The following is a 230,686-nucleotide window of genomic DNA, read 5'->3' as shown; positions in this document are numbered from 1 at the left end:
GCGCTCGGCGGAGCTCCTGAATATATAACGATGGAGCCTGAACTGGAAGAAATGATGGAAAATGCTGATGCAGCTCTGCTGATCGGAGATAATGCCATTAGAGCTTCTTGGTATAACCAAGGTAAATATCATGTGACCGATCTAGGTGCATGGTGGAAGGAATGGACAGGGTGTAGCATGACGTTTGCCGTCTGGGCAGTTAATCGTAATGCGGCTTCTAATAATCCCGAAGCTATGGCTGAAATCGCCCGCATGTTCATGGATAGTAAACGACGGAGCTTAAAGGACCTAAGTCCGATTGTAAGTGAAGCAATAAGCAGAATTGGTGGTACAGAATCATATTGGCAGAGGTACTTTAGCAACTTGTGTTATGATTTTGATGAGCGACAGCAGAAGGGCCTTCGCTTATATTTCAAGTATGCTTATGAGCTTGGTTTGCTACAACATGATGTGATACCGGAACTTTGGAGAGATAATATTCGGATGCAGGTGAAAGAATGAAACGACTGGACATTTTCGGAGCACTAAAGAAAGATATGGATGTAATTGAAAAAGAGCTTTATCGCAGCATAGAAGGTGATGATTCACAGTTGACTGAGACCTCGTTACATCTTCTTAAGGCAGGCGGTAAACGTCTTCGTCCAGTCTTTGTGCTGATGGGCGGCAAATTTGGTAATTATGACATCGAAAAGCTTAAATATATTGCCGTTCCTCTGGAATTGATTCACAGTGCTTCACTTGTGCATGACGATGTCATTGATGATGCAGAAACGAGAAGAGGCAAGCCAACGGTTAAGTCCAAGTGGGACAATCGAATAGCCATGTATACCGGTGACTATATTTACGGTAAGGCGCTCTTGCTAACAACGAAATTAAGAAATCCGGAAATTCATCGCATCTTATCCAAAGCCATGATTGAGATGACAATCGGCGAGATGGAGCAGATCCGCGATTTTTTCAACACAGAGCAAGACGTTAGACGTTATCTTTTGCGCATTCGCCGTAAAACGTCACTTTTAATCGCAATCAGTTGTCAGCTGGGTGCTATCGCATCTGATGCAGATCGCAATATTGCTAGTAGTATGTATCGATTTGGGTATAATGTAGGCATGGCCTTTCAAATTCAAGATGATCTTCTCGATTTATGCGGAACAGAGAAACAGATTGGTAAACCGCCAGGTAGTGACATGCGTCAAGGAAATATAACGCTTCCTGTCATTTATGCTCTTCAGGAGCCGGATTTGAGACAATCATTGCTTGAAGAAATAGAACGGATTCATTCATTGAATGGACAATGTGATGTTAGTAAGGCAGTAGAAATGATCAAATCCAGTTCAGGAATTTCTCGTTCTGAGGAGCTAGCGGATCGTTATATTCAGAAGGCGCTTCATGCGCTTGATACATTACCGGATATTAAGACTAAAAAGCAATTAAAAGATATTGCGAACTTTATTACAAAGCGTTCATATTAAACTGTAGTTGAAGGCCTCACTGTTAAACTTACGTTGAAGAATGTAACATCACATGTATGAAAATGGAGCGTGATGAAACCAATGGAACGTACTTTTTTGATGGTTAAACCGGATGGTGTTCAGCGGGGGTTGATCGGAAGGATCGTCTCTCGACTGGAAGATAAGGGATTCAAACTTGTGGCAGGCAAATTTCTACAGATTACAGATGAGCAGGCAAAACGCCATTATGCAGAGCATGAGGGCAAAGATTTCTTTGGTAATTTGGTAGGCTTTATTACTTCCGGACCTGTATTCGCTATGGTGTGGGAGGGAGATGAGATTATCACCTTATCTCGCATGGTTATCGGAAAGACGAATGTAAAGGAAGCATTGCCAGGAACAATTCGAGGTGATTTTGCATCTCATACACCTCATAACTTAATTCACGGTTCGGATTCACCAGAAAGTGCGGCACGTGAGATTGCTAACTTCTTTAGCCCAAATGAATTGGTGCAATATGAGAAGAGCATCTCTCCTTGGAACTAAAATTCTTATTTAATACAGGATGGTACAATGAAGGAATATGAACAAATAGTACAAGACCAAGATTATATTGGCTTTATTCGAAGTATAGAATCGAGTACAGGGATTAATCTTGCGGATTATAAAGAAGCTCAAATGAAGCGGAGACTCACCACCCTACGTCAGAAATATGGGTTTCATACCTTCGCTTCTTTTTACGAAGGTATGATGAAGGAAAAGTCTCTGCTACAAGAATTTCTAGATCGGATGACGATCAACGTATCGGAGTTTTGGCGTAATCCGAATCGTTGGGAAGTCCTTCGTGATAAGGTCTTGCCTGAGTTAAGCGGGACAGGCTTTAAACGTCTAAAATTGTGGAGCGCTGCTTGTTCGACAGGAGAAGAACCTTATACGCTTGCGATGATTTTAGCTGAACAAAATTTACTCGCTTCGAGTACAATTCTTGCAACGGATATCGATGATGGAGCACTTGCCAAAGCTAAGCAAGGGCTATACTTGGAAAGATCGTTAAAAGATGTACCGAGTACTGTTGCTGCTAAATACTTTACGGAAGAAGGAGCCTTCTACCGATTTAGTGATCAACTGAAAAAGGAAGTCAAGTTTCAGAAGCAGAATTTATTGACGGATCGATTTGATACAGGCTTTGACTTAATTGTATGTCGAAACGTAATGATCTATTTTACTGAAGAAGCAAAGGACAAGTTATATCAGAAGTTTGCTACAAGTTTAAGGCCTGGGGGTATTCTCTTTGTAGGCAGTACGGAACAGATCTTTAATCCTGGCCAATATGGCCTGGAGTCCGCTGAAACTTTCTTTTATCGCAAACTTAGAGATTAATCTGTTTTGAATAAATACGGCCATTATATCTGATACTATGAAATGATGATTTATATTCAAGCGGAGGTCAGTCATGGATAAACGAAAGGTAATTACCGCGTACCAGCGCGGATTGTTCAGTGTGCAGGAATGCGGTCAAATTCTTGGCCTTGAAAGCTTTCAGATTAATGCACTATTGGATCCGCAGCAGACTTTAGGGTATGGTCCTTGGAAGAGACCAGTACGTCATTTGAAATAAGCTCTACGTAAAGAGCACTTCTCATCCGTTGATGGGGAGTGCTTTTTGGTATGTCCAATTTCTTGTCAAAGCGGAATAGCTATACTATAATGAGCAGAAGATATTTACGGATTTTAGTGATTCAACGTCCTAAAAGTTTAAAGGGGGAACGCATCATGAGTTTACGCTTTTTGACCGCGGGTGAGACGCACGGTCCTCAACTCACGGCAATTATTGAAGGACTACCAAGCAACCTGAAAATTGATTTTGAAGCACTGAATTTTCAGTTGCAGCGGAGACAGAAAGGATACGGTCGCGGCCGCCGCATGCAAATTGAGAAGGATACAGCGCAAATCCTTGGAGGGGTTCGTCATGGATACACGACGGGAGCACCGGTTGCACTCGTTGTTGAGAATAAAGATTGGACGCATTGGCGTAACATCATGAACATTGAGCCGATTGAAGGAACAGATGAGGAGAAAAGACGTGTTCATCGTCCTCGTCCAGGACATGCGGATTTGAACGGTGGTCTAAAATATAATCTTACAGACCTTCGGAATGTACTTGAGCGTTCTAGTGCACGTGAAACAACGGTTCGGGTTGCTTGTGGTGCAATTGCACGTCAATTTTTGGAGCAGTTTGGCATCAAAGTAGCAGGTCAAGTTATTCGCATAGGGGAAATCGAAGCTCCTCCTCACCATCTATCCATCGATGAGTTGATAGCTCTCACAGAGGAATCATCCGTTCGTGTGGTGGATAAAGAGACCGAGAAGAAGATGGAAGAATACATAGATTTAATTAAGAAAGAAGGAGACTCCATCGGTGGGGTTGTAGAGTGTATTATTGAAGGCCTTCCTGTCGGACTTGGAAGTCATGTACAGTATGATCGTAAGCTCGATGGAAGAATCGCTCAAGGTGTAATGTCGATCAATGCTTTCAAAGGTGTTGAAGTAGGCATCGGATTCGAAGCAGGTGAACTAAGAGGTTCTCAAGTCCATGATGAGATTCTGTATACTGAGGAGCGAGGTTATCACCGTGCAACGAATCGATTAGGTGGTTTTGAGGGAGGGATGACGAATGGAATGCCAATCGTCGTTCGTGGTGTCATGAAGCCAATCCCAACGCTTTACAAGCCACTGCAAAGTGTAGATATTGATACGAAGGAAGCATTTACAGCTCAAGTTGAGCGTTCGGATGCATGTGCAGTTCCAGCTGCAAGCGTAGTTATGGAACATGTAGTAACTTGGGAAGTCGCTAAGGCGTTTTTGGAGAAGTTCGGTGGCGATTCCATGGAAGAGATTCATGCGAATTATAGAAATTATCTTGCTCAATTGGAGAATTATTAAGTATGAGAACATTACAGGTAGAATTAGGCGATCGTTCTTATCCTATATATATCGGTTCAGGATTACTTCATAAGATTGGAGAATTGAGTCTACAGCATGGCATTAAATCGCAAAGCCCTCATTTGATTGTAACCGATGAATCCGTAGCCCCGCATTATTTGAAAAAAGTAGAAACACTGATGGCTGAGGCTGGATATGTAACTGTATCTCATGTGGTGCCGTCAGGCGAGACCTCTAAATCACTAACTGTATTTGAGCAGGTAATGACTACAGCTATTGAAGGTAAGTTGGACCGTAACTCTGCTGTTTTCGCTCTAGGCGGCGGCGTGGTTGGAGATCTTGCTGGGTTTGTCGCCGCTTCATATATGAGAGGTGTTACCTTTGTTCAGGTGCCTACTACCATTCTTGCTCATGATAGTAGTGTTGGGGGTAAGGTTGCCGTAAATCATCCACTCGCTAAAAATATGATCGGTGCATTTCATCAGCCTGTGATGGTCTTGTACGATGTTGATACACTGACTACACTTCCAGCAAGAGAAGTGTCCGCTGGTTTCTCTGAAATGGTAAAACACGGACTTATTCTTGACGAGGAGTTCGCTTATTGGTGTAGAGACAATGCCTCAGACTTACTCTCACTGGATAAAGAGAAGCTCGCCTACGGTCTGGAACGTGGTTGTGCAATTAAAGCGGATGTTGTTTCACAGGATGAGCGGGAGGGTGGACTTCGAGCCATCTTAAACCTAGGTCATACGATTGGACACGCGATTGAGGCTGTAGGTGGATATGGTCGCTTTTTACATGGTGAGGCGATTTCAATTGGTATGGTTGGTGCTGCAATGCTTGCTGAATCGTTAGGTAAAGGGAGCCAGATTTTGCATGAAACGAAGAAAATGCTTAGTGCTCTGAATTTACCTATTGGACTACCGGCTGATCTTTCTGTAGATGAGATTATGGATGCAATGCAGCATGACAAGAAGTTTACTGAGGGACGCATGGTATTTATTGTTCCAGATCGAATCGGAAAAGTGAGCATTGTGAAAGATGTATCCGTGGAATCCGTTCGTTCGATCGTTGAACAGCTTAAAAAGGAGAGATAACGATGATGAATCGTGGTATACGCGGAGCGACAACCGTTACGCATAATGACGAGCAAGAGATTTTAAGAGAGACTGTACTACTATTGGACGAAATAGTGAAGAGAAATGACGTACAACCGGAGGATATTTGCAGCGTTTGGATTACAATGACGCATGATTTAGATGCGACTTTCCCCGCTAGAGCAATTAGAGCGCTTGAAGGCTGGGATTTGGTTCCACTCATGTGCTCTGTTGAAATTCCAGTTCAGGGTAGCTTGCCTCTCTGCATTCGCTTAATGGTGCAGGTGAATACTGAGAAGAGTCAGAAGGAAATTAAACATGTCTATTTGAACGAGGCTCAGCGCCTTCGTCCTGATTTATCGGTCTCTTCAAATTAATCCTAAATTTAGTGTTGCATTGTACAGGGTCCATCCTGTATAGTGATTATCAGAATAGTTGAGTAGAGTTTTAGATGAGTATAGTTGAGCAGAGAAGAGCAGAGCAGTTTAGGATACATCATGAAGCGGTTAGAATAGACCATATTTTGTATTAGATAAGAACAGTATCTTATGATCCGGTTATGTCTTTGTCATACCTATAACCGTGATTGTGATTAGTGATTCTTTATCTTATATGGTTTCATCACATTAGACCGCGCTCTTTTTTTCATATACTTATCGATAATAGACCTCTACTTTGGTAGAGGTCTTTTTTGTATTACTACAACATTTAAGAAAGAAGGAGGGATTGATGATGGCTAACCCATCAATGGAACAAGTATTGTCCATGGCTGGACAATATAACTTGATTCCTGTTGCTATTCGTTTACTGGCGGATATGGAAACACCAATCCGTATTTTTCAGAGGTATGCACAGCGGGAGCGGGCATTTTTATTGGAAAGTGTAGAGGGTGGTGTACAGTGGGCACGTTATTCATTCATCGGAACCGATCCTTTCCTTTTGATATCAGGTAAACAAGGGCACATCGAAGTGGAGATGAACGGGAAGCGGGAGCAGTTAACCGGGAAACCAGTGGAAGAGTTGAAAGCTTTACTTCGTTCCTATCGTAGCCCACAGCTAGATGAAATGCCTCCCTTTACTGGAGGAGCCATTGGGTTTTTCGGATATGATCTTCTTCAATACTATGAAAAACTACCCGCTCATACATTAGATGATCTGGGTATGGATGATATTAGGTTTATGTTCTGTGATCAAGTCATCGTATTTGATCATGTGAAGCAGCAAATTCTCTTGGTTGGTAATGTTCATGTTAAAGAAGGCGATACCGACGAGGATATTAGGCAGTCATACATGAAGTTATGCCGCAAGCTTGAAGAGACGGCAGAACAATTGCAAGAACAAGGCCCAAGGGAAAATGTGAATTCCCGCGGCATTCCTACGGATGTGGACTTAGGTGAAATTAAGTCGAATATGACGAAGGAAAAGTATATGGATAATGTGGATAGAGCGAAGGAATATATCCGCGCTGGAGATATTTTTCAAGTTGTCTTATCGCAGAGGTTCCATATCGAAACAGAAGTATCTCCTCTTCATGTGTACCGTGTATTAAGAACATTGAATCCATCTCCGTACATGTACTACTTGAAGATGGATGAAGAGATTATTGTTGGAACATCTCCTGAAGCTTTGGTCAAAGTAGATGACAGAAGGGTAGAGACGAGACCTATCGCAGGAACACGTCCACGTGGTATCGATGAATCAACGGATCGAGCACTTGCCGAAGAGCTTCTAAAGGATGAAAAAGAGCGAGCGGAGCATTTGATGCTTGTAGATCTAGGGCGAAATGATCTGGGCCGTGTCTCTGAATTCGGGAGTGTGAAATGTGATTCATTTATGGAGATTGAGCGCTACTCTCACGTGATGCATATTGTCTCAGGCGTATCGGGTAAACTTCGCGAAGATAAGGACTTCTTCGATGCTTTCCTATCCTGTCTTCCTGCCGGGACTGTATCCGGTGCACCGAAACTTCGGGCTATGGAAATTATTGCAGAGTTGGAGCGTGAAGCAAGAGGAGCATATGCAGGGGCAATTGGATATCTGGGATTCACAGGTAATATGGATTCATGTATCACCATTAGAACGATTATCTTCCGAGAAGGTAAAGCGTATGTGCAGGCTGGGGCGGGCATTGTTTGGGATTCTGAGCCGGAGAAGGAGTACGAAGAAACGGTAAATAAAGCTAAAGGGATGTTGAAGGCAATTCGAGTTGCTGAACAGATGTTTCCAGCTGAAAAAAAACCTGTAAGTACGATTAATCAAGACTATCTTTATGAATATACACCTAACTAAAGTATTGGAGGAGGAGAGGAACATGGGTATTATGGATACGGTACAGTCCAGCATATCTAAACTGATAGAAGGTCATGATTTAGACCGCTGTGAGGCTAGAAATGTCATGCAAACCATTATGGAAGGCAGAGCGACTCACTCACAGATAGGGGCTTTGCTAACTGCACTTCGTATTAAAGGGGAGACTGTAGAGGAAATTACAGGCTTCGCAGAAGCGATGAGAGGTTCCGGTGGGCGGGTTGTAACCGAGTGCAGTCAATTATTAGATACATGCGGAACTGGAGGATCTGGTATCCATAAATTCAATATTTCTACTGCCTCAGCGATTATCTCTTCTTCAGTATCTGTGCGTGTAGCTAAACATGGTAATAGATCCGCCTCTGGACGTGCAGGCAGTGCGGACGTATTAGAAGCGCTTGGGGTGAATATTCATTTAACTGCAGAGCAGGCGAAGCGATGTCTGGATGAGATCGGAATCTGTTTCTTATTTGCCCAAATCTATCATCCTTCGATGAAGCATGCTGCAGCACCGCGAAAAGAGCTTGGGATCAGAACCGTATTTAATATGCTGGGTCCACTGACGAATCCAGCAGGTGCAGATCGACAACTACTAGGGATTTATGACCTTAATAAAACGGAAACGATCGCCAAAGTGCTTAAAGAACTCGGACTAAAGCGGGCTATGGTCGTAACGAGTCATGATGGATTGGATGAGATTAGCATCTCTGCACCAACTCGTGTATCCGAGCTCCGTGGTGGGCAAATTCAAACCTATGATATTCATCCAGAAGATCTTGGTCTTGAACTTCATCCGATGCAGTCAATTCTTGGTGGAGATGCGGCAGAGAATGCTGCTATCATAGGAGCTGTGCTCCAGGGTGAAAGAAGCCCTTATAGAGATATCGTATTAGCAAATGCAGGAGCTTGCATATATGTCTCTGGATTGGCAGATAGTCTTGTCGAAGGTGTGAGTAAAGCCGCAGACGCAATTGATTCTGGCGTTGCTCAAGCTAAATTAGATCAGCTTATCACAATGACGGGGGAATTAAGTTATGTATCTTGATCGAATTGTTGCAACGAAACAAGAGGAAGTGGCTAAGCTTCGCGAGACCTTATCCATACCAGAGGCTTTACATGAAATTTCATCACTTCCTCAGACAAAAGGTTTTATTAATGCATTATCATTACGTCGAAATCGAGATATGGGACTCATCGCTGAGGTGAAAAAGGCATCACCATCTAAAGGGTTAATTCGGCCGGACTTTGATCCGGTTCAGATTGCAAAGGCTTATGAGGCAGCAGGGGCAGACTGCTTATCTGTACTTACGGATGTACAGTATTTCCAAGGAAATGGATCATATCTTACAGCGGTGAGAGAGGCAGTAAGCTTACCGTTACTTCGTAAGGATTTTATTATTGATGAAGCTCAAATCTATGAGGCACGACTGATTGGTGCAGATGCGATTCTACTCATTGCAAGCATTTTGGAAGTAGAGCGAATTGCAGAGTTTATTGCTATTGCTGATTCTATCGGGCTGGATTGCTTAATAGAGGTGCATGATCGCAAAGAACTAGATGCCGTACTTCAATTGAATACAGCCAAGCTTGTAGGTGTTAACAATCGAAATTTGCATACATTTGAGACATCATTAAACACAACGGCAGAATTAAGCCGCGATATACCTAATGACGTAATATTGATTAGTGAGAGTGGTATTGCTGGTAAAGATGACATGCAATTTCTTGCTTCAACAGGCGCTCAAGGGGTGTTGATAGGTGAATACTTCATGCGACAAGATAATATTGAACATGCTGTTCTAGATCTGATGGGAAGCGTTAAGAATGCTCAGCCAAGTGGCAAAGGAGCACGGTAATATGACGAATACCGCAGTAAAAATATGTGGACTTCAAAGCGTTGAAGTGCTAAAATCGATGATAAACTTACCTGTGGATTATATCGGATTTGTATTTGCCAATAGCCGCCGTCAGGTTACTCCTGATCAGGCGGCTGAACTAATCACCGTGTTGAAGCAGTGGAAGAGCGGAGAAATACCTTCCTCTGTTGGAGTGGTTGTAAACCCCGAGATGGAGGAACTAAAGGAACTTCTTCACACGGCCAAATTAGATGTTCTGCAGCTACATGGACAAGAATCGCCGAAATTTTGCCGGGAAGTGAAAGCGAACTTCCCGGTTTCCGTTTTTAAGGCAGTTTCGGTGAAAGCAGAACAATTGCCGGAAGAGCATATTGCCGAGCTCGAACATTACGCCGGATGTATTGATGGTCTCTTGATTGATACATATGATCCGATCCATGGCGGCGGCTCTGGACGAACTTTTGGCTGGGATGTAATCCCGTTTTATAAGGAATGGGCTAGTCAACATGGGATTCAGCTGTTTGTGGCGGGAGGTCTTGATTCATCGAACGTAGGAACATTGATCAATGAATACAAACCCGACGGAGTGGATGTATCAAGTGGGGTTGAGTCTGCTCCTGGTGTGAAGAATATAGCAAAAGTTACAACATTCGTAGAAAGGGTGAAACGGATTATGACAGTGCTTCCGGATCGTAACGGACGGTTTGGCTCTTTTGGAGGGCGATTCGTTCCTGAGACATTGATGAATGCTTTAATAGAATTGGAAGAAGAATACAAACGGTTTGCAGAGGATTCTGCATTTCAAGAAGAGATTGCGTATCTGTTGAAACAATACTCCGGCAGGGAGACACCACTTTATTATGCCGAACGATTAAGTAACCATCTTGGTAAGGCGAAGATTTATCTAAAGAGAGAAGATTTGAATCATACGGGAGCGCACAAAATCAATAACGCTATTGCGCAGGGCGTTCTTGCGAAGCGGATGGGCAAAAAGAAGGTTATCGCTGAAACGGGTGCTGGTCAGCATGGTGTTGCAACTGCGACTGTAGCCGCATTACTTGGCTTGGAGTGCAAAGTGTTTATGGGTGAAGAGGACACAAAACGTCAACAGTTGAATGTCTTCCGGATGAAGATGCTTGGAGCGGAAGTAGTTCCTGTCACATCAGGAAGCCGAACACTGAAGGATGCAGGTAACGAGGCACTCCGCTACTGGGTTAGTAACGTGGAAGATACTTTTTATATTCTGGGCTCAGCAGTTGGTCCACATCCATATCCGATGATGGTTCGTAATTTCCAGCGGATTATTGGGGATGAGACACGTCGTCAAATTCTTGCAGTAGAAGGACGTTTGCCGAATACGATATTCGCACCTATTGGTGGAGGTAGTAATGCAATTGGAATGTTCTATCCGTTCCTGGAAGATAGCGAGGTCGCACTCGTCGGAGTGGAGGCTGCAGGTAAAGGTGTAGAAACAGAATATCATGCTGCAACAATGAGCAAGGGAACACATGGCGTATTCCAAGGTTCTATGAGTTACCTGCTTCAGGATGAGTATGGACAGGTGAAAGAAGCTCACTCCATATCAGCCGGATTAGACTACCCGGGAGTGGGGCCTGAGCATTCATACTTGAAAGATATTGAACGTGTGAAATATGTACCGATTACCGATCAGGAAGCGATCGAAGCTCTTCAACTTCTCAGTAGAACCGAGGGGATTATCCCTGCACTAGAGTCTGCACATGCTGTAGCCCAAGTTGCAAAGGTGGCTCATGAATGGAACGAAGATGATATTGTTGTGATCTGTCTTTCTGGCCGAGGCGACAAAGATGTGGAGTCCATCATGGCGTATACGGGAGGGAAATCGATATGAATCGAATGGATGTAACCTTTGAACGCTTGAAAAAGCAAAATAGGACAGCATTGATGCCGTTTTTGACGGTAGGTGATCCTAGTATTGAATTAACACTCGACATCATTGCTGAGGTCGAAGCAGCAGGTGCAGATATTGTTGAACTGGGCGTACCTTACTCCGATCCGCTTGCTGATGGACCTGTCATCCAAAGGGCATCTGAAAGAGCGTTAAAAGGACACGTAACGATACGGACTTGCATGGAGGTCGCATTAAAAGCTAGAAAAGCGGGTAGTCAGATGCCTTTCATCTTGTTTACTTACTTTAATCCAGCGCTTCAGATGGGATTGGATGTTTTCTTTGAGGAACTGATTGCCCATGATATCAGCGGATTAATCATTCCTGATCTTCCTATTGAAGAGTCTGAAGAAATCCGAAGAAGAGCGAAGGAGGCTAACGTACACCTTATACCACTCGTAGCCCCAACCTCGCATGAACGTATCTCTAGAATTGTAAGTGATGCTGATGGCTTTATCTATTGTGTCTCTTCACTTGGTGTGACAGGTGAGCGGTCAGATTTTTATAGTGGCATCAATGAATTTATTGAAACTGTGAAAAAATACAGTAAAGTCCCAGTCGCAATCGGCTTTGGTATATCCAATGGTGAACAAGTAGCTAGATTCTCTGAAATCTGCGATGGTGTTGTAGTGGGTAGCGCGATTGTTCGTCAGATTGAATCTGTCATACCATTGTTATTGCAAGAAAATACGAAGCAAGAAGGGCTTTTGCAAATCCGCCAATTTGTGTCACAATTAAAAGGAAATGAAGTTTACGAAAGGTGAGTTGATAATCATGAAGCCTAAAGCTAATATTGTGAATCTGCCGGTATATCAACCCGGTAAACCTGTTGAAGAAGTAAAGCGTGAGTTAGGTTTGAGTGAAGTTATTAAGCTGGCTTCTAACGAGAATCCATATGGATGTTCTCCTCAAGCAAAAGAAGCAATTATTGCTGAGCTTAGCAATCTTAGTGTTTATCCAGATGGAAGTGCATCTGAACTGACTGGAGAGCTTGCTTCTAGCTTAGGTGTTAACAAGGATCAGATAATTTTTGGATGTGGATCAGATGAGATTATTGCACTGATTACAAGAGCGTTTCTTGAAAGCGGAGACGAGACGATTATGGCTGACCAGACCTTCTCCGTATATAAGAGCAATGCAGATATTGAAGATGCTGTAAGTATTGAAGTTCCGTTGGTGGATGGGAAGCATGATCTAGATGCAATGCTTGCTGCGATTACAGACAAAACAAAAATCATGTGGATCTGTAACCCTAACAACCCGACAGGTACGATTGTATCCGAAGAAGAATTCATTCGTTTTATTGATGCTGTTCCTTCTAGCGTCATGGTTGTTCTGGATGAAGCTTATTATGAATATGTAATGGATTCCTCATATCCTGAAAGCATGAAACTTCTTGAGCGCTATAATAATCTAGTTATTCTTCGTACATTTTCTAAAATTTATGGATTGGCATCCCTTCGTATTGGTTATGGTATTGGTCAAGCTGAAACTATCAAATACATTAACCAGGTGCGCGAGCCTTTCAATACGGGACGTCCAGCTCAGGCTGCTGCCAAGGCCGCGCTTCGAGATCAAGACTTCGTAGAGAGTTGTCGCCAGAACAACGCAGAAGGAATTCGTTATTTCCAGCAGGAGTTCGATCGTATGGGGCTTCAGTATTTCCCAGCTCATGGTAATTTTGTGATGGTTGATGTGCGTACATCAGGCAAAGATGTATTCCAATCACTCTTAAGTAAAGGGATCATTGTCCGCCCGGGCTTCTCCCGCTACCCAAGCTACATTCGTGTTAGTGTAGGTACACCTGAACAAAATCAAGCGTTTATTGGGGTGTTAGAGCAAGTGCTGCGTGACGTGAAGTCACCAGTATAACCTTTGTTAACGCAATCTTGAAACGAGTGAGAGAGATAAAATGACAAACAAGACAACAAATATCGCAATATTTGGCGTGGGACTCATTGGTGGGTCTCTCGCTCTATGTTTCAAAGGTAAACCAGGCATAACCGTTACAGGTTATGCCCATCGTCAAGATTATGCAGATCAAGTCATTGCCCGTGGCGTCGTGGATCATGTGACGTTATCACCGGAAGAGGCAGCAAGAAATGCTGACTTTATTTTTCTATGTGTACCTGTCGGAAGTTTAGAGTCTTATATAACCCTGCTTAGCACTTTACAGTTAAAGCCAGGGTGTATTATTACAGATGTAGGAAGCACTAAAGCTAGTATCGCAGAATGTGCTTCAAAATTAGTACTTAAAGACGCCTGCTTTATTGGTGGACATCCGATGGCTGGATCTGAAAGATCTGGGGTTGGTGCTGCCTCTTCATTATTGTTCGAAAATGCCTATTACGTGTTAACACCTGCAGAAGGAGTAGATGAAGATAAAGTTTCAGCACTAGCTGATTTGTTATCTCATACCCGTGCTCATGTGGTTACGGTGGAGCCATATTTACATGACCAAATCGTAGGAGCTATTAGTCATCTACCCCATATTATTGCCGTAGCGCTGGTTAATCAGATCTGTGGTTACAATGAAGATAATTCCTTGTATCAGACACTCGCTGCTGGCGGTTTTCGGGATATTACCCGCATTGCCTCTAGTGATCCTGTCGTATGGCGTGATATTCTGCTTAACAACCGGAAGGTTATGCTACCATTGCTTGAAGATTGGAATCAAGGGATCGTACAATTCATGAATATGCTTAGAAGTGAAGATGGATCGTCAATTGAAGAAGCGTTCCGCCGAGCAGGGGAGTTCCGTAATGACCTTCCAGAAAGACGAAAAGGTGTCATCGTATCACAATATGATCTCTACCTTGATGTACCCGATCATCCGGGGATCATCGGTCGGATTACAACAGAGCTAGGGCAGAATAGCATTAACTTAAGTAATATTCAAATTATTGAGAGTCGTGAAGATGTGCCGGGCCTAATGAGGCTTTCCTTCCGTAATGAACGTGAGCAAGAGAGAGCAAAAGATCTGTTATTATCTAGAGGATATATGGTTTACCATTAAAATTTCCTCATTTTTTATATTACGGAAATATTTAATTTATTATTGTTGACAAAATGAAAACGTATACATATAATAAAAGTACAGTATGGTTTCTCTCCACTCCTATCCAATAATTGCACGTTTGTGCGACCGCCTTCCTTTAGGGAGGCGGTTCTTTTTTTGTTGTATGCCCTTACAGTTTGGGTAATATGGTTAATAATGGTGTGGCAATCTAGTAAACCTGATTCTTTCTCCAAAATATGCTACAATGATAGATATGGTTTGTAGAAGAATAGGGAAAATTGCCAAAAACACCAAAATACATAATATGATTAGGCATCACGAGGTGTAAAGTATGGTTTGACGACAGCATTGTGAGTTCTTGTTCTAGCTTTTAACGTTTGGATGAGAACAAGACACACTGATGGCGAGGGAGGAAATAAAAATCATATGACGGATTCCCAATTGATATTTGAGATTAAGCAAGGAAATATTGATGTGTACTCGGAAATAATGAGAAGATACCAACGTAAGATACTAGCTTTTGTATATCATATGTTAAAAAGCGCCAATCTGGAATTATTAGCTGAGGATATTTGCTCGGAGACATTCTATAAAGCCTTTCGAAGCCTTCATTCATTCCGTGAAGTAGATGCATCGTTCTCCACATGGCTGTATACGATTGCAAGAAATACAGTACTAAGTGAGCTTCGTAAGCAGCGTAGCGGTACACTTCCCCTTGAAGAGAGCGGTGTTATTCCTGTGGCACCTCTTGAGATAGCTCCTGAGCAGGCAATTTTGCGAAGTGAGCGAGTTACTTTGGTCCGTGAAGCTATTAATAAATTACCTGAAAAGCAGCGTTCTGCGTTAATTTTGCGTGAATACGATCAGCTTGATTATCAAGAGATTGCCGATATTTTAGGACAAACTGTAAGTTCGGTCAAATCTCTCTTGTTTAGAGCACGCAGTAGTGTGAAGATTCAGCTTGAGCCCTATTTCTCTGAGCCTGTTTACAAGGAAATTGAAGGGATGAGCAGCAGATGAATTGCGAGGAAGCCCAAGAGCTGATGGAGTATGTCTGGGATCTCCCCGACAATGATCTGAGGCGAATCAGGCTGAGACAGCATGTGCAGACGTGTGGCTCGTGTGCAATGGAGTATGAAATGTGGGAAGATAGTCTAAGACTAGTTCATGCGCTTGAGCATGAGGTATCCGAGGCCCGTGCAGAAGCGATCAACCGTAATGTAATGGACCGGATCTATCGTGATTTTCCAAGACTTGTTGAAGAGAATGAGAAGGGAAAATCCGTTGGTCGAATATTCCGTAAGCGACTCACCATATTAATCTCAGGTTTTGCAGCTCTGTTTGGTGTTAGTTTTTTGTATTTCTTTTTGAAGGGGAATACGCATAAACTGGAACCTGAAATACCGACAACAGGTATACTACCTACAGGTGTTGTGGGGGATGGCTCGGCGGTTACCGAGAGTCAGCAATACATTATACCTAGGATAAACAGTGGGATTATAGATCCATTGGTTGTGAACATGGACCCAAGCCAACCTCAGTATTGGATGCTTTTATCCATTCTGGGGGTAGGGCTGGCTTTGTTCTTTTTAATGAGGCTAAACAGAATATCAAGACGGTAATTTACGATTACCTAATACACATTTTTATGTTTACAGTAGGAGGTTTCAAAGGATGCTGATTGGTTTTATACGTCATGGCTTAACGGATTGGAATGCACTTGGCAAGATTCAAGGACAGACAGATATTCCGTTAAATGAAGAAGGGCGTCTTCAAGCACGGATGCTCGGTGAGCGTCTTCTTCAAGAGCCTTTTAAATGGGACTATGTCATTAGTAGCGGGTTGTCTCGTGCTGAAGAAACAGCCTCCATTATTGCCTCTATACTAAATATTCCAATGCTTGAGCCTGATCTTCGTTTGCGTGAGCGTGCTTACGGCCAAATTGAAGGATTAACGGCGACTGAACGAGAAACTCGTTATGGTGCGGAGTGGCATCTGCAGGATTTGGGTCAGGAGAAAGATTTGGAGCTTCAGGAGAGAGGAATGGCTTTTCTAGAAGAAATGTGGACAAAGTATCCAGATCGTAATGTGCTTGTGGTTAGTCATGGGGGCTTTTTAGCTCAGCTTTTCCAGGTGTTGTATAAAGATCGTCAAAAAGAAAGAATCGGAAATCTATCCTTGACCATACTAGAGAAGAAAGATGTGGATTGGATACCGCATCTGTTTAATTGTACGAGACATTTACTGGAGAAACAGCACTGATCCGAATATTCGGGTCAGTGTTTTCTTTTCAAATGAAAACCAAACTAACAGCATAGAGGAGACCGAAATTATGCAAAAATTAGTACAAATATCAGAGCATGTTGCTTATCTTCCCCCATATCAGGAAACAGATCGGCCTGTACTGGCAGCTGTTTCAGGAAATAAATACACTCTTTTAATGGATGCAGGGAACTCAGTGAGTCATGCTAAGCTCTGGTTGTCTCAACTTGCAGACCATGGCATCAAAGGAGATTGGCTTGTACTAACACACTGGCACTGGGATCATGTTTTTGGATTGAGTGAAATGGCCATGCCTGTCTTTTGTTATGAAGAAACGTTTAAGCAAATCCAAGAATTACAGCAACTAACATGGGATGATACAGCGCTGGATGAGCGTGTGGAAGAGGGAATTGAGATTCCTTTCTGTGCTGATGCAATGAAGAAAGAGCTTGGATCAGAACGAGATATTGTGATTCCATCCCCAAATATCACCTTTTCCAATAAGATGACAATGGACTTAGGTGGTGTGACTTGTATCATTGAACACGTTGGTGGTGATCATTCATCTGATTCTGTGGTTCTCTATGTTCCTGAGGAAAAAATTCTATTTCTAGGTGATTGTCTGTATGCGAATATGTACGCCAAAAAGTGGTGTTACACAAGAGAGAAAGTGATGGCTATGATCTCAAAGCTTGAAGAGTATGATGTGGAGCTAGCTATCTTGTCTCACGGCGAGAAACCTTTGGGAAAAGATGAGTATAAGTCGTTTATTGAAATGTTAACCTCTTTGGCAGAAATAACGCATCGTGAAAAAGGAGTTCAAGAGCAGATCACGAATTCGATGATATCTGTCTTAAATAGACCACTGAATGATCTTGAAATCGAAACGATACAATTTTTCATCCATGGTTATGAACAATAATTGTATGTCATTTATTGGGAGATCCTTTTATGGGTCTCTTTTTTTGATAGTAATGAAACGGCTATTGAGTTTGTCCTTCTACTGATTTATTTAAATGCATAAAAATGTGTTAAACAGAGCTTCCTAACAAAAGAATAAAAAGTTACACAAATCATGTTTATAATAACGCAATTCCGTTAAAAATGTGGACAACAACATGTTAGAACATGTATCAAATGGGCTAAACATCCCCATAATGGAAGTAAAACGATGAGGGCGATGGAAGATGAATCTAGCGGATATGCTCACTTATGCCGACATTGGACAATTAAGCAACATAGCCAGCTATTACGATTGCGAATGCAAGCGTAATTCCAAGCACGATTTAATACAAAGCATCCTGATTAAGCTTGGCAGGAGGGATTATTTCGAAGAACTGGTGGGACATTTGTCTGAGGCAGATCTTAGATTTCTGAACAGCGTTGTATTCGATACACGTAGTGGCTACAGCTTGGAGGAATTAACTGCAACCATTCGTCAAGCATCCGCTGAAAAAGTAGATGATGAAAAAGGCAAGTCGCAGAAAGTAGAGAGTCCTCGTGAAGCTGTTGCAAGATATCGACGGAGTGGATGGCTGTTCAACGGATTTACGCATTCCACCAAGTATACCTTTCAGGTGCCATCTGATTTAAAACAGCGATTCCGTGATGTTCTCCGAGGAAGGCTTGAAGAAAGATTGCAGTCTTCTGAAGAACCTGATGCTTATCGGGATGAGCAGGGGCTTATATCTGCCGATATGTTGCTGTTCTTGAAATATGTAGACGGTCAAGAAATTGAACTTAACGCTGAAGGATTTATGTATCGTCGATATCAGCAGCAATTGATGAGTTCGCTCCATATTCAAGAGCCGTTGATATCCAAGGGTGCTTGGAGATTCGGTTACGGTCGATCCTGTACAGAATATCCAGACAGGTTTGCACTTCTCTATGATTATGCCTTTGCACGTCAATGGATCAGGGAAGCAGGTACCAGGTTGATTCTTACTGAGCGTGGCAAGGAATTTCTTGAACAGGGAAAAGAAGAGAGTGTGTTGCAGGTATTCCGTTTTTGGTTAAGACTTTATAAAGGTGCTGTTCCTAACTTGTCCTCTTTAGTGTACTGGATAAGTAAGTGTGCGAAGGATTGGGTTACAACGGCATCTCTTTATGAGTCTTTAGGTTGGCTCATTCGCCCCTTCTATTACGATACTCCTCAAGCCATTTTGGATCAGCGTATTCTACGAATGTTAATGCATTTAGGAATGCTGCGAATTGGAGAAGGTGAGCAGTCAGGAACTGTAATCCGCATGACAGTTCTCGGTCATAAAGCTGCTGAGGCGTGTCTACATATTGGCGATAACGAAGATTTTCTGCATTGACAGAATGAGGTTCTGATTGCTACAATCACTCCCACTAATTAAAGGGGTGATCCTAAATGAATTATGAGTACAAAGGGTTATGGCCGTCTATTCATCCTTCTGTGTTTGTTGCCGACGGTGCGAAAAATATTGGAGATGTAAGAATCGGTAGGGATTCAACCGTTTGGTTCAACGCCGTACTTCGAGGCGATCTGGCTCCAATTATTATCGGCAACAATTGTAACATACAGGACGGGGTAGTAGGGCATGTCAACGATGAGCAGCCATTAATCCTGGAAGATGAAGTGTCTGTTGGACATTCCGCCATAATTCACGGTTGCAGCATTGGAAAAGGCAGTTTGATTGGGATGGGGGCCATCGTGTTAAATGGTGCTGATATTGGTGAATACGCTTTAATTGGTGCTGGTTCCATTGTAACAGAGAATAAAACAATTCCGCCTTATACGTTATCATTAGGAACACCTGCTAAGGTGATTCGTGAATTAACTGATGACGATCTGGCTCGAATGAAGCGAACGATGGAAAGTTACGTGCAAAAAGGGAAAGAATACAGGCAATTCTAAATATCGGTTGGAGGTGCATCCTAATGGATAAAATGAAGGTAACTTACGAAGTAATGTTAAGTCTGGCTGCGGAGATGGTATGGGACGAGGCTTTGCGAAAGCATCGGAGTGAGGAACTTTACAAAGGAATTGACGAGGCGTTGGCTTCGGGCGACGAGTTGGCTTTCCGAAACCTGACGGATGAACTGAGGACTTTAAATTGAAGAAATGCTTATGCATTTCTTCTTTTTTTTGCTTAAAATGAAAGGGAAACGTATAATGAAGAAATTAACAATTGGAGAAAGAAAGGATGCACAGCATGAAATTCAGTGAAGTGGATGAACAAACATGGCCAGAGCTGCAGCCATATTTTGATACGTGTGTCATACCGTACACCGGTTTGAGCGGACGTGAGACTCCATTGGAGGTAACTTCAGCATTAGAAAGATTAAGAGATTTTATGGATTTAGTAGAGGTTCCTTTTAAGGGGAGGGTCGTTACATATCCTGCCATTCAGTACGGAGGAGAGTCTGCTACGAAGCTACTAAACGACATTTGTCATAATGTCAAATTTTCAGGGTTCCGCTATGTGATCATTATGACAGCTGATATAGAGCTTTCGCAAAGCGATGTTCCTGAAAGCGCATTAGTGCTTTCCCAGCCTAGAATCATAGCATCTGGAGATAACCTATTATCAGGAGCTGTTGCGAAGTTAATTAGTGAGTTGTGGCAAAAAGAGGAAGGGTCTTAATTGTGACAGAAAACCGACAATTTATGTAGATATAGCTGGAAGCAGAGCCAGAATTAAGCTTCCAATTCTTGACGGTCTGTGGTGCCTAATATATTATTATTATGTCCTAGTACGTCGTGTGATATTAATCATTGAAAACACTTAGAATGGTTGACAAAGGGGGTTGAACACAGAATGAGTCACAACCACAATGACGAGCATGAAGAGTCGCACAAACCACCCCGGCTAAAAGAAATGTCCCGTAGACAGTTTCTTACTTATACGTTGGGCGGCGCCACAGCTTATATGGCGGGTGGAGTAGTACTACCAATGCTCCGGTTTGCCGTGGATCCTATTCTTCAGGATAGTGAAGAAGGGGCGTTCGTTAAGGTAGCTGAATTGAGCAAGATTACAAATGATCCACAAGAGTTTCATTTTGAATTGAAACAGCAAGATGGCTGGTATGCCAGCAAAGCTTCACTGACAGCTTGGATTCGTAAAGGCGACGACGGAAAAATTCTTGCGCTTTCACCGATTTGTAAGCACTTGGGGTGCTTGGTCGGATGGAACAACAACAAGAATTATCCAGACGAGTACCACTGTCCATGTCACGGCGCGCGGTACACACCAGATGGCAAGAACCTTGCCGTTGCACCTAAGCCGCTTGATATGTACACCGTTAAAGAAGAAAACGGCTGGATTTACCTCGGCGAGATCGTACCAAATACCGTAGCGAAATAGGAGGCGTAGATTCGGATGTTGAAGAATGTCTACAACTGGATTGACGAGCGTCTCGATATCACGCCGATCTGGAGAGACGTTGCGGACCATGAGGTTCCGGAGCACGTTAACCCCGCGCACCATTTCTCCGCGTTTGTTTATTGTTTCGGCGGCTTGACGTTTTTTATTACTGTAATCCAGATTTTGTCAGGGATGTTCCTGACGATGTATTATGTACCCGATATTATAAACGCTTACGCTAGTGTTGAGTTCTTGCAGACGAAAGTGGCTTTCGGTCAAATCGTCCGTGGTATGCACCACTGGGGAGCTAGTTTGGTAATCGTAATGATGTTTCTACATACGATGCGTGTATTCTTTACAGGCTCATATAAAGCGCCTCGTGAAATGAACTGGGTTGTTGGTATGCTGATTTTCTTTGTGATGTTGGGTCTCGGTCTGACGGGTTACCTGCTTCCTTGGGATAACAAAGCGTACTTTGCTACAAAGGTTACACTTGAGATTGCAAACTCCGTGCCTTGGCTCGGACCAATCATTAAGGAACTGCTGCAAGGCGGTACCATTGTTGGTGCCGAAACGTTAACTCGTTTCTTCGCCATTCACGTGTTCTTCCTTCCGGCTGTACTGCTCGCCCTATTGGTAGGGCACTTTATCATGATCCGCAGACAGGGTATTTCCGGACCACTATAAGAAGAAGGGAGGCATATTCATGGCACACGGACACAAATCTGATGAAAAAGTAGTATTCGTAGGCGATTCCCGCGTACGTAAAGGTAATGGTTTTATCACTCCACCAGACTATACGGCGTATCCCGGAAAGTCAGAAGCATTTATACCAAACTTCCTTTTGAAGGAGTGGATGGTAGGGGTCGTTGTGCTGGTAGGCTTTCTAGTATTGACCATTTCAGAGCCTGCGCCTCTCGGCTATCCGGCCGATCCGAGTGCATCTGTAATCCCCATGCCTGACTGGTACTTCTTATTCTTATACGAATATTTGAAACTGCCATATGCTTCTGGTGATTATGTAGTACTTGGAACCTTGGGTGTTAGTGGAGTGGCCTTCGGAGCTTTGTTGCTGGTTCCTTTCTTGGATACAGGAAAAGAACGTCGTTTCTACAAGCGTCCGATTACTTCAGCTCTGATGTTTCTATCTATTATCGCCGTCATTTACCTGACAAATTCCGCTTGGACACACTACACGCACGAGTTGGAAGCTTCCGGGCAGAAACCGGAACATATTCAGCGTGAAGAAGAAGCGGAAGAAAAGCGTGCTCAAGGTCTTCCAACGTCGAATGCTAAGCAGCCTGAATCTGAAGAGATTGCCATCGTAGATAAAGATAATCCTGCCATGGAAACCTTCAAAAAGGCAACTTGTATTTCTTGCCATGCTGCTGACATGAAGGGACAGGGGAATGCTCCTGGTCTTCGCGGAGTCGGTGACTCGCTTGATAAAGCCGCTATCGCTGGCATTATCAAGGATGGTAAGGGTGGCATGCCTCCGATGCATGACACTGCTATCGCTGCAGGCGTGACGGAAGAAGAACTTGATCAATTGGCTGAATGGCTTGCCAGCCAGAAAACTGCAGAGTAAAATAATGATGAACCTGATCGTATCCTACGATCAGGTTTTTTAATGAAGCAAAAAAGATTCTCATTAATAACTGGACACAGTGGAGCAGGAGGATGTGAGGTTGTCTGTTACATATTTATGGAGCCGTGAATTTTTATCAAAGCGTCTCATTCTGTGGGTATTACTGATCAGCAATGTGTTGGGGACGATTTATGGTTATATCTGGTATGGGGGTCAGCTTTATAATACCGCGATGAACCACTCTCTATGGCAACTAATATTCGTTCCGGATAGTCCGACAGCGAGTTTGTTTTTCAGTTTGGCGCTAATTATGTTGTTGTATCCTCCCAAACAGCTGGCAGGGTTATTATTTCAGCAATTAATAGAAGCGCTTGCTGTAGTTACATCCATTAAGTATGGCATTTGGGCAGTAGCCATGATCTTTGCTGGGGCATCGCAGGGAAGTGAGCTGATATGGCAGGATTGGATGTTGGTTGCTTCGCATACTGCGATGGCCGTTGAGGCGCTGATCTTTGTAAAGCTGTTTCATATAAGGTGGTCTGCATTGACTGTAGCCATGATGTGGACGCTTTTAAATGATACAGTGGATTATACCTTTGGTGTATTTCCGTATCTCCCAGGGCCTCTCTATGACCATTTAGAAGCCGTGGAAGCCTTTACGTTTGGTCTAACCCTGTTCAGTGGGGCGTTGGCGTGGATCGCTATCAGACGTTCCTTATCAAAGTCTAAGTATCGTTAATATGTTCTAGGGACATCCCTTCTGCCATACATTATGGTTAGGAGGGATGTCCCATGTTACGGAGATTATTTCAATGGTCAGCGGGTGTGTCCGCTTTTTTCTTACTGATCGGATTAAGTCTTGGCGGAATCGTTTGGGGGAGTCCTATTTCCAATGGAGACCGCCCTTCACCGGCCGCATCCATTCAAGCAAAGGCACTAAACCTTGAAGTTGAGACGATGTACAGGCTTGTAGAAGAAGGGAATTTGCAAGCGACTTTAGAATCTTTGAGGAAAATTCAAAGCATTTTCGAGGCATCTTCTTTTCAAGGTTTGACAAGTGTTGAAGGGATTCATGTATTAGCTGAAAGTATAGTAGAAATGAAGGAGACGACTGCTAGTAGCACGCTGGACCCGAAGCAGTGGATGATGTCTGCTGGCAAACTCCGACTTGCAGTAGACAGTCTGACCCATCCCAGAGATGGGATCTGGCTTCAATATTATAAGCTTATGCGTGAAGACCTCCAGATGATGGAGCAAAGTGCTGCTAAGCAGGACCGTGATGGAATCAAGAAAGCTTATGCTCTATTGGAAGATCATTATGAGTTAATTCGTCCAGCTCTTGTGATGCAGCGTAAGCAAGAAGAAGTATCGATGATAGAATCGTGGTTGTCTCATGCGGGGGGTGCTGTTTCAACAGCTAGCCCAGCTACGGTAAGAGAGATTGTTCCACAAGGAGAAGTAATCGTTAACTTATTATTCGGCAAGAAAAAAGATGAACCTGCACTTGCCCAATTGAATGAAGTTGAGGGTCCGTGGTTCTGGCAGTTGCTCTTTGCCGCATTTATTCTTTCAGCGCTAACGTTTGCCGCTTATCGAAAATACCGTGGACTAAGAGATGGATATTATCCGTGGTTTCCTAAAAAATCTTGAGATTAAAAAGCCCGGGAGTCCGGGCTATTCTTCTTTAAATCCTTCTCCATGCACATCGTTTACATCATTAATGATGATGAAGGCTCGTGGATCTAAGGATTTTGTAATCTCATTCAAACGACGAATTTCCTGTCTTGAAACGACGCAATAGGCGATATATTTGGATTGCTTAGAATACGCTCCGATTGCAGGAATAAGCGTTACCCCCCGTTCGAGTTCCTGGGTAAGGCGGTCAGCGATGTCAGGAGCATTGTCACTAATAATTGTACAAGCCTTGGCGGAATAGGCACCTTCTTGAATAAAGTCGATTACCTTCGAGGTGATGAACACAGCTACAAGGGTGTATAGAATCTTTTCAAGCGGAATATACAGCAGAGATGCTCCAATGATGATAATGTCTAATGCTAATATCACTTGTCCCATGCTATAACCTAATTTGCGATTCAAGATGCGGGCAATGATGTCTGACCCTCCGGTAGTCCCCCCGAAACGAAATACAATTCCAAGACCAGCACCTAAGGTTACTCCTGCATAAAGTGAAGCCAGGATGTAATCATGTTCCGTATGGAACGGTGTGATCCAGCCTTGATCAATCCATTTCTCAATGAGCCATAGAAAGAAAGTAAGTGAAATAATTCCGAGTCCTGTATAAATGGATTGCCGTCCACCTAATATCTTTAAACCAACAAGAAAAAGAGGAATATTCAGCATGAGCGTTGATAGGGAGGGAGGAATATTGAACGCATAGTTCAAGAGAACGGTGATACCGGTAACACCACCCTCCATCAATTGATTGGGAATGATAAAGAATAGCAAGCCGAATGCATAGATCGCTGTACCAACGATAATGGGTATAATCATTTGAAGTTGATTGACTATTTTGGATTTTTTCACAGGTAGCCCTCACATTTGTCATAGGAATGTTACGCTATTCTATAACTTCCGTATCTTTTAGCAAGGATATACCTTTTGCATTACAGAATAAAAAATATTTGTTTTCAAATGGGCTTTACGATAACATAGTTGTAAAACCTTGCCGATTATTGCGACTGGTAATCATTGGTGGACAGCATGAAGGAAGGAGTGCCCGTAATGGAAAAATCAATGGCAGAAATGCAGCGTGAAGTTGATCGTTATATATCGCAATTTAAAGAAGGTTATTTCAGTCCTTTATCCATGATGGCGCGAATGTCAGAAGAGGTAGGGGAGCTTGCCAGAGAGGTCAATCACCAATTTGGAGAAAAACCTAAAAAACCTGACGAAGCCGAAAACTCCATTGAGATGGAACTCGGTGATATTTTATTTATTGCGATCTGCTTCGCGAATTCACTCGGTATCGATCTAGCGGAAGCCCATGATAAAGTGATGCATAAATTTAATACAAGGGACGCGGATCGCTGGACGAAATTGAACACGGATTAGGCAGTGAATACATATGCTGTACCAAAACCCGCAGCGGGGGAGGGACAGCCAATGAAAGATGACATTTTTATACAAAAGGCGTATCATTTCATCTTGCAAAATGATTTTGAAGAAGCACTCCGTTGGTTTGAAGCAGCTATTCTTGCGAATCCTGGAGATGCTGAGGTGCACTATCGTTGTTCAATAACATATGGTCGCAATGGTAAGCTCTCAAAAGCGATCCATCATGCTAAGGAGGCCGTACGTCTTCAAGGGGATAAACCTGAGTATCATCTGCATCTCCAGCATGTCGAGGCGCTTGAGCTTGTACAGAAGGCACGTAAGATGGTAGATGGTAAGTCGGGCACTGAGCCTGCCGAACTTTATCAAGCTGTAAGTCTACTGAAGTCAGCCATTGCTAAAGATCCATTATATTCAGAAGCTTACGTGTGGCTTGCGCTTGTATATAGTGAATTGAATGAGCATCCGCTTGCCATTACTACATTAAAGGAAGTTATCGGTTTATATCCGCAAGAGAGCGAACTTCAACATATAATGGAGGAACTGAAAAAGCGTCTGAAGTCATATGTTCTGGATTCACCAACAGAATAAGAGTGGAGGAATGTTTGAAATGTCAAAGGTAATCCGAGTTGCGGTCGTTGGAGCTGGCGGCCGCATGGGTAAAGAAGTTGTGAAATTGGTTTTGCAGGACCCAGATCTTGAGCTAGTTGCTGCTGTTGGACGGGGTGATCGTGGAACCGATGCAGGAACACTTGTCGCACTTCCGGAATGTGGAGTAATGGTAACTCATGATCTGGAGATGGCTCTTGTTGAGCATAAACCGGATGTAATGGTTGATTTTACTACCCCGCAGTTTGCCTATGTCAACACTGCACTCGCAGTTAAACACGGTGTTCGTCCTGTTATTGGGACAACCGGGTTCACACCAGAGCAGATCGAAGAACTGGACGAGCAGTGCAAGGCTCGGGGGATCGGAGGTCTAATTGCTCCGAACTTCTCTATTGGGGCTATTCTGATGATGAAATTTGCAGCGCAGGCAGCAAAGTATTTACCGCATGTTGAAATTATTGAAACACATGGTGACCAGAAATTGGATGCGCCTTCCGGGACTTCCATTAAGACAGCAGAAATGATTGCTGCGAACCGAGAAGAGCTTCGTCAAGGGAATCCGAAAGAGGAAGAGATGATTGAAGGAGCGAGAGGCGGATATTATAATGGTTTCCGTATCCATAGTGTGCGTCTCCCAGGTGTTTTTGCACAGCAGGAGGTTATTTTTGGAGGCTATGGCCAAAGTCTTAAGATACGGCATGATTCTTATGAACGGGCTGGTTATATGCCAGGTGTGAAGATGGCTGTCGAGAAGGTTATGGAATACACGGGAATGATATACGGATTTGATCACTTTATTGACTAGAGAGAAAGAGGGAAGACATAATGAATATTGCATTTATAGCACATGACCGGAAGAAAGAAGAAATGGTTAACTTCGTCATCGCTTATGAAAAGGTATTTATTGATCATAGCCTTTACTCAACAGGGACAACTGGAACCCGGATTATGGAACAAACGGATTTACATATTCACCGCTTTATGTCCGGTCCGCTAGGCGGAGATCAGCAGATAGGGGCTCTAGTAGCAAAAAATGAAATGGACCTTATAATTTTCCTGCGTGATCCATTGATGGCACAGCCTCATGAACCAGACATCAATGCACTTCTTAGACTCTGTGATGTTCAGGGAATCCCACTTGCAACTAACATTGCAACAGCTGAAGTTCTTGTAAAAGCACTTGATCGAGGAGATTTAGGATGGCGAGAGCTAGTTGATAAATATAAACCGGGTACTGATATATGAGTCAGAAACTGGATATCTTGATCTTCGGAGCACATGCGGATGATGCGGAGATTGGGATGGCAGGAACGATTGTCAAGCATACCACAGCAGGTCTTTCAGTCGGTATTTGCGATTTAACAGCAGCGGAGATGTCATCGAATGGAACGGTTGAGCTAAGGAAGGAAGAAGCGAAACGAGCTGCTCAAGTGCTAGGGTTAACCATGCGAAGTAATTTGGGATTGCCAGATAGAGGATTGTTCGTATCACCTGAGAATATTGAGTGCATAACGGCTGAGATTCGAAAGTATTCGCCGTCGATTGTGTTCGCTCCTTACTGGGAAGATCGACATCCGGACCATATTGCTTGCAGTAAGTTGGTCGAGGAAGCCGTGTTCAATGCAAAGCTTCGTCGATATTTACCAGATCAGCCTGCTGTGAAGGTGGACGAGCTGTTCTTTTATTTTATTAATGATCTTGGCAAGACGGATCTCATCGTCGATGTCACGGATCATTATGGGATGAAGGAAGAAGCATTATCTTGTTATCGGTCGCAATTTGAGAAAAACCATGAGGATGCCGTCTCTACTCCACTTACAGAAGGATATATTGAACGTGTTCGTGCTAGGGATGCACTTCTTGGACAGCGCAAACTTATTCCTTACGCAGAAGGTTTTGCGACAAAGTCACCTTATAAGGTTCATCTATTTAACTCCAAAGAGACATATTAATAAGACATAGGCGATACGAAAGGAGGCCTCGATATGAATACACAACAGCCGTTAAAAATAGGTATTACTTGCTATCCCTCGTTGGGCGGCTCGGGCGTTGTAGCTACGGAACTCGGAAAGTTGCTCGCAGAACAAGGCCACCAGGTGCATTTTATTGCACACAGTATCCCATTTCGTTTAGGAAGTTTTCAAAAAAACATTTATTACCATGAAGTTGAAGTGAATGATTATTACGTGTTCAGGTACCCGCCTTATGATCTTTCGCTTGCTACCAAAATGGCCCAGGTGGCCAAAATGCAGCAGCTAGATGTTCTTCATGTCCATTATGCAGTGCCTCATGCAGTATGTGCATTTTTGGCGAAACAAATGGTAGGTGATCAACTGAAGGTAGTAACAACCTTGCACGGTACGGACATTACCGTACTTGCGCAAGATGAATCGCTGAAAGATTTGATCCGATTAGCTATTAATGAAAGTGATGCAGTGACAGCCGTATCACAAGATTTGATCCGGGAAACACGTGAGGTGCTCGATATTCATCGGAATATTGATCTCACCTATAACTTTGTAGATCACCGTGTTTATTATCCGAGAGATTCTGCATCACTCAGACGTGATTTTGCCGATCCGAGCGAGCGGATCTTGATGCATATATCAAACTTCAGACCTGTGAAACGTGTAGCAGATGTAGTTGACATCTTCGCTCGTGTGAATGAGAAGGTTCCTTCCAAGCTTTTACTCGTCGGAGAAGGTCCAGACTTGCCTAAGATCCAGTGCCGTATTCAAGAACTCGGACTTAGTGACAGAGTGCATTTTCTCGGGAAACAGGATGAGATTGCGCATGTTATCTCGATGGCAGATGTTTTGCTGCTTCCTTCGGAGAAGGAAAGCTTTGGGCTTGTTGCATTAGAAGCAATGGCTTGTGGTGTACCAACCGTTGGTTCTCTTGCAGGAGGCATTCCAGAGCTCATAACCCATGGCGAAACAGGATTCTTGGCTCCAATAGGGGATACAGATCAAATGGCGGAATACGTGGTTAAGGTGTTTAATGACGATAAGCTTAGTGCTGATCTTAAAGAAGCCTGCCTTCAAAGAGCAAAGACGATCTTTTGCAATGAGGCTATTCGAAGTAAGTATGAAGAAATTTATTACCGAGTATTGGGGCGGGAGGCTAGCGAGCTGAATCCGGTGTGCGGATAAGCTCGTCTCGCGTCCGTTTTTTCGGATAGAAGGAACGGGAGACTGATGTCTGAACAGCACCAAAGTATAGCGTGGCAGTACGCAGACTCCGATATGGCAAATGGAAGTGCTAAAGTGATCCGTACGCTGATTGATCATGGTTATGAAGCGTATTGGGTTGGAGGCTGCGTAAGAGATGAATATATGGGCCGCAAGGTAAGCGATATGGATATAACAACCTCCGCTTTACCTGAAGTAACAAGTACACTATTTCCGAAGGTCATTCCTACCGGAATTAAACATGGTACGGTTACTGTTATTGAGAACGGACAACCCTTTGAGGTTACAACGTATCGAGTAGAGAGTGGATATGAAGATCATCGTCACCCTACACAAGTTACTTTTGTAAGAGATGTGGAGGAAGATTTAAGGCGACGGGACTTCACCATGAACGCGATGGCACTCGGCATCGACGGTGTATGGGTGGATCCATTTGGAGGACGAAGTGATGTTGATCTTCAAATCATTCGTTGTGTGGGAGATGCCAGAGTTCGATTTCGTGAGGATGCGCTGAGGATGGTGCGTTGTATCCGCTTTGCTTCAGTCTTCGGTTTTGCTATTGCAAAGGATACGTGGAAAGGGATGCTGGAAGTTAGAGGTACGTTATCATGGATTGCTATGGAGCGTATTCGTACCGAAATGGATAAAATGCTTGCTGGCCCTGATCCTCTAAGAGGTCTTGAGTTGATCAAGAAGAGTGGTTTGTACACAAAGATGAAAGTCCCTTTTCCATATGTAACGGATAACCCTACAATTATTAGCGCTATCCCAGTGGTGGACACTGTACAACTGGATATTCGCTGGGCGCTGCTCATTCATGGATGTGGAATATCTAGTAGTGAAGCGGACAAGCTGCTGAGAGAATGGACATTCTCTAACCGGCGTAGAGAAGTAATCATGGGATTGCTTTCTTTTCAAGAAGCTTGGTTTGAACAAGCTCGGGGGATTGATCTTGCTGCAGATCGTCTGCTATGGATCAATCTAGTGCTGAAACACGGTTCTGAGACTGCTGAAGCATGGATCCTCATGCAAGAGGGAATACAGACGATCTCGAAGTGCTTGTGCAATGGAGTTTCAATTGAGCAGGCACGACAGTGGCTTGAGGCTATGCATATTAGAAGCCTAAAAGATCTGAAGTTGACTGGTAGCGAACTCCTACAGGCGTTAAATCGACGCGGAGGACCCTGGATGGGGAAGGTGTTACAGCATCTTCTGGTGAAATCGGCCGCTGGATTTCTTCCGAATGATAGAGATATATTGATTGAAGAAGCAAAGCAGGTGATTGAACGTGAAGAACAATGAAACGTTAACTCTTCTAGATATTTTTCTAGAACAGCCTGGGGAATTTCTTTCAGGTGAAGAGATTAGCAGACGTCTATCCATTAGCCGGACAGCGGTATGGAAGCAAATTAATAAACTCCGAAATAGTGGATATGAATTTGAAGCTCTGCCGCGTCTTGGTTATCGCTTAACCGAAAAGGCAGTACCTCTTGATCCTGCTTTACTGGCAAAGTGTGTTGAAGGGCATTCATTTGGTCAGCAAATGGAATTACTCGATTCCACAACATCGACCCAGGAGGATGCAAGGCGACTAGCTGAAGCAGGGGCGCCAGAAGGTACAGTTGTGATCGCTGAGGAACAGACAGGTGGACGTGGACGAATGGGGAAGAAGTTCTACTCTCCATATGGTAAAGGAATTTGGATGAGTATCGTACTGCGTCCAACCCAGCCACTGCATCTGACGCAGCAATTGACTCTCTTGGCTGGGGTTGCTGTTCGTAGGGCCATTTTCAAGACTACCGGCGTTGAAGCGGGGATCAAGTGGCCTAACGATCTTCTGATCGAGGGTAAGAAAGTGTGCGGCATTCTACTTGAGTCGGCAACCGAAGATGATAGGGTGCGTTACTGCATTGCTGGTATTGGCATAAGTGCGAACCTAAGGGAAGAAGATTATCCGGAGGAATTGAAGTCGATAGCTACTTCACTCCGAATCACAAGCGGTCACAATGCCGATAGGAATGAGTTAATTGGTTCAATACTGAATGAAATGGAGTCTCTCTACGAACTCTATAATGATCAAGGTTTTGAACCTATCGCTTCGCTATGGGAAGCGGCATCGGTAACGTTGAACCGTGAAGTCAGTGTACACTCATCAAGAGGTGTGCTTACGGGAACAGCTGCAGGGCTACATCCTTCGGGAGCCTTACTTGTAAGAAATGAAGATGAAGAGTTAGTTCCTGTATTCTCAGGAGATATTGTGCTTCAGCCCCTGAATGAAACAAGGTGAAAAAATAACGATTTTTTGATATACTGTGATCAGAGGCGGTATCTGCTTATTGGGAACTGCACTCTGAGGACAGAATGAATGATTAGGAACACCTTCATAACTGCTTTGTCGGTTACGTTGGATTCTGCTCTGAGCCGAAAGGACCGAGACAGAAGGGACGATCGCGAGTGACTCTTTTTTGCCTTTCGGACTTTTTAGCGAATTAATGCTAAAAGGTTTTTTTTGTTGTCTAAAACATTAACTGAAAGGGGCTTGTGTCACATGGCAAGCAAACAACCGCTAAACATTGTGAAAATGAAAAAAATGAAAACTGATGGTGTACCCATCAGTATGTTAACTGCGTATGACTACCCCTCCGCTCAACTAGCTGAAGAAGCAGGAGTCGATATGATTTTGGTGGGAGATTCTTTGGGTAATGTTGTGCTTGGTTATAATTCAACCATCCCCGTTACAATGGATGACATGGTGTATCACACCCGCGCAGTTGCCCGGGGTGCTGAACACACGTTTATCGTAGCAGATTTACCTTTTATGACGTACCATGGCAGTCTGGATGAATCACTACGTAATGTACGTCGATTAATGCAGGAAGGCCACGCCCATGCTGTTAAAATGGAAGGTGGTGCAGAAATTGCCGATACCGTTAAACGCATTGTGCAATCCGGCGTCCCTGTCCTGGGTCATATTGGACTCACCCCGCAGTCTGTCAACCAAATCGGAGGTTACCGAGTTCAAGGGAAGGATGCAGCTGATGCAGAGCGTCTAATGAACGATGCCAAGGCACTTGAAGCGGCAGGAGCTTTCGCGGTAGTGCTTGAGCTAGTTACGGAAGAGACAGCAGCTGAGATCAGTAAGGCACTCTCTATTCCTACAATTGGTATTGGAGCCGGACGATATTGTGATGGGCAAGTGCTTGTCTATCATGATGTTCTTAAATATACTTCTGCTTATAGGGACAAAAGATTCGTCAAAACGTATGCAGATGTCGGCACGATTATTCGTGAAGGCATTTCACAATATGTAAAAGAAGTGAAGGGAAAGTCATTTCCTGCAGAGGAGCATGTGTTCAAAGCCCAAAGTACGCATAAACCTTCAACTTCCCTTTACGGAAACGAAAAAGAAAAGGTGAGTTTAAAATGAAAGTGATTCGCACAATCGAAGAGTTGCGCACGGAAATCAAACACCGGCGTAGCTCGATCCCAGGCCCGGTTGGACTCGTTCCAACCATGGGTTATCTCCATGAGGGGCATGGGAGCTTGATGCAGCGTGCACGAGAGATGACAGGGACTGTCGTACTCAGTATTTTTGTGAACCCCATTCAGTTTGGTCCAGGTGAAGATTTTGAAACGTATCCCCGAGATGAAGAGCGAGATCTAGCTGTCGCACAATCTAATGGGGTAGACATCGTCTTTATACCGGATGTGCAAGAAATGTATCCACAGCCGACAAAAACGAAAATAGCCGTATCGGAATTAACGTCTCTTCTGTGTGGAGCTTCAAGACCTGGGCACTTCGATGGGGTAACCACCGTCGTGAATAAGCTTTTTAATATTGTGAAGCCTAATTTCGCTTTTTTTGGAATGAAGGATGCCCAGCAGGTAGCCGTGATTGAGCAGATGGTTTGTGATCTGAACATGGATATTGAAATTGTACCTTGCCCGATCGTAAGGGAACAAGACGGTCTGGCATTGAGTTCACGTAACGTATATCTAAAGCCAGAGGAAAGAGAACAGGCGCTTGTTCTGTCGAAGTCCTTGAAGACAGCTTTAGATCAGCTTGAGAATGGAACCATTGAAACAGCAGGTGAAGTGCGTGAGTTACTAAGCCGTATCATATCTGAATCGTCCATTGCGGTAATCGACTATGCTGAGGTCCTTTCTTTTCCAGAATTGACCCCAGTAGAGAATGAGACAAGGCTTGCGGATACAGGTTGTGCGACAATTATGGCGCTGGCGGTACGTTTTGGTAAGACGAGACTAATTGATAATGCATTATTCCAAGCGAAAGAGGGTATTTCTCATGTTTAGAACAATGATGAAATCCAAGATCCACCGTGCAACTGTTACGGAAGCTAATTTGAATTATGTTGGTAGCATTACGATTGACGAGGACCTAATGGATGCAGCGGATCTCCTTGAGAATGAAAAGGTTCAGATTGTAAACAATAACAATGGAGCTCGTCTTGAAACTTATGTTATTACAGGAGAACGCGGCAGTGGTGTCATCTGTCTGAATGGAGCGGCAGCAAGACTTGTTCAGCCAGGTGATAATGTAATTATTATTTCTTATGCCATGATGTCCAAAGAAGAATATGAGAACCATCAACCAACTGTAGTTATTGTAGATGGCGCTAACAAACCGATTATTACCGAGCATCGTGAGATTCATGCAACGATTCGATAAAGAACCGCACTCCAAAATGTAGCGCTTGTTTCGAGAATGAAAAAGACCGCTTTAACAAAAAATGAACTCATGCACGACGCACTGATCTCATTTTTCTGCTAGGGGTGGGATGCAATCCATGTTTCAGCATGTATTCGACGAAATGAACAACATGTTAGATGAAATTGTGAAGCATTACCCTTCCGCACACGGTCCCAAGAAACAGGCACTGGCTCATAACTGGAACTTGCTGAAGAGCATGAGCGAAGGTATCATTGACGAATGGCTTCATTTTGAAGAGAAAATGGCTTTATTCCGTGAAAGTGCAGCTACAGCTCCGGTTTTTCCGCCAACTGAATCACCTGAATTGCAGCTCGATAGCTTTATTCGCGGTCAAGGTTACTACAAGTTACTGATGTTTAGGCCCGCAATTACCCAGTTTGCTGCTGCTGCATCCGTTTACCCCGAGAGCTTACTGATCCGATTATATAAAGCGATGGCTCATCTGCATCTGGGTGAAACGGTAGAAGCTTCAGATTATCTAATGTCGATTCTGCCACTCGCAGACGATAAAAGGTTTCTGCAAGCCATGATCTATAATGCACTGGGGTGTATTCAGGTTATTAACGGAAGGACAGAGAATGCACGGGATTATTTTACACTAGCTATTCAAAGTGATCCTACGCTTCCCGATCCACTCAATAACCTGGAAGTTTGCCACAAAAACCGTGGTCAGCTGCAATACGGAAGTCAATTGATATCGCTGTTATGAATAGGAGTCTGTGCAAAAACGATGCCCACTCGGTGTTCTTACGTCGAGTCTGCGGCATCGTCTTTTTTATGTCTATAATGTTCAAAAGGCGTGACTTCTGTTATGCTGTTATTTAGACTGGAAGGAAAGGGATTTATACGAACATGAAATTTGCCGTATTGGATTTTGAAACCACGGGCAACCAGTCAGCCGATGAAATCATTCAAGTGGGGCTGGCCATCATCGATGAAGATCGCAGTATTTCCCGAGTATACGGCTCTTATGTCAATCCCGGGATTCCGATTCCACCGTTTATTACAGGTTTAACAGGTATTTCGGACAGTGATGTAGCAGATGCGCCTTCACTAGAGGAAATGATGATGGAACTGGTACCAATGCTCGATGATGTTGTACTTGTGGGTCATAATGTGGCCTTTGACTTTAATTTTTTACAAAATGCGCTCGACCGCTGTGGCTATTTGCCTTTTAGCGGACGGATTCTTGATACGATACACTTTTTGAAAATTTGTTTCCCATCACTAACATCGTATCAGCTTGGGATGGTATCATCCCACTTTGGCTTTGAGCATGATCGGCCACACCAAGCAGACAGTGATGCACTGGCTACCGCATATGCGCTCTTGAAGTGTCTCGAAGAGCTTGATCAGTTACCGCTCATCACGATTCAACGACTTAGTGATCTTTTTGTAGATGAAGACAGTGACCTAGGTTGGTTCTTTGACGGAATGCGAGTGAATTTAGAGAATCAAGCCCTTCAGGAACCAGATAACTTCACATACTTCCGCCAGTTTGCTCTGAATATAGAGGATTGGACGGAGATGGCGCCTCCACGGGCTGAGAATGAGAACAATCCGCTTGCAGATGTTTCTTTTGATGAATATATGTCTCAAGTACGCGACAATCTTAGAGAGACGCTGCCACAATATGAAAGCCGTGATGCTCAGGACATTATGTTCGAGGAAGTCATGACTGCTTTAGAAGAAGATAAGCATCTTCTGATTGAGGCGGGGACAGGAACGGGCAAATCGTTAGGATATTTGCTTCCTTCCATATATCAGAGTGTGAAACAAGAACAGAAGGTCATGGTCAGTACACATACCATTAACCTCCAAGAACAGCTTCGTGAACGGGATATTCCATTAATGACAAAGGTAATACCGTTTCCGTTTAAAGCCGCCGTCTTCAAAGGAAGACAGCATTATTTGTGTTTGAGAAAATTTGAACATAAAATAAACAGAAGAGATTTTAATACACCTAAAGAAGATATCATTACATCTGCTCAGATGATTGTCTGGTTAGCTCAGACAGAGACAGGGGATGATGAAGAGCTTAACCTTGGAGGTCGGGGCGGAGATTACTGGGAGACGGTTGCAAGTGAATCGGACTCTTGTTTGGGCCGTGCTTGCCCGTGGTTCCGTAAATGCTTCTACCATCGTGCGAAACACGAAGCGGGAATTGCGGATGTGGTCATCACGAATCATTCGAAATTGTTCACTGATGTGAAGGCTAATCATCAGCTCTTGCCATCTTATGAACGGCTTGTCATAGATGAAGCACATCATTTAGAAGATGTGGCAGGTAAGCATCTAGGGCTTAATTTGAAGTATTTCACTGTGGTTCATACACTGACCCGCCTATATAAGGATAGCCGGAATGGACAGTTGCCAGCACTGCGTCAATTGCTTCAAACCTCAGCACATGAGAAGGCAGGGGATTGGACAGCAGTCATTGATCGGATCTATCCTGATCTTCTGACGGTTAAGGAGAGTTGGGATCGCCTAAATGATCTCCTTTTTGGTCTTTTACCTGAGCGTGGAGATACTTCAGGTGAGTCGGGGCAATTTACACTTCGTCTTTCGCCGTCCAAGAAACCTAAGGATTGGGTTAGCTTAACAGAACTTGAGAATCAAATATATGTAACCTTAGGTGACGTGGTTCGACAGGGTGATCGACTCACTTCTGAGATTCGTGAAGAACTGGATGATTACAGTGCAGATAGTTTGATTACGGATATTAATGGACTCTTTAAGGATTTGGCTTCACATCGTGAGAATTTGAAGTTTTTTATGACTTTGAATGATGACGGTATTGTTTACTGGATGGAGGCCAATGGGAATTTCCGCAGCAAATCATTGCAGATGTACGCGGTACCTGTTGATGTAAGTAGTCAGTTGAAGGAATTATTTTTTGACAAGAAACAGAGCGTGATCCTAACGTCTGCTACCCTATCTGTGGATAAATCGTTTCAGTATATGATTGATAACTTGGGACTTCAAGAAGCTTCGGAACAAGGACGATTAAACACCGTTCAACTTCCTTCTCCTTTTAATTACCGGGAGCAAGCATTATTGTTAATTCCAAGAGACTTTCCGAGCGTAAAGGGAACCGTTGGAGATCCTTTGTTCGTAAATACTTTGGTCCAATCTCTATCAGATACGGCCATGGTGACGCGTGGGCGCATGTTAGTGCTATTCACCTCTTACCGTATGCTTCGTCAGGTTTATGAGCCTCTGAAAGAAGCCTTGTCATCTAGTGACATCGCTGTTCTTGGACAAGGCATGGATGGAACGAGTCGAACGAAGCTGATTCGCAGGTTTCAAGATAGCAGTGCTTCCGTTCTTTTGGGAACTAGTTCGTTCTGGGAAGGTGTTGATATTCCAGGGGAGGCTCTAACGTGCCTTGCTATTGTCCGATTGCCATTTCAACCGCCAAATCATCCGCTTGTTGAGGCGAAGAGTGAATTACTTCAACAACAAAAGAAGAATCCATTCATGAAGCTATCTGTGCCACAGGCTGTTATTCGCTTTAAACAAGGCTTCGGACGCCTTGTAAGAACAGCACAAGATAAAGGAATCGTCATTGTATATGATACCCGTGTAATTGAATCATACTATGGTAAGCACTTCTTGTATTCACTACCTGGACCGAAGATGGAGCATATGCCAACAGAGCAAATGGTTTCTCGGATCACGGAGTGGATGGGGAAGGAAGAGGAACATTAGAATATTATTTTGAGTTTATTATTAGGGGGAGCATGCATGAAATCGGAAAAAATTTCGGAGGCCGTAGTACGCAGACTGCCCGTTTACTTACGTTACCTAAACGAACTTCATGTTCGGGAGGTAGCAACCGTGTCCTCGCAAGAGTTAGGACAAAAACTAGATTTGAACCCAGCACAGATTCGCAAGGATCTTGCTTATTTCGGAGATTTCGGTAGAAAGGGAATTGGCTACGATGTCACATACCTAATCGAAAAAATCCGGCATATACTGAAACTGGATCAGCAGATTAATGTAGTGCTTGTTGGTGCAGGTAATCTTGGACATGCCTTGTCTAACTACAACGCATTCTTGAAAGATAATATGAAGATTGTAGCTATATTCGATGCTTATACTCCGAAAGTGGGTACATCCATTAACAATATCGTTGTTCAGCCTATGGAAGAATTGACTTCAACAATCAAGGAGAAGGGAATTCGGATCGGTATTATTACAGTTCCTGATGTCGAGGCGCAAGCTGTAGCAGATAGTTTGATATCAGCGGGGATTGAAGCGATTCTCAATTTTGCTCCAACGATTCTGAAAGCTCCACCACAAATTCGCATCCATACGGCGGATTTCACGACAGACCTTCAAAGTTTGGCCTATTACTTAGTTAACGGAAAGGAAGATGCCGAACATGACGAATCATAAGTGGATGATCAAAAATGGTACCTTTGCTGTCCTCCAGGAAGAGAAATCTATTCTGTGTGGATATATGGTCGTCGAGAATGATCGTATAACTTACCTTGGCGAAGAAGAACCGCAGGTCGAGGCCGATATTGAAATCATTGATGGTACGCATCTTTTCTTTATGCCCGGTTTAATCAATACGCATGGACATACAGCGATGTCACTTCTCCGTGGATATGGAGATGACCTCGCACTTCAGGTATGGCTGCAGGAGAAAATGTGGCCAATGGAAGCTAAATTCACGGCGAATGATGTATATTGGGGTTCCTCCCTTTCGCTAGTTGAAATGCTTAAAGGCGGCACTACAACGTACCTGGATATGTACGACCATATGGATCAGGTCGCTGCAGTAACGGAACAATCAGGCATGCGTGGTGTGTTAACCCGTGGTGTAATTGGACTATGTTCGCCAGAGGTTCAGAAGCATAAATTGGATGAGGCTACAGCTTTCGCCAAGGATTGGCATGGAAAAGCAGACGGCCGTATAACAACGATGATATCACCACATGCTCCATATACTTGCCCTCCAGATTACATTGAGAAATTTGTTCAGGTTGCACACGATCTGGATCTGCCACTGCATACACATATGTCCGAAACCGCTGCAGAAGTACAGCAAAATGTCCAGGATTATGGTCTGAGACCCGTAGCTCATTTACAAAAGCTAGGTGTGTTCTCCAGACCGACTTTAGTAGCGCATGGAGTTCATTTAACGGATGAAGAGATCGAAATTTTGGCAGCTCATAATGTTGCTGTGTCTCACAACCCAGGGAGTAATCTTAAACTGGCAAGTGGTGTAGCGAGGGTGCCAGAGCTTCTTAAAGCAGGTGTTACGGTATCTTTAGGAACAGATGGTCCCGCTAGCAATAACAACCTGGATATGTTCGAGGAAATGCGCTTAGCAGCTCTCATCCATAAAGGTGTTACGGGTGATCCGACAGCAATACCTGCATCGGAAGCACTTCGTATGGGTACCATCTATGGAGCTAAATCTCTATTCTTAGATGAAATTGGTACGCTAGCTCCAGGAATGAAAGCAGATTTTATTGCGTTGAATACGGATCAAGCCCATTTCTTACCACACACGGATTTCATCTCACATGCCGTCTATTCAGCAAGTGCGAAGGATGTGGAACATGTATGGGTCGATGGTAAACAGATCGTCAAGAATGGTAATTGTTTAACGCTTGATGAAGAGAAGATTCGCCGTGAAGCCCAAAGTGCGTTCGAACGGCTGTTAACCCTTTAGGGAATAACAAGGGAGCGAGGAACGCAGATTGAAGAAAAAAACAAAGTGGATACTCTCCAGCGTTTCTGGAATTCTGCTCATATTATTGGCTTGTCAAATTTATTATTCTTATGTCATGTCTGATACTTGGAAAGAAGAAAATGCGGCTATTATAGCAGCTCAAGAACATGGTGGACTGATTAAGAGGGATAAAACTTATAAATCAGTTTGGGACAAGGATAGTTTGTATTGGGTTATTACAGGTCAAAATGTTGATAACAAAGACATTATTGTATGGGTTAAGTTTACAGAAGAGCATAAACCATTCGGAGGAGCCGACACGGTTCATACAGAATTATTAAGTGACGGTAAGTCTGAAGCGCAGATAAGAGCTCAGATCAATTCAGATTTGCCTGGTGCTGTAATCGAACGGCTCGTCCCTGGAATGTATGAGGGTGAGTATGTATGGCAGCTGCTGTATAACCTAAACAATGAAACAAAATACCGATTCTACCGTTTTCAGGATGCTCGTCCAATCGGCGAAGACATTACATTACCGAATCAGTAAAGCATAATAACACTCCATTCATTTAGGATGGGGTGTGTTTGATTTCATATATGTAAGCGTTTGCATAAAAAATAATTAAATAGTTTTTAATATTTTCACAGCTTGAAAATGAAAAAGTATATAAGATGTGATATACTCATATTTGTATTTAACGTATACAAGTATATGTTAGAAGAAGACATACGTTATGTATGCATCATAAGATAGACCGGCTATATATCATCTATTTAACAAGGAGGAACTTCATTGAAACTACGTATTGTTCCTATCGTTCTGACGGTCGTTATCTCGGCATCGGTACTTTTTGGTGGATGGTATCTGTATCGGCAAATGGCTCTTCAGAATCCGTTGATCAATGTGGTATCACAGTATGAAGGCGTAAAAAGCTCTCAAATTGATATTAACCAGGATACCGTCACTTTGAAACTTGATTTAAAGCCAGACACGAATTTACGTGGATTGGTTGAACATATAAACAAAGAAGGTAAGGCGGTCGTAGGAAAACGTGCATTAAAAATTGAGGTTGAAGATCATTCATCAGAACAGCTAAATGAGTGGTGGGATGATGCTATGCTATCCGTCGCCGAAGCGATGGATAATAAACAATACACGGATATTCAGACATCTTTGGATGAATTGGCAAAACGCTCACCTGAGTTTAAAGCAACTGCGCAGATTGATGATCAGAACGTATATGTAAGTTTATCTGATGGAAAGTCTGGTAAGTTTATTATTTTGCCTCGTCAACCGGGCAAAGTGGAGGTGTGGAACCATGCCTAAGTGGTCCAAAGAAGTATTCATCGGATTCATTCCTGTCCTGTTTGTGTTTCTGGCCTTTATTGGTGTAAACATTGTTCCGATTCTGATTGCTGCTATGCTTGTTGGAACTCTTCTATTCATCGCGAAGATGAAGGGGGGAATTGCAGTAGGAGCGGGAGGGGATCGTAAACGTAAGAAAGGCTCCCCTATGAAGCTGACCTTTGAAGAAATTGGAGGCCAGGATAATGCCAAGCAGGAGCTAAGAGAAGCGCTTGATTTCCTAATTCGCCACGAAGAGATTAAGAAGTTCGGGATCCGGCCACTGAAAGGGATACTTCTAACAGGTCCCCCAGGGACAGGTAAGACTCTGATGGCAAAAGCAGCAGCTCACTACACGAACTCGGTGTTCGTTGCCGCTTCAGGTAGTGAATTTGTTGAAATGTATGTGGGTGTAGGTGCTGGTAGAATTCGTGATTTATTTAAAGAGGCTAGAACACGTGCAGCGAAAGAAAATAAACAAAGTGCCATTATTTTTATTGATGAGATTGATGTCATTGGCGGTAAGCGTGAAGGTGGGCAGCAAAGGGAATATGATCAAACATTAAACCAACTGCTAACTGAAATGGATGGCATCTTTACTTCTGAGGCTCCTCGAATTCTTGTCATTGCAGCTACAAACCGTAAAGAAATGTTGGATAGTGCGCTACTACGTCCAGGACGTTTTGATCGACATATACAGGTGGACCTTCCGGATAAAAAAGGACGTGCGCATATTCTGAATTTACACGCTGGAAATAAGCCTCTTCATAGCGATGTTGATCTGGAGAAAATTGCGGAAGAAGCTTACGGTTTCTCAGGCGCACAACTTGAAAGTGTTATGAATGAAGCTGCAATTTATACCATGCGTGAGAATGAGGAGTTTATCCACCAGCGGCATCTATCATTGGCAATAGATAAAGTTATGATGGGAGAACGTTCAGACCGTGAATCTAACTTCGAAGAGAAGAAGAGGGTCGCAATTCATGAGTTGGGACATGCTATCATGGCAGAACTCGTAAGACCAGGGAGTGTAAAGCAGGTAGCTCTAAGTCCACGAGGAAAAGCACTAGGCTATGTACGTCACAATCCACAGCAGGAGCAATATCTCTATACGAAGTCCTTCCTAGAAGAGCAGATTATGATTGCACTTGGAGGAGCAGCAGCAGAAGAGATGTATTATGGCGGACGTAGCACGGGATCAAGTAATGACTTTGAACAATCACTGAACATCGTGGAAACGATGATGAAATCAGGGCTAACATCACTGGGTATTATCAACATGAATATGGTTACAACCGAAGAGCTGATGAAAGAGAATAATATGATTCTGGAACAATTAATGAATAGAACGAAACACTTGCTAGAACAAAATCGAGCAGTTTTCGACAATTCTCTCGACATACTCATGAGAGAGGAAATATTGTCCGGAGATCAATTCAGATGTCAATTTCGTGAAAATGCCCTTTTACCAGCATAAATTGTTATGCTGGTTATTTTTTTTTACTTTTTTGTCATGCTAAGATATGATTATATCTTGTGCCTTATAAAATGTATTATTCGACAAAGAAGGGTACAATATTGTTTACAGATAAGGAAAGGGTGGAACAGAAACCATGTACTTCAAAAAAATCGGCGTTATTGGCGGAGGGACTATGGGGCAAGGCATTGCAGAAATGCTGGCAGCCAAAGGTCTTGATGTTATGCTGGTAGAGAAAACCCCCGAAAAGTTGGACTATTCGTATGGGATGATTGAGACCAGCCTCGACAAACAGCTCGAGAAATGGGGCATTACCCAAGCGGAGAAGAAGTTAATTCTTGGACGTATTCAGAAAGTAACACATTTTGCTGAACTAAGTGCCTGCGATATGGTGATAGAGACAATTACTGAGGATTTAGAATCTAAGAAACAAGTATTTGCACAGCTTGATCAAGTATGCCCAAGTAACATCATATTAGCTAGTAACACATCCTCGCTTAGTCTCACGGAGCTTGCAAGCTCTACGATGTATCCTGAGCGTGTTATTGGTCTGCACTTTATTCATCCCGTTTCTAAAGTGGATCTGGTTGAAATTATTCGCGGCTTGAAAACTTCAGAGCATACGTTTACTGAAACGAAACGTTTCGTTGAAGAAGTAGCTGATAAAAAAGGAATCATGGTGTATGAGTCACCAGGTTTTGTATCCAGTAGAATGATTTGCTTGTTAATCAACGAAGCACTTCATCTTTTGCAGGAAGGTGTAGCTTCTGCGGAAGATATTGATGATGCGATGAGAATCGGTTATAGCTTCCAATATGGTCCTTTGGAAATGGCTGATCGCTTCGGTCTTGACTCTGTACTTGCTGCGCTTGAGCGTATGTTCCGTGAATTCGGTGAACTTAAATTCCGTCCATCTACCGTGTTGAAAAAGATGGTACGTGCAGGTCATCTTGGTGTGAAGACGGAAGAAGGCTTCTTTAAGTACGACAAGGATGGTGACCGGATATGAATATTCTCGTAATTAACGCTGGGAGTTCTTCCCTTAAATATCAATTGTATAACATGACTGACGAATCCGTGTTGGCCAAAGGTCTGGTTGAGCGAATTGGGATGGATTCTTCAATTCTTACGCACAAACCAACTGGAAAGCAGGATGTAACAGAAGTTAGTGAAATTCTGGAACATACGACTGCGATTCGTAAAGTGCTAGGAATGCTGACGGATAAGGAACATGGCGTGATTTCATCCATCGAAGAAATTCAGGCTGTAGGTCACCGCGTTGTTCATGGTGGTGAATCCTTTAAAGAGTCAGCTCTCGTTGATGGCGATGTAAAAGCCGAGATTCGTCGTCTGTTTGACCTTGCTCCACTGCATAATCCTGCAGCAATGCTTGGTATCAAAGCGGCAGAATTGAACATGCCTGGCGTTCCTCAGGTGGTTGTATTTGATACAGCATTCCATCAAACGATGCCTGAAAAATCTTATCTGTACGCTATTCCTAGAGTTCTTTATAATAAATATAAAGTCCGTCGTTATGGTGCTCACGGAACGTCCCATGAATACGTGAGTAAAGCTGCAGCCGAATTCCTCAATCGTCCGATTGAAGAATTGAAGATCATCACTTGCCATATCGGTAACGGTGCTTCACTTACCGCTGTTAAAGGCGGTAAATCCATTGATACTTCCATGGGAATGACTCCACTTGAAGGACTCATGATGGGTACACGTAGTGGTGACTTGGATCCCGCTATTGTTCCTTATGTCATGAACAAGGAAGAACTGACAGTGAACGAAGTGAACTCGATGCTGAATAAACACAGTGGCTTGCTAGCCATTTCAGGAATCAGTAGCGATATGCGTGAAATTACGGAAGGTATGGAAAAAGGTGAACCGAACACTACCCTCGCCTTTGACATGTACGAATATCGTGTACGCAAATATATCGGGTCTTATGCTGCAGCCTTAAACGGAGTGGACGTCATTGTATTCACTGCAGGTGTGGGTGAAAATTCCGTAGTTCTGCGCCAAAGAGTGCTTGAACAGTTGACTTATCTAGGTGTTGAAATTGATGAGGAGCTGAACAAAGTACGTTCAGGGGAACCGCGTCGTATTTCCACGAAGAATTCCAAAGTGGAAGTCCTTGTTATCCCTACAAATGAAGAATTGGTCATCGCACGGGATACACACCGCATTGTAACAGCTTCAAAATAGTAAAGAGTAGTTCAAAGGGAGAGATTATTGCATGTCCACCAAATGTGTGATTCGTCACGTCAGCCAGCACGTCGGGGAGACGGTTACGATCGGCGGCTGGATCAACAACAAACGTTCCAGCGGAAAAATTCAGTTCCTTCAGCTTCGTGACGGAACTGGGTATATCCAAGGCGTCGTTGTAAAAAGCGAAGTTCCTGAGCAAGTATGGGATGATGCTAAAAGTTTGACACAAGAAAGCTCTTTGTATGTTACGGGTATCATCCGTGAAGAGCCTCGTAGTCAATCCGGATATGAAATGACTGTTACGGGCATTGAGATCATTCATATTACGGAAAACTATCCAATTACACCAAAAGAGCACGGTGTAGATTTTCTGATGGATCACCGTCATCTATGGCTTCGTACACAGAAGCAACGTGCCATCCTAGTTATTCGTGCGGAAATTGTTCGTGCAATTCAAGAATACTTCGATATGAATGGATTCACGCTTGTTGACCCTCCGATTCTGACTCCAACATCAGCTGAAGGTACAACGAACCTGTTCCATACAAAATACTTCGAAGAGGATGCTTACTTGACTCAAAGTGGTCAGCTATACATGGAAGCAGCTGCGATGGCGCTTGGTAAGGTGTACTCCTTCGGTCCAACATTCCGTGCTGAGAAATCCAAGACTCGTCGTCACCTGATTGAATTCTGGATGATTGAGCCAGAAATGGCTTTTACAGATCATGAAGAAAGTCTTCGTGTTCAAGAACAGTTCATTAGTCACGTGGTTCAGTCTGTTGTGAAGAACTGCCGCAAGGAACTGGAAGCGATCGGACGGGATATTTCGAAATTGGAAGCTATTCAAGCTCCATTCCCACGAATCACATATGATGAGGCAATCGAGTTCTTACAATCCCAAGGTCATGAAATTTCTTGGGGTGAAGATTTCGGGGCACCTCATGAAACGGCTATCGCTGAGAAATACGAGAAGCCAGTATTCATTACACATTACCCAGCTAGCTTCAAAGCGTTCTACATGAAGCCAGATCCGAACCGTCCAGAAGTAGTGTTGTGTGCTGATATGATCGCTCCCGAAGGTTACGGTGAAATTATCGGAGGTTCCCAGCGTATCGATGATCCTGAATTGTTAGAAGAACGCTTCAAGGAACACAACCTATCCATGGATTCATACCAATGGTACATGGATCTCCGTAAATACGGTACGGTTCCACACTCCGGATTCGGTCTTGGACTAGAGCGGACTGTAGCTTGGATTTGTGGTTTGGATCATGTCCGCGAAACAATTCCATTCCCTCGTACACTGTATCGGTTGTATCCGTAAGTGGTGAGAGAATTGATGAATAACGCTAACGGTGCTGGAGAGTCTATCTCTTGGGCAGCCGGTGCATCTGCGGGCATGAATCAGGGTATGGCCGTGATCCCTTACGCATTACTTCGTTATTACCATATACTAGGTATGAATAGCAGCGAGTGTATACTAATGATTCATCTGCTTGGATTTCAACAGGTAGAACACAAAGGTTTTCCTTCTCTAGAGGAGTTACAGCAGGTCACAGGGGCTAGTGCTGAAGTGCTGGCTATGACCTTACAGAAGCTCATGAAAGAAGGATTTCTAGGTATAGACGAGCATGTTGATGAAGAGAGAGGCATACAGTACGAGCGATATAATCTTAGCGGGTTATATGCAAAGCTCGGTCATCTGCTCGCCAAAGAGAACGAGGAAGAAGCTATAAGGGCGGCTAAGTCTGTTGTCCATCCGGATTCCATGAATCGGTTTAACGTACCAGTTCCTTCGAAGGCTGTTTCAGAGCAAGAAGAGCGAAATCTTTTTAGTATCTTCGAAAAAGAATTCGGTAGACCTTTATCTCCAATGGAGCTCGAGACGATCTCGGGTTGGGTGGATCAAGATCGTTATCCGGATGAGCTTATCTTATTGGCTCTGAAAGAGGCAGTGTTTGCGGGGAAAGTCCATTTCCGATACATTGATCGCATACTGCTTGAATGGAGCAGAAACCGAGTTCGTACTGCCCAAGATGCTAAAGCGTACACACAGAAATTCCGAAATATAGGTAGATAGATCGAAAGCACGTCCTTTATGGACGTGCTTTTTTGGTGCTGGGTTTATTGTATACTGGGTAATATAAGACAATATAAGTTGATGAAGCAGATAGTAAAAGCGGGGGAGATATTCGATGAACGAAGCTGTACTGGTTATCGAAGATGAAGAAAAAATTGCAAGACTGCTCGAAATCGAGCTCGAATATGAAGGTTACCGAGTAGGGAAAGCAAGCAGTGGAACGGAAGGTTTAGAAAAATATAGATCAGAGAACTGGAATCTAATCTTGCTGGATATTATGTTACCTAACATGAGCGGCATTGAAGTATTGCGCCGAATTCGCCAGCATAATGCGCAGATTCCAGTTATTCTGCTAACGGCTAAAGACTCCGTTGAGGATAAAGTTTCAGGGCTTGATCTTGGAGCGAATGATTATGTGACAAAGCCCTTTCAAATCGAAGAACTGCTGGCACGTATACGGGCTGCATTACGCTTGAGTAGTACAGCTGCAAGTATCACCGAGACTGAATCAAGCATGGAGTCGAAGGCTTGGTTATATATTGCAGATCTAAGCCTAAATGAACGTACACGCGAAGTAATTCGAGGTGGGGATCATATTGAGTTGACGCCAAGGGAATATGATATGTTAGTATTTCTGCTCAAGCACCAGCGACAGGTATTACACCGTGAACAAATATTACAGGCAGTATGGGGATTTGACTATTACGGAGATACCAATGTTGTAGACGTATATATTCGATATCTTCGCAAGAAGGTCGATCATGGACGGGCTACTGAGCTAATCCATACCGTACGAGGAGTCGGCTATGTATTGAGGGAACAAGTATGAAACTGAGGAGTAAGATTTATCTGTATTCCTCTGTTTTGTTTGCCGTTTTATTATTCATTGTGAACATAGCAGTTTATGTTCTGTTTGATCGCATGTCAGTAAGTGATGAGTTAAAACGTGCTGAGGCGGAGGCGGAATCGATTGTAAAGGGAATACAGCAGTCGGCCAGTACCATTCCACCGGATGACTTGCTCCGAGCTTACGCTCCACTGGATGGAATGCTGAGAATTGTAAGGTCTGATGGAACCAGCACTTCTCCAGTGATTACATCGAAAGAGCAGGAATTAAGTGAACTAAAGTATACGTACGAAGAGCATCGTAGAGTAGAGCGAATCAGAGTTGAGGGCACGGGCTATGCTTGGGTATCCGTACCTGTGATCTGGCCTGATGGTAATGTGGTCAATGTACAAGTAATGGAAAGCATGAATGAAACAGAGAATCGTCTTCGGGTGCTTAGGACGGTACTTATCATAGTTACATGTATTGCACTAATTCCCGCGATTGTTTCAAGCCGGATATTAGGAAATCGCATGATGAATCCAATTACTTCCATGATAAGAACGATGAGAGAGATCCTAGGGAGCGGACATTTCAAGCGATTAAAACTAGGAACTGATTCGAAGGACGAGCTGGCAGAAATGGGAGAGACCTTTAACCAGATGATCGACATGCTTGAATCAAGCTTTGAGCGCCAGGAACGCTTCGTATCAGACGCTTCTCATGAGCTCAAAACCCCGTTAACCATTATAGAAAGCTATGCGAGTTTACTAAAACGACGGGGAAAGGATAGACCTGAGGTATTTGATGAAGCTGTTGAAGCGATTTTGTCCGAATCCATTCGAATGCGTGAAATGACAGAGCAGTTGCTGATGTTAGCTAGGAAGCCTGAGCAGTGGAGTGTACACACTCAACAAGTGAATATTACGCAGACGGCTTTGGAATCCGTACGTTCCTTTCAAAATGCATACCATCGTGACATTTCTTTTACTGGGAACCTCCCAATATGGCTAGAAACAGATGAGAGTAAGCTCAAGCAACTCTTGTTTATTCTTCTTGATAATGCACGTAAATACAGTGAGGAACAAATATTGGTTCAAGTTGGTGGGAATGGAACTGAACATTGGATTCGAGTTACCGACACAGGGATTGGCATCCCGAAGGAAGAACTCGTTAAGGTTTTTGATCGCTTTTACCGCATAGATCCTTCTCGAACGAGGAAATTTACTGCAGGTGGTTCAGGGCTCGGGCTTTCTCTAGCAAAAGATATTGCACAAGTGCTAGGTGTTCGGATCGAGCTGGATAGCAAGATCGGAGAGGGCACGACAGCATCTATTGTTTTCTCCGCTTTCTCAGGAGATTCTAATCTTCGCTAGCTATACTGAGGAATAAGATAGGATGGAGAGGTGATGCGCATGAAGCAGCGAGAAAAACGATGGATTCCGCTTACTGGGGCGCTGGGTTTAGCTGCAGCTATAGCAATCCTACTATGGCTATGGCAGCCATGGAGTACTCAAGATAAAGAATTGACAGCTGAAGAGGCTGAACAGGTCGTATTAGGACAATATGATGGTGAGATCGAACAAATCTTTTTGGAAAATGGGCAATATCAGGTTATGCTTCGCTCGGAGAATGGGTTGTATCAGCTAGATCTTGACGCAGCCTCCGGTGCTATTCATTCCATTCGCCAAACTGAAAAGACAGGTGACACACAGCAAAAAGCACTACTGAGTCGAGATCGAGTGAAGGCAGCCTTGCAAGCTCGTACAAAAGGTCGGATTGATCGGTTAGAGCTCATTAGCCGAGATGGGGAGCCTGTGTATCAAGCGGTGATTAAGGAGGAGAATGGGGATTCGGTAGAGATTATTGTAGATCCATATACGGGCAAAACACTTTTAACTCAAAATATAGAACCATCTCCTCAAGTGAATGATGAGGATAAGTCAGCCAGACTACTGAATGAAGAGGAAGCGTCAAAAATTGCTCTTACTAAAATTCCTGGAGTTGTGGATGATGTTGATCTTCGGGACACGGATGGTGGCATTCCATACTATCTGATTGATATTGAATTGGAGGATGGTCGTGAAGCGACGGTAGAGATTAACGCGATATCGGGTGCGATTCGTTCAGTTACTTGGGACGATGATGAATCCGATAAGGATTCATAATGTTTTTCTGGCTAGTACGCTCGTTCTAAGGTGATCCTATCAGGACTAACTCATTCTTTGAGGTTTCTCATCAAATTCTAATCTTTCTCTTTCCGGCCTCTCATTCAAGTTGGATAATCTAGATGTGTAGGCAATGAACGAGCCATATTCTGAAGGAGGAATAGATGATGAAACAAAAATTGTGGATCGGTACTTTAGGTGTTGTAATGCTTCTTGGAGGTACAGCTGTTGTTGGTGCTAGTGGGAATACTGGCGGTTCAAATACGTTAGGAACGAAAGCTACTTCTCAAGGTTACATTACACTAGAACAGGCTAAAACAGCTGCCTTAAAGGAAGTTAAGGGCCATGTGGACGATATAGACTTGGAACGTAAGCAAGATAAAGTATACTATGAAGTTGAAATCGATCAAGATAACGGTGAAGTGGATGTCCATGTTGATGCCATAACAGGTAAAGTGCTTGCAGTACTGAATAAAGATACGAAAGATGACGACGATGATCATGAAAATCTGAATAGTTCGGCTGTAGCTTCAGCAGTTAAGATTACATCAGACCAAGCTTCGTCTATTGCTACTAAGAAAGTCAGCGGTGGTAAAGTGGTAAAAGTGGAACTTGATACGGATGATAATCGTTATATTTATGAAGTCGAGCTTAGAACGTCGAATGGTGAAGCTGATGTTGATATCGATGCCGTAACAGGTAAGGTGTTGTCCATCGATCAAGATTTTGATGATCACGATGAATAAGATTATTTCAGGAAGCTAGTCGCTTACTACTAAAGTAAGTATTGATACAAAAGAGCCCTAAAGAGACATCTCATGACCTTGAGAGTATGTCTTAGGGCTTTTTTTCATTTTTTGTAACTTCTTGTAGAGTGGGAGGAACTGTTAGGTTATGATTGAATCAATGAATTGGAAGGTGGTATGTCTCTGATATGAACTATAAAAATGTATTATTTGATCTAGACGGAACACTCACAGACCCCAAGGTTGGGATTACAAAATCGGTTCAGTACGCTCTAGCTAAGTTCAATATTATCGAACCGGATTTAAGTAAACTGGAATTTTTCATAGGTCCACCTCTTCAAAACAGCTTTATGGAGGCTTATTCCTTTACAGCTGAGCAAGCGTGGGATGCAGTTACACATTATAGAGAGTATTTCAAAGAACATGGAATTTATGAAAATGAATTGTATGTAGGAATTAAAGAATTGCTTGATCATCTTAAGTCACAGGGAAGAGACTTGTTCGTTGCTACTTCGAAACCAGAGGTATTCGCTCTAAGCATTTTGTCTCACTTTGAATTAGACTCCTATTTTACACACGTCTGTGGAAGTGAGCTTGATGGTACTCGCTCGGATAAAACAGAAATCATTAAGTTCATCGTCGATCAGTATCATTTGAATCCTATGGAAACGGTTATGATTGGTGATCGGAAGCATGACTTGATCGGCGCACACAACAATAACATCCATAGCATAGCTGTAGGTTTCGGATATGGAGCGGAAGAAGAGTTAATTGCGGCCGAACCGACGTATCATACACAAACTGTGAAGGATCTTCTAATGGCATTTAGTATGATTGAGGTTTGAAGTACATAGAAAGAGTTGATCAATAATGTATTCATTATTTCTATATAATTGGCAGGTTCGTGATGAGTGGTTTGAGGTACTGAAGGGTTTGTCTATCGAAGAGCTTACTGCGGAACGGGTTGGAGGAATCGGATCGATCATAAAGACGCTGTTTCACATTGTGGATGTTGAGTATAGCTGGATTCGCGGAATTGAAGGGTATGATGACCCAGCCCCACTGATCGAAGACTTCTTAAACATTCAATCGATACAGCGGTTATCGGATGACTATAGGAAAGATTTGCTACAAATTTTGGGGACACTGACGGATGATCGAGAACTAAGAGTCGTGAAAGTCCCTTGGGATGAAGAGTCCTATCGGTATGGTGAGATTCTACGCCACGTTATCGCTCATGAAATTCACCATATGGGACAGTTATCGGTCTGGGCGAAAGAGCTTAATATCGATAGAGTATCAGCTAATTTTATAGGTCGGGGACTTGGAAGGAGCATCTAACAAGGAGGGAGTATGCGGAAGAGTGTGTGAGATTTGAATGACAGGAACATAAATGTGATCAGGGGATAAGCAGATGCTGGTTGAATAGTTGCATAGTTAGATATCGAACATGAAACCTGCTTAGGCAGGTTTTTGTTTTTTATCGCTATGAATGTTAAAGTTAAGGTTAGAGATAACTATCTATTGGAGGTAACACCATGTCTGGAATCGCAAAAAACTTAACGGAACTCATAGGAAATACGCCGTTACTCGAACTATCTAACTTTAATCAGAAGCATCACTTACAAGGTAAGGTGATTGCTAAATTAGAATATTTTAACCCGGCTGGAAGTGTAAAAGACCGGATTGGATTCGCTATGATCAAAGATGCTGAGGAGAAGGGGCTACTCAAACCTGGCTCGATCATTGTAGAACCGACAAGCGGAAACACGGGGGTTGGACTTGCATTTGCTGCTGCAGCGCTTGGGTACAAGCTTATCATTACACTACCTGAGAGCTTCAGTGTGGAGCGTAGAAAGCTGCTAGCTGCACTCGGAGCTGAGCTTGTGTTGACACCTGCTAATGAAGGGATGTCGGGTGCGATCAAACGCGCAGAGGAAATCGCAGCTTCGACACCAGGGGCGTTCCTTACCCAACAGTTCGAAAATCCGGCGAATCCAGCAATTCATCGTAAGACTACAGCAGAGGAAATATGGCGTGACACGAATGGTGAAGTGGATATATTCGTAGCAGGTGTTGGTACGGGCGGCACCATTTCAGGTGTAGGTGAAGTACTTAAGGTGAAGAACGCAAGTGTTAAGATTGTAGCTGTAGAGCCGGCAGATTCTCCTGTGCTGTCTGGTGGGAAGCGTGGAGCCCATCAAATTCAAGGAATTGGTGCTGGCTTTGTTCCAGGCAACTTTAATAGAGAATTTGTTGATGAGATTATAACGATTAGTAATCAAGACGCCATTGAGACAGCTAGAGAACTTGCAAAAGTTGAAGGCCTGCTCGTTGGGATTTCGTCGGGTGCAGCAGCTTTTGCAGCGAAAGAGCTCGCGAGTAAGCCAGAGAACAAAGACAAGAATATCGTTGTTCTGTTGCCAGATAGTGGCGAGCGGTACCTATCTACGAATCTTTATGAAGAAATGTAAATTCTCTAAAAATTTTATATACGAATAGAACATAAAGAACAGCGACGATTCCGGAGCTGTTCTTTATGTTTATATTTATGTTATGCTTTACAGTGCCTTCTAATCATCAGGACATTTCACAATCAAGGAGGATATTTATGGGGAGTCGTAAAGAAAAACTGATATTTGCAATCGTAACCGTTATTTATCTGTGCATCTTCTATTTGGCATATAGTTGGTTATGGGAACAATGGGTGCCTTGGAACCCTCCATTAACAGATGTATTGTCCATTGTTGTGTATGTATTAGTTATCGTACCTATATCTGCCATGGCTGGAGACTTCACCGTTCGTAAAATTTGGGGTAAATCAGGAAATGACCTTAGCGTCGATGAAGAATATTGAGGTTGATAGTATAATGAAGAACGTCGAATGACGTTCTTTTTTATTTTTTTTATAAAAGTGCAGGGTTTAGATAAATGTCCGACGTCTATTATTAACGGGAAGGAGGGGAGAGCTATTGAAACAGAACGATTAATCACACGCATCTTGCAGGGCGATCAGGGCGCTTTTCGAGAGCTTGTAAATATGTACAGTAAACATGTGTTTCATACAGCGTATTCGGTACTTCGGGATGTTAAGGAAGCAGAAGATGCATCCCAGGAAGTATTTATCCAAGTATTTAAAGCTCTCCCCCAGTACCGTTCTGAAGGATTTAAAACATGGATAACCCGCATTACACTAAATAAATCGATAGATTTGAAACGAAAAATAGTAAGGCGTTCCCCTGAACAACAAGGAGAACGCGAAGAAGAGCTTGAACGGATTCCTTCCCGGGATGAGGATACTCTTAACTTATTGATTCATAAGGAAAAGAAACATGAGCTGAGGCAAAAAGTGCTGAGTTTACCGGATAATCATCGTGAAGTGATAACGGCTTTTTACTTAGAAGAGAAAAATTACGAGCAAATTGCCTGTGAGCTTGGTGTGACTGTTAAAACGGTTGAATCAAAGCTCTACAGAGCTAGACAATGGATTCGAAAAACATGGAAGGAGGAGAAATGGAGATGAACAAGGAGACATTCGATTGGAGATTACAAGCAGAGAGATACATAAAGGGAGAGTGCTCGCCAGAAGCTGCAGCTTCTTGGGAAGCATTAATGCTTTCAGAGGATGCTGCTCTCGAAATGTATATTCAGGTTATGTCTGAAATGGAAAGCGAACTCCCTGATATGGCTGATCCCGATGACTTTACAGATCGAGTGTTGGCGGATGAAGGAATGATCCCTTACCGTGCCCGTGTTATTCCACTTTCGTCCGACAGACCAAGGAAATGGTATGAGAAACCTTTGTTTCATTATACCGTTGCTGCTTCCATTACAATTGTATTCATGTTCTCTGGCACGTTTGACAGACTATTTCCTGAGGATACAAAACATAGACTTCCGCAATCTGAGTCTCCATCTTATAGTGAACAATTAATGGAAAAGACGACGAATTGGCTTGACCTGATCTTGCCACGATAATTTTTGATAGGAATGAAAGGATGATGCTTTGTGCAACCGCAACGCAATAAAGGGCTTGCATTTATTATGAATGTTATTCCCGGGCTAGGTCACTATTACTGGGGAAGAAGAGGAAGAGCTCTGCTATATCCTGTGATGTTTTTTGGTATCTTGATGGCTGCTTTTGTTCTAGCGATTGGGACTCATGATGACAGTCCGTTAATTCTTGGTTTTCTGGGTGCCCTTTTCATATGGGGGGTCAGTATGCTCGATTTGTTGATCGCTTTGATTAGACATACACCGACTATGATTATTCACGACGAGTATGGACGTCCGATCTCAGTCCCTCAGGATAAAAATGAAGATACAGAGCGATTTTATACCATTCTGTTATCCTTTATTCCTGGACTTGGACATTTTCAATTGGGTTTGATGCAGCGTGGTCTATCTTTCTTGATCTCATTTTTCGGACTCGCGACCATTCTTATGTTTCTTGCAGGTTTAACTAATGAGTCTGTATTCCTGCTGTTTCTCGGCATGCTGCCAATTATCTGGCTCTACTGCATGTTCGATGTGGTCCAATTGGTACACCGTAAGCAGGCTGGCGAAATGATTCTGGATCGTACGTTATTTGACGAACTGGAATCCAGTCGTGAGGAAGGTCGCCGTAGCAAAGTGTTCGCAACACTCCTTTCAGCGTTTCCGGGAGCAGGTCAGATGTATCTTGGTCTTCAGAAACGTGGGCTGCAAATGATGGTCTTGTTCCTGGGTAGCATATATGTGACTGATGTACTGAGACTAACCTTATTCTTTTTCCTCATTCCGCTGATCTGGTTCTATTGTTTCTTTGACGGATTGCAGCAGGTGGGTCGTTATGGTCGTGAACCCCTTCGTGATATACCTGTGATAGAAGGCTTTGTGAATCATCAAAAGTGGCTTGGATTAGGCTTAATCATACTAGGTGTCTACTTCGTATTTACAAGTGTCGTTCTACCTTATCTGGAAACCATATTTCCGGAAGCCCAAATTAGTTACCAGATTCGTAATTTCCTTAAGACGGGGATTGTATCTATTATACTGATTGGCGGCGGGATCAAGCTAATGGCCGGATCCAAAAAAGGTAGACGAGAGGAGGTACATTACCGTGAATCAGAATAGTCATCTAGCGGGTTATGAACAAGTTCCACAAACAGCGGGTCGACAGTGGAGAGTGGGAACGCTCTCCATGGGCATCTCACTATTACTGCTTGGATTGTTAGTATTAATCAGTCAATGGAAAGGCATAGAAGTGTTCGATTATGCACTGAAATGGTGGCCGATCGTGTTTGTACTCCTTGGGGTTGAAATTGTGGGATACACCTTATTTTTCCGAAAAGGGGAGTACGTAAAATATGATGTGTTCAGCATGCTCATCGTCGGACTTCTCACCATTAGCTGTATTGGTATGGCTGCCCTTAGCTCAACTGGTGTAATGGACTATATTCGCCGTGAGACTGGAGCGGTATATAAGACTGTCCAACTACCGGATATTCGAATGAATGTACCTCAAGGGGTTACAAAGGTTATTGTACAGGGGAGCTACATCTATAACGTGAAGAAAGATAACAGTAGTTCAGATGAATTACTTGTATTCGGGAGTTTAAACACATCGGAAGCTGAATTGCTGAAAGAAGAGGGAACCTTGTCCGAACTGATCCAGACGAAACAAGCGGGGAATATACTATATATAAACTTATCAGATCCACCATACAACAAATTGAATGGAGGGTCGAATCGGCTTGATGTGACGGTGTCAGCTCCATCATCGTTAAAAATCATTGTACGTGATTCTAACGGAGAAGTACGATAAGAAGAGTAATCCAATAAGCAATTAACATAACAAAAAAATGTAAAACGAAGCTGAATCCGCTTGTTTTACATTTTTTTGTTTGTTATAAAGTATTCATTTTATTTAGACTGAGCTGCATTAAGAAGCAAACGACGGTACGTATATTCAAAAATGAATTCAAAAGCTTCCAAATGGCGTTTCGCTTCAAATGCATTCTGTCCCCACGCATAAATACCATGATTACGAAGCAAGATGCCTGGAACTGTAGGATCAAGTGCATCAGGTACAAGCTCTGCGATTCTTGGAATGTCCGCATAATTTGGAAGAATTGGAATACGGATTGCCGCATCTTCCTCCCAAATATTAAAGGCTTTGATAAGCTCAATGCCTTGAGCTGGAACATAACCTTGTTCACCGTACCAATCACTGATCAGATTGTTATCGATCGTGTGGACGTGAAATATCGCTCCGCAGCCAGTCTTACGATAAATCTCACAGTGGATTAATGTTTCGGCACTTGGTTTCAGTCCTGTTGTTTCACAAGGACGGCCATCCTGATCTACAAAGAGATAATCCTCTGGTGTATGTACAGATTTATCTTTGCCGCTTGCTGTAATTGCAAAATGGAACTGCTCTGGCGTGAACTCACCAACTCTAACGGATAAATTACCGCTTGTACCAGGGAACCATCCACGAGATGCGAATAATTCTTTAACGCCCTTAAGTTCGCTTAGCGCTGTTTGTTTATGTTCCAGCCGAATATCAGAAAAACTCATTTACAGCACCCCCTGGTTCATTTTCAGTTTCATATCTTCAAGGATTTCATGGAACGTCTCGAAAGGAACATGGTTAACACCAATCTCTTTACAGCGCTCCGTGAGGGTTGATCTAGAATAGACCAGATCGGCCTTTTTAGCACCTTCAAAGTCAGTCACACTATCTCCGATTAATATTCTGGTATATTCCTCAGCAGGGAAGTTATTCATAACAGTCACCTTGCACATACCACAGTCATTGCTGCAAGGTTCTTGACATGGGTGAGGCCATGTAATTCGGATCTGCTCACCTTCAAAGTCAGCACCATTGCAAAAGATATGATCAGCAGGAATATCAAAAGGTTGAAGTAAAGGTTCAACAAAGAAGTCAATACCACCGCTTGTTACATAAAACGGAATTTTGCTAGCATTTAAGTAGTCCAAAAATTCACGGAAACCATCCCGGATGACAGCATGTTCCAGGGCATACGATACGATTTCATCTTTTCTAGAGGAAGGGAACAAGGCGAACATGCGCCCGACGCCTTCACGAATCGAAATATCTTGGTCCAGTACTGCCTGCATGACTGTTTCATAACCTTCTGGTTTGAAATGTTTCATGATGGCAACGATGTTGTCATTCGCGGTTATAGTTCCATCAAAATCGCAAAAAATGATCGGTGTCTTTCTAGATGTCATGCTTATCCTCCCCATATGTCAAGAGCAGCTCTCAGCTCAGGATGTTCAGCAGCATACTCGGCTAGGGATGTTCTTTCCATCGTTGCCTGAATAGCTTGTACAAAAGCGCGGCCTCCAGCTTCGGTTCCCATCGGATGACCGTGAATACCTCCACCTGCATTTACTACGACATCAAGTCCGAAGTCACTTACGATTCTTGGAACAAGCCCTGGATGAATGCCGGCAGAAGGCACTGGCATACTGCGTTTCACGCCGAGATCAGCTTTATGAAGTTCATCTCGAATGGCAAGATTCTCTTCTCGCGGCATTGTTACAGATCCGTAAGGAGAAGGGAACAGAACGAGATCTGCTCCAGCAAGGCGCATTAGTTGACCAAGCAGGACAGGTGCAGCTATTCCGTAATGTGGTGATGGGTACAAGGCACCTGCAAGAGCAGGATGTGCCGCGATAGGGATGTTAATCTCTGGATCGGAGCTAAGCTCCTGTAGTACATCGTAACCGTAAGACAAGACGTTAAATAGAAGTGCATTTGCTCCTGCATCAATTGCCCGAAGTGCTTGATCCTTAAGTCCTGAAGTGCGCCCGGTTAAATTGGCAGCATACAGAAGCTTTTTGCCTGTTTCCTGCTCGACTTCAGCTGCAGCTTGCATACACAGCTTCACACGAGTCGCAATCGGTGTCAGTTCATTCTCGAATAGGATCTCATCGTCCTTGATCAGATCAACCCCACCCCGAGCTTGTCTCACAAACTGTTCTCTGAGCTCATCTGCATTAAGGCCAATAACGGATTTGAAAATACTCATAAGCAAAGGTCGATCGAATACACCCAGTTGTTGACGAATACCTTCAATGCCGAATTTCGGGCCAGGGAAGGCAGACAGAAACTCAGGAGATAGGTCCAGAGAAATGAGTTTGATTCGTCCATCCATTGAAATTTTCCCGAATATCGTAACGAGGAGCGCAGGAATATCACGACTGAAATTAATGTCGGGATATGCAATTCGAACATCTGCATATCTGCCTCCAGGCTCGTTATCAGGTGATTCGTGAATTTCAACGGCATAAACTTCGCCAAGATGTTGCTGAAGTGATTCTTTCTTGGCTTGCGGGAGTTCAGTCCAGCTACCAACGGTCATACCAACAGCGATGGATTCAGCTTTCTTACGGAAATCAGCATGGTCATCGTGGATACGGTAAGTTGCTATACATCTGCTCATGAGGTTTGTCCTTTCAGCACTGCGCCCATTTCACGAGAGCGCTCGGCACAACGATTTACTGCGGCAATAACGGTTTCGAAAAAATCGCCTTGATCCAATCTTTCTAGTGCGGCTTGTGTTGAGCCGTTAGGTGACGTGATTTTAGCACGCAAAGCCGAAGGATGTTCGCCAGTTACTTGAACCATACGGGCAGCACCCATAATCGTCTGTAGGGTGAGTTCTCTGCTCTGATCAGCTGTGAGACCACCCCGAATACCTGCGGCAGTCATTGCCTCCATCAGATAATAGAAATAAGCGGGTCCACTTCCGGAGATGCCTGTCAGGATATCCATCTTATCTTCCTCGATGACGGTCACATCTCCGACCGCTTCGAACAAGGTCATCACAAGTTGACGCATTTCTGAATCGATTTCTTTGGAGAAGGAAATACCGGTTGATCCGAGCCCGATGGAACTTGATGTGTTCGGCATGGTTCGTGCAATAGGCTGCTTTTTACCAAGCAGATTTTGAGTCGTCTCAATGGAAAGACCAGCAATAACGGACACCAATAATTGATCATCTGATAGAATCGGTCCGAGCTCTTTTAATACTTTTGCCGCATCCTTTGGCTTTATTGCAAGTACGATGACGGGAGATGTTTTTAAAATCTCTAGTTTTTCCTGAGCGTCATTGCTTACTTTCACACCATAGCGATCCTGTAGTTCTTGCAGACGCTTGGTGTTGCTTCTATTCAGCATTGAAATATCTTCAGGACGCATGACTGAACGGCTAGAGAGACCGCGTACGATTGCTTCAGCCATGGAACCTGCACCATAGAAGGTGATTGCCTTTTCAATTAAAGGCCGATTCTGGGGAGATTGGCACATAAGTTGTTTCCTCCTTCTTGATTCTATTGACGGATTTGACCGTTGCCATGAATGACATATTTGGTGGACGTGAGAGATGGTAATCCCATTGGACCACGGGCATGAAGCTTTTGCGTGCTAATTCCGATTTCAGCACCGAAGCCGAATTCGAAACCGTCTGTAAAGCGGGTGGATGCATTATGATACACGGCTGCAGCGTCTACTTCTTGCAGGAATCGCTCTGCATTGTCTTGTGACTCGGTTACAATGCACTCGGAATGTTTAGTACCATACGAAGCTATGTGATCCATCGCGTCTTCTAGACTGTTTACCACTTTGATGTTCAGCACATAATCATTATACTCGGTAGCATAATCTGTTGACGAGGCCTGTGTCGCCCAAGGCACTAGTCTCAACGTTTCTGAACAGCCACGGAGTTCAACATTCGAGTCACGGAACTTTTGTGCAATAGCTGATAAATGTGTGTCAGCAAAACTTTGGTGAACAAGAAGTGTTTCCATTGAATTGCATACGGAGGGACGCTGCACTTTCGCATTTAAGCTAATGGCTTCTGCCATATCAGGTATTGCAGAAGCATCGATAAATGTATGACAGATACCAGCTCCTGTCTCAATAACGGGTACTGTCGCATTCATAACAACATTTTGGATGAGAGAGCTTCCGCCTCGTGGGATAATCACATCTAGGAGACCGTTAAGCTTCAACATTTCATCAACGGAAGAACGATTTGGGTCCTCAATCAATTGTAAAGCATCTTTAGGCATAGCGGTTTGTGCCATGGCCTCATGCAGTACCTCAACAATCTTCTTGTTAGAGGAGAGAGCGGAAGAGCCGCCGCGCAGTACGACAGCATTGCCGGTCTTGAGACACAGGCCAGCTGCATCAACTGTCACATTGGGACGTGCTTCATAAATGATACCGATGACACCCAGTGGAACGCGAGTCTTGCGGATGTGCAGTCCATTCGGACGTTCTATAACTTCAAGTGTATCGCCAATTGGATCAGGTAGCTGAACGATTTGACGAAGACCTTCTGCAATGGCTTCAATCCGCGATTCATTCAATGCTAGGCGGTCCAACAGGGAGGAGGAGGTGCCTAATTCTTTTCCACGCTTTAGATCTTCGGCATTGGCTTCAATAATATCAGCTGAGCGGTGAACAAGCGCATCTGCCATGGCTAATAGCGCTTCGTTTTTCTGAGTTGTGTTCAGTTTGTTCAGTATGGAAGTTACATTTTTGGCTAGTCCTGCCTTACTTCTTACTTCACTCATCGTTTTTTCCTCCTTCAAAATTCTATTTCAATGTTATCCATTCATCACGGTGGATGACTTCAAGACGATGAACTTCTCCGATCGTGCTAATAACTTCTCCACTTGGTAGACCGATAATGGTCTCAAGTTGATCGTCATCATAATTAACGATACCCCGTCCAAGCCGTTCATTACAGCTATTGATAACTTCAACTACATCACCCGCGTGAAAACTTCCTTCTACACGCTTTACACCAACAGGTAGGAGACTGTGCCCCCCATGTAGCAAAGCATCTTGAGCACCATCATCAACGACAATCCGTCCAATCGGTGATGACATAAATCCAAGCCACTGTTTCTTCATGGGAAGAGAGGATAAATGTGTGGCGAAATAGGTGCCTTTTCCATGAGATGACAACGTATTTTTCAGATCTCCTGGCTCGTTAGCCTTACCAATAAATACGGGGACTCCACCACGGGTTGCGATTTTTGCTGCGTCTATTTTGGAGCGCATGCCGCCAGTTCCCACACTTGAACCAGCTCCTCCTGCGAGTGCGTATATCTCATCCGTAATCTCTTGAACCTCTTCAAAACGCACAGCGTTTGGAGCTTTCCGAGGATCAGCTGTATATAGTCCATCGGTATCTGTCAGAATAATGAGTTGACGTGCCCTTACAAGGTTTGCAACCAAGGCTGATAATGTATCATTGTCTCCGAATTTAAGTTCATCGATAGAAACGGTATCATTCTCATTGATAATGGGGATAACCCCTTGTTTCAGTAGTTCATCAATCGTCATGCTGGCATTGTTCATTCGTTTGCGATTGGCGAAATCGGTCCTTGTCAGTAAGATTTGTCCTGCAATGAGGTTTCGTGCTGCAAAGGCGTTTTGATATGAACGCATGAGTAAAGCTTGGCCTACCGCTGCTGCTGCTTGTTTCTCATGTAGGAGACGTGGGCGAATCTTGTAGCCGATCTTTCGGAAACCAGCAGCCACAGCGCCTGAAGTAACGAGAAGTACTTCATGCCCTTCTTCACGGAGAGCGGCAAGCTCACCTGCATAAAAATCGATGGCTTCTAGGTTAAGTCCTCCCTCATCCGTAGTCAAGGAGCTACTTCCAATCTTTACGACGATGCGTGAAGGCATCGCTATCACTTCCTCTGTATAATGTTAGGGTTAGAAAATAAAAAAACTTTCGTCCTTAATAAGTAAAGGACGAAAGTTGTAACTTCCGCGGTACCACCTTTATTGATGAGTTTCTCATCCGGCTTTGACCTTGTAACAGAAGGGACTGTCCTGCCTGTTAAGGCAAGGCCGCTCGGGGGTAGGATTCGGAAAGGAAGCTACGGCAGATTCTCTCAGCCTTCGGAATCTGCTCTCTTATCGTGCATTTATCTTTCGTACTGGTCCCGTCATCACGTTTAGTTATCGTATTCTACTACTTGAAAGAATAACACAAGAAAAGCTTGATTTCAAAGAAAACCCTACCGGAACAACCCGAGCTTTCCGATGCGTTCTGCCGCTTCACGCAGTCGATCCTCGCTGCTGAGCAGCCCAATTCTTACATATCCCTCACCATGGGTTCCGAAGCCTACACCAGGAGCGACGGCAACATGAGCTTTTTCAAGCAACAGCTCTGAGAAGGAGACCGAAGTAAACCCTTCAGGAACCGGGAGCCAGCTGAAGAAAGATCCTGCAGGTTTCGGTGCATTCCAACCAATCTTAGAGATAGCATCAAAAAATGCATCGCGTCTGGATTGATATTGACGAACTAGATCTTCAACACAAGTCTGGGGAGCTGTCAATGCTTCAGCAGCTGCAGCTTGAATCCCACCGAACAGACTTACATAAATATGATCTTGGAGCTGGTTAATCAGTGAAATTAATTTGGAATTTCCGAGTGCAAATCCGACTCTCCATCCAGCCATATTATAGGTTTTGGACAAAGTATAGAACTCCAATCCGACCTCTTTAGCGCCAGGCGTCTGCAAAAAACTAATAGGACGCTGTCCGTCAAAGCCGATAGCACCATAGGCGAAATCACTTGCGACCACGATGCCGTGCTTTTGGGCAAATGCAACGGTTTCTTCATAGAAAGAGAGCGGAGCCGTTGCTGAAGTTGGATTATTCGGATAATTTAGGAACATGAGTTTCGCTTTTTCCCGATCTGATGAAGAGATAGCACTGAAATCCGGTAAAAAAGCATTCTCTGCACGTAGCGGCATAAAACTCATCTCAGCACGAGCAAGTGCTACCCCTGACCAGTAATCTGGATATCCGGGATCGGGAACGAGACATAAGTCTCCAGGATTAAGCAGGATTTGGGGAAGCTGCACCAAACCTGTTTTTCCACCAAATAAGATGGCTATTTCCGTTTCCGGATCCAGTTCAACGTTGTAATCTTCCTTGTACCGTTGAGCCATAGCTTCTTTAAGGAATGAGTATCCTGTAAACGGTGAGTATTTATGATAGAGAGGGTTTTCTGATGCTTCCTTCAATTTAGAGACAATATGTGAAGGAGTCGGTTGGTCAGGATTGCCTTGGCCTAGATTGATAACGTCATGGCCCTGGGCAACCTGCGCATTCACTTTAGCAACCAGCGTTGCGAAAAATTGGGTCGGTAGTGTAGCCATGATGGAAGCGGGCTGTATTGTAAAAGGTTCCTTCATATTAGACATATATGTATCACTCCGGTTCTAAATGTAAATCCACAGGATGAATGTATGATAAATCCTTTAGAATTTAAGAAATAATTTAACACGATTTATCCGAGCTGTATAGAGAGATTTCCGCTTTTAATATTGAAATTACTAGCTTGTGAGGCTATGATGACTACAATTCGTAATAAAACAGAACGTAAGGATAAGCAATTCCAGTGCTTAAAGTTCTAACATACAGGTGAAAGGGGTTAAGATACCATGAACATTGCACTTATTCAGTCTTATATTGAAGTAGGAGATCCCGCAGCGAATCAGAAACGGATCTTTGATCATATGGAGAAAGCTATGGCAGCTGATCCGAAACCTGATATTCTAGTTCTTCCGGAAATGTGGAATACAGGTTACGCGCTTGATCGAATTCAAGAGATTGCAGATAAGGAAGGACGAGAAACAAAGGAGAATTTAAGCTCGTTTGCTCGGAAGCATCGTGTCCAGATCATTGGTGGATCTATTGCTGAAAAAATGGATGAACAAATCTATAACACCATGTACATATTTAATCGACAAGGTGAACAGGTTGCGAAATATTCTAAGATGCATCTATTTCGTCTCATGGATGAAGAGAAACATCTTCAGGCCGGAGATGAGGCAGTTACGTTTGAACTTGAAGAAGGTCTGATCGCAGGAGCATCGATATGTTATGATATCCGATTCCCTGAACTATCTAGAACGCTTGCGTTAGCAGGGGCGAAAGTGTTATTTGTTCCAGCGGAGTGGCCACATCCGAGATTGAACCACTGGAGAACTCTACTTATTGCTAGGGCTATAGAGAACCAAATGTATGTTGTTGCATGTAATCGTGTTGGAGATAGTGGTGAGACTTCGTTCTTCGGACATTCGATGATTATTGATCCTTGGGGAGAAATTGTAGCAGAAGGTGGAGAAGGTGAGGCCATTATTACAGGAAATCTAGACAGTTCTCTTACGGATTCCGTACGTCAGCGGATTCCTGTGTTTGAAGATCGTAGACCAAGTTTGTACGGACTAAAATGATATAGCAGTTTGGTTTCATCTCCTGACGAGCGGGTATACTATGGGTAATCCCTTATAAGGAGGTCTAGCATGATGACCAACAACAATGAAAAGAGCACCAACCAAGAGAGTATGGAAGAGCAAAAGGATCAATTCCGGAATTTTGTTGAGGGTGTAACTGGCGGCGGACATGGGACTGGGGATGATGAAGCGATTCAGGAGACATCTCGTGTTGCAGATAAGCAGAATCGCTTGATTGACAAGTATAATTTACGCAAATAATAGCAGGATGATAAAGAGGCTTATCCCCAAGGATAAGCCTCTTTAATTCTACATACAGGTATAGATCACTGTTTGCTGTTGGTTCCTTCAGAAGCAAGCACACTCATGACTTCCTTGAAGGTTTCGATAAAGGCATCAGCAGCTTTGGATAAATAACGGCCATTCCGATAGGCAATTACAAGTGTACGGCTTGGAACAGGCTCGGCTAATTTTAAATATACAGGGATAAATTCACTGCGCTTTGCCCGGGCGATGAAATGGGGAACTAACGTAACGCCCATGCCTGTCGCGACTAAGGATTGAACTGTTTCGATGTTGTTGCTCTCAAATACGACATTAGGTTCAAATCCAGCTTCTCGGCACAAGTCGAAGGCAAGCTTGCGAAAACCCTGTCCTTTTTTCAGTAGAATAAAAGCTTCATCCTTCAGTTCAGCAAGGTCGATTAGCTGATCAGGAAACTTCTGTGCGCGGAGTGCAAGTGGATGCTCCGGCGGTACGGCTAAATCAATCGTCTCTACCCCTACAGGTACGTACGATAAAGAAGGTTCAGTTAATGGTAAGGATAGAAGACTTAGATCTGCCTTACCACTAGCTGTAAGTTTCTCAAGGTTTAATGAGGAATCTTCCATTAATGTAATTTCGATATCTGGATAGGACTGTTTAAATGCCGGTAGAACTCTTGGGAGCAGATGCGACCCTGTGATCGGCATACTGCCAACCACCACTTTGCCTTTTCGTAACTGAGAAATATCAGACATTTCTTGACGAAGCTGTTCAACGGCATCCATTATTTTTTGAGCATGTTCAACAAAGCTAGCTCCTGCATGTGTTAGTTCAACGGTACTCGTATTACGCTGAAACAGTAGAACACCAAGCTCCTTTTCCAATTTGGACAATTGCTGGCTGAGAGAAGGCTGGGCAATATGAAGCTTCTCTGCTGCGCGCGAAAAATTTTTGTCTGCGGCAATTTGCAGTGTGTATAAAAGTTGTCTGAATTCCATTCAAATCACTCCGTTATAGGTTTAACCTATTATTGTAGTTATATTATATAGGCTTTGACCTTTATTTGAAAGGAAAAAGAGATATCGAATATATTGATCTGGAACTTATAGATGTTACCTATTGCTTTTATAGCTTTTATATCTTGGAACAATGAGATAGGAGAGGATATAATACAATCAATCGAAAGGGAAGGTAAATCTTTCTTTTCACATGGATCGAATGAATTAATGGGGTGAATATGATGAGTAAAAAGACGATGTTCGAAAAAATTTGGGATAACCACGTCATTCATCAGGAAGAAGGTAAGCCCGGTATTTTGTATATCGACCTGCACTTGGTTCACGAAGTAACCTCTCCGCAGGCTTTTGAAGGGCTTCGTCTTAGCGGCCGCAAGGTACGCCGTCCTGAATTGACTTTCGCGACAATGGATCACAACGTTCCAACGAAAGACCGTTTCAACATTACGGATCCGATCTCGAAACAACAGATTGATACACTGACACAGAACTGTCGTGATTTTGGCGTAACGCTCTACGATCTCGATACAATTGATCAAGGTGTTGTTCACGTCATGGGCCCTGAGCTTGGTTTGACACATCCAGGTAAAACGATTGTATGTGGCGACAGCCATACATCTACGCATGGTGCGTTTGGAGCTTTGGCATTCGGTATTGGTACAAGTGAGGTTGAGCACGTTATGGCAACCCAATGCTTGCAGCAAGCGAAAGCGAAGACAATGGAAGTTCGTTTCGTGGGCAAGCGCAACCCGGGTGTAACGGCTAAGGATATGATTCTCGGCGTAATCGCAAAGTATGGTACGGACTTTGCTACGGGTTATGTTATCGAGTACACAGGTGAAGCGATTCGTGAGTTGACAATGGAAGAGCGTATGACGGTATGTAACATGTCCATCGAAGGTGGAGCTAGAGCCGGTATGATCGCACCAGATGAGACCACTTTCGAATATCTTCGTGGACGTCAGCATGTGCCGCAAGGTGATTACTTTGACCACGCTGTTGAAGCTTGGAAAGAGCTTGTGACCGATGAGGGTGCAGCGTTTGATACTGTTCTGGAATTTGATGTAGAAACATTAATTCCACAGGTTACATGGGGAACGAGCCCGGGTATGGGAACAGATATTTCTTCAACCGTTCCAAACCCTGCTGATTTTGCAACGGAAAATGAACGTAAAGCTGCTGAAAAAGCACTTGAATATATGGCTTTAGTTCCAGGAACGCCTATTTCTGAAATTCCGATTGATTATGTGTTTATCGGCTCTTGTACAAACGGCCGTATTGAAGATCTTCGTGCAGCGGCTGCAGTAGCTCAAGGGCACAAAGTGTCTGAGAATGTAACGGCGATCGTTGTTCCTGGATCTGGACGCGTTAAAATTCAAGCAGAGAAGGAAGGCTTGGATAAAATCTTTATCGAAGCTGGATTCGAATGGCGTGAAGCTGGCTGCAGTATGTGTCTAGCTATGAACCCAGATGTATTGAAGCCGGGTCAACGTTGTGCTTCAACATCTAACCGTAACTTTGAAGGACGTCAAGGTCGCGGTGGTAGAACACACCTCGTATCTCCTGCTATGGCAGCAGCTGCTGCAGTAAAAGGACGTTTTGTTGATGTTCGTGACTGGAATTTCGTAAACAAAGAAGCTGTAGTCTAAGAAGGGACGGGGAAATACTATGCAAGCATTCACAAAATTCACAGGTATCGTTGGACCTGTTGATCGGGTCAACGTTGATACAGACGCTATTATTCCTAAGCAATTTCTTAAACGCATTGAGCGGACAGGGTTTGGTCAGTTCCTGTTTTACGAATGGCGTTTTGATGAAGCGGGAGCTGTGATTGATAGCTTCTCATTGAATCAACCTCGCTATGAGGGAGCTTCTGTACTTATCTCGAGAGCTAACTTTGGTTGCGGATCTTCACGTGAACACGCTCCATGGGCAATTATGGACTATGGTTTCCGTGTAGTAATCGCGCCATCATTCGCGGATATTTTCTACAACAACTGCTTCAAAAACGGTATTCTGCCGATCAAGCTGTCTGAAGAGCAGGTAGAAGATCTCTTTCAGCGCACAACCGCTCAGGAAGGCTATCAGTTGACTATTGATCTAGAGAACAAGAGTATCTCAGATGGTCAAGGTCTGAATATTGAATTTGATTTGGATGAACATCGTCGTCAGTTCTTGCTTCAGGGATTAGATGATATCGGACTTACGCTGCAACATGAAGACGAAATTGATGCTTATGAGAAGAAGCATGCAGATCGCTTGTTCGCTTAATCTCTCAATTGAATCTACAAAAGGTTACAAGATTATTAAACTTCCATTTCCGGTGTAGGAAATGGAAGTTTTTTCTGTTATTATGGGTATAATATACAGCTTTCTGAGAGACGGACTTCATTTACTTGTCGGCTTATGTCCTGATTACCTTCAGCGGAATGCTGAAAAGCTTTTGCAAACAATGGATGATTGAGGTGGATTCATGAAAAGGTTAGGGTTTTTAATGTTTTTTCTTGTTTTTTTGCTAGCGTTTCCAAAGGCGGGTGATGCTGCTTCAGCCAGTGCTAAGATTTTCTTGGACGGGCAACAACTGAATTTGTCGTCTGGCGTGCAAGTGGCGAACGTAGATAACAACATCTTGATTCCTATTCGAGTTGTGTCCGAGAACCTGGGATTTAAAGTCGATTGGGAGAAAGCAAGTCAGTCTGTTACCGTTCAGAACAGTATTACCACAGTGAAAATGGTTGTTGGTAGTAAGACAGCGCATATTGATGGATCTCAAGTAAGCATGAATATCACACCGGTGCTAAGCGGTCAGACCACACTGGTACCCCTTCGTTTTGTAAGTAGTCAGATGGGGATGGACGTGAAGTGGGACAACCAGAATAAGGCTGTATATCTGTCTTCCTCTGGAAGTATGACGGATCCTTGGATTGATGGCAATGGAACACCAAATGATCCTGATACCGAGGTTCCAAGCACTCCAACTGAGCCAGTGAATCCATCGCTGCCAGGTACACCTGGATCACTCGCATCGATTGATGGAATAAGCTTTAGCGAGAATCGCTTGATGATTGCTACCTCAGGGAATGTGAAACCTAATGTATTCAAGCTGAGCAGTCCAGAACGTATAGTAGTAGATTTACCGAATACAGCGTTCTCCGAAGTTTTCGGATATGAACATACGCTGAACACTAAGAATAGTGGCGAATTGTCTGTAACTGGTTATCCCGATGTATCGTTGGTCAGATATGCTCTGTTCAGTGATTCTCCTTCAACAGTCCGCGTCGTTATTAATCTGAACAATGCAATGGATTATACGGTTACTACTGAAAATGATGGTCTAGTATTTATTAATCTGAATGCACCCGAGGCGGTTCCTACACCTCCAGTAGGATCGAACGGTAAGAAAATTGTTGTACTTGATGCTGGGCATGGTGGTAGTGATCCTGGTTCCAATAGTATTACGGGAAAGAAAGAGAAGGCATTCAACCTTGCTCTTGCTCAAAAGGTAGAGAAACTTCTAAAAAAAGAGAAGAATATCGATGTTATTATGACACGGAGTGATGACTCTACACTGGGTCTTAAAGATCGCTCTAAAATTGCGAATAATCTTAATGCAGATATATTCGTATCCATGCACGGAAATAATAGTACTGTCGGTTCGCCTACTGGAACGGAAACCCTTTATACAAGGGCTGAAAGCAGTAAGCTTGCCCAAACCATCCATAAACATTTGGTCAAAGCAACCGGTCTTAAGGATCGTGGTGTAAAAACTCAAAATTTAAGTGTTACTCGAGAGACAAAAATGCCTGCGGTTCTGCTAGAGGTCGGATTTTTGAACAATAAGAACGATGAAGCTCAAATGTTTAGTGAAGATTTTCAGAATCGTGTTGCAGAAGGGATTGTAAGTGGTATTAAAGAATATCTTAATGTACAATGATAGATCAAAAATTAAACTACAAAGGGGGACAATCCATGAACAGAAAGTATTTGATTACAGGTCTGTTGTCACTTGTCCTGGTCTTTAGTGCTGGATGCGGCCAGAAACCGGAGGCTGCCCCGATCGAGCCAACACCGACGACACCTGAGCAAGTAGTAGACGTGGAGACTGTGAATAAAGAAATTACGCCTCCTGAAAACAATGAGACCGAGAAAACTCCAGCGAATACGGGAGGAACTCAAGAAGTTAAGACGGGCAGCAATAATGCGAAAGCAGAAGCGAAAACGGCTACCATCGAACTCTACTATACGGATCCAGAACTATTAGGCGTAGAGAAGACTTCAAAAGAAATTGCGTATACAGATGAAGAGGACAAGTATAAGAAAGCATTTGAGGGGCTTCAATCGAGTACAGATGATCAATTTGTTCCGTTATGGAGAGATTCCATTAAACTGACATCAGTGAAGTTCGAGCAGGGTGCCTTAACCTTGGATATTGTCAAGCCTGATGAAGCGAACTTGGGATCAGGTGGAGAAATGTATGCCATTGAAGCATTAAGAAATACTTTTTTTCAATTTAATGAAGTAAAGTCTATTGAATTGTTGGTAGAAGGCATGAAGGTTGAGAGTCTTATGGGACACGTGGAACTTGAACACCCTATGACCCGTTAAATAGTATAAGTAGTTGTTTTGAACTATATATTGTCTTCATAAATAATACTACCAAACTCCTATTTCTTTCTTGAAATAGGAGTTTTTTTGGTTAAAAGGGAATAAATTCGCAACTTTAATAAATAGGGTGCGTCTATAGTTTGTCAGGTAATGTCGGACAGGCCGAGGTCAGAAACGCCAATCTATGGCAGAACAATAGGATGGTAGGGGTGAATGATGAAGAAGTTCGGTATTTTATTATTTCTGTTTGTCATTATGGTGGCTTTACCTAAAGGAGTGGATGCAAGTTCATACAGTGCCAAGATTTATCTGGATGGAAATGAATTGAACTTGTCATCGGATGTGAAAGTGGAAAATATCGGTGGAACGGTGATGGTACCGATTCGCGTAATTTCCGAGAACTTAGGTTACGCCGTAAAGTGGAGTAAGGCAACACAGACAGTAACGGTGAATGACAGTGAGATAACTGTTGAAATGGTCATCGGTAGTAAGTATGCAAAGATCAATGGACAGAGTACGGAGATGAATAAAGCTCCATTACTTCGTGGGGGGACCACAATGGTGCCCATCCGTTTTATCAGCGAACAGATGGGCTTGAATGTTAAGTGGGATAACAAGGAGAAAGCTGTATATCTGATTACCCCGCCAACAAGTAATCCAAACCCTGGGGATGATGGACTAGCTACAATCAACGGTATAAGTTTCAGTGATAACCGCCTGATGGTTGCTGTATCGGGCAACGTTAAACCTAAAGTAATGAAGTTAACAGGCCCTCATCGGATTGTGATTGATGTTGAAAATGCGAAGTTCTCTGATACATTCAGCAGCAATAATACGATTGATTCCAATTTAAATGGACAGTTGTCTGTTACGGGATATCCAGATGTGAAGTTGATCAGATATTCACTTTTCAATAATGATCCTTCGACTATACGAATCGTAATTGACCTTAATAATGCGAAGAACTATACACTTCAAGGTACAGGAACTGGTTCTGGTGTGTTCATTGTTGATCTTAACACGACGACAACCGAACCTGCTCCGCCGCCAGGAACGGGTGGTAAGAAACTTGTTGTCATTGATGCTGGACACGGGGCGCATGATCCGGGTGCAGTAAGTTCTTCTAAAAGACAAGAAAAGGACTTTGCCCTTGCTGTATCTCTAAAAGTAGGGAAGTTGCTTGAAAAAGAGAAGAACATCGATGTTGTTTTAACAAGAAGTGATGATACTTTCCTGGAACTAAAGGACCGCGTGAAGATTGCGAACAATCTGAAGGCAGATGCCTTTGTTTCTATTCATGCTAATAGTGGACCATCCGCAGCAACAGGTACGGAGACTTATTATCAAAGAGACTCTAGTAAAGCGTTAGCGAATACGATTCATAAGTATCTAGCTAAAGCTACTGGGTTTAAAGATCGTGGTGTGAAGTATGGAAACTTCCACGTTATTCGTGAAACAAATATGGCGGCAGTCCTGCTTGAAGTTGGTTTTATAAGTAATAAGAATGATGAGACTCAGCTCTTCAACAGCGCATTTCAACAACGTGTAGCAGAATCTGTTGTTGTAGGATTGAAAGAATATTTAAAGGTTAAATAAGTTGAAAAGAAGATTTCAGGAGGTGGGCATATGAACAAGAAATTATGGTTCGTGGGAATGCTTGCAGCAGTCATGGTGTTTAGTGCTGGCTGCGGGCAAAAGCCCGGAGCAGCTCCGGGAGATACGACGGGACAAAACACAACAGGCACGCCCTCGCCTGGGGTTGATCCCGATCAACAACAACCGACTGAGGGTAACAATCAGACGGGTACGACAAACGGTGCAGGTACGGGTGAGGTCCCGAAAGATGATAAGAAAACCGAAACCATCACGGTGTATTATACCGACCCAGAGCTGTTGGGGCTGAAGAAAGGTTCCGTAGAAATCACATTTAAGAACGATAGTGAGAAATACGAAGCTGCCTTTAAAGCTCTTAAAACGAGCGATCAAGAAGATCTAGTTCCATTGTGGGAAAAGGTTGAGTTGCTTTCTTCATCTTTTGCGGATGGAAAGTTGACACTTGATCTTCAAATCCCAGCCGAGGCTCATTTTGGAGCAGGTGGAGAATCTTTTGCTGTAGATGCAATCAAGAATACTTTCTTTCAATTCGATGAAGTAAAATCAATTCAGCTGCTTGTCGATGGGAAACAGGTTGAGAGCTTGATGGGACATGTAGAATTACAAAATCCTGAAACTCGGTAGTGACGGTTTGAAGGAGATCACGATCTGTTGTCGAATAAAGGAATATTGAGGAAGCAGCAGATAGGAGAGGGGAAACAAAATGGTATCAAGTCAAAATAAACAATATCATTCCAAAAAAGTGGTCTCCGCCGTCATGGCCGGACTTATGGTATTAGGAACAGGTGCAGCGACTACCGCTGCTGCAGCAGAACAAACAGCAGTGAGTGCACCAGCTTCAACATCAAGTCTCTTCAGTGACGTGAAGTCAGGATTCTGGGGAGAAAAGTATATTTATCAATTAGCGGCACAGGGCATTGTTATGGGAGAGAACGGGAAATTTCGACCTAACGATCCAGTGAGCCAACAAGAAGCTGTTACAATGGCGATCCGCTTCTTAAATCAACAAGCTAGTGATAGTAATGGCTTGTCCACGACATTACCGACAAATATGAAAGTTAGTAGTTATGCAGTTCCTTATGTCAAATTGGCGCTTCAGCAAAGCCTGCTCGACATGAAGAAAGAATCAGCCTATTCCGACCCTAAAGTAACGTGGGGAGCCAAGAAAGCCTCTCGTGAGTGGGTATTGGAAGTATTGGTACGTGCCATTGGGCGCACGTCTGATGCTAAGGCAGCAATGAATAAAGCGACGGGCTTTGCGGATAACGCCAAAATTTCACCAGATCGGTTAGGGTTTGTGAATGTAGCCGTTAGTCTGGATCTTGTCCAAGGTGTTAGCGGTAATAGATTTGATCCACAGGGAGCGGTAACAAGAGCTCAAATGGCGACATTCTTAAGCCGTGCACAAGCACATATTGAAACAAATTATGCGAATCAATCTAAAGGCTATGTTACTTCGGTAGATAACGGAAAGCTTGAGATTTATGTTGATGGAAAACCAAGTGTATTTACGCTTGATGGTTCAACTACATATTTCGAGAAAGATTCAGCTAAGAGATTGTCGAATTCCGATATTAAGCCATATACGATGGTGACTGTTATTGGTAAAGATAATATGGCAGCTTATGTTGAAATATTAGATCCGAATCAAAAGGTTGAATCGTTTGAAAGAACGTATGCACGTTTATCACCGAATAACGTGATTTGGTTCGACTCCAACAGTACATTTGAAGAGTTGTCTTACGATGCGAATACGAAGTTCTTAGATCAGAATGGTAATGAAATTGATCCAAAGACAATGGCTGCTGGAAGTGTAGTAACGGTTGAGCGGGAAACATTTACGCCTCAAAAGCGAGTCGTTGCCATTCGTATAAAGAACGGTTTGGTTAACAAGACAGCAACAGGAACCGTGCAATCGGTGGATTCCGTTAACAAAACGATTTCGATTAAAGATGCATCAAGCACAGTGGTGGATTCTTTCAAATGGGACGACAGTACTTTGATTCAGTATCAGAACCAATTGCTTAGTCCTTCAGAATTGAAGGCAGGTTCTGTTGTCAGTTACACAGTGAAGAACAGTGTCCTTCAAAAGGTTGAGATTAGTCAAAGTGTTGACCGTACAGTTACAGCTATGCTGTATAACGTAGAAAGTAATGGAAAAACCATTACTTATAAACGTTCAAACAGCAACCAATTAGAAACAAAGTTTCTGGTTGAAAAGCCAGAGCTTGTGATCAGTGGAATTGCACAACCTGTGTTAGGTGATCTACTGGCTGATGCGACTTCAGGAGACCAAGTTGAGCTTACCATTAACGGTGAAGAGAAAGTGACTAAGATTCAAGTATTAGGTCGTCAGATGGAACAAATGAATGGCGTAACCGTCGTTTCATACGATCCTAAGAAACGCTGGTTGATGGTTAGTGATGATAAGAGCCTACCTAAAGTCATTATCTTGGATGACAAAACAAAGCTAGACTCTTCTTCTGGAAGCTCCTTGTCTGCTGTAGAGGGACTTCTCGGAGCGGGCCGGAAAGTAAACATTACGCATATTGGAAACCGTGCCCTTTCTCTTGAAGTTGTGTATAAGTATGATGGTAAAGTTACAGCTATTAATACGACAACCAAGACGGTTACGATTCTGACTGCAGAAGGACAAAGTATCAGTATTCCTTACAACACACCTAAGGTGGAGCTGTACAGCAAACCGGTTGCTTCCATCTCGGATATTAAAATTGGCGACGAGGTTTCTGCTCAGTTATCAAGTAATCAAGATAGCTTGTTCAGTCTGAGAGCCAAAACATCCCTTCAGTTTGAAGTAGTATCTACAGAAAATACCCTGAACCGTGTTCGGGTGAAAAACGAAGGTATTACAAGTGAGTTTTATACGGATAAGGCTGTTCTAACGGATGAAAATGGTCAAGCCATCCGCATTAATGATCTTCGTGCAGGTACGCTGATCAACGTAAACTTTGTGGGTACAACTGCAAGCTCTGTTCAGTATGTTAAACTATCTCTCGGCCAAGTGATCGAGGTTGATGCGGCTGGAGCTGCGTTTACAGTAAAAGCATTTAATGGTGCGAATGAGAAGTTGAGTACGTCAGGTAAGGTTAAAGTCATTCGTGGTGGAGTCGTTTCAACGAATCTGAACACGCTGACTGGTAATGATCGAGTAGAGGTTCGCAAGGATATCGATGGAACTACAATTGTGAAGGTTCTGGATTCGTTAACACGTTCTTTCTGGAGATATGACAATGGAGATGTGTTTGTAAAGCGCTCCTATACAACAGAGAATTATCGTTTCCCAGCGGCCTCAAATGTATATGTTCATGAAAAAGACCAGAACTTGTCCGTGCAATCCCTCAAAGAAGATGATAATATTGTACTGTATTTCAACAACGGAACCGTTGTAGAGATCGTGAAACAATAGTTATCACTTCGAAATACACGAGAAACACCGTCTTGATGCGGGGCTTTGTCGCATCAAGACTTTTTTTTGCGGGAGGGATCTTGTTATGAACTCGGCCACGGTACGACATATACTTGATACGATAGAAAACATGTTTCCGGATGCACACTGCGAATTACTTCATGAAAATGCTTTTGAATTGACAATTGCTGTTCTATTGTCAGCACAGTGTACGGATGAAACAGTCAACAAAGTGACCAGAGATCTGTTTCAGAAATATAAAACACCGCAGGATTATGTCGCTGTTCCGATTGAAGAGTTGGAACAGGATATTCGGCGGATTGGGCTATACCGTAACAAGGCTAAACACATTCACAATCTATGCCGATTATTAATCGAGCAGTATGGTGGTGAGGTGCCTGAAGCTCATGATGAGCTGGTGAAGCTGCCTGGTGTCGGGCGAAAAACCGCGAACGTGGTCGTATCGAACGCTTTTGGCGTACCTGCTATTGCAGTGGACACTCATGTGGAGCGTGTATCGAAGCGTCTTGGCTTAGCTGGATGGAACGATAATGTGCTTGAAGTGGAGAAAAAGCTGATGAAACGAGTACCACGAGAAGAGTGGACTTTAACGCATCACAGGCTAATCTTTTTTGGAAGATATCACTGCAAAGCACAAAATCCACAATGTCAGGTATGTCCACTACTCGACGTATGTCGTGAAGGCAAGAAGCGTATGAAAACGTCCATGGTCAGGAAGAATAAGGTACAGACCGCAAGGAGTAAGAATTAGACAAGAGAAAGAGGATGGGATTATTATGAAATGCATCTCGGTTTACACGGATAACTTTGAATTGTTCTCCGACATTTTTGAACAAGTGGTTGAGAGCCAACTGGAAGAAAATGAAGAAAAAGAATTAGAAGGCGTAACTTACAGCAACTCGGGAGAAGCTCCAGAGCATTATTTAGAGCGTATGTCTCAAAAACCTGAGGTTGTTGTAATGCGCGACAAATCGAGAGGTTTAACGATTCTGCAGCACGGGAGTGTTTTTGAAATTCTTATTCCTGAAGCAGAAAATGCAGCTCTTTCATAAACCATACTTATTGGTTTCAAAAGATCCGGCCCTAAATAGGGCCGTTTTTTTTATTTTACCTGCAGAGAAGTGATTTCTTTACAGCTCCAGCGATGTTACAATAAAATGATCTGAGAATATGTGACATTTATTATAGATAAGATGGACAGGAGCGAGGGATGACATTGAAAGTAGTAACTGAACATGAAACCGGATACAGTACTGATTTCTTAAAGGCTGTTAAAGATCAATTTATAGGGTGGAATGATGAGTCGTCTGCAGCACTGACGGAGGATTTAATCCGAAAGCAAGCTGCGGGAGAATTGACGCTGGCGTTTTGTGGACATTTTTCAGCTGGAAAATCGAGTATGATCAATGCCTTATGCGGTAAAAAGGTGCTTCCTTCGGGTCCAGTCCCAACAAGTGCGAATGTCGTGACCATCCGCAATGGCGCTGCTAAGGCGGTGATCCATCGTCCCGATGGTGGTCTAGGGGAGACGATGCGCGTTAGTACCGAGGAACTTGCTGCTTATTGTAAGGAAGGTGGCGAGTATTCTGCTATTGAAGTGTGGGATGATGTACCGATCCTCGGTGAGCAAGGCGTACTTATGGATACTCCGGGTGTAGATTCCACTGATGATGGGCACCGGCAAGCGACACATTCTGCACTTCATATGGCTGACGTTGTGTTTTATGTGATGGATTATAATCATGTTCAATCCGAAAGTAATCTATTATTCGCCAAAAGCTTATCCGATTGGGGCAAACCGCTGTATTTGATCGTGAATCAGATTGATAAGCATCGAGATGAAGAACTGCCATTAGCTTCATACTTAGAAGAGGTGAAGAAGGCATTTGCGCAGTGGAAGGTTCGTTATAACGGACTGTTGTGTGTTTCGCTTAAGGTATGGGACCATCCCTACAATCAATGGGAAGATTTGAAATCGGTCATTGGCAAGTTGTTAGATAGCCGTAAGGCGCTTTTGGACTATAGTGTCGAATGTTCGGTTCGTCATGCCGCAGAACATCACGCTGAATCATTTACCCGCAGTCATCAGGAAGAGAAGGAACAATTACTGACTGAAATGGGCGGTGAAGCAGCTGTTGCTGCGTTGAAGGCTAGAATGGAGGAATTGGAGCGAGAGCATAGCAAGCTTCGTGAGCTTCCGGATGAGGTGAGGGGGGAGCTGCGGCGAGAAGGAGATACACTTCTAGCGAATGCTAATCTCATGCCTGCTGATATTCGGGATTTAGCATTGTCCTTTTTGGAAAGTCGTCGCAGTGGATTTAAGAAAGGGTTCTTGTTTACTTCTTCAAAAACGGAGGAAGAGAAGTCTCGGAGATTGGATGTCTTTCATGAACGGTTAACTGAACAAGTGAGAGCTCAGGTAGATTGGCATGTACGAAGCCTAGTTAAGCCTTTTGTGGAACGGTTTGAACCTTGGAGCACGAAGTGGGATGAAGCGATGGATACATTACTTCCTGTCCTTTCTAAAGAGCAAATCACGAATAGCGTGAATGCAGATGCGGTACTTTCAGGCGAGTATGTGCTGAATTATTGCAAGATGCTGTCCGAGGAAATCAAGGGCAGCTATCGTAGAGCTGTATCGGATATTGCCGATCAGCTACGGGTGTTGGCGGCGGACGATGCCGCAGTCCGCCTAGAAGCGCTGGAGCGCCAGCGCGCTGAGCTGCTGGCGCAATCGTCCGCTTCCGCCCGCTATGCTGCATTGCAGCAAGCGGAAGCGGACCGCGCCCTTGCGGCGGCACAGCTGGTGCCGCCGCTCACCTCCCTCACCCCCGGCCTCCTGCCGGAGGTGAGGGAGCCGGCTGCGATGCCACAGGCCGCAGCCAGCAAGAGTTCTCCTGCTGCGCAGCAGGGGAACGGCGCCCCTGCGCCCCGGCGCAGCGCGCCGCAGGGCGCGGCCGGGGGCCGGCGCCAGCGGCTGGAAGCCGCGGCAGCGCAGCTTCGCGCGGCAGCACAGCTGCTGGCGCCGCATCCTGCGCTTGCTTCGCCCGCGCGGGATCTGAATGCTCGCGCCGATGCGCTCGCAGGAGGCACGTTCACACTCGCGCTGTTCGGAGCGTTCAGTGCGGGCAAGTCTTCCTTCGCCAATGCACTGCTTGGCGAATCGGTATTACCTGTTTCGCCGCATCCAACAACAGCTGCGGTAAACCGAATTGTTCTCCCAACCGAAGAGTTTCCTCATGGAACGGCTGCTGTGCGGATGAAGACAAAAGAAGTCTGGTGGGATGATCTCAAGTATTCATTTAGTGTACTTGGCTTAGCGGAACCGAGTGAAGAGAACTGGAGGAAGACAGCGAATGGTCTAACACCTGATGGTGTCCATCCAGCCGGATTGCCTCATTATGGCTTCCTCAAAGCAGCTGCAGCTGGATTTGAAGAAATGAACGGGAAGCTAGGTAGCATCCAGTCTGTAGGGATGGAGGAATACCGTGGCTTTGTAGCAGATGAGACCAAGTCCTGTTATGTAGATGGAATTGATCTATATTATAGCTCACCTCTTACGGAGCAAGGGATCGTTTTGGTAGATACACCGGGAGCTGATTCCCTGCACGCCCGTCATACGGGTGTGACTTTCAATTATATTAAGAACGCGGATGCGATTGTATACGTTACGTATTATAACCATGCTTTCTCCAAAGCCGATAGACAGTTCTTGTCCCAGCTGGGTCGGGTTAAAGATAGTTTTGCATTAGACAAAATGTTCTTTGTTGTAAATGCGGCTGATTTGGCTTCGTCTTCGGATGAGCTAGAGGAGGTTGTCTCTCATGTGCGTACGAATCTGATTCAAAATGGGGTCGCGAATCCACATATTTATCCGGTTTCTAGCTTGTCCGCTCTTAAAGGTAAGGTTCATGGGGATGATGAGAAACTAGATGCCTCTGGATTTGTATCATTCGAATCGTCATTAGAACGTTTTGCGGTTGAAGACTTGCCTGGATTATCCTTAAGGGCAGGTTTAGACGAAGTATCCTCTGTAAGGCGGAGGGTTGAAGCATGGGCAGAGTTAGCTGAGCAGGACGAGGACTCTAGAAGCAGACGTATTGAAAGGCTTGAGACAGTACGATTAAAGGCAAAAGCTGATTTGGAAGCTTTGAAATCACTGGATTTAACAAGAGAAATCACACAGGAATGTGGGGAGCTTCTCTTTCATGTCCGTCAACGTCTTGATTATGCGATGGGAAGGTTCTTTCAGGAGGCATTTCACCCATCTGTTCTCAGGGAAGATGCAGGAAGCTTAAAATCTGCTTTTGCCGCATGTGGACGGGATCTGGAGCGTACACTGTCCATCGAATTGGATCAGGAATTCTGGGCTACCACGCTTCGATTGGAACAGAAGGGTCGAAGATTAACGGAAGAGGCAGCTAAGCAGACGGCGCAAGCCGTAGGAGAGATGACCGAAGGCCTGGAGTTTTCTATTCGACAGGTTAGGGAATGGTCAGCTCCGTCACTTGAAGAAACTGAATTGAAGATTACAGAGGATTGGCTTTCCTATTGGTCTAACTTTAAGAATCCGAAACACTTTTTTGAAGGCAACGGAAGCTTGAAACTTCGCGATGCAGCAGAACCTAAGGTGAAGGAAGCAGTGGCACAACTTGTGAAACTACGCGAAGCACAGATGGCATCCCATTATGCCAATGAAATCGCCCTTTCGCTAGATCTTCATGCAGTCGTGCTTCAAGAGCAACTGGAAGAATCACTTCATGCGATGCTTTTGTCCTTACAGGATGGACAGTCACCCGAAATTTGGCGTGCACTTGCATTAGAGCTTTCTCAAATGGAAAGCAAGTGACCAAGCACTCACATTAATTTGTCTACATGGTGGATTTGGGCTAAATTAATTAGCAGATAATCTTTTTAGTTGTATTTTCAAGGGAAGCCGGATTATAAGTCCGGCTTCCCTTTTGTTATGGGCGTAAAAGGATTTTTTGTTTTTAATCGCTTGTTACAAGTCGTTAGAAGCGGAGAGGATAGCTGATAAAATGCTAAATAAATAACTTTAAAATGAGCAATTTTGAATGATCTGATATGGAAAAATGGAGCCGTTTTCATATCCTCAGTATTAACGAGAATTACTGACTATTTAATCATGAAAGTATGAAAAGTTGCACTAAACGACTCGTTTAAGTCTCATTAGCTCATTTATGACGGTTTATTCTCTTTGCCGCCTTAACGGGTCGATGATAAACTTCATAAATGCTACATAACTGAACGTTATTAATCCAAAGGAGGAAAAACATGAATGTTCTCAGGCAACTGCAGGGCTTCTTTTGGGAGAAACGAAGCTATCTCTTTCTTTCCATACTGTGTCTGGCGATCGCGACCGCACTTGGCCTCGTGTATCCGAACCTGCTGCAAAAATTGATTGATGATGCAATCCTGCCCGGAAATTTTGGTATTGTACCAGGACTTGCACTAATGGTGGTGGGGGTGGTAGCCCTCAAAGCGAGTATGCAGTTTCTTCACGGTTATTTTGGTGGACGACTGGGTAACTTTTTAGCTTACCGTTTACGTAACGCCTGCTACGAAAAGCTGCAATTTTTATCATTCCGTTACTATGACACAGCACGGACGGGTGACTTGATGTCACGGTTAACGGGTGACCTCGAAGCAATCCGAATGTTTATAGGCTTTGGATTTGCTCAAATTTTGAACCTTGGATTGATGGTGACCTTCGGCTCCATTATGATGTTCTCGATCAGTTGGAAGCTTACTTTGCTTACGCTGGTTAGTATGCCATTTCTTGTATTTACAGCGCTTAAATTTGAATCCAAGATTCATCCAGCGTTTCAGGAAATGCGACTGGCTTTAAGCTCTTTAACAACAGCTGTACAGGAGAATATTACAGGGGTTCGGACGGTTAAATCCTTTGCTCGTGAACCGCACGAAGTAGAGAAATTCTCCGGACGAAACGAACGCTATAAATCAAATCAGATTTTTGCATCATCCTTGTGGGCACGTTTCTTCCCACTCATGGAATTATTCGCGAATATAAGTGTCGTTGTCCTACTGCTTGCAGGGGGAACAATGGTTATTAATAAAGAACTTTCGCTTGGTCAATTGGTTGCCTTCTTCAGCTTGATGTGGTATATCATTGGGCCGATGTGGGGCATTGGTTTCCATATCAATAACTACACGCAATCCAAAGCTTCAGGTGAACGTGTACTAGAGCTACTGAATCAACCGATAGATGTCGAGGATCGCCAAGATGCGATTGAGCTAGATCCGAAATCCGTAAAAGGTCATGTGGTATTTGATAGCGTAACCTTTGCTTATGGCAACAAGATGGCTGCGGTTAAAGATATTAACCTGAATGCACCACCCGGATCCGTTATTGGTTTTCTCGGAGGCACAGGATCAGGTAAATCTACGATTATTCAGCTTCTCATGCATGCCTATAATGTGAATTCAGGAAGTATCAAGCTTGATGGAATGAATATTAAAGATATTAAGGTTCGTAGCCTTCGTAGTCAGATTGCTACTGTATTCCAAGAAACCTTCTTGTTCTCTTCAAGTATCCGCAATAATATTGCTTATGGAATGAAAAATGTAAGCATGGATGATATTATTCGAGCAGCTAAGCTGGCAAAGGCACATGATTTCATTATGGAAATGGAATTAGGCTATGACACAGTAGTTGGTGAACGCGGTATGGGACTATCTGGTGGACAGAAACAGCGGATTGCAATCGCGCGTGCACTCTTAAAAGATCCAAAGATCCTTATACTAGATGATGCGACAAGTGCGGTGGATATGGAAACGGAGCATGAAATTCAATCCGGTTTCCAAGAAGTTATGAAGGGAAGAACAACCTTTATTATCGCTCACCGTATATCATCACTGCGTCATGCAGATGAGATTCTGGTTCTAGATGAAGGTAAAGTGGTCCAGCGTGGTAAACACAATGATCTGATTAAACAGGAAGGTCCTTATCAGGACGTATACAAAATTCAATATGCGGACCTCATTGCCCGAGGCGTTACAGCGGCGTATGAGGAAGGGCAGGTGAAATCATGAGTTCGGAGATGAACATCGAGAGGAAGCCAAAACTGAAGGCTTCCCGTTCTAACAAGGAATCGGGGACAACGGGGGAACGGTTCGTATATCAAGATGATGATGCGATTGAGAAACCGTTTAACTGGAAGCAATTAACCCGGCTAATATCTTATATGAAGCCATATGCGAAACAGATGATACCGCTTATCGTTGTTCTCATGATCATTGGTACCATCACGAAGCTTGCGGTTCCATATCTGACAGGTGCAGCCATTGACCAGGCTATTGCTCCTGAAAAAGGTAGTCCAAGTTTAAATATGCTGTATAAGATTACGATTACTGTTCTTGTACTATATATTATTCAATACATCACAGGGATTTTCCGAATCAAATATACAAATATTATAGGCCAGAGGGTCATTTATGACCTGCGGGCAGATCTGTTCCGGCACATTCAGCGTTTGTCCTTCAACTTCTATGACAAACGTCCAGCTGGTTCAGTTCTAGTCCGGGTTACGAATGACGTTAACTCTTTACAGGACCTATTTACGAACGGTGTGGTCAACTTGTTGATCGACTGTGTACAGTTAGCCGGTATCGTTATTATCTTGCTCTTAATTAACTGGAAATTAGGTCTGGCTGTTATTGTTACGGTACCTATTATGTTCTTCATTTCAACGGCACTGCGTATAAAAATCCGCAGAGCTTGGCAGGAAGTTCGAACGAAGAATTCTCGAATTAACTCCCACTTGAATGAATCGATTCAAGGAATCCGTGTAACGCAGGCTTACACGCAGGAAGAAGAGAACATGAAGTTCTTTGATCATATGAATGCGGATAGCAAGAAGTCCTGGGATAGGGCTTCAGCGATGAACCAAGCATTTGGTCCACTGATCGAAATTACAGGTGGTTTCGGATCTTTGATCTTGTTCTGGCTTGGAGCAACGCTAATTCAGAGCGGGGAACTTACCGTAGGTCTCTTGATTGCCTTCTCAAACTATGTGGGTAATTTCTGGGAACCAATTAACCGTCTGGGTCAAATGTATAACCAGCTCTTAGTAGCGATGGCATCATCTGAACGGATATTTGAATTTATTGATGAGAAGCCAAATATTGATGACGCTCCAAATGCTAAGAAACTTCCTCAAATTAAAGGTGATATTAAGCTAGAGAAAGTGGTATTTGAATACGAGAAAGGTCGTCAAGCATTGAAAGGGATTGATCTGGATGTAAAAGCTGGGCAGTCGATCGCTCTCGTAGGGCATACTGGATCTGGTAAGAGTACGATCATTAACCTTTTGAGCAGGTTCTATGATATAACCGATGGGAAGATCACGATTGATGGATATGATATTCGCCAGGTAACGGTTGAGAGTCTTCGTCATCAGATTGGAATAGTGCTGCAAGATACCTTTATCTTCTCAGGAACGATTCGTGACAATATCCGGTTTGGTCGTCTCGATGCTACCGATGAGGAGATTGAAGAGGTAGCCAAAGCGGTCGATGCGCATGAGTTTATCATCAATATGCCGAATGGTTATGATACGGAAGTAGAAGAACGAGGTAACATGTTGTCTATGGGCCAAAGACAGCTATTATCATTTGCAAGAGCGCTTCTTGCAGATCCTCGTATCCTTATCTTGGATGAAGCAACGGCAAGTATCGACACAGAGACCGAGCTCAAAATTCAAGATGCGTTAAAGGTGCTTCTGAAAGGACGTACTTCTTTCATCGTTGCACACCGCTTATCGACAATCAGACATGCTGATTTAATCGTTGTTCTGGATCATGGTCAAATCATCGAACAAGGAAATCATAACCAGCTTATGAATATGCAGGGAACCTATCACGGATTGATCGAAGCTCAGTATAAATTTTTGTAACATTTAAGTGAATAATATTCGTATAATAGAGAGAAATTTGTCGGAACCCTCTTGCAATCTTCGTCAGAAACTACGAAAATAGATAATGTGGAGAAGATATCATACGAGAAGGGAAGCATGAGGGTATAATGAGCATGGATAGCGTTTTGTCTGCGCCTGCACTGCTGATTCGAACGTTTGAGAAAAAAGATTTGGAATCTGTCACGTCTTTAATGCGCGAGTTACATTATCCAACAACGCTGAATGTAATGCGTGATCGGATGGAAATGATGAGCGCAAACCCGCTCTACTGCAACATGATTGCAGAGCTAGACGGTAAGGTAGTAGGTATGATGATGCTTCGTCAGGTCAAATCCTTCGCAGAGACTGAATGGGCAACTCAAATCACTTCGTTGATTGTAACCTCAAGCTGCCGCAGCCAAGGAATCGGCAAACGATTGGTACGCGGTGGAGAGAATTGGGGAAAACAGCAGGGAAGCAACCTCTTGTTTCTCACAAGCGGCAACCGGGAAGGTTTAGCCCCGGCACATGCATTTTTTGAACATATCGGATTTGAAAAAGCAGGCTATCAGTTCGTAAAGCAACTGTAGTTCAGCCTTTTTCTCCAACCCGCTCCCTCCGTTAGGGAACGGGTTTCTCTTTTTGTAAGCATACATAATTGTAACCGTGGCATTTCGTATCATGCAGAATCATAGGAGTATCGGCCTATTCTTTCAATTTATTGAGGGAATAGGTCTTTTTTGTGTTCTGTATTGCAGGGAGCGGCTCTTGTAATCCAGAATATACATTTGGAAAGCGTTATCATTTTTGAGGGTTGAATGGATAAGTATTCATCTACAATGAACAAGTGAAGGAATAAAGGACGTGTGAAATATGTTAAAGCTGATATTGGTTGATGACGAAGAGGACGTTAGAGAAGGTCTGATGGAGCAGATCCATTGGGAGACATATGGATATATCGTTACTGATCGTGCTGAGAATGGACAAGAAGCGATGGAGATGATTGAACGGAGCAGGCCAGACGTTGTCGTGACTGATATTCAGATGCCCTTTATGGATGGCCTTCAACTAGCAGAGTGGATTCGGGAGAACTATCCACTGACAAAGGTCATTATTTTAACGGGGTATGATGAATTCGAATATGCCCGTAAAGCTATAACTTTGCAGATTGATGAGTATGTTCTGAAGCCCTTTTCATCTCAAGAACTCATTCAAATATTACTTAAGGTGAAGGAACAGATTGAAGTGGAAGTGGCTCAGACTGAGAATATTCACCTGCTTAGAGCTCATTATGCACGTAGCTTACCTATATTAAAAGAAATGTTTTTAGCTGAGCTGATGACAACTAGGATATCACTTGAAGATATAAGAATGAAGTGTGAAACGTTTAACCTTACTCTTACGGAAGGCGCTTATCTTACGGCAGTCATCTCACCAGATACATCTCCGTCTTGTTCAGAAGCCAATATCGAGAACTCCAGAGAGACGGTATCTCTGCGTAATGGGAACAACCGAAATCTTCAACTGTTTGCAGTTCGTAATATTGCAGATGAATTAAGCGACTCAGATCGGAATCTTGTTTTTATAGCAGGTGAAGAAGTTATTCTAATTACCCATGGGGATCTGAATGCTGAATGTTTGACGAAGCAAACTTTTCAGTTACTTGAAGTCATTCGTGATAAGGTGGAGAAATATTTAAAACTGACCGTGACCATAGGTGCCTCAGCCATTAGAAATACACCCGAAAGCCTTTATTTATCTTATCAGGAAGCGAGGCAGGCCGTAGATTATCGACTAGTACATGGCAATAATCGGGTTATTTGGATTGAAGATGTTGAAGCCTCAAGAGCCTCGCAGCCTGTTATAACCCTTGATGAACGCAATGAACAAAGACTTATTCGTAGTATTAAGGTAGGGACAGAGGAGGAACGTAGATTGGTGATCTCTTCCATGTTCGAAGAACAAACGGTGGAGACAGCCTCGATTCAAGATTATCAGATCTATTGGTTAGAGATTATGGCGCTTATTCTTAGGCTCACGAAAGAGAGTGGAACGAATCCACAAGAGTTATTCGGTTCGGATATGAACTCATTAATAGAGATTACTTCATTCACTGGACCTGACGAACTAAAGAACCGTCTACGGCAGATTTGTGACAAGCTTGCTTGCAATTATGAATCTGAACGGCATTTCAGCGCAAGGAATGCGGTGGAGGAAGCAAAAGCTTTTATACATAAAAATTATTCGGATAGCGATTTATCAATTGGCAGCGTATGCAAGTTGCTGCATATAAGCACGGGATATTTCAGTTCTATTTTTAAGAAAGAAACCAAGATGACGTTTGTAACTTATCTGATGCAAGTTCGCATGAATGCGGCTAAGGAAATGCTGCGAACGACCACGTTGAAGGCTTTTGAAATTGCAGAGAAAAGCGGATTTTCCGACCCCAATTATTTCAGTTTCTGTTTCCGTAAGACGTTCGGGGTTTCACCGAAAGAATACCGTACAGCCGGGGAAGGATGAGGAAGCGATATGGTACGGAGAGTTAGACGTTTTTTTCGTTTGAAAAGCTCTGTTTCAGATCGACTTCTATTCCGCTTCCGCAGCATTCAGGTGATGATCACTTTCCTTATCTCTATCATCACCATGATTGTAGTATTGGTGGTCAGTTTCATGCTTTACGATAAGTTCTCAAGGACTGCTGAAGAGAATGCTTACCTGAATATTCAGCAGATTATCGAACAGGTCAGCAGTAACCTTGAGACTTACGTAAAGGGAATGCAAGATATTTATCGCGTGGTAGAGGATCAATTCGATGGTAAGCGTACCGACAACAATTCTTCGTTAAGAGGGCAGTTATCAACACTTTTGCAGACTAGAGAGGATTTAGTATCTATTGCATTATTCACGATGGATGGTCAGTCCGTTATCAATGTACCCGCTCAGCCGATGATGGATAATACAAGATTGACTTCACAAAGCTGGTTCGAGACCTCGATACGAAGCCCTAATCAATTGTCTATATCAGCCCCACATATTCAGAACCTTTACCAAGGCCAGTACAAATGGGTCGTTTCCATGAGTCGGGTGATCAATTATCGAGCCTATGGGGAGACGCAAAAAGGTGTACTCATGGTTGATATTAACTTTCGTACGATTGATGAGTTAAGCTCTCAGGTTAGTCTGGGAAAAAAAGGATATGCTTACATAACCGATTCAGTCGGGAATATTGTGTACCATCCGCAGCAGCAACTGATTTACGCAGGCTTGAAATATGAGAATATGGAGCCTGTGCTTAAGTACAATTTTGGTAACTATACGGATCTATCTACAGGCGAGGAACGTTATATTACAGTTCGATCCGTGCAGCCAATTGGTTGGAAGATTGTTGGTGTATCATATCCCTCTGAGATTGTGACAACGAAACGTGATTTGGGAGAATTCTTGTTATGGTTCCTCGCAGCTGTATTGGCATGTGTCATTATCATCTCTGTATTCGTATCTGCCAAGATCTCTCAACCGATTCTACGACTAGAGAAATCAGTGAAAAAAGTAGAGAGGGGAGACTTCTCATCTCCAGTGGATGTTAAGGGGTTTGTCGAAGTAGAGCGCGTATCTCACCGATTCAATCTGATGGTGCAGCAGATCAGAGAGCTTATGGAACAGATTATTCTGGAGCAGGAGGCCAAGCGCAAAAGCGAGCTTGATGTGCTTCAAGCACAGATCAATCCTCATTTTCTGTATAATACGCTGAATTCAGTTATTCGGCTTGCGGAGAGAGGGCATAACGAGGAGGTTGTAAAGACCATTACCTCATTATCGAAGTTGTTCCGGATCAGCCTTGCTAAAGGGAATAACATTATCACAGTCAGGGATGAGCTTGAGCATGTCCGGAATTATTTGATTATTCAAAATATACGTTATAAGAACAAATTTCAATTTGTTATTCAAGCAGATGATCAGGTGTTGGATTGTCTGACCTTGAAATTAATCCTGCAACCCTTGGTTGAAAATGCAATTGTACACGGTTTGGAAGAGCAATATGACCCTGGAATGATTACGATTAAGGCCGTCTTGGATCAACATATTGTTCGGTTTACGATTGCTGATAATGGACTCGGAATGTCTCCATCGAAACTAAAGGACGTGATGAGTGGTGAATCTGAGGGAGGAAAGGGCTCAGGCGTGGGCGTTAAAAATGTGAATGAACGTATTACCTTAGCATATGGTCCTGAATATGGATTGTATTATGAAAGTGAGCGAGAAGAAGGGACGACCGTGACAGTTACGATTCCAGCGCAGTGGCCAAATGATCGTTCAGAAGGGAGGATCTCTTCATGAAACGACCTTGGGGTATCTTTTTAACGATGGCTATGCTGCTTGGAATGACGAGCTGTTCAGGCGACCTCCCAGACAATAAAGTTCGAGACAAAATGCGTTCCATTGATATGATCGTAAAGATGAACCGAGGAGACTACTGGAATACGGTAAGGATGGGCGCTCTTGTCGCTGCCAAAGAGTATAATATCGAACTAAATTTCAAGGCTCCATTCAGCGAAGACGATATCGAAGGTCAGATTCAGATGGTGGAAGAAGCTATTGAGTATAAATCGGATGCAATTGTCCTTGCAGCGAGTGACTATATGGAACTGGGACAGGCTGCAGATAAAGCTGCATTTTATGGCATTCCTATGGTTTCATTGGATGCTGATGTTGCTTCGGCTCGGGTCGAGACCCGGATAGGGGCGAATAACTATGATGCAGGTCAGAAAGTTGCACAGCGCTTGGTCGATCTGCTAGGTTCATCTGGAAAAATCGGAGTGGTTAGCTTTGTCAAAGGTGCATATGACGAAGCAGAACGAATGGAAGGATTTACGGATTACATATCTCGTTTTCCCGGAATAGAAATCATGGAAGTTGGATACTGCGGATCAGATGAGAATCTGGCAGCTGATATTACGGGCAGAATGATTAAATCCTATGACATAGACGGTGTTGCTTCTCTGAACAGTGTTTCATCAGTAGGAGCTGCAAGAGAGATCCGAGCACTTGGTTTAGGTGGTCAAGTTAAGCTGGTCACTTTTGATAGTACGCCGGAGATCATTGAACTTCTTCAGGAAGGAACGATTCAAGCAACGCTTATCCAGAACCCGTTCAGTAATGGCTATCTTGCTGTTCAATATGCTGTAGAAGCTCTAGAGGGCAGGAAGGTACCTGAACGAGTCGAAACACCAACCAAAATGATAGATTTAGATAATATGCTGTGGCCGGAGAATCAGAAACAATTGTTTCCTTTTGTAAGATGAAGATAATCATGAGAATTTTCATAAAACAGATGAGAATTTTGTATTAAGTTCATTTCCTTTTTCCGTAATAATGAGAACGTAAACAACGTTATGTCCGAACCATATAGAGTAAATAGGAGGTCATTGTTGATGAAAAAGGTAACATCTGTATTGCTGGCAGGAGCTCTCTTAGGTAGTGCACTCGCTGGTTGTTCCAGTGATGGATCGAAGGAAGGAAGCGGAGGCAAGGAGCCAAAGATTGGAGTTGCAATCTACAAATTTGACGATACCTTCATGACAGGGGTAAGGAATTCCATTAAAGAAAATGCCAAGGGGATCGCTAGTGTTGACATTGTGGACAGCTTAAATTCACAGCCTACACAGAACGATAAAGTGGATCTTTTTATTAGTAAAAAATCAGATGCACTTCTTATTAATCCGGTTGACCGGACTGCAGCAGGTGTCATCATTGATAAAGCGAAGGCAGCGGACACTCCAGTCGTTTTCTTGAACCGCGAGCCTTTGCCGGAAGATATGAAGAAGTGGGATAAGGTGTATTACGTTGGAGCGAAAGCTGAAGAATCCGGAACGATGTCAGGTGAGCTGATTGTGGATTATTGGAAAGCTCATCCTGAAGCAGACAAGAACGGGGATGGAGTTCTGCAATATGTCATGCTGATGGGTGAGCCAGGACACCAGGATGCGGAGCTGCGGACCAAGTATTCCGTTGAGGCAATTGTGAATGCGGGTATCAAAGTTGAGAAAGTTGCTGAAGACTCCGGCATGTGGGACCGCGTAAAGGGACAGGAGAAGATGGCAGCCTTCCTCGGATCGCACGGGGATAAAATCGAAGCTGTGCTCGCGAATAATGATGATATGGCACTTGGTGCTATTGAGGCATTAAAAGCAGCTGGTTATTTCAAAGGTGACAAAGTGATGCCAGTTGTAGGTGTTGATGCGACGGCTCCAGCTCTTGAAGCGCTGAAAGATGGGACGATGCTCGGAACGGTTCTGAACGATGCAGTTAACCAAGGGAAAGCTTCCGTTAAGTTAGCTTCATTACTAGCAAATGGTGAGACACCAACGAAAGATAATGCTGGCTTCGATATTACTGATAACCAATACATCTGGATCTCGTACAAAAAGATTACAAAAGACAATATGGATGACGCGAAATAGAAGTCTTTTGTTAAGAACAGCAGAGAGGAGCGGACAGCGGTTCGCTCCTTTCTTATACCTCATAGAAGGCTGTGGCTGTTGAATTTGGTGTTAGTCTAAGAGCCACAGTATGGATTTGAAGGAGGCAAACACATGACAGAGCAGCCCTTTTTACTAGAAATGAATGAGATGACTAAGGAATTTCCAGGAGTTAAAGCGCTTGATGGAGTTACGCTGAAAGTTCGTCCAGGTACGGTACACGCATTGATGGGTGAGAATGGAGCGGGTAAATCGACGCTAATGAAATGCTTGTTCGGGATCTATTCAGCAGATGGTGGCGAGATACGTCTGAACGGAGAGGTCGCAGATATTCGAAATTCTAAAGATGCGCTGCGTTACGGGATATCGATGATCCACCAGGAGCTCCATCCCATTCCTTTTCGAAGTGTCATGGAGAACATATGGCTCGGTAGGTTCCCTACTACTGGCCTGGGACCCATTCAATTTGTGAATCATAAGAAAATGAGAAGTGATACCGAGGAATTGTTCAAAGATATCAATATTGATATTGACCCCGATATTAATGTAGGAAAACTGTCCGTTTCCAAAATACAATCCATTGAAATAGCAAAAGCAGTTTCCTATCAATCACGCGTTATTGTCATGGACGAACCGACCTCTTCTTTGACGGGGGTTGAAGTAGAGCATTTATTCCGAATCATTCGTGATCTGAAAGAACGCGGCGTCGCCATTATCTATATTTCACACAAGATGGAAGAGATTTTACAAATATCTGATGAAGTTACGATTATGCGGGATGGAAGAAAGATCGGCACTTGGCCCGCCGGCGAACTGACAACCGATCTGATCATCTCCAAAATGGTTGGTCGTGACCTGACGCAGCGCTTTCCAGAGCGTGACAATGTACCGGGTGATGTACTGCTGGAGGTCAGAAATTTGACTTCGGTTGTCCCTAAATCATTTCAAGATGTCACATTTAACTTGCGCCGAGGTGAGATTCTTGGTGTAGGGGGACTAGTAGGAGCGCAGCGTACAGAATTGATTGAAGCTCTGTTCGGACTTCGGGACATTGCCTCAGGCAGCATGTTGCTAAATGGTCAACAGATTAAGATAAAGTCACCTGAAGATGCGAAGAAATATGGGCTTGCCCTATTGACTGAGGAAAGACGTTCCACCGGAATATTCCCGGTTTTGTCTGTGCATGAGAACGGTGCTGTGGCTAACTTAAAGCGGTATCCAAAGTTCTATATTTTATTGGACGAGAAGAAGAAGAAAACGGATGTCAAGATGATGGTTGAAAAGCTCCGAACCAAGACCCCTTCCCAGAGGACACGAATTATGAATCTTTCAGGGGGAAATCAGCAGAAGGTCTTACTAGCCCGGTGGCTGCTTACAGAACCAGAAATCTTACTGCTGGATGAACCGACTCGGGGGATCGACGTTGGTGCGAAATTTGAAATTTATAGCATCATCGCTGATCTAGCTAAGCAAGGAAAGAGCATCATTATGATCTCGTCCGAAATGCCAGAACTTCTTGGAATGTCAGATCGTATTCTCGTCATGTCTGAGGGACGATTGACCGGGATTCTAGATAGGTCAGAAGCGAATGAAGAAATCATTATGCGACTAGCAGCTCAGCATTAGGCAAAAGAGAGAAGGAGAGAGTCTATGAATACGCTAAAAGTTCGTAATTTTGCGTCAGAGAATGCTATTTATATGGTATTGGTCGTTCTTATTCTTGGTATTACGCTTTATGATCCAGCATTTTTTTCAGTACAATCGCTGCGAGATGTATTGATTCAATCTTCGACTAGAGCGATTATTGCTCTAGGTGTGGCGTTCATTCTGATTACCGGCGGAACAGATCTATCGGCAGGTAGAATTGTTGGATTGTCGGCAGTTATTTCGGCTTCTATGCTTCAAAGGTCAGATTATTCGAGTCCTTTTTTTCCGGATCTTCCATATATGCACTATATTGTACCGGTGATCCTTGCGGTACTCGCAGGCGTAATATTTGGATTTATCAATGGTGTGATTGTTGCTAAGTTTAATGTACCACCATTTATTGCGACACTCGGGACAATGGTTGTTGTCTTGGGGGTTAACTCCTTATATTTTGATATGGAGCCGAACAATTCACAGCCAATCGGTGGCTTGCGTCCAGATTTCACGAATGATCTGGGAACGGGGTTTATCGGCGGTGGTGATTTCCGGATACCTTATATTGTGCTCATTGCGATCGCGGTCGCCTTTGTTGTATGGGTTATCTTTAATAAAACTCGATTAGGTAAAAATATGTATGCGATTGGTGGCAATATTCAAGCTGCACGTGTCTCTGGTATTAATGTAGCCCGTAATTTAATTATCATTTACTCTATTGCTGGAGCACTTTATGGCTTGGCGGGTGTACTTGAAGCTGCTCGAACGGGCGGAGCAACGAATAGCTATGGTAATATGTACGAACTTGACGCTATTGCAGCCTGTGTTGTTGGAGGAGTATCCACAACAGGCGGGATTGGTACAGTCCCGGGAGTGATGGCGGGCGTTCTCATTTTTACGATTATCAATTATGGTTTGACCTTTATAGGTGTAAGCCCATATTGGCAGCTTATTATTAAAGGATTGATTATTGTAGTAGCTGTTGCTTTTGATATGCGCAAATATGCTGCGAAGAAATAAGCTTTAATTCAAAGATGAATCTTAGTCCGATGCAAATCGAGGCTAAGATTTTTTTTGTTGTATATTGAGGAAATAAAGTGCTTTCAAACATTATAATGTTTTCATTTACTTTGACGTAGAGCCGTGATATCTTAAACATTATAACGTTATATTATAAAAAGGTGATGCAGGTGGAAGAGAGAATCATACTATCTCACGTGAAGCGCGTTAGTGGAGAAGAAATCGATATCATCATCGATAATGGCAGGATTACAGCGATTACATCTGCCGGGGATGGAAGAGGTGGTCGGATCGTTAATGGTTTAGGCGCTTTTGTGTCTAGCGGTTGGATCGATATGCATGTTCATGCTTTTCCAGAGTTTGATCCTTATGGGGACGATATGGATGAGATTGGTATTAAGCAAGGCGTTACAACGATTATTGATGCAGGAAGCTGTGGAGCTGATAGGATTGCTGATCTGGTCTCGAACAGGAAGCAGGCCAAGACTCGTGTATATGCCTTCTTGAATATCTCGCGGATTGGTCTAGCACGAATTGATGAATTGTCTAGACTCGAATGGATTGATCGAAGTAAGGTTATGCAGGCAGCCGAGATGTACTCCGATTTCATTGTTGGATTAAAGGCACGGATCAGTCGAAGTGTGGTTTGTGAAAGCGGGATAGAACCGCTGCGAATTGCGCGTGAGCTTTCCAGTGCTACTCGTCTTCCGTTAATGGTTCATATCGGATCAGGACCTCCAAATATTGAGGAAGTTGTTCAATTACTACAGCGTAAAGATGTGATTACTCATTATCTGAATGGCAAGAAGAACAACCTGTTTGATGATGAGGGGAAGGCGCTTCCTGTACTACTAGATGCCATTGACCGTGGTGTTCATTTGGACGTTGGGCATGGGACAGCTAGCTTCTCCTTTAAAGTGGCTGAAGCGGCGAGAAAACAGGGCATCGGGCTTAATACCATTAGTACAGACATTTATAGAGGGAATCGTGTGAATGGTCCCGTTTATAGTATGAGTTCTGTGCTCTCGAAATTTTTATACCTGGGCTATTCGCTGGAAGAGACTGTAGCTGCAGTAACAATGAACGCTGCGGAGTGGCTGGGTAAGCCTGAACTTGGAAGAATTCAAGTGGGTGATGTCGCTAATCTGACACTGTTTTCTGTTGAGAATAGAGAAGCGGAACTCGTTGACTCTGAGGGCGACAAGCGAGTAACGAATCGAGTGATCGAAGCAAAAGGAGTGGTTATCAATGGGGAATTCATTGAATGCGAAATACGGTCTTAAACGTGTTATTAATGCCAGTGGACGCATGAGTATTCTAGGTGTATCCGCACCAACGGATACGGTTATGGATGCGATGAAGCAGGGTGGACAGAACTATGTGGAAATCGCCGATCTGGTTGATAAAGCAGGTGATCACATCGCACATATACTGGGATCTGAAGCAGCGGTCGTAGTTAACTCAGCTTCCAGTGGTATTGCTCTGTCCGTTGCAGCGATTGTAACGGGGGGGAATCGTCGTCTAAGTGAGCGTCTTCATCAGGAGAATATAGAAAAGAATGAGATTATTATTTTGAAAGGTCATAATGTGCAGTACGGCGCGCCTGTTGAGACGATGGTTTATTTAGGTGGAGGAAAGTTGGTTGAAGTTGGTTATGCCAATGAAGGTCGAGCTGAGCATATTGAGGATGCTATCTCGGACAAAACGGCAGCAATTCTTTATGTTAAATCTCACCATGCAGTTCAAAAAAATATGATCTCTGTTGAAGAAGCATGGGAAGTAGCTCAGCGTAAAGGTGTTCCGATGATCGTCGATGCAGCCGCCGAAGAAGATATACATAAATACGTGAAGTATGCGGATTTAGCTATTTATAGTGGCTCAAAAGCAATCGAAGGTCCGACTTCAGGAATTGTTGGTGGTAGACGTACTTATATCGATTGGCTGAAAGTTCAGTTGCATGGTATTGGTCGCAGCATGAAGGTTGGTAAAGAAACTACATTTGGTTTATTGCAAGCACTCGATGAATATATCGTCAAAGCGGATAACAGCGAATCTGAAAGAGCTGAACTACAGAAGTTAATGCCTCTAAATGACATCGATGGGGTGCGTGTATCCATCGTTCAAGATGAAGCGGGGCGCGCGATTTACCGTGCTAGAGTTCAGATTGATCCAGAGCAAACGGGCACAACAGCGAAGGAAGTAGCTAGCGGCCTTCAAAACGGGGAGATTGCAATATACACTCGAGATTATGGTGTAAGACAGGGTTATTTTGATATCGATCCAAGGTCATTAATGGGTGACGATATCCTTGTTATACAATCCAAAATAAGTGAATTAACAGGGGGAAGATAAAATGTCCAATATATCAAACCGTTTATACAGAGGTCGTGTTGCTTTAAACGTATTAGCTAATGATGTTGAAAACGCGAAGGAAGTTTTTGAATCCGCAGAAGGATTCGTGCTTGTAGGTGTTCTATCTAAAGATTATGCTACTGTAAAAGAAGCTGTAGTGGCCATGAAACAGTACGGCGAAGAAATTGAAAATGCAGTGTCGATCGGTCTTGGAGCAGGCGATAACCGTCAAGCTGCCGTTGTTGCTGAAATCGCTAAGTATTATCCAGGAAGTCATATCAATCAAGTGTTTCCAGCAGTCGGTGCAACCCGTGCTAATCTCGGTGATCAAGATAGCTGGATTAACAGTCTTGTATCACCTTCAGGCCAACCTGGTTACGTAAATATTTCAACGGGTCCTTACAGTGCTGCACAGAGTGAAGCGGCAATCATTCCGATTAAATCCGCTATTGCACTTGTTCGTGATATGGGTGGGAATGCTTTGAAATATTTTCCGATGCAGGGCCTTAGCCTTGAAGAAGAGTATCGTGCGGTTGCACAAGCATGTGGAGAAGAAGGGTTTGCGCTTGAGCCTACCGGTGGGATCGACATGCAAAATTTCGAACCGATTCTTCGTATAGCACTAGAAGCAGGCGTTCCTCAAGTGATTCCTCATGTGTACTCTTCCATTATTGATAAAGAGACCGGTGACACTAAAATTGAGGATGTTCGCGAGCTACTCTCCATTATGAAAAAGTTGGCGAATCGTTATGCCTAAAGCAATAGCTGCTTTTGGTGAGGTCATGATGCGTTTGCAGGTTCCTGGATATGACTTGCTTACGCAAGGCAACACCTTAAACTACACTTTTTCAGGCACAGGAGTAAATGTTATCTCCGCTTTAGCGCGTTATGGACATTCTGGATACCTCATTTCCCGATTACCTGTTAATTCTCTAGGTGATGCAGCTGCAGCTTATTTAAGGAAATTAGGTATTGCTTCAACGTTCATTCATCGTGGCGGGAACTATTTAGGAATGTATTTCTTGGAGAATGGGTTTGGTGTTCGTTCAAGTCGTGTAACGTATACGAATCGTCTTGAAAGCAGTTTTAATACCGCTCCTGAGCACGAATATGATTATGCCGAAATAGCTGCTCAGATTGATGCGGTTCATTTTTGCGGAATCGCGCTTGCTATGAATGATCGTGTGAGAAATCATATGAAATCATTAGCACAAGCTGTGAAACAGCACGGAGGAACCGTCATATTTGATTGTAACTATCGTCCATCTTTATGGGGTGAAGATGGCTATACCGCAGCAAAACCACATTATGAAGATATGTTAAATCTCGCAGATATTGTTATTATGAATGAAAAAGACGCGATATTTACATTAGGAATGGTAACGAGTAAGCTTGAACGTGAAGAGCAGCTTACAGACTTGATTCCTGTTGTTGCGAAGAAGTATCATATTCAAGTAATTGCGGGTACGCATCGATCGATCAACCACGATAATACGCATTCGCTATGTGGGTATATTTTTAAGCAGGATCAATTTGTATTATCGGATAAGCTGACTTTTGCTGTGTATGATCGAATTGGTGCGGGGGATGCTTTTGCGAGCGGAATTATTCATGGTGAGATGGAGGGGCTTTCACCGGATCAGACTGTACAGTTTGCCGCTGTATCCAGTATGCTGGCGCATACGGTGTCAGGGGATACCCCTATGGCATCTGAAGCGGATATCCGTCGTGCCATGACTGAAGCTGTAGGCGATGTAGAAAGGTAGTGGATTAGTTGTGAGCTTATCGCGAAAAGATAGGCCATTGTATTTGCAGATCAAAAATATTATTAAAGATCGCATCCTTTATGGTGTGTATACGCTCGGTTCCAACATTCCTTCAGAGCCTCAGCTGGAGAATGAATTTGGTGTGAGCAAAATAACTGTAAGAAATGCGATTCAGGAGCTTGTTCAAGAAGGCTATTTGGAAAAAGGAAGTGGAAAAGGTACGAAGGTGATTCGTATTACATCTACTTCTAAACTATCCAAGTGGAAACGATTCACCGAGGTTTTGGTTGAGGAAGGTCATCGCATTCATAAGCAATGGCTGCGTGTAGAAACGATTTCGTGCGAGAAGAATTCCGAGCCGAATCGTCTTTTTGGAGATCAATGCCTTAGGCTTGAACGTGTTTATTTTTTGGATGATGCACCGTATATTTATTACACGCACTATTTGACGCATACAATTGGTGAGTTGGACTTGCAAGATCTTAACGCACAATCATTATACGAGCTTTTGGAGGATCAGAATATTTCACTTGATAAGCTCCGCGATGAATTTGATGTACAGGCTCCACCAGAACATATTGCGACAATTCTACAGGTTACTAGTGGGAAGCCGCTCTTAAAAAGATCGCGATATTCTTATGATGAGCAAGGTCATGTAAAGGAATATAGTATCGGGTATTACAATACGGCGCTTCAAAACTATGTTGTGAATTATAATGTGTAACTCAGATCTAGCTCGTTAATAAGAGACTATCCTGTAGCGATCAATCGCTTAGGATAGTCTTTTTTTTTGTATTGTTCGAAGGTTCTTTCCAACATTTGAAGGGTAGATGAAGGTTTCGAATATGTTACAATGTGATCGTAGTTAATTACAAAATTGTAACTAAATCGAAATTAAGGAGATGTTATTTTATGAATAGATCCATGGTTAAAAAGCTTGTTAGCTTAGGGTTTGCCGCAGTATTGTCTGTTGGAGTTATGCTTCCTGCTTCTGCATCAGCAGCTACTCCTAGTGTTTCTCAAGAGACCATTCAAACTTTGCAGCAAAAATTACAGCAGTATTTAGAAAGTCAAGGATGGACTGGGGGCTTTAATTGCATTGTTCAGAAGCCTGTAACGAAACCTGAGCCAGAAAAACCTTCTACGCCGGAAGTAGAAAAGCCATCAACACCTGCGCCGCCGACGAGTCAACCGAGCGAACCAAGTAAGCCTAGCCAACCAAGCAAGCCTAATGAACAACCGAGCGAACCAAGTAAGCCAAATCAACAACCAAGTGAGCCTAGCAAACCTAATCAGCCAAGTGAGGAGAATGCCTCTTTTGCTAATCAGGTAGTAACGCTTGTGAACAAAGAACGAGCTAAAGCTGGACTTAAAGCACTTACCGTCCATGAAAAATTGACTGGTATGGCTCTCGATAAAGCAAAGGACATGCATGATAACAAATATTTCGATCATACTTCCCCAACCTACGGATCACCGTTTGATATGATGAAGAAATATGGCATTTCATACGGATATGCGGGTGAGAACATCGCGATGGGGCAACGTACACCAGAAGAGGTAATGAACTCTTGGATGAATAGTGATGGTCATCGTAAGAACATCTTGTCTCCTAACTTTACAAAGATCGGTGTCGGTTACTACAATGGATATTGGGTTCAAGAATTTATTAGCGAATAAATCGTAAAGTGATAATTAAGCAGGAGGGATAGTCCTCCTGTTTTTTTGTGCATGGATATGCTTTCATTTGCAAATTTTACATAGAAGTTTTATGTTTATGTACATACAGTCACTTCGTTTGGTAAATATATGTTATTGAATATCACATTAATCGGGGAGGACGTCCTCATGCATTCTTCAAAATGGATTTGGCGGATTACCGCATCGGTCTCCGTAATCGTAACTATTGTGTTAATTATCGGGTTTATATATGCCTTTCAAGATATAAATTCACCTCAATCCGCATCTTCAAGTTCACAACCTAAACCGTCAGAGAATCAAGGTGAATCGGTTACTACACCACAGCAAGATGAACAAGGACGTGAGCAAGCATCTAGAGAACTCCCTCCTTTACCAGATGAATTAAAGATCACGGCGATTGGAGATTCTTTAGCTAAAGGGACCGGAGATAATACGGGAAGTGGATTTGTTCGTAGGAGCATTCAGATACTGAATGATGGTGGGCGCAAGAGCGAGCTTCTCAATAATCTTGCCATTAACGGTTTAACTACGGAGGCACTCTTGCCGAAGTTAGAAGAGAAAGGTGTCCAGTATGCACTGCAAGAAGCGGATCTGATCCTTTTGTCCATCGGGGGGAATGACCTGTTTCAAGGAAGTGGCATTATTGAGAGTACGAAGAGTGGTTTAGAGGAACTGGATCCCAAGCAGTTAATGCAGACTGTCCCACAGGCATCACAGCGCTTGAAGGAGATCTTGAAGCAATTGCGAGTCATTAATCCGGACGCAAGGGTGATTTATGTCGGTCTTTATCATCCTTTTGCTGACTTAAAGGAGCTCTTACTTCCTGGAAATTTTGCAGTTTCCACTTGGAACTATGCTGCACAACAAGTTGTGAATAATGATCCCAATATGGTGATGGTTCCTACTTTTGATTTGTTTCAAGGGAAATTAGATGTTTATTTATCCTCGGACCACTTTCATCCAAATGGTGAAGGCTACGAGGCCATTGCGAAGCGCATTGCACAAGGGATCTTGTAGTTGTAATAGCCTGTGATGTGAGGGGAGTGAAATACTGATGGACGATGAACAAAAAGAAGTTGTTTTGTCCGTGGAGAATGTGAAGAAGAGAATCGGCCGAAAATGGATCATTCAGGATGTTACATTTGACGTTCGAGCAGGTGAGATCTTCGGCTTCCTCGGACCGAATGGTGCGGGGAAAACAACAACGATTCGCATGCTTGTCGATCTTATAAAGCCTACGAAAGGTCGCATTAAAGTTTGTGGTTATGACGTAAATACTCAACAGGAGAAAGCTCTTGCGTTTGTAGGATCTATCGTTGAGAACCCTGAGGTATACACCTATTTAACTGGATGGGAGAACTTGGAGCATTTTGCGAGAATGCAGCCCGGCATTGGAGAAGATCGAATTCATGAAGTTGTTGATATCGTGCGACTGGATAAACGCATCCATGATAAGGTAAGCACATATTCGCTTGGTATGCGTCAACGTCTAGGTATTGCACAAGCTCTCTTAGGCAGGCCCAAGCTTCTGATTCTAGATGAGCCAACGAATGGGCTCGATCCGAAAGGGATCAAAGAAATGAGGGAGTTCATCCAGCGTCTTGCTGGTGAAGGTTTGGCTGTATTCGTATCCAGTCACCTCCTAAGTGAGATCCAGTTGTTATGTGACCGTGTAGCGATCATAAGCAGAGGTAAGGTGCTTGCCGTGGGTGGAGTTGATGAGCTTATTGCAGGGAGTACTGGTTATGTTGTCTGGGACTTGTATCCTGCTGAGGCAGGAGAAACCGTATTACGCAAGATTGCGGAGTGTGAGGTTATGGATCATCCTGAGTCTCTTCTGGATGATTCGATCTTAGCTGGAATGTCTACTGAAGCTATCGTAACGCGGATTCAAGAGGAGCATACAGCCCGTGCGGTAAAACAACTTGTTGCAGCAGGGGTAGAAGTTCGCGGTGTAAGCCGAATCAATCCAACGCTGGAACAGTTGTTCCTTCAGATGACGGAAGGTGAGAGCATTGAGTAGCATACTACCGCTGATTAAGAATGAAACGATTAAAATCGTGAAGAAGAAACGCTTTTACGTTATTCTACTGGTGCTGCTCGTTCTGGTTCCGATGTTTACATATGCGCAGATGAAGTCAGCCGAGCGAAGTCAAGGGAAGTTTAATGGGGATTGGCGCTTGGAATTGCAACAGCGGATTACGGATAATGAGAATTCCCTTGGAAGCGATCGGGTACCGGAGGAGTGGAAGCAGTACCGGGCTGTTTTTATTCAACAGATGCAGTATTATCTTGAACATGATGTCAATCCGAATGAACCTAATGGTGTTAACTTTACCCGTGAATTTCTGAACAATGCCGTATCTTTGTTTATTCCACTGCTCATAATGGCTATTGCCTCAGATATTGTGTCAGGTGAACGGACAACCGGTACAATTAAGATGTTATTAACCCGACCTGTGAAAAGATGGAAGATTCTCCTGAGCAAGTTGATCGCACTGGTGATGTTCGTTTCGCTGATTATTTTGGCAACCTATGTGATTTCTTACTTGATCTCAGGTCTCGCCTTCGGTTATAAAGGATTTGAGCTTCCTGTATTTACCGGTTTTCGAATTATTGGGTCAGAAGTAGATATGTCAGCAGTTCATGCGGTTCCGCAGTGGAAGTATCTACTTATGCAGGGTGGACTGATCTGGTTTGTCAGTCTCGTTGTGGCTGCGCTGGCATTTATGGTGTCGGTCCTTGTGCGCAGTACAGCAGCTAGCATTGTCATTATGATGGCAGCTCTCATAGCAGGGAATATACTGACCAACATGGCCTCTGCATGGAATAGCGCTAAGTATTTATTTATGGTGAATTTGAGAATTACAGATTATCTTGCTGGAACTTTACCGCCAATTGAAGGGATGACACTTAATTTTTCCCTAGCTGTTCTAGCGATATGGGCGGCAGCAGCTGTGATCATTTCATTCACTGTCTTTACGAAACGGGACATTTTGAATTAAAATGGACGAGGTATACAAAACATTTGTTTGCATTTTGGGGGTGCTAACCCCCCTTATAGTGAAATATGAAGGAGGAGCATGAATGGTCGAACAGATCGATAGGTTTGCAGAGTCATCACAGAACGGCCCAGATGGCCGCTCGGGATACGATGCTGACGACATTCAAGTGCTCGAGGGCCTCGTTGCTGTACGCAAACGGCCAGGCATGTACATAGGTAGCACAAGCTCGTCAGGTCTGCATCATCTGGTGTGGGAAATCGTTGATAATGCGGTGGATGAGCATCTTGCGAAGTACTGCTCGAGAATAGATATTACTTTACACAAAGACAGTTCAATTACGGTATATGACAATGGCCGAGGCATTCCAACAGGAATGCACAAGACAGGAATTCCAACACCGCAAGTTGTATTCACTATACTACACGCGGGTGGCAAATTCGGAGGTTCAGGATATAAGAAGTCCGGTGGTCTTCACGGTGTTGGTGCCTCGGTTACGAATGCATTGTCAGAATGGTTAGAAGTCGAGATTTATCGTGATGGTAAAATCCATCGTCAACGCTTTGAATACTGGCAGGATAAAAAAGGAATTGAGCACGTAGGAGAGCCGGTAAGTGGGCTTGAAGTGTTAGGGAATACGAACAAGACAGGCACGAAGGTAACATTTAAGCCAGATGCGCGTGTCTTTTCGGCTGGAATTCATCTGAATTACGATACACTTGCAGAGCGACTTCAGGAAATTGCTTTCTTGAACTCGGGTCTTCGGATTGTACTGAAGGATGAGCGAAGTGGTAATAGCGATGAGTTCTTTTATGAAGGAGGAGCAAGTCAATTCGTTGAGTTCTTGAACGAAGGAAAGGATGTCCTTCATGATGTTATTCACTTCTATGCCGAAAAGGATGAGATCGAAGCGGAAATTGCGCTGCAATATAACGCAGGATATACCGAAACGATTGCTTCGTTCGTTAACTCCATTCCAACGCGGGGTGGAGGAACACATGAAACGGGATTTAAGACAGCTTATACGCGTGTTATGAACGACTACGCCCGTAAGAACAATCTTTTGAAAGAGAAGGATAAGAATCTTGAGGGTAACGATCTCCGTGAAGGTATGATGGCTGTAATCAGTGTCAAAATGTCTGAAGTGGAGTTCGTAGGTCAAACGAAGGATCAGCTCGGTAGTGCATCTGCACGTAGTACGGTGGACAGCATCGTTACTGAGAAAATGCAGATTTTTCTAGAGGAGAATCCACAGATCGCTCAGACCCTTCTTAAGAAGGCGATTCAAGCATCCAAGGCACGTGAAGCAGCGCGTAAAGCCCGGGATGAGATGCGAACGGGTAAGAAGCGCAGTGAAAGTTCCAACCTCGGCGGGAAGTTAACACCTGCACAGTCCAAAGATTTCACTCGTACTGAGCTATTCATCGTAGAAGGTGATTCAGCAGGTGGGTCTGCGAAACAAGGGCGAGATTCTAAGCTTCAAGCCATTCTGCCATTGAAGGGTAAGCCGATGAATCCCGAGAAGTCGAAGCTTGCTGATATTTTGAAGAATGATGAATATCGTGCGATTGTAGCGGCGATTGGTGCTGGAATCGGTAATGAATTTACAGCTTCAGACAGTAATTATTCAAAAATTATTATCATGACCGATGCTGATACGGATGGAGCGCATATTCAGGTGCTTCTACTCACGTTCTTCTACCGGTACATGAAACCACTCATCGATGCAGGCCGAGTTTATATTGCACAGCCACCACTTTATAAGATCTCAAGTAAGTCAGGCAAACTCCAAACGGTGAGATATGCTTGGCATGAAGAGCAGCTTGCGAATTACTTGAAGGAGTTCAAAACTTATGAGCTTCAGCGCTATAAAGGACTGGGTGAGATGAATCCTGATCAACTGTGGGAGACAACGATGAATCCGGAATCAAGAACTTTGCTGCAGGTTCAGATAGAGGATGCAGCGAAAGCGGAACGACGAGTATCTACACTGATGGGGGATAAGGTTGATCCCCGGAAGCGCTGGATCGTAGAAAATGTGAACTTTGCAGAGTTTGAGGAATAGAAGGTGAAGTCATGAGTTTATCAGAACAGTTTTTACCGGCCTTTCTAGAAGAGATTGTGGGTGACCGCTTTGGTCGGTATTCTAAATATATTATTCAGGATCGAGCGATACCTGATGTGCGTGATGGTCTAAAGCCTGTACAGCGCCGTATTCTGTACGCAATGTACGATTCCGGCAACACACCGGATAAACCGTATCGTAAATCCGCCAAAACGGTCGGGGATGTTATGGGTAACTATCACCCTCACGGTGACTCGTCAATCTATGAGGGTATGGTTCGTATGGCACAGCCGTGGAAGATGGGACATGTTCTCGTAGACGGACACGGTAATTGGGGATCTCAGGATGATGACCCAGCTGCAGCAATGCGTTATACCGAAGCACGCCTGTCACCGATCGCGATGGAATTGCTTCGAGATATCGAGAAACGGACAGTGCTCTTTAAGGATAACTTCGACAATACGGCCAAAGAACCGGTTGTCCTTCCTTCGCGCTATCCGAACCTACTAGTAAACGGTACGAGCGGGATTTCTGCTGGTTTTGCTACAGAGATTCCACCTCACAATTTACGCGAGGTAATTGACGCTTGTATCGCCGTAATGCAAAAGCCAGATATTGAGCTTCATGAAATTATGACATTCATTAAAGGTCCGGACTTCCCAACAGGCGGTATTATTATGGGGGGAACGGGGATTCAGGACGCTTACCGGACAGGCAAAGGCCGTGTCTATCTGCGTTCGAAGACAGATATTGAATCTCTACGTGGTGGTAAGCAGCAAATTGTCATTACCGAAATTCCATTCCAAGTTGTTAAAGCACGTCTTGTCACAGCGATGGAGAACATTCGTATCGAGAAGAAAGTTGATGGTATTGCAGAAGTTCGGGATGAGAGCGGACGCGAAGGCCTTCGGATCGTTGTAGAGCTGAAAAAAGACGCAGATGCGAACGGTATTCTTGCGTATCTCTTCAAAAAAACAGATCTACAAGTGACTTACAACTTCAACATGGTTGCGATCGTTAACAAAACTCCGCAGCAGCTTGGTCTAAAGGCGATGTTAGAGGCTTATATTGCCCATCAGCGCGAAGTTGTTACCTTCCGGACCCAATATGAGCTGGAAAGAGCGGAAGACCGTGCGCATGTATTAGAGGGCCTAGTCAAGGCTCTTAATATATTGGATGAGGTTATTGCGGCAATTAAAGCCTCCAAGAACCGTCAAGACGCACAGAATAACCTGCAATGGATGTTTGGATTTACAGAACGACAAGCTGATTCAATACTGACCCTTCAGCTTTATCGTCTGACCAACCTGGAAATTCATTCGCTTCAGAAGGAACTGGATGAATTGACGAAAAAAATCGAGGGTCTTCGCGCAATTCTGGACAATGACAAGAAGTTGATTTCCGTTATTCGTAAAGAGTTGATGGAAATTCGCGATAAATATGGTATTGATCGTCGTTCATTAATTCAGGAAGAAGTGGAAGAGATTAAGGTGAATCTTGAGGTGATGGTTGCAGCAGAGGATGTACTTGTCACGCTCTCGAAGGACGGATACATCAAACGCACAAGCATGCTGTCATTTACTCGCTCAGGTGGGGAGCCTGACAGCTCAGGTGTAAAAGAAGGCGACTATGTCACCCGCTTGCTAGAGGTTAATACCCTTGATAACCTGTTAATCTTCACACAGAAAGGGCAATACTTCCTTCTACCCGTGCACCAGATTCCAGAGTACAAGTGGAAAGAGGCAGGTACAGCCATTGTTAACGTCATACAACTGGCCAAAGAAGATGAGATTGTGTCTGTCATTCCGGTATCCAATATCGAAGAAGAAGGGAAGACGCTTGTCTTCGTGACTCGGAATGGTCAAGTGAAACGGACGGAACTCAAGGAATACGCTACGAAACGGACTGGCGCTGTTGCAGCAGCAAAAGTTGCAGCAGAGGATCGGGTGCTTACCGTAACTTTAAGTGATGGAACGAAGGATATCATGCTATTTACTAAAGATGGCATGAGTATTAGGTTCCAAGAGCAAGAAGTTAACGCTATGGGACGTGTCTCTGGCGGCGTAAGAGGTATTCAGTTACGTGAGGGTGACGAAGTAACAGCTGCTTTATGGGTAATGGAGGACGAAGGTGAAATATTGACCGTGACCGATCTAGGATATGGTAAACGATCATTACTCCTTGACTATCCTACTCAGAGTAGAGGTGGAAAAGGTATCGTCACCTTCGAATTCAAGGAAGGCAAGCGTGTGAAACCGAATGGTAGTCGGATCGTTGGAGCATTCTATTGTAGGGAACCACTACGAATTATGGCGTACAGCCGAGAAGGTACTGCCTTTGCTATTGATTCTGAGAAAGTACCGATTCATGAACGTAAATCGATTGGTAAGCTGTTAGCCGATGTCGGTAAGAACGGTGAGATCACAGACTTACTTTTGACTCCTGAGTTAAAACATAATTCTTCAGAATAAAAACAATTTTGTTGAGTAGACAATATAGTTTTACTGCACTAATGGACACTGAATTCCTGTTATGGAATTCGGTGTCTTTTTTGATGCCGAAGAAGGTTTGATGGGAGAGTTGCACGGCTCTTGTCGAATGTGTGAGATGTCTGAAAAAGCTTGTCAGTAAAGGATTAGCGGCATTTGTCGGATGCTTAGAGATTATATTTTTTATCAAAAATAGCAGGAAAAAGAAGCTTATGGCACGAAAGTTAATCATATAAAATACCGGATATTCTGGTCGCTGAACTGTAATCTTTAAGCTGATTATTCGTAGTTTTTTCATGGAGAGGAAGGAGTTAATGATGATGCATACGAACGAATTTGCAAAAGTATGGTCTAAGCTGGCCAAGGATTATAGACTTCATATGGAGAGTGGTCTTGCACCTGCATTAACTGAAGCACAGCTCACAGTGCTTGAAGTATTAGAGGAACAGAAGAGAATGAAGCCTTCTGACTTCATACCTTATTTGGCAACAAGCCCGGCTGCTGTAACGATGCTGCTTGACAGGATGGAGAAGAATGATTTGATTATCAGGCAACGGGACGAAAAAGATAGACGAATCGTTTGGGTTACGATCTCAGAACGTGGACGAGCAGAGGTTTTGCGAGGGATGCAAGTTAGAGAAGATTATTTGTCACATGTACTTAACCGCATCTCTTCACATAATCAACAGCTCCTCGTTTATTTGCTGGGTAAAGTTAGTGCTGCTCCGCAGGAAGCTGGTTAGATTAGGGGTTACAACGAGGGAATGAATCGCTCCTACAAGGAGTTTTAACCTGATGAAATAGGAACCCCCCTGTAAGATATCATGATCTTACAGGGGGGTTCTCGTGTAAGGGTCTATTGATAGTTCTTTAACTCTTCAAGGATCCGAGCAGTATCAAATGAATTCCACGGATGCATGTCAGGAGGAGTCGATTCAATGCGTATCTCTTCCTTCGTGACCGGATGTGGGAATCCGACAAGCGCTGACCAAAGAGCGATCTGCTGACCAGCTTTGTTGAACCCTTTTCCATATCTTTGATCTCCGTAAAGAGGGCAGCCGGCATGGCTGAATTGGACACGAATCTGATGAGGTCTGCCTGTGTGAAGCTCAACTAGAACGAGGCTCATAGCACCTGCTGTCTCAAGAACAGTATAGTCAAGTATCGCTTCCTTAGAGCCTTCAGTCCCTTTAGAAACGACGCTGACTGTGTTGCTGCGGCTGTCTTTGTAAAGCGTATCGACTAGTCGTCCGGTCGGCTTTTTCATTCTTCCGTGCACTACAGCTACGTATAGCTTGCGAAAATTCCGGCTACGAACAGCTTCTGACAAGCGAGAAGCAGCCTTTGACGTCTTCGCGAAGACCATAGCGCCTCCAACTGGGCGATCCAGACGGTGAATGAGTCCAAGGAATACATTCCCGGGCTTGTTGTAACGAACCTTTATGTCATCCTTCAAAATCGTCAGCATATCCGGATCTCCGGAGGAATCTTCCTGAGAGAGGATGTTTACAGGTTTACTGACGCCTAGTACATGATTATCCTCATACAGGATTGGGATATCTGGATATTTATCTTTCATGTGAGTCATAGCCACTAAGATTCCCAGCGACCCAAAATGCCACACGGAAGATTCAGGCCAGAGTTGGTTATTGGAAGTCCAATCTCACCAGCACTAATGCTGCCACCGTATCTTGGTTGCATGGTCATAGAGAGCATGTTCTTCAATACGGTGGGTGATATGCCAGTTGTATACGAGTTAATCAGCATGAAGAGTGGATTGTCAGATAGAATATCTAAACAACTCTCAAGGAACGGATATAAGCTTTGCTCCAGCTTCCAAGTCTCTCCGCTAGGTCCACGACCGTAAGAAGGGGGGTCCATAATAATGGCTTCGTATTTATTACCACGGCGCTGCTCGCGTTGTACGAATTTAAATACATCATCTGTAATGAACCGTACAGGACGGTCTGCCAGACCGGATAAAGCCAAGTTCTCCTTCGCCCATTGGACCATACCTTTAGCCGCATCAACGTGAACAACCTGGGCTCCAGCGTATGCCGCAGCGACCGTTGCTCCACCTGTGTAGGCGAATAGGTTTAGAACTCGAATTGGACGCTGTGCATCAGCAATTTTATTCATCATCCAGCGCCAGTTCGCAGCTTGCTCAGGAAACAAGCCGGTATGCTTGAAGTTTGTCGGGCGAATATGGAATTTGAGTTGATCGTAAGAGATACTCCAACGCTCAGGAAGTTGCTTTTTCATATCCCAATTACCGCCACCTGACGAGCTGCGGTGGTAGTGACCATGCACATTTCTCCATACACCACTATCATTCTTTAGAGGCCATATAATTTGCGGATCCGGACGACGCAGAATCACATCACCCCAGCGTTCAAGCTTTTCTCCGCCTCCCGTATCTATAACTTCATAATCTTTCCAATCATCAGCTACATACATGTTGAAAACCATCCTTCAAATAGTCATTTAAGCTTTATTGTACAACATTTACTGCGTATATTGCCACAGCTTGTGCATATGAGCTTCTCGCTTCTTTCTTAGTGTTCTGGTTTTGTTTCAATGGTTAGTCCTTCGACATGCTTTCGATTCATGAGCTTTCGCTTTTTGCGATTTTCTTTGCTTTCGAGAACGATGTCCAGATCATAGTCATCCGGATACAAATCTTTGCCTGCAATATGCAGCTTGAGACGTTTGTGATTGATTTTGAATTTTTGTTTCTGTATAAGAACTCCCACCATGCCGCGAGAATCAATCGTTTCGTAGACAACACCTGTCCGGTTCATTGATGACACGTATACACTATCTCCTAGTTGATAGGAAGGAAGTGACCGAGCAGGAGCGGGATTATCATCATGATCCGCTTGATGTTCAATTTTGTCTTCTAGTTGATGAAGTGGCGCCGAAGCTTTCTCTAGTGACGATGTGTCCTTAATCAGATGATCTGCTTGAGTGGAGTCAAGTGTCATCTCACTGTAGGTTGTATCTTTTTCACTCACAGACTTGCTGTCTTTCGTGAATACTGTACCTTCCTGGGTTCGCCCTGCTTCTGATATTTGGCGCGAGCGGGTGATGATCGCAGATGGGATACCTAATTTTTCGGCTATAACAAAAGCGTAACTCTGTCCGGCTTCTCCGATCTTTAATCGGTACTTCGGTTCTAGTGTTTCCGTGTCAAATTCCATTCTTGCATTCTCGAAACCAGATGTCATTGTGGCGAAATTCTTGATTTCGGTAAAATGAGTCGTTACCACCACGGTTGATCTTCGGCGATAGAGCTCTTCGAGCACAGCGATAGAAAGTCCAACCCCTTCTCCAGGATCTGTACCTGAAGCCATTTCGTCTAAGAGAATCAAGGTTTTGCCGTTGGCGGTCTCTAGAATGTGTTTAACATTTCTAATATGAGCGGAGAATGTGCTGAGTGCATGTTCAATGCTCTGTCCATCGCCGATATCGACGGAGAGATGTTCAAATACGCTGCACATACTATTCTCCTCTACAGGTATGAGTAAGCCGGATTGTACCATCAAAGTTAACAAGCCTACCGTTTTCAGTGTCAAGGTCTTACCGCCTGTGTTCGGTCCTGTAATAATTAGAGACCGATAATTGTGTCCGATTGTAAAATCCAACGGAACCATGTGAGACCCGATCAGAGGATGGGTAGCTTGTTTAAGTGAAATAACACCTTGATCGTTCAGCTGAACGTCTCTTCCGCCGATCGACAATGCATATTTTCCTCTTGCGATGATGAAATCATATAATCCTACGGTGTCGGTATTCAAGTTCAGTTCATGGTTATATTTCTCGGCGAGAGCGGTTAATTCACTCAATACCTTGGTTTCTTCACGAGCTTCATCTGATTGAAGATAACTGAGCTCCATTTGAAGACTAGAGACTTCGGTTGGTTCAATATAGACGGTCTGGCCGCTTGCTGATTCATCAAGCACAGTGCCATTCACCAGTCTGCGATGTTCTTTCTTAATAGGTAGAACAAATCGTCCATTCCTTTTGCTGATTAGCGACTCTTGCATAATGTCCTTGTGTTTATGAAGTAGGCTATCCAGTTTGCGTTTAATCCGTTCTTCACACACGATGATTTTCTTGCGAATTTTTGCCAGGTCTTTACTAGCTGCATCAACAACACGACCGCCGTGAATACATTGCTCAATTTCTGTTAGAAGCGGTGTTAACTCATACATGGAGGAAGCGTATGAGGCAATTGTAGGAGCAATTTCACTCTTGCTAGTCATATAACGAATGAGCTGTCTACAGCTGCGTAAAAATTGCTGTATGTGTGTAAAATCTCTTTCACTGAGCACATATCCTGTTCCAAGTAACTGTAGAACGGGCTCGATACCTTCAAGTGATGGGATTGGAACACTCGCGCCTGCACGGAGAAGAGTCCGAGCTTCCGCAGTCTGATCAAGCTGATGGCGGACAGCTTTAAGCTGGGTTAGTGGTTTCATCTCAAGAATATGTCTTTTACCAACATACGAAACAGCGAATCGTTCCAAGTCTTGCTGCACCTTATCGTATTGAAGTTGTTTTAGGGTGGTTAAATTCATGGGGATCATAACTCCTTTTTTTGTGATTTATACATTCCTGAAGCAGCCCCGGGCAACAAAAAAAGGCAGAGAATGAACCATAGGTTCACTCTCTGCCTTTAGACAAGTCTACCTGCATATACGATGTCTAGTTAGAATATGCCGACAAAATAACAGCATACTCATAAAAAATCCGCGCTGAACACTCAGCACGGATAAATAGACGCCAAATATACAGGATAGACATCCTGGGCTTCAATTGATATCCGTAGTTCTTAACTAATTGCATAGACGGAAAAATCCACAAGAAAATAAACATAGCCATTTCGGACTATGATTCAAGAAATTTCCAGTCTTATGAAATTTGGTTAGTTAAGAACGCTCACCGACATCAAAATCTCTCCTTAAATAGAAGGTATGAAATAAATATAAATTTTTTTATAGGTGAAAGTCAAGTTGATATATGAAGTAATTTTAAAAATTTCAGCCAGTCATTGACGTTGTTATAGGTATCGAAAAAGTATCAATTTACGTTTAAATAGTTACAATCTATTCATAATTTCATGAAACGGACACAATTTAGACGTAAATTGTCTTGCTGGATGTGTTACCTTATTATGAGTAACTTGGAATAACTAATGGCTGAATCCAAGCGAGCATAACGTTTGGTACGGGGGAACTTAATTTTGGGGTGAATGTTTATTTTTATAAACTAGGAAATACCTCTTTCCGAATCCGGCAACTAACCTCGGAAGCAACAAGGAGGAAAACATCATGAATAACATACTGAAGAAACTTCTATTATCCGGAGCGATTGTTGCTTCATCATTCGCTCTTAGTGCTAATTTTGCAAGTGCCGCAACGTCTTCCATAAAGGTTCAAATTAATGATTCACTAGTATCATTCCCGGACCAGAAACCATTTATTGACGCAAAAGGTTATACGCAGGTACCGATTCGCATGATCGGAGAAAAGCTGGGTGCAACGGTTAAATATGAGAAAGTTAACTCATACATAGTTAAGGTAACGATTAAAAAAGGCAGTACCACAATTGTACTGAAGTCAGGTTCAAGCATTGCTACTGTTGGCTCCAAACAAGTTAGAATGGACACAACGATGCGTGTGGTTGAAGGACGTTCATACGTTCCACTTCGTTTTGTTACTGAAACATTCGGATTCACGCTCAAATGGGATTCTAAGAACAATATTGCTATGTTGAGTACAGATGGCAAAACCTATAAACCAGCTTGGACAGCTCCAGCGCAAAGCGCATCCAAAGGAGCCCAGGTAGTGACTGAAGCTAAGAAACACTTAGGTGTTAAATACGTATGGGGCGGTTCTTCTCCATCGCAAGGATTTGACTGCTCTGGCTACATTCGTTATGTATATGGAAAAATGGGTGTGAGCTTGCCGCACAGTTCCATTTCGATGCATGATAACCATGGAACTCCAGTTTCAAAAAGCAATCTTAAACAAGGTGATCTGGTATTCTTTATCACCAATAAAGTTTCAACTTCGCATGTAGGTATTTATATTGGGAATAATGAATTTATTTCGGCTACAAGTAAAGGAATTACGATCGCGAACATTAACAGTTCCTATTGGGGGCCGAAATATAATGGTGCAAACCGAATTTTTTAATATCGTGAATAGCAAAGGGTTGTCTCCACGTCATCATTGATGACAAATCGGGGACAGCCCTTTTTTTGTGGCAATATATTTTGGGGGATTTCCGTCAATTAATGTAGTAGGTCACGATCTTCGGGAAATTTATCGAAATGATATGCTGCATAGGAGCAAGCGGGATTGATTTTCAAATTCTCTGTTCTAGCATAATCGATGACTTTACGAATAAGCTTCTCGGCAATTCCCTTACCCCTTAATGAAGAGTCAACAAAAGTATGATCTATGCTAATAACATCATTACCGAGGGATGTAAAAGTGATTTCGGCAACGTTCTTTCCTTGTTCTTTGATATAGAATCGTCCGGTATCTGACTGAATTTCCATGATGGATGTAAACCTCCTTTGATCTATTTTTTATTTACCCGAATTTAGTACGCTCTAAACGATTCTCGATAGGCAATACACCCTATGCTAGGCGTCTGCATATGATGAGGTAAGGATAATTCAAAGGAGTGACGATATGACAACATACTCGAATCACCAAGTCGTGTATCAATGCGACCAACATACAGCGAACTCATTGATGCAGCACAAGGAAAAAGTACATCATACGTGCAAAAACGCTGTAAATCGTAAAGTGCGGATACAGACGGTCGATAATGAGATGATCGAGGGAATCATAGTAGGCGTGGACGCAAAATTCGTATATCTAAATATTGATAATGGTGGTTCTCGTGGATTCTATCCGGGTTTCCCACCTCCAAGACCCCCGTATCCCGCCTATAATCCCATTCTTCCGTTAGCTTTGTTTAACTTACTAACGATCAGTCTATTGTTATAAGAATGTTGTAAGATCATCTGATGGAATGAAATGACATAAAAGCCTGTGTATTTTTCCACAGGCTTCTTTTAGTTAAGGGAAATATTTACATATAAATAAACATCATAATCTAGCTTCGTCCTCATAACCATTTACAGAAAGGATAAGTAATCTGGTGTTCCAGTGCAGTGGGTTGTCATTCAAGAGAGGAGGAGGAGGTATTTGTCATCCACCCCAGTAAAGAAAGTGCATTCTAACCCAAGCGTTCTGTCCAAAAGAAAATTCAGATTTAATCGAAATGATTGGATGGGTTACTTATTTAGTGCTCCATTGATTATCGGTGTGCTTGCATTTGCGATCTACCCCATGTTCGCGGCTCTCTATATGAGTTTTCACCAGACATCAGGACTTTCTTTGAATGGAAAGTGGGTGGGATTGAACAATTACAGTTATGCATTACAGGATTCGATATTTTGGCAAGCGCTTTCAAATACATTTGTCATGGGAATATGGTCCGTACTTCTTGGTATTGCACTCTCATTCATCCTTGCAAGTATGATTAACAATCTTAAGTGGCATCTGGGAAGGAATTTTTTCAAAGCAGTATACTTCCTGCCGAACGTGGTATCAGGTGTTGCTACAAGTCTTCTGTTCTCATTCTTGTTCTTCCCGTCTAAAGAGGGACTCATTAACTTCATAATTAACCTCATTGGTCTTAATCCTGTCGGTTGGTTCACGAACCCGGATGTTTCACAGTACAGTATCGTCTTAATGAGCTTATGGGGAGCGCTCGGGTATAACACGATTATTTTTCTTGCAGGACTTCAAAGTGTTCCACGTGATCTTTATGAAGCGGCCGAAGTGGATGGGGCTGGTACTTATCGTAAGTGGCTGTATATAACGATTCCTTATCTACGACCCATTTTTGTTTTTATGCTTATTATGGGAACGATCGGTGGGATGAAAAGATTTACGGATGTTTGGTTAATTGGAGGCACAGCTGGGAATCCAGGAGGAAGTCTGATGACGGTTGTACTTTATATTTACCGAAATGCCTTCTTGGCTTCTCAAATGGGGCTTGCGACAGCCGTGTCCTATCTATTGTTTCTAATGATACTCATGTTGACCGTATTCCTCATGCTTCTTAACCGTCGGAAAGACAGTTTAGATTAAGTAATAGACTTAGCACAGCGATTGAGTATACGCAGATCGGAGGGTACCATGGCGGATACGACTTTTACTGAGAAAATGACGAGGCGTAGAAGGATTTCAATGAATCAATTCTTGTTAACAGTTATTCTGTTTTTAGGTTCATTTCTTATGATTGTACCTTTTCTCTGGATGCTAGTGACAAGCTTCGATTGGGGGGCGAGGCTTAATATTACCTTTCCACCGAAAATTTGGCCAGAAGAGCCATCAATTAGAACGTTTGAAGTTGCTTTTACAAATATCAATATGTTCAAATATATCGGCAACTCTGCCATTGTTAGCGGAGGTGTCATTATTGTTAGCTCGCTTTCGGCACTGCTATCAGGGTATGCGTTATCGAAGCTGCGCTTTAAAGGGGCTAATCTGGTGTTGTTGCTTGCGTTAAGTACGATGATGATTCCGTTCGAGATGACGATGATTCCACAGTACCTGCTATTCAGCAAGCTAGGCCTAGTGGATAATTATCTGGCATTTTATCTGCCTGCAATGAATTATGCATTTGGAACTTTTTTAGCTAAAGCATTCTTTGATCAGCTCCCAAACAGTCTAAGAGAAGCGGCGGTACTAGATGGGGCGAAGGAGATCACAGTTTTTAGTCGCGTGTATTTACCATTATGTACGCCAATTATTGCTACGATGATTATTCTCTTGTTCCTTGGGGTGTGGAATGACATGTTGTGGCCACTCCTAATTCTAAAATCAGCTGCTAAATATACGATTCAAATCGGCCTCGCTATGTTCACCTATAACAATGGTATAAACCAGCAACCAGCCATTATTATGGCCGCTACAACGATTAGCCTCATTCCGGTGATGGTTGTGTATTTATTTCTTCAGCGTTACATCATCGAGAGCATTGCATTATCAGGAATTAAGCAGTAAAGAGCAATGGATTGCCAATCCCATAGGAGGTGTAAGGAGATGAAAAAGACATTTTTACTCATCATATCCTTGGTGCTCGTTATTTCATTAGCTGCTTGTTCGGGAGGTTCAAAGATCGATGTGACTGGTGGTGTGAAGATTGAACAAGTGTCTGATATGAAAGGAACAGTTCGCGTTGCTCTAGCTGGGTGGCAGCTCGATAACGGGATCGACGCACTAACAGGTAATCCAACCATTGGACTTAATGAATACTTGGATAAAACGTTTAAGATCATGTACCCGAACATCAAGCTAGAGGTGTATCAGATTCCTTGGGAGAATGTAAAGGCGAAGCAATCCGCGATGCTGCTCTCTGGAGATGCAGATATATTTTATACAGCGGGTGCATTTGCATCACAGTGGTACCAAGAAGGATTACTGCGTGATTTGGATGATCTAATCGCTAAAGATAAGACGTTTGATTCTAGCAGTTATCTAGAAGGTATCATGAATAATTCTTATAGTACGAAATCACCTGATGGAACCAAGCAATTCGGCATACCGGTAGCTCTTGGTCGTCGGATGGTTGTATACGATAAGAAATTATTTGAGGACTGGGGTGTTGAAGCCCTATCTGAGAAGCCAACTGTCCAGGAAATTTTAGATAAAGCGAAGCGAATGACCGGAAAGAATCCAAAAACAGGGGAGGACAATTTTGGACTGCATTGGAGTGGTAACTCACTGAATGGTTCGACCTTTGTTGCTATAACGTTAGCCTTTGGAGCAAAGGGGGCAGAAGGGACCTTAAAGGATAATAAGAGCATTAAGTGGCATCTGAATTCCCCTGAGATGGTGGACGTTATGGAATGGCTCAAAGAAGCATCGAAGCTTCCGCCAGCTGGTTTTGTGAATGGGCAAGGAGCCGAAAATTTTGGACTGGAAAAAAATAATATTGCGATTGCGCTTGATTCATCAGGCGGTTCCGCAATGAGTGAATACCGAACAAAGAAGAATAAAGACAACTTGGATCGATTTGAGCCTGTGATGAATGTAGGACCTAAAGGTGAGGGCTGGGTTGCGGTGGATCCATTTATTATGGCGAAAAATGCTAAAGACGTAGATGCTTCATGGGAAGTTATGAAGTTCCTTACAAGTTATATGACACAAAAATATATGTATGAAATGTTCTCTAATACGCCGACATTGAAAAATGCGGATTTTGTAACGGCAGAGGATAAATTTACGAAGAAAGCACTAGCAATTGCTGATGTAGGTCACTCCGAATTAATGGATGAGGCGAACCCGTTCTTTATGAGTGATATTATTCCTGCAGTTAACGGTTTTATCAGTCAGGCGGCATCAGGAAATGCACCAGATATTCAAAAATTCTTGAATGATCTTCAAGCTCGTGCAGAAAAATGGTCAGCTAATCTTAAATAATGAGGAGGACTATACATGATTAGAGTTGGTGTTGTTGGTGCAGGTATTATCGCTACAGAACATTTTAAACACATCAGTGCTAACGAAAGAGCTGAATTGGTCGCCATATGCGACATTGCATTTCCGGTTGCAGAAAAGGCTGCTGTGCAATATGGAGCAGTACCTTACACAGATGTTCGTGAAATGCTGGATAGAGAGAACTTGGATGCATTGTTCATATGTGTGCCTCCATTTGCGCATGGTGAGATCGAAGAGATCGCTGCTCGAAAAGGGATTCATCTTCTGGTAGAGAAGCCACTTGGACTTCATATGGATCAAGTAAGGCGTAAGGCCGCAATTATCGAAGAAGCTGGAATCATCACAAGCACAGGTTATTGTTTAAGATATATGGAAGTGGTACAGCGTGCGAAGCAGTATCTTGTAGGTAAAGAAATTGGTATGGTTCGAGCCTATCGTTTCGGTGGTTTGCCTCCGACAGCATGGTGGATCGATCATTCCAAATCCGGTGGTCAGCTAGTAGAGCAGACGACACATAATTTGGATTTGATGCTGTATTTAGCTGGTGGTGTACAGAAGGTATATGCAGATATGGGACTGCTGTTAAATCAAGATATTCAAGGGATAACCACTCCGGATATCGCATCGGTTAATCTTGTGTTCTTATCGGGGGCGCTTGGACATATAGATACCGGGTTTCTCCCTCAGCCTGATGACAGATCATCCTTCGAAATTATGGGCAGAAACTTTAGGCTTTCCATTGATGGTATGAAGCTGACGATCGTGGAGCCTGAAGGAACAACGACTTGGCAGGGTGCAGGTAATTTCTATAAACAACAGGATGATGCCTTCATTCATGCGGTTAATACGGGAGATACAAGTCTGATTCTTGCACCTTATCGTGAAGCTATACGAACGCTTGAGGTTACATTAGCAGCGAATCAATCGGCAGAGAGCGGGTTGCCTGTAAAGCTAATATGATTTAAGTGAAATCATATATGTTGGTTCTAAAACCAGCCATAAGGCTGGTTTTTTTATGTGAAGAAACAAATTAGCTCTGGACTCTATGGGAAATGATGGAATATTATAGAAGTATTAAAAATAAGGGAGTTGGAGTTATGGATGATCACAAGAATATAGCAATCCCCGTATTAGCTGAGCAAGTTAGTCGATTGGCAAAAGAAAAAGGATTCACGATGTCTTGCGACAATCTTACAGGGAGTCTATTGCGGTCACTCGTTTCTTCAAAACCAAAGGCGCGTATTTTGGAATTAGGTACGGGGGCAGGATATTCTACAACTTGGATCTTAGAAGGCATGGATCAGGAATCAAGACTTACCTCTGTTGAATTCGACGAGCAATACGCTAATATCGCCATAGAAGTCATTCAAGATCCTAGAGTCGATTTTCATGTTTGTGATGGTGGGGACTTTATAGAGAAGAATAAAGATCAGAAGTTTGATATTATATTTGCAGATACATGGCCTGGTAAATTCTATTTGGTCGAAGAAGTGCTGGAAATGGTAGAACCGACTGGGCTTTATATCATTGATGACCTTAATCCTCAACTGAATTGGCCTGATGGTCACGGAGAGAAGGTTGTGGAACTTATTGATATGCTTGATCAAAGAGGGGATTTTCATAAAGTGAAATTAGATTGGTCCACAGGCATTATGATCATGACGAAAAAATAATCGTTTCAAAATTCATATACCCTATTTATGGAATTTGATGTAGAATGGTGGAAGCTTTGGAATAAGCCCTAAAGCATAGGGCTATAAATAGGGAGATCTAATGAGAAAACTATTGATTGCAGTTGTAACTATTGGATTACTACTTGGAACATCTTCTGCTGCCTATGCGCATTCAGGGAGAACAGATAAAAATGGAGGGCATAAATGCTCTGCAAAATCTAAGCAAAAAGGGCTTTGTACTGGATATCACTATCATTCGAAGAAAAAATAAAAATATAATAATAGATAAACCCAGCTAAAGATAGCTGGGTTTATCTATTACGGGCAAGCACTGAGAAAGAGGTAAGGAATTGAAGAAGCATATCGTATTCGACTTTGATGGAACTCTCGTAGATTCGATTGATGTTGTGGTGAAGGTTTATAATGAATTGGCTATTAAATACAAGTTTAATACATTAAACTCGAGCGATTACCGAATGATGATGAACTTATCATTAAAAGAGAAGATTAAAGCACTTCATGTTCCTATGCGTCGAGTGCACCTCATTAAGAGGTTTAGTCAGGAATTTAAAAATAATTACAGCGTTCATTTGAAATCTCTTCGATTGTTCGATGGAGTTGTAGAAGTAATCAAACAATTGAATGAGAAGGGATACACGATATCTATAATTACTTCAAATTCTAAAACCAATATTTTAGAGTATATGAAGCATCAAGAGGTTTCCTACTTCAAACAGGTCATGTCATCTAATGGGTTATTCGGCAAAGACAAAACGCTCAAAAAATATATGAAAGATAATCGACTACATAGTTCAGAGCTAATGTATATCGGGGATGAAGTGAGAGATATTCAGGCTTGCAAGAAAGCGAATGTTGAGATCATTGCGGTTACATGGGGTGTTGATCCTAGAGAAGCTCTAGTTATCGAAAGGCCGGATCATCTTGCAGATGAACCGAAAGATATACTGGGAATTTTACAATCGAATTTGTGAGAGGAGATTATTCGTATGATCTTAGAGGTTGCCATATTAAATATAAAGCCAGGCTTAACGGAGTCATATGAGGTTGCATTCAAGGAAGCATCGACCATTATAGCAAGGATGAAGGGATATATAAGCCATGAGATTCAACGCTGCATAGAGAACGACCATCAATATATCTTACTGGTGAAGTGGGAAACGTTAGAGGATCATACGATTGGTTTTAGAGGATCAGATGAATATCAACAATGGAAGCGATTGCTTCATCATTTCTATGATCCTTTTCCAACGGTTGAGCATTATCGGATGGTTGAATAAAGGATCAAGCGAAGGAGAATTAGTACGTTGAGATACACTTTTAAACCAATGAACAGGCACATAGCTGAAATAATTTGTTCATGGGAATACCCTGCGCCTTATGATTTTTATAGCTTTGATTCTAGCGAAGAAGCGATTGAAGAGCTACTGAATGGCGAGTACTTCGTAGTGTTTGATCGAGAGAATCAACTTACAGGATATTTTTGCAGCGGTCAGTCTGCCAGAGTTGCTGGTGGGTATCCAGCTGGTGTTTATCTTAATGAAGAACGTCTGGATATAGGGCTTGGAATGAATCCGGCTTTCACGGGTCAAGGTCAAGGACGTAAATTCGTAGCTGAGGGACTGCAATTTATGAAAGAGAGATACTTACATGATCGGTTCAGGCTCGTAGTAGCATGTTTCAATACTAGAGCCAAGAAAGTGTACATAGAGAATGGATTCGTGGAGAGAAGTAGATTCTATAGTGAAGTGAAAGGGAAAAAAGTAGAGTTTCTGTGGATGGAAACGGAATGATCTGAATATGTATGGCTCAGGAGGTAAGTCGATGCAGTTTAAGATTGCCAAACATGAAATTCTGGTACCCTTACAGCACATCTCAAGAATAGCCACTTCGAAAGTGATCCCTATACTTAGCGGTGTTCTAGTTATCGTTAATCCTGATCGGATGATATTAGTCGGCGGTGATTCTAATAATATTTTGAGATATGAGCTGAGTAATGATAAATTCGAGTATGCTGAATCTGGCTCCATCGTGCTCCCCATAGCTAAGCTCTATGAAATGATAAAAAAAATGGATGGAGACTGGATTCGGATCGAACGGATGGCTAATCATAGCGTACATATTGTGTGTGGAAATTCAAATTTTCGGTTAGTAGGTATGGATGCTGACGAATATCCTGATGTGCGTATGGAACAGAGCGGGCAGCAGATGATGATTAATGGAGAGAAACTGAAGGAACTCATCAGTCAAACGATGTATGCGATCTCTTCACGAGAAGAAACGCCTCTGCTCACGGGTATACATATTCAATTGCATCACAATCAAGTTCAATTCACAGCTTGTGATAGACATCGAGTTGCGAGAATGACAGAATGTTTGGAATGTGAAATTTCAGAAGAGAAAGTAATTGCAGGAAAGACATTAGCCGAGATAAAGAACATCGTAAAAGACGGAGATCCTGTACTCATCGATATACTTGATCATCGTGTGATTTTTAAACAAGGAGCCTTTACCTATGCAGTGACACCGTTAGAGGGCAGGTATCCAAATATTGAAAAGATGATTCGTATGGAATCCAGTTCTCGTGCAGTAGTATCGACGAAAAACTTTTTACGCACGCTCGAGCGAACGTTGATCATCTCGGATCGTGGGAACGGATATATTACTACAATGCGAAAGAGTGACGATCACCTTAAGATTTTTTGCCAGGGTGAAAATGGTTATTTGGATGAAATGATTACACTAGAGCGTCATGACGGGGACAACTATGAGATTAATTATAATATTAAATATGCAATTGACGCTTTAAAAGCCATCCGAACAGAGTATACTGCTGTTCATTATAGTCATAATCAAAAACTTATTGTGTTTAAAGCCGATGAGCAGGAGAGTTCTGTGCACTTAATTATGGGAGCTTTGAAATAATGGGAATCAAGAGGCTGGTCCCAAAGTAGATTCTTGTTCATTCTCTCGGAGTGCCTTAGCGACTTGAAGAGAGGAATACATTCGCTGAGTGTAGGCGTAAATGAGCACCTTGGTTAGCATTTTGGGAGGGTAGCTATTTCGTCCTCCACCTGGATAGGCAGCCTGGAAGATTCGGTCATCTAAGCGATTGACAGCTTCATTGACTACACGAACAAGGGGATTGGACGGAATGTCGTCCTCTAAATCCATTGGCAGATAAGTTTGATCTATTGTGTATTGAATGTACAAATGAAGCCGCTCCTTTTTAGATGGTTGGTCATACTTCCATTCTACTAGAGGGCGGTTTCTTTCTGTTATCTGTCTTTGGATGGTATGCACGAAGTAGCGGAGAGAACGAAACGATTCCGGACCAGCGGTAGCGGTCGCCTTTGCCCCCGAATTTCTTCCTTGCTAGAATAATTCCCGGAAATTTGGGGGCAACAGCGAGGGGAGGAACGTTTCGTACGCGGAGCATCTCACAACAACAAACGAGGCCATCCCGCAAGATCCTAGATCTTTTGGTATTTACATACATTCTGTATGTATGTTATTTTATGGATAACACATTTGAAAGAGGAGGAATTTGGAAGATGAAACTGAATAGTTTTTATCCGGTAATTATGAGTGAGAAAGTTGCTGAAAGTGCTTTATTTTACACGCAGTACATGGGCTTCGAGATGGTGTATGAAGCAGAGTGGTATGTAAGTCTAAAATCTTCAGGGGATACACCGTTTGAACTGGCACTCTTGGATGCTACACATCCCACAATTCCTCAAGCGTATCAAAGCAAAGTCCAAGGTATGATTCTGAATTTCGAAGTGGACGATGTGGACCAGGAATACCAAAGATTAATTATGGATCATAAACTTCCGCTATGCCAGGATATACGCGATGAGGATTTTGGGCAACGTCACTTCATCATTTCTGATCCAAACGGTGTATTAATTGATGTCATAAAAGTGATCCCACCTTCTGAAGAAGAAAGTAGCAATTATATCTAATCTTTTTCAGTTTTGAGCTCGATTGATAGAATGAAGAATTAAGACAGGGGTTAAGCACACAATGAGAAGAAGCAAGGAAGAGACCAGAGAAACGATCAGTAAACTTATTAAGGTTGCAAGATATCATTTCACTTATAAAGGTTATGCAGATGCTGCCTTGGAGGAAATTGTAGAAGAAGCGGGGGTGACACGGGGAGCACTCTATCATCACTTTAAAAATAAGAAAGAATTATTTCAGAACGTACTGGAACAAGTGCAAGCAGAAATTGCAGAATGTGTAGAGAAAGAAGCGGCGAGAAGCGAAGATGCTTGGGAACAGTTGTATTTAGGTTGCCAAGCATTTATATCTGCTGCTATTGAACCTGAGAACAAACGGATCTTACTCATAGATGGGCCTGCAATTTTGGGATGGGATAGCTGGAGGAGGATGGATGAACTAAATTCGATGCGATTGATGCGTGAACAACTATTGATGATGCAAGACGAAGGATATTTAAAACCCATATCCATCGATGGATTAACGCATATGCTATCAGGAGCACTTAACGAAACTGCTTTATGGCTTGCCCAATTCCCAGAAGAAAAAAGAGCTATTAAAGAGACGATGGAAGTTATTCAACTCTTATTTATAGGTCTTAGAGCAAAAAGATAACAAAAAATAATTTTCTCTAAAACAGATCAACTATTTGATCTGTTTTTTTTATGTTCATTTTTACAGGGTCATTTACAAACCGTATACGACAATGTACAATGTTTGTATATTTACCGACGGGTTAATTAATTGATTATTCAATATTGAGTACATAGAAGATGGATGGAGGGACGGCATGACATCTAGAAGAAAAGCTATTATTGTGGGTGCTGGTCCAGGAGGATTGGCTGCGGGAATGTTACTTGCAGGCCGTGGATATGAAGTCACGGTGTATGAGAAACAATCATATGTCGGTGGGCGTACGTCTCGTGTAGAGCTAGGTGAATATCGATTTGACCGTGGAGCAACCTTTCTCATGATGCCTGAATTACTCGAGGAACTATTTACCTCGGTAAATCGCTCGCTTCATGACTATGTAGATTTGGTTGAACTTGATCCGCTATATCGATTGAAATTTGGAGATGTGAGCTTTGATGCGACAGCAAATCGCAAGTTAATGAAAGAGCGAATTGAACAGTACTTTCCCGGTAACGGGGAAGGGTATGAGCGATTTATGAAGGAGGAAAAAGTGAAGTTTGACCGCATTTCTCCTCTTCTCAAACGACCTATCGCGCGCTTGACGGATTATATACGTTCTGATGTTCTTAAGGCGCTGCCAAAACTTAACGCAATGGATACGGTCTACGGACGGTTGTCGAAATATTATACGGATGAACGTCTCAAATACGCGTTTACCTTTCAAGCCAAATATCTAGGTATGTCACCTTGGGAATGTCCAGGAACATTCTCCATCCTGTCTTATCTGGAACATGAATATGGACTCTTCCATCCTACTGGTGGCGTCAATCAGATCTGTACTGCTATGGCTGAAGTGATAAGAGAATATGGCGGGAAGGTGGAGACTTCGTGCGGTGTAAAGAAAGTTCTACAACGTAACGGTAAAGCAATAGGTGTGCAGTTGGAGAATGGGGAACGGATGGACGCAGATCATATTGTTATCAACGCCGATTTTGCCACAGCGATGACGCATCTATTTGAACCTGGTGAGCTTAAGAAATATACACCTGAGCGGATTGCTCGCAAGAAATATTCCTGCTCTACCGTCATGCTCTATTTAGGTATTGATGGGAAGATCGATATGCCGCACCATACTGTGCTGTTCTCAGATGACTATAAGAAGAACGTAAACGAAATTACGAAGCTTGGTGTGTTGTCCGATGACCCTTCCATATATGTTCACAATCCGGGCATAAGCGACTCGACGCTAGCACCGCAGGGTAAGACCGCATTATTTGTCTTAATGCCTGTCCCTAACTTGACTGGAGAAACAGATTGGTCCGAAGCCAGCGGACGTGTTCGGGAGCGGGTGCTTGAACGTTTGGAACAAGAGTCAGAGCTTTCAGGTATTTCCTCTCGAATTGAAATAGAAGAGATGGTTACACCTCAAGATTGGCAGGATCGCTTCCATGTATATCAAGGAGCTACCTTTAATCTGGCCCACTCACTTGACCAAATGATGCATCTACGCCCTCATAATCGCTTTGAGGAACTTGGGAACTGCTGGCTTGTTGGGGGAGGGACTCATCCGGGTAGCGGACTTCCAACAATATGGGAGTCCGCAAGAATCAGTGTGAAACAACTGATGGAGCAGGATCAACGTGCTGGATATCGTATGGATTCAACGGTTCGCACATCAGAGGAGGTTACATTATGGAGATAGGTATCGTTGGTGGGGGAATTGGCGCGCTAACGACCGCACTGCTGCTTAGCAAACGCGGTTTTGAGGTCACTATTTATGAGAAAGAAGCGCAAATCGGTGGACGAATCGCTTATCAGATGGATGATACGGGCAAATACCGAATTGATCGCGGTCCAACCATCGTGTTACTCCCAGATATGCTCTTAAGCATTTTAGAAGAAGGTGGAATTGAACGCTCAAGACTGCCCCTTATGGAATGTGATCCATTATACAAGGTTCATTATTCTGATGGGACATCTTTTACGAAACATCGAAATCTAGAATTACAGCTAGCAGAGCTTGACCGATGCTTTCCGGGGGAGAAAGAAGGATTCTTACGTTATATGCAAGACATGGAAGAAGCATATACGAGTGGTTCTGAAGCATTTTTGAACCGACCATTTGTGCAGAAGGGGCATTTCTATACATGGCATAACATGAAATTACTGCTTCGTATGAAAGCATACAAAAGCGTCCGTGCGTTAGCAGCTGATTATTTCCGAGACGAAAGGCTGCAAGATGCCTTCTCGCTTCAAACTTTGTATATTGGTGGTGCTCCATTCAAATCTCCCGGTCTATATACGCTTATCCCTTACGCTGAACATGCGTTCGGAGTGTGGTATCTCAAGGGAGGTTACGCAGGTCTCATCTCAATTCTTCGTGAAGAGCTGGAGAAGCGTGGGGTAAAGATCATCACCCGTTGCCCTGTTGACAAAATATTGATTGAGCAGGGGCAATGCCGTGGGATTTCATCTAGTGGAAAAATCTATTTGCATGACTCCATCATATTTAATGGGGATTTCCCTTATCTTGCGGACTTAATGCCGGAAGGAGCCAAAGGGGCTGCGTCAGCCAAAAAATCTTATGAGCCATCATCGGGATGTTTTCTTATCTATCTAGGTTTGAATAAGCGCTGGGCTGAAGCGGGGATTCATCAATTCTTTCTTCCGGAATCCTTAAACAATGGTCTAAGACAATTGTTTGTCGATCAACAAGTGCCGAATGAGCCTGCATTTTATTCCTTCTACCCTACAGCGTTGGACGAAGAAGCGGCACCTGAGGGCGAAAGTGTACTGTATTTGCTCGTGCCAGTCCCTCCAGCAGGTGAGGTGGAATGGGAGGGGCGGAAAGATCAATTGACAGAATATATACTGGGTGAAGCTGAACGTAGAGGGTTTCCAGGACTGCGAGAAGCGATCCAGTGGATGGATATACGGACGCCGGATGATGCAGAGCGAGAAGGGATGTACCGAGGAGGTAGCTTCGGAATTGCACCTAGCTTAGGACAATCGGCGGTATTCAGACCGCAAATTGTTCCTTATCCAGCGATTCATGGACTTTACAGTGTTGGAGCATCCGTTCACCCTGGTGGGGGTGTCCCGATTGTTATGCAAGGGGCACGTTTACTAGCCGACTATCTAACAAAGGAGAGAGAAATATGCAGCACGAAATCAGTTTGACCTTGTGTGAGGACATGATTCGTGAAGGATCTTCTACGTTTTATAAAGCATTCAGCTTTCTTCCATCTCCGCGGAAAGAAGCGGTATATGTGATTTATGCATTTTGCAGAATGATTGATGATGCGGTGGATGAGCCGGAGAAGGCCTTTTACACGATAGATGAATTAGAGTTTCATTTACACCATTTGGAACAAGCGGAAGGACATTTTATCTTTACAGCGCTTAGATGGTTGTTTGATCAGTTCCCGAATCTTGGTAAGGAGCCATTTTTCAAACAAATGGAAGGTCAGCGACGAGATTTAGTGCGATCTCATTATGATACGATGGAGCAACTGGAAGAGTACTGTTATCTAGTTGCTGGTACTGTAGGTGAAATGCTGCTGCCGGTATTGCACGACTCCCCTACAGAGGACATTACGAATTCGGGGATTTACTTAGGCAAAGCCATGCAGATTGTAAATATTGTACGGGATATTGGAGAAGATCGAGCAAGAGGGAGAAGATATGTACCTCTGGAATTAATGAAGAAGCATGGATATTCTGAATCAGCGTTTGCTGAAGGAGATATTAATCCTGCGTTTATTCATCTTATTCATGAACTTGAGAGGATTGCTAAGCACTGGTTTGAATTGGGACTTCGCGATCTGGATAGCTATCCGAGCAGAAGTGCGTTCAGTATTGAGCTTGCGGCTAAGTTTTATGGAGCAATATTGGATGCGGTTAAGGACAATCAATACCGTGTATTTACCGATAGGGCCTATGTAACAGGGATGAAAAAAGCCGCAATTCTAACAACGGTTACTCATCGTTTCGGGATATCCATGTTGAAACAAGAAAGCAGCGCTGTCTCATGAAAATGCGATATTTATTCTGGGGCTGGTATGCGATCGGTCTTGTCCTCATGCTTGCATTCTATGTTCCGGACTTTTTGCACTTCTCGAATGGACTTTTTCTAATCTTTTTTGCTCTTTATGCGATTCAGCTTGAAGTACAGGATCGAGATACATTTAGACAATCGAATGGAATTCTAGGTAATCGCCCGTTATCAATTGTTATGAGAGCTCTAGTTGTTGGTGTTGTTACTTATGTCCTGGAGGGAATAGGGACACAGACGGGTTATCCCTTCGGGACGTATCATTATAGTCATACGCTCAGCTTGTTTGGAGAAAGTGTTCCGCTAGCGATCGGATTTGCTTGGATTGGTGTCATGTCTTCAGCGATACTCCTATCAACTGCTACAAGTAGATGGGTTCGAGCTCTGCAGGCTGGACTATGGGCATTGTTATTTGACCTCGTACTCGACCCTGTGGCCTTTTCCAGAGGATTCTGGGAGTGGCAAGGGGAAGGGATATACGCAGGTGTACCTTGGCAAAATTTTGCGAGCTGGTTCGTGACCGCTTTTCTGCTCTCGTGGCTATATCCGCTTCGAATTTCCTATCGGAAACCATTAGCAGAAGGTGTGAGATTGTATCAGGGTATGCTATTGATGTTTGGAATTTTGGGAATCAAAGAGGGCCTCTATACTCCTTTCATGATCTCGTTAGTGGGTTCGGTAATCGCTGAGGGGGTTCTTAGATATGATCGAAGCACGCAAAAGCAAAAACTTTGAACTAATTTTTCATACATACAACAAGTATTATATGCTTCGACGTCATTTTCATAGTCTTACACTTCGGGGAACGTTTGATCATGAGGATACAACGAATAAACCTATTCTGTATATTATGAATCATAGCTCTTGGTGGGATGGATTGCTTGCCTATTATGCTATTCGTACATGTTCACGGAATGACCATTATATCATGATGGATGAGAAGCAAATGAAACGCTATCCCTTTTTTCGCAAGATCGGGGCATTCTCGATTGATAAGACATCTCTGAGAGGAATTATGCAATCCCTTCATTATGCCGGCAAACTACTGGATCGTGGAGCATGTGTTTGGTTATTTCCTCAAGGAGAGATTTATCACTCAGAGATTCGCCCTCTTCATTTTCAATCCGGTTGCGGTTATCTCCTTACTGAGTGTGAAGCAGCAGCTGTTGTCCCTGTCACGATGATTAGTGCTATGCTACAACATCAGAAGCCTGATGCTTCCCTATGGGCAGGCGAGCCGATTATTCAGAATTGGAAACAACTTGGTCGTAAAAAAACGGTGGAGGAGCTGCGTATTTCACTAGAGAATCAGCTTAACATTCACCGTCAGCTCGTTATTTCGGAACAGAACACGATTTCGGAACAATTTATACCGATTCTTGAAGAAGGACGGTCAACTAACGATATATTTGACGATTTCCGAAAGAAGGTGGGCATATGGAAAAGCTTTTTCTAATTACGCTGATCATTCTGATGATTCAGCTTTTGTTCGTTATCTGGAATGTAAGGCAGATGCCCAAGTTAGAAAAAACGAACAATTTCAAGGAGAGCGATCGTTCTCCTCTTATTTCCATCCTCATACCGGCTCGCAATGAAGAGAGGAATATTGGGGAGTGTTTAACATCCTTGGTTCAAAGTAATTATAAAAATTTACAAATTCTTGTACTGGATGATCGATCAGAGGATCGCACCTCAGATATCGTAAAGTCTTTCGCCTCCCAGGATGAAAGGATAAAACTTATTGAAGGAAGTCCTTTACCGTCCGGCTGGGCTGGTAAGGTATTTGCATGCCATCAGCTATCTAGACATGCAGCAGGAGAATGGTGGCTCTTTATGGATGCAGATGCCAGAGTAACGCCTGATGGGATTACCTCAACGCTACAGCTAGCTAAAAAGCAGGGACGAGGATTAATTACTGGCTTTCCTTATCAAGAAGTCGGAACATTTTTCGAGAAGTTAATCGTTCCATTAATGACCTTTACGATTGCTTGTCATTTGCCTGTGCGGTTGGTTCGGACATCTCGCGACCCTAAGTTCGTGGCCGCGCATGGGGCATTCATGTTTATTAATCGAGAAAGCTATTGGGTGAGTGGAGGTCACAGTGCAATTAAAGATCAGATTGTAGATGATATGGCGCTCGCTCGAAGAATGAAGGAGGTCGGTGAGCCTGTCACATTAGCCGATGTGCACACTAGTGTAAGCATGCGGATGTATCATAATAGCAAAGAGGTATGGAATGGATTTCGGAAAAATATATATGCAGGACTTGGTCGTCGTATTTCGCTCTTATTACCTATATTAATCACTTATTTCATGTTATACGTACTCCCATCCTTGTTGCTGCTTATCTTCTTACTTGACTGGATAATTTCACCGAAATCACCCGTTGCGACAAGTGAGATGTTCATCTGGGCAACGGCTTGCATGTTGCTTGGTATGGGCGTAAAGTTTGCAGCTGATCGAAATAGCGGACAACCCGGTTGGTTATCTATTTTTATGCCGCTAAGCACAATGCTCTTAATCTTACTAGCGCTTGATTCATGCCGTGGTGCATATTCTAGCAAGGGATATCAATGGAAAGGCAGGAAATACACATGAAAAAGGCTATCGTCATTGGTGCTGGACTAGGAGGGTTATCGTGTGCAATACGTCTAGCGACTTCGGGATATCAGGTTACGGTGTTAGAACAGCAGAATGCTGTAGGAGGAAAGCTTCAGCGGGTAGAATATGAAGGCTACCATTTTGACCGAGGACCTAGCACCATTACGATGCCAGAAGCTTTTGAACGAGTGTTCCGAACCGCGGGGCGACGAATGGAAGACTATCTGGACATGTATAAGATTGACCCATCTACACGAAACTTTTTCGCAGATGGCCATATTGTTGATATGAGTAGTGATACTGAGTGGATGAAGGAGCAGATTGCCTCTTACAGTCCACATGATGCTAGTAAACTTAATGCATTCTTATCTGAGTCGAGAGAACTCTTTCAACAGGCGGATCGACAGTTCCTGAACACCCTGCTTCTAGACATGAAAAGCAAACTGAAGCCCCAGCTCATATCAGCGCTACTAAGGATTCGCCCCCTAACTTCATTACAAAAGTTGCTTTATCGTTATTTTAATCATCCCAATACGCTGGCCATGTATGGAAGATATGCAACTTATGTCGGTTCATCGCCTTATCAGGCTCCTGCGATCTTCGCGATGATGGCACATTTAGAAGGCACGCTAGGTGTTTATGGAGTAAAGGGAGGAACTTCTGCCATTCCGGCTGCATTTGAACGTTTGGCGCTCGAACTAGGTATAGAGATATTTACTGGAGTTAAAGTAAAAAGGTTACTCATCCATGATGGAGAGGTAAGGGGAGTGGAGAGTGAACGAGGTGCCATGAGTGCGGATGTGACGATTGCAAACGGTGATGTATTGTCTATATGTCGGGATATGATTCCTGCACTTCATCGTCCATCCATGTCAGATTCTAAGATCGCCACTTACGAACCTTCGCTCTCAGGGTTTGTGTCCTTAATCGGTGTAAGAAAGCATTATGAGCAGCTATTACATCACAACGTCTTTTTTGCTGAACAATATGAACAAGAGTTTGAAGATATATTTGGAGCACGGGTTGCTCCGTCGAATCCTACCATTTACATCTGTCATTCGGGATACTCTGAACCGTCAATGGCCCCTAAAGATGCTAGCAACTTGTTCGTGCTTGCCAACGCACCGTATACTTCATCTTCTTGGAATTGGGATATGGAACGAGGGAGATATGGGAGTTTACTATTAAAGCGACTGGAAACTAGAGGTTTAGCGGGAATATCAAGTGCTGAAGTAAAACGGTTCTATACACCAGAGGATCTTCAGAAGGATACCGGAGCATATCGAGGTGCTATTTACGGAATTTCATCGAATTCAGCGAGACAGACGTTCTCACGTCCAGCCAACACTTTAAAAGGGTTGAATCGATTTTGGTTTGTAGGCGGAACAACGAATCCTGGAGGCGGAACTCCAATTGTCACCTTATCGGGGCAACTTGTGGCTGAGGAAATTTTATCTCAAGATGGAGGAATATAATATCTGAGTCAGTAGGCCGCTTTAAGGGTTATCCTTAGGTAGTCTTCTGACTTTTTTTGTCTAGTAATACATATGTAAAGCACATTGTTAAAGGAGGAGTTTGATTTGAAAAATAATAAAAAGGTATTCATGTGGTTACTTTTTATATTTGTACTATGTGCCCTACCTTTCTTATATTATTCTGAAGAATATCATATTGAGAATAATGAGAAGTCGATACAGACAAATTTAACAAAATGGTTAAATCGGGGGAGTGGCGGAGAAATGAGCCCTCACGTGAAAGAAATTGTGAGGTTGGGTGCTTCAGATACCTATATTACTTTATTTCAGCTAGAAGATCACCGTATTGGCTATGCTCAGATGATTATGGGATGGAATGGCAAGTTGAAGATTGGACAATCAGGATATGGAACCAATGAAGTATCCTATCGCAATATAGACACGAATCAAGGGATGTATGGAGTTGTAATTTCTCAAGATGAATTATTCATCAAGTTTGAGAAACTACCAAAGGATTTAAAAGAAACTTATCCTGCCCGTATAACTTGCTATGATCAATATAATAATGTAATTTAGTTGACCGCCTACCGACATTTGGCGGTTTTTTTGCAAATCATATCTACCATATATCCTAATCTTTGGTAAAATGCTAAGTAAGCAAGTTAGGATGATAAAAATAATAAATATTTCCATTTTTTAGTTTGGGTCATAGACATTATAACGTTTGATTTGATATATTGTTTGTATATTTAGTTAAAGTTGTTATAATCAATAACAAGCTAGAATAATGGGGCAGACTGGAAGTGAGTTAAGATGCAATCCAAGAATAAGCCGTTGTACATGATTATTTTGGAGGACTTGAAAGCCAGGATATTAAACGGTGAGTTTAAAGCGGATCAGCAGCTTCCAACGGAAGTGGAGTTAGCTGAGCAATCAGGCGTAAGCCGAATTACATCTAAGCGTGCACTGATCGAATTAGAGAGAGAGGGTCTAATTTACAGGAAACGGGGTAGCGGCAGCTACGTAAAGAAGCAAGATAATGAACATAAACTTCCAGAATTCACAACTATGCATTCAATGTCGAATCCGAATCCCATTATCTCTATGATCTTGCCATATCTAGCAACGAATGAACTAGAATATATCCAAGGAGCCTCAGAATATTTGGACTCAATGGGGTATTATTTAAGCATTCATTACAGCAATTGGGACAAGAACAAAGAGAAGGAGCTTTTACTAAGAGTTCCGAAGATTGGTTCAAGAGGTATTATATTATATCCAATGAGCACGATGATTAACATCGATGTTTTGAATGCGCTTTATTGGAATAATTACCCACTCATCATGATTGATCAATACATAGAAAGTTTGCCGGTTACAAGTGTCGTTTCAGATAACTTGGAGGGTGGATATCAGGCAACCAAGAAGCTCATTGATCTTGAACATAAGCGAATAGCATTTATATCAAGCATTAGCATAGAGTATCGAAGTTCAGTTAGAGATCGTTATCAGGGTTATTGCAAAGCGCTTCGAGATCACCATCTTCCTGTGGACCCGGAGCTGATCATTACCGATTTTTATGAAGAAGCAGATGAACAAGAGGATAAGAATGCGTTTTATAAATCTATGATTTCGCGTCTGATGAGCATCGGAGTTACAGCCATTCAAGTAGAGCATGATCATTTGGCTGTAGATTTGTTACGTAGTGCTTTAGACATGGGGATTCGAGTTCCGGATCAGTTGTCTATTGTTGGATTTGATGACCATATGATATCCCGTCTTGTAGAGGTTCCCTTAACAACGATATCACAAGATTGTAAGGAGATCGGTCGCCGAGCAGCTGAGCTCATTGTTCAGCAAATCCAGAGTCCAGATAAGGCAGCTCAGCAGATAACAGTACCTGTTTGCTTAATCGAACGAGGTTCGACGTCATCTCCAAGTCTATTTAACCTCGTACCTACACAGAGAAAATAATAAGCTGGAATTTCTATAAAAGTATAAAGATTTAAAGCTGTTCCTTCACAGGAACAGCTTTTTTAATTGTAAATGTAAGCATTTTCGGAATAAAAGGTATAATTATTTACACAATATTGAAATTAGGTATATTCACTATTTACAAAGAAGATTTATCCAATTATAATAGCTCCTATGAGTGGTGTATTAGATATACTTAATACATAATATGTAGCAACAGGTATACCATTTTATTTTTTTGTCTTTGATGTAAGCGCATTCTTAACAGGCGCATTTTTGCGCGAGAAGGGGTGGTATGTTTAACTAGAGTTCTGTTAACTAGGACTTAACGCAATTAAAGCTTGTTAAAAATTAAATCTAATAGAAAAATGGGGGTTTTACAGGTGAAGAAATTCAGATTACTTCCTATGTTGCTCATCGTTGTACTGATGACTTTTATGATCGCTGGCTGCTCTGGCGGTGGTGATAAGAACAATGCATCACAAGAACCAGCTACGGATACTCCGAAAGAGGATACAGCAGTTAAAGATCCTGAACCAGCTGCAGAAGATGAAGTTAAGTATGATCTTAAGGGTGAAACGATCCGAATTGGTGTTTGGTACGATGATGCTGACCCAAGATTGGTTGCAGAGAAAGGTCCTGCTGAAGAATTGCAGATCAAATTGATTGAAGCAGCAGAGAAGAAATACAACGCTAAGATCGAATACGTAAAGTTCGGTGATTATGGTAAATACATTGAGAACTTTACAACGACTTCACTTTCCGGAACTCCTTTTGCAGATATCGTTCTGCTTGAATTGTTCTGGGCCTTCCCAACAATGGTCAACAAAGACTTCATTCAGCCTGTGGACGATATCCTCGATCTGAATGATCCGAAATACACAGCTTGGATGAAGGCGGGTGGATCTTATAACGGTAAGCAGTACGGTATGACAGATTCATCTCCATCTCCTTACGGTTTCTTCTATAATAAAACACTAGTTCAAAAACTTGGACTTGAAGATCCTTATGAACTTCAGCAAAAAGGCGAATGGACTTGGGATAAATTCCGTGATTTTGCTAAAAAAGCAACGAAAGATACGAACGGTGACGGAAAGACGGATATCTACGGTGTAGCGGGCGCTTACGGAACGATGGACTTCTTGACTGAGCAATTTGTTTACACAAACAAAGCTTCAGTAGATAAGAACGAAAATGGAGAAACAGCATTCTCCCTTGATAGTGAAAATGCAATCCAGGCGCTGCAATTCGTATCTGATCTTTACAATAAAGACAAATCGATTATGCAACCTATACCTGAGAATGCAAGCAAAGAGTTTATTGCAGGTAAAGGTGTCATGTACGGTGCATTTAGCTGGGAGCTTAGCGGTCTGTTAGAAAGCATGCCAAACCAAGAACTTGGCTATGTGTTCTTCCCGAAAGGACCTAAAGCAGATAAACATGTTACATACACTCCATTTGCGAACATGTTCATGGTTTCTAAGTACTCTAAGAATGCTGAAGTAGCTGTCAAAATCTATGATGAAATCAGTCTCCATGAAGAAGGAAGAAAACTTTCCAAGCAGAGCTGGGAAGCATCTTATCCAAATAAAGAGTCACTCGATACAAGAGGACAAATGGCTGAGAGCATAGAGTATATTTCTTATTATGCCATTCCAGACGGCGGGGACTTATTCAAAAGTGTAGTTAAAGATATTACAACAGGTAAAATTTCTCCAGCAACAGCAGTAGATAAAGTTAAACCTCAGTTTGAAGCTAATATCAAGAAAATGCTTTCTGAAACCAAATAACTGTAGGATAGAAACTCTAGATGCGTACCCCTATTCTTCATGATGGAAAATAGGGGTATCTCTTAGAGAGAAGGGGTGGGTCCAATGCGGAAACCAATCATGAAAGTAGCACTCGTACTGCTTTTGTTGATTATTGCAGCTGGCCTGTTTTTTTCCTTTAGAGGTGGAGCAACTCGTGATTCTGCAGATTCCATTTCTCAAATACCACCTGAGCTTGACCTAACCGGCATTGGGGGGACGCCTAAGAAGGGCGGTTATGAGGAATATTTAAGCAAATTCACAGACGTCAGTTCCTCCGTGGAGAATGTCATCATCGAAGGGGAAGATTTCAGCAAGGTAGATGGCATGAAGACCACAGTATTGGAAGATTACAAAGGCAGACAAGGAAAAGCACTTCTCACGGAAGAGACGGGTTCCGTTTCTTGGGATGTACAGATTAAAAAAGCTGGGCTTTACAATATTAGAATGGATTTTTATAGCGAGGCAGGGAAGTCCTCCGACATAGAACGCGAATTACAAATAGATGGCAATATTCCTTTTAATGAGGCGAGAAGCTTCATTTTTAATCGTATTTGGGGTAACGAGAAAAATACGTTTGATCGTGATGACCGAGGAAATGATCTCGCTCCGAATCAGGTTGAGACTCAAATGTGGAGAAGTGAAGCATTTAGGGACTCAACAGGCTTTTATCAGGATCCTTTCCTATTTTACTTTTCGGAAGGCAAGCACACCTTGACCTTAACTTCTGTACGAGAGCCGCTTGTCATCGATCAGTTGATATTGTCTCAGGAAGAACTGACGCCTACATACGATGAAATAGCGAGTAATTATAAACAAGACAGACTTAACTCATCTGAGGATGTCTTCATAAAACTACAGGCTGAAGAGACATTGTATAAATCAACACCAAGTCTACTTCCTTATAATGATCGTTCCAATCCTGCCGTAGAACCATTCCACGTCTCCAAACTACGGAATAACGCGATGGGTGGGTACGCGTGGAGATTACCAGGGCAATGGATCGAATGGGAATTTGAAGTTCCTGAAGATGGACTGTACCAGATTGCACTCAAGAATCGACAAAATTTCTTAAGAGGAATGTCATCACTCCGTACGGTTTATATTGATGGCGAGGTTCCGTTTAAAGAACTAAAATCGTATCCTTTCCCGTATAGTGCAGATTGGCAAACGCAAGTCATTGGCAAGAGTAATACAGAACCTTATCTCTTTGAATTAGAGAAGGGCAAACACACGATACGGATGGAAGTTACGCTTGGAGATATTGCACCGATTCTTAGATCTGTCGAATCTACCATTCTAGAGCTTAACTCTATGTATCGGACAATCATTAGTTATACGGGGACGGTTCCGGATCCATTTCGGGACTATAACCTAGAGCAGCGTATACCGGAGATGACAGAGCTGTTCAGTGAAACGAGCGAACGTCTCTATAACATTGCGAAAGCGCTAGAAGGTCCTTCTGGGAAAAGTGATGATAAAACTTCGATCATTAATACTGTGGCATATCAACTAAAAGATATGGCAGATAATCCGGAGACTGTTCCTTCAAGGGTAGAAGCATATAAAGCGAATGTGGGTGCACTGAGTTCTTGGATGCTCACCATCAATGAACAACCGCTATCGTTAGATTATCTTATTGTAAGCTCCCCAGGTGCTAAGCTTCCAAAGGCTAAGGCTGGGAAGTTCGATAAGTTTGTTACAGATACAGAAGCATTCTTAGCATCTTTCTATGAGAATTATGATGATTTCTCTGCGGATCAAGATGACAAGAAGAGTGTTACTGTGTGGGTTACATCGGCTCGAGACCAAGCCCAAGTGATTAAAAAATTGGTCGATGATCAATTCACCGCAAAGACGGGAATTCATGTCAATCTGAAGCTCGTCGCAGCAGATGTTATTCTTCCATCTACGGTAGCAGGTAAAGGACCCGACGTTGCGATCCAGATCGGAAGCGACTTGCCGGTGAACTATGCCAGCCGGAACGCACTTCAGAATTTGTCTGAATTTAGCGACTTTAACACGGTGAAACAGCGATTCAATGAAAGCGCACTGGTGCCTTTTGAATACCTTGAGAATTATTATGCTCTTCCAGAAACACAGACCTTCCCGATGCTCTTTTACAGAAAAGACATATTGGAAGATGAGCTGAAGCTAGAAGTTCCTCAAACCTGGGATGATGTCTATGCGATGCTACCTGTATTGCAAAAAAACAATTTGCAATTTGGACTCCCACAACGACCGCTTGATTCGACGGGGAATGAGACAGCTAATACGAACATTGCGACTTTACCCATTAGCCCGGCTTTGATTATGTTTTTATATCAAAATGACGGGAATATATTCAAGGATGGCGGGATGTCGACCGACCTCGATTCTGAAGTAGCTATGAAGCAATTTAAGCAATGGACCGACTTCTTCGTGAATTATAAAATTCCGATTGCAGCAGATTTCGCTAACCGTTTCCGTACAGGAGAGATGCCAATCGGTGTTGTAGATTACACGATGTATAACAAGCTAAATGCCTTTGCACCTGAGATTAAAGGCTTATGGTCCTTTGCTCCAGTACCGGGAACGATGACGCCAGATGGAGAGATTCATAGAGAAGTGGGTAGTAGTGGATCAGCCTCAGTCATGTTCAAGAATGTAAAGGATAAAGAATCCGCTTGGACTTTCTTAAAGTGGTGGACTGAGAAAGATACACAAGTTGCCTTTGGTCGTCAAATGGAAATTCGAATGGGGACGGCAGCAAGATACCCAACTGCGAACAAGGAAGCATTAGCAGAATTGCCTTGGCCTACACAGGATTTCCTTAAACTCAAAGATCAAATGCAGTGGGCAAGAGGGATTCCGGAAGTACCGGGTGGATATTTGACTGGCCGGAACATCGACAATGCATTCCGAAGAGTTGTCGTTCAAGGCGAAGACCCGCGTGAAACGCTTGAGAACTATGTTCGAATTATGAATGAAGAGATTACGCTGAAGCGTAAAGAATTTAATCTTCCCTATGAGAAATGAGGGATCTAGAGTGAAACAACAGATCGCAGAGAAACCGGTTGTTACTGGGCTTCAAAAGCCCGGTAAGCGGAAGCCGAATCAGATGCTCCGCAGTAAATGGAAAAGTAATATTGGTTTAATGAAGAAAAACAGACATGCATACGTGTTATTAGCACCTTATTTTCTATTGTTCTTTACCTTTACAGTCATTCCAGTATTGTTATCACTTATTCTTAGTTTTACAAACTTCAATCTATTAGAAGCGCCGAGCTTCATAGGTTGGCAAAACTACGCAAGACTATTTGTTCAGGATGATGTGTTTCTCATCGCATTGAAGAACACGATATTATTCGCAGCGATTACAGGACCAATCAGTTATATTGCTTGTTTCCTGTTCGCTTGGCTTATTAATGAATTGCCACCGAAACTTCGTGCACTTCTAACGCTTGTCCTATATGCACCATCTATTGCGGGCAATACCTATTTAATCTGGACGTTATTGTTCGCAAGTGATTCATACGGTTATGCGAATTCATTTTTAATGAATTGGGGCTTTATCCAGGAACCGATTCAGTGGCTCCAAGATACAAGGTTTGTTCTCATGATTCTGATCTTGGTTCAACTCTGGCTCAGCTTGGGTACGGCATTCCTGGCGTTTATCGCAGGTCTTCAAAATGTGGACCGTACATTGTATGAAGCGGGAAGTATCGATGGAATTCGTAACCGTTGGCAGGAACTGTGGTTCATTACACTTCCAGCGATGAGACCTCAGCTGATGTTCGGAGCCGTCATCCAGATTGCTTCGGCGTTCTCTGTTGCAGAGATCTCCATCTTCTTGGTCGGATTCCCAAGTGTGGATTACGCTGCGCATACCATTGTTACGCATTTGGTCGATTACGGTACGATTCGTTATGAAATGGGCTATGCTTCCGCGATAGCTACTGTACTGTTCTCCATTATGCTTATGACCAATTTGATCACACAGAAGCTTCTTGGAAAAGTAGGTGAGTAGGCCATGAAAATAGCTTTTAAAATGCCCAAAAGACTGAACCGGTCCTGGGGTGTGGACTTGATTTTGTTCATACTGCTTGGCGGGGTAGCTGTATTCATGTCGCTACCATTGGTGTTTACGATTAGTAACGCGTTTAAGCCACTTGATGAAATTTTTACATTTCCACCAAAGTTCTTTGTTCGGAACCCAACATTCAAGAACTTTACGGACTTGGTAGGAATCTTCAGTGATTCTTGGGTTCCGTTCTCAAGATATGTATTTAATACTTTCTTCATCGCGATCGTTGGTACAGTTGGACACGTTCTCCTTGCTTCAGCTGCTGCTTATCCGCTCGCAAAAACGCAATTTCCTGGAAGAAAGATTCTGTTCAGCATTGTCGTACTATCGCTCATGTTTACGGCATATGTAACCCAAGTTCCCAATTATATGATCATTTCATACTTGGGAATGCTCAATACTTACTGGGCAATCTTGCTTCCTGCATTCAGTATGACTCTTGGTCTCTATCTCATGAAGCAGTTCATGGAGCAAATTCCAGATGCACTATTGGAGGCTGGAAAGATAGACGGAGCAAGTGAATATCGAATCTTCTGGCAGATTGTCATGCCGATCGTAAGACCGGCTTGGTTAACACTCATTATTTTTTCTTTGCAAAATCTTTGGACCAACGGTTCAGCTACGAGCCATAAGTTCATTTATAGTGAACAGCTCAAGACGGTGGACTATGTATTCGGTCAAATCGCAAGTGGTGGTTTGGTCAGAACGGGACCCGTGGCAGCCGTAACATTCTTGATGATGCTAGTTCCGATTACGGTGTTTATTATAACGCAGAGTAGCATCATTCAGACGATGTCCACATCGGGTCTGAAGGAATAACAAGGGGGCTTACAGATGACAAGATTTGTCACCGCTATCCTAATCGTTATGGTGCTATCCGGCGCGATTGCCCCTGCTCAAGTCTCTGCCAATGATAACTACAGCTATTCTTTCTGGGGAGAACCGGTGCCAGCACCAGATCCCTATAACCTGCAAAAGGTCATGTATGGTGACGATTGGAACATAGGCCCGTTGTCATCCCCGCAAGATTTGTACTCCGGTCAAGATGGACGGTTGTATATTGCGGATACCGGAAATAACCGGATCGTCATCTTGAACAGACAGTTGGAATTAGCTCATGTCATTTCGGAATTTGAGCGTGAGGGTCAAAAGGATCAACTGAACCAGCCGGAAGGCGTGTTCGCGGATGCACAGGGAAACATTTATGTAGCAGATACGGAAAACCATAGAATTGTAGAGTTTGATGTAAAAGGGAAGTTCGCACGTATCATTGAAGCACCGCAATCATCGATGCTTCGTAAAGGTTTTCAGTATATTCCTATTAAAGTAGGAATCGATAAGGCTGAACGCATTTATGTCATTAGCCGAGGCTCCTATGAAGGGATTATGGAATTTGATTCTGGCGGCGGATTTGTTGGCTTTATCGGGACAAACCGAGTGAAATTTAGTCCTGTCGACTTATTCTGGAAACGAATTTCAACCAAAGCTCAGCGTGAGCAGATGCAGCAGTTTATCCCGCTGGAATTCAATAATCTTGACATCGATGCGGATGGATTTATCTATACGTCTACATCAGAGGAAGAGTCAGATCAACCACTCAAAAGGTTGAATCCTTCCGGCGTTGACATTATGAGAAGTAAAGGCTATTTCCCACCGAAAGGTGATACGGGGAATTTGGAGACAGGTACGCCACCAGGTAGCTCTATTTTTGTAGATATTACATCAGACGAAGGTGGCATGTTTAGCGCACTGGATTCCAAGAGGGGCCGCATATTTACTTATGATAAAGATGGTAACTTACTGTATACTTTCGGCGGACTTGGTAGTCAACAGAGTAACTTCCGCACACCGTCCGCTATTGAAACCGTAGGCAACAAGATGCTGGTTCTAGACAAAGATAATAATCGTTTATCCGTGTTTGAACCAACACAATATGGAAGTTTAATTCGTGAGGCCGTGATTGCACTTAATCAAGGTGATAGTGAGAAAGCAACAGCTTCTTGGCAGAAAGTACTTCAGATGAATACGAACTTCGATGTTGCTTACATAGGGATTGGTAAGTCACTTCTGAAGGAAGGGAAGAATGACGAGGCAATGGATTACTTCAAGCTTGGAAACAGCAGGGAGTACTATTCCGAAGCATTTAAGCGATTCCGTAAGGAGTTCGTTATGGACCATTTCGGGTCGATTGTACTTGCCATAGTCTTATTCCTGGGTGTCATTATAGCTGCTGTTAAATTAACGCGTCGTAAGAAAGCCGAAGGCCAATTCTATCAGGAGTTCGGAATCATTCGTAATCCTTTTTACACGATGATTCATCCTTTTAATGGCTTCTGGGAAATGAAGTATGAGAATAAAGGAAGAATTAAGGTGGCTCTTAGCATCGTATTCTTCCTCGTTATAGGAACGATTATCAAAAGACAATTTAATGGATTTGTTATTAACTTTAACAATCCCGATCAGCTGAATTCTCTGGATGAACTTAAGTTTATCGTGCTACCTTTCCTCTTATGGTGCGTAGCGAACTGGTCGCTGACAACACTTATGGATGGAGAAGGCAAGTTCAAGGAAATCGTGATGGCAACGGCATATGCATTACTCCCACTTGTTATCGTATATATCCCGCAGATGCTATACAGTAATGTGATTACTTCAGACGAAAGTTCCTTCTATTATATGTTAGAAGCGATTGCGTTGGTGTGGTCCTGCTGGCTCCTGTTTACGGGTACGATGACTGTCCATCAGTATACGGCTGGGAAGACCATTGCTACGATGCTGTTAACGCTTGTTGTTATGGGTATCATTATATTCCTTGGGGTATTGTTCTTCAGCATGCTACAACAGATGATCAGCTTCGTGAGTTCCATCTATAATGAGATTTCATTCCGGTTGTAGCAGGCGAAAAAGGAGGTATAAAAGGTGGCCGCAAAACAGAAGAAGATTGCTGGACTCCTGTGCCTGCTGATTATCACAAGTATTGCAGCAGGAACAGGATTACAAGGGACCTTGAAACTAGACAGTGCCTCTGCAGAAGCAAAGGTGACAACAGGTTCGGGAACAGATAAACCACAACCAAGTATTAATAGCAAGACAGATTTAACGGCACCTACAAAGATTAACAAAGAGAAGAATGCAAGCACGAATAGCCCCCAAGAGCTGAGAGCTTTAGATGCGATGGAGAAAGTATCTGAGAATGAGACGCTAATCCTTTACATCAATAAAAAAACTGCCGAAATTGCAGTTAAAGATAAGCGTGATGGCTATGTTTGGTTCTCTAATCCGGTTACACGAGAAGAGGATCCGATTGCTTCTCCGTTGTATAAATCAGAATTGTCAGCCCAGGTACTCGTTAGTTATTACAATGAGAAAGGGCAGATCAACACGTTTAACAGCTATGAAGATAGTGTTGCGAAGGATCAATTCCAGGTTGACGTGAACGAAGGAAAGATCAAGGTTGTTTACCAGATCGGAAATATGAGCAAGAGCGTTGCGAATATTCCTAAGGTAATCAGTCAGGAACGTTTTCAGAGTCAAATCCTAGATAAGCTGCCGGATCAGGAAGCACGTGATAGTGTAGAATACAAATTCCGATTTGATGAGGCAAAAAAAGTCTATGAACTCCGTAAGCTTCAGGATTACATTGCGGAAGAGTTGTCTGTTCTGCTAGAAAGCATAGGCTACACAGCGGAAGATGCCGCTGCTGACCAGCAGGAGAATGGACTTGCAGAGGAAGCTGTAAAGGCTAGCGCTCAGTTTACGATCCCTTTACAATACTCACTTGACGGCGAGCATTTGGTTGTATCTGTTCCTGTGCAGGAACTTGAATTCAACAACGCGTATCCTCTTGCATCCATACAGGTGCTGAAATTCTTCGGTGCAGCGGATACAACAGGGGATGGATATATTTTTGTACCTGACGGATCAGGTGCGCTCATTCATCTCAATAGCAGCAAACCAAGTGCAGAACCTTATAACTTGCCTGTGTACGGCGATGATGGCACTTTTGATGTAAAGGATGTTATACAGCACAATCAAATTACACGCTTACCTGTCTTCGGTCTTAAAAAGGATGATCATGCATTCGTTGGGATCATTGAGGGTGGAGATGCTGTATCCAGTATTCGTGCTGATATAAGTGGACGGAATGATTCTTATAACTCCGTTGGCAGTGAGTTCAAAGTAACATCGATGGACTTCTATACACTGTCATCTGGTACGAAGACCAGTTCTGTACCGATGTTCCAAAAGAACAAATTAAATGGTGATCTGCAGTTAAGATACGGCTTTCTGTCGGGAGAATCCGCGGACTATACAGGTATGGCCGGACATTATCGATCCTATTTAACGAAGAAGTATAATCTGCAGCAACTGAGTAATACGGAGAATTCACCTTTTGTATTAGAGGTGCAAGGTGCGTTCCGGAAAAACAAGTCGTTTCTAGGAATTCCCTATAATTCTACGGAAACGTTAACAACATTTGATGAAACAGTAACGATTCTGGAAGAGTTAAAACAAGCGGGTGTTCCGAATGTCGACCTAAGACTTGTTGGTTGGTTTAATGATGGAATCAATCATTCTTCACCAGATGAAATTAAGGTTGTTGGTGCACTTGGTGGTAAGAAAGACTTGCAGAAGCTGATGGATTATACGAAAGAGAATGGTATCGATCTGTATCCGGATGCGGCTTTCCTTCAGAAGTATAAAGGAGATTCCGGAGCTGCTGTCTTCTTGGATCGTGGAAAAGCAAAAGTATATAACTACAATCCAGTAACCTATGCCAAGGATCTTACAAGTTTCTCACACTACATTCTGTCACCAACGAAGCTATCCAAACAAGTCGATGGTTTTATGAAAGATTACTCTAAATTATCGTTGTCCGGCTTGTCTTTACGAGATATGGGGAACGAGGTGAACTCCGACTTCAATCCGGACCATCCTGTAACTCGGCAAGAATCACTTTCCCTAGTACAGAATGAAATGGAGAAGTTGAAACAGGGTGCTGGTTCGCTACTGATAAATGGAGGTAACGCCTACACCCTGCCATATGCCAATGTCATCGTAAATGCGCCGACTCGAAGCAGCCGGATGAATTTGACGGATGAGGATGTTCCTTTCTACCAGATCGCGTTGCACGGATATTTTGATCTGGCAGGAGCTCCTTATAACATGGATGAAGTTCATAATCCACGTCTGTCGATGCTGAAAGCACTCGAAACGGGTTCGAACATTTATTATCAATGGTTCCATAGTCCTTCTTCCACTGTGAAGGATACCAAGTTTGACCACTTGTATGCACTTAACTACAAAGATTGGTTTGATGAGGCGGTTGCACAGTATAACGAGGTAGACAAGATCTTAAATCATGTACGTACCGAAACCATTGTTGGGCATGAGACTCCTTCACCTGGTGTGGTTCAGACTACATTTGAGAATGGAACCCAAATCACGATCAATTACAACGATGTGGCTGTGTCCATAGATGGTGTAACCATCGAGCCGCAGAGCTATCAGGTAGGTGAAGGCGGTGAATAGAATGCTCAAAAAACCACTTACGCTAGCACAGAAAAAAGCATGGATGGGTGTATTATTCGTGACACCACTCATCATTGGCTTAATTCTTCTGTTCATTTTACCGCTGATTCAGTCGTTTCGATTCAGTCTAAGTACGATTCGGTTGGTCGAAGGTGGGTTTGCTGTTGATTATCTTGGCACAGTGAACTACACCAACCTATTCTCAACCAACCCTGAGTTCCCTCGAAGATTAACTGAATCGGTGACGAATATGTTAGTCAATGTGCCGATCATTATCATTTTTAGTTTGTTTGCTGCGGTACTGCTTAACCAGAAATTTAAAGGCCGGGCTTTAGCAAGAGCGATCTTCTTCCTGCCGGTTATTCTGGCATCTGCAGCAATTGCGAATATGGATATCAGCAGTTTCGTAGGTAGTACAACCTCCGCTGGAGGTGGTGAAGACGGCGGAAGCATCATGCAAAGTTTCGAATTGCAGAAGTTACTGACTGAATCGGGACTTGCGCCCGTCATTGTTGATTATATTACCGGAGCTGTCGATCGAATCTATGAAATTATCAGTTCCTCTGGTGTACAGATTCTGATCTTCCTTGCAGGTCTACAGTCGATTTCTCCAACGCTGTATGAGTCATCCCGGATCGAGGGAGCGACAGGGTATGAGATCTTTTGGAAAGTAACATTTCCGATGATGACACCACTGATCTTAACGAACTTGGTATACTCCATCATTGATTCATTTAGCGCCAATACCATAAACACATTGATCTCGGAAACGGCGTTCAAATCGTTTGAATTCGGTCAAAGTGCTGCAATGTCCTGGATCTATTTCTTAGTTGTCGCACTAATTCTAGGGATTTCAACAGCCATTATATCCAGAAAAGTATTCTACTACGACTAATGAGGAGGAAGAGACTATGAAATCGCCAACTGAATTTGCGAATTTCATCTCGTACAAATTCAATCCTCAGGAGAAGGCAAAATATTGGCTGTGGATTGTGGTGCGAACCGTACTAATTACAGGATTTTGTTTCATTATTTTGTTTCCATTGTTTCTACGATTCTCTGTAGCTTTCCGTAGTAAAACAGATATTTATGATCCTACGGTGCTGTGGATTCCGAAGCATTTTACGCTAGATAATATTAAGATCGCCATCGGTGCTACGGATTACTGGTCTTCTCTATTAAATACCTTCCTGATCTCTACAGGTACGACACTGATCCAATTGGCGTCCTGTGCATTAGCCGCTTATGCGTTTGCACGGTTAAAATTCAAGGGAAGCGGACTGTTATTTGGACTTGTCATCTTTACGATTGTTGTTCCACCACAGACGATTATGATTCCGCTCTATCTGACTTACAGATATTTTGATCTGTTCGGGATTGTTAAGGTTCTGACAGGGAAGAGCAGTCTGAATCTGATCGATACGTTCTGGCCGTTCCTGATCTCTTCCGCGACCGCTATGGGTCTTAAGAATGGTCTTTACATCTACATCTTCAGACAATTCTTTAGAGGGATTCCGAAGGAGATTGAAGAGGCATCTCTGGTGGATGGCTCAGGAGTATTTAAAACGTTTTACCGAATCATGCTACCGAATGCAGTTCCTGCAATCATAACCGTTGTTCTGTTCTCGTTCGTATGGCAGTGGAATGACAGTTACTATGTATCCTTGTTCCTAAGTAAGGTTAAGGTACTGTCAACACAGCTTATGGATATGGGGATGGCGCTAGGCAAGGAACCTGATTTGGTGTATCAATCCATGCTCTTAAACACAGGTGTCCTGTTACTTATGGGACCGTTGATCATTTTGTATTTATTCGTTCAGCGCTATTTTGTTGAAAGTGTGGAGCGTACAGGTATTGTAGGATAAACGCATAGAATGTCGTTTATCAAGCATTTCAATCTGCAGAATGTAATATCTAATATCATCTTAAAGAGACAGGATTGGAGAACATCCATCCTGTCTTTTTTTATGTCTAAAACGTATATTTTTAACATAACAATCCTATTTATTGGAAACGGTGGTATCATAAAAGGAAATCATTTACTGACTCAGATCATTGTGAAAGAGAGGTTGAAGTGTATGGTTATCTGTCCATGGTGTGCAGAGAAAGTTATTATTGTAAGCGATATATGCCCTGAGTGTAGGATGGAGGTGTTACCGGAGCATTTGAATGCTTATATTGAGATTGGAGACGACAAGGAGCCGGTATCAACAGAAGTATTAAACGAAGACTATGTTGAATTAAGTATAGAAGAAAGAATCGAGCATCGATTTAATTGTGTGACATGTGGAGGCACAGCATGTGAAATTCAAGAGGTGGCGATGAGTGGCACGGGTTTAAGTAAAGTCCTCGATATCGATTACAATCATTATCTATTCGTGTCTTGTCTAAACTGCGGAATCGTAGTTGTTTATAACCCGGATGTTCTAAGAAGGAATAGGCTGGAGAAGAGCTGAACAGTGATGGATATTGTGCTGGATTCATAGATTGAATAAAAAGGAGGGTGGATTCCAATAGAACATACTTATAAGGTGAAGAATCCTAGAGGTGCAAGTATTATAATTTCGATGTTGTTACTAATAGGAATTCAGTTGAATTTGTTGTTTAGGATGAATTCAATCCATAATACATCATTTTCACCTATTTTATTTTTCATTACTATGGCCGTATTAGCTTTATCTGTTACTATCATTAGATTATTCAGTAAGCCGTACACAATGCAAATAAGTAAGTTTTCATTACATATTAAAAATAGAAATCTTAAACCAGAAGATATCAAAGAGATCAGAATCCAAGGGTACTTCAAACCGCTAATTGGTATTATACCAACAGGGAAGGTATTCACTCCATTCGATCTTTGTTTTCATATAAATCCTGACCAAGAGGATAAAGCCATGAAAGAATTAAAGGAATGGGCTGAGGAGCACGGTGTGACTGTGTTCTCGAATAAGATGGTTAGACGTTGGATTTAATCAAAAGAGTTTAACGGGAGGGAAGCTGGTGGAGAACGAAACAATGATTATAGCTAAACACCCTTCCGGAACAGGGTTGATAGGCTTACTGATCCTTTATTTATTCATTTTTCTGAAACCCTTTAATCGCGATAGAAGCTTCAATAATAACTTTGATTATTTCATGGAATTTTACAGGATTATATTCATAGTTTTCTGTGGGGGCGTTATCCTCATCTTGTTAATTAGAATGTTTGCTAAGCCATTTACAATACATCTGACGCATGACTCTATAAATGTAAGAGGTAGAATGGTCAAGGCGACCGAAGTAAAAGAAATTAGAGTGCAGCTAGGACGTTACGAATCGCTTGTTGGGATTACCCCTGTGGGGAAACGAGTAACCCCTGTTGCTCTATGTTTTCGAGTGATGGGAGATGAGGTTCAAGCCATAGGTCAGATAACCGAATGGGCTAGTATGAATCATATAAAGTTGTCCCATAGACAGATTCGGAAATGGTTATAATGAATTGCTTTTCTTAAGAATATCAATGATCTTAAACATGAGCTGAATTGCTTTTCTTGTTGTTCTGAACTGATTAAGACTACCAATAAGATAGACGTCCATCCCTGGATGATAGAATAAGAATGATCCTGTGGAACCGAAATTCCCCCACATGTTATATCGAGCAGGCATCAAGAGTGGGATAGTACGGAATTGAACCAGTCCGTATCCGTAATCAATACCGAATGAGAACTTTGACCAGTTCTTCATTCCTTCAAAAGAATCTTCCGAGATGATCTCATGTGACACTAACGCCTTCATGAATTTCAGTAAATCTTCTGATGTAGAGATAATACCACCTCCAGCAAACTCAATACTAAGACTGCGATGGTCATTAAGTACTGTCTTATTCACATAAACATCTGCAATGGGATATTCGCTTGGAGATAGCGGGTTGGAGTAGTGGATCATATGCGATTGCTCCATGCTAAGTGGTCGAAAGAAATAATGTTCGAATATTTGATGGAGCTGTAGACCTGTTATTGTCTCAGCGATCAGTCCAAGCAGGTGATATCCTGTATCGGAATAGTGAAAGCCACCTCCAGGAGGAAAGTGTGATTTCAAATGTTCCTTAGACCATAATATGACCTCTTGCGGAGTCCAAATCCGAGAAGAGTCGCCTAGAATCAAATCCAGCATACTTTTACCTTGCTGTGGTTTGTCCTCGAAGAAGTCATTCAGCCCTGATGTGTGCCCGAGTAAATGATGAATTCGGATATCCCGCATGTAATCTGTTCCTTTATAGATATGAAGTTTGTTAAGAAGCTCTTGCTCTACATATAAATGAATCGGGTCGTCATATGATAACTTGTTCTGTTCGGCAAGTCGAGCGAATAATACAGAAGTGAAAAGTTTGCTGATGCTGGCAATGAGATAACGCTGATCAGCATGTGCAGCTATGGTTCCACTAGAACCCTCGGCAAGATTGAGATGGACATTTCGTTTATCGGAATGCACTAATAGATAGGCATTGTGTATGCGAGCGTTCTTTTGAATAGTTGTCTGGAACAGCGTTTCAATTCTCATATGGGGATCCATCAGTTCTTGTCTCCTTTCAAAAGTAGGGAGAATCAGTGCATGTATTAGAAATAAAGGGGTGGGATCAAATCGAACGAATATATAATGCTAAGAATCCGCGGGGTATAAATGTAATTATTGGAGCGACTCTATTGATGAGTATGTATGCATATACCTTAGTGAGATTCAGTTATGATCTGGATAATACTCTGGATGTACTATTATTGGGCATGAGAATCTTAGTTGTGATCGTTTGTCTAAGTACCATTGTGATTACAATGATTAGAATGTTTGGGAAACCCTTTACACTGAAGATCCAAGGCGATTCCCTATCTATCAGGAATAGAACTCTTAAGGCCGCAGATATCAAAGAGATTCGGGTGCAAGGTTACTTTAAACCGCTGATAGGGATCATACCTGTTGGTAAGCGAATAACTCCGGTCAATCTTGTCTTTCGCTTCTTCTCGGAGGAAGAGGATCGGGCGATAAAAGAGTTAATGGAATGGGCTAACGTTCATCAAATAAAGGTGAAGAAATACACGCAGATTAAACGCTGGGTATAATGGACGACATTAACAGAGTATGATGCTCTATCAACATATATGTTGGCAAACTAATCTGTCCGATGTTTCGTTATAAGCTAAACAAGACTAAAGTCCAGCTTGAATCCACTCCTATGGTCGGTTTTGGAAAGGCAACGAGCCGACTAAACTAAAGATATCGTATTTTTATGAGCGTGGAGGAACGTGTGATAATGGCAGACCCTAAATTTATATATGTATTATTAACGGATACAGGAACGATGTTTACGAGATTGATAAAAAGATACACGGCAGCACCATATAACCATGCTTCGATTGCGCTTGACGTGGATTTGAAGGAAGTGTATAGCTTTGGACGAAAATGTGCGACCAACCCGTGGTCAGCAGGATTCGTAGAAGAGGATATTCATGAAGGTGTGTATCGTCATTTTCCTTCGACTAGGTGTGTGGTTTTAAGGTTAAAAGTTACAACCGAGCAGCGCGAAGTTTTGCAGAAGAAAATTCTGTTTTATAAGAAGAATAAAGAACGGTACAAGTATAATCTTCTCGGATTGTTCTTTCTAGCCATGAAACGAAGTTATGCCCCTAAACATGCCTACTTTTGTTCTCAGTTCGTAGCTGAACTAATTCGAGGAATGGATTTAGAATTGTGGAGTCGCTCTTCTGCCTTGGTGACACCCCATGATTTTCTAATTCATCCGGACTTTGAAGTAATCTATGAAGGTATGCTTTATGATTATCCCTTATTCTGTGCTAACCATCATACACAAGAACTGCAATTTAGTTAGTTCCTGCTCATTATACATAACTCATAAGAACATCAAACAAAGGAGCTTTCCCTAAAAAGGGAAGCTCCTTCTTTAATTATGCCAGGGAAGTATTTCTCTGAACATTCGTCACTCTGCTAATGATGTTCTCTCGCATTGTAGTGTCCACGGGTTGGCCATATGCAATTTCGAGTGCCCATAATACCGCTCCTGTTGCAGGAGGGACTTGTAAAATATGAAATCTGCACTGGTGTTCTGTAAGTGAGGTAATATATGTTTTATATTTATGCAGTAGGAGTGGGCTCTCAGCCTTGACCCAAACAGAACCTGCAAGAATAACATCCACTTCTAATCCGAAATCAAGATTATGCATGCAACCTACGGTTGAATAGGCAAGTTGCCGGGCAGTGTGGTCTATAATATTCAGTGCTTGCTGGTCACCATGGTCTGCAGCTTCAAACATGATTCGCATAAGTTCTGTATTGGGGAGTGTTCGCTCTAGAATACCATTCATAGCATGCTCGATAAACATAGATTTATCTGGAATCTGGAGCAGCTTCATTACAGGTAAAGTCATTGAAGTTACGGGTCCCATCCGATAAAAAGAGTCGTACACCGTTCGAAGAATCTTACGAGCCAGAAAATAACCACCAGCCTCATCTCCAGATAACTCGCTGCCAACGCCACCGATCTGAAGACGGTCGCCACTTGGAGATATCCCACCCGTAACGGTGCCCGAACCATTGATAGAGCAGATACCGAAACCTTTCTCACTACCGGCCTTGATACCAAGAAAGGAGTCATTATCTACAGCATATTGTGTGAAGCCAATTCGTTCAACGACCTTACTTAAATAAGTCTTCTGGGAAGGAACATCAGCGCCAGCTAAACCGAAAGCGCCAGCAACAACATGGTCCATAGATAACTGGTTCCGGCTCAATAGCACCTGAATATTCTCATTCATGATGCGGTAGGAGCTATCGTAGCTGTCAGGAAATCGTTCATGACTACACGTTCCCGCATGAATATGATCTATAAACTCCCCGGTCAGATCGAATAGAAAGTAGTCCGTTTTACTATTTCCACCATCAACGCCAATGATATATTGTCTGTTCATCGTGACATCTTTTCCTTCGGGAAGAACTGTGGAAGGTATTCCTTATGGGCTTCTTTCAACTCCTGAAAACAGTTATATGCAGCGTCGTAATCCCCCACAAGTGGATTCATTAACAGTGCGCGCATCGCTGCGTCCTCACTACCATTCACAGCAGCAGCTACTGTCTCACGCTCATAAGCCTTTACCATGCGCATATAGTCGACGATATGTTCATTGTTGAAATCAGGGACAGCAATCGGCGTGGCACCATCTTTTCCAATCACAGCACACATCTCAACGGCATCGGAATCCTTCATGAATTTGAGAGCTCCGTGATTGAGCAGGTTTACGACATGAACCTCTTGCTTATTATTGTAGATGGCATCCACCAAGCTGATAGCAACTTCGGAATAGTTGGCTCCACCACGAGATGCTAGAAGTTCAGGCTTCGTATGCAGCTCTGCATCAGAATAGATATTTAGAAGTTCGTCCTCAATCTGCATACATTTCTCACCACGTGTTATTTCACTTTCCTGAAGTAGCTTAAACTTCTTCTCTTTAAAATAATAATACTCCAGATAAGAAGAAGGGATAGCACCTACCATCTGAACAACTTCTTTACTGAATCCGCTAGAAGGAATGTTCTTCATGGCTTCGCTATTTAGTCCCATATCGAGCGCAGATCTTAAATAATCTGTACCGTCTTGTTCGATTGCCGTGATCCAGCTAAGGTGATTGAGACCTACATAAGTATAATGAGGATGATCTAAATTAAGCGTTTCGCTTATGCTTTTAAACATATTGAATGGGACATTGCATAGTCCGAGCATTTTGATATCGGTATGATTAAGTATGGCTTCCGTAATGATTCCGGCGGGATTGGAGAAATTAATGAGCCAAGCGTCTGGGCATAGTTCTTTCATACGTTCTGCGATATGCAGCATGACAGGAATGGTACGCATCGCTTTGAAAAAACCGCCAATACCACATGTTTCCTGACCGATCAGTCCATGTTTCAAAGGGATAGTCTCATCCAGCACTCTGGCAGACAGTTTACCAACACGAATCTGTCCAAGGACAAAATCAGCATCTCGAAGCGCTTCATCTAGATTCTGTGTTCTTGTTACACGACAAGGCAAATGCTCTGCCTCTATCATTCGTTCACAAAGCATACCGACGATTTCTAGTTTACGAGAATCAATGTCCATTAATACAAGTTCACTTATCGGTAGCGCCTCTTTGCGTTTAATGATTCCCTCAATAAGTTCGGGGGTATAGGTGCTGCCTGCGCCGATAATGGCAATCTTCAAAACCTTACTCATGCTAACTCCACCCTTCGATAGCTGTTCTACGTGTTCATATCGTGCTCAATTTTGCTGTTAGTATATCATTGCTATTGTAAGCGCTGCAATATAAAATAGAATTAAATTTTCATAATGATAATATTTTAGTGAAATAAAATTTCGGTCAACAGTTGATCTATTTATCATAAACCTGACGTAATCATCTTGTATTTTGAGGAAATTGAGCTTATGATGATATTGATTTTTGTAATACTGGAGAAGTAGAAAATGATTTTTATTCAATAGACTAAAGGATAAGTAGGGAAGCCAATGTCAATTAATGATAATATTTTGATTAAGATTCGAGATATGAAAGACAGCTTGACACCAGTGGAAAAAATGCTTGCCGAATACATACTAGAGAATTTAGAGGAAATTCCCCATCTATCGATAAAAAGCTTGGCACAGTTAACCAAGACTAGCGATGCATCGGTTCTTCGTTTCTGTAAGACGATGGGATATACTGGTTATCGAAGCTTTATCGTCAGTATTTCGGCCTCGATTGGCTCGATGGATGAGGAGCAGAAGCATCAGTATACGGATATTCAGCCAGGAGATGATCTGTCTACAATCATTGCGAACATTTCGCGTAATAACATTAAATCCATTGAAGATACCCTTAGTGTAATCAACAAGGATGCGATAGATCGAGCTGTAAAGGTACTTCGGCAGTGTAAGCGAATCGTATTTTTTGGCATTGGTGCTTCAGGTTTAGTAGGTATTGATGCGGAACAGAAATTCACAAGGATTAATAAAATGAGTCATGCCTATACAGATGGTCATAGCCAGCTTACCGCAGCTACGTTGCTTGAGAAGAACGATGTAGCTATCTTTATATCCAATTCTGGTGAAACTGTGGATATTCTTGATGCACTTGATATTGCGAAGAAAACGGGTGCGACTACAATTGCCATAACGAAATACAATAAGAGTGAACTAGCAGATAAAGCAAATATTGTACTAAGTATTTCTACGCCAGAGCTCACCATACGAAGCGGGGCCATGGGATCGCGTATTGCTATGCTTACAGTGATTGATATTTTATTCGCTGGGGTAGCTAGTGCAGAATATCGGAATGTGAAGAAATACTTGACGAAGACCCATAATATTGTATCGAGTAAACAGCGAAAATAAAGGCAGACATCGGCGAGGGTAGCACTTTAGCCGGTGTCTTTTTTTGTCATAAAATAAAAATAAAAAATCATTGAAATATTTTATAATAAAATTTTATTTCAAAAACTGTTGACCGAAATGAAATTTCTCGTTAATATGCAATTATGAAATGCAAATACTGGGATAGGGGGATGGCCATGGATGAGTATCTGGCGGGATTGACGACCGAAGGGATCAATGAGAATACTCAGATGATCGATGAATGTACAACGGAACAAATGCTCCGTCTAATGAATGAGCAGGATTCCAAGGTTCCAGGCGCTGTTGCAGCAGAAATACCGCAAATTATGAAAGCGGTTGATATTGTACATCATGTGCTTAAGAATGGCGGTAAAATGTTCTACATAGGAGCTGGGACTTCCGGAAGACTTGGAGTGCTTGATGCTTCGGAATGCCCTCCTACATTTGGTACCGACCCGTTGCTGGTGCAGGGACATATTGCCGGAGGCGATGTGGCGCTGAGACTAGCAGTTGAAGGTTATGAAGACAATGCAGAGGAGGGGGTCGCACTTATTGAACGAAGCGGTGTAACAGACAAGGATGTTGTCATCGGTTTATCAGCAAGTGGTAGCGCGCAATTCGTTATTGCTGGACTTCAGAAGGCAAGAGAAATTGGAGCTGCAACCATCGGTGTAGTAAACAATAAGAACTCGAGGGTTGAGCCGGTGTGCGATGTATGTATTGCTCCTGTCGTTGGACCTGAGGTGATTATGGGCTCGACAAGGCTGAAAGCAGGCACCGCACAGAAGCTGGTACTGAACATGCTAACTACCTGTACGATGGTGAAGCTAGGAAAGACTTACAATAATCTAATGGTCGACTTGAAAGCTAGTAATATCAAACTGTATGACCGCTCGGTTCGTATTATTCAAGCAGCTACGGGGGTAGACGACAAGACAGCTATTGCATATTTAGAAAGCGCTTCCATGAGTTGTAAACTTGCGATCATGATGATTAAGACCGGACTGGATGCAGCCAAGGCAGAACAAGCGCTGGAAGAGAGCGAAGGAAGTCTGAAAAAAGCTTTTGCTCAGTTACAAAAGTAATATCTAAAGTGCATTGTATATTCCTAGGGGAGGTTTGTGAGTAATGAAAAAGAAAATGCGTGTATTAGCTCCTGTTCTTGCTTTGACCCTCGCGTTGTCCGCTTGTGGTGGTGGAGGCGATAAGAAGAATGAAACACCAAATACAGGATCAACAGACGGTGGTACGAAAACCGAAGCTAAAGATACGATAACAGCTCTTCTTCCACCGGTATCCGCTAATTTCCAAGATAGTTTCTCGCAACTGGAAAAAGATTTTAATGCTTTGTACCCGAACCTGACTTTGAAAATTGAGCCTGCCAGCTGGGAGGATATGACCCAAAAGCTTGATACACAAGTGAATGCAGGCAGTCCGCCAGATATCGCATTTATTAGCTCTAGTGGTCTTTCTAAATATGTTGAGCAAGGAATGCTGATGGACATCACAGATACGGCGACCAAGGAAATGGTTGAGGACTTTGATGCAGCACCAATCGAATACATGAAACTTGGCGAAAGTCTTTATGGATTTCCAGGATACATGGAGGTTCACGCGATCGGTGGTAACAAGCAGTTCCTAGAGGAAGCCGGAATTGATTATAAGAAGATTCAAAAAGAAGGCTGGACTTATGAACAGTTCCGCGAGGAGATTAAAAAAGGTGTTGTAAAAGAAGGCGATAAGACTTCCCGATACGGCTTCGTATTTGCAACAGCGGGCGTAGCTTCCAAAGACTATCTGCAAATTTTGATCAAAAATGCAGGGATGCCACATGCCTTTGATAAAGATCTGAAATACGCTTACACCAGCAAGAATTTCTTAGAAGTGCTGAAAGCAATTCGTCAGATGATCGACGACGGCTCCATGCCTAAAGAGCTTAGCTCCGTGGATGCTGGTAAACGCTGGAACATGTTCCTAACAGGGCAAACAATGATTACGGGTAAAGGTCTTGCAACGTTTGAGAACTCTGCGAACAAGAACAATGAGAAGATCAAAGCGAATGATGGAAGTGCTGTACAAGGCAGTATCCCTGTAGACTATATCGTTCTCCCTGTTCCAACTTTCGTAGGTCAAAAACAACAGTCGAGTGTTGCTGTTGACGGCTATGTCACATTCCGTGGCAAGAAAGAGCCTACGCCTGAGCACAAAGCGAATGTAGTCAAAGCAGCTTACTTCCTTGCTGCTGGTAAAGTTGCAGCAACAACGAACAACGACCTGTTCGCAGCGCATATCACGAAGAGTGGTAGAGAAGCAGCAAAAGATATGACGATTAACAGAAATCCGGATAACGTGGCTGCGGTTGAGACTCTTCTCTCCCAAGCGACACCTGCACGTCCTGATATTCCAACAGACCTCGGTGCGAAATCCATCAAACTTGAAGATGAAGTGATGATCCCGAAACTGCAAGCGCTGATTGCTGGCGAAATCACACCTGAAGCCATGTATGACGCTGTGAAGGCAGCAGCGATTCAAGCCTTTGGTGAAGACGGCATTGTAAAAGACTAATCGATTGAACAGGATAGCCGCTTGGCCCCGCCTATGCGGCTATCCCTTATTATGTTGCTTAAACCCAAGCCGTGAAAGGAGCTTCGCATGATGAGTCAAATTGCCAAACCTATGAAAAGACGTCGTATCAAAGGAGACAGCGGCTATGGATATGTCTTTATCGCTGTTGCGCTTGTTGTATTTGCGATGTTTACCGCATATCCCGTTGTAAGTGCGTTTATTATCAGCTTTCAGAAATATAAACCGCTTGGTTCAGAATACATCGGATTCGAAAACTACATGGAGACATTTGGGGATAGCCTGTTTTGGAAGTCGGTTGTCAACACGGTTGTCTATACGGTGCTCACGGTACCCGTGGGGTTGTTCATCTCATTTGCTGTGGCCATCTTAATTCTACCCCTAAGAAAAAAAGTCCAGAGTATATTCAAGGCAATTTATTATTTACCGGCAGTTGCATCCGGTGTGGCTCTGTCCGTTGTATGGCTCTGGATCTTCGATCCGATGCCATCAGGTATCTTCAACCAATTGTTAAGTGTGTTTGGGATTAGCAACAACAACTGGCTTGGCTCTAGCTCCACAGCTATGTTCTCACTTGTGCTCATGGCGTGGTTGTCCAGTCATGGTACGAGTATCATCATCTATTTGGCAGCTCTCTTAGGCATTGACGAAAGTTATTATGAGGCCGCAGAGCTTGATGGTGCATCTTTCTTGAAAAAGGTATGGTACATCGTCATTCCTTGCTTGAAGCCTACCACATTATTCTTGCTTGTAACCGGCGTTATTGGCTCCTTCCAAGTATTCCAGAACGCTTACCTGATGACAGGCGGTGGACCGGATAATGCAACAACGATGGTCGGTTTGCTTATTTTTAATAACGCTTTCAAATATTTCGAGTTCGGTGAAGCCGCCGCACAATCCTTAGTATTGGCATTCATCATAGCTACAATTTCCTTCATTCAATTCAAATTCATGGGCAAAGAAGTGGAATATTAAGGAGAGGAGGGCACCGATATGGCGTTATATAACAGTCACACAGGTAAACCTGTGCGGAGACAGACCCGTAATACGGTGATCATGGTTTTACTTGTGATTTTTGCATTGGCAACACTGTTTCCAATTTACTTCATGGTGATTTCATCATTCGGGGATCCCGTAGAAGCGGGGGCGATGAGTTATTCGCTGTTCCCAACCAAAATATCGTTAGATTCATACAAATTTTTCTTCAATTATAGTGAGCATTCTGTGCGTTGGTTGATCAATTCCTTGGTTGTAGCAACAACTGTCATGGTATCCAATGTATTCTTCGCAAGTCTTGCGGGTTATGCGTTCTCGAAGATTCGCTTTAAAGGAAGAGCCGTCCTGTTCTCCGTTTTACTCATCTCGATGATGATTCCTTATCAAGTTACACAGGTGCCTCTTTATATCCTGATTGTGAATACATTTCAAATACAGAATACGTATGAAGCCATGATCTTACCGGGTCTGGTTACAGTATATAACATCTTTTTGGCTAAGCAATTTATGGGAAGTATTCCTTCTGAAGTACTGGAATGTGCGAAGATTGAAGGATGTAACCAATTTCAGATTTACTTCAAAATTGTATTACCTTTATCCAAGACCGTACTTGCGGTTATGGCGATCCTTACGTTCATGGACAACTGGAACACATTCTTCTGGCCATTCCTAGTAACGAACACCATGGATATGCAGACTATTCAAGTGGGACTTAAAAACTTTAGGTTTGCTAACACGACGTACTTCGCACCGATGATGGCAGGGGCTACAATTTCTGCACTTCCAATGTTTATTCTCTTCTTCAGCTTACAGAAGTACTTCTTGGAAGGTGTAACGGTCGGGGCAGTTAAGGGTTAGCATTGGACTGAAATGTAAGATGTTGCACCATAACAACGATGAATACTTGGAGGAGCCATTTGCTCTAGAAGCAGGCAGTGAAGTGCGCCAATCTTCTTCGTTTGTTGCAACATGAGGCCTAATGAATTCAGCCTGTCTGTTTCTTTGGTCGGTCAGCAAATGGCTCATCTTAAATAGATAGCATGTGAACCCTGCTGAATGATTCGGCAGATGGTGGAGGTGTGTGTCTGGATGATTGAGACTTGGAAGCGAGATTATACACAAGCAGTGATTGACCTATGGAATAAGGAAGCGGTGAATGACGGTTATAAGGAGCTGACGGAAGAGAGCTTTGCGTCTATTTTTCAATCGAATCCTTATTTCGATCCTGAGAATACGTTTGTGTTAGTGGAATCGGGACAGCTCAAGGGGTTCGCCTGTGGATGTACCGGTGATGATCTGCCCCTAGGTGGTGTCTCCGGGTATATCACTTGCATTGTACTTTCGGATCGTTTCCGAACGGAAGAACATTACAACAAGATGTTGGAGTCTTTAGAGAATCGGTTTAGACAATTGGGCAAGACGCAGTCGGACGTGCTTTTCTTCAACCCCATGATGCTGCCATGGTACATACCGGATACCCCGAGGCACGAACATAATAATGCTCCTGGTGTACCTGTGGACAGTGCTTTATATGATGTTCTGGTGCGTCAAGGATACATCGAACGTGCGAGGGAATGCGCAATGTATTTGAACTTGTCCGATTTTCGTGTCCCCGAATCAAGTCGGTTGAAGGAAGATACGGCAGCAGAAGATGGTTACCATGTTGAATTATTCGACCCGACAAAACATCATGGTGTAGACGAGATGCTCGAAGGATTTGATAATCTACTGTGGCAGAAGGAGATTGGGGAGTCCACGCGCAAGGGTGTGCCGGTTGTAATAGCTGCATATCAAAGTAAGGTTGTTGGTTTCGCTGGTCCTGTGATTCGTCAAGAGAATGGTCGTGGTTACTTCGCTGGTATCGGTGTTCATCCGGATCACGAAGGGCATGGACTTGGAAGTATTCTGTTCTATAAGCTATGCGAAGCGTTCAAGAACATGGGGACGGATTATATGTCACTTTATACCGGAAGTACGAATCCAGCTATACGGATCTATGAGAAGGCAGGCTTTCAGACCGTGAAGCAATTTTCAGTCATGCGAAAGGAGTTATGATGATGAGTGAACAGAAAATAACTGTACTTGCGATTGGTGGACATGTTGGCGATGCTGAATTGACAGCGGGCGGGGTCCTTGCACATCACTCCTTAAAGGGGGATCATATCGTTACTTTAGCCCTGACGGCTGGGGAACGTGGGGTTCCTGCTGGACAGGATATGGCTGAGTACCGAGAGCAGAAGGTGCGGGAAGCGAAAGCTTTTGCAGAAATGTTAGGCGGAGAATCGATCGTGTTCGACACACCAGATGGGGAACTGAAGGACGATGAAGATAACCGCTGGGCCGTGTGTGATGTGATTCGCAGAGTGCGCCCAAATGTCATCATTACGCACTGGAAGAACAGTATGCACAAAGACCATATGACAACACATCGGATCGTGAACGATGCCAGGTTCTATGCCGGCCTGCCTTCATTCGAGCGTGAGCTTCCTGCATTCTTCGCCTCTCGTCTTTATTATGCGGAGAATTGGGAGGATGCGGTTGATTATAAGCCCTACGTGTATGTAGACTTTTCCAAGGAAGCATTCGATCTGTGGGTAAAGGCTGTGTCTCAGCATTGGTTCGTCACGAGCAGTAAGTCATTCCCATATCTAGAGTACTACAAGCATCTGGCTAGAGTACGAGGTATTGAAGCGAGAAAAGAGTATGCGGAAACATTCATGATTCCAGAAGAAAGTAAACGTGTCTTGAAAGGTGAGCTTTAACACGATCAATGACTGTAACAATAATTTTGTTACGGTCTTTTTCTAGATGACATACGTTTAAGGAGGTAACGATGATCCGTAATGGAATTGATCGAATTTTAGACTACGCGCATTTATTTCAAGGAAAGCGAATTGGACTTATCACGTCACCGACAGGACTGAATCATAAATTTGTATCCACGATTCAAATATTGCATGAAAATTATAATTTAGTGGCGCTGTTCTCGCCCGAACATGGTGTGCGCGGGGATCTGGCTGCAGGGGCTATGGTAGATACATACATGGATCCGATTACAGGTGTACCGGTTCATAGCCTGTATCGTAAAGATTCTAAGCGCCTTACTTCTGAAATGCTGGATGAAGTAGACGTGGTTGTTTATGACATACAGGATGTGGGCGCACGGTATTATACATTTATTTATACGATGCTCTACGCTCTTGAAGATTGTGCGAAAGCGGGCAAGGAAATGGTCGTACTTGATCGGATCAATCCGCTGGATGGAATTACGGTGGAAGGGAACGTATTGAAGGATGGCTATCAGTCATTTGTCGGTAATTATCCACTGGCAGTACGATATGGCTTAACAGCTGGTGAGATTGCACGAATGGCAAATGAACAGATGAACTGGAATGGGAAGTTACATGTCGTAGCGTGTGAGGGCTGGAATCGGAGCATGCTATTTACGGATACCGGGCGGCCGTGGATCATGCCTTCCATGGGTCTACCTCGGTTTGATTCTGCACTTCTCTATCCTGGGACCTGTCTATTCGAAGGGACGAATCTTTCCGAAGGAAGAGGGACGACGGCACCGTTCGAGATGATTGGGTCGCCTTTTATCGAGGCTGAGAAGTTAGCAGATGAGATGAACGATCATCGATTGCCGGGGGTAGTGTTTCGTCCAGTCTATTTCAAGCCAACATTCTCCAAGTTCCAGGGAGAGTTATGTCACGGTGTGCAGATTCATATCACAGACCAGAAAGCGCTTAGACCGCTGGATACCGGTGTGACTTTAATGTATACAATTAAGAATAACTATGACAAATTTTCGTTTTTGCCTCCGCTAAAGGAGGGATCAAGGCCATTTATTGATCTGCTCGGTGGGGATAATATGTATCGTAACGATCAGGTAGATGTACCAAAGCTGCTAGAGCAGTTTCGTGAAGAAAGCCGAGAGTTTTCTCTTATGAAGCAGGAGTTTCATTTGTATTAAATTGAGCTGCGTTTGCTCATTCGTATGAGCATTAAGCTTGAAGAAAGCCCTTGGAATTTATTCCAAGGGCTTTTTCGTTATTAGATTGATTCAGTAGATGTATAAGAAATCATGGAATGGATGTGACTATTACAAAGAGCCATTCTCACCAACATAAGTGACCACGCTTTTTGGTGGGATAACGACTTGGAACTTTCCGTTTACTAAAGGAATCGCTGATCCTTGAGTTAAAGCGGAACTATCATTGGTCGTGAATGGGGTTAGATGTCCTGAGGTAAAGCCGTTAGGTGAGAAGTCGAGCTCTGCATTCGAATTATTATCGTTAATGGCAACGATCGTGAATTTTCCGGTAGCTGGATCTTTATAGGCTGAGGTATATACGCCGAACTTCGGAGTATCTGGTGCCCCGATCCGCACGTAGCCCGGTTTAATGAACTTGCTGAAGTTCCCGAAAGTATAGAAACGTTTGGTCAACGCGTAAGTACTCGAGGCTTTATCGACATTGATAAGACCTTCATCATTATTACCAGGAATCGCACCTGTCCAATACATCCACGCATTGACGTTGGCTTTGGTCATAAAATTATGTGTCTGTTTCGCAAATTTGAGGCCTGATCCCATACCTGGATCGTAAGAGTCAACCTTGGAGACCTCTGTCATCCACACTTTTTTGCCTTTGGAGATGGCAGTCGAGAATGGGGTTGTCGGCATCTCTGTGTTGATGATAGGTATCGGGTAATTGTGTCCTCCGACAATATCGATTCTTTCTGCAGAAGCGGGATCATTTAATGAATCCTTGATTAGATCTTCGGACCACCAAGACGATTCACCAGCAATAACTTTTGCAGATTGGACCCCTTCATTAATCATCGCTTGCTTCAAGTGATTCTTTAAGAATACTTGGAAATTGGTTGAGTTCCACTCACTGGAGTCCCACGTAAGGAAAGTCATGGAGTTAGGTTCGTTGGCAATGGAGACAGCATAGAGATCAAGATCGAATTGCAGCTTATATTCTTTAATGAATTTCGCCATCAGCAGCGCATAATCGTCATAATTAGCTTGTTTTAAGTATCCACCATTCGTTGTGGAGTTGTTCGTTTTCATCCAAGCTGGAGGACTCCAAGTACTTGCAACTAATTTATCAACGCCTCTGGCTTTTGCTTGCTGCATCACCCAGACTTGATCTGGCCTTGCATTGAAATCGAATTGACCAGGTGCAGGGTTAAACTGCGGGAACAAAGCGCCTCTGAAGATGGAGATTCCAATTCCTATATCGTCACGAAACAATAAATCCATGATCTCACTGCGGGCTGGTTCCTGAAGATCATAAATGGCATCAGACCATCCTGCTTGAGAGACCCCGAAGCCGTCAATTTCTTGTTTCACATCATTCCAATTCACACTAACATTTGTTGCTGCGTAAGAGCTGAGCGGCATTAATGGGAGTGTTACTAGTAGTGCACTCATCACCATAACCACTAGTTTGTTAATGAATTTTTTTCTCATTCCAAGCCACCTTTCAAAATGTAGTTTAACTTCCTTACAATCCTTTCATTGTCTGCATTAAATGCAACAATATTTAACTATTATGTATGTATATTGTATATATTCATTTCAATTTACTTACAACTCTGTGAAGAATATTTCGAACAGCAAACCGATCAAAAAAGTGGAGAACTTGTTACAAGGAGGTAAGTAGAAGAGGAAAGGTACAAAATGTTCTGGATAAATCATGTAATTTGTTAGAAACTGAAACATGATACAATCATGAACGTATTAAAATATGTTATTTACTCGTTTTTTAATGGAGGGCAAAATAGTGTCAAATCAAGGATCTACCACTAGAGGGGCTTTAATATGGTCAGGAAGAAAGTGTACCATCTTCGGCTTACCGCTTTCATTCACTAAATATTTTGTATATGAGAAAAGACTGGTCACAAGAAGAGGCTTCCTTAATTTAGCGGAGGATGAGTTGGATTTTTATAAGGTGCTTGATAAGAGTATCAAGTTACCATTCTGGCAGCGAATGTTCGGCTGTGGTTCGATTCATTTGAATGTTGCTGATGTTGATACGCCTATCAAAGTGCTTGAGTCTATAAAAGCACCGCGTGAAGTCTATGATCATATAGATCGGATTGTTACCGATATAGCGGTAAACCATCCTATGCGTTCAGCAGCCCATATCTTAGGCTCAGTCGACCAAGGGGAGTTTTTTAATTAAGTTGTAGATAAGCAGGTATCCTCGCGTTTTGTGAGGACACCTGCTTTTTTATTTTATATTTTAGGAGCGGTATTTAGGCAATACTTTAACTCGTAAGCAAATTGTTTAAGAGTCCACCCAACAGAGACTTCTCTGCTCAGAACAGAATCTTTGAAATATCGAAGGTAAAATCTACTTCCTTCTAATTCACCTGGAATGTGATATATGAATTCAAATTCAATGCACGTTTCTTTATTCTCACAGTCATAAAGTTTAGCTAAGTTCAATCTCCTGTTATATTCGATCATATTAATACCTTCCCCATGATGCTTGTGATATGTTCCTTAAATACAGTGAGTTGTACAGGTGTAGCGTATTCTCGTAACGATTCGAAGCACACGATAGCATGCTTATATAATCCATCATTTGCTGCTTTATGAGCGTAGAACAATAATTGAAATGTATAATCGATGGCTGAGTGATGTTCGAAATGATTTATTTTGTAATCTATAATTTGTTGTAAGAAGGATTGGTAGTAAGCCGTATTAATAACATCTTGAGAGGCGTGTCCCACAGAGAAAATGATATCGTGAGAGAAACGATTAATAATCGAATCGATATTGTAATTATGGTTGTTAGCTGCTTTTAGAATAGAAATCAATCCAGGTAAAAGTTCATTGCGGTTACGAGCGAGATAATCTACATAGGCATCTAACGAATTAAAGTCACCTGACAGGAGGTGAATTTCGAATCGATTTGGTTCGGAAATATACTGAAAATATTGAACTTCTCTTATGTCATCTTCGTTGAAATCTTCTTCAAACCAGTACAAATTGGAATAACGATCAATGCATTGTAGAGCTTTATCATAGCTTCCGAGTTCTTTATACCCGTGACCTTTCATCAATAGACTATAGCCATAATAGTAAACAAGCGGTCTTTCAGCTAGTACTCTAATCGGTTTCGTGAATCTATTCTTATAGATATGGTTGGCTCTTATGTATAGTTTATTGGATAAATCTATTAATTGCTCCCATAGTTCAAGGGAATACGTCAGTTTAATCATTTTCACGGCACTATCAAGTGTAACCGTGTCGATTTTTATTTCATTCATCTGGTTCACTTCCCTATATTTTACATAGGAGTAGTATAAATAATGTTTATTCCTAGGTCAATTCCTTACTTGGTGAGAAGATGTTCTGTAGACTTTTAGAGTGAATTTATGTTAGTTTAACTACAATAATTGTCCATCTACAGTGGATTATGACGGAGGGATATGAGATGTTGGAACGACCATCACAAACGGATTATCCTGCATATTATCAAACGTATGTAGGATTAGTACCGGATGGCAATTTGCAAGAGATTCTTCTCGAACAGCAACAGTTTACTTATAATCTGATCTCATCGCTTACGGACACACAGGTGGATTACCGCTATGCTCCTGGGAAGTGGAGTATTAAAGAAGTATTAGGACATATGATTGATACAGAACGGATCATGAGTTATCGATTGCTGCGTATCGCTAGAGGAGACCAGACACCACTTGCTGGGTTTGAAGAAAATTTCTATGTGGACCATGCATTTTATGAGAAACGCTCTATGGATAGTCTGCTTGAGGAATATAGGACCGTGAGGAGTTCATCCCTGAGCTTAGTGAGAGGGCTTGCTGAGGAAGCATGGGAGCAAACTGGAATTGCGAACGATAATAAGATATCAGCTAGTGCAGTGGCTTATATAATTGCAGGGCATGAGCTCCATCATCTGAATGTATTAAAGGAAAGATATTTATCATAGTTAAGGAAGTAACGAAGGGAAAGACACTGACTGGTGGGTTAGTGTCTTTTTGGTATGTTGGTTGTTCCGTGTAAAAAGTGGAGTTTATAATGATTTGATCAAAAGCGGAATAGATCCAATCATCGCCATAATGCCGCCTAGTTTGCACATAAAGTAATAGAAGTCGCTAGGCTCATGGTCATTCGTCCATATCCATTTAAGTGAAAGGATAAATAAGAAATACTGAAACTTCTCGTATCGAAATCCGCACCAGCCATAAATGAACAGGAGTATTGCTAACCAATAGAATGCAGGAGTTCCCTGCTTCTCATGGTATTCAGGGTAAGCTGCTTGGACAAGTGAACGGGGATGGTACAATTCTTCTCCATCGCTCAAAATCCTCTTATTACCCATATAAACGGTTCCCTGAGTCACGTAGTGGCCATCCGCGTCATAGGTGGTCATTCGATGGGGTTGCCCCTCAACCCTGTACCAGTTCCCGTTCGGATATGTAATATGAAATACTGTGCCTTCCGTATTGTTGATCGTGCTAATTAAGTATTCTTCTTCATTAATAACGACAACTCGTGTATCGTCTCTAGGAACTATGTCGATTATAGGACCTCTTCTAGATTCGTAAGTGATTATACCGTTATGTTCGCTAGCTTTCTTGTACTTTTCACCGTCTGCATAAAAAACAGATTGAGAGAAGTAAGAGCTTGCGAAGGAGAAGAGGATGACGCCAATGATTCCCAAGATTGCGATGGTCAAAATGGTGGCGAACTTGAACGGTTTGGAGGCGTGTGAGCGTTGGATCATGTTTAAGGGTGCTCCTTTCATGAAGTGGATCATTGATTTAAGTTGAATACGAGGGGCGTAGGGAACTGGTTTCACTAATATTTCCAAGTGAGGGGATAAGTCCAGGAAAGGCACGAGGAAGGGATAGTGAGATTTTTATGAACTAGGACTATAAGATTTGGTATGATAAGGAAAGGAGTGGAAGTAGGATCAGGCGGATATATCCGCACATACGAACTGCATCGCGGCTATGCTATTGGTCGCATAGATCGGTGGTATGTCGCGAATAAGGTGACGTTAGATGAAATCGCAGAAATCATATATTTTGTGAGGTATAAACTTTGAGAATAGAATATAAAACTAATGACTGCTGTAGTGTCAAAGAAGTGGAAGAAGTCTTTAATAGATCTGGAATCAGGAGACCAGTTGGTGATATTGATCGAATTCGGAGAATGATCGATAATGCTGATGAAATTATTACGGTAAGGGATGGCGAAAGACTTATTGGACTCTTAAGGGCAATCACAGACTATTCTTATTGCTGCTATATATCAGATATTGCTGTAGATAAAGACTATCAAGGCCTAGGAATCGGTAAAGAACTAGTAAGAATATTAAGGGGAAGATTAGGAGAAGAAGAAATTCAATACATTTTAACCTCAGCTCCTAAAGCGGTAGGATTTTACGAAAAGATTGGGTTCGTTAGAACGGATAAAGCATTTGTAATTAAACGAAATAAGAATTGAATAATTTGAATACATTTAAGAGCTTATCCAATGAGTCTTTTGGCATTATCCAACAATGTTTTTACGCTGATTCTGTTCGGTCCTTGGTTCACAAGAAATGGCAGGTGGAGAAGTGTCCACAACTCACAACCCTGTGAGGCTAAGTTTATCGGTCCCGGTAGCGTAGGCTAAGTTATGTGGAAAACCAATGAACAATTTAATTGGGAGCATAATATGATATCAATTATTTCAAGAAGTATAGTTGCTTCGGTTCTTACATCCCTTATCTCTACATTTCTTGCAAGTATTCTTTTCATGAATGAATCATATGGATTTGGTTTTTATTTTATTGTTTTTTTTATTTATAGTACTCCTCCAATATTCATAATCGGGCTACCACTTTCGCTATTATTTGAGCTGTTACTTACTCGTTATAAAATCAAGAGTAAACCTCTTTATGTGACTACTATTATTATTCTTTATGCTGGAGGCGGTTTTTCTGGAACATTGCTTTATTTTTATGCAATGTCCACAGGGAAAGCGCTAAATTACAAAGAAGTTTTTCCATTCACTATTTTTGGAATACTGGTTGCTCTATTGTTTTTAGTTAACATTTGCATTATAAATCTAGTTCATATGAAGAAAATGAGTAAAAACAAATAGTATTAAGTATAGCAACAAAGGGTGGAATTTACTTAACGATAAGTTCATTATCTTCACTTTTTCTTTCTCTTGAAAAAATCGAACTTAATCACATAATCAAAGAGAGAGGTAATTGCAATAGCTCCAAGTGGAATCATTGGATACGCCCAAGGCGGATTATTTGGAGCTTCGCCAGGGGGGCATCTATTAATATCTCGAATAGGACAATACAGTAAATTTTGGCCACAATAATACCTGTGATGTTTCTATTTCTTCTTCTTTTAAACATAGATTTCCCACCTCCGTTAACAAGAAAAAACTGTAAACAAAAATAATGACTATTTCTAATATAAACCATAAATGTATGTAGAGATAGGTATTTGTATTAAGGAGGTAAAATGAAACATCAATGGAGGATCACAAAATATAATCCAGATTTCAGAAATGAGCATGGACATTATTTATTAGATGAATGGACTTGCCCATCCGAAATCGGAAAAATAATAAATGGTGATTTATTTACATTCGAGAAATATCTTTACGTGGAAAACGCATATGTAGAGACAATAATAGAGTTTTTAAAGGAAATAAGACAAGATACTCTACGAGTTATTCAAGTAGTGTCAAATAGATCGATGTCACAAGAAGATGAAGAGTCTGTCTTATACGAGCTAGAATTTAGCGAGATCAAAATAAAAGAAGACATGATTATTAACATAAATGAAATTCGTACACTTTGTAAGATGAGATTAAGAAATTATATCGGATTTCAGCTTTATTCCAAGGATAACTTCTTTGTACATTTTGGTTGGGATTATTATATGTACATCGGAAGTAGCCATCATTCTTGTAAAGCAATTGAGTTTGCAACGAAAAGGGGATTATTTGTGGAGGAATGTACTTCTCCCTATTTCTTTGAGGAAACAGACACAACAAGGTTGATTCAATGGAGTGAAGTAGGTGCAGAGGTACCAATCGTTATTGGTGAAGAGGAAATCAAAAATGTGCCAATAAAAGAATATCGACATATATTTAGTTTATCAGATGAGCATCCTGTTTTCGGATATTTTGAGATAACAATAGATCATAAGGATTTCTTTCAATCAAAAATAAATCATAAGTTGGATTTCAGTAAGTATAATTACGGTTTGTGGGCGGGGTATTAATACTGAGAACCCATTGTACTAACGAGCTATCTAAGGGGGATGGATGGCGTGAATACAGAAGCGTTATCAACGGATGAATGCTAAAACTAGAAGTCAAAGGCTTAAAATACTACTAGATAGACAATCATTAATGAATCAAAAGTACAATCCAAGTACTTTATTTATTGAATGTATAGAAGCTCTTGGGGACAATACTATTATTTTTAGTCCAGACAAGACTAAGGAAATATATAATAACTTTACTAATGAATATGAAGTTACCTTTTATGGACGTATAGAATGGACAAAGTATACATATGAAGAAATAAATATCGAAGAGGTGACAAGATTAGAGGTATTCAGTGGAATCCAAGATGATGATGTATATATCTTATGGAGTCATGGTGATGATCCAGTGATACAAACAACCATTAGGAATGCATTTACACATATAGAGGAACTCTCTAGCGTAACATCAGATGTATGGTTGTATAAACCTAGTAAATATGTAATCGAGATCTTCCATGATGGTATCATAAGAAAAGTGGATAAAAAATAAGGATCAGAAGAATAGAGCTATCAAAGTGAGGGGGAGACCATAAATGAATCATTTGAAGCTTATCGAACCTTCTTTAGAATATCGAGATGAGTATCTAGACATGATTAATGAATGGAGTAATACGGGTGAGAGAATGATTCCATTTATATTGAGATTTGATTGCAGTAATTTTGATTTGTTTCTAGAAGAGATACATAAATTAAAAACGAATAAAGATCGAGGAGAGAACAAAGTAAATAGTTCGACTTTTTTATTAGTGAATAATGAAGGAAGAGTACTTGGTGCAACCAATATAAGGCATGAACTAAACGAACAACTACTTAAAATGGGTGGGCATATTGGTTACGGTATAAGACCTAGTGAGCGAAAGAAAGGATATGCTTCTCAATTATTAAGCTTGGCATTAGAAAAAGCTAGATCACTAGAAATTAGAAGAGTCTTAGTAACATGCGATAAAGATAATGTTGGATCAGCGAGGACTATCTTAAGAAATAATGGAAGTCTAGATTCCGAAGATATAGTAGACGGAGTCGTAATTCAAAGATATTGGATTAACAATAATTTTGAATCATAAACTCTGAATATTATCTAATCATACTAGAATGACAAAAAGATAAAGGCGGGGGAGTATCTATGGTCGCATTTAAAGAAATAGATCGACATAATTTTTTTGATGTCATTAAGTTGAAAGTATCCGAAGAACAGAATAAGTTTGTGGCAACAAATGTGTTCTCGCTCGCACAAGCGAAGGCATTTCCAGAATGTGAATGCTTAGCTATTTATCACAATGATGAACTGGTCGGATTCACAATGTATTGCATGGATCATGAGGATCAGGAATATTGGATTTACCGATTAATGATAGATGCTAAGTATCAGTCAAAAGGTTATGGGAAAGCTGCGATGGAGTTAGTTATTGAGAAAATTAAGGAAGATACACAACATCGGGTCATTTACATAAGTTTTGAACCTGAAAACATCTGGGCGCAGCAATTATATGAACAATTAGGATTTATTGCAGATGGCCGAGTAATCGATGGGGAAGTCGTATATAAGTTAGAATACTGATCGTTCCAAGTTAGATGTTTTAAATGAACCATTGATGTTGAAGTAGAGATCAAGTGTTCGCGCACTTGGTCTTTTTTGTATTTATGGTAACATAATAGAAAAATATGTCGTTTAAACTATGAAGCTTCGCGCTTCAGACGGGAATACTCTTTTTATTGAAACAGGAGGTGCATTATGAGAACCATGAAAAAAAGTCAAAAACATAAATCTATCCTAGGAGTATGTGGTGGTATCGCGGATTTTGTAGGTATATCTGCATTTAGTATTAGATTGATTTTCCTAGTTACATTACCCGTATCGATCTTAATTTATATTATATTAGCTAATTCAATGGAAGATATGCATAGGCTCAAATAACGGAAAGGTGTTTTGTAAGGAGAGGAGCTTAAATAGGTAATGAAGAGAAAATTCCTGAGAGTATTTGTAGTGTTATTTTCCTTCCTGTTATTGATTGTTTATATTTTTAACCAATCAAATTACTCAATTAGCGAAAGAGATGCTATCCATAATTTGTATCCTTCTGAGAATGGTGAATGGATGTACTCCAAAACATATGATAATAAAAAGGTAGTGATTTTGAGATCAGATCATAGAGATTATGCCACTTTAATAGAGAAAAAATGGGGTGTTTTACATCGTGCGTCTGTTATTTCTGAGTTAGATCCAGTTACACCCTTGAAAGGGAATGAGACAAGTATAAATCGAACATGGCATGCCAAGATCAACTCCAACAAGTTGTATGATACGGTAATAGCAGTTGCGACAGATAACAATGAAATAACAAAGGTCATTGTAAGTAATGAGGATTCCGACAGTAATGAAAGTTTAAATGATTTAGATGAAATAAAAGAAAACTCCACGATATATATCGAATTAGTATTAGAGGATGGTTTTGCAGCTGCTTATCGTGAATTAAAGGCTCCTGGAGAATTTAAATTTAGAAGCTTAAACGAAAAGGGTGAGATCATCATATTAGGAATTTAGTATAAATAGAAATTGGGGATTATATAAGAAGGGGGATCGGAAATGAATGTAAACTTTGGAAAATATGACATACCACCAACGCTTCAAAGAGTAATGCTTTTACAGGAGGAACTTGATGATCAAGAACATTTCTATCTAGGGATGAATTTTTATCTCTCGCTAGATAATTTTCGCTATTTCAATACACCTAGTGATGTTGTCGTGTTCGGAAACTCGGGTTGCGATGGAATTCATTACGGATTCTTGACGGATTATGGTTCAGTAGATAATCTTGAGACCGCTCCAATTGTGTGCGTTTCTCCTATGGATTTTGACCGACCCACTCGCATTGTTGCTAACAATCTAGCGGAGTTCCTTAGGGTGAATGGTTCAGATTCAGCATTATTTTATAATGAGTTTGAGTCTGAGAAAGATTATATAATGGCAAGGCAACAATGGGATGAGGAAAGTGAAAATTCGTTATATCCTCCTTCAGAAAACGATAAGTTAGTACAAGAGAACATATTGACTTGGATAAGCGATAACATTTACATGCCTGAAATAGACAAACCTTATCATTATATTCAGGATGTCCGTAATAAACGGCAAGAGAGGGTTAGAATCTCAACACAGGATGGTTTAGGGATTGTTCATCCATTATTAGAAGGGGAGAAGCATATATCGTTTAATATCGACAAAAATAAAGATCTTAACGTGATATCTTTACAGGAATTCTTGGACAGTGCACCATTCGCTTCCCGACTTGCTGTGTTCAGAGATATTCAACAAAATCACGTGCTGCCGCAGGAACCTGAATTAAATAGAGTAGTTGTTGATGCCATGAACAGCATGGGACTTATGGATGAAGCCCAGCGTTTATTATCCGTGGAAACGGATTACTCTATGAATGCTGGTGGCCAAGAGGTGTTGCAACAACATGAATTAGTGTATGTAGTAACTGATGAGAATGAAGCGTAACACAGCAATAATAACACGATGACTAGAAAAAATTAATGCTCAAACTATAACTGAAAGTAAAACTTTGTTCACAATTCTAGGTGCGAAGTGAGTGATTTTGGATGATATAATTAACTGAGAAAGATTATCAATGACTGTAAAGTTGTTGGTTGGAGTGGAGGATTTATAAGGTAATGAACAACAAGAAAATCGTACTTCCTCATGAACATGGGGGATGGGCTATGGTTAGCGTACCGTTTCTATTCGGAGTGCTAGCGGGAACACCGCGCTGGAGTCATATCCTATTATTTATAGCATGGTTATTTTTATATCTTGCTTCATATCCTTTATTGCAAGCATTAAAAAGAAAGAAGCAGCGCAATCATTTGCTGAAGTTCTTTGCAATTTATGGAGTCATAGGTTTAGCTGCAGTCATCTATCCGTTGATCGTCAAACCGCAATTGTTCTATTTCGGAATTCCATTCATCATACTATTGAGCCTAAACATATGGCATGTAAAACGTAAATCTGAAAGAGCGATTTTGAATGATTTTTGCGCTATTCTGATCTTCTCACTGGGCGGGGCTGCATCTTATCTGTATGGTGACGGAGGATGGAATTTTGAAATGCTGACGATTGTTCTCTACAATTTGGTGTATTTCATGGGAACTGCGTTCTTTGTGAAGACGGTATTTCGGGAGAAGAAGAATCCTACTTGGAAGAGAGTCAGTCAGATTTATCACATCGTTATTCTGAGCGTCCCTATTCTATTAGGTCAACCTTGGATGATCTTGCCCTTTATATTCCCACTGATTCGTACATTCTTATTCTCCGGAAAAACGATGCGTCCGATGAAGGTAGGTATTATGGAGATTATCGGGGCTGTGCAGTTTATCATTATTTCTTGGATTGTCTATTAAAAAGAAGCCTTAGCACCCGTGCAAGGTCGCTTATTATGTAGGGAAACCCTGTCCTTTATGAAAGGATCAGGGTTTCATTGTGTTTTTTGCAAATTACAATGATTCCAGAAATACCGGCAGTGCGCCTACCATCATTAGTATGCCGAGAAACTTACAGATAAAATAATGAAAATCATTCGGTTCATCATCTTGCCATGAATAGCGTGGATTGATATAAAATAAAAAGTTTTGGACTTTCTTATACCGGTACCAACACCAACCTAATACCAGTAAAAATACGGCAATCCAGTACAATGGCTGGGTTCCTTGCTTCATATGGTACGCTGGATAAGCTGCTTCCACTAACGAACCAGGATAGAATGATATTTCTTCTTCTTCACCAGCATTGTTCAAGAGTTTGGTTCCATTTCCGGCATAGGCATTAATAGTGATGAAAGATACCATCTCGCCGTTCTCATCATAACTAAGCATCGTACCCGAATGGTCTACTACTGTGTACTTCTCGCCATTGGGATAATTCACATGAAATATGGAGCCATTTATGTCTTCCTTCCTGGTAATTGTATAGTCCTCATTATTAATGCGTACAACTTGGACATCATTACTAGGGATCACCTCAATTGAAGGTCCGTTCCTAGATTGGTAAGTGATCAGGTTTGGTTGTTCGATGGTTTTCTTGTATTTCTCATCGTTTACATAGAAAACGGATTGAGAGAAGTATGAGAGTGCAAAGGAGATCATTAGAACACTTACAGTGATCAAGACGACTGTGGTCAGAATGGTGGAGAGCTTGAATGGTTTGGAGGTAATCCATTGTTTAATCATGCGCCCGTGAGCTCCTTTCGCGAAGCGCGTTATATCTAAAGATTGAGTACGCATGGAAGGGGGAATGGTTTCACCAGTATTTTACATGAGTGGTTGTGAGATGAGAAGATAAGAAGGTTATAAATATGACATTTGAATTATGATGATCTAGGTATAAAGATTATGGTATGATAGGTATAAAGAACCAAATGTGAGTTGGGTGATATTCAGTTGAATGAGTATTCCTGAACTTCGTGGTTTCATCTGTGATGTGGTGTTTGCGAAGTTCATAGATAAGACGTTATATGCGATCCCTGCAAAAATAATCTATTGAAAATATCAGGAGAAAAACTATGAAGAAAAAAGTTCAAATAATAGGAGAAGTAAAATACATAATTAAATATGGGACAAAAAAACTTCAGAACTACTCGTATGAGGACTTATTAAGACTAGAGCAGAAAGTAAAATTTCAATTAGAACAATTAAAACAGTTTAGTATCTTTGGATCAATATTTACTGTTTTGTTTACATTTTATAATACAAGCGTAACTGTTGGGATGGAAGAAAATGCTACTACTACTGTTAATTTCTATTTGATATTACAAGCGTTATTAACATTCGCTGTTATTATCTTTGTTGGAATATTTATTAGCCGGCACGGCAAACTTCTTAGGATATTTAATGAAATAGAAAGAAGAAAAACGATTAAACAGAATATTATAACTAAAAGAAATGAGATGTTAAAGAATAAATATCTTAAAAAATAGTTGTATTTAATTAGATCTAGGAGCTACTCGGGAAGGCTAAGATAGCATATAACAATGTATTCGCACGTCTAGAGGCGGGCACCCTTGGTCTGCCCAAGGCGATTCGGGGAAGTGGATTCAGGCAGACAACCTCGCGAGGCTAGGTGGTAGAGCCACCCGGTCCTGGCGGACCTTAAGCCTCTCGGGTTTCTGAATAAAAGAAGGTTATAAGAAAGTCAGGAAAAAACGAGTTCATTAAATCAATACTGCATTTAATAAAATAAATTGGAGGTACGCATGAGTTTTTTAGTGATGGAGGACGATGAAGTTGAGTATATCTGGGAGACAATATGTGAGATGCAACTAATATTTCATCCAAAATATTCTCCTGAGGGAGCATCTAGTTATCAGGAATTAATAAACTACAATAAAAAGATTATAGTTTTATTAGATAGAAATCTCTTGAGTGGACTACTAAAACTTGCTCGTGATGGTTTTCTTAAAGATGATACAGAAATGCGTAAAATTGCACTATTGATGACATGGATTATTATGAATGATTTTTCTGCTAGTGCGGGTCTAGCTCTATTGGAGTATGGAACAAAAATTAACGATAGTGTCGAACCCAAAAAAGAACTACAAGAGTTTAATAATATTTTTGATTACTACCATAGCATGATATGGCTTAGACTGGCTGAAGGAGAAATAAACAGTATTCCAATTTGTTCATTGCCTGTTGATCCATATATTAATGAAATAATTTATAACACGGAAGACCATCACTTTCTTATGCATATCGCAGAAATGCTTCATTTAGTATATCTACAAAAGCAGCGTGATTTATCGCCAATAGAAAAAATGATTGAATTTCTAAAATGGAACTATAAAAACTTGTTAATTTCTGAGAGCACTATAGCATATGTAGCAATGCTATTTACAAATCAGCCGGGTATAAAAGCTCCAAAAAATTCTGGTAGCAACGATATTAACAAAATAATAATTGGATGTAAAAATCAAGCTTGGGATCTGAATTATTTATCAAATTGGAGTTGTTTTCATTATACCGAAGAAACTATTGATGAGATATTTATGTTCGCAACGAATGATGTACTTTTAAAGACTATTTTTATTAATACTTATGGTGAAGGTGGAGTGGGAGGTTTAATTGAAACAGTGTTTTCAAGAAGCGACTCCAAGAAAATTGTTGAACTAATAAAAGAAAACCAGGGAGCTAGAGTAAAACCGGATTTCGGAGTGGATCCGAACCACTATTTCCATAAATTAATTGAGAATGAGACTTTAAGGTTAAAAAAAGAAATGCATGTATAGATTGAATAACCATATAAATAAAAGCTAGTATTTAAAGAAACCTATACATTCTAATAACATCCTATCTATAACATCCTATCTACGTAGTGTCTTTAGCGCTCCTTGGTTTGCCAGAGTTTCGGATTAGATTCACAAAAGTTATATTCATCCTGATAGGCACAAAAAAGCTTAAAAGATTATGAATTGAGTGAAAGTAATTTCGACTCTTTTTGTTTACCCTAAAGGAGAAAAGATGTTAAAAATATATATAAGAGGTTAAAGCTTTAGGATCACTCCTCTTATGGATGAGACCCTGGGAACAGGAAGCTCAATAATGTTTTGGACAGTGCGAGTGTAAAATTTGAGAAGAGGAAAGAGGAAAGAGGAAAGAGGACAGAGAAAAAGCATGAAATCTAGAAAGAATAAAAGTAAGTAAGGTTAAGAAATTTGGAAATCGACAGTCAGCTTAAAATATTATATTTAATCGCTGGGTGTAATTCCTCAGAGCCGCTAGATATATCTAGTGTTCGGAAGGCATCATGTGAGAACGTTATTAGCAATACATTCCGCAACAAAAGAATCAGTTAAGGGGATTATCATGGTTAATTATAATCAAGATGGAAATAAAAACGAAAAAAGTGAAGGGGTAATAAATAATAACAGTATTTTTGGGAAACTTTTTTTTCTGTTATTACTAGTTTCTCTACTAGGTGTAATTGTAGTGATTGTTTTGGAAGAGAAGGCAGATATGAAGATACAATATGTTATTGAAAATAAGCTGTATTCTAATTTTAATAATCAGGGCGAGATGAATATTGGTGGCTTAATTGGAAAAGCAGAAGAGCATGTGAAAGTTGAAAATAGCAATGCAATATCTACGATTAATACGGGCTCAGTAAATCAAAATTATGTTAAAGAAAACAAATCAATTAATTTCGAAAAAATAAAAGAAGATGCAAATCTAAGTTTTCTAGAGAAACATCCACTATTAGCAGGGATTTTAACAAGTTTTATTTCATCATGCATCTTCGCAGCAGTAGATAATAAATTTAGAAAATACAGAGCCAAAAATACATGGACGATGTTGTTTATTGTGAAATGAACTATATAATAGTGTATTTCTAAGATAGTGGATAGAGGAATGATAGATGTATCTTAAATATGGAAAATATGTAGTCTGGAAGACTGTCATAAAACATAGGATTAAGCGCTGTTTCGATTCTTTTGTTTGGACCAAGGTGGAAAAAATCTTGAGAAATACAAAAAGGTTAAGTAATTCAATGAGGGCGTGAATTACCTATTACAATTGCAAATTATGCTAAAAAGAAAAATAAGTCCGTCAAACTCAATTCATTCCTTCCTTAAGCGAAATCGGGTTTGTAGATACATCAAAATTAGTCAAAATATATAGTAAGCTATAAAGGAGAAAAGATGGAAGCATTAATGAGTGATTTTCTATCAAAGATTGGAGTTCCCAGTTTAGTAGTATCGTTATTTTTAATAGTAATAAGGACAAAACCAATTACAATGTTTACCTCCTCAATAATTGAGCAAAAAATATTGTCAAAAGAAAGAATATTATCAATAAAGATTTTTAAATTAACCCTTGAAGGCTTGGCTACTGTAATGATAATGTTCTTTATATCTGAGATGTTTTTTAAATATAAATATTTGTATAACGGTTGGATTGCCTTAGCTGCCGTTATAATATTAGTGATTTTTTTACTAATTGTAATGACTCTATTAGAAATAAATGAAAAGACGTTTTTTGATTTATTTGGACATTTATCTAAAAAAATCAAAATCATTTTATTTATATCATGTGCTGTAGCTTCACTTGGATATTACTTACTACCTACGTATTATATTGGAACACAAATATATTCTGAAGTTTACCGAGAGAGTATTTCCACAGCTGAAACGTTCGGAGTATTGTTAGCGGTATTAATCATGTATTGTTTAATTACTTTTACAACTTTGATTCCTATATCTAGAGTAATATATAGATTTTTTGATTTTGAAAAACTGAACTCAAGTGTTCAAACGAACAAACCAGTTTACTTTGAAGATGATGGAGCTAAGTGGTACATATTTCATCCTATCAATGAATCTTTTTTTTGTTTAGGAAATGAACCATATTTAAATATAAGTACAAAATTTAGATTTATAGCTAAGGATGAATTAATGAAGCGAATTCTTCAAGTGGATTGATTCTTCTGAAATTTCTAAGAGTCAGCAACATCTCCTAACAATACTTCTACATGGAATCACTAGTAGTCTTTAATCTGTGTAAAGATATTGGGTGGAAGCGTGAATCGGGCTTGGACCCTCTGAGGCTAAGTCCATCTTACTCGGCAAGCCTCGCGAGTTTGTGAATCAAGAATATAGAGAGCATAAAATGGGAGAAACCAACCTAATGGAAATAAAATAATGATAGAACAAATGAAAACTGTATCGCAAGATCAAACCAGATCTAAATTTGAGCCTGGTTTCTTAATTTGGAATTGGACTGGGGTATAGATTATAAAGAGATATTTAAGCACAAACATCCAGTTTAGTAGGACATCTTGATTACAAGAATATTATTCGAAACTGCTTAAAGACAACATAACAACATAACATTATTCATTTAAATTTGAGTAATCATTTATTCACAACACCCCCTTTCACATCCCCCACACCCTATTTGTAAATCATTTCCGTTGCCGAATGACCCATCACTTTCTATAATAAATGACATACAACTTCATAATCTGGATGAAGTATACGGGAGACAGACCGTAGTCTGGCCGAAGGGGCAAAACTCTCAGGCGTTCGCACCAATCTGCAAGATTGGACGCTAGCAGGACCGTATATGGACAGAACTCTGGAGAGACTCCGCTCGAGCGGGGCACCGAAGGGGCAAGACGTAATACATACGTTCAAACTCTCAGGTAAAAGGACAGGGATTGCAGAGATTGCATTGTTATTCGAAGTGAAATTTTTCACTCATCGTTGTATTTGCTATTCTGCAAAAATGTCCCCAGAGTCAAATCCCATAGATTTGGCTCTTTTTGTGTCTTCTAGACACATCGACATCATGAAGAAGAGGGGATTCGAAAATGGATCAGTTAGAACAGTGGTTAAGTCGTGTGAATCAATTCGTATGGGGGGCGCCGCTTCTTATATTGCTGGTAGGGACAGGCATCTATTTTACCATTCGACTCGGATTGTTACAGGTGCTGAAGCTTCCGCTGGCACTTAAATTAATATTTACCTCGAAGAATGAAGGGCAGGGGGATGTGAGCAGTTTCGGTGCGTTGGCTACTGCCCTAGCTGCTACGATTGGAACAGGGAATATTGTCGGTGTCGCGACAGCGATTCAGATCGGTGGACCGGGTGCATTATTCTGGATGTGGGTTGCAGCTTTTTTTGGAATGGCTACGAAATATGCAGAAGGTGTGCTTGCGGTTAAGTACCGGAAGGTTGACGAGAATGGACAAATGTCAGGCGGTCCGATGATCTATATTGAACAAGGTCTGGGTAAACGATTTAAACCACTTGCTATATTCTTTGCTGTGAGCGGTGTGCTGGTCGCATTATTCGGGATTGGTACATTCCCGCAAGTTAATGCCATTGTATCCTCTGTACAGTCTAGCTTGGGGGTACCGACTGTAGCCACAGCCATTGTGATAACTGTGTTGACGCTTCTGGTAACCATGGGCGGAATTAAAAACATATCGAAGGTCACTTCGAAAGTTGTCCCAATGATGGCGATTGTATATATCCTAACTAGTTGTGTTGTGCTGATTGTGTTTGCTAACAAACTTCCAGATGCACTGCTGCTAGTATTTCAGAGCGCATTCAATCCGACCGCAGCAAGTGGCGGTTTCGTAGGTGCAACCATTATGATGGCTATTCAGACAGGGGTTGCCAGAGGTGTCTTTTCGAATGAATCGGGCCTTGGTAGTGCACCCATTGCCGCTGCTGCAGCTAAAGTGAAATGGCCAGCAGAGCAAGGGTTGATATCGATGACGGGTACATTTATTGATACACTCATTGTATGCACGCTTACTGGCTTGACGCTAATTGTAACGGGTGTTTGGAATGGAGCAGCACTCGGTGCGGAGATGACTCAGACGGCATTTGATGCTGCGATGCCACTGGGGTCACTGATCCTGATGTTATGTTTAGTCTTGTTCGCTTTTACGACGATTTTGGGTTGGAACTATTATGGTGAACGCTGTATCGTCTATTTATTTGGTGTCAAATCCATCTTGCCATACCGTATCGTGTTTGTTTTACTTGTGGGTGTGGGTGCGTTTATTAAGCTACAGGCTGTCTGGGTACTTGCGGATATCGTCAACGGACTGATGGCGCTGCCGAACCTGATTGCATTACTTGCTTTATCTGGGGTCGTTGTGGCGGAAACGCGTTTGTATTTAAAACATCTAAAAAAGAATTAGAAATAATGATGTTTAACCAGACGATAGTTGACTGGCCATCTTTCGGATGTGTTAGCATGAATAAATAGGTGGGAGAGTGTAGCTTTTGGGATAGCTTATTGGCTTGTTATTGTCATTGTATTAGCTGTTGCCTTTGGATGGATCAGGAGTAGAAGGGGCAAATGAGGCTTACATCAGTCCCCAAGCAATAGTCACTTTCCTCAGGCACGATAAGAATTATTCGAAAAAGGGAATCCCAAAGGTCCATAGACCTGCAAGGGATTCCCTTTTTTATAACTTAGAAATTCATATAAATAAACGATGACGTCTCACCCGAGAAGAATAAAATGCCTAACACTATGGAGATCATGGCGATGGCACCCGCGACTGTGACTAGACTTAGATACATCACGCGAGTAATTCGCTTGCCAAGTGAATAAACCTCAGGACTCTCTTGTTCCTTACTGCGTGTCTGTAATTCCAAATGATCTCAGCCTTTCATATAAAATTTCCCCGAAAATGGTGCTTCCATCATCAATAAGATGGGATGCGTCATGATAGTACTCATGAGGAATAAGATTGCTCTCTTCCTTGTTGAACTCGATGAACGGATAATTGCGAGACTCTATTAATTCCTGATAGGCTCCCATTACGGTGTAGTAATCATTCCAATTGAGCATATGATGTTCATCAATCATTTGCTTATCCAGTGGAGCGGTATAGAAGACCGCTTTTTTCTTATGCTCATCCAGAAGGTCCAGCGTCTTCTCCATCAGGAACAGACCGAAGCTCTTACTCTTATCAAAGGGTTCGTCCCATGCGTACAGAGAAGTAAAGTGCTTCACAATCTCTTCTTGCTGATGTTCTTTGAGCTTATCAAAGGAACGATACGGCGGGATATAGGTCGCTGCAATTCCTTGCTTGGCATCTCGTACTTTTTTGACCTCTCGACGGAGGTATTCGGTTGTGGTACGAGTCTTGAAGAATCGATAGTTAATGACATCTCGATCATGATAAAGGGTCCAATGGTTCAAAAGCCCGGTCGTTAGGGTGTCATGGACATTACTTGGTACTGATTCTTTATCTTTATGATTAAATTCATTAAGCCACTGTCTAGGAATATTCTGATCCAGTTTACTCATAAGTGTCGGGTATATGGATACCGAGGGATCGTTATCAGTGACTGACAATATCCCATAGTTAATTTCATAGACTACATAATCTATTTTATCAATGATAGAAGAAAGAATGGCATAGGTTTCTGCAAGACGAGCGCCGGATAATCCAAGATTGAGTACGCGCTTGTCCTCTAAGTGTACCTGTATGATGCCAGCGGGGGTGTTCCACGCATCTTTAACCGTCGTTCCATATACGGTGGAGGCACCAAACATACCGATTACGGGTGTATCAAAATTTTGTTTCTGTAAATATTCAAGCCATATTGGTGTATATACGATGGAATCATATAGAGGAACGCGAAGATTTTTCTCCGCATGTTCAACAACTTCTTGTCGGACATCCTCCACAATCGTATCTGCCCACTTGGTGACGATAGCTAATCCAACGATGGCCAAGATGACCATAAGAATCAGCAGTCTTTTTATTGGAAGCTTGCTAAACATTATTTCTTTTACCTCACTCTCTGAGCCTTATCTCAGACCAAACAGTCTTAACATCAAATCCCAGCCATCCATCACGGGCAGAACGAAGAATACCCGGCTTAGAGTCACTCCGAAAAAAGTCACGCCGATTGCAAGCAAAGTCGTTCCTGGTTTCAACCATTTCGGTACCGGCTTCAGCTTAGGTTTTAGCTCTTTCAAATAGAATCGATGAACACATAACATGACGCCGTGGAACATACCCCATAATACAAAATTCCACGCTGCACCGTGCCACAAGCCAGAGACCGTCATGGTGCACATTAAGTTGAAATAAATGCGTAGGGGAGGAACTCGGCTACCTCCAAGTGGGAAGTAAATATACCGAGTTAGCCAAGAACCAAGTGATATATGCCATCTATTCCAGAACTCTGCGATACTTCGAGCTAAATATGGGAAACGGAAGTTCTCAGGGACAACAATCCCGAATAAACGAGCCGTACCGATCGCAATGTCCGAATAACCCGAGAAGTCAAAGTAAATGACAAAGGTATAGGCTATTAACGAAATCCATAACGTCGCCATGTCAGAATTCGCAATTCCAGCTTGGGAATACACAGGTTGTGCGAGTAGATCGATGGTACCTGCTAATACTAACTTCTTAAAAAGACCGATCCCGATTCGGGTAACGCCAGTGATAAGATGATCCATACGAAAGCGAGCCGTCAATTGAGGATAGAACATTTGGAATTGTTTAATTGGGCCTGCTACCATCGTGGGAAAGAAGAAGAGAAACGAAAAAAAACTTACTGGCTTATGCTCAGGAAGGTTTCCGCGTTTGCGCTCAACTAAATAATGAATTAACTCAAATGTGAAATAAGATATTCCGAGCGGTAATACGATGTCTTCTGCTTTTGGCAGAAACGGCTGATGAACGAAAGATAGTAAATCATTGATCGTCGTGATCAGCATATTACTGTACTTAAAATAACCGAGAACAAGAATGACACCTATGATCGCTGCTGCGTAAATCCACCTGTTGGTTTTTTTGATAGCTATTTGAATTAGTATGAATGCAATAATAGCTTCGAGAAGCAACAAAATAACAAAAGATCCGGCATAGTAGTAGTAGAAAGTGACTCCTGCTGCCACTAGAACTAAGGGTCTTAAGCGGAATGGACTTACATGGTAGATCACAACGGCCAATAACACGAAAAGCCAATAAAACCAGTCTGTATACATCATAATATTACTTCCACCATCCGAACCTAGTACTCTATAATTTCTTTCAGAAAATTAATAATACCACGAAATGCAATAGTTATCGATCAATTATCCATTTCATATATATAAACACCAGATATTACAATTTGTTAACATATGAAGTCATAGATTATTTACATGAAAAAACCGCCAGGTTATGAACCCAGCGGTATGATTTGAATTATTTAACGCGTTTGCCAAGAAGGATCAACAGCCATATGAAACCTGCGCCTAATATCGCATGACCGAGACCTGCGATGTGAGGCAAGAAGCTAATGTCTCCACCATTCAATTGCAGCATACCGCGAGTTGTCATAGCACCAATCGTAATCAACAGGCCGAGGTTGTAGACGATATACCATGCACCAAAGGATTTTGCCTCATGAACTTGAAATACCTTGGCTAGAATCAGAGCAATCATAAAGAACATAAATCCGAGGACGAGAATGTGCGTGTGAAGCGCTACTAATACCGTATTTCCCGTAAAATCACTATGTTTCGTAATTTCCCGATAAAAAATACCTGCTATTAGCCCGAGAACAGCATAGAAAAAGGAAGTGTAGTAAAGTTTCTTCATTAAGATATCTCTCCTTTATAATATAATTTAATCGTATCATCTAACGACAGATTAGCATGTGAATAAGAACACAATATGAACTAAATATTACAAAAGTGATACTATTCACGAGGAAAGAGGGAAGATACCTATAATTCAAAGTTGAAGGGTAGTGTTCCTTATCGAATAACTACAAATAGGACTGCCTCAGGTTACAAGAACCGGGGAGCAGCCCACAAAATTATCGTTATGTATTTAGTTAACCAGTTCTCTAACCTCTTTAAGAGAGTATTTGCCGATCTCCTTCTTAGCTTGTTTCTGTTGCTCTGGAGTAAGGTCAGCATAAGGAATGCTGTCCGGATTTGTTTCGTAGTATTCTACCACGTTTCCATTCTCCACATAATATTGAGCCATTTCTTTTGTAACTTTCTTTTGCTGAATAGGGGATAGTGCGGTAAAGTAATAATCATACTCGGAACCATCTGTAAAATGGGATCCCCCTTTTTCTTCGATTGCATATGCTTTACCTCCGAATAGGTTGACTTCAGGCGAAAATTTTGCAGCCCATACAGCGGTGGATGTCCCAATAGCACCCATGACAATCAGTGCTGCGATCGTCATAAATATAGTGCGTTTCTTAAGCTTCTTCACATTCATCATCATCGTTAATCTCCTCTTCAATTGTTGGCCATTTCCAGATAAGGAAGCAGCGAAGCGGACAGGTAAATCCCGTGTTCCGATCATGACATTCAAGATGGTCTCACCGTATCTTTTTCGCTCGGCATATGTCATACCTCGAACGACTTCTTCATCACAAGCTATTTCGCTCCAGAAATGAATGTCTTTACGTAACAAGTGAACCAAAGGATTGAACCAGTGCAGGCAACTAACAACTAACATAAGCATTTTCACCCATAAATCTTTTCGTTTGAGGTGAATTAGTTCGTGGTGAAGGACCATGCGAAGCTCTAAATCTAGTTCCCTGCTTGCGGGTAGCAGAATCGTTGGCTTCAAGAGTCCAACAAGAACAGGGCTTTTAATGTTAGAGCAATAGGCAAGGTTCACATGAGGTTTTATCTCAAGCGCCTGCCTAAGGTTAGACAACAGTTTATAATCTTCGTTGTTTGGTGAAGAGGGTGAACTGGTTTCATTTAGGTTTTGTATAAACTTCTTGTAGCAGTAGATCTGCCAACTCGCAAATAGCAAAGCCCCGATCCCCCAAAAGCTGAGTACGATCCATGCAGCTTCAGCAGGAATAGACAGCTTATGGAGTTCATCATACAAAGAGGTTGAAGTTGATATGAATACCTCATTCGATAATCCACTACTATATCCATCCATAGCTGGCCTTGAAGGAAAGACGTCGATAAACCCCTTCAAGATAAAGGCTATCGGTAGTATGTAGAACCAAACAGTCATTTTCCCTAAAAAGTATCGCCATTTCGTAGGTACGACAAGAGAGGGAACGAGGCGTAAGAGCAGAATACAACCCGTAATGGTGCTACCTGCAACCGTAAGCGTGATCAGCAGTTGGAGAATTTGACTCATATGTACGCACACCTACCTTTCGGAGAACCAATGCTTTAACTCTGCGATATCTTTCTCTGAAAGCTTGTCACCGTCATAAAGCGCGGAGATCATATTCTTGACGGAACCCTGATATAATCCATTCAATATATTTTGGGTCTCCCATACCTTGTAATCTGCCTCTGAAAGGGAGGGGACATAGGAGTTGATGCGACCATGCCTCGTTGCAGTTAAAGCCCCTTTATCCACGAGTCTCGATAAGAAAGTAGAGATTGTCTGGGATTTCCACTCCTTCCCTCTCTGTGCGAAAATCTGCAATAACTCGGTTGAAGTTACCGGATGCTCACACTCCCAAATTACCTCCATCAGTTCCATTTCTGTATCAGATAACTTTTGTACTTCTTTCACGATATTCACCTTCTCACTTCTAGTATTGAACATATTTAATCACTACGCAATGTAGTGATTAAAATCTACTACATTGCGTAGTATGTGTCAACCTAGTTATACTCATCTTTTGCTAAATCACATCTTTCGACCTATTAGTATGTAAATACAACCATATTGTAGTAAAAAATGGTCTTTCTTGTCATAAAAAGCCCTCTTATTCGCATCTATTCAGGGAATTGGAACTATATACAAATTTTTATCAATTTCTATAATTAAGTAAACATAACCAATTTAAAGAAAAAAGGAGAGTGTCTATGTCTAAATGGAAGTATCCCTTATCTAGTAAGTTGATTCAACGCTCCATTAGTGTATCGCTTGGTGCTGTGTTATTTGCTTTACCGGTGACTGTTTCTGCTGCAGAGGTAACGATTGAAAAGAATGTATCGAACAGTGGGATAAGTCATACGATCGTCATCAATGAGAACAGTTATGAAGGAAGTTCACTTACCGTGGGTGAGAATCACTTTCTAACGCTCAAAGAAATCGAACGTGAGTGGGATGGTATTGACCCAGACTACAAGCCCGACCAAGCAGTTGACGCTGTGAAATCTGTTCTGCCTGAGAAGGAATACGAGTTTCTATTTCCGAATCGATTAGGATCACCAGAGTGGTTTAAGGTTGCCAAAGGCAAGGAATATTTCAAAGAGGACCAGAAGGATTACTTCTCTTATGAAAACCTAATTGCAGCTGTAACAGAGGTTTCGAACATTAAGCTTAAGATTAGCACCCGTAAAGGTACGAATAACTCACAGGAGATACATAGACTGGATAAGGATGCTAGGATTGAGACATTAATCTCTCGCTCTTCGGATTTCAATTCCATTTCGAATCGGAACAAAGAAATTGAAACCGTTATCATTGATTTTGGAACATTTTTGAAAGAAGGATTTAAGAAGGATCGTAAGCGTGAGCTTGCAGCATTCCTCGCGAATCTTGCGCATGAGACGGGCGGCGGTTGGGCCACTGCACCTGGTGGTGAGCTTAAGTGGGGGTTATTCTGGAATGAGAATATTGCAGGCAGAACGGGTGTTAATAAAGATGCGTTTGTGGACCCAGGAAGTAGTGAGCTCTATCCAGGAGTGAAGGACAAGCGCTATTATGGTCGGGGTCCGATCATGCTTAGCTGGAACTTTAACTACGGTCTGTTCAGTTCCATTATCTATGGAGATAAAAATATACTGCTTAAAAATCCAGAGATTGTAGCTGCGGATGGAAAAGTCGGATTTATGACAGCTATTCTATTCTGGATGACGCCGCAATCACCAAAGCCTTCAGCACATGATGTCATTATTAACAAATGGAAACCTTCAGCACAAGACCTTGCCAAAGGACTGAGCCAACCTGGGTTCGGGATCACGATTATGGTGCTGAACGGTCTGGAAGCCAATCTTGGGGAAACAGAAGGTAGCTCAGTGAAACGCCGTGCCGGACATTATCGTGATATTACGAGCCGGATGGGTGTAGATATTACGGGTGAGAAGATTGATACACTTGGTATGAATCCGTTTTAGAAGCTTGATCAGAAGCTGTTCCAATCGTGGAGATTTTCTGCGAGGGGACAGCTTTTCTCTATGATATCTATTTTATGCTCAGCTAATCTATTAAAATAAAGGTAACCAATGGTTCGTTGCTCGTATCATAAGGAGGGTTACCTATTTCCATACAGACTCAAATTCGAAATCTACCATCTTCCCCAGGTGTCTATCTAATGAAAGATTCGCTCGGTGGAATTATATATGTAGGTAAATCAAAATGCTTAAGAAAAAGAGTTCAATCCTATTTTACAGCATCTAAGTCTCACACTCCTAAGATTAAGAAACTTGTAAATCATGTGAGGTCAATTGATCATATCACGACAGATACGGAATTTGAAGCTCTCATGCTGGAGTGTGAATTCATTCAGGATATGAAGCCGATGTACAATCGCAGAATGAAGAACCCTCTAGCATATACCTATCTAGAAATCAGGCAAAAGGATGGTTTACGTCGTATTGAAATTACCAATGAACCAAACTTTGAAGAAGGGGATCTGTGCTATGGACCCTATACAGCAAGCAAGAACGCAATGGAAAGAGCCATTCAAGGAATACAGGAATGCTTAAAAATAGCTTGTAATCAATCATCTGCTACGCATACGCCATGTTTGAATTATTCAATTGGGCTGTGCTTTGGTATGTGCCTCGGCGGAGAAGCTGCGAAGAAGTATGAACAATTAATGGACCGCTTCATTGCGCTCCTCAATGGAACGGAAAAGAGCTTGAACGATGAAATAGAACAGAGTATGATGAGCGCAGCTGAACAGTTTGATTTTGAACGAGCTGCAAAATACAGAGACTACATGACAGCCATGAACTTTATTCTGAAAAAGGAAGAAGTCCTTGGATTCACAGCAGAGAGTAGTAATATTGTTGTTGCTGAGCTTATTGACGATGAAAAGATGAAGATTTTTCTAATTAAGCGAAGTACGATTCTTAAATCCATTATATTTAATATGGAAGAGATGAGCCCCGAACAATTACGTGTGGAGATTAAATCGTTGATTCGAAGTGAGTTTACGGGTCATGATTCTGTCTTGAATACGAGGGTTAAGCGTGAAGAGATTGACCGAGCACAGATTATATTTAGTTATCTTCGGAGTAACGGAAGCAAGCACATGCTCGTACCCGAGGACTGGACTACTTCTTTGGACTCCTCAGACTTGGATCAGGCACTTGAACATTTGGTGAATGAAGTGCTGGAATAGTTTACCGTCATCATATCTAGGATGCGTTTGATTGAGAGCGCTAATTAGCGCTATATAAGAGGAGAGATATTATGGAGAATAACGTATCCAAAGGACATCCGATCTGGTTTTCAATTATGTTTGGGTTGGGATTAACTATATGGATTGCAGTAGCCTCTGCGGTTGCGACCATAGCGGAGTTGAAAGATACCGGAATCATGATTACTCAAGCTTGTGCTTTCTTCGTGATGGCAGTCATTGTTATGGTGTACATGAGAAAGAAGGATCGCTCACTTGGAATATTCGGATTTCATAAGCTGGATAAGCGCAAAGATAAGGCAGCTCTCTATTACATTCCATTACTAATTATCGTGCTTATTCAACCGATGATGGGTGGACTGAATACAGAACTCACTGCAGCAAAGATCATACTTATCATTGTTTTTTCATTAATTGTTGGATTTACGGAAGAATCCATATTTAGAGGGATTATAAGGGCGAAGTTGATACATAAAGGACCTGTATTTTATATTATGTTCTCTTCCGTCTTTTTCGGACTTTTGCATATGGCTAATGCATTTAGCGGTAGTGATTCCCTCCAGATCATCCTACAAGTGATAAATGCTCTTCTTATCGGCTTTATTCTGGCTCTGCTGATTGAGACGACCAACAATATTATTCCTTTAATCGTATTCCATTTTCTATTTGATGCTTTAGCTCAAATGACGAGAAGCGACATCGCAGATAAAGAAATTATGATCGTTTCCGTGCTTAATGTTTTATACTTACTTTATGGAGCTTATCTCGTGTTCGTGTTATTACATAAAAGAAAGACAAATATTCAAATACAAGCTTGATGGGCTTTAGTGTAATGTATAAGAAGCAGGCTGACCTAGCGGCGTCTAGGGCACAGCCTGCTTTCGTTTTGGCAATAAATTTGAGAAGATAGGGATAGAAGTCGAGTTAGAGCAGAAAGGCGGACGACTATGAAAGATCACATGGTTAATTATGAATTTACGAAGCGAGACGAAGATAATTCTTATGAAAGTATAAAAGGAGCCGTTCTAATGCTTCAAGGAACTGCTTCGGATGTGGGCAAAAGCATCGTTACTACGGCATTATGCCGTATTTTTGTTCAAGATGGACTTCGCCCTGCTCCTTACAAATCGCAAAACATGGCACTCAACTCTTATGTGACCATGGAAGGGAAAGAAATCGGAAGGGCGCAAGGCGTTCAGGCTGAGGCTTGTGGAATTGTAGCAACAACGGATATGAATCCCATATTGATCAAGCCGATTAAAGATATGCAATCGCAGATTGTAATCCATGGGGTACCTGAGATGCAGATGAGTGCTATGGATTATCGGACACAGTTTTTACCGAAAGCGAAAACCATCGTTCTAGAAGCGCTAGATCGTCTTCGAGAGGAATATGATATCGTTGTCATGGAAGGTGCAGGAAGTCCGGCCGAGATTAATCTCAAAGATCGGGATATTGTGAATATGAATCTGGCTGGATGGGCGGATGCACCGGTTCTGTTGATTGCTGATATTGATCGTGGTGGTGTTTTCGCATCTCTCGTGGGTACTCTCGAATTGCTTGAACCTCATGAGGTCAAGCGGATTAAAGGTTTTATCATCAATAAATTCAGAGGAGATGTTGAATTATTAAGGCCGGGGCTTGATTGGCTTGAAGAAAGAACAGGCATTCCGGTGCTGGGTGTTCTTCCATATATTCAGGATATGCGTATCGAGGCAGAGGATTCGGTTGTGCTTGATGAACTTCAGTATCGAAGACAACAAGAACGGGAGCTCGACATCGTTGTTATTCGTTATCCTCGAATATCTAATTTCACCGACTTCGATGCGCTAGGATATGAACCTGATGTGGTTATTAGATATGTCAATTCAGTTCATGAGCTTGGCATGCCTGACGTCGTTATTCTTCCAGGAACAAAGGATACGATCAGTGATCTGAAGTTCCTTAAGGATCGTGGATTGGATCAAGCCATTCTCGATCAAGTTCACCGTAGAGGTGTTCAGCTTGTTGGAGTGTGCGGAGGTTATCAGATGCTGGGGGAATGGCTATGCGATCCTCATGCGGTAGAAGGGGATGCTCGGGAAGCTAAGGGACTCGGATTGCTTCCGGTAGCAACGACATTTCTTAAGGAGAAAAAAACGGTTCGAGTCAAAGGAAAGTTAATGCCGGACCATTCGCTGCTTTTGTCCAGATCAGATTCCAATTCCTTTAAGATTGAGGCGTATGAGATACATATGGGTATAACGAAGCGAGCCGATCTAAGTGGAAATCAAGAGTTTCGCTCTATTTTTAGGTTAGTACAAGACCACGAAGAGACCGAGATTACCGATTCGAATGCAGCACATGAAGAAGGATGGGCTACCTCAGACGGCACCGTATGGGGGACATATCTGCATGGCTTGTTCGACAATGATGATCTCCGGCGATCCTGGCTTGATGGAATTCGTACGAAGAAAGGCCTTCAGCCCATTTCGCAGACATTCAATGCCCATGAAAGAAAGTTTGAGGAATTTGATCGCGTCGCCGATATTGTTCGGGGACATATTGATATGAAGCGGATATATGACATTGTGAGAGAGAAGTAATTAGAAGACGGGTCACGAAGAGGTTTTCTTTATTTCTGAGTAGACCCGTACATCTTCGTTCACTATATAGACGCTAATAATAAACAAAGATAACAATAACTCATATGATTTATTCGCTCGTAAATAATGCGCTCTACTTTTGAGAAGACATTCTCTATTATGCTATTTACCACAAAAGAATGGAGGGTGTGACTCGTGTCCATTCGGATTAAGTTGCTGTTATCTTACACAGGGATGCTTGTCGTCAGTTTAATGATCTTCGTACTCACCGCAAGTTTATTTACAATTGCTTCAACTGGGGATATACATAGTCTGAGAGATTTTTATAAAGTGCATTACCAATTAAATCCTTTATCGGAGCAAGAAGAATCCATATTTTTAGAATTAAAGTATCTTGCAAAGAATGACCCGGATGAATTAAGAAATAAAGAATTATTAAGCGAATATGATTTTAAGCTGAAGACTGAAAGAGCAGGGCTATATGTAAGACGTGAGAGTAACACGATATTCGAGTCCTATTCACTCAATCAACCCGAATTAAGTAAGTCATTGCCTCCCTACGATCTAAATAACTATCAGATTAGAAGCACTTTTAATATCAATGAAAGATTTTATGGGTATGCCAAATTTGACTTTAAATATTCAGATGGAGATAAAGGTAGCGTATTCGTCATTAAAGAACGGAGTCCATTTGTGGAAGTTACTCGCAGATTGTTGCCGATCCTATCGTTCTTACTGATTGGTGTATTGGTTATAGCGAATGTATTATTGTATCGTTCCATAACCCGAAGTGTGGTTAAACCTCTAAACTTATTAAGAGACTCTGCCGAACGCATACAAGAAGGTAATCTTCAATTTGAACTGAATCTGAAGTCGAAGGATGAAATAGGAGAGTTGAATCAAGCATTTGAGACAATGAGGCAGCGATTACAAGAATCAGTAAACCTTCGTCTTCAATACGAAGAGAATCGTAAAGAATTAATCTCGAATATATCACATGATTTGCGTACGCCGATCACGACTATTAAAGGCTTCACAGAAGGTATACGCGATGGTGTAGCCAATACGCCTGAGAAGATGGACAAATACGTTGAGATTATTTATAACAAGGCTGTAGAGATGGACAAACTTGTTGATGAGTTATTCCTATATTCCAAGCTGGATCTGAATCAGGTCCCGTTCACTTTCGAGACCGTTGATATCGTAAGCTTCCTTGATGATTGTATTGAAGAGATGCACTATGATATGGAGAACAAAGGTGTAACTTTTCAGTGGCAACAGCAAATTTCTCAGCGGATTGAAGTCATTGCTGATTTAGACAAGTTAAAGCGTTTGGTAGTAAACGTCATCTCAAATGCACTCAAGTATATGGATAAGCCTGACCCAGCAATCACGATTTCACTGCATACCGTTCCCGAATGGGTGACTGTAGAAATAAAAGACAACGGAATGGGAGTTGATCCAAAAGCGCTTCCCCACATCTTTGAACGGTTCTATCGCGAAGAGCCATCCCGGAACTTATCGACAGGTGGCAGTGGACTGGGACTTGCGATTGCTCGCCAGATCATTGATGGGCATGGAGGGGAGATTTGGATGGAAAGCGAACAAGGTGTGGGTTCAAGTCTATTCTTTACATTGCAGAGATCAATAAAGAAAGAAGGACAGCATTCACATGACACGAATTTTGATCATTGAAGATGAAATTACGATCGCACAATTGGAACGGGATTATTTTGAGATTAATGGATTTAATGTTGATCTGTGTCATTCCGGTTTAGAGGGACTTAAGCTAGCTCTTGAGGGAGATTACAATCTCATCGTCATCGATTTACAGTTACCGGCACTCGATGGATTCGAATTGTGCCGCCGTATTCGAGAGGAGAAGGATGTACCTATCTTTATTGTTTCTGCCAAGAAAGAGGAAATTGATAAACTTAGAGCATTCAATCTCGGAGCGGATGATTATATTACTAAACCGTTCAGTCCAAGTGAATTAGTGGCTAGAGCGAAAGCGCACCTGACTAGATACGAACGTATACTGCGTAAGCTGGAACCTATGGAGAAGCATGAGATTCAAATTCGAGGCGTTCATATTGATAAAGATTCACGCAGGGTGTTTATACGGAATAAAGAGGTGTTATTTACCACTCGTGAATTCGATTTACTAGTGTTCTTAGCGAGTAACCCCAATCGTGTATTTAGCAAAGCTGATCTGTTCGAACGGATCTGGGGCATGGAATCCAGTGGAGATATCGCAACTGTTACGGTTCATATCCGCAAACTGCGGGAGAAACTAGAATCAGATCCTTCAAATCCTCAATACATTGAAACGGTATGGGGAGCGGGGTACCGATTTACGGTGTAATCACAATTTGGTCATCAAATTTCGATATTTTTAAGATATCGTTAATACTTTGTTAATCATTTTTTCTTGGGAGTTTATTTCTATCCTTTATCATTCACTTAAGACAGAAACATAAATAACCGAATGATCTGAGGAGGAAATGATATGAAATTAGCATCTAAAACAATTGGAGCTATGATGGTGGCAGCAACACTTGGTGTATCCTCTTTACCTTTCACGGTACTAAATGCAAACGCACAATCCGCGCCAAGTCTTTCCGGAATTTCTGATACATCGTCAAATTTAACAGATCTAGAGATACAGCAAGCGGTTGAAGTACTTGCAGGGCTTGGTGTACTACATGGTTATAAAGATCAGTCCATGCGTGCACACACACAAATTAATCGTGCGGAGCTTGCAAAAATGGTTGTATTGACCTTCAAACTTCAGGGTGAAACAGAGGGTACTACTCCATTCTCTGATGTGAATCCAAACGCTTGGTATTACAAATATGCGTCGGTACTTGTAGATCTAGGTATTATGGAAATGAAGGATGGAAAATTCAATCCAAATGCAGCAGTAACCGATGAAGAGCTTGTACAAGTCGTATCTAAGGCATTAAAGCGTGATATTTTATCGGTCAAATACTGGGCTAATCCATTCTATTCCGCTAATGATTTCGCATCACGAGGAGAAGTGGCAAGATTATTGAATATTGCACGCCAAGCTATTCCTTCGGATAAAGCTAAAATTACCAATGTGAAAGCAATCAATAATATGACACTCATCGTTACTTTCGATGCACCATTAACAGCTGAGAACGAAGTATTCGCACAAGCGAAAGAAGATTTCGTTTTTAACGATGGATTAACATTGACGAATATGCCGCGCTTGAAGTCAGGCTCTATCGCAACGTATATCGTCCCTACTTCGGTTCAACTCCCCGGCGTTACATATACCTTGAACTATAAAGGCAAGAAAGCAGGGACTTTTGTTGCAAATAAAGTGAAGGTGGATATGACGACAACAAGTCAAGTGACAAGTGATACTTTCGAGATTGAATCTTTGAAAGCTAATGGCGTCATTGACTATGGATATGTCATTTCTGCGTATAGCGGTGGTCGTGGTGCGAATGCATTTGTACTAGATGAGAATGGGAGCGCAGATGGTGTGACCTATCAGATCATTCCTTCTATGCAAGGAAGATATGTCATGATAACGCCAGAAGGCGGAGAGGCAGTGATTGCTAAGTATGTACCATTTACACAATCGACTGACGGAAAAAGCGAGCCAAAATTCCGACTTCCTGAAGGGGAAACTTTGAAGCCTGGTGTGAAATATACCGTAACTTCAGACTGGGCAAATATTGAGACTCCAACATTCGTAGCTTCGGAAATCTCACCATTACACATTACTGGTGCAGAAGCAGTCAGCGAATCCTCTATTCATGTAACACTCGCACAAGATCCTGGTGACGAGCTGTTTTCTGGCCGTAGTGTTGAACTGATCGCCCCGAATGGAGACAAGTTAGTTGCCGCTTATAAATACTCCAGTCGTAAGAATGCAGTAGGTGTGTTCGATATTTTGAATAATGATAAGATGGTTGTAGGGACTACATATTCAGTAGAACCTGTAGGCCAATGGGCAACAGCATCACAAGTAACCTTCACCAGCAAGTAAGCTCGAAATTGAAATCTATACGAAAGGGTGTTGGTTCGCTATGCGCTTTCTCGTATTGACACTTATTCTCCTGATTACAGGATGTCAGACAGACGATGTCAAACGGTTAGGCCATGAAGAGCAGCAATCAACGCAGAAGGTGAACAAACCAATGGATAAGTTAAACCAAGCACTGTTATCTGCTGCTGAGCAAGGGAGTAAGGATGATATAACAAGTTTATTAGCTGAAGGTGCTGATATTGATGCTAGAGATAGTAATGGTAGAACATCTGCAATGATTGCTGTTCACACGAAGCAATTGGATGTATTCGAATGGTTGATTGAGCAAGGTGCAGATATCAATATTCGCGATAACCGCTTAGACAATCCGCTTCTTTATGCAGGAGCAGAAGGAATGCTTGATTTTGTGAAAGTGGCTGTAGCGGCAGGGGCGGATACAACCATTACGAATCGTTTTGGCGGGACTGCGCTGATTCCTGCGGCAGACCGAGGTCATGTGGATATCGTGAAAGAACTGCTTACAACGTCAGATGTTAATATTGATCATGTCAATAATTTAGGTTGGACGGCTTTGCTTGAAGCAGTAATCTTAGGTGATGGGGGACAGAAACATCAAGCTATAGTAAAGTTATTAATAGATCATGGCGCTGACGTTAATCTAGCAGATTCTGATGGGACGACCCCACTACAACATGCAAAGCGTAGGGGTTATCAAGAAATGATAGAAATGTTAGTTCGCAAGGGCGCTAAATAAGTTTTACTAATTTCATCTATGGGAAGATCGGGAGGGTTTATATTTATGAATACATCCTATTGGGTAACGAATGTAAGATTAGAATCTGGATATGTAAGGGAAGAGGGACAGGTTACAGGAACAGAAACAAAAATCTCTAATGTACGGATCGATGAAGGTAGGATAGCTGAAATTAGTGAGACTATAACAGACCCGTATCGAGACTTGCCTAAATACGATGCAAAAGAGTTGTTGATGTTACCTTCTTTTGAAGAGGCGCATATTCATTTGGATAAAACTTATTTTAGTGCTCCTTGGAGAGCCGTGAAGCCGATAGGTAGTATCTTCGAGCGAATCGAGGAAGAGAAAGTTTTACTTCCTAAATTGTTATCTACAGCGCAAGAACAAGCAGAAAGCATTTTGCAACATATACAGGCTTTAGGCTCTACCCATGTTCGTACCCACTGTAATATTGAGCCTGTTAGTGGGCTGAAACGGCTGGAAGCTACAAAACAAGCCCTGAACACCTTCTCGGGGAAACTCTCACACGAAATTGTAGCTTTTACGCAGCATGGTTTACTTCGTTCCAATTCGGTAGAGCTTGTGAAGCAATCTTTAGCAGAAGGAGCGACCCATGTAGGTGGAGTCGATCCCTTTACAGTCGATGGGGATATCGAGAAGTCGCTTCAGACGATGGTGGAGCTGGCAGTTCAGGCTGATGCGGGTATCGATCTTCACTTACACGATGGAGGAGAAGCTGGTAAACAGACGATCACTAGGCTCGTTGATCTGACGGAAGAAGCAGGGTTAGCTGGTAAAGTGACCGTTAGTCATGCCTTCTGGTTTGCAAAAGCTGATCCCCAGGAGGCCGAGCAACTAGCCGCTCGTATGGCTTCACTTGGCATGTCGATTGCTTCCACCGTTCCTATTGGAGGAACCATGATGCCGCTCCCGATGTTACATAAGCAAGGCGTTCATGTTAAGCTTGCCACGGATAGCCTTACGGATCATTGGTCTCCCTTTGGAAATGGAGATTTACTAGAGAAAGCTGGTCGATTTGCAGAATTGTATGGATATAGTCATGAACAGTCATTATCTCAATCTCTTAAATTTATTACTGCTGGGATTACGCCCCTGAATCAGGAAGGTGAACAGGTCTGGCCACGAGTGGGAGATGAAGCGAGTTATGTCTTGGTTCATGCAAGCTGCTCAGCAGAGGCAGTAGCACGAAGAGGCAAGCTTCAAATGGTATGTTATCAAGGTCGGTTTGTAAGCGGGACTTTGTAGTATAAGAGAATAGGGAGGGGAGCCTCTATGACGGATCAACCTAATTACATTGCATGGTTAAGGGAAAAGGTTGGACATGAACCCATTTTTCTCAACTTCGCTGGTGGCATCATCTGTAATGAGTTTAACGAAATTTTATTACAACGTAGAGGCGATAGCGATTCTTGGGGATTTCCAGGTGGAGCGATGGAATTAGGGGAATCTGCCGAAGAGACTGCGATCCGTGAAATATTTGAAGAAACGGGTTTGACTGTTTCCGTAGAACGACTTATCGGTGTCTATACGAAATATACGAATCAGTATTCGAATGGTGATCGGGCCCAGACGATAACGTTTTGTTTCGAATGCAGACCTGTGAACGGGGAGTTGACGGTAGATAATTTGGAAACATTAGAGCTCCGATACTTTTCGGTAGATCAGTTACCACCGTTATTCACTGAGCAGCATCAAGATGCATTTGATGACTGGGTATCAGGAAAGTATGGGGTGTATCGTTAGGTTTAAATAAAGATGAGCTTATAGGCATTGGTTAGTGGGTTAGGCTTCGTCTGGAATACAATAAGCAGGTCGATCTAGGGAAGATCCTTGGAGCGGCCTGCTTTTTTGTGTGAAACATGAATACAAAGTAATAAAACAGAATAAAAACGAATAAAAATGATATCAATTCCCTTGTATAACTGAACAAAGCAGCATATAATCGAAGTGTAATTGGAATAATATGATAATTCAGGAGGAGAAATGCATGGTTCAAGAAGGAGCAGGACTATTTGCGGAAGAACGTCGCGAGAAAATTCTTTCATTACTAAATCAACATAAACGGGTCTTAGCCAAAGACTTGGCAGAAACATTCCAGATCTCGATTGATACGATCCGTCGAGATCTGAGCATGATGGAGGAACAAGGGCTGCTTCAGAAGACACATGGCGGTGCTATTCCTAAGATAAAGGTTAGACAGTCCCCGCAGCCTTCTGAACATCGATATGGCGCAGGTTCACCAGAAGGAAATGCAATTGCTAAATTAGCGGTATCCTATATAAGAGAGAAAGAAACAGTGTTTATCGGTAGTGGTTCTCTTTCATATGTATTATTGCATCATCTTCCTGAACAGATGCCGCTAACGATTGTAACGAACTGTATGAAGGTAGCCGATGCCTTACGTGAACGGGAATGGATCGAAACTTATTTCGTAGGTGGTCGTGTGAAGTCTTCGGGCAATATAACAGATGTCCTTGCGCATGAATTTGTTCGACAATTTAAGTTTGATCTTAGTTTCATTACAGGAGGTGGCGTCTCAGATGAAGGTATATTTGTAGCTTCTCCTGAAGTCGCTGCATTTGGGAGAACTGTCTTCTCAGTATCTCGTCGGTGTATTGGTTTAGCCACCTATCATTCGATAGGGAACGATGGTTTTGCAAGAGCAGGATCCACAGAGGATCTGGATTTGTTAATAACTGATGAACAAGCGGATCAAGAAGTGGTTGAACGAATTCAGGCGTTGGGTGTTGAGGTACGCATTGCGCAAGTAGAAGATTTAGAATAAGAAGGACTTGCTACTTCTTAACGGATAACTATGATAGAAAACTCGAATTGCAACGAGCAATGTCTTAGGCGAATCATTCACCTAAGCATTGCTTTTTTTATGTCAGTATTACCAATCAGCAAATTATTTGGTATCTAACTTAACAATAGAGTTCAGTACTTTGACCAACTGCTCTGGTGTATTTCGGCCCGTCAAAATATACCACAATTTCTCCTTATCATAAGACCAGCCTGCATCCGAAATAACTCCCTCTTTTGTTTCAAAAGTTACGAATTGTCCGCGTGTCGCATTCGGAACAGGAGTTGCGTCATTATTTAAACAGAGCATCATTCGTTCCATTATATTTATTGCATGATTGGGGTTCCTTGCCCATACAATGTATTCCCAATTCGAATGGTTCCAGATCAATATATTTTTATCTAGGTAATAATCAACGTGATATCCGCGGAACGTAAAGGAACCTTCAGGCTTTTCAAACATATCTGATGTGGCAAACGGTTTTTTTCGATAAACAGGAAGTGTGCCAGCTGACATGGTTAACTCATCGTAAGGGAGAAGATTGTTTCGATTGACATGTTTCTGGTGACGCGAGCGGGAAATACGAAATAAATAATGATCTTTATTCACATCCAGTTGGCTAACAAACAATTGGCCAATTCGACGCGTCATTGCAGATGTAGCTACAACAGTGGGGATATAAATGGGAACTTTTGATTTCTTTAATTTTTCTGTAGTTTGTCGATCCCATCTAAACGGCTCTACTGACTCATCTTGATAAGCATAAGTGACAGGAGTAAGACAGAGTAGCAGGGAGATGAAGAGTAATAATGACTTGTGCATTTTGCACCTCCTCACCTATTATTTGTTATGATTTAGGTTTTATGTAATGGTCTACAAAAAGGAGTGAAAATGATGAATATCAAACATGATTTCATGCAAAGTAAGATACTTAGGGAGTTATTAGTATGAGAGGAGGCTTTCTATGTTTTGAAAGCGAATACATTGCAGGAGGAATCAGTATAATTTAAGTCTAACTAAATCGAAAACAGAAAGAGGTTGAAATGTTGATGAGCGATACTTGTATGAGCGAATTGGATCAAATTTCTAGTAAGTCTACTAGAACAAGGCCAGCAAAAGATTGGTTAATTGAACCTGCAGATTATTCAGCTAAACTCTATCAAGGAGAGAATGAACATGAACTCATCTTAACCAATGGTCTTATTAGTCGGACATGGAGAATTGCTCCGAACGCAGCAACCATTTTTTTCGATAATCTAATGACGGGGGAAAGTATTATACGTGGTGTAAAACCCGAAGCTTTATTGCAGATTGATGGCGTATCCTATGAAGTGGGAGGCTTGGAAGGCCAGCCAGACTATGCATATCTGCGTAATGAGTGGGTTCCGTTGTTAACGGCTAATTCAGAAGCATTTCAGTTTACGGGATTCGAGACAGGTCCGACGGAACCGAGGTTTCCATGGAAGCGAGTACGTTACAGTACGAATTCTGCTTGGCCACCGCCAGGTGTGAAGCTAACTCTACATTTCCAATCGCCGATTGGAGAGCTTCGCGGGGTAACGGTATCCGTACATTATGAGATGTTTGACCATATTCCGCTGTTATCCAAATGGATTACGGTGACCAATGACACGGGTTCAGATTTAGTTATTGATACATTCACGAGCGAAATTCTTGCCGTCGTAGAGTGGGAGTCACCTGTTGAGACACCGGAACGCTGGGATTATCCGAACATTCATATAGAAAGTGATTATTCATTCCAAGGGATGACACAGAAGAAGGCAAACCGTACTACAAAATGGATACCGGATGAACAATATACAACTCAAGTTAATTACGATATGAAGACGCCGAGTCTACTGGTGAGTCGTCCGCCACTTGGTCCGGATGCGATTGTTCTATCGGGTACAACGTTCGAAACCTTTAGAACATTCGAATTAATTCATGATAGCACGGATCGTGAGCGAAAAGGCTTAGCACAGAAACGTATGTATCGAACGATTGCACCTTGGGTAACGGAAAATCCTATTCTGATGCATGTATTAAGTGATCAATCAGAGGTCGTGAAGAATGCTATCGATCAATGTGCTGAAGTTGGCTTTGAGATGGTCATTATTTCTTTTGGTAGCGGATTTAACATGGAGAGTGATGATCCAGAATATATCGCTCGTCTTAAGCAACTCGCAGATTATGCGCATCATAAAGGGATCCAGATTGGTGGGTATTCGCTTTTAGCGAGTCGATCGATTAGCTCGGAAGATGATGTTGTTACACCAAACGGTGCTTATTACGTACACGCGCCATGTTTAGGAAGTACTTGGGGACAGCGTTATTTTGATAAGCTGCAAGCTTTCTTCCAGAACACAGGTTTTGATGTGCTAGAGCATGATGGATCGTATGCAGGAGATGTTTGTCATTCTCATAAACACCCTGGACATCGTGGCTATGAAGATTCGCAGTGGTCGCAGTGGAGAACCATATCGGGTTTTTATCGTTGGTGTCGTGAGAATGGCATTTATTTGAATGTCCCTGATTGGTACTTCCTAGTGGGATCGAATAAAGCAGGAATGGGATACCGTGAAGTAAATTGGTCACTTCCTAGGGATCGACAGATCATGATTGCTAGACAAAATATTTATGATGGCACGTGGGAAAAGACACCATCAATGGGCTGGATGTTTGTACCCCTAATGGAGTATCAGGGCGGAGGTGCAGAGGCGACAATTGAACCTTTATGTGAGCATTTGGATACATATGGTGCGCATTTAATGACTAATTTCAGCTCAGGCGTTCAAGCAACGTATCGTGGAAGTCGTCTTTACGATACTGAAGAGACGAAGTCTGTTGTGAAAGAGTGGGTTGATTTTTATAAGAAGTATCGGGAAATATTAGATTCGGATATCGTTCATGTTCGTAGACCTGATGGTCGTGATCTGGATTGTATTTTGCATGTCAATCCACAGTTGAAGTATAAAGGCTTAGCAGTTATTTATAATCCATTGGATCGACAACTTAACACGATCGTTGACCTGCCACTTTATTATACAGGTTTAACGGAGAGGGCTACTGTTAAAGAACAAGGACATGGTGTACCCACTGAGCTAAAGCTTGATCGAAAATATCATGTGCAACTGGCTATTTCACTTCCAGCTAAATCGGGTACTTGGTTTGTTATTGAATGAAGATAGATTTATATTGGGAATGGTATAATTAGGGTTCCCAGCTCCTGACCTTAGTTGTCAGGGGCTTTTTGTTGCAGATTTACTGATATTCACAAGTAATGTGGAATAGACATGAACAGAAGTGGAGAAATGTTACTAGCCTTCTTGGTAGACAGGCGAAAAAAGTACCTGCTATGATGGGTATAATAATAGAAATGTAATTTGATTTGTTGATAACAAGTAATCATCACCGTCTCTAGACGGAGGAAGAAGCCGTACCTGGGTCTGTTGGTTAATTCATAGGGATCAAGTATGATGAATAGGCATGAGACGGTTTCGATAAATTAGAGAGACGTGAACCGGAAGGATGGAGAAGCATGCAATGGATTAAGAAATTGGATCAATCGATATTTTATTGGTGCAACCAGAGATTAAGCAGTCCAGCCATGGATCGATTGTTCGCCTTTATTACCCATTTAGGAGGAGCTAGGTTTACGATCATTTGTGCGTTACTTTTACTGTGGTTTGCTGAAGGTGAATATAAGAAAGTAGGTGTTCAAAGTTCGATAGCACTTGCGGTCAGTCACCTCATCGCAGTCCTCATTAAGAAGTCAGTACGGAGAAATCGTCCTTTTCGCATGCTGAATTCTGTGAGATTAGGAAACTACCCGCTCAAGGATTACTCCTTTCCATCCGGTCACACTACGGCAATATTTGCTTTTCTAACACCAATCATGCTAGTTTCGTCGCCAGGCGTAGGTCTTGTGTTGTTCATTCTGGCCTTACTGGTTGCTTTGTCCAGGGTCTACTGGGGGTATCATTATCCGCTAGATTGTGTAGTGGGAGGAATGATTGGGTTTAGTACCGCAATGATATCTTCTTGGCTGATGGTAATTTAATATCGCGAAGGAGGGAATATGGTGGAGAGCTACAAACGTGAACAAATATTAATACTGTCTGGTTCACTTGGAGAGGGGCATATGCAAGCGGCAAAAGCGATTGTTGAAGCTTCGTCTTTATATAAACCGAATGTAACTGTGAAAGTGGTTGACCTTATGGCTTGGATTCATCCCCGTATGCATGTGATTGAACGCTATTGTTTTAAGCAGTGGGTGAAGCATTTTCCTTCACTATACGGGTACTTATATCAAAAAACTCGTGCGGACAACCCGCTTACATATCTGTTAAAACAGTTTCGTACATCCAGTTTACAACGATTGTGTAAGCTAATTCAGGATGTGAAACCATCCGTGCTTGTTAGTACATTCCCACCGGCTTCAGCAGCTATTTCAATGCTCAAGGAGAAGGGATTGACGGATCTACGTTCAGTGACGGTAATTACAGATCATTCGGATCACAGTTACTGGATTCACCCTAATACCGACCTGTATCTCGTTGGTTCAGAAGAAGTTCAATCGGCACTAAAAAGGAAGGGCATTTCAGATACAAAAATCTCAATAACAGGCATCCCCGTTCGCCCATTTCATACTCAGGTTAGTAACAAACAACGTTTGCGTGAGAAATTGGGCATTGATCCATCATCGTTTGTTGTACTGGTGATGGGAGGTGGCTGGGGGATGATTGATGATACCTTTATGGAACAATTACAATCGGAGCATCTGCCACAAGTACAATTCGTTGTCATCTGTGGACGTAATGTGAAACTAATGCATAGAATGCACGAATCTTTACACGGCAAGCACAATGTTCAGTTGCAGGGGTTTGTCGAAGGGATTAACGAATGGATGGCTGTTTCGGATTTGTTGATCACGAAGCCAGGTGGATTGACCACTTCGGAGGCACTTGCGCAGCAGCTACCGATGTTACTATTCGAACCACAGCTTGGCCAAGAACGGGACAATGCAGCTTATCTGATTCAAAAAGGAGTTGCAAAACGTTGCGAGGTTGAAGGATTATCATCGCAGCTGAATGAAATCGTTCAGCAACCGGAGTTACTGAGACTGATGAGAGAGAAGGCTGGGGAGTGCAAGCAGCAAAATTCTGCTAGTCTAGCGTTAACGCAAATATTAAAGACAACAACTAGTGATACTGTAGCAGTAGATAAGAATGCAGTTTCTATTCCACAATACGCTTGACGATAGCTTCGGCTCGCGAATTCCCGTTCAAGATATCGTAGCTCTTGTAAAGTGTGTGGTTAGTCTATCCAAGGCTGCTTGTGTCAAAGAAATTCATGTTCCTGCTATTACAGATCTAAATGCCTAATCCTTTATACAAAGAAAATAATTCGCAAATCTTAATGGTGATAATATAATCGGTATTGAAGATCTGGTCATTAAAACGACGCTCCATTTTGTTTTTAAAGGAGAGTCGTTTTTTTATGATATCTATATGTGTGCTCAATTACGTAATGGTTTCCTCTGGCTCTATAATTGTAGGAATTGTAACGGTGAACGTTGTGCCTTGCTCTGGTTCGCTCACGATGGATATGGCTCCGCCATGATTATGTATAATATTGTGCGTAATCATAAAACCTAGGCCAGTCCCTGTTTCTTTTGTTGTGAAAAAGGGTTGTCCCAACGCTTTGATCTGTTCTTCTGTCATACCACAACCCTCATCCTGAACATTAACCCGAACTTCATTATTACATGTAAAGACATGAATATGTATTGTGCCTCCATGGTTCATGGCTTCCATAGCATTTTTGAGTAAATTAATAAATACTTGCTTCAACTGATTGGCTTCACCATTAATCCAAATGGATTGTTCGGTGAAGATCGGAAGAATCTCAATATTTCTCATAGAAGCTTGTCCGCTCATGAAGGTAATTACCTGTTCGATGATAAGTATGAGATTCATAGGTTTACTATGATGAACAGCTTGTGGCTTAGATAATACTAGTAACTCATTGACGATAAACTCAATCCGTTTCAATTCGGACTCTATAATCGAGAAATAATGTTCTTTTTTGTGCTCCGTAGAACGAAGAAGTTTCATAAATCCATTAATCGCGGTTAACGGATTTCGGATCTCGTGCGCTATACCGGCGGCCAATTGCCCAGCTGTAGACAATTTCTCGGATTGCATGAGTCTTTCACCCTCGATCGTTTGCTCAGATATATCTTTGAAAACACCAAGGATTGCTCTCTTCCCATTAAGTGTGATGGGGATTGAGAACCCCTCCACATATTTCTGTTGTCCATTTAAGCACTGGATCAAATATACAACTGAACCTACCGATTTATGAGAATAGTATTTCTTTCTACGTTCAGAGAGCCTATCGTGATTGGAAACGTCGACAATACTGTTCGTAGACATTCCAATTAATTCATCAACACATTCAGCCTGGAGTAGTTGAAGACCAGAAGGATTTACATACTGAATGACCCCATGATCAGTAATGAGCACTGCTAGAGGTAATCTCTCTAAAAGTTGCTGGAATGAGTCCTCTTTCTCATGGAGATTTGTCTTCGTAAAATGAAACTTCGTCTCCATTTGTCTTATCATCGTCTTGTTCTCAAATTGTGCAAAATAATAGAGAGGCAGATTATGATGATCGCGAATGATTGAAATGCTAATTCCTAGAGATAAGCGATATCCCAACGGATGGTTATAATACTGCTCCAATAGCACCTTTTCCAGTACCTTAGTCTGAAGTGTAATTCCGTGTTGGACGATGTGATGGATGAGAAATCGAGCTTCTTGAGGTATTCGTGAAGGTGAAGTTAATTCTTCCATATGAGTTCCCAGGAGATCACATAGTGCTGTATTTATCTTAATGAGGAATCCATCGAATGAGATAAGAGCCATACCAATCGAAGCTTGAGTAAAGGCAAAATCATAAATATGCTCTTCATTTGGGAACAAGGGGGAATCTCCTCTCTTTATCATTCCAGATGAGGTGGGTTACTCATATTATAATCATTAGATAGAAATCAGCAATATAGAAATAAGGGAGAGTAATAGTCTTATGAATTTATTTATTGTAGGGGATGTACTTACAACATATCGAGAATGGTCCTAATGAATATTGGCTTCCGCAATGCGGATCAGATACACTTAATCAGCTTAAATCAGCTAACATGGAGCTGCAGATCGTTTCGGAGTGGATTCAGGAACTTCCACTTGTTTGGGAGAACGACCGTGTTTTGATAAGTCATGCAGGAATTGCAGATCAGGTGGATGCCCCGTTTGAGGAAGGCAACGAGAGAGGAGTTCTGTGGAATCGTACACCGCTGAGAAATATAGGTAAACTTCAAATAATCGGTCATACACCTTGTCGATCAGGCTACCCAGAGTATGACGCAGAGTCGAATTCGTGGAATATTGATACTGGAGCTTATCGGAAATGCGCACTTAATGGTGTTCACGTTAGTCCTTTAGGTGAGGTGCTTGAGATTGTCCAGGTAGAAGTGGATTCAATGGATGTGAAATAACCTTGTGCGATCATTAATACTTTCATTTCGTTAAATAGACCGGACAGAAGCCCGGGTTCGCTAAGCATAGCGATTCTGTAAACTGGGGTTCACGTTTGGAGAGTTCCCTGAAATAGCTACTAATGATGTGATTAGCACTGATAGATCCATTGGCGAAAGTCAGTGATGATAAGGATTGGACATGTTGGTAGTAATATTTCTTCTCGCGTCTAGGAAGTTTGTAGATGGATGGGGGAGCGTGGGTCACGATATCAAGAATATTAGCGTAACGATAAGTGTTCTGTACATATTGTTTGAAGACATTCGAGAAGGCGGGATCACCGACACGTGGGGACCCATAGGTATATAGATGAGGTGAGGTGTAAGGTGTGTTTACTGCCATATCTATAGCGCATAATGTCGCTAACGCAGCGCCAAGGCTGTGACCCGTTATGAATAAAGATTTGTCAGTTGACATCCTTGATAGTGCCGCAATAATCCCGAGTCGTGCCGAAGCGTAAATATCTGTAAATCCTCGGTGGGTTAATGTGTCTTCCGGTATATAATTAAATCTCTTCTGTGAGGCAATCATGTCAGATACCCAATCAATAGTTGTGCTAGTTCCTCGAAAGGCAATAATAATCTGCTCTGGTGATTCCAAAATATATCCGAATCGCTCCCACACATTATTAATGGATTTTGCTTCAATCGTATAGTGGAGCTGAAAGTTGAATGGAACAACGAAAGAGCCATCAACGCTCAAAAATTGGTCATAGGTCTGACCGCAGATTGCCGCTAAAAAAATTGCCCAATGATCTTGACCATCCGTCGTATTCATATGAATCCCGCCCTTCGACTTCTTCCTAATCTATATTAGGAATAGGAGGGAGAGATGCCTTTATGAGCGATCCTCTGCGTAATGATATTACGGAAGTAAATAAAGGGGCAGTCCAAGTCAATTGACCTAGACTGCCCCTTCTTATATACTACCGTGCAGTTTATTGTTCTACTATTGCGATGATCTCATCTTCTAGATCAAGCTTTACCTTGTCACTGTATGTCCGAATATCATATTCAGAGTACAAGTAACGGAGTATCGCTTCAATCAGATTGGATTCGATCAAATACTGGCTTCGGCTGTTAACCCAGACCTCAGCGGTAAAACCAGTATCTTCTTCCCAGCTCAGTTCAACCGTAACATCTGTAGGTTTTACACCTTTGCGTTCAGCTTGATGCAAGCAGACCGCATTGATGATTTCATCCATCGTTAGAATCATAATTAGTACCGATCGTCACGACGCTCGTTCTGACGACGACGATTTTTAACTGCGCGCACAACAGCCATCACGACCATAATAAGAACCCAAACTGCAATCAGGTTAATGAGAAGACCCATGATGTTTCCAAGCATACCCATGCCAGCAAACATTCCGCCGAACAGCATACCTGCAATACCACCAATCATGAGACCTTTCATCAAGCTACCACCACTGAAAAATCCTGGCTTCTTAGCTGCACCAGCGGTACCTGATGTATTGGACTTATTCGTAGATGATTGAACATTATCTGTCTTTTTAGGTGTAGTGTTGTAGGTTTTCTTTCCAGAACTAAAGCCGCCGCCACCTCTTCTAGCATCAACGGAGTCTGGAGCAATTACCATCAGGAACATAGTAAGGGCTACAAAAATTGCAAGTACTTTTTTCATCGTGTTCTGTTGAACCTCCCAGTAAAATTAGAATTTAAGTCATAATGAGTAATACGGACAATCTCACGTTATGGTTTCAAAAAAAATAATGAATCATGAACTGGTTGTCTGCATTTTGTGCTGTTTCAGAAGCTTCAGAACCCAGTCACACCATTTCAGTTCCGTTTCAGCCATCATTATGCCTTTGGAAGCGAGGATGAAGTTGCTGAATTCCTTGCTGCCGAAATGACATTGGTCTTCGGGGATTTTCTGTATAATCCCTTCGTAATACTGTTTCTTCTCAAGATAGATGCTGCGACGTTCCTCGTAAATGTCAAACGCAATACCAATATCAGTTAACCATAGGCAAAAAGTGCGTAATGACAACTCGTCTTTTGTAACAGACGGTGCAATCGGAAGATGCATCCAATCGCGTAGTTTCTGCATACCAGACTCAGTGATGACATAAATCTTCTTGTCAGGTTTATCGCTTTGTTGAACCCAGCGTGAGCTAAGGAGCTGTTTATCCTCCATGCGAGCTAGAAGTGGATAAATCTGACTGTGCTTTGCTTGCCAAAAAGGTTGGATACGGAGCATTAACTCATAACCAGATGATTCTCTACGCGCGAGTAGACCCAGCAGGCCATATGACAACGTGTTCATGTACATAACTCCCTTTGAAACATAATCGCGGAACCTAGGATATAAATTCTCACCCTAAGCTGGTCCGTTTGTTCAAAGTGTACACTGAAACTGTATGGTTTGACAACCTGAAGGCGGAGGAGCAACAAAAAAAGCATAAGCTGATGACCAGCCCATGCTTTTTTGTGAACAATGAATGACAATTTTCTGTTATTTATTGTAACCTTCAACAACCAGATCCAGTGCTCCGGTGGTTGGGTCAATGACCATACCGTGTACAGGAATGTTTGGCGGTAGAAGAGGGTGTTTTTTAATGACACCAACTGTATGCTCAACAGCAGCCGTAACGTTATCGAAACCACGCAACCACTTGGTTAGCTTAATGCCGGAGTTTTCAAGGGTTGACATTACCTGCTCGGAAACGCCTCGTTCAATCATTTCTTGGATCATATGATCTGCATTCAAGGATGCCATGCCGCATTCATGGTGTCCCACAACAATAACTTCATCAGCACTTAGTTCGTATATGGCAACGAGTACACTCCGCATAACGGAGCCGAATGGTTGAGAGATAATTCCACCCGCGTTTTTAATGACTTTAACATCACCATTCTTAAAGTTCATAGCTTTAGGCAGCAATTCTACGAGTCTTGTATCCATACAAGTAATGATAATGGTCTTCTTATTTGGGAATTTACTAGTGCGGTACGCTTCGTACTCTTTGTTCTCGACAAAAGTGTGGTTATGTTCCATAATTTCGCTAACATGTGACATTAGATAGTTCCTCCTAGTATATAAATATATAGTATTGCCATAATGTTATGATCTGGTATCTACCAGTTGGATGTTCGTTCCATAGCTCTGATTACGGCTATCTAATCGAAAAGAGCTTAGCTCCGGAAGAACATCTAATTTCATAAAATCTTCAAAAAAAACCTCTTGCCTACGGTTGATGACGAATGGAATGGAGTCGCCGGTCATGACGACAACATCATCGGGATCCATTTCGTTAATGATTTGTAATCCCGGTATCCCGTTTACAGCACAGCCGCATCCTTCAGTGTCATATATAAGCCTAACACTGCCCGGCGTTTCACCGATCTGTTCCTTCAGCTTCCTTTCCGCATCTACGGTCAGTTCAATGTTCATGGCTCTTAGACACTCCTTTAATTATGTACAAATTTAAAATCTCTACTTAAAAGTTGATTATAAACCTTCTAAAAAGTATCATCAATAGTGAGCATTTTACAAAATGAATCAGGGTTGTTCAATCGACAATATATTGAGTCAATTATGACTACTTTTCTATATATTGTGCCGGAGATCGACTGATATCAAATTTTGAGAAATGCAATAAATACGAAAAATACATATTTGAAAGCAGGTGGCCCCATAATGAATGCACAGTTCACAGAGCGCTGGGAACAATTACAACAATTGATGCGCAAAATAATAAGTTACTCAGAAGCCGTTGGTTTATTACATTGGGATCTGCGTACAGGAGCTCCGCGTAAGGGAGTAGAAGCTCGTTCTGAAACCATAGGTATGCTCTCTACCGAGGCGTTTAAACTTCAAACATCTGCAGAAATGGGCAAATTGTTAGATTTTTTTGCTCAACCGGATATCGAGCAGCAGCTTGATGAGACTAAACGACGTATGGTCGAAGAGTGTCGCAAGGAATATAACCGCAGCAAGTTAATACCCGAGCAAAAGTTTAAAGAATATACAGTGCTTGCAGCTCATGCTGAATCCAAATGGGAAGATGCCAAGGAGAATAGTGATTTTGCTGGTTTCGAGCCGTTCCTATCCAAGATTGTTGCATTCAAGCAGGAGTTTATTGATTATTGGGGCGTAAAAGAAACGCGTTATGATACACTTCTAGATATGTATGAACCTGATTTAACTGTACAGAAGGTCGATGAAGTATTTGATCGATTGCGTGCCCGTCTGGTTCCACTTGTGAAATCAATTCTGGATTCGCCAAATAAACCGGAAACTGGATTTCTGGATCAATTGTTTGCAGATGAGCAGCAGGAGAAGTTCGGACTGTTTATTTTGGAACAGATGGGTTATGACTTTGAAGCAGGTCGTATGGACGAGAGCGTTCACCCTTTCTGTACGGGACTTAACATTGGGGATGTTCGAATTACAACCAACTACCTTCAAGACGATGTCACCAGTGCTATGTTCAGTTGTTTACATGAAGGTGGGCATGCACTTTACGAGCAGAACATCGATAAAGAACTGGAAGGTACGCTTCTTGCAACAGGTACCTCCATGGGGATTCATGAATCTCAGTCCCGACTTTGGGAAAATATGATCGGACGTAGTCGTCCATTCTGGAACCGCTACTTCCGTGATCTGCAGCAGCATTTTCCAGATCAGTTCAGCTCCGTTGAGGTGGAGGAATTCTACCGTGCGATTAACAAAGTAGAAAATTCACTCATACGGATCGAAGCCGATGAATTAACGTATAACCTCCATATCATTATCCGATATGAAATTGAGAAGATGCTGTTTAACGAGGGTCTATCTGTAAAGGATCTTCCTGAAGTGTGGAATAGCAAATACAAGGAATATTTAGGCATTATGCCGCCGAATGATGGATTAGGTGTGTTACAGGATGTTCACTGGTCAGGAGGAGATTTTGGATATTTCGCCTCCTACTCTCTGGGCAATATGTACGCTGCTCAATTCATGCACACCATGCGTAAAGAGATTCCAGATTTGGATAGCATGATTGAAGAGGGCAACCTTAAACCTATCAAGGAATGGTTAACTGAGAAAATCCATAAGTACGGTAAAAGTGAGACACCGGCCGAGATCGTCATTCGAGTGACCGGAGAAGAGCTAAATCCAGATTATCTAGCGGATTACTTGGAGACGAAGTATAAAGAGATTTATAAGCTTTAAAGAACAATATGTTCTTTCATAAGGACAGCTGCTCCGATTTAGGGGTGGCTGTTTTTTTATTGGTAATACAGGCGCTTAACCATTCACAGGCACTGCGCATATGCTGAAAGGAAAAGTGTGGTTAATGGAATGGAGGCTTTGAAGAATGCACAAAAGATGGTTTGGCATGATGTTAACGATTCTGCTCGTATGCGGAATGGCGTTAGCGGGTTGTGGTGGTGGCGGATCAGGGAAAAAGGTGAAGATTGGTGAGGTGACACGTTCTATTTTTTACGCGCCTCAGTATGTGGCATTTGAACAGGGTTTTTTTAAAGAAGAGGGGCTTGATGTAGAGCTTCAGACGACCTTCGGCGGCGATAAGACGATGACAGCCTTACTCTCCGGCGCGATTGATGTAGCATTGGTAGGCTCGGAGACGTCGATATATGTGTATCAACAGGGAACGGATGATCCAGTCATAAACTTTGGTCAGTTAACCCAAACAGATGGAACTTTCCTTATGGCTCGAGATCTCGATGGAGAATTTGATTGGAACATGTTAAAAGATAGCGTTTTTCTTGGTCAACGTAAGGGTGGGTGAGTGATACCTATATTTAAATAGGCATATAGGTAAGAGAAACTTTTGTTCCATCCGTAATTCTTATTTCTTTAACAATTTGTCGGATAGCATTTTTAACAACAAGACGTTCTTTGGAAAGCAATTGACCCTTGAGGGAATCAACTTTGTCTTTCATCTTTAAATTTAAAACTTCATCCGACTCTGCAGTCGCTTCTGCCAATTGTTTGTTCAATAAAGATCGTTCTTTTTCAATTCTATTTTTGGCGTTGATAAAATCTTCTTTTGAAAGATCCCCTTCTTCGTAAAGTTCCAATTGTTTTTGTAGTTTAATGCTACATTTATTGAGTTGATCTTTAATCGATTTAATATCATAACCTGGGGCAAGGTCTTCCGATTTTGTGACAGATGCTTTACCAAAGTTAAATGTATCCGTTAATAGGATATCGTTAATAACTCCATTCTCTAGTTCATCACGATTTACTGAATGCCTAAAACACTCACCCTTTTTATGATATCTGGAGCAAAGATATGAGTAGTATTCTTTTCCAGAGGATGGTTTTCTTCTATGTTGTCCGATCATACTAGCCCCACAGTGTTCACATACAACGAGACCAGACAATAACCATCTTTCATTATCAGCTTGTTTTCGTGCGAATTTCCGACTTTTCATAGCGATCTGAACGTTTTGGAATGTTTCTGAATCAAGAATTGCTGGATGATGGTTGTCGACAATTATCCATTCTTCCTCAGGGCGCGTCAGTTGCTTTCCTTTGTGGTTATAGGTCCGATTGTATACCAAAGTACCTTTTATTGTTTCTCGTCCCATGAGCTTGCGTACAGCCCCCTCTGAGAAGGTGTTGCCATCTTTGGTTCGAACTCCAGCATCGTTTAGTAATTTTGCGATCTTCAAACAACCAGCACCCTGTAGTACCCACTCAGCCATTTTATGGACATAAATTGCTTCTTGCTCATTAATAGCTAACTCTCCATTCACAATGTCATATCCAAAACAAGGACGCCCGATGGCCTTCGTTGTATTTTTGGCAAGGGACCTCATATTGTCGCGTACCCGTTCCCTAATACGCTCCCTTTCGAATTCAGCAAAGGCTCCAAGGATTTGAAGAACCATTCTTCCTGCTGGAGTAGATGTATCGAAGCTCTCACTCGCGGACGCATATCCACAATTATTGGTTTCAAGAAAATCTATTACTGTAAGCAGGTCCAGCAAGTTACGGCATAATCGATCGAGTTTGGAGGTTACCACCAAATCATAATCCGCTACTTTGCTTAAAAGTTTTTTGAGCTGCGGCCGATTCATATCCTTAGCTGAATAACCGTCATCTTCATAAAGATCAACTTCATCATATCCCATCGCCTTACAATAGGCGCGCAAACGTTCATTTTGCTCTGATAATGAGTTTCCTTTTTGGACTTGTTCATCCGTACTTACACGAGTATATATTGCAGCCCTCATTATTGTCCCTCCGTAGCTTTTACATGCTGAAAGATTTCGTTAGTTGTGCAATTCAATGCAGAGCAAAGCTTATCAAGGGTGTCGAGATCAACACGTTTAGTCCGATTGTGATATAAATCAGCAATTGTATTTCGAGCTAAGCCTGTCCGATTTATAACGTCAGATATTTTCAGTCTTTCTCTTCCCATAACTTCGCTTAAACGATTAATTATCATGCATTTACCTCCCTTGATGATTGAAATAGTATCTTATTTGATTGATTTCATCAAGAAGGTGATTATTACTAATTGGTGTACACTAAATTAAATAGAAAATGAATGCAAAAATTATCTAATTGTTAGTGAATCCGTTAGCTTTTAACGTGATATATTTGTAACATAGGAAATCGAGAAGAGGACACCACAGGGGCATGAATGCCCTAATGATCGGGTCGGCCATTGTGCCGGCCTATTTTATTGGAGTGGTGCAAAGCTCCCTTCTCGGTTTCTGATTGTAGGATATTCCAGATTGATGTCGAAATAGTCAATCTGGGGGGTGAGGAAGATGTCCTTTGATTGGGGCGGTTTTACAGGCGGTATTATTGGTGTTATAGGAGCTTATGGGGCAGCGCGATATTCATTTAAGAAACAACAGGAAAGTAATGAACCTTTTAAGCACAGAAAAACTTATGACCTAACTATTAATATTAGAAATATATATGAAACTCATTTTTGGGCCATGAATAATACTGGAAGAATAGAAAATTTTGAAGAGCTATTTAAAGTAGCGATAGACTTCAAATTTGAATTGCAAAAAATAATACCGGAAGCCATTGAGTTAGATAGATCCTTAGTAAGTTCTTTAACTGACTCTATACATCAGATAGCACATATTCACATGACTCATTTGGTTTTGGAAAGGAATATGGATAACTTTATCAATTGTAAAAATGAGTTATCTAATCTCATCCACTTAAAACAAGAGGAATGCGACAATAGAATTAACGAAATTCTTAGAGCGCATCTTTCATAATTTACCGCCTCTCACTGATCGTACCTCACGGTATAATCGAGGAGAGGTGTTTTTATGTTCATCAATCCAATGTTATTAGAAACTACTGATGGTCCTTTTAGCCATCAGGATTATATATTTGAACCAAAGATCGACGGACATCGTCTTCTGTTCTCTCAGGAGAATGGACGAATCCGGTTATACACCAGACATGAGACAGACTGCACCTTGCAGTATCCTGAGTTACTGACACCATTTGATGATGACATACTCCTGGATGGCGAAGTGTGCTGCACTGATCCTGAAACAGGTGGTGTAGACTTCGAGACTGTAATGATCCGGTTCCAAGCCAAGAAGGAGCCACGCATTCAGCAGCTGATGAGTATATCACCCGTAACGTTTATTGTATTCGATATACTTAGATACAAAGGTAAGGATCTTCGTAAATTGCCTCTGATGCAGCGTAAAGAGATCCTGAGTGGTCTTCAAATGCCGAATCAACACTTCGGTATCATTCCTTATGTAGAAGCAGCAGGTGAGGCGCTGTTTGCTCAGATGGAAGCACAGCAACTTGAGGGTATGGTCGGAAAGAAAAAGAACAGCATCTATGAATGCCGACGATCTCCATCATGGCAAAAGGTGATCAACTGGACTTATGTCGATGTCTTTATCACTGGGTACCGGAAAGAGGAGTTTGGATGGCTTGCTGCTGTTCCGACAGACTCAGGTAGACTTCGGCCCGCTGGGGTTATAGAATTAGGTGTTCCACCAACCGCAAAGAAAGCTTTCTATGGAGTTAGCAAGTCGCTTATAACTGGTGAGGATAAGAGGTTCGTTTACGTGGATCCGAGGATTCAGGCGAAGGTGAAGATCCGGAACTGGACGAAGTCGGGGCTGTTACGTTCGCCGGCATTTGTGGAGTTTGTTGTTTAATTTGATAATGAAGGAATCACCCTCTTGATGTCGAAATGTGATGTCGAGGAGGGGAGTTTGAAAAGATGAATTTTAAAATTGAGGATCCTTTAAAAGAGGTTGAAAGAATCAAAGCAAGTCAGCGCGAATGGGGAAAACAAATAAGTGATGCACAAGATGCTCTATATGAAGAAAACCGTCAAAGGGAAGAAAAAGATGAGCAGTATAAATTATCAATCTTAAATACATTGCAGGGAATCGAGAAGAACACTGGTGGGATTGCTGAACTGGTAAAGCTCGTTCATGACAGCAATGAGAAGCAAGAACAGATTATTGAACTGTTAAGCGAGATAATGAGTATAAGTGCTGCTAAAACAAAAGAGGAAGCCGATAGTAAATTTAAAAAAGCCTTAGAAAAAATCAGTTCTTTAGGAACTGCGGTGGAATCAGCTCAGACTCTATTCGGATTATTGAATACAGTGTATAGCTCTGTTCAGCCATTACTTACATCAATTGCACAAACTTAGCACCCACAAGGCGCTTTTTTTGTGAACTCTATTTTCAAATGAAATCACGAATGAAATATTAGATTATGTGGTCCATATTTTATAAGTTACATCGTATATACAGTAGGGACACCTTAAGTGGTGCTTTCCTATAAAGCACTTCTTGTTAAAGGGAATCGATGAATTTATGTCCAAATATGATGTCGAGGAGAGTGATCTAATTGAATCAAATAAGTTCGTACTTGTATCAGGTGAAAACTGAGGTGGGCAGTATTATGTCTCAGTCTTTGTGGCACTGGGAAGTAAAACTAGCCAAAGATAACAATGGGAAGTTTATGGGGTATGCATCGGCGGTTAACAAGCCTCATTCACACACTTACGGTTGGATTGATACAAACAAAGAAGATCTCGATGGAGCCTTAGAATACATGAAGAATGTTTGTGATAGAAAGTCACAAGGATAAGCACCCAACAGGGTGCTTTTTCTTTTACATAAAAACCGCAGAGGGGAGGTGATTCGAGTGATAAGAAATCAAACAATATACATTGGTCCACCGTACAAAGGTCTGATACCTAATCAGGTCTTTTCTAATGGTATTCCAGAGCATGCATTCAAGGCGTTGCAGCTTTCAGGACCTGTGCAAAGGCTTCTAGTCCCCGTTCACCTTCTGTCTGAAGCCAGGAAGAAGACACAGATTAAGGGGACGCAAGAATATAAGGCATATCATGATCTACTGACCGCAGGGGGCGGTAACGAAAATGGTGAGGGAGTGAATCATGTAATGAATAGTGAATATTTTAAAACGCCAGTACCAAGTAGACAGTACAACAGTGCTGGTCAGATTATTAACCCTGCTGATGGCTTAGATCCGGACGGAGTTCAAAAAGTAAGACTCGCAGGAGCATCAGTTCAATCGATAACACTTCAGAACAATGCTACAGCTGCAGGTAATGGAACGGAGTTTACACCGAGCGATAGCAACTACACACTGACTTTTGAGATTGTCGGGACCAGTACGAGCCGAACGGTCGTATTTGAGATCGCTGGTCCAAGCGGAGTCTTTGGACCGCATACAGCGTTTAACGTGAGTGATCCGACTAAGTTTGGTCCTCAGACTACAGGTGGAAGTAATGCAGCTCCAGAGAGTTGGCAAGTGGAAGTTCCGGCAGGGTATAAGTTTAGGGCAAGAATCAGCGCGGTGGCTGGTGGTAATGTGACGATCAAGGGCAAGGCGGTGGCGTAATATGACAATTGATCGTATAGCGAGAGCATTAGCGATTGAACTAGGTAAAGGAGTCGCTAACAGAAAAACATTTGCCATTTCTCGGAGTAAATATTATTCAGGTGCATCAAATGGGACTGATATTGACATAACCCATAGAACCAAGCATGAAGCTTTAACAGATTGTCATACTTTACGGCTTGTGTATGCAAACTTTTTTCAAGATGATCGTGTGGTAGGTTTAACCGACTATACTTTAAATGTGACAGTTGAAATAGGAAGTACCATCTATCAAGCATATGCAGGAGGTCGGACCTCAACAGTGGTACAACTAGGTGGGATAGTCGAGTTCGATCCTATAGGAATTGATCTTAAAAAGGGTGATACCTTTTTTGTTCGTTCTCATGTTGTTGTTCCTACCGGAGGTAAGTTCCCTGTTGGGCTGACAACTTGGATTAATAACAGTGGAGAAGGTTGGGCAGATGGAGACCAAACACTTGCTACAACTTTCACTTCGCGTGGAACAGGCTTTAGTATTGCGCCAGTTATGATCTATGCGACTCCAACTGATAAGGAATTTAAATCGCTCGTTATCGTAGGTGATAGCATATCAACTGGCGCAGGTCACGAAAATATATCTGTTGATGGTCACCCTGTTGGTGATATAGGCTTTTTACAGTTGGGTGCTATGAGAGCAGGATGGGGATATGTAACGCTTGGGATGAATGGACAGAAAGCAAATGATTGGACACAATCCAAGCGCAAGAGTAGAATTGTTTGGGCTATGGATGGGGATGTGGTTATCTGTAACTATGGAACGAATGACCTAGCGATGGATAACCCAGTTCAGACTGTTAGTCAAATAAAAGCATCTCTTACAGAGGTTTGGACATCCTTGAAAAAGCGTGGTCTCCCAGTATATCAGACCACAATTACGCCACATACAACATCTACAGATGGATGGGCAACTGTCGAGAACCAAACCCCTACACGAGCCAATACAGCCGGAGGTAGTTCCAGCGCAAGAAGTGTTATCAACGATTGGATACGCGCTGGTGGTGACGGACATATTGATGGTTATATAGAAGTTGCAGATGCTGTTGAGACAGGTAGAAACACGGGTTTATGGAAGCCGAACTATACTAAAGATGGTATTCATCCTCATACTATCGGGCATAACGATATGGCGATTCCAATTCGCAATTTACTGGTATCCCTAAACTGACGAAAATTATGACATGCCGATTAATTCACACATTTAAAAAAGAGCGAATAACAACGAATTTACGCATCTTTAATGAGTTAATATGTGGAAAACGGGCAAATTTGAACCCATATCCTCTTTGACGGCTTATTCTGAACATCAGTATAATGGGTTTGTCCTTCTTATCTCTCTAGTAACTAAGTACAGATGCTTTTAAGTACGGAGCGAAGCAATCGTATGAAGTTGACCTTCAACGATCTGAAAGAGAGATCATTTAAAACACGGTGTCGCGAAACGTCTTTTCAGTTTCGGGACTAGGACGGGTGAATGCCGAAGGCAGAGGGGTGGCTATGAACCCCTTATTTCTTTCTTTGGGTCATGCTCTACAATGACCCAGCTTTTGATCTTAAAACACGTACTAAGTAACTTTAGTGCTATAAAGGGAATATACACGATAAAAAGTCACTTAATTGAGTGGTTTTTTTTGATAGAAAGATAATTCTGATCCATGTAAGACATCTAGTTTACGACGAAAGGGATTACTTGTTTGTCTATATCCATAAGTGGTATAATTTGGATCTAATAGGAGGTGTATAATGAAAAGATCACTAATTATTCTGTCCTTGATTGCTACCCTATCCCTTATTGGCTGTACCGATGATAAAACAACCGCCGATGTTAAACAGAAGGTTGCAGTCGGTTTAACTCAGGAGAGCAAAGTAACTGATCTAGCCGGTTCAACTCTGGAAGAGACTGTTACGGATCTAGAGAAGGATTCTCTCCGTAAAGAAAATGCTAAACTTAAACATAGGGTGGACGAACTCGAAGGCTTAGTTCAAATGCATGACACGGCCAAAGACCTCATTAATGAATCATTTAAACTTTTGGTTGCTATGGATAATAAGGATTTTAATTACTTGAAATCTATAGCTGGACCGAATGTTAAAATCTCCGAGAACAGCGATAAGATAGTAACCGACGAATATGGCGAAATTAGTTTTCTAAATACTCCAATGAACGAACTTCAATATACAGGTTTTTCTCAATATGATGATAGGTTCCAAATTGACTTAACCAGCGAGTCCGAAAAAGGTAATGCTGAGCTCTACACCTTTGATTTTGTCAAAGTGGATAACAAGTGGAAATATAACGGTCATTTCATTAACTAAAAAAGCCAACAAGGAAAACGTGAACACCTCAAATTGATGGGGTGTTTTTTTAAAGCTTAGAAAGATAGGGTGAAAATCTATGATTTCGTTAAAAACCATCTGTCGAGTTGGTGAGAAAGAAATAGAGCAGTCTTTGGATATCAGTGATTTATCTAAGCTTTCAGCAGAAGAAAGAGCGAGATTGTTTCATCTGATTGAGAAGAGATTTGAGCAAAAGGTGGAATCGAATCATGAACAGTGAACAGCCAGTATTCAGCGAGGAAGAGTGCGCTCAGTTTATACAGGACGGACTATTGAAGTCTGGGGTTGTTGTGAGTATTGAAGATATTAATAGAGTGCTGGATCTAGAGATGGAGTACATGGTCAAGGTTGGATTAGCACATCCAGCTGAAGAAGACTATGAGGATTGAGTGCGTCCTTAATACGACACGATACTAGAGAAACTACAAGGCACTATACAGGCGTCGTGTAACAGAGATGAATAAATACACAAAGATATATAAACAGGGGGCGAAATCGGGCGCACAGGCGGTCATGGGTCCCTCTGGAGCTTCAGATTGAGTGCGGGTGCGGATGACCCCGAGATAGCGCTAGAATTTATTTTTCAAAATCACTTTCCCTTTACATGTACCTCTCGCCTAATGAGAGCTCATTTAAGGGCTATTTGTGCTTGGTTTGAATAAATAATCGCTTCTAATTAAGTGGCTCTAAAAAGTGCCCTGAAATCGGTCTAGAAACGTCATCGAAAATACAGAGACAAAAGGGAAAGTGGGGGAATGAAATTGAGGAAAGGAGAAAAGAAGCCGGAAGGCATAGTTGGAACAAGTGAATTCGCCGCGATCGTAGGCAAAACAAAGCAATGGATCAGTCAATTAACCCGTGACGGAATCCTCACTCAAGTGTCACGGGGGAAATACAACCTAGCTGAATCAGTCCAAGCTTACATTAAGCATATTACGGGTGTAGCTGAGGAGGGCAAGGTCAGTTACAACGATGAGAAAGCTCAGCATGAGCAGATCAAAAAAGAGATTGCTCTACTTGAGTTGGAGGAGAAACGTAAGAATCTCCATACGACTGAAGATGTTTTAGAAGCGTGGAGCGACCTTTGCGTTAACTTCCGGGGGATGATCATGGTTCTTCCACCGCAGCTATCTACGGAACTGACTTATATGACGGATGCCAAACAGATCAGGGTCTTGCTAGAAGATAGATTCACTCGGGCATTGGTCGAATTGTCGAAGTACGATCCGTTCAAGGAAGAAGAAAAGCCATTTGGTGGCGATTCCTCATGAACATAGGAAAACGCCGAACGATTAACCTGTTAAAACAAGCAATAAAGCTGGTCGCACCACCTGAACCACTAAAGGTATGGGAATGGGCAGATCAGCACCGCGTATTGTCTCCTGAAGACTCTGCCGAACCTGGTCCTTGGCGTACAGACCGCTCACCTTTCCAACGTGAGATTATGAACGCTGCCAGTGATCCGGAAGTAGAGTCTGTTGTTGTTATGGCTGGCTCTCAACTGGGGAAAACAGCGGTCCAACTCAATGTAATTGGCTATTACACCGGACACGATCCTTCACCGATCATGATGGTACAGCCGGATTTGGGTGTTGGTAGGGACTTTTCGAACGACAGATTAATGCCAATGTACCGTGATTCTCCTCAATTATCGAAGCTTTTTGGAAAGGGGAAGAGTCGAGACAGCCGCAATACGATCTATTACAAGAGCTTCCCAGGGGGCCGGATAAACATCGCAGGCTCGAACGCTCCTGCATCACTTGCTTCTAAACCTATCCGGATCCTGTTGGCGGATGAGATCGATCGATTTTCGAAGTCTGCAGGAACTGAAGGGGATCCACTTAACCTTGCAATCAAGCGTACAACGACATTCCACAATCGAAAAATGATTTTCGTCTCGACTCCTACTATTAAGGGACACTCGAAAATTGAAAAGCTTTTCGAAGACAGTACGCAAGAGCGACTTCATTTCATGTGTCCTAGTTGTGATGAGCTCCAAACATTGCAGTGGTCTCAGATCAAGTATGAGTACGATGAAGAAACGAGCCAGTGTATAGAAGTTCATCATGCTTGCAAAAAGTGTGGGGCCATGCATGAGGAACATGAGTGGAAGAGGGATTATGAGAATAGAACGAAGTGGATCGCTGGTAAAAAGCACGCCACAACGCGAGGATTCCACCTATCAGCTCTTGCCGCTACCATCAATTACACATGGAAAATGGCCGTCAAAGAGTGGGTACAGGCGAACGCAGAGGGCAAACAGGCACTAAAGGTATTCATTAACACAGTCCTTGCGGAAACGTGGGAAGAAGAGGGCCAGAAGCTTGAGCATGAGATCCTGTTGAATCGGCGTGAGATGTATCAAGCGAGGGTGCCAGAAGGCGTTCGATATATCACGGCTGCCGTAGATACTCAGGATACACGGTTTGAAATTGACGTAGTCGGATGGGGTAAGGGGTTTTCGAGCTGGAGAATTCAGCGTCATATCATTGTTGGAGACCTTAATCAGCCGCAGCCGTGGCAAGAGTTAGATGAATTTCTGTCACGCACTTGGAGGGATGAGTATGGCCGTGCATTTCGTCCGGTCAGAACGCTTATAGACTCCGGTGGTCACTTTACGCTCAAGGTGTACAAGTTTTGCAAGCCTCGACAGGCTAGAAACATCTACGCTCTTAAGGGGGAGGAAAAGGGAGACGGTCAGGAGACGCCACTCCTCAACGGAATCAGCACAAACAACGTTCCGAAAGCGACTGTTGTCCGAGTTGGTGTGTCCGAGGGGAAGTCAATTATATTTTCATCGCTCAGCTTAGAACCAGGTAAGCCCGGATCATGCCGATTCCCATTACCACATCCAGATAGACCGGATCCATTTGTGTATGACGAAGAATATTTCCTACAGCTCACAGCTGAACAACTTGTTACGAGGCACAAAGAGGGGAAGCCATACTCTGTGTGGGTGCAAACAAGAGCTCGAAATGAAGCTCTTGACCTTGCAGTGTACAATCGTGCAGCGATTGAAATGGTAAACCCTAACTTTGATATCCCTCTACCTGATCCGAGGGAAGGTGGTGCTGAAGTGAAAAGACCTTCTCGTAAGAAGAAAAAGAACGTATCTAGCAGTATCTAGCCCCACTGGAAGGAGGTGAAAAAGGGAAAATGCCGAGAATTTCATACGAAGAAGCCAAAACGAAATACCAAATGTGGAACGAAGCTGAGGACGCTATAGCAACGGGGATGTCATACAGTATTGCAGGAAGATCCTTGACTCGTGTTGATATGGCAACGGTGCAGATGATGAAACGAAAGTACGGTCGTATCGTTGACGCATATGAGAATGGCGGTAAACGACGCGCCAGAACAGCGGGGTTTTACCCTGTTGATCGATGAACATCATTGATAAGGCATTAAACGTATTTGCTCCGGGGATCGCTGCCAAGCGAGAACAAGCAAGGACGGAAGTTGTGAGACATCAAGCTATACGCAAAGTCACCAACAGTTTAGTCGAAGGATCCGGAGGTAACGGGCGGGGCTATGGTAAGCATGGCGCCAGCACAAGTAAATCCTCAATGCGCTTCTGGCAGACTCCAGTCGGTGATGCTGATATAGACATTCACCAGAACGTTCCTAAGCTTCGTGAAAGAGCAAGGGATCTTCACATGGGATCTGACATCGTCGCAGCAGCTCATAAAGGGCTGAGGACCAACATCGTTGGTACAGGCTTAAGGTTGAATCCTGCCTTTGACGCATCTTTCTTAGGCTTAACAAAGGAACAGGCGGAGAAACTTCGAAGCTCCATTCAAAGAGAGTGGGCTTTATGGGCTGAGACAACCAAATGTGATGCTGCCGGTCTTAACGACTTCTATGAACTACAGGGGCTTGCATTCATCTCAACACTTATGAGCGGTGATGTATTTGCACTCATGCCGAATAAGCCACGTCCTTGGTCAGTGTATGACCTGAAGGTGAATTTGATCGAAGCAGACAGGTGTTCAACTCCTCCAGACAAGGTCAACGTTGAAAGGGATCGCATTCAGTCAGGTGTTGAGGTAGATGCTGATGGTTTGGTTGTTGCGTATCACTTTAGCAACCGCCATCCTGGTGCAGGTGGTTATAGTCTTGGTGGTGCGAATGAATGGGTTCGCGTTGAAAAATACGGCAAGCGCACTGGACGGGTGAATGTACTTCACTTGTTTGAAGCAGAAAGACCAGGGCAGCGCCGAGGAATACCGATCATTGCACCAATCATTGAATCGCTCAAGCAGCTTAGTCAGTACACGAACGCTGAGCTTGCAGCGGCAGTCATCACATCGATGTACACGGTCTTCATCACAACCCCTGCAGATGATGAGGGAGGAAGCCCTTTTGATGGCATTGGGATGGATGATGAAGATTTGGATGGCGTTGAAAATACTCCAGGAGCTACTGGGGATGAGATTAAGCTCGGTCAAGGTGCAATCATGCGGACTGATCCGGGCGAGGATGTTAAGTTTGCCGACCCAACGAGGCCGAATCCAAACTACGAAGCCTTTGTACGAGCCATGCTTAAACAGATGGCCGCTGCTCTAGAGCTTCCCTATGAGATCTTGACCAAGCAGTTTACGAGTTCCTATTCAGCTTCTCGTGGTGCGCTTCTTGAAGCTTGGAAAATGTACCGTATGCGCCGCGCTTGGCTATCAAAAACGTTCTGCCAGCCCATTTATGAAGAATGGTTTGTGGAGGCAGTGACCAAAGGAAGAATTGACGCACCCGGCATCTTTGATGATCCGGCTATTTTTGCTGCCTACACACGAGCAGAATGGCACGGTCCATCTCAAGGGCTGCTTGATCCGACCAAGGAAGTAGCTGCTGCTATTAGTCGTATTGAGTACAACATGTCTACAGCTGAACGAGAAACAGCAGAGCTCAACGGTGGGTCGTGGGAGCAGAACGTTCAGCAGCGTGCATATGAGAAAGGTCGTCTAGCTGAATTGGGTCTGACTGAAGGGGCGGCACCAGTTACCCAATCAGAACCTTCAAGTATAGGTGATGAAGACAATGACGACGAGAAAGGGGGTGAACAAAACTAATGCCGAAGAAAATCAAACTTAACGGCCCAGTGATTGGAGATGGAAGCACATGGTTATATGACTGGCTTGGCATGCCGTATATCGGAGCTGCCAAGCTATCGAAAGAGTTAGATGATGCTAGAGGGGAAGATATTGAGTTATACATTAACTCTCCAGGGGGAGCTGTGTTTGCTGGTTCCGAAGTGTACACCATTTTGAAGGAATATCCCGGAAAGGTGACAGCTAAAGTAACCGGTGTAGCAGCCAGTGCCGCCTCATTCTTTTTAATGGCAGCTGATGAGATAAAAATGTCTCCACCATCCCAATTGATGATTCATAACGCGGCAAGAGGGACAGACGGGGACAAAAATATTCATTTCAGCAATGCTAACATGCTGAACAACACTGATATCGGCATTACCAATGCATATCGCCTTAAGACTGGGAAGAGTACAGAAGAATTGATTGATCTGATGAACAAAACAACCTGGATGAATGCACAACAAGCAGTTGAATTTGGTTTTGCGGATGGAATTCTTTTTGATGACGAGAATGCTTTGATGAGTGTGACGAACAGCATCAGCGGAGAGATTCCACCGGATGTGGAAACAAAGATTCGAGATGTGCTGATCAACGCCGTGCTCAAAGGCGATGTCAAGAGTGATGACAAGCGAAATCTATTTGCTGGTCTGGATTTATCGGCAATTACGCCCGAGCTGTCCAACAGTTTGGGAAATCAAGATGGACAGCATGAAGATGATGCTGAACCGCAAACGAAGGAGGAAGAATCAATAATGGATCAAAATGAACTGAAGGCAAAACATCCTGATCTTTACAACGAAATTGTAGATAGTGCAGAAAAGGCTGAGCGTGACCGCGTCACTTCTCTGCAAGCATACGCATCAGCACCAGGTGCGGCTGAATTTGTGAACGAAGCTATTACGAATGGTGGGACAGTACAGGATGTTGCAATGAAGGTCATGGAAGCATCGATGAAGCGCAACGGTCAAGAAGCCAAGAACCGCCAACAGGATGCTGAGGAAAGTAATGTCGATCAAGTAGTGACAATCGAAGCCAAAACGCCTGACGCTATCAAGGATGAGAAGAAGGCCGATACAGTAGCCAGTATGGTTGCTATGGCTCAAAAAATGAAGAGTGGAGGTCGTAAGTAATGGCAGAGTATACAAGCCCAGCTTTTGATGAATTGTTTGCAGGTGGAGTACAGGCGGAGAGAATGACGGCGATTATCATTAAATCTGGTTCCGGTGTGGTGACGCGAGGCACTGTGTTGGGGCGTGTAAGCCAGTTGGCTGAAAGTGACCTCTATGCAGGTACGCCAATCACGGTTCCAGTCAATTCTGCTAGTTCAGACGGTTCCCAAGATCCGTATTGCATCTTGGCTGACATGGTTGTTGATGCGACCACAGGTGATGCTCGCGCTGCAGCATACCTCGATGGGGAATTCAATCGTGATGCACTTAAATTTGGTGGCGCTGATAAAGTGGCCACACATGAAGTAGCAATGCGTAAAATCGGCTTGATCACAAAACGAGTAGTTAAATAAGGGAGGATAAAAAAACATGGCATCATATCACGAAATTCTAGAAATTCCAACACTAGTACAGGTTGTTGAAGCATTCCCGAAGGATTCCTATTACCTAACGAATACGTTCGCTAATGAGGGCGATACTTTCACGACAGATGAGATCGAGATTCAAACCAAAAAGGGTCACCGTCCTCTTGCGCCATACGTGAACGAATTGCTTCCCGGTAAGGTTGTACTGCGTACCGGATTTACTTCCAAGACGTACAAACCTGCGCTGTTGAAACCGATGCGCGTAATCACTCGGCATGATCTGAAAGTAAAGCAATCTGGTGAGACGTTGTTGAACCCTAAAACTCCAGAACAACGATATCAGGAACTGATCGTCAAGGACTTAGCCGAGCTTACGGACACTATCGATCGTCGTAAAGTTCAACAACTCTCAGAGATCATATTCACTGGTAAAACTGAGCAGATCGGTGAGGGTGTTAGTCAGATTCTTGACTGGGGTTTCACGAACAAAGAAGTCTTGTCGGGATCGGATTTGTTCTCTAACGCCACAACTGACGTTGTTGCTTATTTAACCGATAAGGTACAGGAAGTAATGGAGAAGAGCGGTCGGACGGTGCGTAAAGTACTTACTACCGCGAAGGTTGCTCGTACTATTGTAAATCATCCAACCTTGCTGAAACTGATCGAAGCCAAAAAGGAAACATTGGATGTGGGTGATCTAAATCAAAGAATCCTTCCAGAAGGGGTAATTTATCACGGTTACCTGCGTCAGGCAAACTTGGAGATTTGGTCGTATACAAACTCTTACACAAATGAGGCAGGCGATGAAGTGAGTTATATTCCTGAGGGTACACTTGCCTTATTGCCTGAAGGTAAACCTTTCGAATTCTTGTACGGAGCGAACCTAGTGGCTGATAAAGACGGTAATTTTATGTTTGCAGAAGCTAAGGTCTACCCGCAAGTGTGGGGAGAAATGGAGCCGCCTAAACGCGTGTTGCAATTGCTTTCCCGTCCGATTTGTGTTCCTGAAAACGTTGATGGCTGGTACGTAGCTAAAGTTCTTTAATCCAAAGGAGGATAAATAATCATGGGATATATTGCTGAATGGAACATCCGTCATAATGGTAAGAAAATCGCAATCGGGGAAGAAGTCCCTAAAGACATGAAAAAAGAGGATATTGATCGCCTGCTTGAACTAAAGGCAATCAAAGATCCTGAAGCTGAGGCAAAGGCGATCAAAGAAGCTGCAGCTAAGAAAGCAAAGGAAGAAGCAGCTAATTAAGGAGCTGATTCGCAGTGAATCTCCGAGAGCAAATGGCGAAAGACGTTCAGGGGACTTTCATGAACTCGAATGAATTTGCCGAGATACACACAGTCACGACCTACACTGATGAGAAATCGAAAGAGGGTCAGAAGGATCGGCCGCTAAAGATGATCGTCGAGAAATTCACTCTAGATGGCAGACCAATTCAAAGTGCAGACGGTGTCTCTGCGCATAATGCAATCATCCATATCGATCCTAAAATTCTGGTTTATACCCCAAGGGTGGACCAGAATTTTTATTTGGACTTTATGCAGTACAGAGTGATGGGTGTCTCGAACGATACGGGAATCTTGAAGATCGTCTTACAGGCTAATGGTAAGCGGCCATGAGTGATCTGATAGAAGTCAAAAGCAACTTTAGGCAGGTTAGTCGTTCCCTAAAGCAAATGGACAAGGCTGTGCGTCAAGCGGTCTTGTCCAGCATTAACAGGGCTACGCAGCGTTCAAAGACTGAGACAGGGCGTAAGGTTCGTGAGAAATACGTGATCAAGCAAAAAGAGGTAGTCCAAACTCTCAGTATCAAGAGAGCCGCGGGCAATAATCTTAAGGCTGTACTGACTTCCAAAGGGAACACGATCCCATTGATCCAGTTTTCAGTTGCCCCTAAACGAAAGTTGAAGACAGCCCCCAAGTCGTTGAAGGCTGCTGTGTATCGAGATGGAATTAAGAAACCAATTCCGGGTGCATTTATCGCTACTGCTGGAACTCACTTGGGAGTGTTTATGAGGGAAGGCAAGCGGCGTCTACCGATCAAGGAGCTTCGTGGTCCTGCTGTACCTTCAATGGTTGGTAATGAAGAGGTTCGCCAACATGTACAGCAAGTATACGGTGAGGAAATGCAGAAGCGCCTACCGCATGAATTGGATCGTATGTTAGGGAGGCTGAAGATGTGACTCCTACGATATTAATGAATCAGCTTGAGGCGTATTTGCAGGAGATAACGAAAGAGATGTTTTTCGGACCAGATAGATTGGCTCCGAACATTTATCAGGTCGATCTTCCGGCAAGGGCAACGCCAGAGTATGAGGATCAAGTCCCTGAAACGGATATTAAGCCGGCAGATACAACGATCGAAGATGAGAAAGACGAGCGATTGCCGTTTATCATCATCCTATTTAGTACACCGGCAGAAGATAACGAAGAAGGGTATCGCACGATGAACATGGATTTTATATTTGGTTGTGAGGGAAGAGGTTCCAGCGGCTACATGGATGTATTACATCTTATGGAGCATGTCAGGGCCTCTTTTTTACGCGAAACATATGAAGGATGGCCTGCTCGCTTAACACGGCCACTCTCATATGGATTTTTCGAAGAACAAGCTGAACCCTATTGGATGGGCTATATGTCCACGACGTGGGAAATGCCATCAATAGTACAGGAGGTTTAAAAGCATGGCTACTAAGAAACGAGAACAGCAGGATCAGGAAGAGGTTCAATCATCCGAGGAAGTTCAGACTGACTCAGGTGAGATGGTCACAGAACCTGAACAGCTGATTTATATAGGACCATCGATCCGCAAGAACGGGGTTGGACTCCGAACGAATCAGGTGTTTTTAGGCGGACGCCCAGCCTATCTTGAGGCGTTATACGCAGAGTATCCACA

At 42.4% G+C, this 230,686-nt stretch carries 229 protein-coding genes, 5 pseudogenes, 2 riboswitches and 1 other annotated feature (2 of these 237 cut by a window edge); of the genes and pseudogenes, 196 read left to right on the top strand and 38 right to left on the bottom strand.

Annotated elements, in window-relative coordinates; all coding sequences use genetic code 11:
* From AC3WJJ_RS04895 to AC3WJJ_RS04795, 21 genes and pseudogenes are all read left to right on the top strand, one after another.
* Positions 1-501: the 3' portion of a menaquinone biosynthesis protein gene (locus AC3WJJ_RS04895; protein WP_492538503.1), read on the top strand. Its footprint begins 366 nt before the window's first position; 501 of the gene's 867 nt are visible here — the last part of the coding sequence; its start codon lies beyond the left edge, outside the window; it ends in the stop codon at positions 499-501.
* Positions 498-1,472, top strand: a complete 975-nt coding sequence (locus tag AC3WJJ_RS04890; protein WP_492538501.1) for a polyprenyl synthetase family protein — start codon at positions 498-500, stop codon at positions 1,470-1,472. The genes AC3WJJ_RS04895 and AC3WJJ_RS04890 overlap by 4 nt, the downstream gene beginning before the upstream one ends.
* 81 nt (positions 1,473-1,553) lie before the next feature.
* Complete coding sequence (gene ndk, locus AC3WJJ_RS04885) at positions 1,554-1,997, top strand: nucleoside-diphosphate kinase (protein WP_492538499.1); 444 nt, start codon at positions 1,554-1,556, stop codon at positions 1,995-1,997.
* 27 nt (positions 1,998-2,024) lie between these two features.
* Positions 2,025-2,831: a CheR family methyltransferase gene (locus tag AC3WJJ_RS04880; RefSeq protein WP_492538497.1), complete on the top strand. Its 807-nt coding sequence runs from the start codon at positions 2,025-2,027 to the stop codon at positions 2,829-2,831.
* A 73-nt stretch (positions 2,832-2,904) separates the two neighbouring features.
* Positions 2,905-3,069: a hypothetical protein gene (locus tag AC3WJJ_RS04875; RefSeq protein ID WP_492538495.1), complete on the top strand. Its 165-nt coding sequence runs from the start codon at positions 2,905-2,907 to the stop codon at positions 3,067-3,069.
* A 155-nt stretch (positions 3,070-3,224) separates the two neighbouring features.
* The gene (gene aroC / locus AC3WJJ_RS04870) at positions 3,225-4,394 is read left to right on the top strand and encodes a chorismate synthase (RefSeq protein WP_422660803.1); all 1,170 of its coding nucleotides are present in this window, start codon (positions 3,225-3,227) and stop codon (positions 4,392-4,394) included.
* A gap of 2 nt (positions 4,395-4,396) precedes the next feature.
* Complete coding sequence (gene aroB / locus AC3WJJ_RS04865; protein ID WP_492538493.1) at positions 4,397-5,491, top strand: 3-dehydroquinate synthase; 1,095 nt, start codon at positions 4,397-4,399, stop codon at positions 5,489-5,491.
* A 2-nt stretch (positions 5,492-5,493) separates the two neighbouring features.
* Entirely contained in the window at positions 5,494-5,868 is a 375-nt protein-coding gene (gene aroH / locus AC3WJJ_RS04860; RefSeq protein WP_492538491.1) for a chorismate mutase, read from the top strand.
* Positions 5,869-6,223: 355 nt separating this feature from the next.
* A complete protein-coding gene (trpE, locus tag AC3WJJ_RS04855) occupies positions 6,224-7,780 on the top strand; it encodes an anthranilate synthase component I (RefSeq protein ID WP_492538489.1) in 1,557 nt (518 codons plus the stop codon).
* A 22-nt stretch (positions 7,781-7,802) separates the two neighbouring features.
* On the top strand, positions 7,803-8,843 hold the full coding sequence (trpD, locus tag AC3WJJ_RS04850; RefSeq protein WP_492538487.1) for an anthranilate phosphoribosyltransferase: 1,041 nt from the start codon (positions 7,803-7,805) through the stop codon (positions 8,841-8,843).
* Entirely contained in the window at positions 8,833-9,654 is an 822-nt protein-coding gene (trpC, locus tag AC3WJJ_RS04845; RefSeq protein ID WP_492538485.1) for an indole-3-glycerol phosphate synthase TrpC, read from the top strand. Before trpD ends, trpC begins: the two co-directional genes overlap by 11 nt.
* A pseudogene (locus tag AC3WJJ_RS04840) lies at positions 9,623-10,300 on the top strand (phosphoribosylanthranilate isomerase); the annotation flags it as partial. The gene trpC and the pseudogene AC3WJJ_RS04840, both read left to right, overlap by 32 nt.
* A gap of 27 nt (positions 10,301-10,327) precedes the next feature.
* On the top strand, positions 10,328-11,524 hold the full coding sequence (trpB, locus tag AC3WJJ_RS04835) for a tryptophan synthase subunit beta (protein WP_492539583.1): 1,197 nt from the start codon (positions 10,328-10,330) through the stop codon (positions 11,522-11,524).
* Positions 11,521-12,345 carry a tryptophan synthase subunit alpha gene (trpA, locus tag AC3WJJ_RS04830; protein WP_492538483.1) on the top strand — a complete coding sequence of 275 codons (825 nt, stop codon included), beginning with the start codon at positions 11,521-11,523 and terminating at the stop codon, positions 12,343-12,345. The genes trpB and trpA overlap by 4 nt, the downstream gene beginning before the upstream one ends.
* Positions 12,346-12,355: 10 nt before the next feature.
* Positions 12,356-13,453, top strand: coding sequence for a histidinol-phosphate transaminase (hisC, locus tag AC3WJJ_RS04825; RefSeq protein WP_492538481.1), 1,098 nt, complete (start codon positions 12,356-12,358; stop codon positions 13,451-13,453).
* Between the two features lie 40 nt (positions 13,454-13,493).
* The gene (locus AC3WJJ_RS04820) at positions 13,494-14,597 is read left to right on the top strand and encodes a prephenate dehydrogenase (protein ID WP_492538479.1); all 1,104 of its coding nucleotides are present in this window, start codon (positions 13,494-13,496) and stop codon (positions 14,595-14,597) included.
* Positions 14,598-15,026: 429 nt separating this feature from the next.
* Complete coding sequence (locus tag AC3WJJ_RS04815; RefSeq protein WP_492538477.1) at positions 15,027-15,620, top strand: RNA polymerase sigma factor; 594 nt, start codon at positions 15,027-15,029, stop codon at positions 15,618-15,620.
* Positions 15,617-16,222, top strand: coding sequence for an anti-sigma factor family protein (locus tag AC3WJJ_RS04810; protein WP_492538475.1), 606 nt, complete (start codon positions 15,617-15,619; stop codon positions 16,220-16,222). Before AC3WJJ_RS04815 ends, AC3WJJ_RS04810 begins: the two co-directional genes overlap by 4 nt.
* A gap of 52 nt (positions 16,223-16,274) precedes the next feature.
* Positions 16,275-16,862, top strand: coding sequence for a histidine phosphatase family protein (locus tag AC3WJJ_RS04805; protein ID WP_492538473.1), 588 nt, complete (start codon positions 16,275-16,277; stop codon positions 16,860-16,862).
* 70 nt (positions 16,863-16,932) lie between these two features.
* The gene (locus tag AC3WJJ_RS04800) at positions 16,933-17,784 is read left to right on the top strand and encodes an MBL fold metallo-hydrolase (protein WP_492538472.1); all 852 of its coding nucleotides are present in this window, start codon (positions 16,933-16,935) and stop codon (positions 17,782-17,784) included.
* Between the two features lie 265 nt (positions 17,785-18,049).
* Entirely contained in the window at positions 18,050-19,180 is a 1,131-nt protein-coding gene (locus AC3WJJ_RS04795; protein WP_492538471.1) for a hypothetical protein, read from the top strand.
* On the opposite strand, the pseudogene AC3WJJ_RS04790 reads toward AC3WJJ_RS04795, so the two are convergent.
* Positions 19,162-19,209, bottom strand: a pseudogene (locus AC3WJJ_RS04790) (hypothetical protein); the annotation flags it as partial. The gene AC3WJJ_RS04795 and the pseudogene AC3WJJ_RS04790 overlap by 19 nt on opposite strands.
* 27 nt (positions 19,210-19,236) lie before the next feature.
* On the opposite strand from AC3WJJ_RS04790, the gene AC3WJJ_RS04785 reads away from it, so the two are divergent.
* The 8 genes from AC3WJJ_RS04785 to AC3WJJ_RS04750 all read left to right on the top strand — a co-directional run bounded on the left by AC3WJJ_RS04785 (position 19,237) and on the right by AC3WJJ_RS04750 (position 24,431).
* Positions 19,237-19,743, top strand: a complete 507-nt coding sequence (locus AC3WJJ_RS04785; RefSeq protein ID WP_492538469.1) for a gamma carbonic anhydrase family protein — start codon at positions 19,237-19,239, stop codon at positions 19,741-19,743.
* A gap of 23 nt (positions 19,744-19,766) precedes the next feature.
* Positions 19,767-19,946, top strand: a complete 180-nt coding sequence (locus AC3WJJ_RS04780) for an IDEAL domain-containing protein (RefSeq protein ID WP_208914531.1) — start codon at positions 19,767-19,769, stop codon at positions 19,944-19,946.
* An 86-nt stretch (positions 19,947-20,032) separates the two neighbouring features.
* Complete coding sequence (locus AC3WJJ_RS04775; RefSeq protein ID WP_492538467.1) at positions 20,033-20,473, top strand: DUF2487 family protein; 441 nt, start codon at positions 20,033-20,035, stop codon at positions 20,471-20,473.
* Positions 20,474-20,647: 174 nt separating this feature from the next.
* Positions 20,648-21,193, top strand: a complete 546-nt coding sequence (locus AC3WJJ_RS04770; RefSeq protein ID WP_422660818.1) for a QcrA and Rieske domain-containing protein — start codon at positions 20,648-20,650, stop codon at positions 21,191-21,193.
* A 15-nt stretch (positions 21,194-21,208) separates the two neighbouring features.
* The gene (qcrB, locus tag AC3WJJ_RS04765; RefSeq protein ID WP_169505773.1) at positions 21,209-21,880 is read left to right on the top strand and encodes a menaquinol-cytochrome c reductase cytochrome b subunit; all 672 of its coding nucleotides are present in this window, start codon (positions 21,209-21,211) and stop codon (positions 21,878-21,880) included.
* 19 nt (positions 21,881-21,899) lie between these two features.
* Entirely contained in the window at positions 21,900-22,781 is an 882-nt protein-coding gene (locus AC3WJJ_RS04760) for a c-type cytochrome (protein ID WP_492538464.1), read from the top strand.
* A 100-nt stretch (positions 22,782-22,881) separates the two neighbouring features.
* Positions 22,882-23,520 carry a DUF1405 domain-containing protein gene (locus AC3WJJ_RS04755; protein WP_492538462.1) on the top strand — a complete coding sequence of 213 codons (639 nt, stop codon included), beginning with the start codon at positions 22,882-22,884 and terminating at the stop codon, positions 23,518-23,520.
* Positions 23,521-23,573: 53 nt separating this feature from the next.
* On the top strand, positions 23,574-24,431 hold the full coding sequence (locus tag AC3WJJ_RS04750) for a sporulation protein YpjB (RefSeq protein WP_492538460.1): 858 nt from the start codon (positions 23,574-23,576) through the stop codon (positions 24,429-24,431).
* A gap of 24 nt (positions 24,432-24,455) precedes the next feature.
* On the opposite strand, the gene AC3WJJ_RS04745 is transcribed toward AC3WJJ_RS04750, so the two are convergent.
* A complete protein-coding gene (locus tag AC3WJJ_RS04745) occupies positions 24,456-25,325 on the bottom strand; it encodes a YitT family protein (RefSeq protein ID WP_422660822.1) in 870 nt (289 codons plus the stop codon).
* 198 nt (positions 25,326-25,523) lie between these two features.
* On the opposite strand from AC3WJJ_RS04745, the gene AC3WJJ_RS04740 reads away from it, so the two are divergent.
* From AC3WJJ_RS04740 to AC3WJJ_RS04575, 34 genes are all read left to right on the top strand, one after another.
* Complete coding sequence (locus AC3WJJ_RS04740; protein ID WP_422660823.1) at positions 25,524-25,853, top strand: nucleotide pyrophosphohydrolase; 330 nt, start codon at positions 25,524-25,526, stop codon at positions 25,851-25,853.
* Between the two features lie 51 nt (positions 25,854-25,904).
* Complete coding sequence (locus AC3WJJ_RS04735) at positions 25,905-26,444, top strand: tetratricopeptide repeat protein (protein ID WP_492538457.1); 540 nt, start codon at positions 25,905-25,907, stop codon at positions 26,442-26,444.
* Positions 26,445-26,463: 19 nt separating this feature from the next.
* Positions 26,464-27,267: a 4-hydroxy-tetrahydrodipicolinate reductase gene (gene dapB, locus AC3WJJ_RS04730; protein ID WP_492538455.1), complete on the top strand. Its 804-nt coding sequence runs from the start codon at positions 26,464-26,466 to the stop codon at positions 27,265-27,267.
* 20 nt (positions 27,268-27,287) lie between these two features.
* Positions 27,288-27,707, top strand: coding sequence for a methylglyoxal synthase (gene mgsA / locus AC3WJJ_RS04725; protein WP_422660826.1), 420 nt, complete (start codon positions 27,288-27,290; stop codon positions 27,705-27,707).
* Complete coding sequence (gene bshB1, locus AC3WJJ_RS04720; protein ID WP_492538453.1) at positions 27,704-28,414, top strand: bacillithiol biosynthesis deacetylase BshB1; 711 nt, start codon at positions 27,704-27,706, stop codon at positions 28,412-28,414. Before mgsA ends, bshB1 begins: the two co-directional genes overlap by 4 nt.
* 33 nt (positions 28,415-28,447) lie before the next feature.
* Positions 28,448-29,614 carry an N-acetyl-alpha-D-glucosaminyl L-malate synthase BshA gene (gene bshA / locus AC3WJJ_RS04715; protein WP_492538451.1) on the top strand — a complete coding sequence of 389 codons (1,167 nt, stop codon included), beginning with the start codon at positions 28,448-28,450 and terminating at the stop codon, positions 29,612-29,614.
* Positions 29,615-29,659: 45 nt separating this feature from the next.
* Positions 29,660-30,955 carry a CCA tRNA nucleotidyltransferase gene (locus AC3WJJ_RS04710; protein WP_492538450.1) on the top strand — a complete coding sequence of 432 codons (1,296 nt, stop codon included), beginning with the start codon at positions 29,660-29,662 and terminating at the stop codon, positions 30,953-30,955.
* Positions 30,942-31,940 (top strand): biotin--[acetyl-CoA-carboxylase] ligase, encoded by a 999-nt coding sequence (locus tag AC3WJJ_RS04705; protein ID WP_492538448.1) that lies wholly within the window; start codon positions 30,942-30,944, stop codon positions 31,938-31,940. Before AC3WJJ_RS04710 ends, AC3WJJ_RS04705 begins: the two co-directional genes overlap by 14 nt.
* A gap of 261 nt (positions 31,941-32,201) precedes the next feature.
* A complete protein-coding gene (panB, locus tag AC3WJJ_RS04700; RefSeq protein ID WP_492538446.1) occupies positions 32,202-33,080 on the top strand; it encodes a 3-methyl-2-oxobutanoate hydroxymethyltransferase in 879 nt (292 codons plus the stop codon).
* Entirely contained in the window at positions 33,077-33,967 is an 891-nt protein-coding gene (gene panC / locus AC3WJJ_RS04695; protein ID WP_492538444.1) for a pantoate--beta-alanine ligase, read from the top strand. The genes panB and panC overlap by 4 nt, the downstream gene beginning before the upstream one ends.
* Positions 33,960-34,343 (top strand): aspartate 1-decarboxylase, encoded by a 384-nt coding sequence (gene panD / locus AC3WJJ_RS04690; protein WP_422660833.1) that lies wholly within the window; start codon positions 33,960-33,962, stop codon positions 34,341-34,343. The genes panC and panD overlap by 8 nt, the downstream gene beginning before the upstream one ends.
* Positions 34,344-34,461: 118 nt before the next feature.
* Complete coding sequence (locus AC3WJJ_RS04685; protein WP_492538442.1) at positions 34,462-35,094, top strand: tetratricopeptide repeat protein; 633 nt, start codon at positions 34,462-34,464, stop codon at positions 35,092-35,094.
* 143 nt (positions 35,095-35,237) lie between these two features.
* On the top strand, positions 35,238-38,096 hold the full coding sequence (gene dinG / locus AC3WJJ_RS04680) for an ATP-dependent DNA helicase DinG (RefSeq protein ID WP_492538440.1): 2,859 nt from the start codon (positions 35,238-35,240) through the stop codon (positions 38,094-38,096).
* A gap of 36 nt (positions 38,097-38,132) precedes the next feature.
* Entirely contained in the window at positions 38,133-38,786 is a 654-nt protein-coding gene (locus tag AC3WJJ_RS04675; RefSeq protein ID WP_422660836.1) for a redox-sensing transcriptional repressor Rex, read from the top strand.
* A complete protein-coding gene (locus tag AC3WJJ_RS04670) occupies positions 38,773-40,074 on the top strand; it encodes an amidohydrolase (RefSeq protein WP_492538438.1) in 1,302 nt (433 codons plus the stop codon). The genes AC3WJJ_RS04675 and AC3WJJ_RS04670 overlap by 14 nt, the downstream gene beginning before the upstream one ends.
* Before the next feature lie 28 nt (positions 40,075-40,102).
* Positions 40,103-40,621 carry a cell wall elongation regulator TseB-like domain-containing protein gene (locus AC3WJJ_RS04665; RefSeq protein ID WP_492538437.1) on the top strand — a complete coding sequence of 173 codons (519 nt, stop codon included), beginning with the start codon at positions 40,103-40,105 and terminating at the stop codon, positions 40,619-40,621.
* A 246-nt stretch (positions 40,622-40,867) separates the two neighbouring features.
* Positions 40,868-41,401 carry a hypothetical protein gene (locus AC3WJJ_RS04660; RefSeq protein ID WP_492538436.1) on the top strand — a complete coding sequence of 178 codons (534 nt, stop codon included), beginning with the start codon at positions 40,868-40,870 and terminating at the stop codon, positions 41,399-41,401.
* Positions 41,394-42,896: an AAA family ATPase gene (locus AC3WJJ_RS04655; protein WP_492538435.1), complete on the top strand. Its 1,503-nt coding sequence runs from the start codon at positions 41,394-41,396 to the stop codon at positions 42,894-42,896. Before AC3WJJ_RS04660 ends, AC3WJJ_RS04655 begins: the two co-directional genes overlap by 8 nt.
* A gap of 136 nt (positions 42,897-43,032) precedes the next feature.
* Complete coding sequence (locus AC3WJJ_RS04650; protein ID WP_422660841.1) at positions 43,033-43,905, top strand: 3-hydroxyacyl-CoA dehydrogenase family protein; 873 nt, start codon at positions 43,033-43,035, stop codon at positions 43,903-43,905.
* Positions 43,902-45,107, top strand: coding sequence for an acetate/propionate family kinase (locus AC3WJJ_RS04645; RefSeq protein ID WP_492538432.1), 1,206 nt, complete (start codon positions 43,902-43,904; stop codon positions 45,105-45,107). Before AC3WJJ_RS04650 ends, AC3WJJ_RS04645 begins: the two co-directional genes overlap by 4 nt.
* A gap of 31 nt (positions 45,108-45,138) precedes the next feature.
* The gene (gene asnS / locus AC3WJJ_RS04640) at positions 45,139-46,434 is read left to right on the top strand and encodes an asparagine--tRNA ligase (RefSeq protein WP_492538431.1); all 1,296 of its coding nucleotides are present in this window, start codon (positions 45,139-45,141) and stop codon (positions 46,432-46,434) included.
* A 15-nt stretch (positions 46,435-46,449) separates the two neighbouring features.
* A complete protein-coding gene (locus AC3WJJ_RS04635) occupies positions 46,450-47,190 on the top strand; it encodes a DnaD domain-containing protein (protein ID WP_492538428.1) in 741 nt (246 codons plus the stop codon).
* 115 nt (positions 47,191-47,305) lie between these two features.
* Positions 47,306-48,019 (top strand): response regulator transcription factor, encoded by a 714-nt coding sequence (locus AC3WJJ_RS04630; RefSeq protein ID WP_492538426.1) that lies wholly within the window; start codon positions 47,306-47,308, stop codon positions 48,017-48,019.
* On the top strand, positions 48,016-49,392 hold the full coding sequence (locus tag AC3WJJ_RS04625) for a sensor histidine kinase (RefSeq protein ID WP_492538424.1): 1,377 nt from the start codon (positions 48,016-48,018) through the stop codon (positions 49,390-49,392). Before AC3WJJ_RS04630 ends, AC3WJJ_RS04625 begins: the two co-directional genes overlap by 4 nt.
* Positions 49,393-49,431: 39 nt before the next feature.
* Positions 49,432-50,184 carry a PepSY domain-containing protein gene (locus AC3WJJ_RS04620; RefSeq protein WP_492538422.1) on the top strand — a complete coding sequence of 251 codons (753 nt, stop codon included), beginning with the start codon at positions 49,432-49,434 and terminating at the stop codon, positions 50,182-50,184.
* Positions 50,185-50,351: 167 nt separating this feature from the next.
* Entirely contained in the window at positions 50,352-50,930 is a 579-nt protein-coding gene (locus AC3WJJ_RS04615; protein ID WP_492538420.1) for a PepSY domain-containing protein, read from the top strand.
* Positions 50,931-51,118: 188 nt separating this feature from the next.
* A complete protein-coding gene (locus AC3WJJ_RS04610) occupies positions 51,119-51,775 on the top strand; it encodes an HAD family hydrolase (RefSeq protein ID WP_492538418.1) in 657 nt (218 codons plus the stop codon).
* A gap of 25 nt (positions 51,776-51,800) precedes the next feature.
* Positions 51,801-52,271, top strand: coding sequence for a DinB family protein (locus AC3WJJ_RS04605; RefSeq protein WP_492538416.1), 471 nt, complete (start codon positions 51,801-51,803; stop codon positions 52,269-52,271).
* A 197-nt stretch (positions 52,272-52,468) separates the two neighbouring features.
* The gene (cysK, locus tag AC3WJJ_RS04600) at positions 52,469-53,404 is read left to right on the top strand and encodes a cysteine synthase A (protein ID WP_422660851.1); all 936 of its coding nucleotides are present in this window, start codon (positions 52,469-52,471) and stop codon (positions 53,402-53,404) included.
* A 137-nt stretch (positions 53,405-53,541) separates the two neighbouring features.
* A complete protein-coding gene (locus AC3WJJ_RS04595; RefSeq protein WP_492538414.1) occupies positions 53,542-53,787 on the top strand; it encodes a hypothetical protein in 246 nt (81 codons plus the stop codon).
* Positions 53,788-53,844: 57 nt separating this feature from the next.
* Positions 53,845-54,453, top strand: a complete 609-nt coding sequence (locus AC3WJJ_RS04590) for an RNA polymerase sigma factor (protein ID WP_492538413.1) — start codon at positions 53,845-53,847, stop codon at positions 54,451-54,453.
* Entirely contained in the window at positions 54,450-54,908 is a 459-nt protein-coding gene (locus tag AC3WJJ_RS04585) for a hypothetical protein (RefSeq protein ID WP_492538411.1), read from the top strand. Before AC3WJJ_RS04590 ends, AC3WJJ_RS04585 begins: the two co-directional genes overlap by 4 nt.
* A gap of 30 nt (positions 54,909-54,938) precedes the next feature.
* On the top strand, positions 54,939-56,045 hold the full coding sequence (locus AC3WJJ_RS04580) for a hypothetical protein (protein WP_492538409.1): 1,107 nt from the start codon (positions 54,939-54,941) through the stop codon (positions 56,043-56,045).
* On the top strand, positions 56,032-56,736 hold the full coding sequence (locus AC3WJJ_RS04575) for a hypothetical protein (protein WP_492538408.1): 705 nt from the start codon (positions 56,032-56,034) through the stop codon (positions 56,734-56,736). Before AC3WJJ_RS04580 ends, AC3WJJ_RS04575 begins: the two co-directional genes overlap by 14 nt.
* Positions 56,737-56,834: 98 nt before the next feature.
* Here AC3WJJ_RS04575 and mtnB read toward each other — a convergent pair whose 3' ends face one another.
* From mtnB to AC3WJJ_RS04540, 7 genes are all read right to left on the bottom strand, one after another.
* Complete coding sequence (mtnB, locus tag AC3WJJ_RS04570) at positions 56,835-57,491, bottom strand: methylthioribulose 1-phosphate dehydratase (RefSeq protein ID WP_422660857.1); 657 nt, start codon at positions 57,489-57,491, stop codon at positions 56,835-56,837.
* Positions 57,492-58,169, bottom strand: coding sequence for a 2-hydroxy-3-keto-5-methylthiopentenyl-1-phosphate phosphatase (locus tag AC3WJJ_RS04565; protein ID WP_492538406.1), 678 nt, complete (start codon positions 58,167-58,169; stop codon positions 57,492-57,494).
* 2 nt (positions 58,170-58,171) lie between these two features.
* Complete coding sequence (locus tag AC3WJJ_RS04560; RefSeq protein ID WP_492538403.1) at positions 58,172-59,386, bottom strand: 2,3-diketo-5-methylthiopentyl-1-phosphate enolase; 1,215 nt, start codon at positions 59,384-59,386, stop codon at positions 58,172-58,174.
* The gene (proC, locus tag AC3WJJ_RS04555) at positions 59,383-60,252 is read right to left on the bottom strand and encodes a pyrroline-5-carboxylate reductase (protein WP_492538401.1); all 870 of its coding nucleotides are present in this window, start codon (positions 60,250-60,252) and stop codon (positions 59,383-59,385) included. Before proC ends, AC3WJJ_RS04560 begins: the two co-directional genes overlap by 4 nt.
* A 23-nt stretch (positions 60,253-60,275) precedes the next feature.
* Positions 60,276-61,523, bottom strand: coding sequence for a glutamate-5-semialdehyde dehydrogenase (locus tag AC3WJJ_RS04550; RefSeq protein ID WP_492538399.1), 1,248 nt, complete (start codon positions 61,521-61,523; stop codon positions 60,276-60,278).
* Between the two features lie 22 nt (positions 61,524-61,545).
* Positions 61,546-62,649 carry a glutamate 5-kinase gene (gene proB, locus AC3WJJ_RS04545; RefSeq protein WP_492538398.1) on the bottom strand — a complete coding sequence of 368 codons (1,104 nt, stop codon included), beginning with the start codon at positions 62,647-62,649 and terminating at the stop codon, positions 61,546-61,548.
* A 62-nt stretch (positions 62,650-62,711) separates the two neighbouring features.
* Positions 62,712-62,928 (bottom strand) — a binding site (T-box leader).
* A gap of 59 nt (positions 62,929-62,987) precedes the next feature.
* Positions 62,988-64,181, bottom strand: a complete 1,194-nt coding sequence (locus tag AC3WJJ_RS04540; RefSeq protein ID WP_492538396.1) for a pyridoxal phosphate-dependent aminotransferase — start codon at positions 64,179-64,181, stop codon at positions 62,988-62,990.
* Between the two features lie 240 nt (positions 64,182-64,421).
* On the opposite strand from AC3WJJ_RS04540, the gene AC3WJJ_RS04535 reads away from it, so the two are divergent.
* Positions 64,422-65,216, top strand: a complete 795-nt coding sequence (locus AC3WJJ_RS04535) for a carbon-nitrogen family hydrolase (RefSeq protein ID WP_492538394.1) — start codon at positions 64,422-64,424, stop codon at positions 65,214-65,216.
* A 72-nt stretch (positions 65,217-65,288) separates the two neighbouring features.
* The gene (locus AC3WJJ_RS04530) at positions 65,289-65,477 is read left to right on the top strand and encodes a hypothetical protein (protein ID WP_492538392.1); all 189 of its coding nucleotides are present in this window, start codon (positions 65,289-65,291) and stop codon (positions 65,475-65,477) included.
* Between the two features lie 65 nt (positions 65,478-65,542).
* Here the strand turns inward: AC3WJJ_RS04530 and AC3WJJ_RS04525 are convergent, their stop codons facing one another.
* Complete coding sequence (locus AC3WJJ_RS04525) at positions 65,543-66,478, bottom strand: LysR family transcriptional regulator (RefSeq protein ID WP_492538391.1); 936 nt, start codon at positions 66,476-66,478, stop codon at positions 65,543-65,545.
* 242 nt (positions 66,479-66,720) lie between these two features.
* On the opposite strand from AC3WJJ_RS04525, the gene leuC reads away from it, so the two are divergent.
* From leuC to AC3WJJ_RS04370, 31 genes are all read left to right on the top strand, one after another.
* Entirely contained in the window at positions 66,721-68,145 is a 1,425-nt protein-coding gene (gene leuC, locus AC3WJJ_RS04520; RefSeq protein WP_492538389.1) for a 3-isopropylmalate dehydratase large subunit, read from the top strand.
* 19 nt (positions 68,146-68,164) lie between these two features.
* Positions 68,165-68,767 carry a 3-isopropylmalate dehydratase small subunit gene (leuD, locus tag AC3WJJ_RS04515; RefSeq protein ID WP_492538387.1) on the top strand — a complete coding sequence of 201 codons (603 nt, stop codon included), beginning with the start codon at positions 68,165-68,167 and terminating at the stop codon, positions 68,765-68,767.
* Between the two features lie 202 nt (positions 68,768-68,969).
* The gene (locus AC3WJJ_RS04510) at positions 68,970-70,430 is read left to right on the top strand and encodes an N-acetylmuramoyl-L-alanine amidase family protein (protein WP_492538386.1); all 1,461 of its coding nucleotides are present in this window, start codon (positions 68,970-68,972) and stop codon (positions 70,428-70,430) included.
* 35 nt (positions 70,431-70,465) lie between these two features.
* Positions 70,466-71,101, top strand: a complete 636-nt coding sequence (locus AC3WJJ_RS04505; RefSeq protein WP_492538384.1) for a GerMN domain-containing protein — start codon at positions 70,466-70,468, stop codon at positions 71,099-71,101.
* 216 nt (positions 71,102-71,317) lie between these two features.
* Positions 71,318-72,697 carry an N-acetylmuramoyl-L-alanine amidase family protein gene (locus AC3WJJ_RS04500; RefSeq protein WP_492539582.1) on the top strand — a complete coding sequence of 460 codons (1,380 nt, stop codon included), beginning with the start codon at positions 71,318-71,320 and terminating at the stop codon, positions 72,695-72,697.
* 30 nt (positions 72,698-72,727) lie between these two features.
* Positions 72,728-73,339: a GerMN domain-containing protein gene (locus AC3WJJ_RS04495; RefSeq protein ID WP_492538382.1), complete on the top strand. Its 612-nt coding sequence runs from the start codon at positions 72,728-72,730 to the stop codon at positions 73,337-73,339.
* A gap of 79 nt (positions 73,340-73,418) precedes the next feature.
* Positions 73,419-76,142 carry an S-layer homology domain-containing protein gene (locus AC3WJJ_RS04490; RefSeq protein ID WP_492538380.1) on the top strand — a complete coding sequence of 908 codons (2,724 nt, stop codon included), beginning with the start codon at positions 73,419-73,421 and terminating at the stop codon, positions 76,140-76,142.
* Between the two features lie 85 nt (positions 76,143-76,227).
* Positions 76,228-76,914: an endonuclease III gene (nth, locus tag AC3WJJ_RS04485; protein WP_422660873.1), complete on the top strand. Its 687-nt coding sequence runs from the start codon at positions 76,228-76,230 to the stop codon at positions 76,912-76,914.
* Between the two features lie 25 nt (positions 76,915-76,939).
* A complete protein-coding gene (locus AC3WJJ_RS04480; RefSeq protein ID WP_422660874.1) occupies positions 76,940-77,215 on the top strand; it encodes an NAD/NADP transhydrogenase alpha subunit in 276 nt (91 codons plus the stop codon).
* A 158-nt stretch (positions 77,216-77,373) separates the two neighbouring features.
* Positions 77,374-81,012 (top strand): dynamin family protein, encoded by a 3,639-nt coding sequence (locus AC3WJJ_RS04475; protein ID WP_492538377.1) that lies wholly within the window; start codon positions 77,374-77,376, stop codon positions 81,010-81,012.
* A gap of 446 nt (positions 81,013-81,458) precedes the next feature.
* On the top strand, positions 81,459-83,237 hold the full coding sequence (locus tag AC3WJJ_RS04470; protein ID WP_492538375.1) for an ABC transporter ATP-binding protein: 1,779 nt from the start codon (positions 81,459-81,461) through the stop codon (positions 83,235-83,237).
* Between the two features lie 8 nt (positions 83,238-83,245).
* Positions 83,246-85,099 carry an ABC transporter ATP-binding protein gene (locus tag AC3WJJ_RS04465; RefSeq protein WP_492539580.1) on the top strand — a complete coding sequence of 618 codons (1,854 nt, stop codon included), beginning with the start codon at positions 83,246-83,248 and terminating at the stop codon, positions 85,097-85,099.
* A 134-nt stretch (positions 85,100-85,233) separates the two neighbouring features.
* On the top strand, positions 85,234-85,689 hold the full coding sequence (locus AC3WJJ_RS04460; protein WP_492538373.1) for a GNAT family N-acetyltransferase: 456 nt from the start codon (positions 85,234-85,236) through the stop codon (positions 85,687-85,689).
* A 283-nt stretch (positions 85,690-85,972) separates the two neighbouring features.
* A complete protein-coding gene (locus tag AC3WJJ_RS04455) occupies positions 85,973-87,622 on the top strand; it encodes a response regulator (RefSeq protein ID WP_492538371.1) in 1,650 nt (549 codons plus the stop codon).
* 9 nt (positions 87,623-87,631) lie between these two features.
* Entirely contained in the window at positions 87,632-89,440 is a 1,809-nt protein-coding gene (locus AC3WJJ_RS04450) for a sensor histidine kinase (protein WP_492538370.1), read from the top strand.
* Positions 89,437-90,405, top strand: coding sequence for a substrate-binding domain-containing protein (locus AC3WJJ_RS04445; protein ID WP_492538368.1), 969 nt, complete (start codon positions 89,437-89,439; stop codon positions 90,403-90,405). Before AC3WJJ_RS04450 ends, AC3WJJ_RS04445 begins: the two co-directional genes overlap by 4 nt.
* A 129-nt stretch (positions 90,406-90,534) precedes the next feature.
* Positions 90,535-91,563 carry a galactose ABC transporter substrate-binding protein gene (locus AC3WJJ_RS04440; RefSeq protein ID WP_492538366.1) on the top strand — a complete coding sequence of 343 codons (1,029 nt, stop codon included), beginning with the start codon at positions 90,535-90,537 and terminating at the stop codon, positions 91,561-91,563.
* A gap of 132 nt (positions 91,564-91,695) precedes the next feature.
* Entirely contained in the window at positions 91,696-93,207 is a 1,512-nt protein-coding gene (locus AC3WJJ_RS04435) for a sugar ABC transporter ATP-binding protein (RefSeq protein WP_492538364.1), read from the top strand.
* A 24-nt stretch (positions 93,208-93,231) separates the two neighbouring features.
* Positions 93,232-94,242, top strand: a complete 1,011-nt coding sequence (gene mglC / locus AC3WJJ_RS04430) for a galactose/methyl galactoside ABC transporter permease MglC (RefSeq protein ID WP_492538362.1) — start codon at positions 93,232-93,234, stop codon at positions 94,240-94,242.
* Positions 94,243-94,412: 170 nt separating this feature from the next.
* On the top strand, positions 94,413-95,525 hold the full coding sequence (locus AC3WJJ_RS04425) for an amidohydrolase/deacetylase family metallohydrolase (protein WP_492538360.1): 1,113 nt from the start codon (positions 94,413-94,415) through the stop codon (positions 95,523-95,525).
* The gene (locus AC3WJJ_RS04420) at positions 95,491-96,594 is read left to right on the top strand and encodes a DgaE family pyridoxal phosphate-dependent ammonia lyase (RefSeq protein WP_492538358.1); all 1,104 of its coding nucleotides are present in this window, start codon (positions 95,491-95,493) and stop codon (positions 96,592-96,594) included. The genes AC3WJJ_RS04425 and AC3WJJ_RS04420 overlap by 35 nt, the downstream gene beginning before the upstream one ends.
* 1 nt (position 96,595) lies before the next feature.
* Positions 96,596-97,351, top strand: coding sequence for a 2-dehydro-3-deoxy-phosphogluconate aldolase (gene dagF, locus AC3WJJ_RS04415; RefSeq protein ID WP_492538356.1), 756 nt, complete (start codon positions 96,596-96,598; stop codon positions 97,349-97,351).
* Entirely contained in the window at positions 97,344-98,360 is a 1,017-nt protein-coding gene (locus AC3WJJ_RS04410) for a sugar kinase (RefSeq protein WP_492538354.1), read from the top strand. Before dagF ends, AC3WJJ_RS04410 begins: the two co-directional genes overlap by 8 nt.
* 10 nt (positions 98,361-98,370) lie before the next feature.
* Positions 98,371-99,084: a GntR family transcriptional regulator gene (locus AC3WJJ_RS04405; RefSeq protein ID WP_422660887.1), complete on the top strand. Its 714-nt coding sequence runs from the start codon at positions 98,371-98,373 to the stop codon at positions 99,082-99,084.
* 188 nt (positions 99,085-99,272) lie between these two features.
* Positions 99,273-100,040 (top strand): CAP domain-containing protein, encoded by a 768-nt coding sequence (locus AC3WJJ_RS04400; RefSeq protein WP_492538353.1) that lies wholly within the window; start codon positions 99,273-99,275, stop codon positions 100,038-100,040.
* A 168-nt stretch (positions 100,041-100,208) separates the two neighbouring features.
* Positions 100,209-101,078, top strand: a complete 870-nt coding sequence (locus AC3WJJ_RS04395; protein WP_492538351.1) for a GDSL-type esterase/lipase family protein — start codon at positions 100,209-100,211, stop codon at positions 101,076-101,078.
* Positions 101,079-101,115: 37 nt separating this feature from the next.
* Entirely contained in the window at positions 101,116-102,084 is a 969-nt protein-coding gene (locus AC3WJJ_RS04390) for an ABC transporter ATP-binding protein (RefSeq protein ID WP_492538349.1), read from the top strand.
* Positions 102,077-103,066, top strand: coding sequence for an ABC transporter permease (locus AC3WJJ_RS04385; RefSeq protein WP_492538347.1), 990 nt, complete (start codon positions 102,077-102,079; stop codon positions 103,064-103,066). Before AC3WJJ_RS04390 ends, AC3WJJ_RS04385 begins: the two co-directional genes overlap by 8 nt.
* Before the next feature lie 82 nt (positions 103,067-103,148).
* On the top strand, positions 103,149-105,128 hold the full coding sequence (gene parE / locus AC3WJJ_RS04380) for a DNA topoisomerase IV subunit B (protein WP_492538345.1): 1,980 nt from the start codon (positions 103,149-103,151) through the stop codon (positions 105,126-105,128).
* Between the two features lie 11 nt (positions 105,129-105,139).
* The gene (gyrA, locus tag AC3WJJ_RS04375) at positions 105,140-107,599 is read left to right on the top strand and encodes a DNA gyrase subunit A (protein WP_492538343.1); all 2,460 of its coding nucleotides are present in this window, start codon (positions 105,140-105,142) and stop codon (positions 107,597-107,599) included.
* Positions 107,600-107,937: 338 nt separating this feature from the next.
* The gene (locus AC3WJJ_RS04370) at positions 107,938-108,360 is read left to right on the top strand and encodes a MarR family winged helix-turn-helix transcriptional regulator (RefSeq protein ID WP_492538341.1); all 423 of its coding nucleotides are present in this window, start codon (positions 107,938-107,940) and stop codon (positions 108,358-108,360) included.
* A 113-nt stretch (positions 108,361-108,473) separates the two neighbouring features.
* Here the strand turns inward: AC3WJJ_RS04370 and AC3WJJ_RS04365 are convergent, their stop codons facing one another.
* The 3 genes from AC3WJJ_RS04365 to AC3WJJ_RS04355 form a co-directional block, all read right to left on the bottom strand.
* Positions 108,474-109,205 carry an RluA family pseudouridine synthase gene (locus AC3WJJ_RS04365; RefSeq protein ID WP_492538339.1) on the bottom strand — a complete coding sequence of 244 codons (732 nt, stop codon included), beginning with the start codon at positions 109,203-109,205 and terminating at the stop codon, positions 108,474-108,476.
* 5 nt (positions 109,206-109,210) lie between these two features.
* Entirely contained in the window at positions 109,211-110,074 is an 864-nt protein-coding gene (locus AC3WJJ_RS04360; protein ID WP_422660896.1) for a class I SAM-dependent methyltransferase, read from the bottom strand.
* 98 nt (positions 110,075-110,172) lie between these two features.
* Positions 110,173-112,197, bottom strand: coding sequence for an endonuclease MutS2 (locus AC3WJJ_RS04355; RefSeq protein WP_492538338.1), 2,025 nt, complete (start codon positions 112,195-112,197; stop codon positions 110,173-110,175).
* Between the two features lie 609 nt (positions 112,198-112,806).
* Positions 112,807-112,948, top strand: a riboswitch (cyclic di-AMP (ydaO/yuaA leader).
* Between the two features lie 2 nt (positions 112,949-112,950).
* Here AC3WJJ_RS04355 and AC3WJJ_RS04350 point away from each other — a divergent pair.
* A complete protein-coding gene (locus tag AC3WJJ_RS04350) occupies positions 112,951-113,817 on the top strand; it encodes a C40 family peptidase (protein ID WP_492538336.1) in 867 nt (288 codons plus the stop codon).
* Positions 113,818-113,915: 98 nt separating this feature from the next.
* Here AC3WJJ_RS04350 and AC3WJJ_RS04345 read toward each other — a convergent pair whose 3' ends face one another.
* The gene (locus tag AC3WJJ_RS04345; RefSeq protein ID WP_492538334.1) at positions 113,916-114,185 is read right to left on the bottom strand and encodes a GNAT family N-acetyltransferase; all 270 of its coding nucleotides are present in this window, start codon (positions 114,183-114,185) and stop codon (positions 113,916-113,918) included.
* A 136-nt stretch (positions 114,186-114,321) separates the two neighbouring features.
* On the opposite strand from AC3WJJ_RS04345, the gene AC3WJJ_RS04340 reads away from it, so the two are divergent.
* The 11 genes from AC3WJJ_RS04340 to dnaN all read left to right on the top strand — a co-directional run bounded on the left by AC3WJJ_RS04340 (position 114,322) and on the right by dnaN (position 122,765).
* Positions 114,322-114,642, top strand: a complete 321-nt coding sequence (locus tag AC3WJJ_RS04340; protein ID WP_492538333.1) for a hypothetical protein — start codon at positions 114,322-114,324, stop codon at positions 114,640-114,642.
* Between the two features lie 201 nt (positions 114,643-114,843).
* On the top strand, positions 114,844-115,794 hold the full coding sequence (locus AC3WJJ_RS04335; protein WP_492538331.1) for a carbohydrate ABC transporter permease: 951 nt from the start codon (positions 114,844-114,846) through the stop codon (positions 115,792-115,794).
* A gap of 48 nt (positions 115,795-115,842) precedes the next feature.
* Positions 115,843-116,712, top strand: a complete 870-nt coding sequence (locus AC3WJJ_RS04330; protein ID WP_492538329.1) for a carbohydrate ABC transporter permease — start codon at positions 115,843-115,845, stop codon at positions 116,710-116,712.
* Positions 116,713-116,751: 39 nt separating this feature from the next.
* Positions 116,752-118,131, top strand: coding sequence for an ABC transporter substrate-binding protein (locus tag AC3WJJ_RS04325; RefSeq protein WP_492538328.1), 1,380 nt, complete (start codon positions 116,752-116,754; stop codon positions 118,129-118,131).
* Between the two features lie 15 nt (positions 118,132-118,146).
* Positions 118,147-119,109: a Gfo/Idh/MocA family protein gene (locus tag AC3WJJ_RS04320; protein ID WP_492538326.1), complete on the top strand. Its 963-nt coding sequence runs from the start codon at positions 118,147-118,149 to the stop codon at positions 119,107-119,109.
* A 137-nt stretch (positions 119,110-119,246) separates the two neighbouring features.
* Positions 119,247-119,822, top strand: a complete 576-nt coding sequence (locus AC3WJJ_RS04315) for an O-methyltransferase (protein ID WP_492538324.1) — start codon at positions 119,247-119,249, stop codon at positions 119,820-119,822.
* Between the two features lie 100 nt (positions 119,823-119,922).
* Positions 119,923-120,093: a YHYH domain-containing protein gene (locus tag AC3WJJ_RS04310; RefSeq protein WP_492538323.1), complete on the top strand. Its 171-nt coding sequence runs from the start codon at positions 119,923-119,925 to the stop codon at positions 120,091-120,093.
* A gap of 79 nt (positions 120,094-120,172) precedes the next feature.
* Positions 120,173-120,814: an HAD-IA family hydrolase gene (locus AC3WJJ_RS04305; RefSeq protein WP_492538321.1), complete on the top strand. Its 642-nt coding sequence runs from the start codon at positions 120,173-120,175 to the stop codon at positions 120,812-120,814.
* A gap of 15 nt (positions 120,815-120,829) precedes the next feature.
* Complete coding sequence (locus AC3WJJ_RS04300; protein ID WP_492538319.1) at positions 120,830-121,120, top strand: antibiotic biosynthesis monooxygenase family protein; 291 nt, start codon at positions 120,830-120,832, stop codon at positions 121,118-121,120.
* 48 nt (positions 121,121-121,168) lie between these two features.
* Positions 121,169-121,633, top strand: a complete 465-nt coding sequence (locus tag AC3WJJ_RS04295) for a GNAT family N-acetyltransferase (protein WP_492538317.1) — start codon at positions 121,169-121,171, stop codon at positions 121,631-121,633.
* Between the two features lie 31 nt (positions 121,634-121,664).
* The gene (gene dnaN / locus AC3WJJ_RS04290; protein ID WP_492538315.1) at positions 121,665-122,765 is read left to right on the top strand and encodes a DNA polymerase III subunit beta; all 1,101 of its coding nucleotides are present in this window, start codon (positions 121,665-121,667) and stop codon (positions 122,763-122,765) included.
* 39 nt (positions 122,766-122,804) lie between these two features.
* Here the strand turns inward: dnaN and AC3WJJ_RS04285 are convergent.
* Positions 122,805-123,053 (bottom strand): annotated as a pseudogene (locus tag AC3WJJ_RS04285) (transposase); the annotation flags it as partial.
* Positions 123,054-123,394: 341 nt separating this feature from the next.
* Here AC3WJJ_RS04285 and AC3WJJ_RS04280 point away from each other — a divergent pair.
* The 22 genes from AC3WJJ_RS04280 to AC3WJJ_RS04175 all read left to right on the top strand — a co-directional run bounded on the left by AC3WJJ_RS04280 (position 123,395) and on the right by AC3WJJ_RS04175 (position 149,459).
* Positions 123,395-123,805, top strand: coding sequence for a VOC family protein (locus AC3WJJ_RS04280; RefSeq protein WP_492538313.1), 411 nt, complete (start codon positions 123,395-123,397; stop codon positions 123,803-123,805).
* A gap of 61 nt (positions 123,806-123,866) precedes the next feature.
* A complete protein-coding gene (locus AC3WJJ_RS04275; RefSeq protein ID WP_492538311.1) occupies positions 123,867-124,457 on the top strand; it encodes a TetR/AcrR family transcriptional regulator in 591 nt (196 codons plus the stop codon).
* 175 nt (positions 124,458-124,632) lie between these two features.
* Positions 124,633-126,177, top strand: coding sequence for a phytoene desaturase family protein (locus AC3WJJ_RS04270; RefSeq protein WP_492538309.1), 1,545 nt, complete (start codon positions 124,633-124,635; stop codon positions 126,175-126,177).
* Positions 126,168-127,655 (top strand): phytoene desaturase family protein, encoded by a 1,488-nt coding sequence (locus AC3WJJ_RS04265; protein ID WP_492538307.1) that lies wholly within the window; start codon positions 126,168-126,170, stop codon positions 127,653-127,655. Before AC3WJJ_RS04270 ends, AC3WJJ_RS04265 begins: the two co-directional genes overlap by 10 nt.
* The gene (locus tag AC3WJJ_RS04260; RefSeq protein WP_492538305.1) at positions 127,634-128,509 is read left to right on the top strand and encodes a phytoene/squalene synthase family protein; all 876 of its coding nucleotides are present in this window, start codon (positions 127,634-127,636) and stop codon (positions 128,507-128,509) included. The genes AC3WJJ_RS04265 and AC3WJJ_RS04260 overlap by 22 nt, the downstream gene beginning before the upstream one ends.
* The gene (locus AC3WJJ_RS04255; protein WP_492538303.1) at positions 128,506-129,264 is read left to right on the top strand and encodes a carotenoid biosynthesis protein; all 759 of its coding nucleotides are present in this window, start codon (positions 128,506-128,508) and stop codon (positions 129,262-129,264) included. The genes AC3WJJ_RS04260 and AC3WJJ_RS04255 overlap by 4 nt, the downstream gene beginning before the upstream one ends.
* Positions 129,233-129,985, top strand: coding sequence for a lysophospholipid acyltransferase family protein (locus tag AC3WJJ_RS04250; protein WP_492538301.1), 753 nt, complete (start codon positions 129,233-129,235; stop codon positions 129,983-129,985). The genes AC3WJJ_RS04255 and AC3WJJ_RS04250 overlap by 32 nt, the downstream gene beginning before the upstream one ends.
* Positions 129,967-131,127 (top strand): glycosyltransferase family 2 protein, encoded by a 1,161-nt coding sequence (locus AC3WJJ_RS04245; protein WP_492538299.1) that lies wholly within the window; start codon positions 129,967-129,969, stop codon positions 131,125-131,127. The genes AC3WJJ_RS04250 and AC3WJJ_RS04245 overlap by 19 nt, the downstream gene beginning before the upstream one ends.
* Positions 131,124-132,605 (top strand): phytoene desaturase family protein, encoded by a 1,482-nt coding sequence (locus tag AC3WJJ_RS04240; RefSeq protein WP_492538297.1) that lies wholly within the window; start codon positions 131,124-131,126, stop codon positions 132,603-132,605. Before AC3WJJ_RS04245 ends, AC3WJJ_RS04240 begins: the two co-directional genes overlap by 4 nt.
* 105 nt (positions 132,606-132,710) lie before the next feature.
* Complete coding sequence (locus AC3WJJ_RS04235; protein ID WP_492538295.1) at positions 132,711-133,181, top strand: hypothetical protein; 471 nt, start codon at positions 132,711-132,713, stop codon at positions 133,179-133,181.
* A 237-nt stretch (positions 133,182-133,418) separates the two neighbouring features.
* Complete coding sequence (locus AC3WJJ_RS04230; RefSeq protein WP_492538293.1) at positions 133,419-134,579, top strand: GntR family transcriptional regulator; 1,161 nt, start codon at positions 133,419-133,421, stop codon at positions 134,577-134,579.
* A gap of 383 nt (positions 134,580-134,962) precedes the next feature.
* Positions 134,963-136,369, top strand: coding sequence for an ABC transporter substrate-binding protein (locus AC3WJJ_RS04225; RefSeq protein WP_492538292.1), 1,407 nt, complete (start codon positions 134,963-134,965; stop codon positions 136,367-136,369).
* Between the two features lie 84 nt (positions 136,370-136,453).
* On the top strand, positions 136,454-139,405 hold the full coding sequence (locus AC3WJJ_RS04220) for an extracellular solute-binding protein (RefSeq protein ID WP_492538290.1): 2,952 nt from the start codon (positions 136,454-136,456) through the stop codon (positions 139,403-139,405).
* An 82-nt stretch (positions 139,406-139,487) separates the two neighbouring features.
* Complete coding sequence (locus AC3WJJ_RS04215; protein ID WP_422661438.1) at positions 139,488-140,396, top strand: carbohydrate ABC transporter permease; 909 nt, start codon at positions 139,488-139,490, stop codon at positions 140,394-140,396.
* A gap of 3 nt (positions 140,397-140,399) precedes the next feature.
* The gene (locus AC3WJJ_RS04210; protein WP_422660922.1) at positions 140,400-141,272 is read left to right on the top strand and encodes a carbohydrate ABC transporter permease; all 873 of its coding nucleotides are present in this window, start codon (positions 140,400-140,402) and stop codon (positions 141,270-141,272) included.
* Between the two features lie 15 nt (positions 141,273-141,287).
* Positions 141,288-143,348 (top strand): YIP1 family protein, encoded by a 2,061-nt coding sequence (locus tag AC3WJJ_RS04205; protein WP_422660923.1) that lies wholly within the window; start codon positions 141,288-141,290, stop codon positions 143,346-143,348.
* Positions 143,349-143,372: 24 nt separating this feature from the next.
* Positions 143,373-145,985: a DUF5696 domain-containing protein gene (locus AC3WJJ_RS04200; RefSeq protein WP_492538287.1), complete on the top strand. Its 2,613-nt coding sequence runs from the start codon at positions 143,373-143,375 to the stop codon at positions 145,983-145,985.
* A 1-nt stretch (position 145,986) separates the two neighbouring features.
* Positions 145,987-146,880, top strand: coding sequence for a carbohydrate ABC transporter permease (locus AC3WJJ_RS04195; protein ID WP_422660925.1), 894 nt, complete (start codon positions 145,987-145,989; stop codon positions 146,878-146,880).
* 16 nt (positions 146,881-146,896) lie between these two features.
* A complete protein-coding gene (locus AC3WJJ_RS04190) occupies positions 146,897-147,850 on the top strand; it encodes a carbohydrate ABC transporter permease (protein ID WP_492538285.1) in 954 nt (317 codons plus the stop codon).
* Positions 147,851-147,952: 102 nt separating this feature from the next.
* Positions 147,953-148,441 (top strand): zinc ribbon domain-containing protein, encoded by a 489-nt coding sequence (locus AC3WJJ_RS04185; RefSeq protein WP_492538283.1) that lies wholly within the window; start codon positions 147,953-147,955, stop codon positions 148,439-148,441.
* 75 nt (positions 148,442-148,516) lie between these two features.
* Positions 148,517-148,957 carry a hypothetical protein gene (locus tag AC3WJJ_RS04180; RefSeq protein ID WP_492538281.1) on the top strand — a complete coding sequence of 147 codons (441 nt, stop codon included), beginning with the start codon at positions 148,517-148,519 and terminating at the stop codon, positions 148,955-148,957.
* Positions 148,958-149,174: 217 nt separating this feature from the next.
* Positions 149,175-149,459: a hypothetical protein gene (locus AC3WJJ_RS04175; RefSeq protein WP_492538279.1), complete on the top strand. Its 285-nt coding sequence runs from the start codon at positions 149,175-149,177 to the stop codon at positions 149,457-149,459.
* Here the strand turns inward: AC3WJJ_RS04175 and AC3WJJ_RS04170 are convergent.
* Positions 149,454-150,536 carry a serine hydrolase domain-containing protein gene (locus tag AC3WJJ_RS04170; protein ID WP_492538277.1) on the bottom strand — a complete coding sequence of 361 codons (1,083 nt, stop codon included), beginning with the start codon at positions 150,534-150,536 and terminating at the stop codon, positions 149,454-149,456. The genes AC3WJJ_RS04175 and AC3WJJ_RS04170 overlap by 6 nt on opposite strands.
* Before the next feature lie 134 nt (positions 150,537-150,670).
* Between AC3WJJ_RS04170 and AC3WJJ_RS04165 the strand changes: the two genes are divergently transcribed.
* Both AC3WJJ_RS04165 and AC3WJJ_RS04160 read left to right on the top strand, forming a co-directional pair.
* On the top strand, positions 150,671-151,078 hold the full coding sequence (locus AC3WJJ_RS04165) for a hypothetical protein (protein ID WP_492538275.1): 408 nt from the start codon (positions 150,671-150,673) through the stop codon (positions 151,076-151,078).
* 191 nt (positions 151,079-151,269) lie between these two features.
* Positions 151,270-151,845 carry a hypothetical protein gene (locus tag AC3WJJ_RS04160; protein WP_492538273.1) on the top strand — a complete coding sequence of 192 codons (576 nt, stop codon included), beginning with the start codon at positions 151,270-151,272 and terminating at the stop codon, positions 151,843-151,845.
* 76 nt (positions 151,846-151,921) lie between these two features.
* On the opposite strand, the gene AC3WJJ_RS04155 is transcribed toward AC3WJJ_RS04160, so the two are convergent.
* Together AC3WJJ_RS04155 and AC3WJJ_RS04150 are read right to left on the bottom strand one after the other, a co-directional pair.
* Complete coding sequence (locus AC3WJJ_RS04155; protein WP_492538271.1) at positions 151,922-152,941, bottom strand: N-acetylglucosamine kinase; 1,020 nt, start codon at positions 152,939-152,941, stop codon at positions 151,922-151,924.
* Positions 152,938-154,242 (bottom strand): 6-phospho-beta-glucosidase, encoded by a 1,305-nt coding sequence (locus AC3WJJ_RS04150; RefSeq protein WP_492538269.1) that lies wholly within the window; start codon positions 154,240-154,242, stop codon positions 152,938-152,940. The genes AC3WJJ_RS04155 and AC3WJJ_RS04150 overlap by 4 nt, the downstream gene beginning before the upstream one ends.
* Before the next feature lie 291 nt (positions 154,243-154,533).
* Between AC3WJJ_RS04150 and AC3WJJ_RS04145 the strand changes: the two genes are divergently transcribed.
* The 8 genes from AC3WJJ_RS04145 (at position 154,534) to AC3WJJ_RS04110 (ending at position 162,949) form a co-directional block, all read left to right on the top strand.
* A complete protein-coding gene (locus tag AC3WJJ_RS04145; RefSeq protein ID WP_422660936.1) occupies positions 154,534-155,397 on the top strand; it encodes a MurR/RpiR family transcriptional regulator in 864 nt (287 codons plus the stop codon).
* 176 nt (positions 155,398-155,573) lie between these two features.
* Positions 155,574-156,482 (top strand): N-acetylmuramic acid 6-phosphate etherase, encoded by a 909-nt coding sequence (murQ, locus tag AC3WJJ_RS04140; protein WP_492538267.1) that lies wholly within the window; start codon positions 155,574-155,576, stop codon positions 156,480-156,482.
* Between the two features lie 43 nt (positions 156,483-156,525).
* Entirely contained in the window at positions 156,526-157,962 is a 1,437-nt protein-coding gene (locus AC3WJJ_RS04135) for an ABC transporter substrate-binding protein (RefSeq protein ID WP_492538265.1), read from the top strand.
* 90 nt (positions 157,963-158,052) lie between these two features.
* Positions 158,053-158,955 carry a carbohydrate ABC transporter permease gene (locus AC3WJJ_RS04130; RefSeq protein ID WP_492538264.1) on the top strand — a complete coding sequence of 301 codons (903 nt, stop codon included), beginning with the start codon at positions 158,053-158,055 and terminating at the stop codon, positions 158,953-158,955.
* Positions 158,956-158,973: 18 nt separating this feature from the next.
* Entirely contained in the window at positions 158,974-159,834 is an 861-nt protein-coding gene (locus AC3WJJ_RS04125; protein ID WP_492538262.1) for a carbohydrate ABC transporter permease, read from the top strand.
* Between the two features lie 231 nt (positions 159,835-160,065).
* Positions 160,066-161,031, top strand: coding sequence for a GNAT family N-acetyltransferase (locus AC3WJJ_RS04120; protein ID WP_492538260.1), 966 nt, complete (start codon positions 160,066-160,068; stop codon positions 161,029-161,031).
* Between the two features lie 2 nt (positions 161,032-161,033).
* Entirely contained in the window at positions 161,034-161,738 is a 705-nt protein-coding gene (locus tag AC3WJJ_RS04115; protein WP_492538258.1) for a PIG-L deacetylase family protein, read from the top strand.
* A gap of 71 nt (positions 161,739-161,809) precedes the next feature.
* A complete protein-coding gene (locus AC3WJJ_RS04110) occupies positions 161,810-162,949 on the top strand; it encodes an exo-beta-N-acetylmuramidase NamZ family protein (protein WP_492538256.1) in 1,140 nt (379 codons plus the stop codon).
* A gap of 129 nt (positions 162,950-163,078) precedes the next feature.
* On the opposite strand, the gene AC3WJJ_RS04105 is transcribed toward AC3WJJ_RS04110, so the two are convergent.
* A complete protein-coding gene (locus AC3WJJ_RS04105; protein ID WP_492538254.1) occupies positions 163,079-164,455 on the bottom strand; it encodes a glycoside hydrolase family 30 protein in 1,377 nt (458 codons plus the stop codon).
* Positions 164,456-164,768: 313 nt separating this feature from the next.
* Here AC3WJJ_RS04105 and AC3WJJ_RS04100 point away from each other — a divergent pair, with 313 nt between their 5' ends.
* Positions 164,769-165,170, top strand: a complete 402-nt coding sequence (locus AC3WJJ_RS04100) for a PH domain-containing protein (RefSeq protein ID WP_492538252.1) — start codon at positions 164,769-164,771, stop codon at positions 165,168-165,170.
* 283 nt (positions 165,171-165,453) lie between these two features.
* Here the strand turns inward: AC3WJJ_RS04100 and AC3WJJ_RS04095 are convergent, their stop codons facing one another.
* On the bottom strand, positions 165,454-166,263 hold the full coding sequence (locus AC3WJJ_RS04095; RefSeq protein WP_492538250.1) for a hypothetical protein: 810 nt from the start codon (positions 166,261-166,263) through the stop codon (positions 165,454-165,456).
* A gap of 167 nt (positions 166,264-166,430) precedes the next feature.
* On the opposite strand from AC3WJJ_RS04095, the gene AC3WJJ_RS04090 reads away from it, so the two are divergent.
* Positions 166,431-166,946, top strand: coding sequence for a DinB family protein (locus tag AC3WJJ_RS04090; protein WP_492538248.1), 516 nt, complete (start codon positions 166,431-166,433; stop codon positions 166,944-166,946).
* Between the two features lie 84 nt (positions 166,947-167,030).
* Here the strand turns inward: AC3WJJ_RS04090 and AC3WJJ_RS04085 are convergent, their stop codons facing one another.
* Entirely contained in the window at positions 167,031-167,744 is a 714-nt protein-coding gene (locus tag AC3WJJ_RS04085; RefSeq protein WP_492538246.1) for a DUF6199 family natural product biosynthesis protein, read from the bottom strand.
* A gap of 320 nt (positions 167,745-168,064) precedes the next feature.
* Here AC3WJJ_RS04085 and AC3WJJ_RS04080 point away from each other — a divergent pair, with 320 nt between their 5' ends.
* The 10 genes from AC3WJJ_RS04080 (at position 168,065) to AC3WJJ_RS04035 (ending at position 174,702) form a co-directional block, all read left to right on the top strand.
* The gene (locus AC3WJJ_RS04080) at positions 168,065-168,469 is read left to right on the top strand and encodes a GNAT family N-acetyltransferase (RefSeq protein WP_492538244.1); all 405 of its coding nucleotides are present in this window, start codon (positions 168,065-168,067) and stop codon (positions 168,467-168,469) included.
* 174 nt (positions 168,470-168,643) lie between these two features.
* Positions 168,644-169,111: a hypothetical protein gene (locus tag AC3WJJ_RS04075; protein ID WP_492538242.1), complete on the top strand. Its 468-nt coding sequence runs from the start codon at positions 168,644-168,646 to the stop codon at positions 169,109-169,111.
* A 377-nt stretch (positions 169,112-169,488) separates the two neighbouring features.
* Positions 169,489-170,256 (top strand): DUF7683 domain-containing protein, encoded by a 768-nt coding sequence (locus AC3WJJ_RS04070; RefSeq protein WP_492538240.1) that lies wholly within the window; start codon positions 169,489-169,491, stop codon positions 170,254-170,256.
* Between the two features lie 73 nt (positions 170,257-170,329).
* Entirely contained in the window at positions 170,330-170,794 is a 465-nt protein-coding gene (locus AC3WJJ_RS04065) for a CDI toxin immunity protein (RefSeq protein WP_492538238.1), read from the top strand.
* 43 nt (positions 170,795-170,837) lie between these two features.
* Entirely contained in the window at positions 170,838-171,368 is a 531-nt protein-coding gene (locus AC3WJJ_RS04060) for a GNAT family N-acetyltransferase (RefSeq protein ID WP_492538236.1), read from the top strand.
* 59 nt (positions 171,369-171,427) lie between these two features.
* The gene (locus AC3WJJ_RS04055) at positions 171,428-171,862 is read left to right on the top strand and encodes a GNAT family N-acetyltransferase (RefSeq protein WP_492538234.1); all 435 of its coding nucleotides are present in this window, start codon (positions 171,428-171,430) and stop codon (positions 171,860-171,862) included.
* Between the two features lie 174 nt (positions 171,863-172,036).
* Positions 172,037-172,219: a PspC domain-containing protein gene (locus tag AC3WJJ_RS04050; protein WP_492538232.1), complete on the top strand. Its 183-nt coding sequence runs from the start codon at positions 172,037-172,039 to the stop codon at positions 172,217-172,219.
* 39 nt (positions 172,220-172,258) lie between these two features.
* Positions 172,259-172,846, top strand: coding sequence for a hypothetical protein (locus tag AC3WJJ_RS04045; protein WP_492538230.1), 588 nt, complete (start codon positions 172,259-172,261; stop codon positions 172,844-172,846).
* A gap of 42 nt (positions 172,847-172,888) precedes the next feature.
* Positions 172,889-173,803: a hypothetical protein gene (locus AC3WJJ_RS04040; RefSeq protein WP_492538228.1), complete on the top strand. Its 915-nt coding sequence runs from the start codon at positions 172,889-172,891 to the stop codon at positions 173,801-173,803.
* Between the two features lie 173 nt (positions 173,804-173,976).
* Complete coding sequence (locus tag AC3WJJ_RS04035) at positions 173,977-174,702, top strand: YwiC-like family protein (protein ID WP_492538226.1); 726 nt, start codon at positions 173,977-173,979, stop codon at positions 174,700-174,702.
* 93 nt (positions 174,703-174,795) lie between these two features.
* Here the strand turns inward: AC3WJJ_RS04035 and AC3WJJ_RS04030 are convergent, their stop codons facing one another.
* Positions 174,796-175,527 carry a DUF6199 family natural product biosynthesis protein gene (locus AC3WJJ_RS04030; protein WP_492538224.1) on the bottom strand — a complete coding sequence of 244 codons (732 nt, stop codon included), beginning with the start codon at positions 175,525-175,527 and terminating at the stop codon, positions 174,796-174,798.
* Positions 175,528-175,859: 332 nt separating this feature from the next.
* On the opposite strand from AC3WJJ_RS04030, the gene AC3WJJ_RS04025 reads away from it, so the two are divergent.
* The 5 genes from AC3WJJ_RS04025 to AC3WJJ_RS04005 all read left to right on the top strand — a co-directional run bounded on the left by AC3WJJ_RS04025 (position 175,860) and on the right by AC3WJJ_RS04005 (position 182,005).
* Entirely contained in the window at positions 175,860-176,273 is a 414-nt protein-coding gene (locus AC3WJJ_RS04025; RefSeq protein ID WP_492538222.1) for a hypothetical protein, read from the top strand.
* Positions 176,274-176,549: 276 nt separating this feature from the next.
* Complete coding sequence (locus AC3WJJ_RS04020) at positions 176,550-177,581, top strand: hypothetical protein (RefSeq protein WP_492538220.1); 1,032 nt, start codon at positions 176,550-176,552, stop codon at positions 177,579-177,581.
* Positions 177,582-178,101: 520 nt separating this feature from the next.
* Positions 178,102-178,662, top strand: coding sequence for a hypothetical protein (locus tag AC3WJJ_RS04015; RefSeq protein WP_492538218.1), 561 nt, complete (start codon positions 178,102-178,104; stop codon positions 178,660-178,662).
* Positions 178,663-178,991: 329 nt separating this feature from the next.
* Entirely contained in the window at positions 178,992-179,771 is a 780-nt protein-coding gene (locus AC3WJJ_RS04010) for a hypothetical protein (protein WP_492538216.1), read from the top strand.
* 645 nt (positions 179,772-180,416) lie between these two features.
* Positions 180,417-180,515: riboswitch (glycine riboswitch) on the top strand.
* Between the two features lie 146 nt (positions 180,516-180,661).
* Positions 180,662-182,005 (top strand): alanine/glycine:cation symporter family protein, encoded by a 1,344-nt coding sequence (locus tag AC3WJJ_RS04005; protein ID WP_492538214.1) that lies wholly within the window; start codon positions 180,662-180,664, stop codon positions 182,003-182,005.
* 277 nt (positions 182,006-182,282) lie between these two features.
* Here the strand turns inward: AC3WJJ_RS04005 and AC3WJJ_RS04000 are convergent, their stop codons facing one another.
* The 6 genes from AC3WJJ_RS04000 to AC3WJJ_RS03975 form a co-directional block, all read right to left on the bottom strand.
* Positions 182,283-182,468: a hypothetical protein gene (locus AC3WJJ_RS04000; protein WP_492538212.1), complete on the bottom strand. Its 186-nt coding sequence runs from the start codon at positions 182,466-182,468 to the stop codon at positions 182,283-182,285.
* Complete coding sequence (locus tag AC3WJJ_RS03995; protein WP_492538210.1) at positions 182,446-183,606, bottom strand: hypothetical protein; 1,161 nt, start codon at positions 183,604-183,606, stop codon at positions 182,446-182,448. The genes AC3WJJ_RS04000 and AC3WJJ_RS03995 overlap by 23 nt, the downstream gene beginning before the upstream one ends.
* 27 nt (positions 183,607-183,633) lie before the next feature.
* Positions 183,634-184,824, bottom strand: a complete 1,191-nt coding sequence (locus AC3WJJ_RS03990) for an MBOAT family O-acyltransferase (RefSeq protein ID WP_492538208.1) — start codon at positions 184,822-184,824, stop codon at positions 183,634-183,636.
* A 202-nt stretch (positions 184,825-185,026) separates the two neighbouring features.
* Positions 185,027-185,422, bottom strand: a complete 396-nt coding sequence (locus AC3WJJ_RS03985; RefSeq protein ID WP_492538206.1) for a DUF2871 domain-containing protein — start codon at positions 185,420-185,422, stop codon at positions 185,027-185,029.
* 234 nt (positions 185,423-185,656) lie between these two features.
* Positions 185,657-186,949, bottom strand: coding sequence for a M56 family metallopeptidase (locus AC3WJJ_RS03980; RefSeq protein ID WP_492538204.1), 1,293 nt, complete (start codon positions 186,947-186,949; stop codon positions 185,657-185,659).
* A 12-nt stretch (positions 186,950-186,961) separates the two neighbouring features.
* On the bottom strand, positions 186,962-187,336 hold the full coding sequence (locus tag AC3WJJ_RS03975; RefSeq protein ID WP_492538203.1) for a BlaI/MecI/CopY family transcriptional regulator: 375 nt from the start codon (positions 187,334-187,336) through the stop codon (positions 186,962-186,964).
* Positions 187,337-187,632: 296 nt separating this feature from the next.
* On the opposite strand from AC3WJJ_RS03975, the gene AC3WJJ_RS03970 reads away from it, so the two are divergent.
* From AC3WJJ_RS03970 to AC3WJJ_RS03920, 11 genes are all read left to right on the top strand, one after another.
* A complete protein-coding gene (locus AC3WJJ_RS03970; RefSeq protein WP_492538201.1) occupies positions 187,633-188,889 on the top strand; it encodes a chitinase in 1,257 nt (418 codons plus the stop codon).
* Between the two features lie 143 nt (positions 188,890-189,032).
* Positions 189,033-190,121, top strand: coding sequence for a GIY-YIG nuclease family protein (locus AC3WJJ_RS03965; RefSeq protein WP_492539578.1), 1,089 nt, complete (start codon positions 189,033-189,035; stop codon positions 190,119-190,121).
* 71 nt (positions 190,122-190,192) lie between these two features.
* Positions 190,193-190,957, top strand: a complete 765-nt coding sequence (locus tag AC3WJJ_RS03960; protein ID WP_492538199.1) for a CPBP family intramembrane glutamic endopeptidase — start codon at positions 190,193-190,195, stop codon at positions 190,955-190,957.
* 210 nt (positions 190,958-191,167) lie between these two features.
* Positions 191,168-192,724 (top strand): cobyric acid synthase, encoded by a 1,557-nt coding sequence (locus tag AC3WJJ_RS03955; protein ID WP_492539576.1) that lies wholly within the window; start codon positions 191,168-191,170, stop codon positions 192,722-192,724.
* Positions 192,725-192,919: 195 nt separating this feature from the next.
* Complete coding sequence (locus AC3WJJ_RS03950) at positions 192,920-194,419, top strand: sensor histidine kinase (protein WP_492538197.1); 1,500 nt, start codon at positions 192,920-192,922, stop codon at positions 194,417-194,419.
* Positions 194,397-195,089, top strand: a complete 693-nt coding sequence (locus AC3WJJ_RS03945) for a response regulator transcription factor (RefSeq protein ID WP_492538195.1) — start codon at positions 194,397-194,399, stop codon at positions 195,087-195,089. The genes AC3WJJ_RS03950 and AC3WJJ_RS03945 overlap by 23 nt, the downstream gene beginning before the upstream one ends.
* Before the next feature lie 144 nt (positions 195,090-195,233).
* Entirely contained in the window at positions 195,234-196,748 is a 1,515-nt protein-coding gene (locus tag AC3WJJ_RS03940; protein ID WP_492538193.1) for an S-layer homology domain-containing protein, read from the top strand.
* A gap of 40 nt (positions 196,749-196,788) precedes the next feature.
* Positions 196,789-197,502, top strand: a complete 714-nt coding sequence (locus tag AC3WJJ_RS03935) for an ankyrin repeat domain-containing protein (RefSeq protein WP_492538191.1) — start codon at positions 196,789-196,791, stop codon at positions 197,500-197,502.
* A gap of 45 nt (positions 197,503-197,547) precedes the next feature.
* Positions 197,548-198,768 (top strand): amidohydrolase, encoded by a 1,221-nt coding sequence (locus AC3WJJ_RS03930; RefSeq protein WP_492538189.1) that lies wholly within the window; start codon positions 197,548-197,550, stop codon positions 198,766-198,768.
* Between the two features lie 27 nt (positions 198,769-198,795).
* On the top strand, positions 198,796-199,266 hold the full coding sequence (locus AC3WJJ_RS03925) for an NUDIX hydrolase (protein WP_492538188.1): 471 nt from the start codon (positions 198,796-198,798) through the stop codon (positions 199,264-199,266).
* Between the two features lie 244 nt (positions 199,267-199,510).
* Positions 199,511-200,308, top strand: a complete 798-nt coding sequence (locus tag AC3WJJ_RS03920; RefSeq protein WP_492538186.1) for a DeoR/GlpR family DNA-binding transcription regulator — start codon at positions 199,511-199,513, stop codon at positions 200,306-200,308.
* 123 nt (positions 200,309-200,431) lie between these two features.
* On the opposite strand, the gene AC3WJJ_RS03915 is transcribed toward AC3WJJ_RS03920, so the two are convergent.
* Positions 200,432-201,148, bottom strand: coding sequence for a hypothetical protein (locus AC3WJJ_RS03915; protein ID WP_492538184.1), 717 nt, complete (start codon positions 201,146-201,148; stop codon positions 200,432-200,434).
* Between the two features lie 242 nt (positions 201,149-201,390).
* Here AC3WJJ_RS03915 and AC3WJJ_RS03910 point away from each other — a divergent pair, with 242 nt between their 5' ends.
* The 4 genes and pseudogenes from AC3WJJ_RS03910 to AC3WJJ_RS03895 form a co-directional block, all read left to right on the top strand.
* Positions 201,391-203,508, top strand: coding sequence for a hypothetical protein (locus tag AC3WJJ_RS03910; RefSeq protein WP_492538181.1), 2,118 nt, complete (start codon positions 201,391-201,393; stop codon positions 203,506-203,508).
* A 356-nt stretch (positions 203,509-203,864) separates the two neighbouring features.
* Positions 203,865-204,386 (top strand): phosphatase PAP2 family protein, encoded by a 522-nt coding sequence (locus tag AC3WJJ_RS03905; protein ID WP_492538179.1) that lies wholly within the window; start codon positions 203,865-203,867, stop codon positions 204,384-204,386.
* 21 nt (positions 204,387-204,407) lie between these two features.
* On the top strand, positions 204,408-205,583 hold the full coding sequence (locus AC3WJJ_RS03900) for an MGDG synthase family glycosyltransferase (protein ID WP_492538177.1): 1,176 nt from the start codon (positions 204,408-204,410) through the stop codon (positions 205,581-205,583).
* A 10-nt stretch (positions 205,584-205,593) separates the two neighbouring features.
* A pseudogene (locus tag AC3WJJ_RS03895) lies at positions 205,594-205,710 on the top strand (short-chain dehydrogenase); the annotation flags it as partial.
* 138 nt (positions 205,711-205,848) lie between these two features.
* On the opposite strand, the gene AC3WJJ_RS03890 reads toward AC3WJJ_RS03895, so the two are convergent.
* Positions 205,849-207,312: an ATP-binding protein gene (locus tag AC3WJJ_RS03890; protein WP_492538175.1), complete on the bottom strand. Its 1,464-nt coding sequence runs from the start codon at positions 207,310-207,312 to the stop codon at positions 205,849-205,851.
* A 125-nt stretch (positions 207,313-207,437) separates the two neighbouring features.
* On the opposite strand from AC3WJJ_RS03890, the gene AC3WJJ_RS03885 reads away from it, so the two are divergent.
* On the top strand, positions 207,438-207,881 hold the full coding sequence (locus tag AC3WJJ_RS03885) for a hypothetical protein (RefSeq protein WP_492538173.1): 444 nt from the start codon (positions 207,438-207,440) through the stop codon (positions 207,879-207,881).
* A gap of 22 nt (positions 207,882-207,903) precedes the next feature.
* Here the strand turns inward: AC3WJJ_RS03885 and AC3WJJ_RS03880 are convergent, their stop codons facing one another.
* From AC3WJJ_RS03880 to AC3WJJ_RS03855, 6 genes are all read right to left on the bottom strand, one after another.
* Complete coding sequence (locus AC3WJJ_RS03880) at positions 207,904-208,698, bottom strand: lipase family protein (RefSeq protein WP_492538171.1); 795 nt, start codon at positions 208,696-208,698, stop codon at positions 207,904-207,906.
* A gap of 160 nt (positions 208,699-208,858) precedes the next feature.
* Positions 208,859-209,137 (bottom strand): YxcD family protein, encoded by a 279-nt coding sequence (locus AC3WJJ_RS03875; protein WP_422660980.1) that lies wholly within the window; start codon positions 209,135-209,137, stop codon positions 208,859-208,861.
* Positions 209,138-209,139: 2 nt separating this feature from the next.
* On the bottom strand, positions 209,140-209,565 hold the full coding sequence (locus tag AC3WJJ_RS03870) for a hypothetical protein (RefSeq protein ID WP_492538169.1): 426 nt from the start codon (positions 209,563-209,565) through the stop codon (positions 209,140-209,142).
* 93 nt (positions 209,566-209,658) lie between these two features.
* Positions 209,659-210,207, bottom strand: coding sequence for a PadR family transcriptional regulator (locus AC3WJJ_RS03865; protein WP_422660982.1), 549 nt, complete (start codon positions 210,205-210,207; stop codon positions 209,659-209,661).
* Positions 210,208-210,396: 189 nt separating this feature from the next.
* Complete coding sequence (locus tag AC3WJJ_RS03860; protein ID WP_422660983.1) at positions 210,397-210,960, bottom strand: beta-class carbonic anhydrase; 564 nt, start codon at positions 210,958-210,960, stop codon at positions 210,397-210,399.
* Between the two features lie 45 nt (positions 210,961-211,005).
* The gene (locus AC3WJJ_RS03855) at positions 211,006-211,335 is read right to left on the bottom strand and encodes an iron-sulfur cluster biosynthesis family protein (protein WP_492538166.1); all 330 of its coding nucleotides are present in this window, start codon (positions 211,333-211,335) and stop codon (positions 211,006-211,008) included.
* Positions 211,336-211,581: 246 nt separating this feature from the next.
* On the opposite strand from AC3WJJ_RS03855, the gene AC3WJJ_RS03850 reads away from it, so the two are divergent.
* Both AC3WJJ_RS03850 and AC3WJJ_RS03845 read left to right on the top strand, forming a co-directional pair.
* Positions 211,582-213,099, top strand: coding sequence for a carboxypeptidase M32 (locus AC3WJJ_RS03850; protein ID WP_492538164.1), 1,518 nt, complete (start codon positions 211,582-211,584; stop codon positions 213,097-213,099).
* A 145-nt stretch (positions 213,100-213,244) separates the two neighbouring features.
* Positions 213,245-213,676: pseudogene (locus tag AC3WJJ_RS03845) on the top strand (ABC transporter substrate-binding protein); the annotation flags it as partial.
* Between the two features lie 16 nt (positions 213,677-213,692).
* On the opposite strand, the gene AC3WJJ_RS03840 reads toward AC3WJJ_RS03845, so the two are convergent.
* Together AC3WJJ_RS03840 and AC3WJJ_RS03835 are read right to left on the bottom strand one after the other, a co-directional pair.
* Positions 213,693-215,132 (bottom strand): recombinase family protein, encoded by a 1,440-nt coding sequence (locus AC3WJJ_RS03840; protein WP_492538162.1) that lies wholly within the window; start codon positions 215,130-215,132, stop codon positions 213,693-213,695.
* On the bottom strand, positions 215,132-215,347 hold the full coding sequence (locus AC3WJJ_RS03835; protein ID WP_492538160.1) for a helix-turn-helix domain-containing protein: 216 nt from the start codon (positions 215,345-215,347) through the stop codon (positions 215,132-215,134). Before AC3WJJ_RS03835 ends, AC3WJJ_RS03840 begins: the two co-directional genes overlap by 1 nt.
* Before the next feature lie 328 nt (positions 215,348-215,675).
* Between AC3WJJ_RS03835 and AC3WJJ_RS03830 the strand changes: the two genes are divergently transcribed.
* From AC3WJJ_RS03830 to AC3WJJ_RS03730, 21 genes are all read left to right on the top strand, one after another.
* Positions 215,676-216,143, top strand: coding sequence for a hypothetical protein (locus AC3WJJ_RS03830; protein ID WP_492538157.1), 468 nt, complete (start codon positions 215,676-215,678; stop codon positions 216,141-216,143).
* 54 nt (positions 216,144-216,197) lie between these two features.
* Positions 216,198-217,055, top strand: a complete 858-nt coding sequence (locus AC3WJJ_RS03825) for an ATP-dependent DNA ligase (RefSeq protein ID WP_492538156.1) — start codon at positions 216,198-216,200, stop codon at positions 217,053-217,055.
* A 65-nt stretch (positions 217,056-217,120) separates the two neighbouring features.
* Positions 217,121-217,561, top strand: coding sequence for a hypothetical protein (locus AC3WJJ_RS03820; protein ID WP_492538153.1), 441 nt, complete (start codon positions 217,121-217,123; stop codon positions 217,559-217,561).
* Between the two features lie 200 nt (positions 217,562-217,761).
* Positions 217,762-218,004: a hypothetical protein gene (locus AC3WJJ_RS03815; RefSeq protein ID WP_492538151.1), complete on the top strand. Its 243-nt coding sequence runs from the start codon at positions 217,762-217,764 to the stop codon at positions 218,002-218,004.
* Positions 218,005-218,061: 57 nt separating this feature from the next.
* Entirely contained in the window at positions 218,062-218,784 is a 723-nt protein-coding gene (locus AC3WJJ_RS03810; protein WP_492538149.1) for a hypothetical protein, read from the top strand.
* A 1-nt stretch (position 218,785) separates the two neighbouring features.
* A complete protein-coding gene (locus AC3WJJ_RS03805; protein WP_492538147.1) occupies positions 218,786-219,988 on the top strand; it encodes an SGNH/GDSL hydrolase family protein in 1,203 nt (400 codons plus the stop codon).
* 575 nt (positions 219,989-220,563) lie between these two features.
* Positions 220,564-221,136, top strand: a complete 573-nt coding sequence (locus AC3WJJ_RS03800) for a hypothetical protein (RefSeq protein ID WP_492538145.1) — start codon at positions 220,564-220,566, stop codon at positions 221,134-221,136.
* A 79-nt stretch (positions 221,137-221,215) separates the two neighbouring features.
* Complete coding sequence (locus AC3WJJ_RS03795; RefSeq protein ID WP_492538143.1) at positions 221,216-221,377, top strand: hypothetical protein; 162 nt, start codon at positions 221,216-221,218, stop codon at positions 221,375-221,377.
* On the top strand, positions 221,367-221,546 hold the full coding sequence (locus AC3WJJ_RS03790) for a hypothetical protein (RefSeq protein WP_492538141.1): 180 nt from the start codon (positions 221,367-221,369) through the stop codon (positions 221,544-221,546). Before AC3WJJ_RS03795 ends, AC3WJJ_RS03790 begins: the two co-directional genes overlap by 11 nt.
* A gap of 372 nt (positions 221,547-221,918) precedes the next feature.
* Positions 221,919-222,428, top strand: a complete 510-nt coding sequence (locus AC3WJJ_RS03785; RefSeq protein ID WP_492538140.1) for a hypothetical protein — start codon at positions 221,919-221,921, stop codon at positions 222,426-222,428.
* Positions 222,425-224,284, top strand: coding sequence for a phage terminase large subunit family protein (locus AC3WJJ_RS03780; protein ID WP_492538138.1), 1,860 nt, complete (start codon positions 222,425-222,427; stop codon positions 224,282-224,284). The genes AC3WJJ_RS03785 and AC3WJJ_RS03780 overlap by 4 nt, the downstream gene beginning before the upstream one ends.
* 29 nt (positions 224,285-224,313) lie before the next feature.
* Positions 224,314-224,544 (top strand): DUF6148 family protein, encoded by a 231-nt coding sequence (locus AC3WJJ_RS03775; RefSeq protein WP_492538136.1) that lies wholly within the window; start codon positions 224,314-224,316, stop codon positions 224,542-224,544.
* Complete coding sequence (locus AC3WJJ_RS03770) at positions 224,541-226,223, top strand: phage portal protein (protein WP_492538134.1); 1,683 nt, start codon at positions 224,541-224,543, stop codon at positions 226,221-226,223. The genes AC3WJJ_RS03775 and AC3WJJ_RS03770 overlap by 4 nt, the downstream gene beginning before the upstream one ends.
* Positions 226,223-227,374 carry a head maturation protease, ClpP-related gene (locus AC3WJJ_RS03765; RefSeq protein ID WP_492538131.1) on the top strand — a complete coding sequence of 384 codons (1,152 nt, stop codon included), beginning with the start codon at positions 226,223-226,225 and terminating at the stop codon, positions 227,372-227,374. The genes AC3WJJ_RS03770 and AC3WJJ_RS03765 overlap by 1 nt, the downstream gene beginning before the upstream one ends.
* Entirely contained in the window at positions 227,374-227,766 is a 393-nt protein-coding gene (locus AC3WJJ_RS03760) for a head decoration protein (protein ID WP_492538130.1), read from the top strand. The genes AC3WJJ_RS03765 and AC3WJJ_RS03760 overlap by 1 nt, the downstream gene beginning before the upstream one ends.
* Before the next feature lie 16 nt (positions 227,767-227,782).
* On the top strand, positions 227,783-228,823 hold the full coding sequence (locus tag AC3WJJ_RS03755; protein ID WP_492538129.1) for a major capsid protein: 1,041 nt from the start codon (positions 227,783-227,785) through the stop codon (positions 228,821-228,823).
* A gap of 21 nt (positions 228,824-228,844) precedes the next feature.
* Entirely contained in the window at positions 228,845-229,039 is a 195-nt protein-coding gene (locus AC3WJJ_RS03750) for a hypothetical protein (RefSeq protein WP_492538127.1), read from the top strand.
* A 32-nt stretch (positions 229,040-229,071) separates the two neighbouring features.
* Positions 229,072-229,410: a hypothetical protein gene (locus AC3WJJ_RS03745; RefSeq protein WP_492538125.1), complete on the top strand. Its 339-nt coding sequence runs from the start codon at positions 229,072-229,074 to the stop codon at positions 229,408-229,410.
* The gene (locus AC3WJJ_RS03740) at positions 229,407-229,973 is read left to right on the top strand and encodes a phage tail protein (protein WP_492538123.1); all 567 of its coding nucleotides are present in this window, start codon (positions 229,407-229,409) and stop codon (positions 229,971-229,973) included. The genes AC3WJJ_RS03745 and AC3WJJ_RS03740 overlap by 4 nt, the downstream gene beginning before the upstream one ends.
* Positions 229,970-230,470 carry a hypothetical protein gene (locus AC3WJJ_RS03735; RefSeq protein ID WP_492538121.1) on the top strand — a complete coding sequence of 167 codons (501 nt, stop codon included), beginning with the start codon at positions 229,970-229,972 and terminating at the stop codon, positions 230,468-230,470. Before AC3WJJ_RS03740 ends, AC3WJJ_RS03735 begins: the two co-directional genes overlap by 4 nt.
* Before the next feature lie 4 nt (positions 230,471-230,474).
* Positions 230,475-230,686, top strand: the 5' portion of a protein-coding gene (locus AC3WJJ_RS03730; RefSeq protein WP_492538119.1) for a hypothetical protein. 109 nt of this gene lie beyond the right edge of the window; 212 of the gene's 321 nt are visible here — the first part of the coding sequence; the start codon lies at positions 230,475-230,477; its stop codon lies beyond the right edge, outside the window.

It is taken from the genome of Paenibacillus sp. FW507-14B1B (genome assembly GCF_058781425.1).
The sequence above is the reverse complement of the archived record's forward strand: the minus strand, read 5'-3'. Positions and strand labels throughout refer to the sequence as shown.

Coding starts and splice junctions, on each gene's coding strand:
- AC3WJJ_RS03925 (WP_492538188.1), top strand. CDS start 198,796: ATGACGGATCAACCTAATTACATTGCATGGTTAAGGGAAAAGGTTGGA.
- AC3WJJ_RS04155 (WP_492538271.1), bottom strand. CDS start 152,941: ATGAACAGACAATATATCATTGGCGTTGATGGTGGAAATAGTAAAACG.
- AC3WJJ_RS04670 (WP_492538438.1), top strand. CDS start 38,773: ATGACGAATCATAAGTGGATGATCAAAAATGGTACCTTTGCTGTCCTC.
- hisC (WP_492538481.1), top strand. CDS start 12,356: ATGAAGCCTAAAGCTAATATTGTGAATCTGCCGGTATATCAACCCGGT.
- AC3WJJ_RS04610 (WP_492538418.1), top strand. CDS start 51,119: ATGAACTATAAAAATGTATTATTTGATCTAGACGGAACACTCACAGAC.
- AC3WJJ_RS04370 (WP_492538341.1), top strand. CDS start 107,938: ATGCATACGAACGAATTTGCAAAAGTATGGTCTAAGCTGGCCAAGGAT.
- leuD (WP_492538387.1), top strand. CDS start 68,165: ATGCAAGCATTCACAAAATTCACAGGTATCGTTGGACCTGTTGATCGG.
- AC3WJJ_RS04780 (WP_208914531.1), top strand. CDS start 19,767: ATGGATAAAATGAAGGTAACTTACGAAGTAATGTTAAGTCTGGCTGCG.
- AC3WJJ_RS03940 (WP_492538193.1), top strand. CDS start 195,234: ATGAAATTAGCATCTAAAACAATTGGAGCTATGATGGTGGCAGCAACA.
- AC3WJJ_RS04550 (WP_492538399.1), bottom strand. CDS start 61,523: ATGAGTGAAGTAAGAAGTAAGGCAGGACTAGCCAAAAATGTAACTTCC.
- AC3WJJ_RS04525 (WP_492538391.1), bottom strand. CDS start 66,478: ATGGAATTCAGACAACTTTTATACACACTGCAAATTGCCGCAGACAAA.
- dinG (WP_492538440.1), top strand. CDS start 35,238: ATGAAATTTGCCGTATTGGATTTTGAAACCACGGGCAACCAGTCAGCC.
- AC3WJJ_RS04785 (WP_492538469.1), top strand. CDS start 19,237: ATGAATTATGAGTACAAAGGGTTATGGCCGTCTATTCATCCTTCTGTG.
- mtnB (WP_422660857.1), bottom strand. CDS start 57,491: ATGAGTTTTTCTGATATTCGGCTGGAACATAAACAAACAGCGCTAAGC.
- AC3WJJ_RS03820 (WP_492538153.1), top strand. CDS start 217,121: ATGAATTTTAAAATTGAGGATCCTTTAAAAGAGGTTGAAAGAATCAAA.
- AC3WJJ_RS04025 (WP_492538222.1), top strand. CDS start 175,860: ATGAAGAAAAAAGTTCAAATAATAGGAGAAGTAAAATACATAATTAAA.
- AC3WJJ_RS04500 (WP_492539582.1), top strand. CDS start 71,318: ATGAAGAAGTTCGGTATTTTATTATTTCTGTTTGTCATTATGGTGGCT.
- AC3WJJ_RS04150 (WP_492538269.1), bottom strand. CDS start 154,242: ATGAGTAAGGTTTTGAAGATTGCCATTATCGGCGCAGGCAGCACCTAT.
- AC3WJJ_RS04035 (WP_492538226.1), top strand. CDS start 173,977: ATGAACAACAAGAAAATCGTACTTCCTCATGAACATGGGGGATGGGCT.
- AC3WJJ_RS04355 (WP_492538338.1), bottom strand. CDS start 112,197: ATGAATTTAACCACCCTAAAACAACTTCAATACGATAAGGTGCAGCAA.
- AC3WJJ_RS04465 (WP_492539580.1), top strand. CDS start 83,246: ATGAACATCGAGAGGAAGCCAAAACTGAAGGCTTCCCGTTCTAACAAG.
- AC3WJJ_RS04890 (WP_492538501.1), top strand. CDS start 498: ATGAAACGACTGGACATTTTCGGAGCACTAAAGAAAGATATGGATGTA.
- AC3WJJ_RS04435 (WP_492538364.1), top strand. CDS start 91,696: ATGACAGAGCAGCCCTTTTTACTAGAAATGAATGAGATGACTAAGGAA.
- AC3WJJ_RS04815 (WP_492538477.1), top strand. CDS start 15,027: ATGACGGATTCCCAATTGATATTTGAGATTAAGCAAGGAAATATTGAT.
- AC3WJJ_RS04395 (WP_492538351.1), top strand. CDS start 100,209: ATGCATTCTTCAAAATGGATTTGGCGGATTACCGCATCGGTCTCCGTA.
- AC3WJJ_RS03800 (WP_492538145.1), top strand. CDS start 220,564: ATGAAAAGATCACTAATTATTCTGTCCTTGATTGCTACCCTATCCCTT.
- trpA (WP_492538483.1), top strand. CDS start 11,521: ATGAATCGAATGGATGTAACCTTTGAACGCTTGAAAAAGCAAAATAGG.
- AC3WJJ_RS04260 (WP_492538305.1), top strand. CDS start 127,634: ATGCAGCACGAAATCAGTTTGACCTTGTGTGAGGACATGATTCGTGAA.
- AC3WJJ_RS03885 (WP_492538173.1), top strand. CDS start 207,438: ATGTACTTACAACATATCGAGAATGGTCCTAATGAATATTGGCTTCCG.
- AC3WJJ_RS03840 (WP_492538162.1), bottom strand. CDS start 215,132: ATGAGGGCTGCAATATATACTCGTGTAAGTACGGATGAACAAGTCCAA.
- AC3WJJ_RS04770 (WP_422660818.1), top strand. CDS start 20,648: ATGAGTCACAACCACAATGACGAGCATGAAGAGTCGCACAAACCACCC.
- AC3WJJ_RS03765 (WP_492538131.1), top strand. CDS start 226,223: ATGCCGAAGAAAATCAAACTTAACGGCCCAGTGATTGGAGATGGAAGC.
- AC3WJJ_RS04240 (WP_492538297.1), top strand. CDS start 131,124: ATGAAAAAGGCTATCGTCATTGGTGCTGGACTAGGAGGGTTATCGTGT.
- murQ (WP_492538267.1), top strand. CDS start 155,574: ATGGATGAGTATCTGGCGGGATTGACGACCGAAGGGATCAATGAGAAT.
- AC3WJJ_RS04250 (WP_492538301.1), top strand. CDS start 129,233: ATGATCGAAGCACGCAAAAGCAAAAACTTTGAACTAATTTTTCATACA.
- AC3WJJ_RS04605 (WP_492538416.1), top strand. CDS start 51,801: ATGTATTCATTATTTCTATATAATTGGCAGGTTCGTGATGAGTGGTTT.
- AC3WJJ_RS03995 (WP_492538210.1), bottom strand. CDS start 183,606: ATGTTTAGCAAGCTTCCAATAAAAAGACTGCTGATTCTTATGGTCATC.
- AC3WJJ_RS04810 (WP_492538475.1), top strand. CDS start 15,617: ATGAATTGCGAGGAAGCCCAAGAGCTGATGGAGTATGTCTGGGATCTC.
- AC3WJJ_RS03850 (WP_492538164.1), top strand. CDS start 211,582: ATGAATGCACAGTTCACAGAGCGCTGGGAACAATTACAACAATTGATG.
- proC (WP_492538401.1), bottom strand. CDS start 60,252: ATGTGCCAATCTCCCCAGAATCGGCCTTTAATTGAAAAGGCAATCACC.
- proB (WP_492538398.1), bottom strand. CDS start 62,649: ATGCCTTCACGCATCGTCGTAAAGATTGGAAGTAGCTCCTTGACTACG.
- AC3WJJ_RS03990 (WP_492538208.1), bottom strand. CDS start 184,824: ATGTATACAGACTGGTTTTATTGGCTTTTCGTGTTATTGGCCGTTGTG.
- AC3WJJ_RS03980 (WP_492538204.1), bottom strand. CDS start 186,949: ATGAGTCAAATTCTCCAACTGCTGATCACGCTTACGGTTGCAGGTAGC.
- AC3WJJ_RS04760 (WP_492538464.1), top strand. CDS start 21,900: ATGGCACACGGACACAAATCTGATGAAAAAGTAGTATTCGTAGGCGAT.
- AC3WJJ_RS03870 (WP_492538169.1), bottom strand. CDS start 209,565: ATGAAAAAAGTACTTGCAATTTTTGTAGCCCTTACTATGTTCCTGATG.
- AC3WJJ_RS04340 (WP_492538333.1), top strand. CDS start 114,322: ATGACAACATACTCGAATCACCAAGTCGTGTATCAATGCGACCAACAT.
- aroH (WP_492538491.1), top strand. CDS start 5,494: ATGATGAATCGTGGTATACGCGGAGCGACAACCGTTACGCATAATGAC.
- AC3WJJ_RS04105 (WP_492538254.1), bottom strand. CDS start 164,455: ATGAGAAAAAAATTCATTAACAAACTAGTGGTTATGGTGATGAGTGCA.
- AC3WJJ_RS03760 (WP_492538130.1), top strand. CDS start 227,374: ATGGCAGAGTATACAAGCCCAGCTTTTGATGAATTGTTTGCAGGTGGA.
- AC3WJJ_RS03770 (WP_492538134.1), top strand. CDS start 224,541: ATGAACATCATTGATAAGGCATTAAACGTATTTGCTCCGGGGATCGCT.
- AC3WJJ_RS04115 (WP_492538258.1), top strand. CDS start 161,034: ATGAGTGAACAGAAAATAACTGTACTTGCGATTGGTGGACATGTTGGC.
- AC3WJJ_RS03830 (WP_492538157.1), top strand. CDS start 215,676: ATGTCCTTTGATTGGGGCGGTTTTACAGGCGGTATTATTGGTGTTATA.
- AC3WJJ_RS04565 (WP_492538406.1), bottom strand. CDS start 58,169: ATGACATCTAGAAAGACACCGATCATTTTTTGCGATTTTGATGGAACT.
- AC3WJJ_RS04020 (WP_492538220.1), top strand. CDS start 176,550: ATGAGTTTTTTAGTGATGGAGGACGATGAAGTTGAGTATATCTGGGAG.
- trpC (WP_492538485.1), top strand. CDS start 8,833: ATGTATCTTGATCGAATTGTTGCAACGAAACAAGAGGAAGTGGCTAAG.
- AC3WJJ_RS03880 (WP_492538171.1), bottom strand. CDS start 208,698: ATGAATACGACGGATGGTCAAGATCATTGGGCAATTTTTTTAGCGGCA.
- AC3WJJ_RS04510 (WP_492538386.1), top strand. CDS start 68,970: ATGAAAAGGTTAGGGTTTTTAATGTTTTTTCTTGTTTTTTTGCTAGCG.
- AC3WJJ_RS03755 (WP_492538129.1), top strand. CDS start 227,783: ATGGCATCATATCACGAAATTCTAGAAATTCCAACACTAGTACAGGTT.
- AC3WJJ_RS04215 (WP_422661438.1), top strand. CDS start 139,488: ATGCTCCGCAGTAAATGGAAAAGTAATATTGGTTTAATGAAGAAAAAC.
- AC3WJJ_RS04625 (WP_492538424.1), top strand. CDS start 48,016: ATGAAACTGAGGAGTAAGATTTATCTGTATTCCTCTGTTTTGTTTGCC.
- AC3WJJ_RS04750 (WP_492538460.1), top strand. CDS start 23,574: ATGTTACGGAGATTATTTCAATGGTCAGCGGGTGTGTCCGCTTTTTTC.
- AC3WJJ_RS04195 (WP_422660925.1), top strand. CDS start 145,987: ATGCTCAAAAAACCACTTACGCTAGCACAGAAAAAAGCATGGATGGGT.
- AC3WJJ_RS04440 (WP_492538366.1), top strand. CDS start 90,535: ATGAAAAAGGTAACATCTGTATTGCTGGCAGGAGCTCTCTTAGGTAGT.
- AC3WJJ_RS04875 (WP_492538495.1), top strand. CDS start 2,905: ATGGATAAACGAAAGGTAATTACCGCGTACCAGCGCGGATTGTTCAGT.
- AC3WJJ_RS04005 (WP_492538214.1), top strand. CDS start 180,662: ATGGATCAGTTAGAACAGTGGTTAAGTCGTGTGAATCAATTCGTATGG.
- AC3WJJ_RS04420 (WP_492538358.1), top strand. CDS start 95,491: ATGGGGAATTCATTGAATGCGAAATACGGTCTTAAACGTGTTATTAAT.
- AC3WJJ_RS04130 (WP_492538264.1), top strand. CDS start 158,053: ATGAGTCAAATTGCCAAACCTATGAAAAGACGTCGTATCAAAGGAGAC.
- AC3WJJ_RS04055 (WP_492538234.1), top strand. CDS start 171,428: ATGGTCGCATTTAAAGAAATAGATCGACATAATTTTTTTGATGTCATT.
- AC3WJJ_RS04320 (WP_492538326.1), top strand. CDS start 118,147: ATGATTAGAGTTGGTGTTGTTGGTGCAGGTATTATCGCTACAGAACAT.
- AC3WJJ_RS04060 (WP_492538236.1), top strand. CDS start 170,838: ATGAATCATTTGAAGCTTATCGAACCTTCTTTAGAATATCGAGATGAG.
- AC3WJJ_RS04400 (WP_492538353.1), top strand. CDS start 99,273: ATGAATAGATCCATGGTTAAAAAGCTTGTTAGCTTAGGGTTTGCCGCA.
- AC3WJJ_RS03865 (WP_422660982.1), bottom strand. CDS start 210,207: ATGAACACGTTGTCATATGGCCTGCTGGGTCTACTCGCGCGTAGAGAA.
- AC3WJJ_RS04585 (WP_492538411.1), top strand. CDS start 54,450: ATGAACAAGGAGACATTCGATTGGAGATTACAAGCAGAGAGATACATA.
- AC3WJJ_RS04275 (WP_492538311.1), top strand. CDS start 123,867: ATGAGAAGAAGCAAGGAAGAGACCAGAGAAACGATCAGTAAACTTATT.
- AC3WJJ_RS03795 (WP_492538143.1), top strand. CDS start 221,216: ATGATTTCGTTAAAAACCATCTGTCGAGTTGGTGAGAAAGAAATAGAG.
- AC3WJJ_RS04685 (WP_492538442.1), top strand. CDS start 34,462: ATGTTTCAGCATGTATTCGACGAAATGAACAACATGTTAGATGAAATT.
- AC3WJJ_RS04880 (WP_492538497.1), top strand. CDS start 2,025: ATGAAGGAATATGAACAAATAGTACAAGACCAAGATTATATTGGCTTT.
- AC3WJJ_RS04820 (WP_492538479.1), top strand. CDS start 13,494: ATGACAAACAAGACAACAAATATCGCAATATTTGGCGTGGGACTCATT.
- AC3WJJ_RS04090 (WP_492538248.1), top strand. CDS start 166,431: ATGTTGGAACGACCATCACAAACGGATTATCCTGCATATTATCAAACG.
- AC3WJJ_RS04230 (WP_492538293.1), top strand. CDS start 133,419: ATGCAATCCAAGAATAAGCCGTTGTACATGATTATTTTGGAGGACTTG.
- nth (WP_422660873.1), top strand. CDS start 76,228: ATGAACTCGGCCACGGTACGACATATACTTGATACGATAGAAAACATG.
- panC (WP_492538444.1), top strand. CDS start 33,077: ATGAAAGTGATTCGCACAATCGAAGAGTTGCGCACGGAAATCAAACAC.
- AC3WJJ_RS03915 (WP_492538184.1), bottom strand. CDS start 201,148: ATGCACAAGTCATTATTACTCTTCATCTCCCTGCTACTCTGTCTTACT.
- AC3WJJ_RS04645 (WP_492538432.1), top strand. CDS start 43,902: ATGAATATTCTCGTAATTAACGCTGGGAGTTCTTCCCTTAAATATCAA.
- AC3WJJ_RS04010 (WP_492538216.1), top strand. CDS start 178,992: ATGGAAGCATTAATGAGTGATTTTCTATCAAAGATTGGAGTTCCCAGT.
- dagF (WP_492538356.1), top strand. CDS start 96,596: ATGTCCAATATATCAAACCGTTTATACAGAGGTCGTGTTGCTTTAAAC.
- AC3WJJ_RS04390 (WP_492538349.1), top strand. CDS start 101,116: ATGGACGATGAACAAAAAGAAGTTGTTTTGTCCGTGGAGAATGTGAAG.
- AC3WJJ_RS04315 (WP_492538324.1), top strand. CDS start 119,247: ATGGATGATCACAAGAATATAGCAATCCCCGTATTAGCTGAGCAAGTT.
- AC3WJJ_RS04710 (WP_492538450.1), top strand. CDS start 29,660: ATGTCTGAACAGCACCAAAGTATAGCGTGGCAGTACGCAGACTCCGAT.
- AC3WJJ_RS03970 (WP_492538201.1), top strand. CDS start 187,633: ATGTCTAAATGGAAGTATCCCTTATCTAGTAAGTTGATTCAACGCTCC.
- AC3WJJ_RS04460 (WP_492538373.1), top strand. CDS start 85,234: ATGGATAGCGTTTTGTCTGCGCCTGCACTGCTGATTCGAACGTTTGAG.
- AC3WJJ_RS04330 (WP_492538329.1), top strand. CDS start 115,843: ATGGCGGATACGACTTTTACTGAGAAAATGACGAGGCGTAGAAGGATT.
- AC3WJJ_RS04210 (WP_422660922.1), top strand. CDS start 140,400: ATGAAAATAGCTTTTAAAATGCCCAAAAGACTGAACCGGTCCTGGGGT.
- AC3WJJ_RS04655 (WP_492538435.1), top strand. CDS start 41,394: ATGCCTAAGTGGTCCAAAGAAGTATTCATCGGATTCATTCCTGTCCTG.
- AC3WJJ_RS04040 (WP_492538228.1), top strand. CDS start 172,889: ATGAATGTAAACTTTGGAAAATATGACATACCACCAACGCTTCAAAGA.
- AC3WJJ_RS03855 (WP_492538166.1), bottom strand. CDS start 211,335: ATGAACATTGAACTGACCGTAGATGCGGAAAGGAAGCTGAAGGAACAG.
- cysK (WP_422660851.1), top strand. CDS start 52,469: ATGTCTGGAATCGCAAAAAACTTAACGGAACTCATAGGAAATACGCCG.
- AC3WJJ_RS03745 (WP_492538125.1), top strand. CDS start 229,072: ATGGCGAAAGACGTTCAGGGGACTTTCATGAACTCGAATGAATTTGCC.
- AC3WJJ_RS04530 (WP_492538392.1), top strand. CDS start 65,289: ATGACCAACAACAATGAAAAGAGCACCAACCAAGAGAGTATGGAAGAG.
- AC3WJJ_RS04615 (WP_492538420.1), top strand. CDS start 50,352: ATGAAACAAAAATTGTGGATCGGTACTTTAGGTGTTGTAATGCTTCTT.
- AC3WJJ_RS03935 (WP_492538191.1), top strand. CDS start 196,789: ATGCGCTTTCTCGTATTGACACTTATTCTCCTGATTACAGGATGTCAG.
- bshA (WP_492538451.1), top strand. CDS start 28,448: ATGAATACACAACAGCCGTTAAAAATAGGTATTACTTGCTATCCCTCG.
- AC3WJJ_RS03825 (WP_492538156.1), top strand. CDS start 216,198: ATGTTCATCAATCCAATGTTATTAGAAACTACTGATGGTCCTTTTAGC.
- AC3WJJ_RS03835 (WP_492538160.1), bottom strand. CDS start 215,347: ATGATAATTAATCGTTTAAGCGAAGTTATGGGAAGAGAAAGACTGAAA.
- AC3WJJ_RS04160 (WP_492538273.1), top strand. CDS start 151,270: ATGGCAGACCCTAAATTTATATATGTATTATTAACGGATACAGGAACG.
- AC3WJJ_RS04070 (WP_492538240.1), top strand. CDS start 169,489: ATGAAACATCAATGGAGGATCACAAAATATAATCCAGATTTCAGAAAT.
- AC3WJJ_RS04635 (WP_492538428.1), top strand. CDS start 46,450: ATGAATAACGCTAACGGTGCTGGAGAGTCTATCTCTTGGGCAGCCGGT.
- AC3WJJ_RS03860 (WP_422660983.1), bottom strand. CDS start 210,960: ATGTCACATGTTAGCGAAATTATGGAACATAACCACACTTTTGTCGAG.
- AC3WJJ_RS04595 (WP_492538414.1), top strand. CDS start 53,542: ATGGGGAGTCGTAAAGAAAAACTGATATTTGCAATCGTAACCGTTATT.
- AC3WJJ_RS04135 (WP_492538265.1), top strand. CDS start 156,526: ATGAAAAAGAAAATGCGTGTATTAGCTCCTGTTCTTGCTTTGACCCTC.
- AC3WJJ_RS04675 (WP_422660836.1), top strand. CDS start 38,133: ATGAAATCGGAAAAAATTTCGGAGGCCGTAGTACGCAGACTGCCCGTT.
- AC3WJJ_RS04110 (WP_492538256.1), top strand. CDS start 161,810: ATGATCCGTAATGGAATTGATCGAATTTTAGACTACGCGCATTTATTT.
- AC3WJJ_RS04190 (WP_492538285.1), top strand. CDS start 146,897: ATGAAATCGCCAACTGAATTTGCGAATTTCATCTCGTACAAATTCAAT.
- ndk (WP_492538499.1), top strand. CDS start 1,554: ATGGAACGTACTTTTTTGATGGTTAAACCGGATGGTGTTCAGCGGGGG.
- panD (WP_422660833.1), top strand. CDS start 33,960: ATGTTTAGAACAATGATGAAATCCAAGATCCACCGTGCAACTGTTACG.
- AC3WJJ_RS04300 (WP_492538319.1), top strand. CDS start 120,830: ATGATCTTAGAGGTTGCCATATTAAATATAAAGCCAGGCTTAACGGAG.
- dnaN (WP_492538315.1), top strand. CDS start 121,665: ATGCAGTTTAAGATTGCCAAACATGAAATTCTGGTACCCTTACAGCAC.
- AC3WJJ_RS04255 (WP_492538303.1), top strand. CDS start 128,506: ATGAAAATGCGATATTTATTCTGGGGCTGGTATGCGATCGGTCTTGTC.
- AC3WJJ_RS04270 (WP_492538309.1), top strand. CDS start 124,633: ATGACATCTAGAAGAAAAGCTATTATTGTGGGTGCTGGTCCAGGAGGA.
- AC3WJJ_RS04775 (WP_492538467.1), top strand. CDS start 20,033: ATGCACAGCATGAAATTCAGTGAAGTGGATGAACAAACATGGCCAGAG.
- aroC (WP_422660803.1), top strand. CDS start 3,225: ATGAGTTTACGCTTTTTGACCGCGGGTGAGACGCACGGTCCTCAACTC.
- AC3WJJ_RS04310 (WP_492538323.1), top strand. CDS start 119,923: ATGAGAAAACTATTGATTGCAGTTGTAACTATTGGATTACTACTTGGA.
- AC3WJJ_RS04365 (WP_492538339.1), bottom strand. CDS start 109,205: ATGACTCACATGAAAGATAAATATCCAGATATCCCAATCCTGTATGAG.
- AC3WJJ_RS04445 (WP_492538368.1), top strand. CDS start 89,437: ATGAAACGACCTTGGGGTATCTTTTTAACGATGGCTATGCTGCTTGGA.
- AC3WJJ_RS04030 (WP_492538224.1), bottom strand. CDS start 175,527: ATGATTAAACAATGGATTACCTCCAAACCATTCAAGCTCTCCACCATT.
- AC3WJJ_RS03805 (WP_492538147.1), top strand. CDS start 218,786: ATGACAATTGATCGTATAGCGAGAGCATTAGCGATTGAACTAGGTAAA.
- AC3WJJ_RS04120 (WP_492538260.1), top strand. CDS start 160,066: ATGATTGAGACTTGGAAGCGAGATTATACACAAGCAGTGATTGACCTA.
- mgsA (WP_422660826.1), top strand. CDS start 27,288: ATGAATATTGCATTTATAGCACATGACCGGAAGAAAGAAGAAATGGTT.
- AC3WJJ_RS04185 (WP_492538283.1), top strand. CDS start 147,953: ATGTCTAAAACGTATATTTTTAACATAACAATCCTATTTATTGGAAAC.
- AC3WJJ_RS04795 (WP_492538471.1), top strand. CDS start 18,050: ATGAATCTAGCGGATATGCTCACTTATGCCGACATTGGACAATTAAGC.
- AC3WJJ_RS04205 (WP_422660923.1), top strand. CDS start 141,288: ATGACAAGATTTGTCACCGCTATCCTAATCGTTATGGTGCTATCCGGC.
- AC3WJJ_RS04095 (WP_492538250.1), bottom strand. CDS start 166,263: ATGAATGAAATAAAAATCGACACGGTTACACTTGATAGTGCCGTGAAA.
- AC3WJJ_RS03790 (WP_492538141.1), top strand. CDS start 221,367: ATGAACAGTGAACAGCCAGTATTCAGCGAGGAAGAGTGCGCTCAGTTT.
- AC3WJJ_RS04495 (WP_492538382.1), top strand. CDS start 72,728: ATGAACAAGAAATTATGGTTCGTGGGAATGCTTGCAGCAGTCATGGTG.
- aroB (WP_492538493.1), top strand. CDS start 4,397: ATGAGAACATTACAGGTAGAATTAGGCGATCGTTCTTATCCTATATAT.
- AC3WJJ_RS03740 (WP_492538123.1), top strand. CDS start 229,407: ATGAGTGATCTGATAGAAGTCAAAAGCAACTTTAGGCAGGTTAGTCGT.
- trpB (WP_492539583.1), top strand. CDS start 10,328: ATGACAGTGCTTCCGGATCGTAACGGACGGTTTGGCTCTTTTGGAGGG.
- AC3WJJ_RS04470 (WP_492538375.1), top strand. CDS start 81,459: ATGAATGTTCTCAGGCAACTGCAGGGCTTCTTTTGGGAGAAACGAAGC.
- AC3WJJ_RS04280 (WP_492538313.1), top strand. CDS start 123,395: ATGAAACTGAATAGTTTTTATCCGGTAATTATGAGTGAGAAAGTTGCT.
- dapB (WP_492538455.1), top strand. CDS start 26,464: ATGTCAAAGGTAATCCGAGTTGCGGTCGTTGGAGCTGGCGGCCGCATG.
- AC3WJJ_RS04085 (WP_492538246.1), bottom strand. CDS start 167,744: ATGATCCAACGCTCACACGCCTCCAAACCGTTCAAGTTCGCCACCATT.
- asnS (WP_492538431.1), top strand. CDS start 45,139: ATGTCCACCAAATGTGTGATTCGTCACGTCAGCCAGCACGTCGGGGAG.
- AC3WJJ_RS04360 (WP_422660896.1), bottom strand. CDS start 110,074: ATGTATGTAGCTGATGATTGGAAAGATTATGAAGTTATAGATACGGGA.
- AC3WJJ_RS04325 (WP_492538328.1), top strand. CDS start 116,752: ATGAAAAAGACATTTTTACTCATCATATCCTTGGTGCTCGTTATTTCA.
- AC3WJJ_RS04165 (WP_492538275.1), top strand. CDS start 150,671: ATGAGTATGTATGCATATACCTTAGTGAGATTCAGTTATGATCTGGAT.
- AC3WJJ_RS04345 (WP_492538334.1), bottom strand. CDS start 114,185: ATGGAAATTCAGTCAGATACCGGACGATTCTATATCAAAGAACAAGGA.
- AC3WJJ_RS04620 (WP_492538422.1), top strand. CDS start 49,432: ATGAAGCAGCGAGAAAAACGATGGATTCCGCTTACTGGGGCGCTGGGT.
- AC3WJJ_RS04265 (WP_492538307.1), top strand. CDS start 126,168: ATGGAGATAGGTATCGTTGGTGGGGGAATTGGCGCGCTAACGACCGCA.
- qcrB (WP_169505773.1), top strand. CDS start 21,209: ATGTTGAAGAATGTCTACAACTGGATTGACGAGCGTCTCGATATCACG.
- AC3WJJ_RS04455 (WP_492538371.1), top strand. CDS start 85,973: ATGTTAAAGCTGATATTGGTTGATGACGAAGAGGACGTTAGAGAAGGT.
- AC3WJJ_RS04650 (WP_422660841.1), top strand. CDS start 43,033: ATGTACTTCAAAAAAATCGGCGTTATTGGCGGAGGGACTATGGGGCAA.
- gyrA (WP_492538343.1), top strand. CDS start 105,140: ATGAGTTTATCAGAACAGTTTTTACCGGCCTTTCTAGAAGAGATTGTG.
- AC3WJJ_RS04540 (WP_492538396.1), bottom strand. CDS start 64,181: ATGTCTAATATGAAGGAACCTTTTACAATACAGCCCGCTTCCATCATG.
- trpE (WP_492538489.1), top strand. CDS start 6,224: ATGGCTAACCCATCAATGGAACAAGTATTGTCCATGGCTGGACAATAT.
- AC3WJJ_RS04475 (WP_492538377.1), top strand. CDS start 77,374: ATGACATTGAAAGTAGTAACTGAACATGAAACCGGATACAGTACTGAT.
- AC3WJJ_RS04805 (WP_492538473.1), top strand. CDS start 16,275: ATGCTGATTGGTTTTATACGTCATGGCTTAACGGATTGGAATGCACTT.
- AC3WJJ_RS03910 (WP_492538181.1), top strand. CDS start 201,391: ATGAGCGAATTGGATCAAATTTCTAGTAAGTCTACTAGAACAAGGCCA.
- AC3WJJ_RS03775 (WP_492538136.1), top strand. CDS start 224,314: ATGCCGAGAATTTCATACGAAGAAGCCAAAACGAAATACCAAATGTGG.
- AC3WJJ_RS03905 (WP_492538179.1), top strand. CDS start 203,865: ATGCAATGGATTAAGAAATTGGATCAATCGATATTTTATTGGTGCAAC.
- AC3WJJ_RS04065 (WP_492538238.1), top strand. CDS start 170,330: ATGAATGCTAAAACTAGAAGTCAAAGGCTTAAAATACTACTAGATAGA.
- AC3WJJ_RS03750 (WP_492538127.1), top strand. CDS start 228,845: ATGGGATATATTGCTGAATGGAACATCCGTCATAATGGTAAGAAAATC.
- AC3WJJ_RS04220 (WP_492538290.1), top strand. CDS start 136,454: ATGCGGAAACCAATCATGAAAGTAGCACTCGTACTGCTTTTGTTGATT.
- AC3WJJ_RS04410 (WP_492538354.1), top strand. CDS start 97,344: ATGCCTAAAGCAATAGCTGCTTTTGGTGAGGTCATGATGCGTTTGCAG.
- AC3WJJ_RS04125 (WP_492538262.1), top strand. CDS start 158,974: ATGGCGTTATATAACAGTCACACAGGTAAACCTGTGCGGAGACAGACC.
- panB (WP_492538446.1), top strand. CDS start 32,202: ATGGCAAGCAAACAACCGCTAAACATTGTGAAAATGAAAAAAATGAAA.
- AC3WJJ_RS04075 (WP_492538242.1), top strand. CDS start 168,644: ATGTGGAAAACCAATGAACAATTTAATTGGGAGCATAATATGATATCA.
- AC3WJJ_RS04245 (WP_492538299.1), top strand. CDS start 129,967: ATGGAAAAGCTTTTTCTAATTACGCTGATCATTCTGATGATTCAGCTT.
- AC3WJJ_RS03930 (WP_492538189.1), top strand. CDS start 197,548: ATGAATACATCCTATTGGGTAACGAATGTAAGATTAGAATCTGGATAT.
- AC3WJJ_RS04350 (WP_492538336.1), top strand. CDS start 112,951: ATGAATAACATACTGAAGAAACTTCTATTATCCGGAGCGATTGTTGCT.
- AC3WJJ_RS04045 (WP_492538230.1), top strand. CDS start 172,259: ATGAAGAGAAAATTCCTGAGAGTATTTGTAGTGTTATTTTCCTTCCTG.
- AC3WJJ_RS04295 (WP_492538317.1), top strand. CDS start 121,169: ATGAACAGGCACATAGCTGAAATAATTTGTTCATGGGAATACCCTGCG.
- bshB1 (WP_492538453.1), top strand. CDS start 27,704: ATGAGTCAGAAACTGGATATCTTGATCTTCGGAGCACATGCGGATGAT.
- AC3WJJ_RS03955 (WP_492539576.1), top strand. CDS start 191,168: ATGCTTCAAGGAACTGCTTCGGATGTGGGCAAAAGCATCGTTACTACG.
- AC3WJJ_RS04505 (WP_492538384.1), top strand. CDS start 70,466: ATGAACAGAAAGTATTTGATTACAGGTCTGTTGTCACTTGTCCTGGTC.
- AC3WJJ_RS04535 (WP_492538394.1), top strand. CDS start 64,422: ATGAACATTGCACTTATTCAGTCTTATATTGAAGTAGGAGATCCCGCA.
- AC3WJJ_RS03985 (WP_492538206.1), bottom strand. CDS start 185,422: ATGAAGAAACTTTACTACACTTCCTTTTTCTATGCTGTTCTCGGGCTA.
- AC3WJJ_RS04170 (WP_492538277.1), bottom strand. CDS start 150,536: ATGGATCCCCATATGAGAATTGAAACGCTGTTCCAGACAACTATTCAA.
- mglC (WP_492538362.1), top strand. CDS start 93,232: ATGAATACGCTAAAAGTTCGTAATTTTGCGTCAGAGAATGCTATTTAT.
- AC3WJJ_RS04735 (WP_492538457.1), top strand. CDS start 25,905: ATGAAAGATGACATTTTTATACAAAAGGCGTATCATTTCATCTTGCAA.
- AC3WJJ_RS04490 (WP_492538380.1), top strand. CDS start 73,419: ATGGTATCAAGTCAAAATAAACAATATCATTCCAAAAAAGTGGTCTCC.
- AC3WJJ_RS03875 (WP_422660980.1), bottom strand. CDS start 209,137: ATGATTCTAACGATGGATGAAATCATCAATGCGGTCTGCTTGCATCAA.
- AC3WJJ_RS04450 (WP_492538370.1), top strand. CDS start 87,632: ATGGTACGGAGAGTTAGACGTTTTTTTCGTTTGAAAAGCTCTGTTTCA.
- AC3WJJ_RS04800 (WP_492538472.1), top strand. CDS start 16,933: ATGCAAAAATTAGTACAAATATCAGAGCATGTTGCTTATCTTCCCCCA.
- AC3WJJ_RS03780 (WP_492538138.1), top strand. CDS start 222,425: ATGAACATAGGAAAACGCCGAACGATTAACCTGTTAAAACAAGCAATA.
- AC3WJJ_RS04630 (WP_492538426.1), top strand. CDS start 47,306: ATGAACGAAGCTGTACTGGTTATCGAAGATGAAGAAAAAATTGCAAGA.
- AC3WJJ_RS03920 (WP_492538186.1), top strand. CDS start 199,511: ATGGTTCAAGAAGGAGCAGGACTATTTGCGGAAGAACGTCGCGAGAAA.
- trpD (WP_492538487.1), top strand. CDS start 7,803: ATGGGTATTATGGATACGGTACAGTCCAGCATATCTAAACTGATAGAA.
- parE (WP_492538345.1), top strand. CDS start 103,149: ATGGTCGAACAGATCGATAGGTTTGCAGAGTCATCACAGAACGGCCCA.
- AC3WJJ_RS04560 (WP_492538403.1), bottom strand. CDS start 59,386: ATGAGCAGATGTATAGCAACTTACCGTATCCACGATGACCATGCTGAT.
- AC3WJJ_RS04740 (WP_422660823.1), top strand. CDS start 25,524: ATGGAAAAATCAATGGCAGAAATGCAGCGTGAAGTTGATCGTTATATA.
- AC3WJJ_RS04480 (WP_422660874.1), top strand. CDS start 76,940: ATGAAATGCATCTCGGTTTACACGGATAACTTTGAATTGTTCTCCGAC.
- AC3WJJ_RS04145 (WP_422660936.1), top strand. CDS start 154,534: ATGTCAATTAATGATAATATTTTGATTAAGATTCGAGATATGAAAGAC.
- AC3WJJ_RS04050 (WP_492538232.1), top strand. CDS start 172,037: ATGAGAACCATGAAAAAAAGTCAAAAACATAAATCTATCCTAGGAGTA.
- AC3WJJ_RS03945 (WP_492538195.1), top strand. CDS start 194,397: ATGACACGAATTTTGATCATTGAAGATGAAATTACGATCGCACAATTG.
- leuC (WP_492538389.1), top strand. CDS start 66,721: ATGAGTAAAAAGACGATGTTCGAAAAAATTTGGGATAACCACGTCATT.
- AC3WJJ_RS03960 (WP_492538199.1), top strand. CDS start 190,193: ATGGAGAATAACGTATCCAAAGGACATCCGATCTGGTTTTCAATTATG.